We start from the raw sequence: 230,686 nt of genomic DNA, 5'->3' as shown, positions 1-230,686 counted from the left end.
GAGGATAAAAATGCAAATTCCAATAAAGAAAACGCTTGATAAAATTCCAGGTGGTCTGATGGTTGTTCCACTTTTTTTAGGGGTATTAACGAATACATTTTTTCCGCAGGTTTTACAAATTGGTAGTTTTACAACGGCATTATTCAGTAAAGAAGCATCATCAACCATTTTGGCATGTTTTATGTTTTTAATTGGTTCCCAAATAAATTTCAAACTAGCACCAAAGGCATTGAAAAAAGGTGCAATATTATTAACAGGAAAATTTATCGTAGGTGCTAGTATTGGTTTAGCTGTAGCGGCGATTTTTGGGCCTGCCGGAATACTAGGATTAACACCATTAGCGATCCTTGCAGCGTTGTTAAATGCTAATGGCGGGTTATATGCATCTCTTGCTTCATCGTATGGCGACGAAACGGATGTAGGTGCATATGCGTTATTTTCTTTAAAAGATGGTCCATTTTTCACATTAGTGGCATTAGGTGCATCCGGCCTTGCCTCTATTCCTTTTCAAACACTTCTAGGAGTATTAATTCCAATTGTTATCGGAATGATTTTAGGAAATATTGATCCTGATATGAGAAAGTTCCTTGGAAGCAGTAAATTATTATTAATTCCATTCTTCTCATTCCCATTAGGCGCTGGAATGAATCTTTCAACTATTGTAAAAGCTGGGGGTCCTGGGATTTTACTAGGATTAATCGCTGCCTTCACTGGAATTGGAGCTTACTTCCTATTGAAGTTATTTAAAGAAAACCCTATCGTTGGTTTAGCAACAGGGTCAACGGCAGGAAATGCGGTAGCTACACCAGCTGTTGTGGCCGCAGCAGATCCAACCTTAGCTGCAGTAGCCCAATCAGCGACTGCACAAGTGGCCGCAGCATGTGTTATATCGGCCATCGTTTGTCCGATTATTGTGAGCTATGTAGTGAAAAGGTCCGAAAAGAGAAAAGCGAAACAATCGTTTGCAAGGGCCGCCTGATAAAAATGGAAGAAGAACAAAGCAGTCAGCCGTTTTACTGTCTGCTTTGTTTAGTTGCTAAATAGGGTCATTAAATTAAAAAAACTAGTTTAATAAGGAAGATATTAGTAACATGGAAAAGTAAGAAATCTATGTTATGATAGTGTCCGAATTTGTTAGTTTAAGATAGAAAGAAGGAAACATCATGAATGTACCTGAGAATGTGATTATTACAACATTAAAAGGAAAAGAAGTTCTCTCTAATCCTTTTTTGAATAAAGGAACAGCTTTTACGAAAGAGGAAAGGGAAGACCTTGGACTCGACGGTCTGTTGCCGCCTCAAGTGCTTACCCTTGATGAACAAGTAAAGAGGATTTATGAACAATATTCGATGCGGACGACAAATTTATTTAAACACGGTCTGCTTTATGATTTATATAACCGCAACGTTGTTCTGTTTTACCGATTGTTGAAAGAACACATAGCAGAAATGCTTCCAATTATCTACACTCCTACTGTCGGTGATGCAATCCAGTCATACTCCCATAGCTATCGTCGTCCCGGAGGTTTGTATCTTTCCATTGATGATCCTGCAGGCGTGGAGAAGGCATTCTATAATCTTGGGCAGCCAAAAAATGGGATTGATTTAATCGTCGTTACCGACTCTGAAAGCATTCTGGGTATTGGGGACCAAGGGGTAGGCGGTATTAATATTGCGATTGGTAAACTTGCCGTGTACACAGCGGCAGCTGGTATTGATCCAAGCCGTGTTCTGCCAATAGTGTTGGATGTTGGTACGAACAATCAGGCTTTGATCGCAGACCCTATCTATATTGGCAACAAATTTGCTCGTGTCCGCGGTGAGCGATATGATCAATTCATTGATATATTCGTTCAAACTGCAAGAAAGTTCTTTCCAGAAGTTCTGATTCACTGGGAGGACCTTGGCAACGTGAATGCGCGTAAGATTTTGGACAAATACGGTGACAACATCCTTACCTTCAACGATGACATTCAGGGAACAGGTGCAGTGACCCTTGCTGCTATTATGTCTGCTTTGAAAGTAACAGGGGAATCCATGAAAGACCAGCGCATTGTTATCTTCGGGCCAGGGGCTGCCGGAATTGGCAACGCAGACCAAATGGTTGATGCCATGGTTCTTGAAGGGCTGACCAGAGAAGAAGCCTATGACCGTTTCTGGGCGATCGACTATCGCGGGTTACTAACGGATGAAACATCTGATGTCCTGAACTTCCAGAAGCCTTATGTAAGAAAAACAAATGAAGTAAAGGATTGGGATAAAAATGAGGATGGGATTATTTCATTAATGGAAGTCGTTAAAAAGGTGAAACCAACCATCCTGATTGGTACTTCCGGACAAGCCGGTGCCTTCACTGAGGAAATTGTGAAAGAAATGGCCAAGCATGTTGAGCGTCCAATCATCTTGCCTATGTCCAATCCCACTGCACTAACTGAAGCGGTGCCGGAAAATCTGATTAAATGGACAGATGGTAAGGCTCTAATGGCAACCGGAAGCCCGTTTGCCAATGTAGAATACAAAGGTGTTTCCTATGAAATTGGCCAGTCAAATAACGCATTTGTCTTCCCAGGTCTTGGCCTTGGGGCCATAGTGGCAAAAGCGGAAGTGATCTCAAAAGGAATGTTCGCTGCGGCTGCTTATGCGGTTGCAAGAATGTCTGACTCTAGTAAACCGGGAGCATCCTTGTTGCCATCCATTGAAAAACTTCATGAAGTCTCAAAATACGTAGCCATTGAAGTAGTTAATGCTGCAATACACGAAGGAATTGCAAGAGCGGATATTCAAGATGTTGAGAATGCTATTGAAGATGCTATGTGGAAACCTGAGTATAAGGAAATAAAGAGTGTAGGAATTTGGACAAACATTCATTCCTATGCATGAGTAAATAACAAAATATTAAGGGTTGGAGAATATTCTCCAACCCCTTTGTATGTTATTTTTTTCTTTTTTTAAATAATTTATTGTTTTGTTCTTTTAAATCCTGCAATTCTATTTTTAAGGCGGAAATATCATTAATGATATGATCTAGTTTTTGAGATAGAGAAGAAAGCTCTAGAGTTAAATCTAAAGAGGTATGTTCATGATTTTGTGTTACAGTAGGTACTGCATTTTCCTGTTTTTCAGGTTCTTTACTTACTGGGTTTTTAGAAATCTGATTAGCTGCAGCACGTTCTGTAATAGAATGTAAGACAGAATCATTTTTAAGAAGATTTGTTGCCAACTGCATGATCGAACCTAAAGATTTTTCATTTTTCAATAAGTTTCCAGCTAAGTTTTGGAAAATTTCATTGTTCAAGGTACTACTACTATTCGTAATTTCACTTTTTTCTTCGTTATTTTCACTCATTGTTTAACCCTCCATCTAGATGTAACCAATTAAGGCAAAATTTCATTTTAAAAAAACCTAGAAGACCAGTTGCTCATCTTCTAGGTTAAGTTTAGGAACTTAAAAGCTGGCCAGAGTTATATAGTTTTTTCATTAACAACCCTGACTAGCAATATCAGCAGCAAGTGCTCTAATCATGTCACCAGTAGCTGTATTGATTAATAGGTCTGCAAGAAGAGCGACAACGATGAGAAGGAGATAGACTAAAAATCTTCCAAGTAGACAGAGAAGAGTACCAAGAGTATCACTAGGAGTTTGTTGAATAGAAGTAGCCATATAACTTCACCTCTTTCTTTTACTAGTTTTATAAGAGGCCTCTTACACCATACATACTATGAAATGAAAGGTAGAAGTTATAAGCGTATATAACAAGAAGGAGAAAAAAGGGCTGTCCAAATTATTTTGAAATAGTAATTTTTAGGCATTATAGAAACATTATATTTATGGGAGTGAAGATTTAAGGGTGAATCTAAGTTTTTTAATATGTCTATATATTCAGAAAATATATTGTACTACACCGCTTTGACGTGTTAAAATCCAACTTATATAAATGCAGCAGGTAAATACATACATGTTGAAATTGTAAGGGGGATAAGGGGATGAAGAAGAGTGTAGTTTTAGTATTATGTACCATGCTTTTCTTACTTTCTGCATGTGGCGCAGAGAGTAAGGAGGCAGGCGGAGAGAAAAAAGAGAAGGTTGTAAAAATCGGGATTACACAAATTGTTGAACACCCGTCACTTGATGCAGCAAGAGAGGGATTTATTGCTGCACTGAAGGATGCTGGCTATGAAGAAGGGAAAAATCTGAAGCTTGATTACCAAAACGCACAGGGGGACATGAACAACAATATGTCTATTGCTCAAAAACTGGTAGCAGATAAGGATGATTTGATCTTGGCTATCGCTACTCCTAGCGCACAAGCGGTGGTGAAGGCGACAAAGGATATCCCGATATTATTTACAGCCATTACCGACCCAGTGGGTGCCGAGCTTGTTAAAAGTCTCGATAAGCCAGGAGGAAATACGACAGGTACATCTGATACGCACCCAGAAGCGATCAAGAATACGATTAATGCAATTAAAACCTTTATTCCTACTGCTAAGAAAGTAGGGATTATCTATAACAATGGGGAACCTAACTCGGTCGTCAATGTGAAGAATGCTAAGAAGGCGTTAGAGGCAGCAGGGCTTGAAGCAGTTGAAACCACCATTACAGCAAGTTCAGAAGTAAAGCAGGCTGCCGAATCAATGGTAGGGCGTGCTGATGTGTTATACATTCCAAAAGATAACACGGTTGTGGCTGCGCTGGAATCGGTAATCACTGTCGCCAATGCGAATAATATTCCAACCTTTGTAGGTGAAGGTGATTCTGTAAAACGTGGAACATTCGCATCATACGGCTTTGACTACCACGACCTGGGCTACACAACTGGTAAAATGGCAGTGGAAATTCTCAAAGGGAAAAAGCCTAGCGAAATGCCTGTCGGCTTCCCGGAAAAACTAGAGCTGTATATCAATAAAAAGGCTGCACAGGAGGAAGGAATTAACTTAACGGAGGAAATGCTAGAGGATGCAAAAATAGTAGGAGAATAACGATTATGAGACTACTTCCTAAAGGGGAGGTGGTCTTTTTTTGTGCTTTTTACTATTTAAATAGCTTGTTCCGCCAAAAATTTAAAAAATGGACAAAGGCCGTTTCACAGCTTATCCATTCTTAATACATTATTCTGTAATCAAAAAAAAGGAGTTGAAATGAATGAGTGGGTGTGGGAAAAATTGCCACAATGACTGTCATAAATGTCATAAGAAAGTTTGCCATGACGATTGTTTTAAATGTATCCGCCACAACAAATGCAAAGAAGATTGTAAAAATGAATGCAAATGTGATATTCAGCTAGTGAAGGATTGTGTTTGCTGTGAGTGGTCTGTTCCTGAAGGCCAAACACAAACAGTCTTCCAAACAGGCGGATTTGAACAAATCTTTGGCTCTGGCTTTATCAGCTTTGATTGTGGTCCGGGAATGGACTATGTTACTGTTCAGTTCTTTTTAGGCAATACGCCTGTTGGTATGCCAATTAATGTATTTCAAGATAGCTGCGTAACATTTACTTTCACAAAGTTTGACCGAATCACTGTAACTTGTCAGGCGGTACCTGGTGGGATGAATGGGGATGCAGACTGTGAATGCGATAACTGCGAAGGCGAAATTTGTATCACTACTAGGTTCCCGGTTTGTTAATGGTTTATCTCGATAGTAGATTAGAAGTCTATTTTTCTAGAAAATACGCAAATGCCGTTGCCGATAAAGAGAAAATTAATATTTTGATATAGAAAAAGAAAGTGAGGTGTATATTATTGACGTGCAGAAAATGCAGAGGATTTGATGATGATTGCGAATGCAATCGTAGTTGTGATTGCGGCGATATTTGTATAAGAAGCTGCAAGAAAAAGAGAGGTAAAAGAGGACCAACAGGGCCAACTGGACCGATCGGACCTGCAGGAGCTACTGGTGCAACTGGAGTAACAGGACCGACAGGACCGACAGGGCCGACAGGACCGACAGGGCCGACAGGACCGACAGGACCGACAGGACCGACAGGACCGACAGGACCGACAGGACCAACAGGACCGACAGGACCGACAGGACCGACAGGACCGACAGGACCGACAGGGCCAACAGGACCGACAGGACCAACAGGACCGACAGGACCAACAGGACCGACAGGACCGACAGGACCAACAGGACCGACAGGACCAACAGGACCGACAGGACCGACAGGACCAACAGGACCAACAGGACCGACAGGACCAACAGGGCCAACAGGACCGACAGGACCAACAGGACCAACAGGACCAACAGGACCGACAGGACCGACAGGACCGACAGGACCGACAGGACCGACAGGACCGACAGGACCAACAGGACCAACAGGACCGACAGGACCAACAGGACCGACAGGACCAACAGGACCAACAGGACCAACAGGACCAACAGGACCAACAGGACCGACAGGACCGACAGGACCGACAGGACCGACAGGACCGACAGGACCAACAGGACCAACAGGACCGACAGGACCGACAGGACCGACAGGACCGACAGGACCAACAGGACCGACAGGACCGACAGGACCGACAGGACCGACAGGACCAACAGGACCAACAGGACCAACAGGACCGACAGGACCGACAGGACCAACAGGACCAACAGGACCAACAGGACCAACAGGACCAACAGGACCGACAGGACCAACAGGACCGACAGGACCAACAGGACCGACAGGACCAACAGGACCAACAGGACCAACAGGACCGACAGGACCAACAGGACCGACAGGACCGACAGGACCAACAGGGCCGACAGGACCGACAGGACCGACAGGACCAACAGGACCTCAAGGGCCTACAGGACCAGCAGCTGATACAGAATGTGATTGTTGTGTTGGACCAATGACTGACATTTTTGAACAACTTGCTGCTGAAGGTATCCAAGTTTCTGTTGGAACAACTTCACAAACAAGTAATGGCGGTATTAACAACGTAACCATTGATTGTGTTATTGATGGATTCTTCCTTGCTGATAATGGACATATTGCAGCACCAATGTGTCAGATCGTAGGCGTACAAGGTGATGGTTTATTAACTGGTGTAACGCTTCCGGCAGGACCGACTGGAGTTAATCGTACTGGCGAATGTGCATGCTGTGAGGAGCCAACAAGGGCAATCTTGGAATTGATTAGAGGTATAACAGCCACAGCTGATTACTATACTGATGGGTTCTTTGACAATATTCAGAATGCGAGAATCGTTGATATAGAAGAAGGACTTGTAAAAATTACAACAGGGCAAGACACATATATCCTTAGTACCTGTCATATTGCGAAGATTCAAGACATTAGGGCAAATGGAGCAGGTAGTGGCGCAGGTTTAACTTGTGAACCATTATAAAAAATAAAACCATCAGCGGTGCTTGTCATTTTTGGCAAGCACTGTTCTTTTTTAAATGTGAGCATAGAATAGAATAAAAAACTAAATGGAGGCCAACGTGATACAGGAACTTCGATCAAAAGAATTAAATAAACGGTTATCCAGAATATCTTTAGCGAAAAATCAGTTATTAACTGAACTTGAAAAAAGGAATGAGAATCTCCATATTGTCTATGCGATGACCCATGTAGGCATATGCGGCGGGGTGAAAGTGATATTTGAACATGCAAATAAGCTGCAAAAAGCTGGGGCTAAAGTAACTTTGGTGTCCCATTTCCAAAAGCCCTCCTGGTTCCCTATAGAAGCTGAGTATCTTCAAGTACCTTTTGATCTCGAACTTGCAAAAGGGATTCCAAACTGTGATCTCATTGTCGCTACTTACTGGGATCATATCCAAGCATGTATCGAAACAGGGATAGCACCTGTCGTCTATTTTGAACAGGGAGATTTTCATCTATTTGACTATGAATCAATGAATCGAACGTTAAAGAATTTTATTCATAAACAATTCCAAATACCACCTTTTATTTATACAGTTTCTAATCAGGCAGCAAGCTTGATTTCTAAGATATATGGAAGAGAAGCACAGGTTTTTCCTAATGCAGTAGATGATACTATATTTTCAACAAATGGAGATAAGGAAATCGGAGAACGTCCCTACATGTTGATGGTGGGTGGAGAGAGTGCTGCGTTTAAAGGGATACCAACCATCATTGAGGCTTATAAAAAGGTAAAAGAGGAATTAGATATTGACCTTTACTGGATTACACCAGGAAACCCTTCTGAAGACAAAAAAAATCAGGTCACAAAGGTATTTGTGAATCCGTCACAACAAAAGATTGGCAGTTTATATAGGGGAGCAGCTTTATATATTTGTGGATCTACCTACGAAAATTTTCCTCTTCCACCCCTTGAAGCCATGGCTTGTGGCTGTCCTGTTGTGACAACCAATAATCCTGGATCATTAGAATATGCGGTACACGAACAAAATGCATTAATCTGTAACATGAAGGACCCTGTAGATATGGCGGAAAAGATACGAAAAGTATTTGTAAATCCTGAGATAAAAGAGAAATTAATAAATAATGGACTCTCAACAGCCAATCAATTTAAATGGGAAAATATTATTCAAAATATCTTGGAGTATTATACAAGTATTGCTGCAAACCAAGTAAAATCGGAGTCTTCAATAGATGATTGGGAGATTGGTATAAATGAAGAGGACTTGGTTAACAAGAAAGATTATGATAAGCTAAAAAAATTTCTTCTAGTAACGAATGCTGATATCGTAAAAGCACCTGTTCTTTATCATTTCAATAAAATTCCCCAGTTGGCAAGGTGGGAGACCATTGCCATTCGAAAGGACGGAGAGGACGGGATTGTTGAACATTGCTTTTGTCCAATCTTGCTGCAAAATCAACTACAATTGTATGACTTAAATGGATACCAGTCATTTTTAACAAAACAATTTGATGAAGCGCTAGAGGAATTTACCCAGTTATATAATAATGAAACTTCAAACTTGCAGGCTGTTTGGGGCAAATGGATGGTGCTAACGTTAATCAGACTGCAGCGGAAACAAGAAGCTAAGCAGAGAGTAAAACAGCTAATTAAACAATATCCTCATAATGCAGATATGTATAAGCTAAATATTTTATTAACTGAGGATGGAAAACAAGACTTGTATTCAACAGAGATGATAAAAGTATTAGGAGATGCAACATCCTTTCCGGAGTTTTTTTATCCTATTCAACCATAAAAAAGAAACCCTCTAACTATTAATTAGAGGGTTATTTGTATCGATTGACACGTCTATCTATAGAATGCTGGCCTTTTAAAAGTCCTAAAGCCCTAATGTTTTGTAAAGGTTCGTTATAGTTTGGATGAAGAGAAAGTGCCTGTCTAAAATGTAAAAAGGCTTCGTCATATTTTTTAAGAGAGAGTAAGGCTTCGCCTAAGTAATTCTCAATGATATGATCTTTTTCCGGTATATTAGTAAATATGTTTATAGATCGCTGATAATCCTTTTCTACAAGGCCCTTCATGCCTTCGAAAAAGTCCCTTTCCTGTTTATTGTTGATTAGTGGAATAGCCTCTCTGAACAAATAGATCGCCTCATCCAACATCCATCTTCGGGAAAGAGCTACGCCTGCGATTAGTTTAGCCTTAAACAATGGATTTTCCTCTGGGGCCTGCCAATTAACCTCTGTAATCCATTTTAACTCTTCCTCATTTAGATGTTTTTTTACATGTTTTGTTAACACTTCGTAGTCCTTATTGTTTGTCACATTTGTTTGGTGTCTTCTATAAAGGTATAAAGGTTCAGGAATATGATAGGATTTCCATTCCCTTGCAATTTGAAGAACATGGTCTGTGTCTGAACCAACTTTTACGCTCTCATCAAACAATAGACCATTCACTGCTTCTTTTTTAAATAGTATGGTTGGGTTATTAAACGGGGTTCCTATATTTAGAAAGAAAGAGTACATAGATTCTGGAAATATATTATTAGATTGCCAGTACCCAAATGGTTGACCTTTTTCGTTTATTAATAGCATATCACAGTGGGTAAATCCAATATCACTTGATTCCAACCCCTTTAGCATTCTTTCAAATCGGTTGGGAAGGGAGATATCATCTGAGTCATGAATGGTAATGTAATCACCTTGTGCTAGTTTAAGACCAGCATTCTTTGCGCCAGCAACCCCTTTATTTTCCTGTTTAACGTACCGAATTCGTGGGTCATTAAAGGATTGAATGACTTCATCTGTCCCGTCAGTGGATCCATCATTAATAATAATTAATTCAAAATCAGTAAACGTTTGATTCAATATACTTTCAATAGCGTCACCGATAAACTTCTCATTATTGTAAACAGCAAGTACGACACTAATCATATACACCCTACTTTTATTTTTGTTTAATTTTTTTCTTTCCACTAATGTACCAATCAAGTAAATGACCAAAGTCAATCGCTACTTTGTCTTTTTTGGCAATATCAACACAAATGAGATTGGCAGGAATTCCTGCAGAGACAAATGCAACGTCAAATTCATAGCTCCTTACTTCTTCGAGAACCTTAGGTACTTCATAAATACTAGGAACTGGTATGGCACCTACAATATTCTTGTATCCTAGGTTTTTAAAAAATTCCATCCCGTCCTGTGCCTTGTTCCCAATGAGTAAAACCCGGTAGTTTATTAGGATTTCATGATATAAAGTGGTTTCATCATTCATTAAATAGTTAATACGTGAATTGGTAAGATTCATTTTATTTAATGGCAATTGAATGGTCTTGGCTAAGTTGTTAAATAATCGTTGATAGGTTGGATATCTGGCCTCTGGAATACCGACAATATCTGCTTCTAGTAAATTACGAGTCAACTCATCTCTTTTTTGGTGATTAGGTACAGCAAACCCACCTAATGCATATTTTAATTTAGCACTTTTGTTAATTTCTTCAGTTGAAACTAAAATACCATGTGCTAATGCAAGAATTTCCCCATCTCCCAGTCGGATGACACTTAGTCCTGTTGTATTCTTTAATGCTCCTAAAATTTGATTAGCTACTTCATCGGCACTTTTTAGGTGTATGATGTTGTCCGATAATCCCTTCAAACCTACCTCGATAATCTCTTCCAAATTATAAGGAAGGTATTGGTGGGGCTTTAGATGCTGTTGCACAAGTGCTTCTCCACCTCTATATATTGCTTCTGACGCAAAAAAGGTCTTATCCCAGGGACCGGGATACCCCAATTTATAAATGTACTCCCATTGCTCTTTTGAAAATGAAAAAGTCAAGGAAAAGTCTCCTTTCATTGATAAGTCTTAACATTATATTTCTTACCTGCGGTAAACGTTCATTAAAAAAAGTCCAAGCAATAGCCGGACTTTTTCATATGTAAGTAAAGAAGAATCATTACCAAATAAAAGTGAGGGGTAAAATGAAAGTTTTAGTAACTGGAGGAGCGGGGTTTATTGGATCTAATGTCGTCGAAGGGCTTATAGATGAAGGGTATAGAACGGTTATAGTAGATAATTTGTCTTCTGGGAAACAGAAATTTATTCATCCAGAAGCCAAATTTTATTCATTGAACATTCTTGAGGATAATTTAAAGACAGTATTTGAAAAAGAAAGGCCAGATGCAGTTATTCATCTAGCGGCGCAAATCAATGTTCAAGATTCTCTTGAGAAATCCACTCTAGACGCGGAGGTTAATATTCTAGGTACTTTGAAGATCTTGGAGTTATGCAGAAAATATAATTGTAAATTAATCTATTCCTCCTCTGCAGCGGTTTATGGAAATCCCGTTTATCTGCCTGTAGACGAACGGCATCCAATAAACCCGCTTTCTAACTATGGTATCTCTAAATACACACCTGAAATGTATATATATTTATTTTCGCAACTATACAGTTTAGATTACACCATCCTTCGTTATGCAAATGTCTATGGAATCAGACAAGAGCCAGAAGGTGAAGGCGGTGTGGTCTCTATTTTTATAAAAAAAATGCTCAATAATGAGGCTCCTATTATTTATGGGAATGGTGAACAGACAAGAGATTTTATCTATGTAAAAGATGTTGTATCCGCAAACTTAGCGGCTCTGAAAAAGGATACTCGAGGTGTATTCAATATTAGCTGTAATAAAGAAATCTCTATAAACCACCTTGTTGATGAAATAAATAGTTTACTAAATACAAAGCTAACGCCAATTTATAAAAAATTTAAATCGGGCGATATCATCCATAGTTGTTTGGATAACCAATTAACCATAAAGAAATTAGATTGGAATCCTGAATTCTCGCTTCGAGAGGGATTAAAGAAAACAATTGAATACTATCAACTGTGAAGGAGTGATAATGAAAAGGAAGAAAATAATAATACTTAAACCAAAAGAGGGAATCTATATTCCCTCTTATTTCTTTCCATTTTTATTTTTCAAGTAATCATTAAAAAACTTCTCGTTGAAAAGAACCTGCTTGTCATTAGGACGGTATTTTTTTGCCATCTTATTATGTTCAATGGATTTTTCTACATTTCCTAATTCCCAATGGCAGACACAAAGGGCTAAATGAGGGTACCAGGTAGAATATGACTCGTTCTGAAAACCTGAAGTTATTTTTTTCTTTTGGTATGCGATATCATACCAAAAGACAGCTGTTCGAAATAATTTTCTCGCTTTAAAGTAATCCCCTATCCGGCAGCTAGTTTCTGGGCGAGGAACATCGTAAGCTAGTGTTTTTAAAAGGGCATCCATTTCCTCCTCTTTCTCACCTCTACGTGCATGAATATCAGCCAAATAAAGGCATGCTCTTATATTATCTTCAATCCAGCCCTTTTTACCTCTAAGAAACTCATTGTAGTAAATAATGGCTTTTTCATATTGTTGATGATCACGCAGCTCATTTGCGAAATAAAATAAGTCCCTGGGGGAAAAATCCTCACCATTTTTTATTCTATTTTCATAGATTCGTAGATTCCTGTCTGATATTTGAGTGCTGGCCTTTTTTATATGTTTTTTATGTTCTACAGCAATATCTGATGAAAGGATATGGCCGCCAACTTCCAAGTATTCATGTACGGGTCCTATCCACTTAAAGTTCTTACTCCTTTTCACCAGGCGATTCCTTCTGTAATGGAAAGAAGGGTTACCATATTCGTCTCTGTCAATTACATAAATCATGGATACGGCATCGACAGTTCCATCCAGCGTTGCTTTCAATTTATGAAACTTTTCCTGTTCATTAGGAAGCAGCACATCGTCCGCATCTAGCCACAGGATATAATCCATAGTTGCCTGACTGAAAGCAAAGTTCCGGGCTGCTGAAAAATCATCAATCCATTTAAAGTCCAATACTTTATCCGTAAACTGTTTAGCAATTTCTTTTGTGCGATCCGTGGAGCCTGTATCCACAATAATGATTTCATCACAGATTTTTTGAATACTTTGGAGACAGTTGGCTAAAACTTCTTCTTCATTTTTCACAATCATACAAAGACTAATGGTTGTCATTGAGTCACCTCTTAATAAATGATTTCTCATCATTTTATGTGAATGGACAAAGTTTGGAACCTTCTATACTAATAGATTTATGCCTGTTCTTTATCTAGATTTTTAACCATATTTACTAATACCCAGTCCCAAACCACCATTCATGCATAGGATAATATAAAGAACAGACCAGCACGAAGGATGGACTTACTATGACCCCATTGTTAGGACATAAACAAGTTATTATAGGTAAATACTGCCAATATCCAGTTATTTTTTACCTGCAAGGAGGAACGGTTTTAAGCAGTATTGGTTTGCATGGAATAAAACCATTTACCACAAAGTATTATTTAATTACATCAACGGATCATTCGAGCGGCTGTTTGAATCTAAGACTATTAAAACCTAGCAAACATTGCTCGAACAAGATGATCCTTGTACCTTCAGATACGTGTATAACCGTTGACAGGAATTGCATTTGCGGCTTTCAGTTTTTGCCTTGTATTCCAGTAGGTGAATGTGAACAAAGTCCAATAATTATTGAAGACTGCATGTGTGCTCCATTTAGTATAGTTTCCGGCTATAAGGAGACGGTGTTGTGGAAAACAAATTTCCATTCTTCTTTTAGTGGTTCTCTAAGCCTGTGCATTGAGGAAGGATTTCATGAGAGCTTGGAATTAAGGGTGTACCACCATAATTTGCATGAATATTGCACCTATCCGATTACACAAGAGGATGAGTTTTTTATTTTGCAGGACTGCAAGATGATTACACTTCACAGAAAGGTACCCTTGAAAAAAGTAAAAGGAATATTTGAAATAAAAATGGCAGGCGAATTAATAGATGAAGATGAAGTAGTTCCTTCCTTTTTGCAATAGATTATGCGGAAAGGATGGAGCTGCTTTTATTTTTTTTGATTTTGACCTTCCGGTATGAAACAATTTCAAACCTAATCCCGTCTAATATTTACGCGGATTTTGTATATTGTGTGACATATTATACAGGAATTTACAGATAGATAGAGAATACATAATTATCGTTAAATAAAATAAACGGTCTATTTATAAAGGAGGAGTCAACTTGTCATTAGAACAAATGAATCCCACTATAGAGAAAATATTAGCAAATATTGAAAAGGTAATGATTGGGAAAAGAAATGTGGCAGAGCTTAGCCTTGTTGCCTTATTGGCTGATGGCCACGTATTATTAGAGGACGTTCCTGGTGTAGGAAAAACGATGATGGTACGGGCGCTTGCCAAATCCGTAAATGCGAATTTCCGTCGGATTCAATTTACGCCGGATTTATTGCCATCGGATGTAACCGGTGTATCCATATATAATCCAAAAGAGATGGAATTTCAATTTCGTCCAGGGCCATTGATGGGCAATATCATCCTTGCTGATGAAATTAACCGGACCTCGCCAAAGACTCAGTCCGCTCTTTTAGAGGGGATGGAGGAAGCAAGCGTGACGATTGATGGAGTCACTCATAAACTGAACAAACCATTTTTCGTAATGGCCACCCAAAACCCGATTGAATATGAAGGAACATATCCACTTCCAGAAGCACAGCTCGACCGTTTTCTGTTAAAAATGAGGATGGGCTACCCAGAGATGCAAGAAGAGATTGAAGTGCTGAATCGTGCCCAAAAGGTGCCGCCGATTGAAGAACTTACTCCTGTTGTCGATCTTGAGGGGCTGCTAAGCTTACAAAGAGATATCAAAGAGGTATTCGTTGATGATAGTATCAAGCGTTATATTGTAGATATCGTCAACCGGACGCGCGGACATGGCAGCGTGTATCTTGGAGCAAGTCCAAGGGGATCGATCGCCCTTATGAAGGCAGCGCAAGCCTATGCATTTATGTATGGCCGTGATTATGTATTGCCAGATGACATCCAATATCTAGCTGCATATGTATTATCCCACCGGATTATCTTAAAGTCTGAGGCAAAATTCGAAGGGATATCTGCAGAAGAAGTGGTGCATAGGGTGGTTGCAAGAGTCCCTGTACCGGTACAAAGGCTTGTGAAGTAAGATGAAAAAGCTGTGGAAACCATTTAAAAAGGTATGGAGATTCATCCTATTGCTATTCTTAATTCTCCTTACTTTCTCATATGCCATGTTTCAAGGAGGATTCGTTAGCTGGTTTTTATTCTATAGCTTTCTGCCGTTCTCCATTTACTGCATAGTGATATCCTTCTACTCTTTAAATGAACTGGAGATTACAAGGATTTTACCTAAGTCTGATTATAATGCTGGTGAGCCATTAATAGTGAGAGTAATGATCAAAAGGAGAAATTCATTCCCGCTCTTTTATTTACTTGTTGAAGACAATTTAGATGATACATTAAAATTTGCGGAAAAATTACATTCTCCTAAGGCATTCTTGTTCCCTGGATTGAGACGGGAATTCTCCTATGAATATACAATAAATAAATTACCGCGCGGGGAGCATTTCTTCCATTCCTTCACACTAAGGATAGGTGATCCGCTTGGCTTATTTGAAAAGGAAAAAACATTTCGTGCGGAAGGAAGAATTGTTGTTTATCCGGCCTACACCGAGCTTATCTATCGGCCATTTGAAAACCAGTATGATCAAGGATTAACCGCTTCACGTGAGCGGGTTCAACGGGATACTTCGATGGCGGTTGGTGTAAGAGACTATCAGCCGGGTGACCGTTTCTCGTGGATTAACTGGAAGGCTTCCGCCAAACGAAATGTGATTATGACAAAGGAATTTGAGCAGCGGCAGTCACATGATGTATTTGTCATCATGGATTGTGCGCCAGATCAACGATTTGAACCGGTTGTTTCCTTTACCGCCTCTCTTTTACGAGCTGTTCTAAAGAAAGGGGCACAGACAGGATTGTTAACCTTTAGTAGGGAAAGAGCTTCCTTTCCAATTAGAGGAGGAGAACAGCATCTTCAGCAGCTTTTTTATCATTTGGCAAAAATTGAGGCAAAAAGTCTGCGCTCGTTTGAAAAGGTGTTGGAAAAGGAAGCTCTTTTCATTCAACAGACCGTGTCCTTTATGCTTGTAACGGCTCAATTATCAAAACCACTGATTGAAAAGGCAAGCTTTCTTGGCCAAAGAAAGGGCTCTATTACGGTCTTTCTCATCAAGGGACAAAGAGAGTCTCCGACAGATGAAGAACGCTCACTGATTGCCATCGCGAATGCACGTGGAATACGGATTGTCCTTGTTCACGAAGGAAATTTCGCATCAGTGTTTTCGGAGGTGACACGGTAATGAAAAGGGATATTCCTTCTTTTTTGTTGAATTTGCTAGGATTCATCCTTCTGTGGGAATGGCTGCGACCAGTAGAGAAATTAACACATACGGAAAATATAGAAATATTTATTATCTTCTTGCTGATTTCTTTCCTGTTGTCCTATTTGAATCTGAAGTGGATTTGGCAGTTACTAATTAAAATTTTCTATATATTATTTTCTGTTAACCAATTGCATTATGAAGAGGGATTCTTCCAAGCTAGCTGGGTGAAGAGCTTTTTGGGCAATATTACTTATAATATCGGATTGCTCATGAACCGCCAATGGAATGAGATCACCAATGAATTTCGCTCGCTGTTGTTTTTTGTCTTGCTTTGGCTCATGGTCTACCTCATTCAGTACTGGATGTTAAACAGACAACGAATATTTATCTTTTTCTTTATGACACTTGTCTATATTACGGTGCTGGACACATTTACACCGTATAGCGCAAAAGCAGCAATTGTTCGCACGGTTGTGGCCGGTTTTGCTTTAATGGGAATGTTGACTTTTTCGCGAGTGATTCGTAGAGAAAATGTCACCTACGACCCATCATTTATTAGAAAATGGATGAGACCACTGGTCATTATGATTTTGGTGAGTGTGCTTGTTGGTATTGCCGCTCCTAAAGCTGCTCCCATATGGCCAGACCCTGTCCCATATCTGACAGCTAACAATGAGAAAGATAAAAAGGATAATGCTGGAGGTATTCACCGTATTGGATATGGTACAGATGATTCAGCATTAGGTGGTCCGTTTATCGGCGATAATAATCCGGTCTTCCAATATGAGGGAAATGGAAAAACCTATTGGAAGATGGAGACGAAGGATATGTATACGGGAAAAGGCTGGCTTGCATCAGGTTCAACACCCATTGAATTTCGCCAGGAGGATTTGGTCCCTGTTTTCTCAATTCCAAGCGCAGTAGAGACGATTAAGGAATCGGTTAGTGTAAGGGCACATGTCAATTATAGCTACAACTATATTATGTACCCGGCGGGAATTAAAAAGGTGGCAAAAATACTGCCAGAGGACCCGAATGGAAATAAATTCTTTGTTGATACAACCAATGAACGAATTAGCTTTTTCAAGAATGATAACCGTCCTGCGGTACCACAGGTTTTTACCTTATCGTATGAAAAACCTAAATATAAAGCGGCGGACCTTCTAGAAACAACTAGCTTTAATCCGAATGATATGAACCCTGAGTTTTATAAAAAATACACGCAAGTGCCTGAAACATTGCCTGGTCGAGTAAAAGAGTTAGCTGAAGATATTACAAAAGACAAATCTAATTGGTTTGAAAAGGCCAAAGCTGTAGAAAGCTACTTTGGGAATACGGACTTTACTTATGATCAAAAAAATGTCGCCGTTCCTGGTGCAAAAGATGATTACGTCGATCAGTTTTTGTTTGAAACAAAAAAGGGATACTGTGACAATTATTCTTCTTCCATGGCTATTATGCTTCGTAGTATTGGGATACCAACCCGTTGGGTAAAGGGATTTACAGGTGGGGATTTTCTTCAATATAGTGATGAAGCCTCCGGTGAACAGGTATACGCTGTGACCAATAATAATGCCCACTCATGGGTAGAGGTGTACTTTCCAAACCAAGGGTGGGTTCCATTTGAACCGACAAAGGGCTTTAGCAATGACATTATAATTAACTACGAAGCCGTAGGAAATTCGGCAAACAACCCAAGTGCTACTCCAGCATTTGCACAGAAACCGCAAAAGGAAGAAATAGAGGAGCCTAAGCCAACAAAGGATACGGAAAGCTCGTTTGACTTTAATAAGCTTTGGGACACTATCGCTTCTGTTTTTAAAAATAATTGGAAAACAGGATTATTCCTTTTGGTAATTATTGCATTCGTCGTCTGGATTCTCTACCGAATTCGAGGCAAGTGGGTTCCATACTTTGTTATGCTACGATTCATGTTTAAAAGGAAAGACGAGAACATAGGAGTAGCGTACTTGGTATTACTCGATCAACTGGAGCGTTATGGGTTAAAACGGAAGGAAAATCAAACATTAAGACACTACGCCCGCTATATCGATTCATTCTTTTCAACAAAGGAAATGACACGATTAACGGTGTATTACGAACAATATATGTATCATCAGAACCTTCCGAAGGGTGCCTGGGAAGAGTCGTATAAATTATGGGAAAATTTAATTAAAAAGACAATCGCTTGACCTGAAAAACAACCTATTGTTACAATATGTTTTAATTTCATGTATAGCTTTCGTGTATTTGGATACTTGGGCTATTCTAAATAGGTACGTTTCCTTCATATATCCTCGAAAATAGGGTTCGAGAGTCTCTACCGGGTCGCCGTAAATGGCCTGACTATGAAGGCAGGATTTTTTCTATAGGTCTTTTTACTAGAGAACTAGAATTCTGCCTTCCTGATATTTTTAGGGGGCAGATTCTAGTTTTTTTTATTTTTTTTCAAATTGGTAAAAGCTAATAAAAACTTAAGAAGATTGAGGTGGCTGTTTTGGCAGGGAAGAATGACTTAGTTATTGTTTTAGATTTTGGAAGTCAATACAATCAGTTAATTACACGTCGGATTCGTGAATTCGGTGTCTATAGTGAGCTTCACCCACATACGATTACGGCTGAAGAAATCCGTCGTTTAAATCCAAAAGGAATTATTTTTTCTGGCGGACCAAACAGTGTGTATGATGAAAATTCTTTCCGTTGTGATGAGTCCATTTTTGAAATGGGTCTGCCGATTCTTGGGATATGCTACGGCATGCAGCTGATGACGGTTCATTTCAATGGTAAGGTGGAAAAGGCGAAAAATAGTGAGTACGGAAAGGCGACGTTGACGGTTCAAAATCAGTCAACCCTATTTGCCGGTCTGCCTGATGAGCAAGTGGTTTGGATGAGCCACGGTGACCTTGTAGTGGAAGCCCCAGCCGGTTTTACTGTTGATGGTACAAACCCTTCTTGTCCGATTGCGGCAATGAGTGACGAAGCAAGAAAGCTTTACGCTGTTCAGTTCCATCCAGAGGTTCAGCATTCTGTATATGGAAATGACCTGCTTAAAAACTTTGTGTTTAACGTATGTGGCTGCAGTGGCGACTGGTCGATGGAAAACTTCATCGAAATGGAAATCGCGAAAATTCGCGAGACGGTAGGCAACAAGAAAGTCCTTTGTGCACTAAGTGGTGGTGTAGATTCATCAGTTGTAGCGGTATTGATTCACAAAGCCATTGGTGACCAATTAACATGTATTTTCGTCGATCATGGTCTGCTTCGTAAAAATGAAGCGGAAGGCGTTATGAAAACTTTCTCAGAAGGCTTCAATATGAATGTCATCAAAGTCGATGCCAAAGAAAGATTCATGTCCAAGCTTGAAGGTGTTTCTGATCCTGAGAAGAAGCGTAAGATTATCGGTAACGAATTTATTTATGTATTTGATGATGAAGCTACAAAGCTTGAAGGCATCGAATTTTTAGCGCAGGGAACACTTTACACGGATATCATCGAAAGCGGTACAGCTACGGCTCAAACAATTAAATCTCACCACAATGTGGGCGGTCTGCCAGAAGATATGCAATTTAAGTTAATTGAGCCGCTTAACACCCTGTTCAAGGATGAGGTTCGTGCATTAGGTACGGAACTTGGTATTCCGGATGATATCGTTTGGAGACAGCCATTCCCGGGTCCGGGTCTAGGTATTCGTGTGTTAGGAGCAATCTCTGAAGACAAGTTGGAAATTGTTCGTGAATCAGATTGGATTTTACGAGAAGAAATCAAGAAAGCCGGACTTGATCGTGAAATTTGGCAGTACTTTACCGTACTTCCTGACATTCGCAGTGTCGGTGTAATGGGAGATGCTAGAACTTACGATTACACCATTGGCATTCGTGCTGTTACATCCATTGATGGGATGACTTCGGATTGGGCAAGAATTCCTTGGGATGTGCTTGAATTGATTTCAACCAGAATTGTGAATGAAGTGGCGGATGTCAACCGAGTGGTATACGATATCACGAGCAAGCCACCTGCAACGATCGAGTGGGAATAATAAGTGAAATTTAAATAGTATCTCTAAATACGAACGATTATTTTATTTTATAAAAAATCGTTCGTATTTTTTATTGACGAACATAGTTGATGCTGTTATGATAGTAGAGTAATCAATAGATGTCGAATCACGTCGTATAATATTGGGAATATGGCCCAAAAGTTTCTACCGAGCCACCGTAAATGGCTTGACTACGAGGCAGTGATTAATAGAGAGGGTTTCTCTTTCCTCTGTTAATTCTCTTTGCCCACGTCAACGCTCCGGTAGAATATGCCAGAGCGTTTTTTGTTGTTAAAAACAGAGATCTTTATAGGGGGAAAAGAAACATGCATAAGTATTTTGAGTTTGAAAAGTACGGTACCAATTACCGCCGCGAATTTATCGGGGGATTAACTACTTTCTTGGCGATGGCCTATATTTTGGTCGTTAACCCGTTAACCTTATCACTTGCTTCTATAAAGGATTTTCCAGATGCACTTAGAATGGATTATGGTGCTGTGTTTGTAGCAACAGCTTTAGCATCTGCTTTAGGTTCTATTATCATGGGTCTCCTTGGTAAGTATCCATTGGCATTAGCACCAGGTATGGGATTAAATGCTTTCTTTGCTTACACCGTTGTTTTAGGAAGTGGGATTCCTTGGCAGCATGCACTTGGCGCAGTACTTATTTCTGGGGTGTTTTTCTTCTTATTAACTTTAACTGGACTTCGTGAAAAAATTATTAATGCGATTCCGATTGATTTGAAGCACGCAGTTGGTGCTGGTATTGGTTTGTTTATCACATTTATCGGGTTACAAAATGCTGGAATTATTGTAAACAATGATGCGACACTAGTAGGACTCGGCGATTTAACAGCAGGAAACACATTACTTTCAATATTTGGAATTCTTATTACCGTGATTATGATGACTAGAGGAATTAATGGAGCAGTTTTCTTTGGAATGGTTATCACAGTTATTGTTGGTATGATTTTTGGCTTAATTAAGGTGCCACATCAAGTGGTTGATACAGTACCAAGCTTATCACCAACCTTTGGTGCAGCGTTCTCTTCTTTTGGAGACAGCTCATTCTATACCACTTCGATGTTAGGAATTATTTTAACTTTCTTGTTTGTTGATTTCTTTGATAATGCCGGAACACTTGTAGCTGTTGCGAACCAAGCTGGAATTATGAAGGATAATAAGCTGCCGCGTGCAGGTCGTGCACTTATTTCTGACTCTATTGCGACTAGCGTCGGCGCGGTTCTTGGTACATCAACAACGACTTCTTATATCGAGTCATCAGCAGGTGTTGCTTCTGGAGCTAGAACTGGTTTTGCATCATTAGTTACTGCCGGAATGTTTATCTTATCGCTATTTTTCTTTCCGCTATTATCAGTAGTAACTGCACCTGTAACAGCACCGGCCCTGATCATTGTGGGGGTCTTGATGGTTTCATCTTTAGGAAAAATTGACTGGCAACGTTTTGAAATTGCGGTCCCAGCGTTCTTAACGATGATTGCGATGCCGTTATCATACAGTATTGCAACAGGTATTGCCGTTGGTTTCATCTTCTATCCTATCACGATGATTGTGAAAGGAAGAGTAAAAGAAATCAATCCAATCATGTATTTCTTCTTTGTAATCTTTGTTCTGTATTTTATCTTCCTAAAATAAATGAGTGGAAAAGAGCTGCCGTCGCTGCAGCTCTTTTTTGCATAATAAGGATGTGAAAAATTCGACATCGAGAATTGTCCAGCTCCAGCGCCTAGCCCCTCGGGACAAATAACCTTCTGCAATAAAAGTCAAAGAAACGACTTTTATTGCAGAAGAACATTTGCCTGTCGGGGCTGGTCAAGGCGCTTGCGCTTTTCTTGTTTACCAGTTATTTGTCATAAAGGTGTCGAACTTTGTCGTTGACTTCCTGATTCACCTCTTATAACATGATAATACTAAGATAAACATGGTATGAGGGGAGGGAAGGGTTTGGCAAGTTTATTAATTGATAAAGTGTTAAATAACAATGTCATTATTGCTGAACACCCCTCCTACGAAGAAGTGGTTGTCATTGGAAAGGGCATTGGCTTCAATCGAAAACGCGGTGATTATATTGATACAGATGTAATCGAAAAGCTATTTGTCCTGAAAAATGAAAAAGAACAGGAAAATTACATTAAACTGCTTCCGTTTATCGATAATGAGTTTTTAGAAGTGATTATTTCCGCCATAGATTTAATTAAGCGAAGAACCAATTCTGTGCTGAATGAACATATTCATGTGGCATTAACAGACCATCTCATGTTTGCTTTAACAAGGGCATCGCAAGGAATGGAAATGAATAATCCGTTTTTAGTGGAAACAAAGGCACTATATCGCCATGAGTTTGAGATTGCAAAAGAAGTGGTTGAGCTAATTAAAGAAAAAACGGCAATCAGCTTGCCGATTGGTGAGGTTGGCTTTATTGCCCTTCATATTCATAGTGCACTTTCGAATCGAAACCTATCTGAAGTAAATCAATACTCACAGCTTGTCAGCCGCTTAGTTGAAATGGTAGAAGAGCAATTTGAGATAGAGATCGATAAAGAAAGTATTGATTATATGAGGCTTGTTCGCCACCTGCGCTTTGCAATTGAAAGAGTAGTGAAAGGCGAAAAAGTCGAGGAACCAGAAAAAATTGCTTCCCTCTTGAAAGAAGAATATCCAGTGTGCTATAATCTCTCATGGAAGCTCATTAAAGTGATGCAGCAAACATTAAAAATGAAGGTTTTCGATGCAGAAGCGGTTTATCTAACCATGCATCTGCAACGTCTTCAACATAAATTTAAATAGCAATTATTTTTTACGTGTTACTGATTCGATCAGGCATGAGTGAAAAGTATTAATTGAAATGAAGGATTAGGGGTAATCTATACCCATAGCCTGCATTCAATTGAACTTTTACTCATGCCTTTTTTTATTGGTAATTTTACCAATAATGTAACCGCTTTATGAGCTAGAAAAATATTTAGGAGGTAACATTTATGTTTAAAAATGCTTTCGGCGTCTTGCAAAAAGTCGGTAAAGCTCTAATGTTGCCGGTTGCACTTTTACCGGCAGCAGGTATCTTACTTGCTTTAGGTGCTGCTCTTGTAAACCCAGCACTATTAGATTTAGCGCCATTCTTAGATAACAGTGCTGTAGCGATGGTGGCATCAGTTATGAAAAATGCTGGTGATATTGTCTTCGGTAACCTTCCGCTTCTTTTCGCAGTTGGTGTTGCGATAGGTTTAGCTGGCGGAGAAGGTACAGCCGGACTAGCAGCTATCATTGGATATTTAATTATGAATGTAACAATGGGTACTGTTTTAGGGATTGACGCAAAGGATATTAATGGTACTAATTATGTTAGCGTCCTTGGAATTCCGACTCTTCAAACAGGAGTATTCGGAGGGATTATCGTCGGTATAATTGCCGCGACATTGTACAATAAGTTCTTCGAAATTGAATTACCATCTTATTTAGGATTCTTTGCTGGAAAACGTTTTGTTCCGATTATTACGGCGGGTACAGCGATCATCTTAGGCTTAATCATGCTAGTTATTTGGCCACCAATCCAATCAGGATTGAACGCATTCTCTAATAACATGGTTAATGCAAATCTAACTCTATCTGCTTTTGTTTTCGGAGTAATTGAACGTTCATTAATTCCATTTGGTTTACACCATATCTTCTATTCGCCATTCTGGTTTGAATTTGGCAGCTATACTACAAAAGCTGGCCAAGTGGTTCATGGTGACCAACGTATTTTCATGGCACAGATTTCTGACCACGTGAAAAATCTAACTGCAGGTACATTCATGACTGGTAAATTCCCATTCATGATGTTTGGTTTACCTGCAGCAGCATTAGCGATCTATCACGAAGCAAGACCAGAAAGAAAAGTAGTTGTAGGGGGACTAATGGCTTCAGCTGCCCTAACATCTTTCTTAACTGGTATTACAGAACCAATTGAATTCTCATTCTTATTCGTAGCACCAATCCTTTTCGGTATTCACGCAATCTTCGCTGGTTTATCATTTATGGTTATGCATTTATTAGATGTAAAAATCGGTATGACATTCTCTGGTGGTTTAATTGACTACATCCTATTCGGATTAATCAACCCACAAACACATGCTTGGATTGTTATTCCTGTTGGTTTAGTCTTTGCTGTGATTTACTACTTCGGTTTCCGTTTTGCAATTCGTAAGTTCAACCTGAAAACACCAGGTCGTGAAGTGGAGGAAGAAGAAGGTCAAGCACAAACAGGTAAAGCTAGTTCTGGCGATTTGGCTGCTAACATCTTAGCGGCAATGGGTGGTAAAGAAAATATCGCTCATCTTGATGCATGTATAACACGTCTTCGCGTGTCTGTTAATGATATTAAAGATGTAAACAAAGACCAATTGAAAAAATTAGGTGCGGCAGGTGTACTTGAAGTAGGTAACAACATTCAAGCAATCTTCGGACCACGTTCTGAAACAATTAAAGGTCAAATGAAAGACATTATGTCTGGAAAAAGACCAAGCGCAACTACAGTAAATGTAGAGAAGCAAGAAGAGGCTCCAGTTGTAGCTCCAACAGAAGCAAAAGGGAACGAAGTCTTCGTGGCTCCGATTAAAGGGGAAATCAAGGAGATAACTGAAGTACCTGACCAAGTGTTTGCTGGAAAAATGATGGGTGACGGTTTTGCGATTGTTCCATCTGAAGGATTAGTGGCATCACCTGTAGACGGTAAGATTGTCAACCTATTCCCAACAAAGCATGCGATTGGTATCCTATCTGACGGTGGACGTGAAATTCTTATCCACGTTGGTATTGATACAGTTAACTTAAAGGGCCAAGGTTTCGAAACATTGGTTTCAGAAAATGACCGAGTAGTAAAAGGTCAGCCGTTATTAAAAGTGGACTTAGATTATATTAAAGAACATGCAACATCAATTATCACTCCGATTGTTTTCACTAACCTAGCTGAAGGTGAAAAAGTGGAGATTACAAAGCCAGGTCTTGTGGATGTAAAACAAGAAGGCATCATCAAGATCACAAAATAATGGGAAGCCGGCGATCAGCCGGCTTTCTTTTTTTATCCTATATTATAGAAGGAAAAAATAAATTTGAATTTGTTGTTGACGGGGTGGGTGGAGGGTGGTATTATATTAAAGCAGTCGTTAATGACGCGTTAACAACATATCGATGATAAAAAAACTTCGATAAATCGATTGACATGAAATTAACGATGTGATATAGTAATAAAGTTGCTTCTGAAAAAAGTAACAAAGATTGTTCTTTGAAAACTAAACAAACAAAAACGTCAACAAACAATAACATTTAACTTCTTAAATGAAGTTAGCCAACGTAACAAAATGAGCTAATCAACTTTCTTGGAGAGTTTGATCCTGGCTCAGGACGAACGCTGGCGGCGTGCCTAATACATGCAAGTCGAGCGAACCACTTCGGTGGTTAGCGGCGGACGGGTGAGTAACACGTGGGCAACCTGCCTGTAAGACTGGGATAACACCGGGAAACCGGTGCTAATACCGGATAATCCTTTTCCTCACATGAGGGAAAGCTGAAAGTCGGTTTCGGCTGACACTTACAGATGGGCCCGCGGCGCATTAGCTAGTTGGTGAGGTAACGGCTCACCAAGGCGACGATGCGTAGCCGACCTGAGAGGGTGATCGGCCACACTGGGACTGAGACACGGCCCAGACTCCTACGGGAGGCAGCAGTAGGGAATCTTCCACAATGGACGAAAGTCTGATGGAGCAACGCCGCGTGAGCGATGAAGGCCTTCGGGTCGTAAAGCTCTGTTGTTAGGGAAGAACAAGTACCGGAGTAACTGCCGGTACCTTGACGGTACCTAACCAGAAAGCCACGGCTAACTACGTGCCAGCAGCCGCGGTAATACGTAGGTGGCAAGCGTTGTCCGGAATTATTGGGCGTAAAGCGCGCGCAGGCGGTCCTTTAAGTCTGATGTGAAAGCCCACGGCTCAACCGTGGAGGGTCATTGGAAACTGGGGGACTTGAGTGCAGAAGAGGAAAGCGGAATTCCACGTGTAGCGGTGAAATGCGTAGAGATGTGGAGGAACACCAGTGGCGAAGGCGGCTTTCTGGTCTGTAACTGACGCTGAGGCGCGAAAGCGTGGGGAGCAAACAGGATTAGATACCCTGGTAGTCCACGCCGTAAACGATGAGTGCTAAGTGTTAGGGGGTTTCCGCCCCTTAGTGCTGCAGCTAACGCATTAAGCACTCCGCCTGGGGAGTACGGCCGCAAGGCTGAAACTCAAAGGAATTGACGGGGGCCCGCACAAGCGGTGGAGCATGTGGTTTAATTCGAAGCAACGCGAAGAACCTTACCAGGTCTTGACATCCTCTGACACTCCTAGAGATAGGACTTTCCCCTTCGGGGGACAGAGTGACAGGTGGTGCATGGTTGTCGTCAGCTCGTGTCGTGAGATGTTGGGTTAAGTCCCGCAACGAGCGCAACCCTTGATCTTAGTTGCCAGCATTCAGTTGGGCACTCTAAGGTGACTGCCGGTGACAAACCGGAGGAAGGTGGGGATGACGTCAAATCATCATGCCCCTTATGACCTGGGCTACACACGTGCTACAATGGATGGTACAAAGGGCTGCAAGACCGCGAGGTTTAGCCAATCCCATAAAACCATTCTCAGTTCGGATTGTAGGCTGCAACTCGCCTACATGAAGCCGGAATCGCTAGTAATCGCGGATCAGCATGCCGCGGTGAATACGTTCCCGGGCCTTGTACACACCGCCCGTCACACCACGAGAGTTTGTAACACCCGAAGTCGGTGGGGTAACCGTAAGGAGCCAGCCGCCTAAGGTGGGACAGATGATTGGGGTGAAGTCGTAACAAGGTAGCCGTATCGGAAGGTGCGGCTGGATCACCTCCTTTCTAAGGATATAAGCTGGACATATGAGCCAGACAAAACATGTTTGTTTGATTGTTTTCTGTTTGTTTAGTTTTGAGAGTGCAATTTCTCTCTGCTAGTTGGTCTTTTACAACTAGATTTAAACGTTCTTAATAATTGCTTTGCTCCTGCGCCATAGCATATTCGAAGAGGTAACTCTTCAGCTCGTCGCAAGGCAGCATGATGCAAACGCTCTGATGCTCAATCATGATGTGATTGAAGTCAGTAGCCTCGTTCTTTGAAAACTAGATAATCGTAAAGAAGAAAGTCAAGAAACATCGAGTAATCGCCATTTTAGTTTTCTCTCTATTATATATAGAGTAATAAACCTTTTAGGTTAAGTTAGAAAGGGCGCACGGTGAATGCCTTGGCACTAGGAGCCGATGAAGGACGGGACTAACACCGATATGCTTTGGGGAGCTGTAAGTAAGCTTTGATCCAGAGATTTCCGAATGGGGAAACCCACTGTTCGTAATGGAACAGTATCTTTACCTGAATACATAGGGTATTGAAGGCATACCCGGGGAACTGAAACATCTAAGTACCCGGAGGAAGAGAAAGCAAACGCGATTCCCTGAGTAGCGGCGAGCGAAACGGGACATAGCCCAAACCAAGAGGCTTGCCTCTTGGGGTTGTAGGACACTCTATATGGAGTTACAAAGGAACGGGGTAGATGAAGCGGCCTGGAAAGGCCCGTCAGAGAAGGTAAAAACCCTGTAGTCGAAACTTCGTTCCCTCCTGAGTGGATCCTGAGTACGGCCGGACACGTGAAATCCGGTCGGAAGCAGGGAGGACCATCTCCCAAGGCTAAATACTCCCTAGTGACCGATAGTGAACCAGTACCGTGAGGGAAAGGTGAAAAGCACCCCGGAAGGGGAGTGAAATAGTTCCTGAAACCGTGTGCCTACAAGTAGTTAGAGCCCGTTAATGGGTGATAGCGTGCCTTTTGTAGAATGAACCGGCGAGTTACGATCCCATGCAAGGTTAAGTTGAAGAGACGGAGCCGCAGCGAAAGCGAGTCTGAATAGGGCGAATGAGTATGTGGTCGTAGACCCGAAACCAGGTGATCTACCCATGTCCAGGGTGAAGTCCAGGTAACACTGGATGGAGGCCCGAACCCACGCACGTTGAAAAGTGCGGGGATGAGGTGTGGGTAGCGGAGAAATTCCAATCGAACTTGGAGATAGCTGGTTCTCTCCGAAATAGCTTTAGGGCTAGCCTCACGTTGTTAGAGTCTTGGAGGTAGAGCACTGTTTGGACTAGGGGCCCTCATCGGGTTACCGAATTCAGACAAACTCCGAATGCCAAAGACTTATCCGTGGGAGTCAGACTGCGAGTGATAAGATCCGTAGTCAAAAGGGAAACAGCCCAGACCACCAGCTAAGGTCCCAAAGTTTACGTTAAGTGGAAAAGGATGTGGAGTTGCTTAGACAACCAGGATGTTGGCTTAGAAGCAGCCACCATTTAAAGAGTGCGTAATAGCTCACTGGTCGAGTGACTCTGCGCCGAAAATGTACCGGGGCTAAACGTAACACCGAAGCTGTGGATTGACATCTTAGATGTCAGTGGTAGGAGAGCGTTCTAAGGGCGTTGAAGCTAGACCGTAAGGACTGGTGGAGCGCTTAGAAGTGAGAATGCCGGTATGAGTAGCGAAAGATGAGTGAGAATCTCATCCACCGTATGCCTAAGGTTTCCTGAGGAAGGCTCGTCCGCTCAGGGTTAGTCGGGACCTAAGCCGAGGCCGAAAGGCGTAGGCGATGGACAACAGGTTGATATTCCTGTACCACCTCTTTATCGTTTGAGTGATGGGGGGACGCAGGAGGATAGGGTAAGCGCGCTGTTGGATATGCGCGTCTAAGCAGTTAGGCTGGAAAGTAGGAAAATCCGCTTTCCGCAAAGGCTGAGCTGTGATAGCGAGGGAAATTTAGTACCGAAGTTCCTGATTCCACACTGCCAAGAAAAGCCTCTAGCGAGATAAAAGGTGCCCGTACCGCAAACCGACACAGGTAGGCGAGGAGAGAATCCTAAGGTGAGCGAGAGAACTCTCGTTAAGGAACTCGGCAAAATGACCCCGTAACTTCGGGAGAAGGGGTGCTTTTTGAGGTGAATAGCCTCGAAGAGCCGCAGTGAATAGGCCCAGGCGACTGTTTAGCAAAAACACAGGTCTCTGCGAAGCCGCAAGGCGAAGTATAGGGGCTGACGCCTGCCCGGTGCTGGAAGGTTAAGAGGAGGGGTTAGCGCAAGCGAAGCTCTGAATCGAAGCCCCAGTAAACGGCGGCCGTAACTATAACGGTCCTAAGGTAGCGAAATTCCTTGTCGGGTAAGTTCCGACCCGCACGAAAGGCGTAACGATCTGGGCACTGTCTCAACGAGAGACTCGGTGAAATTATAGTACCTGTGAAGATGCAGGTTACCCGCGACAGGACGGAAAGACCCCGTGGAGCTTTACTGTAGCCTGATATTGAATTTTGGTACAGCTTGTACAGGATAGGTAGGAGCCGTAGAAGCCGGAGCGCTAGCTTCGGTGGAGGCGTCGGTGGGATACTACCCTGGCTGTATTGAAATTCTAACCCGCACCCCTTATCGGGGTGGGAGACAGTGTCAGGTGGGCAGTTTGACTGGGGCGGTCGCCTCCTAAAGAGTAACGGAGGCGCCCAAAGGTTCCCTCAGAATGGTTGGAAATCATTCGTAGAGTGTAAAGGCACAAGGGAGCTTGACTGCGAGACCTACAAGTCGAGCAGGGACGAAAGTCGGGCTTAGTGATCCGGTGGTTCCGCATGGAAGGGCCATCGCTCAACGGATAAAAGCTACCCCGGGGATAACAGGCTTATCTCCCCCAAGAGTCCACATCGACGGGGAGGTTTGGCACCTCGATGTCGGCTCATCGCATCCTGGGGCTGTAGTCGGTCCCAAGGGTTGGGCTGTTCGCCCATTAAAGCGGTACGCGAGCTGGGTTCAGAACGTCGTGAGACAGTTCGGTCCCTATCCGTCGTGGGCGCAGGAAATTTGAGAGGAGCTGTCCTTAGTACGAGAGGACCGGGATGGACGCACCGCTGGTGTACCAGTTGTCTTGCCAAAGGCATCGCTGGGTAGCTATGTGCGGACGGGATAAGTGCTGAAAGCATCTAAGCATGAAGCCCCCCTCAAGATGAGATTTCCCATAGCGTCAAGCTAGTAAGAACCCTGAAAGATGATCAGGTTGATAGGTCAGAGGTGGAAGCGTGGTAACATGTGGAGCTGACTGATACTAATCGTTCGAGGACTTAACCAAGTTTTAAAGCGAACTCAAATGTTTATTGAATTTTCTTCTACATTATCTAGTTTTGAGAGAACGAACTCTCAAATAAAATAGTCTGGTAACTATGGCGAGAAGGTCACACCCGTTCCCATACCGAACACGGAAGTTAAGCTTCTCAGCGCCGATGGTAGTTGGGACGAAAGTCCCTGTGAGAGTAGGACGTTGCCAGGCACATGAAAAGACAATCCTGTTGGATTGTCTTTTTTGTTTATTAAACTCAACTTATAAGATACTGGCTACTTCTACTTTTGGGTTCTGCTTGCTGAGAAAAGTAGATCTAGACAGGTGCTACGTCTACTTTTAGGTTCTGTTTGCTGAGAAAAGTAGATCTAGACCTTAGCTACGTCTACTTTTAGGTTCTGTTTGCTGAAAAAAGTAGATCTAGACAGGTGCTACGTCTACTTTTAGGTTCTGTTTGCTGAGAAAAGTAGATCTAGGCCTTAGCTACGTCTACTTTTAGTTTCTGTTTGCTGGAGAAAGTAGATCTAGACCTTAGCTACTTCTACTTTTGGGTTCTGCTTGCTGAGAAAAGTAGATCTAGACCTTAGCTACGTCTACTTTTAGGTGCTGTTTGCTGAAAAAAGTAGATCTAGACAGGTGCTACGTCTACTTTTAGGTTCTGTTTGCTGGAAAAAGTAAATCTAGACCTTAGCTACGTCTACTTTTAGGTTCTGTTTGCTGAGAAAAGTAGATCTAGACCTTAGCTACGTCTATTTTTTCATCTTCTTGCTGGAAAAAGTAGATCATCCCACCCCTCATATAAATCAAATACCTCATCCCAATGCCATTTCTCATAATACCAGCTTGGTACTGTAAGGTTGCTAATCCAATCTGTCTCCGCTACACGATTTAATCGAGAAACAAGGACCTTTGCGCTCCGTCTATCTGTCCTTATCCAAAACAATTGATTATGAACAATCTGAGGGGCAAAATCGCCTTTATTTTTCAACGGGAAGGTAACTTGCCGCTGCTTCAGTTTGTTACTAATCTCATATAAACTTGGTAAAGGCCGATTATCTTCATCAACCCATTCACTTTCAACAGAACGGGAAACAAAGAATGAATGATTATTTTTCCAAATAAAATCACGGTCAACGTACCCTTTTGGCGTCAGAGTATCCTTGTGTAACCCTGGAGCAATAATCGTCTGTAATTGTTTGTTTTTCTGTGCTTCTCTCCCAAAGCCGCCAATATAACCAAGTTGAACGCCCCTAGGTGACCACTGAAACCAATCCTCGTCATTTAACATTTCATCAACCTTCTTAAAAATCCGCCCATCAAAAGATAATAAACACAAAGTATTACTATCAGCAGATAAAGAAGCGGTACGAATTAACAAAAAACTAATCCAGCTTTTGTTCTGTGACCATTTAAATGAGCTCGTACTCAAGTAGTACTCATCTTTCCCTACAGGTATGGTGTAAATAGGTTTAATCTTCGACTTTTTGTCCTTATTGAAAACTACTTCTGATAGGATAATGTCCGAATGGAGCTCTGCGCTTTTCCTTGAAGAAATCAATAACCTTCTACCATCAGGAAACCACGAAACATTTTCTACATTTGTAGCAATAGGAGTAGCAAGAAAAAGACTAGAAGGAATCGGATTTAAAAGGAATAAATCATTATTTACAAGAAAAGTGAGTTGGTTTCCATGTGGTGACCAGGCGAAATTTTTAGATACATTTGGTTTCACCTTAAAGTGCTTTTTCATTCTAATATTATAAAGCCACAAATCGCCACTAAAGAAAGTGTCTTCTTCAGCAGCTTTTGTACCCTTTAAATACGCAATCCAATAGCCGTCTTGCGACCATTTTGGATACCTTATAACTTCTCCATTTGTAATACGTTCTTCCGTATTACCTTCTTTAACCCACAAATCATTGTCCCTAATAAAAGCCGCCTTGGAGGCTGCAGTTGAAGTAACCGCAAATACACATGGGTGAAAGGATGTTAAAAATAGAACGATTATAAGTGTTTTCTTAATCATAGGATCTCCTCTATTGCTTGAAAGTGACTAACTACTATTTAGAGTGCTTTCGTTTCTAAAAATTATTTTGCGTTTAATTGCAAACACTAATCATGTGTTAACAAGAAGAAGGTGAAAATGATGGGTTGGGTGGATTTTTTTCATAAATATAAGTTAACCAGTATTATCCTAGCGGCTTTAGTTGCCTGGATCAGTGTATATATCATCAATAAACTCGTGCATGATTTTTTTAAGCGGACTCATTTTATTGAAGAGCGTAAAGAACAAACCATCGAAAGTATGATCCGTTCGTTAACCAAATACACGGCAACCCTTACTTTTATCTTTTTTGCCATCTCTCAATATGTTAATCATTTTGGAAGGGTTCTTGCAGGGGCCGGAGTAGTCGGGGTGATTGTCGGTTTTGGGGCACAAAGCCTAATTAGAGATATCTTATCAGGGATTTTCTTGATTTATGAGAAACAGCTACATAAGGGTGATTTTATTACGATTAATAATACCTTTAACGGCACGGTTGAAGAGATTGGCTTACGATTTATTAAACTCCGGGAATGGAGTGGCAAGCTATTAACGATTAGTAACGGTGAAATCAAGCAAATACATAATTACAATATTAATCAGATGCGAGTGATTGAAAGGGTGGTCATCAGCTATCGGGAAAACCCTGAGAAGGTAATTGAGGTTCTGGAACTGGCATGTAAAAAGATTAATGAAGTCAACAAACCTTGCTTGAAATTAGATGCAACAGAGTGTATCGTTGAACCGTTCAAAGTGTACGGGATGACTACCTTAAATGCTTCCTTTCGGGGAATTGAATATACCATAACCGGCTTGGTGGATGATGCATTTTACTGGGATGCGGCAAAGCAAGCTAGAAAAATTATTGCACAAACACTTTACGATCATGAGATTAAACTAGCGGAGGACACCATGCTGCTTAAACAGGCAGAAGAACTACACCCTTTACATGCGAGAGAAAATACAACACAAATTTCATCACTTAAGGACTGACCCACCGGAGATAATATGTTAAAGTGGTAGGAAGCAATCGTGAAGGAGGACTTCTTGTGTTAGAAAATAGTTTTGTCATGGTAGCGATCATTCTGGTTATCAATATTGTCTATGTATCATTTTTTACTATAAGGATGATTTTGACATTAAAGGGTCAGAGATATCTCGCAGCATTTCTTAGTACGATTGAAGTAGTTATCTATGTTCTTGGACTGGGTCTGGTATTAAATAACTTGAATGAAATTCAAAATCTCATTGCCTATGCGGTTGGGTACGGCATTGGTGTCATTGTAGGAATGAAGATTGAAGAAAAGCTGGCTTTGGGATATATTACTGTCAATGTAATTACAAAGGAATATGATAAAAATCTTCCTAAAATCCTGAGAGAAAAAGGGTATGGTGTCACCAACTGGGAAGCAAATGGACTAGAAGGCGACCGGATGGCGATGCAAATACTAACTCCGAGAAAATTTGAATTAAAACTATATGATGCGATAAAAAGTTTGGATCCAAAGGCATTCATTATTACCTATGAACCGAAATCCATCCATGGAGGCTTCTGGGTCAAATCAGTGAAAAGAGGGAAATTATTTTCATGAGCAAGAAGAAGCAGAAATTTGAGGTCCAGGAAAATGAAAGTATTGAGGATTGCTTGAATAGAATGAAGCAGCAGGGATATGCTCCTGTCCGGCGAACAGAGAAACCTATTTTTCAAGAGGTAAGGAAGGGGAATGAAACCATCTACGAGCCAGTAGGTCGTCAAATTGTGTTCGAAGCCCAGTTATTGGAGTAAAACACGAACGTTTTAGTGTTATTTAAAAATAATGTTCGATATTATGGTTGACATCTGAAGGCGATGATTGGTAAGATAAAGCTATCAGATGGTACAAATAAATCTTTACCCTCATATATCCATGGGAATATGGCCCATAAGTTTCTACCCAATAACCGTAAATTATTGGACTATGAGGGAAAGTCAATATGTTCGGCAATAGGGGTTCGTCCCCTTACTGTTTAGTTATGTGATTTTCTAATGCCCGGGCAAATGGCTTTCTCTTATGGAGAGGCTATTTGTTTCGGGTATTTTCTTTTTGTTCGTATTTTACCTCGAGGTCTACTCGTTTGGCAAGTTAATAGAAAAGGGTGAGAAGGAATGAAAGTTGGCATTATCATGGGGAGCAAGTCGGACTGGGAAACGATGAAGCATGCTTGTGACATTCTCGATCAATTAGATATTACATATGAAAAACAAGTAGTTTCCGCGCATCGTACACCTGATTTGATGTTTACCTATGCAGAAGAAGCTAGAAATAGAGGATTAAAGGTGATTATTGCGGGAGCAGGCGGTGCGGCGCATCTACCGGGTATGGTAGCGGCAAAAACAACCTTGCCTGTGATCGGTGTGCCAATCCAATCACAAGCCTTGAATGGATTAGATTCCTTGCTTTCCATTGTGCAAATGCCAGGTGGTGTACCAGTGGCAACGGTAGCCATCGGAAAAGCCGGTGCGATAAATGCTGGGCTACTGGCTGCGCAAATTTTAGCAACAGAAGATGCAAAACTCGCGAATCAATTAGAATCCAGAAGAGAAGCTATTAAACTAGAAGTCTTAGAAAGTAGTGATCAGCTTGTCTAAAGTAATTTTACCAGGAGCAACCATTGGCATCATTGGTGGAGGTCAGTTGGGAAGAATGATGGCCCTAGCAGCAAAGGCACAAGGCTTTCGAATTGCTGTTTTAGAGCCGACACCAGACTCTCCCTGCGGTCAAGTAGCAGATGTGCAAGTCATTGGTACCTATAACAATCCAGAAGCCATCAGTAAGCTGGCAGAAATGAGCGATGTTATAACATATGAGTTTGAAAATATAGATGCAAATACGTTAGGCTGGTTATGTGAGCATGCCTATGTGCCTCAAGGTCCAACCTTATTGACGATTACACAGGATCGGATCAAGGAAAAAAGAGCGATCCAACAAGCGGGTATTGAAGTGGCACCTTATGAAGTGATCCAAAGCTTGGATGATTTATTATTAAAAATCGATACAGTTGGCTATCCAGCTGTCTTAAAAACAGCCAGAGGCGGGTATGATGGGAAGGGACAGCTTGTTATTCACCATCAGGATGACGTCCTGGAAGGCAAGGCTCTCTGTGAGCAAGGACCATGTGTATTGGAAAAATGGATTCCATTTGAAAAAGAGCTATCCGTCATTGTGACACGTAAGCAAAATGGGGAAACAGCGATTTTTCCTGTGGCTGAAAATGTACATAAAGAAAATATATTGCATCAAACAATTGTGCCTGCACGGATTTCGGAGAAGATTGCAGCGGCTGCAGTTCAAAAGGCGGAGCAATTGGCAGACTCTCTTGAATTAGTAGGAACGCTCGCAGTAGAAATGTTTTTAACGAAGGATGGCACCATTTATGTAAATGAACTGGCACCGAGACCGCATAATTCCGGCCATTTTTCCATTGAAGCCTGCGAGACTTCACAGTTTGAACAGCATATTCGTGCCATTTGTAATTGGCCTTTAGGAAGCACGGAGCTATTAAAACCTGCAGTTATGGTCAACCTATTAGGAGAGCACCTTGAAACCTTGTATAGAGAGATTCCTACCCAAAAAGATTGGAAGGTTCATCTGTACGGAAAAGAAGAGCCTAAATGGAAACGGAAGATGGGGCATGTTACACTTTTACGAGAAACAACTGAAGACGCTCTTAAGGAAATTGAAATGAGCAGAATTTGGAACACAGCAAAAGAAAAGATCGGGGGATAAAACATGATTGATCGTTACACAAGACCTGAGATGGGCGCCATTTGGACAGAGGAAAACCGCTTTAACGCTTGGCTGGAGGTAGAAATTTTAGCCTGTGAGGCTTGGGCGGAGCTTGGTGACATTCCTAAGGAAGATGTGGCGAAATTACGCCAAAATGCGTCCTTTAATATTGAGCGAATCAAGGAAATTGAAGAAGAAACACGACACGACGTGGTTGCTTTTACCCGCGCGGTTTCAGAAACATTAGGTGAAGAGCGGAAATGGGTGCATTACGGGTTAACATCCACAGATGTGGTGGATACGGCACTTTCTTATGTATTAAAGCAAGCCAATGCCATTTTACAAAAAGATCTGGTAAATTTTGTTGAGATCCTAAAAAGCAAAGCCATTGAGCACAAATATACCGTTATGATGGGTCGGACGCACGGCGTTCATGCGGAGCCAACGACATTTGGACTTAAGCTTGCACTTTGGTACGAAGAAATGAAGCGGAATCTTGAGCGTTTTAAGCAGGCCGCAGAAGGAATTGAGTTCGGTAAGATTTCCGGCGCGGTAGGTACATATGCAAATATTGACCCATTTGTGGAGCAGTATGTTTGTGAAAAATTAGGACTGCAAAGAGCACCGATTTCCACGCAAACATTGCAACGTGACCGCCATGCGCATTATATGTCAACGATTGCGCTAATCGCGACTTCTATTGAGAAGTTTGCGGTGGAGGTTCGCGGCTTGCAAAAGAGTGAAACTCGTGAGGTAGAGGAATTTTTTGCAAAAGGTCAGAAAGGTTCATCCGCTATGCCGCATAAACGGAATCCAATTGGTTCCGAGAATATGACGGGAATTGCTCGAGTTTTACGCGGATACATGTTAACGGCTTATGAAAATGTGCCGCTTTGGCATGAGCGGGATATCTCTCATTCGTCTGCTGAACGAATCATTTTGCCGGATGCGACGATCGGCTTGAATTATATGCTCAACCGTTTCGGTAATATCATTAAAAATTTGACTGTGTATCCGGAAAACATGAAGCGAAACATGGACCGTACGCTTGGGTTGATTTACTCCCAGCGTGTGCTGCTTGCGTTGATTGATAAAGGGTTATCACGCGAAGAGGCGTATGATACGGTACAGCCGAAGGCGATGGAGGCATGGGAGGAGCAAGTTCCATTCCGTGGCTTGATTGAAGCGGATAGTAAAATCACGTCAATGCTGTCACCAGCTGAAATTGCTGATTGCTTTGACTATAACTACCATCTACAGCATGTAGATACGATTTTTGACCGGTTAGGGTTGAATGGGTAAGGGTGTAGAAAGCTAATGCAGCTGGTCTATGGGCCCGAATTAACTTGAAAAAGGGGTTTCCGGTCGCATAGAGAGGTTCTACGAGCCCGAAACAAGGAAAAAGCGAGCCGTACGGTCGCGTAGAGAGGTTCTACGAGCCCCAAACAAAGGAAAAAGAGTAACAAAGGTAACGTAGGAGAGCCTCCTCCTCACCCAAACAAGCAAAATAATAAAGTTGGCGGTCGCGTCACACATCACAACGCGACCCCAACAAAAAATAAACCAAAAACCCAGGCACAATTAGCTTTCTTAAAGTCGGAAGATTCCTAATATTGCAAATAAGGAGTGGATCAACATGAAAGAACTGCTATACGAAGGAAAAGCGAAACGAATTTACACAACCGATAAGGAACAAACCGTTTTAGTTGAGTACAAGGATTCAGCCACCGCTTACAATGGGCAAAAGAAAGCGGATATTGCCGGCAAAGGCCGTTTAAATAACGAGATTACTAGTTTGCTATTTTTAAAGCTTAAAGAACAAGGAATCGAGTCACACTTTATCGAGCGCGTATCTGAAACGGAACAGCTGGTGAAAAAGGTAAGCATTATCCCGTTGGAAGTAGTCGTTCGTAATGTCGCGGCAGGTAGTCTCTCCAAAAGATTAGGAATCGAAGAAGGCAAAAAGCTCACCACACCGATCGTGGAATTTTATCTAAAGGATGATGAACTGGGCGACCCACTCGTCACGGTTGACCATATTCTTGAACTGAATATCGCCACAACAGAAGAGATCTATATTTTACGAGGAAAAGCACTTGAGATAAATGCAATTCTTTCGAGCTTCTTTTCAGAGCTAGGCATTCGCCTCATTGATTTTAAACTGGAATTTGGTAAAGACGACAAGGGGAGCATTCTCCTTGCAGACGAAATCTCACCGGACACGTGCAGATTATGGGATCAAGAAACCAACGAAAAGCTTGATAAGGATGTATTCCGCCGTGATTTAGGGAGTTTAACAGAAGCATATGAAACTATTTTAGTGAGACTTGGAGGTCATCAGCATGTATAAAGTTAAGGTGTATGTAACATTAAGGGAAAGTGTTTTAGATCCACAAGGGAAGGCAGTCACCCACTCTTTGCATTCACTGGACTATAAACAAGTGACCGATGTCCGCATCGGAAAATATATGGAACTGACCATTGAAAAGTCGGAGCGGGACATTGATGAAGTCGTTCATGAAATGTGTAGAAGCTTACTAGTTAATCCGGTAATCGAAGACTATCGATATGAGGTAGAGGAGTGTGTCGCTCAGTGAAGTTTGCGGTAATCGTTTTTCCAGGATCGAACTGTGATATCGATATGTACCATGCGATTAAAGATGAATTGGGCGAGCAAGTAGAGTACGTTTGGCACGATACAGAAAGTCTGGATGAGTTTGACGGAATCTTGCTACCGGGTGGTTTCTCTTATGGAGATTACCTCCGTTCCGGTGCGCTTGCACGTTTTAGCAAGGTGATGAAAGAGGTTGTAAAAGCGGCCGAAGCAGGCAAACCCGTTCTTGGTGTTTGTAACGGATTTCAAATTCTCTTAGAGGCAGGACTGCTGCCAGGAGCGATGCGCCGAAATGAGAGTCTTTCCTTTATATGCAAGCCAGTACAGTTAAGAGTTGAAAACAGCCAAACGATGTTTACTGCTGACTATCAACAAGGCGAAACAATCACAATTCCGGTTGCGCACGGAGAAGGAAATTACTATTGCGATGAAAATACGCTCGCGAAACTCAAAGCAAATCATCAAATCGTGTTTACATACGAGGAGAATCCAAACGGAAGTCTGGCGAATATCGCTGGAATCGTAAATGAAAAAGGCAATGTTCTTGGAATGATGCCGCACCCTGAGCGAGCAGTGGATGTGCTGTTAGGTGGGGCAGATGGACTGAAGATGTTTCAATCAATTGTAAAGGCATGGAGGGAAGCACATGTTGTCAACGCTTGAACCAAATCCTAATCAAATCAAAACAGAGAAAATCTATCAGCAAATGGGATTATCTGATGCAGAATTTGCAATGATTGAGTCGCTTTTAGGCCGTACGCCTAATTACACAGAAACCGGTCTTTTCTCGGTCATGTGGTCAGAGCATTGCAGCTATAAAAACTCAAAGCCGATACTGAAAAAGTTCCCGGTAACAGGTGACCGTGTCCTTCAAGGTCCTGGTGAAGGAGCGGGAATCGTCGATATTGGCGACGGCCAGGCCGTTGTGTTTAAGATCGAAAGCCACAACCACCCATCAGCAATTGAACCGTATCAAGGGGCGGCAACTGGTGTCGGCGGTATTATCCGTGATGTTTTTTCTATGGGCGCACGTCCTATCGCTCTATTAAACTCACTTCGCTTTGGTGAGCTGGATTCGGAACGTGTCCGCTATTTATTTAAAGAGGTGGTTGCTGGTATTGCTGGTTACGGCAACTGCATCGGCATTCCAACCGTTGGCGGTGAAATTCAATTCGAACCGTGCTATGAAGGCAATCCACTTGTTAATGCGATGTGTGTAGGTCTGATTGATCATAAGGATATTAAAAAAGGGCAGGCACATGGCGTCGGCAATACGGTGATGTATGTTGGGGCAAAGACAGGTCGTGATGGGATCCACGGTGCAACATTTGCATCCGAGGAGTTAAATGAACAATCCGATGAAAAGCGTCCAGCGGTTCAAGTCGGTGACCCATTTATGGAGAAGCTTCTTTTAGAAGCATGCCTTGAGCTTGTTCAATCCGATGCGCTAGTAGGGATTCAAGATATGGGCGCAGCTGGACTTACGAGTTCGTCAGCAGAAATGGCCAGCAAAGCTGGAATGGGTATTGAGATGAATTTAGACCTTGTGCCGCAGCGGGAAACAGGGATGACTGCCTATGAAATGATGCTGTCTGAGTCACAGGAACGGATGTTGATCGTTGTTACGAAGGGAAGAGAGCAGGAGATTACGTCTCTTTTTGAAAAATATGATTTAGAAGCTGTTGCGATTGGAACAGTTACGGATGATAAAAAGCTGCGCTTAATCCATAAAGGAGAGATCGTTGCGGATCTACCAGTGGATGCTTTAGCAGAGGATGCACCTGTTTATCAGAAGCCATCCCAAGAGCCGGACTATTTCAAGGAATTCCAAGCTGTTGAAACGAAAATTCCTCAGGTTGAGGATATAAAAGAAACACTAGTAAAAATCCTTAGCCAGCCAACCGTGGCTAGCAAGGAATGGGTATACGAGCAATACGACTACATGGTTCGCACAAACACGGTAGTTTCACCAGGTTCAGATGCTTCAGTCCTTCGCATTCGCGGAACACGGAAAGCCCTAGCCATGACAGTTGATTGCAACTCACGCTATGTCTATTTGGATCCGGAGACCGGCGGGAAAATTGCCGTGGCAGAGGCAGCAAGGAACATTATTTGTTCGGGAGCAGAGCCGCTAGCGATTACGGATAATTTGAACTTCGGAAATCCTGAAAAGCCAGAGGTTTTCTGGCAGATTGAAAAAGCAGCCGACGGAATCAGTGAGGCATGCCGTGTACTTCAAACCCCTGTCATCGGCGGGAACGTGTCATTATATAACGAAACGAGCGGTACGGCCGTCTACCCGACACCAGTCATTGGTATGGTCGGCTTAGTAACCGATATCGAGCATATTACTACGCAACACTTTAAAAATAGTGGTGACCTTATTTATCTAGTTGGAGAGACAAATCCAGAGTTTGGCGGTAGTGAACTACAAAAATTACTTCATGGCCAAATTTTTGGCAAGGCACCTGAATTAGATGTAATCATTGAAAAAGAAAGACAAGAGACAATCCTGGCGGCCATTCGTGCTGGGTTAGTTCAATCTGCACATGACCTGTCTGAAGGCGGCTTGGGTGTGGCTCTTTCCGAATGCCTTTTCGCTAACGAGCAACTAGGTGCGGATGTCACTATCAACGGAGAACCAGTCACGGCTCTGTTTAGTGAAACGCAATCTCGTTTTCTATTAACGGTTAAGAAAGAGGATCAAGTAGAGTTTGAACGTGTAGTACCTGCCAAGCTTATTGGGCAAGTAAATGATTCTGGAACCTTACGCGTGTCTATTGGAGCGGAAACGATTCTAGAAGCTGCGGTAACGGAACTGAAAGCTGCTTGGAAAGGGGCGATCCCATGCTTGCTGAACTCAAGGGATTAAATGAAGAGTGTGGTATCTTTGGCGTCTGGGGACATCCAGATGCCGCTCAATTAACCTATTACGGACTTCACAGCTTACAGCACCGTGGCCAAGAAGGGACCGGTATTGTTGTTTCTGATGGAACAAGACTCAAAGGGGTTAAAGGCGAAGGGTTAGTGGCGGAGATTTTTACAACTGAAGCGATGACAGAATTAACCGGTTCGGCTGCCATCGGCCATGTTCGTTATGCGACAGCAGGAGGAGGCGGCTATGAAAATGTCCAGCCTCTCTTGTTCCACTCGCAAAGCGGCAGTCTCGCTCTTGCCCATAATGGAAACCTGGTTAATGCCAACTCCTTGAAGCACCAGCTTGAGACACAGGGAAGTATTTTTCAAACAAGCTCTGACACGGAAGTATTAGCCCATCTCATTCGAAGAAGCGGCTACCCAAATCTTAATGATCGTGTGAAAAATGCCCTTTCCATGTTAAAAGGAGCATACGCCTATTTAATCATGACGGAAACAGAATTGATGGTGGCCCTTGATCCGCATGGTTTGAGACCTCTTTCACTTGGAATGTTGGGTGATGCCTATGTAGTAGCATCTGAAACATGTGCGTTTGATGTGGTCGGAGCGGAATATATCCGCGAAATAATGCCAGGTGAACTGTTGATTATCAATGAAAACGGATTAACCTCTGAGAGATTTGCTGTCAGTACGACGAAAGCCATTTGTATGATGGAATATGTATATTTTTCAAGACCAGATAGCAATATTCATGGCATTAATGTTCATACAGCGCGAAAAAACCTTGGAAAGAAATTAGCGCTTGAAGCCCCTATTGATGCAGATGTTGTAACAGGGGTTCCAGATTCTAGTATTTCAGCCGCAATTGGTTATGCAGAAGAAGCGGGAATTCCTTATGAAATGGGATTAATTAAGAATCGCTATGTTGGCAGGACATTTATTCAGCCTTCGCAATCCTTAAGGGAACAAGGGGTCAAAATGAAGCTGTCTGCGGTTCGCGGGGTAGTGGAAGGAAAGCGTGTTGTCATGGTTGATGACTCGATTGTCCGTGGAACGACGAGCAGAAGAATTGTTTCGCTTCTTAAAGAGGCAGGGGCAACAGAAGTTCATGTGGTGATTAGCTCCCCGCCGATTAAGAACCCTTGTTTTTATGGCATTGATACCTCAACGAAGGAAGAATTAATAGCATCTGATAAATCAGTTGAGGAAATTCGCGAGCTGATTGGAGCGGACTCTTTAACATTTTTATCTGTAGAAGGCATGATGCAGGCACTCGGTCAAGAGGGCACGAACGGCTATTGCCTCGGCTGTTTTACAGGGAATTATCCAACAGAAATATATCCAGATACACTCCAATATTATTATCAAAAATAGGAAGGGGAACTGGCATGACAAACGCATATAAACAAGCAGGCGTAAATATCGAAGCAGGGTATGAAGCTGTGGAACGTATGAAAAAGCATGTCCAAAAAACAGCAAGAGCTGGTGTCATCGGCGGCCTGGGCGGATTTGGAGGCATGTTTGACCTGTCCGCGCTCCATTTGAAAGAGCCAGTTCTGGTGTCAGGCACCGACGGGGTTGGGACAAAATTAAAGATTGCTTTTATGATGGACCAGCACGATACCATTGGGATTGATGCGGTTGCCATGTGTGTCAATGATATCGTTGTTCAAGGAGCAGAACCTCTTTATTTTTTAGATTATATTGCGTGTGGAAAGGCCCTTCCGGAAAAAATTGAGGCCATCGTAAAAGGCATTGCAGATGGCTGTGAGCAGGCAGGCTGTGCGTTGATTGGCGGTGAAACAGCAGAAATGCCGGGACTTTATCGTGAAGACGAGTATGATCTTGCCGGCTTCACGGTTGGAGCATGTGAAAAGCAAGCCCTAATTACGGGTAAAGACATAAAGCCAGGGGATGTATTAATCGGATTAGCCTCAAGCGGCATCCATAGCAACGGATACTCCCTTGTCAGAAAAGTATTCAATAACTGGTCATTGATTGAATATGTAAATGAACTAGAGTGTACCTTAGGGGAAGAGTTACTCAAACCAACCAAAATCTACGTGAAGCCTATTTTATCCGCACTGAAAAAATTCAAGCTGAAAGGTATGGCACATATCACGGGCGGAGGTTTCATTGAAAACATCCCTCGGATGCTTCCTTCCGGTCTAGGAGCAGACCTGATTGAAAAAAGCTGGCATATTCCTGCCGTGTTTAAGCTGATATCTGAGGTTGGACAAATTGGATACAAAGAGATGTATAATGTCTTTAACATGGGTATCGGAATGGTTGTCGCTATTGACAGGGAACATGCAGTAGAACTAGTCCAGCATTTCCGAGAGGCTGGGGAAACGGCTTATGAAATTGGCGCAGTCACTGACCAAGAAGGCATTCACATTAAAGGATTTGGTGAGTGGGAATGAAACGATTTGCTGTGTTTGCATCAGGAAGCGGGAGTAATTTTCAAGCGATCGTAAATAAAGTTCAATCTGGGGATTTGACGGCCGAACTATCATTGTTAATTTGCGATCAACCAGGAGCGTATGTGATTGAAAGAGCGAGGATGGCACGCATCCCAACTTTTGTGTTTCGGGCAAAAGATTATCCGAGTAAGGCAGATTATGAGCGAGAAATTTCCTTCCTTCTAAAGGAAAGGAATATCGATTTTATCGTCCTGGCTGGATATATGCGTTTGATAGGTCCTACCTTGCTAAAAGAGTTCGAGGGTCAAATCGTCAATATTCATCCTTCTTTGCTTCCGGATTTTCCTGGCAAAGATGCCATTGGTCAGGCCTTGGCGGCTAAAGCGAAATGGAGCGGGGTAACCATTCATTATGTGGATGAAGGCATGGATACAGGACCCATTATTGTACAGGAACGAATTCGTTTAGAGGATCAGGAGACACGTGAAAGCCTGCAAGAGAAGATTCAAGCGATTGAACATAAACTCTACCCATCGATTCTACAAATGCTATTAACCAGAGGAGAGGTCATTCATGAAGAAAAAACGCGCACTTATTAGTGTTTCTGATAAAACCGGTGTAGGAGAATTTGCCAAGGAACTAGCTTCACTTGGCTTTGAAATCATTTCAACCGGCGGGACCAAGAAGATGCTTCAAGAACAGGGGATTCCTGTTTTAGGTGTAAGTGATGTTACTGGATTCCCAGAAATTTTAGAAGGACGCGTGAAGACGTTAAATCCGTTTATCCATGGTGGATTGCTTGCAAAACAAGATAACACGGACCATCAGCAGCAGCTCGAGGAACACGGAATCGAGCCAATTCAGTTGGTTTGTGTCAATTTGTATCCATTTCAGCAAACGATTGAGAAACCGGAGGTAACGGTGGAAGACGCGATTGAAAATATTGATATCGGCGGTCCAACCATGCTTCGTGCCTCTGCTAAAAACCACCAATATGTCACAGTTGTAGTGGATCCGGCTGACTACCAGACAGTGCTCGCGGAATTGAAGGCTAATGAAGAAACAAGTCTTGAAACTAGAAGAAAGCTGGCAGCCAAGGTGTTCCGTCACACAGCAGCCTACGACGCACTAATTGCAGGCTATATGACCGATTTAGCACAAGAAGAAACACCTGAAAAAATGACCGTTACATATGAATTAAAGCAGACATTACGATATGGAGAAAATCCACATCAACAGGCTTCTTTTTATAAAAAGCCACTGGGCTCAGTGTTTTCCATTGCCTATGCTGAGCAGCTACATGGCAAAGAACTATCTTACAACAACATCAACGATGCCGATGCAGCACTGCAAATTGTGAAAGAATTTTCTGAGCCAGCAGCCGTTGCAGTAAAGCATATGAATCCATGTGGAGTGGGCACAGGAACAACAAGCTTCGACGCGTTTAACAAAGCCTTTGCCGCAGACCCTGTTTCGATATTTGGTGGCATTATCGCGTTCAACCGTGAAGTAGATGCAGAAACAGCAAGTAAGCTTCATGAAATCTTTTTAGAGATTATCATTGCACCAGCGTTCACGGAGGAAGCATTATCGATTTTAACAAGCAAAAAGAATCTCCGTTTGTTAACGATTTCGTTTGATGGAGTGAAAAAGAAAGAGCTGAAATTGACATCGATCGAAGGGGGCTTGCTCGTTCAAGACCAGGACCGCTATACCCTGGAAGATGCGGATGTTAAGGTAGCTACAAAGAGACAGCCGACAGATGCAGAATGGGAAGCATTAAAGCTAGGCTGGAAGGTCGTGAAGCACGTAAAATCCAATGCGATTGTTGTAGCGAATGAGGAAATGACGATTGGAATTGGTGCCGGTCAAATGAACCGTGTGGGAGCAGCAGAGATAGCGTTGAAACAGGCAGGAGAAAAAGCACAAGGTGCAGCCCTTGCTTCAGACGCCTTTTTCCCTATGGATGATACTGTTGAAGCAGCGGCTAAAGCAGGCATTACAGCGATTATTCAGCCAGGTGGTTCAATCCGTGACGAGGATTCCATTAAGAAAGCGGATGAATACGGAATTACCATGGTGTTCACAGGAGTAAGACATTTTAAACACTAATTGTTGGGGGTGTGTTGGATGAAGGTCCTAATCATTGGCCGCGGTGGCAGAGAGCATGCTTTATGCCGAAAAGTTAGTGAAAGCACGTTGGTTGAACAAGTCTTTGTTGCACCTGGAAATGACGGAATGGTGGACGTAGCCGAGCTGGTTTCTATTGATGAGTCACAGCATGAACAACTCTTACAGTTTGCTGTGGAACAGGAAGTTGGATTAACGATTATTGGACCGGAAGTGCCTCTCTTAGCAGGTCTTGCAGATAAATTTGAAGCAGCTGGCTTACTTGTCTTCGGTCCTCGTCAAGTAGCGGCGGAGATTGAAGGGAGTAAATCCTTTGCTAAGGAACTAATGAGGAAATATCAGATCCCAACGGCCGATTATGCAGTGTTTACCTCTTATGAAGCAGCTCGTGATTATATTGAGGAAAAAGGTGCCCCAATAGTTATTAAAGCTGATGGATTAGCAGCAGGAAAAGGGGTAACAGTGGCCTTTACAATGGAAGAGGCGTTGGCAAGTATAGAGGAAATGCTTGTTGGTGCAAGATTTGGGGCGGCGTCTTCTCGAGTGGTCATTGAGGAATTCCTTAGCGGTGAAGAATTTTCACTAATGGCCTTGGTGAATGGTGAAACGGTCGTTCCACTGGAAATCGCTCAGGACCATAAACGTGCGTTTGATGGAGATCAGGGACCTAATACCGGCGGAATGGGGGCTTATTCACCTGTACCCCAAATTAGCAGGGACATGATAGAAACGGCAATCGAGACTGTCTTAATTCCGGCTGCAAAAGCGATGGTGCAGGAAGACAAAAGTTTTTGTGGAGTTCTGTATGCGGGGTTAATCGCAACTGTACAGGGTCCAAAGGTTATTGAATTTAATGCCCGTTTTGGAGATCCGGAAACCCAAGTTATTTTACCTAGATTACAATCGGATTTGGTGCAAGTGATGGTAGAATTGTTAGAAGGTGGCCGTCCTCAGCTCGAATGGTCGGATCAAGCAATGATTGGTGTTGTTGTGGCAGCGAAGGGATATCCTGACCAGTATGAAACGGGTGCTGTACTGACAGGATTGCAAGATTTTACGGATGAAGTGGTTACTTTTCATGCGGGTTCTTTGCAAAATGAATCTGGTGAATTTGTTTCTAACGGCGGCAGGGTTCTGCTTGTCGGTGCTAAGGCAGTAACTCTCTCGGCAGCGCAAGAGAAGGTCTATCAAGAGTTGGAAAAACTTCAGTGTGACGGTGTATTTTATCGGAAAGATATCGGGGCAAAAGCGATTCAGCCCGTTATTGGCTAACGGGCGCGTCTTTTACTTGATCGGCGCATGTATGCAAAGAGCAGGGCTACGATACTGCCGATAATCACAATTAACACAAATGACATATGACTAACGTATTCCCAAAACATCATCATCGACTCCTATCAGGGAGGCTGGCTCAGGTCAGGGGCGGATGCACCGACCCTTGACTGTGAGTGAGCCTCTGATTTTTTGTATGCCTCATTTCTAAAAAAGTTCTCTGTTATAAAATTGTTTATATGAGCCCGATTTCCCTTTCGGAATGTCGTGGAAGGTCGGGTAGAGAAGCTCTATGAACCCGTCTCCGTCTCGGAATGCCGAGAAAGGTCGCGTAGAGAGGTTCTATGAGCCCGAAATCCCATTCGAACGCCGAGAAAGGTCGCGTAGAGAGGTTCTATGAACCCGTTTCCCTCTCGGAATGCTGAGAAATGTCGCATAGAGAGGCTCTATGAGCCCGAATTCCCTTTCAAAAGCCGAGAAAGGTCGCATAGAGAAGCTCTATGAGCCCGAATTACCTTTCGAACGCGGAGAAAGGTCTCGTAAAGAAATTCAATGAACCCAATTCCTTCTCTGAACAGTTCTAAGACGGATTATAAGGCAGTACCTCTTCTCCATCAAAACCCTCTAAGCCCTCCATGCTATTCCGTGACTCGTTCGCAGGGTCCTCAACGTGCATTTTACACTGATATTGTTCATATAATGCGGTTAATGGACAATATCGAACAATGCCTTCTGCTACTTTCATTGCACCTAAAAAGGCAGCCAACAAATAAGAATCTCTCCAAGGACGCTTCACTAGCTTCGAGGTACTCCAAGCAAGAATAGTCAACCCAAAAGTAATCCGAATTAACGCGTTTAAAATCCCGATATTTGGCCGGATATTCAACGTGTTCACTCCTTCACAAGATTTTTACAATATTTTTCAATTCTTTACTGCGTTAAACGATAAAATATGATAATATAGTATCTAAAGAAATTTTTGTAAGGGCTTTCTTTATGATTAAATCAAGTTTTTGACATAGATATAGTTTGTTTGAAAAGGGAGGGATATGGTATGCTAGAACAACGCTACCGATGGAAAAACAAAAACTTACGCATGCATGTATCCGTTTTAGATGGGAAAACTTCTCCAACAATCCTATTGAAAAACGCCTTATATTTGAACCAGACGTTCCGTCAATGGATGAGAGGGAATATTTGGATTTACGACGATCGAATTGTGTATGTCGGTGAGAATCTGCCTGGACATATCGATGAAAAATGTGAAACCATTGATTGCACTAATGAGATTTTAGTTCCGGGTTACATCGAACCACATGCGCATCCGTTTCAATTATATAATCCCCTAACATTTGCGGCCTATGCATCACAGTTTGGAACGACAACGTTAATTAACGATAACATGGCACTTATTTTAAATTTGAAGAAAAAGGAAGCGTTTTCATTATTGCGTGACCTCCGCTCCATTCCCTCCACCATGTTCTGGTGGTGCCGCTTTGATTCACAAACAGAAATCCTGAATGAAGAGGAAAAATTCTCGCATAGTAATATTAAATCATGGCTGGAGCATGATGCCGTACTCCAAGGCGGAGAACTGACCGGATGGCCAAAACTGCTCGATGGAGACGATATGATGCTTCATTGGATGCAGGAAACGAAAAGAATGCGCAAGAAAATCGAAGGGCATTTTCCAGGTGCTTCAGAGAAAACGTTGGCTAAAATGATGCTGCTCGGTGCGGATTGTGACCATGAAGCCATGACGGGAGAAGAGGTTTACAATCGCTTAATGCAAGGCTATATGGTGTCATTAAGATATTCCTCCATTCGCCCGGATCTTCCGCAACTATTGGATGATATGAAGCGTTTAGGTATTGAAGCGTATGATAGATTACTATTCAATACAGATGGTTCATCATCTGCTTTTTATGAACAAGGTATCACTGACCATATGATTCGAATGGCCATTGAAAAAGGTGTACCTATTATTGATGCCTATAATATGGCAACTGTTAATATAGCAAGATACTATAATATCGACCATTTGTATGGGAATATTGCCACTGGTCGCGTAGCTAATATTAACTTCCTATCAAGTATTGAAAACCCAACTCCTGTTTCGGTACTAGCAAAAGGTAAATGGGTAAAACGGGATGGTGTGAGTGTAGGGGAAGCCTATCCTGGAGTCGATTGGAAAGATTACGGCTTGAAGCCGATGGAGTTAGATTGGGAACTCACCATGGATGATTTACAGTACTCGATGCCATTCGGGATTAAAATGGAAAACTCCGTGATTACAAAACCATACTCCATCTCCATTGATGTCTCAGGGGATGAACTTCCACCAGATCATGATGAGTGCTTCTTTACTTTAATTGACCGTAAAGGAAAGTGGAGAATTAACACACTGTTAAAAGGCTTTGCAACCAAGTTATCCGCTTTAGCAAGTTCGTTTTCTAATACGGGCGACATTATTTTAATAGGAAAAAATAAACAAGATATGCTTCATGCTTTTAATAGAATGAAAGAATTAGGTGGAGGCATAGTGGTGGTAGAGGAAGATCACGTGGTTTGCGAATTGCCGCTTTATTTAAGTGGAATTATGTCTGATCTTCCGATGGAAGAGTTAATGCAGCAGGAAAAGGGATTATTCTCCGTCTTAAAGGAAAGAGGCTATTCTTTCTCCGACCCGATTTATAGTCTGTTGTTCTTTTCTTCCACCCATTTGCCGTATATTCGCATTACGCAGCAAGGAATGTATGATGTGATGAACAAAACAGTACTCTTTCCTTCGATAATGCGTTAAACTGTAAATAAGTAAAGAGTTAAAGTGCGAAAGCAAAATAGGGGTGTTCTATACATGAAAAAATGGGCTGTAGCCATGGCAGCTGTCCTGTTACTGTTCTCAGGCTGCAGTAATAAGGAAAAAGAAAACGTACAAGAACCAGTAAAGAAAGAAAAAGTGGTTGAAAAGGTAGAAGATAACAAGCAAGAGCAAGAGAAACAAGAATACCCTTATTTTTACCCATTAACAGGTATTGGGTCTACTACTGAAACGGATGGAAGAGCCGTTGCTGTAATGGTGAATAATCATCCGAAAGCCAGACCACAATCAGGGTTAAATAAAGCTGATGTGGTGTATGAGGTGCTTGCAGAAGGAGATATTACCCGCTTTCTTGCTGTTTTTCAAAGTGAAAGGCCGGACAATATCGGTCCTGTCCGCAGTGCACGGGATTATTATGTAAATCTGGCAAAAGGATTGAATGCCCTTTATGTCGCTCACGGCTGGAGTGAAGAGGCAAAGAAGATGCTGGAAGGAAATGTTGTGGATAATTTAAACGGAATGGTTTATGATGGTACCCTGTTTAAGCGATCCAAAACCCGAAAAGCACCTCACAACTCCTATATTACTTATGATAATATACTAAAGGGAGCAAAGCAGAAGAAGTATTTAATGGAAGGAAGTCCCCCGAGCTTTACATTTATGTCTGAGGATGAGCGGAAACATGTAATCGGGAATGATGCCACATCTGTGCAAATCACTTATTCCAAGGGTGGAATTTCGGATTCTATTCTTGAATTCGATCCTACACTTGGCAAATATAAGCGCTTTTTTTCAGGTGGCGAACAGACCGTTGATTTAGACACCAAAGAACCAGTTTTAATTGATAACGTTTTTATTATTGAAGCTGTCCATAAAATCATTGACTCCTATGGCAGACGGGATATTGACCTTCAGTCAGGAGGGAGAGCGTACCTCATCCAAATGGGTAAGGTGAACGAAGTAGACTGGGCGAATAGAGATGGCTTGATTGTTCCCATGAAAAATGGGCAAGAGATTCCTTTGGTTCAAGGGAAAACTTGGGTGAATGTAGTTCCAACTAGTCCAGGACTTGAAAAAAGTATTTCTTTTAATGTTAAATAAACATTTTATCTTAAAGGGGTAATAAACTATATGCAAATTAATAAATTACGTGGAAAAGAGCTTGACCAATTGTTCCAAGCAGTCCTTTCATTAAAGGATTTGGAAGAATGCTATCGCTTTTTCGATGATTTGTGCACGATCAATGAAATTCAATCATTAGCGCAACGCCTGGATGTAGCAAGAATGCTGCGTGAAGGCAATACCTATCACAAGATTGAAACAGAAACAGGCGCAAGCACAGCAACCATTTCACGTGTAAAACGCTGCTTAAACTTCGGAAACGACACATATGAAATGGTGCTTGAACGAATTAAAGAAGAAAACAGCAAAAATACTAACGAATAAACAAACCGGAGAGACTAATCTTCGGTTTTTTCTTTTTATATAACGTGGTGGATATAGAATGCAGTTGTTTCAGGCACCCTGTTGATTGGAGTGGAAGGAGCGAAGACTCCTGTGGGAGTATGGTTCAGGGGAGACCCCGCAGACACAAGCGCCGAGGAGGCTCGCCGAAACACCCACGGAAAGCGAAGCTCCTGGAACGGAAATCAACAGGCATTTTAATCCGCAAAACAAACTGGATATGTTTTCTATAATTAGAATCACTGTTTTGTTTTTTTATCGAAAGGGCAAATGCTATAATGGTGTAATGGATTACTGAATGGGAGGATCTTTGGGATGTATGATTTTCGCGAGTGGCGGCATGTGTTTAAACTCGATCCAAATAAAGAAATAAGTGACGAGCAATTAGAGCAAATTTGTGAGTCGGGGACGGATGCAGTCATTGTAGGAGGAACAGATGGAGTAACACTAGAGAATGTTCTTGATTTAATGGCAAGAATCCGCCGTTATACGGTTCCGTGTGTCCTCGAAGTTTCAAGTATTGATACAGTCACACCTGGCTTTGACCTATACTTTGTACCATCCGTATTAAATAGTAATGATACAAACTGGGTGACTGGATTGCATCATCACGCGGTGAAGGAATTCGGTGAAATTATCGATTGGGAAGAGTTCGCGATGGAAGGCTACTGTATCTTAAACGAAGAATGCAAAGCGGCTCAACTGACATCAGCCAACGCTAATCTAACAACCGAGGATGTTAAGGCCTACGCAATGATGGCAGAAAAAATGTTCAAGCTGCCAATCTTCTATTTAGAATATAGCGGAAAGTATGGTGATCCTGCTGTAGTTGCGGAAGTGAAAAAAGTGCTTGACCAAACCACCTTATTTTATGGCGGGGGAATAGCAACTGTTCAGCAGGCAGAAGAAATGGCCAAGCATGCCGATGTCATTGTAGTCGGCAATGTGATTTATGACGATTTTGAACAAGCATTAGAAACCGTAAAAAGTGTCAAATAGGGATTTGCTTCCGAGCAAAATTAACGATATGATAAAAACAAGAACAAATGTTTGTAATGGTGGTGGATAGAATGCAATTTTTAACAGAAAAGCTATTAAACGGCCTGAATCCGGAACAGCAAAATGCCGTGAAAGCGACAGACGGACCACTGCTTTTAATGGCAGGTGCCGGAAGTGGTAAAACAAGAGTATTAACGCATCGAATTGCTTACTTAATAGTAGAGAAGCGCGTCAATCCTTATAATATTTTAGCAATAACCTTCACGAATAAAGCGGCAAGAGAAATGAAAGAACGTATCGGCAAAATGATGGGTGGAGCAGCCGAGGAAATTTGGATTTCTACCTTTCACTCCATGTGTGTAAGAATTTTACGTAGAGATATTGATCGAATGGGCTTTAACCGCAATTTTACGATTCTTGACACTACTGACCAGCAGTCTGTGGTAAAAAGTATTTTAAAAGACAAAAACATTGACCCGAAAAAATTTGATCCACGTGCCATTCTAGGTTCTATTAGCTCCGCAAAAAATGAACTGATTGATCCAGAAGAGTTTAAAAAGACGGCTGGCGGGTATTTTGAACAAGTGGTTAGTGATGTATACGAAGAATACCAAAAGCGATTACGTAAAAATCAAGCCCTTGATTTCGACGATCTAATTATGATGACGATTCAATTGTTTACTCGTGTACCGCAAGTGCTTGAATATTATCAGCGTAAATTCCAATATATTCACGTGGATGAGTACCAGGATACGAACAGAGCGCAATACATGCTTGTAAAACTATTAGCGAATCGTTTTAAAAATCTATGTGTTGTTGGGGATTCGGATCAGTCCATCTATAAGTGGCGTGGAGCCGATATTGCCAATATCCTTTCCTTTGAAAAAGACTACCCAAATGCGACGGTTATTTTACTAGAGCAAAACTATCGATCCACGAAGAGAATTCTTCTCGCGGCTAATAAAGTGATCGAAAACAACATGAATCGCAGAGCGAAAAATCTGTGGACTGAAAACCCGGAAGGAAACAAACTTGTCTATTATCGTGCTGATAGTGAACAGGGAGAAGCACAGTTTGTTGCAGGCAAAATTAAAGAACTAACTCGTGATCAAAATTATAACCTTTCAGATATAGCTATCCTCTATCGTACCAATGCACAATCCCGTGTGATGGAGGAAGTACTGCTTAAATCAAATATTGAATACAGCATTGTTGGCGGCATCAAGTTCTACGACAGAAAAGAAATTAAGGACATGCTTGCTTATTTACGTCTGATTTCAAACCCGGACGACGATATCAGCCTACAGCGTGTCATCAATGTCCCAAAACGAGGAATCGGTTCAAGCTCGCTTGATAAAATCGCTAACTTTGCTGCGATGCATGACCTTTCGTTATACCAAGCGTTAGACTCTATTGAATTAATCGGATTAAGTCCGAAGATTACAAAGGCAGCCAGGGAGTTCCGAGATTTAATTGGTAATTACACAAATATGCAGGAATTCCTATCTGTAACGGAACTAGTGGAAGAAGTGCTTGAAAAGACGGGATACCGCGAAATGCTGAAAGCGGAAAAGTCAATCGAAGCTCAGAGCCGTCTTGAGAACCTTGAGGAATTATTATCGGTAACGAAAAACTTTGAGGATGCTAGTGAGGATAAAAGCTTAGTTGCCTTCTTAACAGATTTAGCCCTCGTTGCTGATATTGACTCACTAGATGAGGATGGAGAAAAGGTTGATTCCATCACACTCATGACCTTGCACTCTGCAAAAGGATTGGAATTCCCAGTGGTCTTCCTCATTGGCCTGGAAGAAGGGGTATTTCCGCATAGCCGCTCACTTATGGATGAAACGGAAATGGAAGAAGAACGCCGTCTTGCATATGTAGGAATTACAAGGGCTGAGAAAAGCTTGTTCATAACTAATGCCCAAATGAGAACATTATTTGGTAGAACTAATATGAATCCGGCTTCAAGATTTATCGCAGAAATCCCTGAAGACCTAATCGAAGGGGTAGAGCTAGAAAGACGAATGAATACACCATTTGGCTCGGGCGGAAGAACATTTGGCGGTTCAAGTTCCTCCTTTGGCCAATCCAAAAGTTCATTTAGTACACCAGCAACTCCAAGAAAACCAGTAATGCGTCCTGTTTCAGCAGCATCTGGCGGAGATGAAATAGGCTGGAAGGTTGGCGACAAGGCGGAGCATGGTAAGTGGGGAATTGGAACGGTCGTGAGTGTAAAAGGGCAGGGAGAAGGAACAGAACTTGATATTGCTTTCCCAAGCCCGGCTGGGATCAAACGCCTGCTGGCTAAATTTGCACCAATTAAAAAAGCATAATCAATCGTGCTAAAATCCATGTGGATATAAGCGGAATTCCTTTACGAAAGGGCTGGATATATGGACCTCCAAATCGCTGAACAGAAAATCTCGGAATTAAGAAGCCTATTAAATCAATATGGCTATGAATACTATGTGCTTGATCAACCATCTGTTCCGGATGCGGAATATGACAAGCTCATGCAGGAACTTATCGAGTTAGAGGAAAAGTTTCCAGAGTTAAAGACACCGGATTCTCCTTCCGTCCGTGTGGGTGGTGTGGTCCTTGACGTATTTGAAAAGGTAGCGCATCGTACCCCGATGCTAAGCTTAGGCAATGCCTTTAATGATCAGGACTTAAGGGATTTTGATCGCCGTATCCGCCAAGCGGTTGGCGACGATTTTTCCTACGTTTGTGAATTAAAAATTGACGGGTTGGCTGTTTCTTTACGCTATGAAGATGGTTTATTCATTCAAGGGGCGACCCGTGGTGATGGCACCATTGGTGAAGACATTACCGCCAACCTAAAGACGATTCAATCGATCCCGCTTCGTTTACGGGAGAATGTTTCATTAGAAGTGCGCGGGGAAGCCTATATGCCGAAGCGATCATTTGAGGCATTAAACATGAAAAGGGAAGAGCGAGGCGAGGAGCTTTTTGCTAATCCGAGAAATGCTGCGGCAGGTTCGTTAAGACAGCTTGATCCGAAAATTGCGGCCTCAAGAAAGCTGGATGTGTTTTTATACGGAATTGGCAATGTGGGCGAAAGCGGTGTGGTGTCTCACAGTGAAGGCCTTGATTATTTAGATCATCTCGGCTTTAAGACCAATAAAGAACGTAGAAAATGTACCACAATCGATGAAGTGATTGAGTATGTGAACAGCTGGGTAGAGAAACGGCCGAATCTACCTTATGAAATCGACGGGATTGTTATTAAGGTAGATTCACTTGAGCAGCAGGCAGTGCTTGGAACCACAGCCAAGAGTCCTCGCTGGGCAATTGCCTACAAGTTCCCGGCTGAGGAAGTAGTCACTACCTTGCTTGATATTGAGCTAAGCATCGGAAGAACAGGTGTCGTGACGCCAACGGCGATCCTAGCGCCTGTAAAGGTAGCAGGTACAACCGTACAGCGTGCTTCGCTCCATAATGAAGATCTCATTCGCGAAAAGGATATTAAAATTGGCGATAAAGTAGTAGTCAAAAAAGCCGGCGATATCATTCCTGAAGTGGTCAATGTATTGGCTGATCAACGAACAGGAAATGAAGTGGACTTCCACATGCCGACACATTGTCCGGAATGTGAAAGTGAATTAGTTCGTCTCGAAGGTGAAGTAGCCTTACGCTGTATCAATCCGAAATGTCCGGCACAAATTCGTGAAGGGTTGATCCACTTTGTCTCTCGAAATGCGATGAATATCGATGGTCTTGGGGAAAAAGTCATTAGTCAGCTTTTTGCGGAAAAATTGATCAGCGATGTAGCTGATATTTATAAACTTACCCATGAACAGCTGTTAGCCCTAGAACGTATGGGTGAAAAATCTGTTTCCAACCTTTTGAAGGCAATAGAAACTTCTAAAGGAAATTCTCTTGAAAAGCTTTTATTTGGCCTGGGGATTCGACATGTTGGGGCAAAGGCAGCTAAAACACTAGCCCAAGAATTTGGCTCGATGAATAAGTTAGCTGCTGCTTCAAAAGAGGAGCTACTGGCCATTAACGAAATTGGTGATAAGATGGCAGACTCGATTGTCGCCTATTTTGAACAAGAAGAAGCAAGAGAGTTAATGGAGGAATTGGCTGCTGTAGGAGTCAACCTGGAGTACAAAGGGGCAAAGCCAGTATCTGTTGAAGATTCGGATAGTGTGTTTGCAGGAAAAACAGTCGTCCTTACAGGAAAGCTTGAACAGCTGTCACGGAATGAAGCGAAGGAAAAGATTGAAGCACTTGGTGGAAATGTGGCTGGCAGCGTAAGCAAAAAAACCCATCTTGTTATTGCAGGCGAAGATGCGGGCTCAAAGCTAGCGAAGGCACAGGAACTAGGTATTGAAGTGTGGGATGAGGAGAAGCTTTTAGAAGAATTAAATAAGTAAGAGGTGTTTCGACAATGAGAAAACTCTCAATAGTCGCTCTCTCCCTTGTCTTTTTGTTAAGTGCATGTGCACCGAACTTTCAGAAGCAAAATGAAGTGGTTCAAACAAAGCAGAAAGACAAAGGAAAGGCGATTATTCCAAAATATAATATTTCAAATAAATATTATCGGACAATCCTACCATTTGTTCCTGGGGAAGCGCGCGGATTGGTCGTCAATAATATTAATACGAGATATGACCTGAACGAGTTTGAGATGGGCTTAATGAGAATTGCGCAGAACAGCTTTGATACGGAGAAGTATTATTTCCGTGAAGGTCAGGAAATCAAAGCAAAGACGGTTAGAGCGTGGTTAAATCGAAAGTATACAGATGCACAATTGAAGGAAAACAAAATGAAGGCAGCTGAAAATGTTGGATTAAATCCCGTGAATACCGCTGCTGCCGGTGCTGAACCATCGTCTCCCATTTATTTGGCTCATGTTTTAGAACATGATTACCTAACAAAGGATGACAAGGGGAATGTGACACTTGCAGGTGTGACATTTGGTCTGGCCTTAAACTCTATCTACTATTACAAGTTAACAGAGGGTGGAGATACTTTAGAGAAAAAGATTCCTTTTGCAGAAATGGAAAAGGAAGGAAAGAAATTGGCTGAAGAAGTTGTGAAGCGAGCTCGAAACACCAAGAGCCTTAAAGATGTACCTATTACGATTGCATTATTCCAACAACAAAGTAAGTCATCTGTAGTTCCAGGTACCTTTTTCACTTATACAACCGTTGACGAGGGAAGTTCTAGTCTAAATGACTGGGAAAAGGTGGACGAAAAGTATTATTTATTCCCTTCAAATGGTGCGCAAGAGGATCATCGAGATGATTCGATTGCCTTCTTGAACTTCAAGCAGGATGTGGAAGAATATTTTCCTAACTTTAATGGAGTGATAGGAAGAGCCCATTATAATGGGGACCAACTGCAGGATTTGGATATTACCATTCCCATTCAATTCTATGGAAAAACGGAAGGAATCGGTTTTGCCCAATACGTAACTGGCTTGGTCATGGAGCATTTTCCTAAATACCTATCTGTATCAGTTAGTGTCACTTCGGTTGACGGGCCAGAAGCCCTAATTGTCAAAAAGGCTGATGACACAGAACCATTTGTATATATTTATCAGTAAGAGGTTGGTTTATTTAACCACCTCTTTTTTACAGCCTGAAATCGTTGAGCGCTGAAATAAAACGTGTTAGAATGAACAGTGGATGTAAACGTTTTAATACATAGGAGGGTTTAAGAAATGGTACAACCTTATAAGCACGAGCCATTTACAGATTTTACAACTGAAGAAAATCGCAATGCCTATCTACAAGGGCTTACGACCGTTGAAAGTTATTTAGGCCAAGATTATCCTCTTGTAATCGGCGGCGAAAAAGTCACAACGGAAGATAAAATCGTTTCCTATAATCCATCAAATAAAGAAGAAGTGATCGGCCGCGTTTCTAAAGCTAATCAAGAACTTGCTGAAAAAGCTATGCAAGCTGCGGTAGAAGCTTTTAAAACTTGGAAAAAAGTAAAGCCAGAAGTACGTGCAGATGTTTTATTTAAAGCAGCGACAATTATCCGCCGCCGCAAGCATGAGTTTTCTGCATTATTAACAAAAGAAGCAGGTAAGCCATGGAGAGAAGCAGATGCAGATACTGCGGAAGCAATCGATTTCCTTGAATACTATGGCCGCCAAATGCTAGCTATTAAAGATGGCGTACCAGTAAACAGCCGTCCAAATGAATTTAACCGTTATAACTATATTCCACTAGGTGTGGGAATTATCATTTCTCCATGGAACTTCCCATTAGCGATTATGGCTGGTACGACTGTAGCTGCGATCGTTTCTGGTAATACGGTTCTTTTAAAACCGGCTTCAACAACTCCAATTGTTGCAGCAAAATTCGTTGAGGTTATGGAAGAAGCGGGTCTTCCTGCGGGCGTATTAAACTTTGTTCCTGGAAGCGGAGCGGAAGTTGGCGACTACTTAGTTGACCATAAAGATACTCGTTTCATCAGCTTCACAGGTTCTCGTGATGTGGGTCTTCGTATTTTCGATCGCTCTTCTAAAGTAAACCCAGGTCAAGTTTGGATGAAGCGCTTGATTGCCGAAATGGGCGGAAAAGACACCATCGTTGTTGATAGTGAAGCAGACCTTGAGCTAGCTGCACAATCCATCGTAGCTGGTGCATTCGGATTCTCTGGTCAAAAATGTTCTGCATGTTCTCGTGCAGTCATCGTTGAAGATGTTTACGATACTGTGTTAAACCGTGTCGTTGAGTTAACGAAAGAATTGACAGTTGGCAACCCAACCGAGCAAGGTACGTTTATGGGTCCTGTTATTGATAACAGTGCATTTAACAAAATCATGGAATACATTGAAATCGGTAAGAGCGAAGGTAAGCTTATGGCTGGTGGCGAAGGAGATAACTCTAAAGGTTACTTCATTCAACCGACTATTATTGCTGACCTTGAGCCAAATGCGCGCATCATGCAAGAAGAAATCTTTGGTCCAGTTGTTGGTTTCACAAAGGCGAAGGATTTCACTGAAGCAATCGAAATTGCTAACAACACAGAGTATGGTTTAACAGGAGCGGTTATCACGAAAAACCGTGCTCATATCGAGCAAGCTCGTGAAGACTTCCATGTAGGTAACCTATACTTCAACCGTTCATGTACTGGAGCGATTGTAGGCTACCAGCCATTCGGCGGCTTCAACATGTCAGGAACTGACTCAAAAGCAGGCGGCCCTGACTACCTATTACTTCACATGCAAGCAAAGACAACTTCTGAAATGTTCTAATACAAAACCCCTTCTCCATTGTGAGAAGGGGTTTTTGTTTATTCTGGCACATTGATAACAAACGGAACCGTGAATACCTTGCCTTTATGTTTAAATTGGCCCCAAATTTTATAGATGCCTTTTTCTGGGAAAATGGTCATAAAGGTTACGTTTGGACCATTCCCTTCCGTTGTCATGGGATGGATATGCAAGTATTTTTCCGCATCCGCACTCATTGCCACCGTGTGGCCAAGTGCACCTAAATAAGGCTGCAAATTTTTTATCGGTTTATCGGTTTTCGCATCTTTGATAGTAAATGTGAGGTGTACCGTCTTTCCTGACATTAAATGGTCAAAGGAGAGCGCCACTTTTTTCCCCGCTACATTTTGGTCCAATTTCTTATCTGGAACAAGAGGTACGGACTTGCCTTTTTCGCCCTCAATCGTGAGCCAGTGGCTTTCAACACTGCTATCTCCTCCACCCTTTGGAGTAAACTCAGAAATAAGCTTATATTCCCCACCTGTAGGGAAGGTGGTCGTGAAATCAAATAAACCATTTTCTTTGTAGGTAGGATGGATATGAGAAAAATAAGCTAAATCCTTACTAACAATAAATAAATGCATTGTTTTCTCATGAACCGTTTCAAACGATTGGATCGGTTGATTAGAAGAATCTCTGATTAATAGGGAGATGGGGATCTGTTCCTTTGCCTGCGGGGGTACAACACCCACATTCCATTCAGCGTTTGTTGGGACCACATTAGTTGGTGTTGCACTCATAGTATGATTCATTGTGGACTTTGGGACTTTTAGTGGATTACAGGCAGAAAGAAATAAGGATAATAGAAGAAAAGCACTAATATAATATTTCAAAGGAACTCCTCCTTTCAAACCATTCTTCATTTACTGTACATTACCTATTTAATCCATTGCAAGAATTTTATGTATGAAGGATCATTAGCACTAACATCTCAGGTCATCCACGTAGGCCATAACTTAAGGGACAGACCCTTTCTAAGTCTTAAGACTGAGTTGAAAATCAAGCTCAAGCGCAATTATGGAAACAGAGCAAAGAAGGTAAGATGGAATTAATAAGATAAAATCAAGATTAGAAAGGCGTAAATACAAAAAAGGTTTGCCTACTATAGCTGGAGGGATTGTAGCAAATGTCTGCTTTCAACTATTTGCCCAATAGTTGGTATAAATTTTCCTATTTGAACCATTGTAAGAATTATATGTAAATTAGTTAGTCAAAAAGGTCTAATATAATGGTAAGATAGAGAAGACCATGTAAAAATTCCACTATGGAGGTATTGGCATTTGATACCGTTATATTTATTTCATGTGACATCCGTAGAGCACAGTGAAAGCACACTTTGGACTTTTATCATCTGCAACATCTTTGTAGTTGTGTCTGGCATTGTATTTATGTACAGATTGTTTACTCAGAAAAGTGTCCGGGCCGCTGGAATCGCATTTGGAGTGGCAATACTAATCAACTATATCCTCATTGCTATCTTCGGGGATTTCTGGGATCTGCTTGGATAAGGTGTGAAAGGAGATGATGTAGGTGAAATATTACCGTTTATGGGTGCTTGCTTTTTTACTAAAATTTATTGGTTCTGCTTGGGATGCATCGTATCACTTTAAATATTTATTTGAAGAATATTCCATTCCGCATATTGTGAATACCATTGGCTTCGCCTTAGGGGCAGTTTTGCTATTTAAAGAGTGGCGACAGTCACATTACATGGACCGATTTTCAAGAAATCTAATTACAATAGGTTATGTGTTATTCCTCATTGGAATTCCATTAGATTTTACTTATCATATTGCATACGGCATTGACTTAACCACTTGGAGTCCAACTCATTTTGTTTACTATATCGCAACAGATATCATGATTTTTGGAGTTTGGCGTGGGTATTTTATGTTTACTCGGGATGTGGCCCCGACTTGGAAATCAATGCATACTTGGTTTGCCATGTTTCTCCTCGAATGCTTCATGTTCCCAAATATGCAGCAAGAGAATGGAGCCATTTCCTATGATCAATACATCCAAGGGAAATCCATTGCCTCACAGGAGATCTTAAACTTGATTTCTGACCCTGCCTCGCAAATATTTGGGGGCATTCCGGTATGGGTCTATCCGATTTATTCTGTGTTAATGGTCGGACTGCTAACAGTTGTAACCATACGTATTTGCAAGGATTTTACGTTGCCTTTCATGGCGGCAGCCCTTTATATCGGATTACGCTTTCTCGGTAAAGCCATTTTTGCTGCCGTTGAGTATCCGACATCCTATGTTCCGATAACGCTATTATTCATTCCTTTTGTTTTTTTACTGGTAAAAAAAATCAATTGGTGGGCGGGTCTAGTTGGCAGTGTTGCCTATTTCCTTTCCCTATTCGCCATTCATAAGTCAGGAGTACTTATTACTCCGCCATTAGAACTTTGGGAGCTCGCTCCAGTCGTTGTCATTGGGGCGCTTGTACCAATTGTCAGTGCAATGGTCAAGACATCATCCACTCTGAAAAAAGAAAAGCAAGCGATATAAAATAGGTGCCTGACAAAACGGGTTCCGTTACTTGTCTCAAAAATTCAAAATGTATATTAAAATGACCATCAATTTGTATGTGAATTGGATGGTCATTTTTTATTGATATGAAAATTATAATATTAGACGGAGAACTTCCGGCTAATGTATAAAGAGAAAGCTTAAGAAGCAGAAATAAGCGGAATTTTTCCGGTTATTTTTCAAACACAGTGAAATCAACATTCAGTTATAACCTTTGGATAGATTTTAATAATATAAATGTAAGAATTCCTCTATTTCTTTGTTGATTTTTGCTAGGTATTCTTCAGAGGGCATATGCCCCATATCGTAGGTTTGGTATTTTATTAGGTTCGGAATGACTGCTTTTGCTGTTTTTTGAATTCTTTCATCAGGGAAGAAAACATCCTTCTTACCAGCAATGACCATGGTGGGAGAGTGATAGTTAACCATTTCGCTTTTTTCGGTAAGCTTAGGCATCTCTGATTCCAGTTTCACATTCTTAAATATACTGGCAATGATGTCTCGATCCATTTCTTTCATGCTATAATCTGACATCGTATCTGCTACTCTATTCATCTGCTTCGCCGATCCGTTCATTTTAAAGAGGAGTAACGGAATAAGGATTTTTCTTATCATCTCTACCTTTGAACCGAGTTTGATGCCAGCAGGTGCTATTAAAATCGAAACGGCTATTTTTTTCGGCATAAACGCGGCTAGTCTAAGGATGATTCCTGCACCATATGAAGGTCCTATAAAGGCTGATTTTTCTACACTGAAACGGTCCATTAATTCAGCCGTCCAACGGGCAAAACTATCATCACTTGCTGAGATTCGATTCTCATCGCTAAAACCTGGGTGACCAATCGTGTCTGGCGCGTAAATTCTATATTTTTTAAAAAGGGGCTTAAACCAGGATAATGTCATTGGATTAATACAGTTTCCACCTTGGAAAATAAACACCGGCTTTCCCTCACTAGGTCCTGCCACTAACACATGGGTTTTGCCAAGTGTCGTATCAACATACACTCTCTCAACCTCAAATTCCTGTAAATAATTTTCATAAAGACTATGAATCTTTTCTTTCCCTTCCTTGCTTTTATAGATGGTGTGTTTGGACATTAAGCACCTCTTTGTGTAATACTATTCCAATTTTACATTTATTATGTAGTGGAAAGGGGTTTATGACAATAATGTGAAATCATTCACATATATTGTTTTGAAAGTGACGAACGTCACAATTTTTTAGAGTCCGGGGATTTACAATTTAACTATAAAGAAAATCTTATTAACTAACAAAAAGATATTTTATATACAGTAGGGAGCGACCCAAGATGAAAAAATTAGTGATGATTGGGAACGGAATGGCTGGTGTTAGAACCATTGAAGAAATTCTCAAATTGTCAGCTGAACCATTTGAAATCACCATTTTTGGACAAGAGCCATACCCGAACTACAATCGGATAAAGCTATCTAATATTCTTCAGGGAGATACAAACTTTGAAGATATTATAATCAATCCGCTAGATTGGTATAAAGAAAATCAAATTCAGTTATTTACGGGTGATGCAGTCACAAAAATTGACGTTGAAGGAAAGCGTGTGCTTTCTGAACAAGGCAGAGTAGTAAAATATGATGAACTAATCATTGCAACTGGTTCGAGCTCATTCATTCTTCCTATTCCAGGTGCAGAAAAAATCGGTGTTACCGGATTTCGTGATATCAGAGATTGTGAAATGATGATCAAGTCAGCGGAGCAATTCAAGAAAGCCATGGTAATCGGTGGCGGGCTTCTTGGACTGGAGGCTGCAAGAGGATTGCTTAACTTAGGAATGAAGGTAGATGTGGTCCATCTTATGCCGCATCTTATGGAGCGCCAGCTGGACCCAATTGCCTCTTCCCTGCTAAAAACGGAACTAGAATCACAGGGCATGAACTTCTTCATGGAAAAAGAAACAGTAGAAATCCTTGGAGATGAGCATGTCAAAGGTTTGCGCTTTAAAGATGGCACAGAAGTGGAAGCCGATCTTGTCGTCATGGCCATTGGGATTAAGTCGAATACACAGCTCGCGAAGGACAGCGGTATTTACGTGAATCGCGGAATTGTCGTGAATGATTTTATGGAAACGAGTGTGCCTCATGTATACGCAGTGGGTGAATGTGCTGAGCATAGAGAAATTGTTTATGGCTTGGTGGCTCCGTTATATGAACAAGGAAAAGTATTAGCAAACCGGATTTGCGGCAATGTGGGGGAACCGTATCAAGGGTCGGTTACAGGCACACAGCTAAAGGTTGCGGGTGTGGATCTTTTCTCTGCGGGAGAAATTTTTGAAGATGGTTCCACAAAATCCATTATGGTGTATAACGAATATGACGGTGTCTATAAAAAGATTTTAACAAGAAACAACGTCATTGTTGGTGTGGTATTATATGGAGATACGAAGGACAGCACGAAGCTGTTTAGAATGTTAACGAAAAAAGAAGATATTAGCGGAATGACAAGCATTTCGGTATTGCAATCAGCGTGTACAGGTGAAGGTGGCAGCGATGATGTAGCATCCATGCCGAATGATGAGTTGGTCTGCGGTTGTAACGGTGTCACCAAAGGTGCGATAGTAGAAGCGATTAAAACCCAAGGATTAACAACACTTGATCAAGTTAGCCATTGCACCAATGCGGGCCGCTCTTGCGGACGCTGTAAACCAATGGTCAGCAATATTCTCGCTTACACACTAGGTGACCAATTTGATGCCGCTGCAGCACAAAAGACCAGCATTTGCGGCTGTACAACAATAAGCCGTGAGGAATTAGTGGAAGAAATCAAGGTCAAAGGCTTAACTAGTGTCAAAGAAGTAATGAATGTTCTTGACTGGAACAATGAGGAAGGGTGTACAAAATGCCGCCCTGCCATTAACTATTACCTTGGCATGATTTATATGGATGAATATCAGGATGATCGTGATTCCCGACTTGTAAATGAAAAAATGCATGCGAACATTCAAAAGGACGGTACCTATTCGGTTGTTCCAAGAATGTACGGCGGGGTAACGACAGCGGCCGATTTGAAAAAAATCGCGGAAGTGGCTGAAAAATACAATGTGCCTTTAGTCAAATTAACAGGTGGGCAGCGAATTGGTTTGTTTGGTGTGAAAAAAGAGGACCTTCCTGGCTTGTGGGAAGAGCTTGATATGCCGTCTGGATATGCGTACGGAAAAACGTTGCGAACTGTGAAGACCTGTGTCGGTGCGGCGTTCTGCCGCTATGGTACACAGGATTCCATGGCACTGGGAATCGAGCTGGAGAAAAAATTTGAACGCCTAGATACTCCTCATAAAGTAAAAATGGGCGTGTCAGCCTGCCCTAGAAACTGCTCCGAAGCAGGAATCAAGGACATTGGCTTTGTAGGAATTGATGGCGGTTGGGAGATTTATGTGGCAGGTAACGGCGGGGTGGACCTTCGTCCAGGTGATTTGTTATGTACAGTGAAAACAAAGGAAGAGGTTATGGAGATGACCGGCGCCTACCTGCAATATTACCGAGAAACAGCCAATTACTTGGAGCGTACGTCCAAGTGGGTTGAACGGATGGGCTTAGACCATGTGAAGGAAGTATTGGCAGATGAAGTAACAAGGGAAGCCTTGAATGAGCGAATGGATCAGACTTTGAAAAAGTATATAGAGCCTTGGAACGAAGCAATTCACAATGAAGAAATCCAGGATAAATATTATGCAAAACGTATGATCTCAGTTGGGAGTGAATTCAAATGATTGAAACACTAACTCGCATTCCAGTCGTACATTACGCAAACTTAAAATCTAGAACAGGCTATTCGATAGAAATTGACGATCTAGAAATTGCCTTATTTAAAGTATCAAACGGCAGTGTTTATGCACTCGAAAATCAGAGTCCGCATCCGAAAGGCGGCGTCTTATCCGAAGGACTAGTCAGCGGGGAATACGTGTATTGTCCAGTCTACGATTGGAAAATCTCATTAGTAGACGGTAAGGTGCAAGCACCAGACGAAGGCCAAGTAAAGACCTTCAAAGTAGAAATAAAAGAGGACATTGTGTTTATCATAGTATAAAAGAGTGGGGACAGTCCCCCGCTGCTTTAAAGCAGCAGGGGACTGTCCCCACCAGCAAAGTGAAGCGGAAGGAAGGCTGCAGCATGAAGAAGGGGAAAGTGTTTTTAGTTGGAGCAGGGCCTGGAGATGTCGGGTTAATTACGGTCAAGGGGTTAGAGGCAATCAAGCAAGCGGAAGTCATTTTGTATGACCGACTTGCTAATCCGAAATTGTTAGAGTTTGCACCGGGAGATTGTGAGCTTATTTACTGCGGGAAATTACCTGACCGCCATATTTTACGCCAAGAGAACATCAATGATCTTTTGGTGGAAAAGGCACTAGAGGGAAAATTCGTTGTCCGCTTGAAAGGCGGCGACCCTGGTGTGTTTGGCAGAGTCGGAGAAGAAGCGGCAGCACTAGCCCAATACCAAATCCCCTTTGAAATCGTTCCTGGCATTTCATCAGGCATTGCAGCCCCCCTTTATGCTGGAATTCCTGTGACACACCGCGAACATGCGGAATCGTTTGCTGTAGTTACGGCCCATGATAAATCCCAAAACGGGCAGCCTAAGATTGATTGGGAAGGACTTGCCCGCGGTTTAGATACGATTGCTTTTTACATGGGGGTGGGGAACTTACCGTTTATTTGCGAGAACCTCATGAACCATGGAAAACCTGCAACGACACCAGTGATCTTGATTCAGTGGGGAACATTTGGACGTCAAAAAACATTGCAAGGCACATTAGCGGATATCTCGGAAAAGGTCTTGGTCGCCAAGTTCAGTAACCCTGCTATTATTCTAGTTGGAGAAGTCATTTCTCTTCGTGAAAAAATAAGCTGGTTCGAGAAAAAGCCCTTATATGGCCGGCAAATTCTACTTGCTAGAACCGGAGACAGCCCAAGTGAAATGGCTAAAGAATTAATGATCCAAGGAGCAGATGTCATTGAATTTCCGAAATGGAAAAAGACCTCTTTGCCGCTAGACCTATCGAATGTAACTGATTATAAATCAATCGTATTTGCTTCTCCTGAAAGTGTCGCGGATTTTTTCAAAAATGTAGTGGAACAAGGAATCGACATTCGCAAGATCCGAGCGGACTTATTCGGAGCTTCCAGTAAATCGGTGAAAGCCTTAAAAGAACGTGGATTTGTGGCTGAAGTAGTTGGAAATATAGTGGATTCAGAGGACCTGCTTATTGTCGGCGACCAAAGTATCATGAAAAAAACATTTGTGAAAGCGGATCGAATGGTAACAAACAAGAAGGAGCTGGATATTCAGTTTCTCCCTATTTTTAAGCGAATGTTGAGTGAAGCAGATGTAAATACAGTGATCTTCCCAAGCAGTGCATCGGTAGAACCGTTTGTCGAAGCTTTAAAAAAGTGCGACCTAAATGCTGTATCATTTTTAAAAGAAATGCAAATTGTCAGCATGGGTGCACAAACACGGGCGGCAGTGATAAAAGCAGGACTTCCGTCAACTGGAATGCCGGCTGAAGCAACAAAAGAATCCCTTGTTGCCTATTTGCGAGTGGGAGGCATGGGAGATGAGTGCTAACTACCCAATCATGCTACACCTAAAAGGGAAAGAAGTAGTGGTTGTTGGCGGTGGAAGAGTGGCGGAACGGAAAGTGAAGGGGCTTCTCGGCACTGGTGCGGAAATAATTGTGGTAAGTCCGGAGTTGACTGATGACCTGATAAGGATTGAAACAGAAGGAGACATACTCTGGAAGAAGAAGGTTTTTTCGAAGGATGATATTCAGAATGCGTATATAATCTTTGCCGCTACAAACGACGAAGCTGTAAATCAGCTCATTAAACAAGAAGCGAATAACCAGCAGCTCCTTATGATTGCAGATGATCCTGAAGGCTCAGATTTTCATGTTCCCGCAAAGATACAGCGAGGCCGATTGACCATTGCTGTTTCGACAGGTGGGGCGAGCCCTATTCTTTCAAGGACCATCCGCGAACAGCTAGAACAGCAATTTGATGAGCAATATAGCGACTATCTTGAATTTCTTTTTGCCAAAAGGCAATGGATCTTAAAAGAGGTTAAGGATGCCTCATTGAAAAAGAAACTGTTAACCGCGATTGTAAGTGAACAATTTTTAAAAAGCGAAAGCAGGGAAGAAGATTTTCAGCGTTTACTCTCGTTATGAAACAACAAGTCTGGATGAATATTCAGGCTTTTTTTGTGGCTAAAAATGCTGTGGAAGGGATAAATTACCTATTTTTATAAAATTTTCAGAAAAGTGGTTCCCTTTTTAGATTCTGTGTTATATAATACAAAACGAGGATAGATACTGTATTATAACAAAGAGGTGATCAAGTTCATGTCGACGCAAACGACTGGTATTGAAGTGGTCGGGGCTCTAAAAGCCCAATATGATGAAATTTTAACTCCTGAGGCATTGAATTTTATTGAAGAGTTAGAGAGACAGTTCGCTGGAAGAAGAGTGGAACTGTTACAGTACAGGACAAAACGCCAAGCGGAAATTGACAATGGAAAATTGCCAGGCTTCCTCCCTGAGACAAAGTATATCCGTAACGGAGATTGGACAATTGCTTCACTCCCTAAAGACCTTCAAGATCGCAGGGTAGAAATTACAGGACCAACGGATCGAAAAATGGTCATCAATGCTTTGAACTCTGGCGCAAAACTATTTATGGCAGATTTCGAAGATGCCACTTCACCGACTTGGGAAAATGCCGTCGAAGGACAAATCAACCTTAGAGATGCAGTAAAACGGACGATTTCATTTGAAAACCCAAATGGGAAGAAATATGAACTGAATAAAGAAACGGCAGTCCTGATTGTACGACCACGAGGACTTCATCTAGAGGAAAAACACGTGCTATTAGATGGCAAGCCTATCTCAGGAAGCTTCCTAGACTTTGGTTTGTACTTTTTCCACAACGTAAAGGAATTACTGGCAAGAGGTTCGGGACCGTATTTTTACCTGCCGAAGCTTGAAAGCCACCTTGAAGCAAGGCTTTGGAATGACGTATTTGTATTCGCTCAGGAAAAATTGGGGATAGACCAAGGAACCATTAAAGCAACAGTCTTAATTGAAACCATTATGGCTGCGTTTGAGATGGATGAAATTCTTTATGAGTTAAAGGAACACTCCGCCGGCCTTAACTGCGGAAGATGGGATTATATCTTCAGCTTTATTAAAAAGCTGCGCAACCAAAAGGATGTCATCCTTCCTGATCGCTCTCAAGTAACGATGACTGTTCCATTTATGCGGTCATATTCCTTACTTACCATTCAAACCTGTCATCGTCGAAAAGCACCGGCAATGGGTGGAATGGCAGCACAAATTCCAGTTAAAAATAACCCGCAGGCCAACGAAGAGGCTTTTGCTAAGGTAAGAGCAGATAAAGAGCGCGAAGCACGTGACGGACATGATGGTACATGGGTGGCTCACCCCGGACTTGTTCCGGTGGCAATGGAAGTATTTAACCGCGAAATGCCGACACCGAACCAAATTCATACACCGAAGCAACAAAAAATTACAATCAATGCCCAGGATTTATTGGAAGTACCGGGCGGAACGATTACAGAAGAAGGGGTTCGCACCAACATTAATGTAGGGATTCAATATGTGGCTTCGTGGCTGTCAGGCAGAGGGGCTGCACCAATTTATAACCTGATGGAAGATGCGGCAACGGCAGAAATTTCACGGGCGCAGCTTTGGCAATGGATTCGTCACCCGAAAGGTCTATTGAAGGATGGCAGAAAAGTAACGTTTGAATTGTATGAGGCGTTTAAGGTCGAGGAACTGGAAAAAATTAAACAGGAAATCGGCACTGCAGCTTTCGATAACGGACGATTTGATGAAGCCGTAACATTGTTTGATGGGTTAATTTACAATGATGATTTTGCAGAATTTTTAACTCTCCCTGGATATGAACTCTTATAGAGTATTGTGTTGATTTTTATCAAAAAAATAATCTAATAGATTACTAGGAGGAAATGAAAATGACAGATCAAAGAGTTGCTCAATTACAAGAAAGCTGGGAAATGGATAGCCGTTGGAAAGGAATTACAAGACCATATACTGCTGAGGATGTTATCAAACTACGGGGTTCTGTTGATATCGAACATACTTTAGCTCGCAGAGGGTCCGAGAAGCTATGGAACCTACTGCATGAAGAGGACTATGTAAATGCACTAGGTGCCCTTACTGGAAATCAGGCAGTTCAACAGGTTAAAGCTGGCTTAAAAGCTATTTACTTAAGCGGTTGGCAGGTAGCAGCCGATGCGAACCTTTCCGGTCACATGTATCCGGACCAAAGCTTATACCCGGCAAACAGTGTTCCGAGTGTGGTTAAGCGAATCAACCAGGCGTTACAGCGTGCCGATCAAATCACTCATTCTGAAGGAGACAACTCCATTGATTGGTTTGCTCCAATTGTGGCTGATGCTGAAGCAGGCTTTGGCGGCCAGTTAAACTGTTTCGAGTTGATGAAAGGAATGATTGAGGCTGGTGCGTCCGGGGTGCACTTTGAAGATCAGCTTTCCTCCGAGAAAAAATGCGGTCACTTAGGCGGTAAAGTCTTGCTGCCAACTCAAACAGCGGTTCGCAACTTGATTGCGGCTCGTTTGGCTGCCGATGTTATGGGCGTTCCAACTGTATTAGTTGCCCGTACGGATGCGAATGCAGCGGATTTAATTACAAGCGATATTGATATGAACGATGCTCCGTTTATTACGGGTGAGCGGACGCCAGAAGGCTTTTTCCGAGTGAAAGCTGGAATCGATCAAGCAATTGCCCGCGGCTTAGCTTATGCTCCATATGCAGACTTAATCTGGTGCGAAACGTCTGAGCCGAACATTGAAGAAGCAAGACAGTTTGCGGAAGCGATTCATGAGCAATTCCCTGGTAAACTACTCGCTTACAACTGTTCACCATCGTTTAACTGGAAAAAGAAATTGGATCAAGAGACGATTGCAAAGTTCCAAGTAGAGCTTGGAAAAATGGGCTACAAGTTCCAATTTGTTACGCTTGCTGGTTTCCACGCATTAAACCACAGCATGTTCGAGCTTGCTCGCGGTTACAAGGAGCGCGGTATGGCAGCGTACTCCGAATTGCAGCAAGCTGAGTTCGACAGCGAGCAATATGGCTATACTGCTACTCGTCATCAGCGTGAGGTTGGTACAGGTTACTTTGACCAGGTATCAATGGTAATTTCAGGCGGAACATCTTCGACTACTGCGTTGAAGGGGTCAACTGAGGAAGAGCAGTTTACTGGCAAGCAATAATTTGGTGGCCGTGTGGCTTGTGGTAGGTACATGTGGCATGGCTTGGGCGAGACCTCTCACCGTTATGGGAGAGGTTTTTTTGTTTACGAGTTTCATAACGCCCGTGAAGCAAGGAAAAGAGTGGTTCCGGTCGATAAAAGGGGTTCATAACGCCCGTGAAGCAAGGAAAAGAGTGGTTCCGGTCGATAAGAGTAGTTCATAACGCCCGTGAAGCAAGGAAAAGAGTGGTTCCGGTCGATAAGAGGGGTTCATAACGCCCGTGAAGCAAGGAAAAGAGTGGTTCCGGTCGATAAGAGGGGGGGCATAACGCCCGTGAAGCAAGGAAAAGAATGGTTCCGGTCGATAAGAGGTGTTCATAACGCCCGTGAAGCAAGGAAAAGAGTAGATACGGTCGATAAGAGGGGTTCATAAAGCCCGTGAAGCAAGGAAAAGAGTGAGTCCGGTCGATAAGAGGTGTTCATAACGCCCGTGAAGCAAGGAAAAGAGTGAGTCTGGTCGATAAGGGGTGTTCATAACGCCCGTGAAGCAAAGAAAAGAGTGGTTCCGGTCGATAAGAGGGATTCATAACGCCCGTGAAGCAAGGAAAAGAGTGGTTCCGGTCGATAAGAGGGGTTCATAACGCCCGTGAAGCAAGGAAAAGAGTGGTTCCGGTCGATAAAAGGTGTTCATAACGCCCGTGAAGTGTAAATGTCAAGCTAAGTATGTACATTTTTGATTGTTTAAGAATGTACAAAAATTACTCGTTTTCCTTTTCCAAATGATTTTTAATACGATACGAATCACCAATTATGTTCACAACTGTTGCGTGGTGTAATACACGATCCAATATGGCATTTGCTATTTTTGTATCCTGGAAGACCTCATCCCACTGCTTAAAGCTTACATTTGTGGTTAATATGGTGCTTTTTTTCTCATATCTTAAATCAATTAGCTGGAAGAACAATTTGGCATCCTCACGATCAATTGGTAGATATCCAATTTCATCAATAATTAATAACTTATACTTTCCATAATGCTTTAATCGACTTTCTAAGCGATTTTCTAATTTTGCTCTTTTTAATTGCAGGATTAATTCATTACATTTTATAAAATAGGTACTGGTTCGTTTCTTGGCTGCTGCTATCCCTATGGCTGTTGCTAAATGTGTCTTTCCGACTCCACTAGGTCCCAAGAATACGATATTCTCTTTCTCTTCGAGAAATCGTAATGTTGTAAAATCAAGTATTTGCTGCTTGTTTACTGATGGTTGGAAATTAAAATCAAAATCCTTTATCTCTTTACGGTGGGGGAAGGCCCCCACCTTGACCATTGAATTAACCATGGTTTTTTCACGCATATCGATTTCATAATTTGTTAGTTTTAAGAGTGTGTCTACAAAAGATAATTGATTACTCATACCAAAATCAATCGTTTCACCAAGATGACCAATCATCTGTTTTAATTTTAAATACTCAAGGTTTTGCATTAATTGTTGATAACTACTATTCATTTTTATACACCTCATCAATCGCTCGTAAGTTATTTTTAGCCAGCTCATCAATATCCGGAAAGTGCGGAAGCCCTCTTGAGAGTGCCTCAACGTAGTGTTCTTTTTTATAGTTGAGTTTGATTTCACTGACCTCGTGTTTCGCGATTAACTCCGTGTTATAATAAATATGGATTTGATTATCATATACTTGTAAACCAACGGTTTTCCCTTTGTATTCAGCTGGAACTGAATACTGGTTTGATTTATAAGTAATCATGCAAGCGGAATTGACCTGTACAAGTTTATGGTGGATCTTATAAGAATCTCTTATTTGCTTTCTTGGTAGGGGCAATAAGAGATTTTTTTCTTGTTCAATGGCCAAAATAGGTATTTTCCCTGTACCCTGATGGTAACTGTGGTTAATCCGTTCACAAAGGCTCTGCACAAACGCATGAAGCTCCTCATAATCAAATTTTCCCTGATAGGCATGAATCTCGTCTATCAATTTCATAGGACTTTCAACTTTCCCCTTCGTCCTTGGTCGTCCTGCAATACAAGGCCTTACTTTAAACCCAAAATCCTTTTCAAATTGACCAAAGCGTTCATTCACTACTCCCTTTGAATACTCGGTTCGTGGTTCATCCATTACTGTTTTCATATTATCCGTCACAAGGTTTTTAGGCACTCCCCCAATGGCTTCAAAGCTTTCTGTCAGAAAGGACATCAATACGCTTTGTGACTTTGATATTGTTAAATGAAAGGTTCTAAAACGGGAATGGGACAAAAGAAAAACAGCCACATTTACATAAAGAATTTCTCCATCTTTCGTTATATACCGGATATTCTCCTTCCAATCTATTTGAGCTTGTTCACCCGGAAGGGTTTCATAACGAATTACGGAGTGAACAGTTTCTGTACGTTTCCCCTCACTAAAGTATGCTTGAAACTCTGGTTTACGAGCTATATAAGCTCGAAATGTTGACTGGGAACATTCCAGTCCATGATTATCTTTTAAATACTGCCATAGAACACGTTTATAAAAAAATCTCTGCTTAGACTCTCGGGAAAGCAGTAGCTTTATTACTCCGTAATAATCATCTATCTTAGATTCTCTATCTCGTTTCTTTTGAGGCACATATCCATTAATATATTTATCAACTGTCCTCCGATCTACATTTAATTCTCTAGCTAATTTACTCTTGTTAATTTTCATATTTAAATTCTCCATAAGAAGTTTAAGTTTTGGTAAGTCTGTAAGACTGTTGATTTCAAAATTTGTTGTAATATCTAGTTGAACATACATACTCTCCACCTCGATAAGAGTATGCCATGTACTACCCAAAACTGTACATTCTTATACAATCATTTCTGTACATATTAAAATTAGCATTTATACGTGAAGCAAGGAAAAGAGTGGTTCCGGTCGATAAGAGGGGTTCATAACGCCCGTGGAGCAAGGAAAAGAGTGAGTCCGGTCGATAAAAGGGGTTCATAACGCCCGTGAAGCAAGGAAAAGAGTGAGTCTGGTCGATAAGGGGTGTTCATAACGCCCGTGAAGCAAGGAAAAGAGTGGTTCCGGTCGATAAGAGGGATTCATAACGCCCGTGAAGCAAGGAAAAGAGTAGGTACGGTCGATAAAAGGGGTTCATAACTCCCGTGAACCAAGGAAAAGAGTGAGTCCGGTCGATAAGAGGGGTTCATAACGAACTTGGAAAGGATAAAGAGAGAGGTCGGGTAGATAAGGCTGGCCCAAATAAAACGGGAGCTCAATAAAATTCAATCAAGAAACAATCGAATCTATTGTGCTCCTGTTACAATTTATAACTATATTTTACTCATAATATGTATATTTTTTATTCCCCATCATATGTAGATTCTCCTTTAGGATCCTTGAGGTCATTTTCTTCGATCCCGCACCTTCACACCAATCATACACTAAATTCGTCGTGATTCTCATATTCGGAAACAGCAACCGCAATTCCCAGACACCCCGTAGAATTGCCGTTTCCACCAACTCTTCATACCCGCAATCTTCACACACTAGCTTCTTTCCACAAACGGATAACGAAGAAGAGTGACACATGTGGCATGTCGGTCTTTTTTGTAGCTCAGCATAATTATAGGGACGAATTCGAGTGTATGGGGATTCTATCTGGTGCAACGCAACAAGCTTGTCAGCAAGTGCATGATCCTGTTTAGTTAATTGGCACGGGAGTTCATTTAGTTTTTTCATAAAACGTGGTAATTGTGATAAATAGATTATGGGTTCATCTTTAGGGGTTTGATAAAGGGTAAACTCGGGGTTAATAAAAACAACATATCCCTCAACGTAATAGCGATAACCTAGATTTTGAAGTAATTGACGGAATAAGAATTTAATTCGCTTTAGTTGGTCTAAAGGATTTTTTACTTCCTTTCCATTCAACCTATAGAAATTTCCACTTTCGTAATAATGGTCACCTTCAAAATTTTTTACTTCAAAAAGATAAATGGTCTTTGGGTAAATTAAGGTGGAATCAATCTGAAGATTAGAGTTGTTACTATCGAGGAGCAAATCGTTTAGTATCAAGGGATTACTTTGGATCCTCTCCGTGTGTAAATCAAACTGGACTTCACCGGCAAATCCTTTTTCAAGATAATAAAATTTCTTCTGCTCATCATCCGTAAGAGTCATACGAGCGTTTAAAATCCTCCAAATCTTTATCACATCAGATTCAATTCTAGCTTTATAAGGCATACGCCACATCCTTTCTTATTCTCTAAGTCCATCTTATATAAAATACAGAGCGAAAGGGATGAACATTTTGTTAATTTTACAGACAATCCCCATATTTTTGGTATGTAACGTTTTATAGGGTATTATCATACATAGTAATAGCCTTTTAAATGGAGTTGATTTATTTGAAAAAGCCTTCGGTTGAAGAAGTGTTGCAGCAGGGGATTTATGGAGCGATGGAGACTAAACCGGATGAACGGCGCAAATACTTAGGGACTTTACGAGAAAGGATTATTGTCGCCATGAAAAAGAGTCAAGTGGCAGAGACAGAAGTTTATCCTCAGGTCGAGCAATTGATGAAGGAAAACCCACAGGCGCACTTATTTTTAAATGGAAATATGAGCTATGGGGATCTTTCTAAGTACGTAAAAATGGCGAACAAGCAAAAAGTAGAGCATACGATTGTAACTAATAAAGAGCACGATTCCGAAATTGGCTTAGTGTTAGCAATGGACCATGCCATCGATAAGGAAGAAATTTATATTACAAAAAAAATAGCAGTACAAGAAGAGGAGAAAAAAAGTAAGGGTTTTTTCGCCAAACTCTTTAATAGGTAACAAAAAAGTTCGTAGTCACTCCACGGTACTACGAGCTTTTTTGTTGTATAATCATGGAAAAAGGAAAACGGTGATTGTATGTCAATTAAAGGGATCAACCATTTGCTATTTTCAGTGTCAGATTTAGAAAAATCAATCGAGTTTTACCAGAACGTTTTTGATGCCAAGCTGCTAGTGAAGGGGAGGAGTACGGCCTACTTTGATTTGAATGGCATGTGGCTTGCTCTTAATCTCGAAAAAGATATCTCTCGCACCGAAATCCATGAGTCCTACACCCATATCGCTTTCTCAATCGAAGAAGAGGACTATATAAAAATGTACGAAAAGCTTAAAAAGTTAAACGTAACGATTCTTCCAAGTCGCCCTAGGGACGAAAAAGATAAGAAGTCCATTTATTTTACCGACCCCGATGGTCATAAATTTGAATTTCACACAGGCACCTTGCAAGATCGCCTGGATTATTACAAAAAGGAAAAACCACATATGGAGTTTGGGGACAGTCCCCCGGCGCTTTAGCGCAACGGGGGACTGTCCCCACCTCGCGTTACTGAGACCTGCAACTCAATCTCCACATTTCCTTGAATAGCCCGGCTTATCATGCAGGAGGTTTCTGCTTTTTTGGCAAGCTTATGAGCCATGTCGATGTCTTTATCAGTAGCATCCTGTTTCAGCACTATAAGCGGTTGGTGAATAATCTTTTTGTAAGTGATCACGCCACTTGTGACATCCACGATCCCCACAGATTCCATTGTAAGATCTTTTTTTTGTAATTTACTGCGTTCCATCATGGCGGCGAGGGTAATAATATAGCAGGTGGCCGCAGCACCGAGAAGCATTTCGTCGGGATTGGTTCCTACTCCAGGTCCATCCATCTCCGGAGGAATGGACACTTTTGTTTTTAAGTTGCCTGCTTCAATCTCTCCAACATCATTGCGTAATCCAGGCCAGTTTGCATGTAAGTGGAAGCGGTGTTCAGCCATTCAAAATTCCCCCTGTTTTATTAAAATAAACGGTACAATCTCTTAAAAAAGTATGGTACCGTTAAATGACGTTGTAAATTTATTGGGAGTACTTAATAATGAAAATTATCATAAAACTAGGATTAACCATCATCCTTTGTCTATATTTAGCCGTCTTAACAAAATTAATATTATTTAAATATATCCCTTTAACAGAAATCATTCATCATTTCAATTTTACCTATGATGAATATCATTGGCGTTCAAATAATTTTGTTCCGTTTAAAACGATTATTTTTTATCTCTACATAGCTGATGTTAATTTAAACATACGTATCGAAAATCTAGCAGGGAATGTGGTTGGCTTTATCCCTTTGGGTTTTATCTTACCATTGCTGTTGAAAAAGTTTCAAAGACTTAGTGCTGTGATGGCAGCTAGCTTCTGCTTAAGCCTGACATATGAGATTCTCCAATTATTATTTGAGTTTGGTAGCTTCGATGTGGACGACTTAATATTAAATACACTTGGTGGGATGCTAGGTTACATTCCTGCCAAGCTGTTTATATACTTCATGTGGAAGAGAAAAAAATAAACCAACCGATGAATCAATTAGAAGGATCCACTGGTTGGTTTTTCGCTTCCTGTACCTGTGACAGGTACAGTGTCAGCTAATAATTGAATATTTTTGGTAACCTTCGTGCTATAGGTGAAATCGCCATAGCAGTAAGGGTAGCGAAAATTATTCTTATTCCCGCCGCAAGTATAAAGATTCGGCTTCTTTTTTACTTGAAGAAGTGAGAATTGCTTAGCAAGTTCTTCGCTATGTTTGCCACCGTGTTGCGCGACATAATCAATATATCCGACGCCCATATTGTAGGCTTGTATAATTGTAGAAAAATCTACTTTTTTCTGATTGCCATAAGTGAACACGCGGTGGAAATGCTTCACCCCAACTTCAATGCTTTGCTTCGGATCAGTGATTGTGTTTCTAGCAAGACCGGCAGATTCGGAAGCCTGCATCGGATCCCCACCCTTTCCGTGGCTTTCCTGCTGCATAAGAGCGACAAGAACAGAAGTCTGGCTTTCAAGCTGGTACTTCGCTAATTCCTGCTGGATTAAGGGGCTATATTTTTTCACATTAGCAAATGGGTCATTTTTATCCATAGCTGGAGTAGAAATTGATTTTTGAAAATAATTTTGAAACATCGCTAAGGCGCAAAACACTAAAAATAGTACGAAAAAGGTTTTTATTTTCTTCCGATTCCGTTTTCGCTTCTTCATTTCGTAACTCTCCCCGTTCAATCTTCTGAGAACATTATAAAGGAAGGCAGTGTGGCCTGTCAGGTGTCGCAAGTAGGAAAAAGAAAGATTATTTGTGATACCAATCTAAAACTCTACTCTTTTGTTAATAATGATAAAGGAATCATTGCGGTAAAGCGGAAAAGTTTGGTATCATCAATATTAAAATAATATCGACAATTTGGATTGGAGGGTATGAATATGTCCCGGATTTCAAATGAGCAGGTGAAACATGTGGCCAATCTGGCGCGTTTAGCGATTACGGAGGAAGAAGCGGAAAAGTTTACAAAGCAACTTGATGCGATTATTACCTTTGCTGAACAGTTGGATGAGTTAGATACAACAGGTGTGGAGCCTACCTACCATGTGCTGGATATGAAAAATGTCTTACGTGAGGATGTTTCACAACCAGGACTTCCGCGGGAAGAGGTACTAAAAAATGCACCGGAACACCAAGATGGACAGATTAAGGTGCCATCGATTTTGGGAGAGTAAGGAGGGTAAATAGTGAGTTTATTTGATTATAAAGTTTCCGATCTTCATGAACTTTTACATAAGCAAGAACTAAAGGTTTCAGACCTTGTGGATGAATCGTTTAAACGCATAAGCCAGGTTGAGGATAAGGTACAAGCTTTCTTAACATTGGATGAAGAACGCGCGAGAGAAACGGCCAAAGGGTTGGATGAACAGCTTAATTCTGGTGCCGATCAGGGGCTTCTTTTTGGTATGCCGATTGGCTTAAAAGATAACATGGTGACAAAAGGACTTCGTACTACTTGTGCGAGTAAAATCCTAGAAAACTTCGATCCGATTTATGATGCAACAGTTGTTCAGAAGCTTCAGCAGGCTCAAACTGTGACGATTGGTAAATTAAACATGGACGAGTTTGCTATGGGTTCATCGAATGAGAACTCTTTTTACCAAAAAACACGCAACCCATGGAACTTAGATACGGTTCCAGGAGGGTCTTCAGGCGGTTCTGCTGCATCTGTGGCTTCAGGAGAAGTACTATTTTCGCTTGGATCCGACACGGGTGGATCCATCCGTCAACCGGCTTCCTTTTGTGGAGTTGTTGGAATGAAGCCAACCTATGGCCGTGTTTCGCGATTCGGACTTGTGGCATTTGCTTCCTCACTAGATCAAATTGGTCCAATCACAAGAACAGTAGAGGATAATGCATACCTCTTACAAGCTATTTCTGGTCTAGACCCAATGGATTCAACATCAGCAAATGTGGATGTACCAAACTTTTCTGGCGCTTTAACTGGTGATGTGAAGGGGCTCAGAATTGCCGTTCCGAAAGAATACCTTGGTGAGGGTGTAAGTGAGTCTGTTCGCCAATCGGTATTGGATGCATTGAAAGTGCTTGAAGGCCTTGGGGCAGTTTGGGAAGAGGTTTCCTTACCGCACTCTAAGTATGCACTTGCTACCTATTACTTACTATCTTCATCAGAAGCATCAGCAAACCTTGCCCGCTTTGATGGCGTCCGCTATGGCTATCGTGCAAAGGATGCGGAAAGCTTAATTGAATTATATAAAAAGACTCGTGCAGAAGGCTTTGGTGATGAGGTTAAACGCCGTATCATGCTCGGAACGTTTGCATTAAGCTCAGGTTATTACGATGCTTATTATAAAAAGGCACAGCAGGTACGAACACTCATCAAGAAGGACTTTGAAGATGTGTTTGCAAACTATGACGTCATTGTTGGTCCAACAACACCTACCCCTGCGTTTAAAATTGGGGAGAAAATTGACGATCCGCTTACGATGTATGTGAATGATATCCTAACGATCCCGGTAAACCTTGCGGGTGTCCCTGGAATTTCTGTTCCATGTGGCTTTGAAGCAGGTCTGCCACTTGGATTACAAATAATCGGTAAGCATTTTGATGAAGCAACCATTTATCGTGTGGCTCACGCATTTGAACAGGCCACAAACTATCATAAACAAAAGCCAGAATTGTAGGGGGTGAAACGATGGAATTCGAAACAGTCATCGGACTAGAAGTCCACGTAGAATTAAAAACGGAGTCAAAGATCTTCTCAGCGAGCCCAAACCATTTCGGTGCGGAGCCTAACACAAATACAAGTGTCATCGATCTTGGCTACCCGGGAGTATTGCCTGTTTTAAATAAAAAGGCAGTTGAATTCGGAATGAAGGCGGCGATGGCCCTGAACTGTGAGGTTGCTACTCACACAAAATTTGACCGAAAAAACTACTTCTATCCTGATAATCCGAAAGCCTACCAAATCTCTCAATTTGATAAACCGATTGGCGAACATGGCTGGATTGAAATCGAAGTAAATGGTTATACGAAAAAGATTGGTATCACAAGAATTCACTTGGAAGAGGATGCAGGAAAACTTAACCATGAAAAAGGGTATTCACTTTGCGATTATAACCGCCAGGGAACGCCTCTTGTAGAAATCGTTTCTGAGCCGGATATCCGCACTCCTGATGAAGCGTATGCCTATCTAGAAAAACTAAAATCGATTATTCAATACACAGGTGTCTCCGACTGTAAAATGGAAGAAGGCTCGCTACGCTGTGATGCCAACATTTCTATTCGACCAGTTGGACAAGAGGAATTCGGTACAAAGACAGAATTAAAGAACCTAAACTCCTTCAACTTTGTTCGTAAAGGTCTTGAATATGAAGAAAAGCGCCAGCGAGAAGTAGTTTCATCCGGTGGAAAAATTGAACAGGAAACACGCCGTTTTGATGAGGCAACTGGGTCAACCATTCTCATGCGTGTAAAAGAAGGATCCGATGATTACCGATACTTCCCAGAGCCAGACTTATTGGATTTATATATTGATGAGGACTGGAAAGCACGGATTCGCGCTGAAATTCCTGAACTGCCAGACCAGCGTCAGAAACGGTATACCGAAGAGTTAGGTCTGCCTGTATACGATGCCAAGGTTTTAACAGTGACTAAGGAAATGGCTGATTTGTTTGAGGCAACAGTAGCTGGTGGGGCAGATGCCAAGCTTGCATCGAACTGGATTATGGGTGACGTTTCTGCCTATCTCAATGCGGAAGGTAAAGAACTTGATCAAGTTGCGTTAACTCCAGAAGGTTTAGCAAGTATGATTAAGCTAATTGAAAATGGTACGATTTCATCCAAAATCGCAAAGACTGTTTTTAAAGAATTAATTGAAAACGGCGGCGATGCGGAACAAATCGTGAAGGACAAAGGACTTGTGCAAATTTCCGATGAGGGAACGCTCCTCAAGATTATTGCAGAAGTACTTGATGCCAACCCGAAATCAGTAGAGGATTTCAAGGATGGAAAAAGTAAAGCAGTGGGCTTCCTTGTTGGTCAGCTGATGAAAGCAACAAAAGGACAGGCCAACCCACAAATGGTCAACCAACTATTACAACAGGAATTGCAAAAACGATAAAACGAAAGCTGGGAGAAACTACTCTGCCAGCTTTTTTTACTTATTAAGAAATATATAATTCGACTTCAAGAATTGTTCAGCTCCAGCGCCTAGCCCCTCGGGCAAATAAGCCAGGGTCTAATTGCCCTGGCTATTTAGTTTAATAATTATTTGGACTATCCAAAACAATTATAGTATACATCCCCTATGTTAAATAATGTGAGTAATGTATTTCTAAGGTCAGAACCATAGGCATTTGTAGCAAAGTACCACGCTTCTTGAAAAGAGGCCTTTCTACTATATCCAAATTTTCTATACTCTCTATATTCAGTTATTAACTTAGTTACCAACTTAGTTGCTCCACCTACTGTTTTTAAAGCAGATTTAATTTTAAGGATTTTAGCAATAGGAATTGCATTTGAAAGAACTGCTACCCCTATTGCAGCAACACATGCCCCTACACTGGCATCAAGATAGATTGGTTCTTCAACATCATTGTTCATGCCTACACTTCCAAAGCTTGATGTAGGTTTTACTATTTGAATAGCTGCAGAATCTCCACTACCCAATAATGTATAATAACTTCTCGGAACACCCTTGGTATTATACTTTAACCAATTATATATAGCGTTGGGACCTGATGCAATTACACTATCTGGCAAGTTTTCGATTGCAGTTAAAACATTAATAGACTCATTTAGTTGCTCTTCTAAGCTAGCATCGCTTAAAAATTCTTCTTCACTAACTGAAACAATTGGTTGTTCATCTAAAATTTCCTCTGCATTTGCGATGAATTCTCCAATACCAAAAGATAGTAGCATGGAGAATACTATTAATAATGATAAACTTCTTGACAAAACCTTCACTTCATTCCACCCTTTACAATTTTAGTAATATATTACAATTTTTAGTATATTTTTCCAATGTAAATATATTAAAATGTTCTAAATTTTAATATAATGTATATATTATTAGTTTGATTAATCTTATAAAAGGAGGAATTTATGTGAACTTTATCGGAAGAAATGCTAGAAATATCATGCTTTTAGTGGTAATAATAATGTTTTTTGTAAGCATGTTGTCAAATAACAAACAAGTTGAAGAATCTACATCTATTACAGGCTTTATTATAGTTGCCATAGTAGTAATAATAGAATGGAAGTATAAGAAAAAGAGAAAAAAATAAAAGAAAAGCACAATTGGGTGCTTTTTCTTTTCTGATATCCACTTTTATGTTGTTTCTCCATCAAACAGCTATACTTCAACAGAATGTATATAAGATTTCCCCCTATTGCCCTACAATCTTTCTAGATGACACCTTTTACATATCAAAGAAATCTTCTTAAGTAATGTTCGGGTCCAATTTTTTTAGGAAATTTATGATTTTTTTTGCCATGCTAATCGTTGGCTGATGTTCATCACAGCAAGCTAGAAAATATTGTGTAGAAAATGATTTAACTATGTACGAAACGATTATTCCTAAATCCATCCGATTTTGACCAAGGCGCTTGCGCTTTTCTTATTGTCGATGCGAGTTTCGACAATCCTCGTTTCATTTCCCGGGAAAAAAGTCAGTAATTGTATGGGCTAATAGCCGTTCTAATCAAACGTTTGGTTAATAAGGAAATATAGGGGATCATGTCGAAGTGTGCTTAATTTGACATCAAAGATCAATATTCCACTAAAAACGCCAGGCAATCGCCTAGCGTCATACTTGTAAATTAAAATGAAATCATTGCCCCACGTTCATCGAATACAGAGGTAGGATTCCAAGCCACTTCCCAAAGATTATTTTCTGGATCGGCAAAATAGGCTGTCCGACCGCCCCAAAAGGCATCACTAGGCTCTCTAACGATTTTTCCGCCAGCTTTGCGAATTTCCTTAGTAACCGAATCAACCTGTCCTGGCTCGTCCACGTTTATAGCGAAAGTCACCCCTCGAAAGGATTGGGTCGAATGTGTGATTTCAATATTCGCATCCTTTGCCAACTCCGCAATTGGAAACAAGGAAAGCAGAACACCTGCTGTTTTAAAGACAGCATAGTTATCTGAACTAATACTAGTTTCCTCCCAGCCTAACTTTTGATAAAAGGAACGGAGAGCCGGTAAATCAAAAGCTCCTATTGTAATTAAACTAACTCTTTGCGGAATCATTGTTTATCCCTCCTATGAATTGTTTGTTCCTTTATTTCTACAAATCAACCACCTTCTCCTTCAATTCGGTAGTTTAGTTCAACAAGAAAATGGTAAGATTTAGAGAATAGGAAGAGAGGGGATCTCGGGTGACTATATATATTGCACTATTAAGAGGAATTAATGTTGGCGGTCATAACATCATAAAAATGGCCGATTTAAGACAGTTGCTAGAAAAGATAGGATTACAAAAAGTGAAGACCTATATTCAAAGTGGGAATGTTTTGTTTGAAGCCGAGCAAGATACAACAATATTGACCCAACAATTAGAGGAGGAAATCAAAAACACCTTTGGTTTTCCAGTTCCAGTGATTTTAAGAACTGCTGAAGAATTGGAAAAAATCATAAAGGATTGCCCTTACTCAGTGGATTCGTTAAATGAAGGGGAAAGCGTTCAACTCGCCTTTTTAGCAGATGAACCATCTCAGGAGAAAATCGACTATTTGCAAGGTTTTAAAAGTGAACTAGATGAATGTCAAATTGTTGGAAAGGAAGTTTATTTATTTTTCCGTCAAAGTATCCGTGATTCTAAACTGGCTACTCAGCTTCCAAAGCTGGGTGTTCCGGCAACAGTGCGGAACTGGAAAACGGTACTTAAGATAGCGGCAATGGCAAAAGAGCTGGACAAATGAAGAAGAGCCCGGATATTGAATCATCCGGGCTCTTTGACAAAATAAGAAATTACAAAATTCGACTTCGAGAATTGTCCAGCTCCAGCGCCTAGCCCCTCGGGTCAAATAACCTCCGGCAAGTAAAGTCAAAGAGCGACTTTTCTTGCCGAAGAACATTTGCCTGTCGGGGCTGACCAAGGCGCTTGCGCTTTTCTTAATACTTTATTCTTGTTTAAGTAACCGAACACTTTCAGTGAACTCTTTTTCGATTTCATCATTTTTCTTATACGTGATTAAGCTGACGATATAAGCAACAACTAGGTTTAGTACGAAGCCTGGAACGATTTCATAAAGCGATTCGCCGAAAATGACTTTACCAAGGTCTGCATTTTTCCAAACGATTACGGTAACAGCACCGACGATCATTCCGAAAAGGGCTCCCCAGTTGGTTGTCTTTTTCCAGAATAAGCTTAGTAAAATGATTGGACCAAAGGAAGCTCCAAAACCTGCCCATGCATAGGCAACGAGGTCTAAAATGGTGTTGTTTTGTTTGAAAGCTAGTGCAGCCGCAACAACAGCAACAATTAGAACCGCCATTCTTCCTAAAAATACGAGGTGTTTATCACTTGCATTCTTATTCATGACTACTTTGTATAAATCTTCAACCAGTGCACTTGACGTAACAATTAATTGAGAAGAGATCGTACTCATGATGGCTGCAAGAATCGCAGCTAAAGCAAATCCAGCGAATAACGGGTGGAAGAAAATTTGGCTTAAGGAAATAAAGACTGCTTCCGGATTCTTTAAAGTGAAATCCGCATTATTATGGAAAAATGCTAGACCGATTAAACCTGTCATCATCGTACCGATTAGGGATATAATCATCCAGCTCATCCCAATACGGCGTGCGCTCTTTGTTTCTTTAATGGTTTTAATCGCCATAAAGCGCACAACAATATGTGGCTGTCCAAAGTAACCAAGTCCCCATGCCATTGCAGAAACAATACCGATAAAGGTAGTGCCTTTAAATAGGTCAAGTAAGGTCGGGTCAATTGCACGGATCGTATCAAATGTTTCTACTGGACCACCAGTCTTGAAGATTCCAATTGCAGGAACTAAAAGTAAGGCAACTAGCATCATTAATCCTTGAATGAAGTCGGTATAACTTACTGCCAAGAAACCTCCAAATAACGTATAGGCAACAACAACGCCGCCAACGATGTAAAGACCAGTCAGATAGTCTGTGCCAAAAGAACTTTGGAAAAATACTGCTCCAGAAACCATCCCCGAAGAAACATAGAATGTAAAGAAAATAAGAATAACGATACCTGATACAATACGGAGAAGTTTCGTCTGATCTTTGAAGCGATTTTCAAGATAGCTAGGAATGGTAATTGAATCATTTGCAACTTGAGTATAAGAGCGTAAGCGAGGCGCTACCAATAACCAGTTTAAATAGGCTCCAATCGTTAAACCGATGGCAATCCATGCGTCTGCTAAACCGCTTACATAAATTCCTCCAGGTAAGCCCATTAACAGCCATCCACTCATATCAGCTGCACCGGCACTCAAGGCGGTTACTGCAGGTCCTAGTGACCTTCCCCCGAGCATGTAGTCTGTCAGATTGCTAGTTTTCCGATACGAATACCAGCCGATGAATAGCATCATGGCGAGATAAATTCCAATCGAAATTAATTGTAGAGTCTCGTTTGACATACTTTTCCCCCTTTGTTATATTGGAAACTATTTATAATAATATTTCCTCTATATAAAATATTCTATCAACTTATTAAATCCATTTCTAGTACCAATTTATTGCTTTATGAAAATAGTAAAAAGTACTTGTAACATAATATAAGAAAGAGACGAAATGCAGTTCAATTGTAACAATGGAATAAAACAACTATGATAGAAGAAAATTGAAAGGGGTGCTGAGGGATGGATTTAAATGCTTGGTTTCAAAAAGGGATGACAGTGGATGAGTACACCAATGCAATGACTAGAAACAAGGAAGAAATGCTTTCTATTTATGAGAACTTTACTTTATCTGCTGAAGACAAGAAAAAGCTTGAGGATTTAAGGGGAAAGCAGGTAAGAGTCATTGCTATTTCAGAGGATTGGTGTGGAGATGCATTACTCAATAATCCGATCTTGCTGAGCATAGCGGAAGCAGGCGAGATGGAGGTTCGATTTATTCTCAGAGACCAGAATCTAGAATTAATCGACCAATACTTAACAAATGGAACATCACGAGCTATTCCGATTTACATCTTTATTGACCAAGAGGGAAATGAAGCAGGCGTTTGGGGTCCAAGAGCACCAGAAATGCAGGCGCTTGTAGAAAAAGAACGTGCAGCCCTGCCTGATAAGGATGCAGTGGACTTCCAGGAGAAACAACTGGCAATGTATAAGCGGTTGATGACATCCTACCAAAAGGACGCGACTATCTGGCAAACCGTTGCAAGCAGCATTCTAACTACATTAATAAAATAGAAAAAGGTCTGACACCTGGCGTGGGGGTCAGACCCTATTTTTATATTATAAGAATGAAACATTCGACTTCGAGAATTGTCCAGCTTCAGCGCCTAGCCAGTTTTCATCCTGATTCATCTTCCTTGAGTATCTTGTAACAATCATGGCTTGATAAAGCGATGATTGTTACAGCTCGGGTCAAATAACCCTCGGCAATAAAAGTCAAAATGCGGACTTTTCTTGCCGAAGAACATTTGCCTGTCGGGGCTGACCAAGGCGCTTACGCATTTCTTATAGTTTAAAATTACTGCTACCCTTTGGGGGAATGCGATCCTTGCTTAAATTTTTATCATTAATCTTTGGTTCAATTCCAAGAATAAAATTACGAATATTGGACCGGTGGAGATAGATTAAAAAGAAAGAAAAGAATAAAAAAATCAGTTCTAACTCTAGCTTAGATGATAGGAATGAATAGGCAAGCATACTTAGACCTACTGAGATTGATCCGAAAAATACATATTTCGTTAAAAAAATGACGGCAAAAAAGGTTAAATAAGCAACGGCCAGTAAAGGGAGATTCGCTATTAATAATGTACCTGCAGTGGTTGCAATGGCTTTTCCTCCTCTAAAACCTGCAAATATAGGAAAGCAATGACCGACGACTGCAAGTAATCCGAAGTAGATAGGCTCCACATCCATCTGAAAGTGTATAGGAAGATAGGTCGCAAAAGCCCCCTTTGCCAGGTCAATTAGAAGGACAAAAACTGCCGATTTTTTTCCAAGAACGCGTAAAGTGTTCGTTGCCCCCGGATTTTTACTTCCTAGCTCTCGAATATCCACTCCATAGATCAGCCTGCCCACCAATAAAGCTGTGGGAACGCTTCCGATTAAGTAAGAAGCAAGAAGCAATAGCCATAACATATGCATCATTCCCTCAAAAGATAAATTTTTTAATCTTAATAGCATTCTATCATAATTAAATGGTATTATTTTGTTAAAATCCTAAAATTCGGAAGCAGAGGGAGAGCTTAACATGAGCAAAATTGATTTTGGCCAAGTTGCTAATAGCTATGCTCGATCAAGAGAAGATATTCCCGTCGCCTTAATGGAAAGCCTGCAGTTACGCAATATTTTTTTTGAGGGAAAAAGAATCGCTGACATCGGTTCTGGTACAGGTGTCCTTGCGAGAAAAATGGCGATGAGAAAAGCAAATGTTATAGGGATTGAACCTTCACAAGAATTGTTAAAGAAGGCAATTGAATTCAATCAAATGAAGAATTTTGATATACCGTTTCAACAGGGAACTGCGGAGGATACCGGATTAGAAGATTCTCAGTTTGATATAGTGACAGTCATGAGAGCTTGGCATTGGTTTGATCGGATGAAGGCCATTCAAGAGATCAAAAGAATTTTAAAAGCAAAAGGGACGTTACTTGTCATCGATTCTGGATTTCTTACGGGCCCGACAGTGGTGGAAAAGACCTTGGAGGTAATAGGGAAATTCGTAGAGGGTGAATTGACACCTGCTGGTTCAAAAGCCGATTCAAAAATGCGAATTAACGGCTTTCCGGTTGAGTGGTTTGAGGAGTGGAAGAAAGAAGGCTTTGAAATAAGAGATTTCTACAAGCTCAATTATTCAGTAAGCTTTTCAAAAGAGGAGTGGGTGGAACGGATAGGGTCCGTTTCCTGGCTAGCAGGGTTAAAGGAGCCTATTCGAAAAAAAGCCCTGAAGGAATTGACGGACTCCTTACCTGCGGGGGAAACCTATGAGATTCCGCATGACTGTGGAATCTGTATCTTACGATTAGTATAATCCATTCTTATTAACGTGCGACTGGTTTCGCACGTTTTTTTGTGAGAGCCTTAAAACGAACATGATAAGATGAGATAGAATAAAATTTTTTTTGAATAAGTGTAGGGGTTTTTAAACAACGGTTCGTCTATTGATGTGAAAGCATAGAGAGAAAGGGGGAGAGAACAATTACAGACACAGCTTTAATACAAAAAGTGCGGGAAGGCAATGATCACGCCTTTCGCCTTCTGGTCGAGAAGTACCGCAATGATGTGTTCCGGACCGTCTTTGCTGTTCTTCGCGATCAAAAGGAAGCAGAAGATGCAGCCCAAGAAGTGTTTATGAAGATCTATCACTCTCTCTCCCGCTATGAAAATCAAGGATTTAAAACGTGGATGACACGAATTGCTGTCAATCATGCGATAGATGTAAAACGAAAACAGATACGTAGAAGAGAGGAAGTTGTGGATGCCCTCGAGCAACAAGCATTAGGCACACCGAGGGATAGTGTAGAACAAGAAATTATTGAAAATGACCAACGGAAGCTTGTTAGGAAAAGGCTTGATGAGTTGCCTGAGAATTACCGCGAAGTGATTTATGGATTCTACATAGCGGAAAAAAGCTATCAGCAAATGGCTGAAGAACAACAGGTACAGGTGAAAACGATTGAGACTAAGCTGTACCGGGCGCGAACCTGGATGAAAAAGAATTGGAAGGAGGACGATTTTTCATGAAGCATTACACCTATGATGAATGGCTGCGATATGTAAAAGACGAAATCACTGGTAAAAAACGTGAAGAGCTAGAAGAACACTTATATACATGTGACCAATGCCTTGAAACCTATTTGCTAGCAGTAACAGCAAATGAATCATCGCTCCCTATTCTATCAAATGAGGCTGGCTTTACCGATGTCATCATGGCAGAGGTCGCTAAACAAAACCTAATGGTGCCTGACACCGTTGAAGAGCTACACACTATGCCAACAATTACTTCAGCGCCTAAATCGGTGCCTGGCACCAAGCAGGAAGTACGGAAGTCCATTAAGAAGAAGCCGTTTTATCAGCAGGCTGCATTTCACTATTTGCTGGCAGCGGTGGCGACGATCTTGTTGACGTTTACAGGAGCGTTCCAATCGCTTGCAAACTATGCCAGTGTTTTAGAAACCAAACAAGTACAGGAAAAAAGGCCTTCAATGACGGAAGGCTTGATGAATAAAACATTCGCATGGGTGGATTCAATAGAAAAAAAGGAGGCAAATAAGAAATGAAAAACCCGACAAAGGCATTGACTTTAAATCTTATTCCAGGTCTTGGTCATATTTATAACGGTAAAATCTTTCGCGGATTATTTTATCTTATTGCGGTTGGTGTAGCAGCGTTTGCGACATTGATTGGTGCAATGAATTATGCAGGAGGAGAAGCTTTTATCGCCTTTTTAGGCGGCATGGTTTTTTACATCATTAGCTTTGTAGACATGGGATTGCAGATTTCAAAACATAAGGCTGCGTTAAAGGCGGCCAATCCGGATGATATTCAAAATCAAGATTCAGAACGATTCTATACGATTGTCTTATCTTTTGTCCCAGGTCTTGGCCATTTTCAACTTGGATTAATGAATCGAGGATTAACGCTGTTGGCTGCTTTTCTGGGTCTAGCCATAATGGTCATATTTGTAACGGCCATCTCTAGCCGTGGTGAATTTATGGTCTTTTTAGCAGGCTTACCGGTGATCTGGGTGTATGGATTTTTCGATGCCGTCCAGCAGGTGAATAAAAAGCAACGAGGCGAGGAGTTAATCGATAGAAGTATTTTAGAAGACTTTGAAATGCGGAGAGAAGACGGGAAAAAGAGCAAATCAATCGCTACCTTCTTATCGATCTTTCCAGGAGCCGGCCACCTTTACTTAGGCTTACAGCGCCGAGGAATTCAGTTAATGGCCGCGTTTCTCTTTTCTATTTATATTTTGGATGTTTTACGATTAGGGGTTTTCTTATTCCTTATCCCGATTATCTGGTTTTACAGCTTTTTTGATGGGCTGCAAAAGGCGTCAAGGTATGGCGAGGATACGATTGAGGATGTGCCGATCATTGCCTATTTCCTTAATCATCAGAAATGGGTGGGAATTGGACTTGTACTTATGGGCGCCTACTACTTAGTTATGAACGTCTTGCTACCAGCCTTCTCACCAGTATTTTCTAAATTCTTGAATATTGATGTCATGTACTGGGTTCAAGGGTACTTCGAGCCCTATTTACAAACAGGTCTTGTTTGTATTCTATTAATCGGCGGAGGAATCAAGTTATTATCTGGTAGTAAAAGGAAGCGGGAGGTAGAGACTCATGAGTAAGTGGGGAAATAGGTTAGCAGGCGTAGTCTTGATCGGAGCCGGTATTGGGTTCCTTTTTAGAAAAAGAAAGGAGGAACAGGCATGAGAACCTGGCGTGTAGGTACGTTTTCCATGGGAGGGGCGCTCTTTATTCTTGGTCTCTTTCTCTTTTGTTCAAGGTTTCTTGGATTTAGTATGGTACAGGTGATGAGTGCCTGGTGGCCGATTTTATTAATCGTACTGGGTGTGGAAATCTTATTATATTTATTTTTGTCACGACAGGAAAAGCCGGTGTTAAAGTATGATTTTCTCAGTATTTTCTTTGTAGGGATTTTGGGTACGACAGGGATCGCTTTTGCGGTGGTTAGCTCGACTGGTTTGATGGACAAGGCGGAGGAGTTAATTGCAAGGGAAGAGCGGTCGTTTGAGCTGCCTGCTTTCTCCTATCAGATGGATGATAGTATTAAACGGGTTGTGGTAAGGACTGTTGGCTATGATATGACGATTGAGTCTACAGAGGAAAAAGAGGTTTCTATGTTTGGGACATACCGAATCCAAACTGCGAAAAAAGAAAAGCTTTTGAAAACGGCGGATGATTTGATTGCGGCAAACAAAAAAGGGGATACATTGTATCTGAATGTAAAGACGTTGCCTAGTGAAGTAGGGCCGTTTGATTTACAGGGCAATGTGGCAGCGACGCTTCTTATACCAAGTGATGTGAAGCTTGAGGTGATTGGCAATGACAATTCGCTTACGCTAAGGCCAAGGACGCTTGCGAATGATTGGAATATTGAGAGGGCATCTTCGGTTATGGTCAATGTGGCAAAGTCCAGTGATGTGAAGGTTGCAGCAGTTGGAGTCCAGAGTATTCGTGGAAATGATGGCGAATGGAAGGTGTCGGAGGACACAAAGAATCAAGGGTTGGAGGATGCTAATTCTGGATTGAAAAATGCAGTTTATCAGTCTGGAGAAGGTAAACACCGTATAAATATTGTGAACGCGTATGACGTGAGCTTAAATAGTAATTAAAAAGAGGCTACGTTCAATCTTTGAGTTGAGTTGAAGCACCTGGAGCGGAAATCAATTCACAACATCATCTTATTTTTTGCAAAAAAAATAAAAAGGATTATGATAGAAGATGGACTCTGGAGAGAGAATAGAATTTATGGTCTCGCAATATGTTTGTAAGCGAGTATAATAATTGGTAGAATATAGAATTAACAGAGTCGGTGTTATTTAAAAAAATTAGGATGATGATAATGAAAAGAGCAAGACTAATTTATAATCCAACATCAGGACGTGAATTGATCAAGCGCCAACTGCCGGAAATTCTTATGAAACTAGAGGCAGCCGGCTTTGAAGCTTCTTGTCATGCCACAACTGGAGCAGGTGATGCAACGAATGCGGCGCGTATAGCTGTCGAGCGCAAGTATGACGTGGTCATTGCTGCCGGCGGTGATGGAACCATTCATGAAGTAGTCAATGGCTTGGCTGAGCAGGAGTACCGTCCGAAGTTAGGAATTATTCCAGCAGGAACAACGAATGATTTTGCCCGTGCGCTTCATATCCCAAGGGATATTCTATCTGCTGTCGATATTATTACTAAAGGTGACTTGATTCCGGTTGACATCGGGCGTATTAATGACAAGTATTTCATCAATATTGCCGGTGGGGGAAGGATGACTGAGCTTACATATGAGGTTCCAAGCAAGTTAAAAACCATGCTCGGTCAGCTGGCCTACTACTTAAAAGGAATGGAAATGCTTCCTTCCATTAAAGCGTCTCACCTGAAGCTTGAATATGATGGAAAGCTGTTTGAAGGGGAAGCGATGATGTTCCTTGTTGGTTTGACCAATTCCATCGGCGGATTTGAAAAACTTGCGCCAGATGCCTCTATTAATGATGGATTATTCTCGTTGTTAATTTTGAAAAAGGTTAACTTGGCTGAGTTTATTCGAATCTCTACTTTAGCTGTACGTGGCGAGCATGTGAATGACCCTAATGTAATTTACACGCAAGCTAATCGGATTAAAGTATATTCCGATGACAGGGTACAGTTGAATTTAGACGGTGAGTTCGGCGGGCTGCTGCCAGCTGAATTTGAAAATCTGTACCGTCATTTAGAAGTGTTTGTCCCACTTGACCATATTCGTCCGAATGACCGCCCGACAGATTGGGAATCGGGTAAAAGATATAGCTAACAAGAGTTCGTTCCTTAGGAGCGAGCTTTTTTATTAGTCTTGGTTGGTTTTGTAGGAGGAAAAACCGGATTGGCTCTAGAAATAGGGTATATAATGATTTGTAGACAGTAGTCAAGACATTTAAGGGGTGTGGAATATGAAGGCATTGATCAATATCGATTATACAATTGATTTCGTTGCCGATAATGGGGCGCTTACGTGTGGGAAACCTGGTCAGGCGATTGAACAGAAGATTATACAAATAACGAAAGAGTTTATTGAGAAAGGCGATTATGTTGTCTTTGCTATTGATGTTCATGATCAAGGTGATGAATTCCATCCCGAAACAAAATTGTTCCCTCCGCATAATCTACGGGGTACTTCCGGCAGAGACTTATTTGGTGTATTACAAGAAGTATATGAGAAGAATAAAGACCGTGACAATGTAGAGTTTATGGATAAAACAAGATACTCTGCATTCGCTGGTACAGATTTAGAAATCAAATTAAGAGAGCGCGGAATAACAGAGGTTCATTTGGTTGGTGTGTGTACCGATATTTGTGTGCTCCATACGGCCGTGGATGCGTATAATAAAGGATTTAAAATCGTTATTTATAAAGACGCTGTGGCTTCGTTTAATCAGGCAGGACATGATTGGGCCCTCGGTCATTTTGAACAATCGTTAGGCGCTATGGTGAAATAATCTTTTTAATGATATTATTGTGTGTAATAGTGAAAAGCTGTAATAGTATTCCGGAGGGAAATTATGAAACACATTTATCAAGATGATAGTTATACTCTTCATACGGATCTATACCAGATTAATATGACAGAGACATATTGGAGAGATGGAATCCATAATAAACGTGCGGTCTTTGAATTATTTTTCCGCAAGCTGCCGTTCGGAAATGGCTATGCTGTTTTCGCTGGTCTTGAGAAGGTTATTCAGTATGTTAAGGATTTCCATTTTACAGAAGATGACCTTGAATATTTGAAAAATGAAGTAGGGTATCAAGAAGATTTCCTTGAATATCTTAAGAATATCCGTTTCACTGGAACCATTCGCGCCATGAAAGAGGGCGAGCTCGTTTTTGGCAATGAGCCCATTATACGAGTAGAAGCACCTTTGGCAGAAGCCCAGTTAATTGAAACAGCTTTGCTTAACATTGTGAATTACCAAACATTAATAGCAACCAAAGCATCGAGAATCAAGCAGGTCGTAGGCAATGAGGTAGCGATGGAATTTGGGACAAGACGTGCTCAGGAGATGGACGCAGCTATTTGGGGAACAAGAGCCGCTTATCTTGCTGGTTTTGAAGCAACAAGTAACGTAAGGGCTGGTAAATTGTTTGGGATCCCAGTAGCCGGTACGCATGCACATTCCATGGTTCAAGCTTATAAAGATGAATATTTGGCTTTTCGTAAATATGCAGAATCCCATGAGGACTGTGTATTCCTAGTTGATACATATGATACGCTCCGTCTTGGTGTGCCTAATGCGATTAAAGTGGCAAAAGAGATGGGAGATCAAATCAACTTTATTGGGATTCGTTTAGATAGTGGTGACCTTGCGTATCTTTCCAAGGAAGCTAGAAAGATGTTAGACGCAGCTGGATTTAAGGATGCCAAAATTTACGCATCAAGCGATCTGGATGAGTATACGATTATCAACTTAAAGGCTCAGGGGGCAAAAATCGATAGCTGGGGAATCGGTACGAAGCTGATTACAGCTTATGATCAAGCTGCACTTGGTGCTGTTTATAAAATCGTTTGTATTGAAAACGACAAGGGTGAACTGGAGGATACGATTAAAATTTCCTCTAACCCGGAAAAAGTAACCACTCCAGGGCTAAAGAAAATCTATCGTATTATAAATAATACAAACCACCATGCAGAGGGAGATTATATTGCGATGGAGGATGAGCAGCTTCCAGAAAAGCGCCTGAGAATGTTCCATCCTACTCATACTTATATTAATAAAGTGGTGACCAACTTTACGGCTAAACCGCTTCATGAAGATATTTTTGTTGATGGCGACCTTGTCTATGAATTGCCACGCATAGAGGAATCCCGCGATTATCTAAAGGCAAATTTAGATGCATTATGGGAAGAATACAAGCGGATAATGAATCCAGAAGAATATCCGGTTGACCTAAGCCAGAAGTGCTGGGATAACAAAATGAAGAATATTGAAGAGGTCAAAGAAAAAGTAGCTGCGATGAAGGAATAATTAATAGGGCGTCCTGAGAAGGGCGTCTTTTTGTTTTTCAGATATGGTAGAGAGGTGGATGATGATTAAAGTTCATAACGCCCGTGAAGCAAGAAAAAGAGAGAGACCGGTCGATAAGAGAGGCTCATAACGCCCGTGGAACAAGGAAAAGAGAGAGACCGGTCGATAAGAGAGGTTCATAACGCCCGTGGAGTAAGAAAAAGAGAGAGGCCGGTCGATAAGAGGGTTTCATAACGCCCGTGGAGCAAGGAAAAGAGAGAGACCGGTCGATAAGAGGGTTTCATAACGCCCGTGGAGCAAGGAAAAGAGAGAGACCGGTCGATAAGAGAGGTTCATAACGCCCGTAGAGCAAGGAAAAGAGAGAGACCGGTCGATAAGAGAGGTTCATAACACCCGTGGAGCAAGAAAAAGAGAGAGACCGGTCGATAAGAGAGGTTCATAACACCCGTGAAGCAAGAAAAAGAGAGAGACCGGTCGATAAGAGGGTTTCAAACGCCCGTGGAGCAAGAAAGAGAGAGAGGCCGGTCGATAAGAGAGGTTCATAACGCCCGTGGAGCAAGGAAAAGAGAGAGACCGGTCGATAAGAGAGGTTCATAACGCCCGTGGAGCAAGAAAAAGAGAGATACCGGTCGATAAAAGGGTTTCATAACGCCCGTGAAGCAAGAAAAAGAGAGAGGCCGGTCGATAAGAGAGGTTCATAACGCCCGTGGAGCAAGGAAAAGAGAGAGACCGGTCGATAAGAGAGGTTCATAACGCCCGTGGAGCAAGAAAAAGAGAGAGACCGGTCGATAAGAGGGTTTCATAACGCCCGTGGAGCAAGAAAGAGAGAGAGGCCGGTCGATAAGAGAGGTTCATAACGCCCGTGAAGCAAGTAAAAGAGAGAGACCGGTCGATAAGAGAGGTTCATAACGCCCGTGGAGCAAGGAAAAGAGAGAGACCGGTCGATAAGAGAGGTTCATAACGCCCGTGGAGCAAGAAAAAGAGAGAGACCGGTCGATAAGAGGGTTTCATAACGCTCGTGGGGCAAGGAAAAAGAGAGAGACCGGTCGATAAGAGGGGTTCATAACACCCGTAAAGCAAGAAAAAGAGGAGGTCCAATCGATAAGGAAGAGTCTTAAAGTCCGTAAACTTAAAAAAACCTTGATGATAGAGGGAAAAACTAGGATGACATCTTCAAAAATGCCAAAAACTCCGGCTCAGGTTTCATTATTTTCACACCCTTCTCTGACCAAAGGATAATCTCCTCGTCCTCTTCATAATAAAAGTAAACATCAAAGGTTCCAAAGTCGATTCTGCCTTCATTTTTATAAGAAGGTGCTTTTTCTTTTGAATCATAAGCATTATTAATAAATTGTATAATTGCCTGTATCTCACTAGGGTCAGTCACCTTCTCGCAGTCTGACCGTAATGCATTGTCGTGAATGCATAGGCTTGCAGGTACCTGCTCAATCCATACACTTGAGTGTAGAATGGGATTCCGGTCAAATATTACCTCTGTCTGATTCTCCCACTGATTATAGCTGGCCCCAACACGTAATTCAAAATCTCCTTTGGTCCACTCAGTATAAGCCCCTGACCAATCGTTTTTAGGATCCTCATCATCAAGAGAGGAACCTTTCATACGTATATTCCAGCCATGCTTAGGAAGCTGTTTTTCATAAAACGCAATAACCTCTCGCCAAGAGTCTCCTTCCATTACATAGTTACTTCTTGTAGGTTCTAATCCAGGATATAGGGGAATGTCTTTTGTTTTTTCAGGAATGACAGACATGCCTTCATAAGTATCGTCAGTGGCTGCATGATATCCATACCATCCTGCACTAAACAAAATAACAATCAAGCAAAGGTACAGCCAATTTCTTTTTTTCATAAGGGCCCCTTTCATAAGCAAAGTAGGAATATAGGAAAATTTTAACATAAACAACCCCGAAATGTGACCCTATTTCGTATTCTCCTTCATAATGTGATACAATTCTTCTAGTCAAAAACGGAGTAAAGGAAGAAGTACATGAGCAGAACATTACCGGTAAACAAGAACGATTATATAGATGTGGTTTTTGAAGATATTACCCATGACGGGGCAGGCGTAGCAAAGGTCGATGGCTATCCGATATTCATTCCAAACGGTCTGCCTGGTGAAAAAGCAAAGATTAAGGTGATAAAGACAGGTAAAGGGTATGGAATTGGCCGGTTGATGGAGCTTTACGAAAAAAGCCCTTACCGTGTGGATATTCCAAGCGAGGAAAAACATAAATACGGAGGCTGTCAGCTGGAGCACATCAGCTATGAAGGACAGCTGGAATACAAAGAAAACCAGGTCAAGCAAGTCCTAACCCGCATCGGAAAATTAGAGGATGTCGTGGTACATCCGATTCTAGGTATGGAAGAACCATTCCATTATCGTAACAAAGCACAGGTACCGGTTGGGGAGAAAGATGGGAAACTGATTGCTGGATTCTTCAAGCCGCGAAGCCATGAAATTGTCGATACCGACGAGAGTCTTATTCAATTGCCTGAAATAAACGAAGCGGTCCAGGTAGTGAAGGAAATTTGCTCTGAGCTTGGTATTACTGCCTATCAGGAGGAAACCCATAAAGGTGTACTAAGGCATATTATGGCGCGCTACGGCAAGCAAACAGAGGAACTGATGGTGGTAATTATCACTAGGACTGCTGACCTTCCGCAGAAAAACAAGCTGGTTGAAAAAATGGTTGCGCGATTGCCTAAATTGAAGTCGATTGTCCACAATGTGAATTCGAAACGCACGAATGTGATTATGGGTGAGAAGACTAGTGTTTTATGGGGGAATGAAGTCATTTATGACTACATTGGCGATGTGAGATTTGCGATTTCTGCTCTATCGTTCTACCAGGTGAACCCAGTACAGACAAAGGTCTTGTATGACAAAGCGTTGGAATATGCGAATCTAAGTGGCGAAGAGAATGTCATTGATGCCTATTGTGGGATTGGAACGATTTCGTTATTTTTAGCGCAAAAAGCTCGGAAGGTATTTGGCGTAGAAGTGGTTCCTGAGGCGATTGAAGATGCGAAGCGGAATGCAAATTTAAATGGGATCACAAACGCAGAGTTTGCTGCGGGTGAAGCAGAGGTTGTGATTCCAAAGTGGTACAAGGAAGGGAATACGGCCGATGTGCTAGTGGTGGACCCACCGCGTAAAGGATGCGATGAGGCATTGCTACAAACGATTATTGAGATGAAGCCGAAAAGGGTTGTCTATGTCTCCTGTAATCCTGGGACATTAGCAAGGGATTTGCGGATTTTAGAAGACGGGGGCTACAAGACTGTAGAAGTCCAGCCGGTGGATATGTTTCCGATGACTACGCATGTGGAATGCTGCGCGTGGCTGAAATTACGATGAATAATAGCAGCTGGAAAAGAGAATCAGGAAAAAAACGCCTTCCCAATGAATGGGAGGGCGTTTTTTTCCTCAAAACATAATGTTTTATTAGCCGATAGTAGGTGGTTCAGTGCAATGTGGAATAGGACAACCAGGTAGGGAGCCGTTATTGAATAGGTTTAACTGAGCTTGGAGTAACTCAGCAGCGATTACATCAGCAGCGCTGCCACAAGGAGTTTCTGCATTTGCGAGTAAAATGTTGGCATTTTCAATTAGAGAAGCAGCACCTGGACAAACTTCTGCTAGACTGATACCTTGCATGTCTAATAATCTTTCATTTAGCTGTGCAGTAAGAAGTTGTGCATATAATTGGTTAAACTGTACTACAGTATTAGTTGGACAAGTTGGTTGCACAGGGGCTGGTAATGGCGGTTCATTACCGAAAACTAGTGATGCTGTAGCAAAGTCAGGAACCGTTACAGTAAGATTGTCTTCACCTGCTAAGCCTAAGAAAATTGGATTAGCATCAATTAATGCTTCAGCTAAAGACATACCAGCTGGGGCGGAACCATAGAAACCTCGTGTAAACACACAGCCTGCTTCAACTGTACAAGGACCATCGCAGAAGATAGCAGTTGCACCTGTTCCAACAGTTGCGTCAAATGTTGCACCAAATTCTACACAAATATCCTGTGATACAACGAAGGTACATACGTTGAATAAACCTTCAGGAATAGAAGGTACAATCGTAAAACTCCCTAAGCAAGTAGTAGTAACAGGACCGACAGAAATACTAGGAGTTACGGTAAACTCAGCGTATTCGGTTACTCTCACATTAATTGTTTGAGTACATGGATCTGGCATTTAAAAACACTTCCTTTCAATTATTTTCAATATAGTAAATTCAAATTTGCTAGTTTTTGTACTAGTTGTTTACACCATTTTTTAAGGACAAGCAGCCTAAATTCGTCTAGAATGGTTTAATCACACATATCAGGATTACAAACAATTCCTAGAGGAATCACTTCAGTCTCAGCATCAAAGTGGATGGGAATATTCACGCAAAGCTTTTGCTCAACGATAAACTCACACCTTTTCCTTTTTTTCGAGTGTTTCCTTTTATCTCTCCTAACAAGAGGTCCACAACATTTTATTTCAATTTTACATTCATCTAACTCGACAATCGGGTGTATTTTAACCCCTGCTACTACACTTACTTTTTTCTTAATTTCCCTATCGCAGCCACCTTGCTCTTCATTGTTGTCGTCAAAAAATAAATCTAGATTTTCTCCCATATGATCCTTCCCTTTCTAATCTTTTATATATATTACATTCACCTATATGGATTGTTGTACTAGGACAATTCATTAAATTATAAAACTTGGGTTCTTTAGTGCGAATCATCACAAAAAAGAATGAAAGCATTGGCAAAAACCAAACCAATGTTTTCATTCTTCAATAAGTTATGAAGAACTTTCAGAAGATTCATCGGAGAAATCACTCGACTCATCAGATGATTCAACGGCAAAATGACTTGATTCATTGGACGATTCATCCGAAGATTCATCAGATTCATGTAGTTCACAGCTTATTCCACGCTCTTCCGCTTTGACCTTTGCACTGAATCGCACGGGTATTTTCACACGAATCAGTTGGTTGACATAGAGGGTACATTCTTCAGATGAAGAATCTTTATGTTTCGAACAGGGTTCAATGGAGGATTCTAAGCATTTTATTGTCACTTTCCCGATGGACACATCTGGGCAAACTTTTACCTTTGCTTCAATCGATATTTCTTCATCAATGAAAGCCGCACATGAGTTATTCTTATCGTGCTCAGTTTTCCGCTTTTTTTCGGGTTTGGGAGAGTGCTTCCCAGGTTTTTTAGGCAATTTCCTCTTCCTTTCACAGCTTGATACTTTTATATATGCATTTTCATCCGATTTGTTCATTAATCAGAAAACTCCTCTTAGGAAGTACCTATTTATTTTATTATTAAGGTAAAAAAATCAATTGATAGGCTGAATAATTTGTCCCTTTCAAGAGTTCCTCCACTTGCATTTACTATAGTGTGCATGTTTGCGATTGAATTAAGGAGGTGGAGTTTATGGGATGTGGTTGTGGAGGCAAGCGATATAGTACCAATGCAAGCAAAGTATCAGTAAATAATATAAAAAACCAACAAATTCTTAAAAAATATGGAATTCAAGGACAAAGGAATGTCAGGAATATAGATTACAAAAAAGAGGAATATCAAGAAAATTAAATGCTGTACAAAAATTAAGATGAGGCTGACTCAAAAGCAAATGAGTCAGCCTCATCCTTTTTAGTAGTGGATGATACTGCTGCGTAAAGGACAATCACCCATAGCAATTTCAAACACCTATGCATTATATATAAGGACGATATTGGCGATTACGGGAAACTAAATTATTGGTTTAAGGAGTGCAAAAATGAACGGACAACAAAAGCCAAAAATGAGCCTCTGTATGATTGTGAAGAATGAAGAACAATTCTTACCTTTATGCTTAGATAGTGTGAAATCTTTTATAGATGAAATCATTATTGTAGATACAGGATCAACGGATCGTACAATTCAAATTGCCGAACAATATGGTGCGATAATTTCGGAAGTCCCTTGGGAGGATGATTTTTCAAAAGCACGAAATATGGCATTGGAACATGCGACGGGTGATTGGATCCTACACTTGGATGCGGATGAGCAGATAGAAAAACAAGATATTCAACAATTACTTACTATAATTTCTAGTACTCAAGAAGAAGCCTTTTTGCTACAGGTTATTAACCATAAGGATGAGACACCCGGAGATGCTCTGATTTTCCCAAGTGTTAGATTATGGAGGAATCGAAAGGAGTATCGGTTTAGAGGGGCGCTTCATGAACAAATTTCACCTTCAATTACTAATAAGAATCCATCTAAACCATTAGTGATCATCCCCATTCGTATTCATCACTATGGGTATTCCGATAAGATTGTTCAGGAAAAGAAGAAAAGTGATCGGAATCTCAAAATTGCTCTTGCCGAAGTAGAGAGATACCCTAAATCTTCCTTTGCCCATTTTAATTTAGGAACAGAATTTTCTAGATTAAAACAACATGACCAAGCAATCAAAGAATTTCGACTTTCCCTTGATCAGCTTACGGGAAAACATGAACTTTGGGTACCCAGTTTGTTTCGCAATCTCGCAGGTGCCTTAGTAGCATCCGGAAAAAATCAAGAAGCAATTGAAATCTTAGATAAAGGGTTAAGCTCTTTCCCTGATTTTATTGATTTATTATATTGGAAAGCCGTATGTCATTATCAATTAAAAGAATATCCCCGTGCCATAGGTTTGTTCCATCAGTGTCTTGTTACTAGGGAAAACCCCCAATATGCGTATCAAAAAGGGTTAAACGGCGAAAAGTCTCACTTTTTATTAGGACATTGTTACATCCTATTAAATCGATTAGATGAAGGATTATATCATTATAAAAAAGCGTATGAATTGAATAAACTATTCAAAGAACCGATGAAACAGTTAGCGGCCATTTATAGTAAATTAGCCTCACAATAAGAAGATATGCTAAATAACTCTACATAAATATGTAGAGTTATATTTTCTAATGTACCTCATAAAAAATATCGAAAATCCAAAATGGTCTTGTTTGGGTCATCCTTGTCTAAACTAGCGAACTCCTTCCAAGCTGTGACGAGAACAAGCACCTTCGATTTCCTATATATTTCTTCTAAGCTATCACAATAGCTGATTTGTTCGAATTCATATTCTTTCGCAAAAGCTTTATTGGCTAATGGATCAAAAGCAAATAGATTGTTATATCCAGATTGAAGCAATAGGGAAATGATTTTTGCTGAGGAGCTATCTCGAACATCATCTGAATCTGGTTTGAAGGATAATCCTAGTATACCGATCGTGTCGGACAATTCGGTAATACGAATAATTTTATCCACCATATATTGTGGCATGGTTTCGTTCACTGAAATAACGTGTTTAAGGATTGTGGGCTCATATCCGTTTGAAAAAGCCTGCGCATACATCGCCTGCGTATCCTTCGGAAGGCAATATCCTCCGTATCCGCAGCCGGGATAAACATAGTTCTTCATTTCGCAACCGCCCCACCGGCGATCCATGTGCAGGATTTGAAAGGCTTCTTTCGTTTGAACGTCCCCAATAGCATCCGCAGCCTTAGACATTTCATTTGCATAGCTTATCATTGTTGCAAGCAGTGTGTTGGATAAATATTTAATAAATTCGCCAGTATTTAAGGATACTGAAAAGAAGGGGCTGCTGAATCTGCTATATAACGAACGGAGCATGCTTTCCCCCTTTTGATCACAAACACCGCAGACGATGCGATCGGCATTCATCATATCCTCCCAACACTTTCCTTCTCGTAAAAACTCCGGATTATTTGCAACACTGAACCTTTCACCTACGGATAAGCCTTTTTTCTGTAAATAGGGAATTACTCTTTCTAAAGTTGTTGATGGAGGAACAGTAGATTTGATAACAATGACTCTGTATTTTCCATCGTGCAGAACTGAAGAAATATGATCAATGGCGGAAAAGATGTATGTTAAATCGGTTTCTCCCTTTTCTCCTGCTGGTGTCCCTACACATAAAAAGACGAATTCACTGTTTTTTACGGCTGTTTTTACATCAGTAGTCACTGAAAAATTATTATTATTGTGTCGGAGAAGGGCCTGGTCAAGACCAGGCTCAGCAAAAGGAAGGTTTCCAGACCGAATGGTATCCAGCCTATCGGGGTTTATATCGATTCCATAAACGCAATTATTTTTTTCTGCGAAAGCCAAAGCGGTAGTAAGCCCAACGAACCCAAGTCCTATAACGGTAATTGTATATCTCATAAGGAAAGCCTCCTTTCGACATATTGCTCTTTAGAACATCCTCTTACCATTCAAATTCACTCCGGTCACATTCACTTAAATATTGCAGATATCTTCTAATCCCTTCTTCAATATGGATTTGGGGGTTATAACCAAGTAATTGTTTTGCCTTATTTATTTCTGGACAACGGCGATTGGGATTATCGGTCAAATAATGCTTGTCAGAATGAGCTTGAAATTGGATACTGCCCCTATAACCTGTGAGGTCACGGCCAATTTTTTGGAACATTTCGGCCAGTTGAAAGATGGATAGTTCAGGACTGTCCGCACCAATATTGAACACATCATACTTCCCATAAAGAGCACATTTTAAATACCCAACGGTGGCATCAGGTATATAATCAAAGGTACGTGTGGGTTTTCCATCTGAATAGATAATGATATCTTCATTATCTATGACAGATTTTGCAAAGTCAGCTGCAGCTCTCTGGTCATTAATCCTCATTCCTGGACCAAAGTTATTGAAGGGGCGTACAACCGTTATTGGCATTTTATATTGGTTGGCAAAATTGTAGCAGAGCGTTTCTCCGAAACGCTTTGACTCATCGTAGCATGCTCTTGGGCCAGATGTATTCACGTTGCCCCAATAAGTCTCAGGTATGGGAATGTAAGCTGGGTCCGGATCCCCATAAACCTCACTGCTGGAGTAGAATAAAAAGCCCTTTAGTGATCTGTCTTTGTAAAAGTCTAACAGTCGGCGAAGGCCTGTGACATCAGCATCAATCGTTTCAATAGGATGCTGGCGGTAATAAACTGGAGATGCGAGCGATGCCATGTGAAAAATCAAATCTGCATCACTAAAGCTGGTAAAATCGCAGGAAATAACATCAAGCTCTCGTAAATCAAACAGTTCATTCTTAGAGATTCGGTCTACCCATTTGGGCTTGCCGAACATATAATTGTCAATCCCATAGACCTTCTTTATACAAAGCTGTTCTCCGTACTCAGCAAAAAAATGTAATAGAGAATAACCCAATGAACCAGCAAAGCCCGTTATGAATATCGTTGAATCCTTTAGTTTTTGCTTATCTGTATCTGATAGGGCACGAAAGATAAATGCCATATCTTCTTTGGAGATTTTAGGAATCACAAAAACACCTCATTTAATAAGTAGAATCTATGACCACACCTTCCATGGTGCCTTATTTTCCTTCCATAGGTTTTCAAGTATTACTTTGTCACGCTGGGTATCCATACACTGCCAATAGCTTTGATGCTTATACGCATGCAATTTTCCTTCTGCTGCTATTTTTTCTAATGGCTCTTGTTCAAAAATCGTACAATCCCCCTGAATATAATCAAATACTTGAGGTTCAACGATCATAAATCCCCCATTAATCCAGCCGCCGCTTTCTAATGATTTTTCTTCAAATCTTTCAACTCGATTGGTAGTATCATCAATGCCAAGAACACCAAATCGGCCGCCGGGTTGAATCGCAGTAAGTGTAGCATAACCGCCATTTTGTACATGATAGGCTTCAAGGGCTTTGATATCCACATTAGATACACCATCACCATAAGTTAGCATAAATCGTTCTGAACCAATGAATTCCTTAATGCGTTTAATTCGACCGCCTGTCATGGTGTCTAGACCTGTATCGACTAATGTGACACGCCACGGCTCCGATACATTGTTATGGATGGTTAACATGTTTTTATTTGCAAAATCAAAGGTTACATCTGACGTATGCAAGTAATAATCCGCAAAAAACTCTTTAATCACATACCCTTTGTATCCTAGACAAATGATAAAATCGTTGTATCCATAATGACTGTAAATCTTCATAATATGCCAAAGAATGGGCTTTTCACCGATTTCAATCATCGGCTTTGGTTTCAAGTGGCTTTCCTCACTGATTCGGGTCCCGTATCCTCCGGCTAAAATCACAACCTTCATTTTTCCTTTTAACCTCCGCTCAAGCAGAATAGCTTTTTATTAAATTTGTTAATTCAAGCCGCTTTGTTTCATTTACGCACTTGCTCAATGCATTTTCTAGAATGTCCTTTGCTCGCTCTTTTTGTCCCACCAAGGCGAGTGTTTGAGCAACGACTATCGATGCGGTGCTATCATCAGGGAAAAACACAAGTATGGTCTCCGCAGTTTCCAAAGCGGTCCGTACATCCCCCTGAAGGGTTAAAAGGTATAACCTATAGAAAAAGGTCTCTTTATCAAGCGGCCACTGGGTTAGATTATTTGTCATCCATTCTATTGCTTCCACAATCTTTTGATCAGGCAAAGCTTTTCTTAGGTATTCGTTAGCAGAATATATTGGTTTCCTTATTTGTTCGCAATTTTGCTGGAGTACACTACTGAGATGGTTATAGTTCGCATCTACAGAATGCTCTTCACAGATCTGGATAGCATGTTCAAACCTGGAATTGACCAACTCACGAAGCAAAACCGGGTTGGAAACCAAGAACTCGGTCTTAATCCCAGCAGATTCAAGGTCAGACAAATCTGTTTTGCCGATTAATTTAAGGAAACTGTATAGTAAGACGGATCCAAACCGGTTCTTATTCTTTTCGTCGTATATGGAGGATACATATAATAAAAATGTATGCAGTTTACTTTGCTGATTTAATAAAGGGAAATTAGCCATCCGAATCGATGTGAAAAGTCTGTACATATAGTGTTGAATAACAATTGGAAAATCAGCCTCTGAAACGTTATCCATAATTTTTTCAATTACTCTTTGTGTTTCTGCAATAAAATTGTTGGTTAATCCGCTATCTCCAAACGTACGGAATAACATCGGATCATTACACATGGTTTCAATGACGGCAATTCTCTCGTTCGGGGGAATGGATACAGCGTTTGCTGCGATATCCATACAGTCCTTAATAGAAAAATAGAGGACTTGGGTAATAAATGTTAACGTAGTTGTGTTAAGTTTATTCCACCTTTGCAGGAGTTGGTTGCTTTGGTCAAAAATGACTTTATAATCTAGATATCTAATATCATCTACTTGGGTATTATAGTAAGAATTTTTTCTAATTCTGTAATAATGAAGTACTTTATTAACCCCTACTACAGAGTTGGAAAACTTTAAGCAATCCAGGCAAAATACTGTGTCTGCTCCGTTTGTTAGTTTAATAGGAAATTTTTTACGATATTCCTGGCGTTTCTTTACTATTGAAACCTTAAACAATTTACCCCACATTGGTCGAAAACAGCCATAAATTTGCGGAAGCATGTCACCCAACCTAGTTATATCTTTTGAATAAAAGTCCGGGGGACAGCGGTTGGAACGGATATTAGGATTTTCATCATGAAACATTTCTGTACCACCGACAGCAATATCGGCATCGTATTTTTTCGCTGCATAATAAAGCTCTTTCATAAAATCGGCATGTAGGAAATCATCACTATCTACTACACACCAGTATTCGGAAGTTAGGTTTTCCTCATAGTCTACAAAGTCGGAGTTAAGCGCTACTGGGTGCAGGTAGCTATTCTTTTGATTGCGAAACAGCCTAATTCGGTTATCTTTCCTCGCGTATTCTTCCAGAATGGAACTGGTTTTATCGGTACTCCCGTTATCTAAAACAACCCATTCAAAATCTGTAAACGTCTGTTTTAAGACGCTTTCTGCACACCCTCTGATATAGTCTTCCACATTGAAGGCGTAGGTGATTATTGAGATGGCTGGTTTCTTTTTGATATCAGTCACTTTTTCCTCTCCCTTAAGCAAAAATTTCGCAGGGTTACAGTCAATACCAATTATTGAATATCTGGTCGATCATCCATTCACTTTTTTCAACATTCAAAAACACTTTATGATTACGAAAAAAATGTGTTACTTCCTATGAACTGTTAAAGCATTTTTTTTTACATATGTATTTCTGCTATAATTGTCTGAAGTAACTGGAGAGAAAGTAGAAGAAAGATGGAGGAATTTAGATGGAAAATAATGATATATTAGTTAGATTGAGATATGCTCTCGATATTAAAGATACAGATATGGTACAGATCTTTAAGCTTGGCGAGGTGGAAGTCACAAAAGATGAAGTGCGTATGATCCTGACAAAATCAAGTGAAGATGAGGATATGGACAGTGAGTACGTCACCAAATGCAACAATAAGATGTTAGAATCATTTTTAAATGGCTTTATTATTTTTAAAAGAGGACGGCAAGAGACAAAGCCCGGACAACCTGAGAAACCGGCCTTCTCTAAAGAAAGTGTGAATAATATTCTCTTAAAGAAAGTAAAAATCGCCCTATCGTTAACGAGCGAAGACATCATTGATATATTAGCAAGTGCTGGGGTCACAATCACTAAAGGTGAATTAAGTGCTTTATTAAGAAAAGAGGGTCATAAAAATTATAAAGAATGCGGTGACAAATATGCTAGGAATTTCTTAAAAGGACTAGCTATCAGGTACAGAGGATAAGCAGGAGGGGAAACAAATGCTAAAATTAGGGGTCATTGGTCTTGGCGATATTGCGCAAAAAGCGTATATGCCAGTGTACAGCAGTATGAAAGAGATTGAGTTTCATTTTTACACAAGAAATCAAGAAAAGCTAAAGGCAATTTGCAGCCAGTATCGTTTTGACCAGCTGCATGCTGACCTGGAATCCTTAATGAACAGCGGCATTAACGGGGCATTTGTTCACTCCTCAACCGCCTCTCATGAGGAAATCGTAGAGGCACTCTTAGATCGTGGGATTCATGTGTTTGTTGATAAGCCCATTTCCGACCATTACGAAGGAGCCAAAAGGCTTGTGGAGTTGGCTGAGGAAAAGGGCCTTATTCTCATGACTGGATTTAATCGGAGGTATGCCCCGTCCTATAGGAAATTAAAAGGGGTAGCCGAGCCGAATATGGTTGTTGTTCAAAAAAACCGTAAAACGCTGCCAGGGGAGCCAAGAACTTTTATATATGATGATTTTATCCATGTGGTTGATACGTTGAGATATTTATTTCCGTACCCTATTGAAAAGTTAATAGTTAACGGGAGGATGGTTGGCGACACCCTTTATCATGTAGTAGCGCAATTTATAGCAGGTGACGGCAGATCGGCCATTGGCATCATGAATCGTGATAATGGGACGAACGAAGAAATCGCTGAGGTAATGGGACCGCTTGAGAAAAGAACCGTTTATAATGTGTCAAAGCTGGTTATTTCAAAAGGGATGGAAACCATTGAAGTCAGAAGCAGTGACTGGGAGCCCACCTTGTTTAAACGAGGTTTTGAGCAAATGGTGGCAGATTTTGTCCAGGCAGTTCAAACCAATTCTACTCCAGGAATTACTGCACAAGATGCACTTAAATCTCATGAAATCTGTGAAAAAATCATCCATGAGTTATTGAGAAATTCATAGCGTTATAAAAATGTTTGCGCTTACATATTGTAATTTTGCAGATAAGTGATATGATGTAGTTATTATTAAATATGATCACATGTTACTGATCCGATCAGGCATGGTGGTAAAATGAAAGGCATTCTCGTGTCCTTTTATTGTACCCCCATGCCTTTTTTATTTGTTAGGCTGTGTTAAAGAACTGTGTTGATTTATACATCTTGTTGATTGGAGCAGAAGGTACGAAGATCCTCGAAAATGCTATCGCATTTCCTTCGTGCGGTGTAGATTCGATGAAGCTTATTCAATGTCCTGTGGGAGTATGGTTCAGGGGAGACCCCGCAGACGCTTGCGTCGAGGAGGCTCGCCGAAACACCCACGAACCGCTCGAACCTGGAGCGGAAATCAACAGGCAAGTTTAACAGAGCCATTTGTTAAAAAGTTTGACTTCGAGAATTGTCCAGCTCAAGCACTTTTCTTAGTACTAGCAGGTAATGCAGGACCGTAAGATAATAATAGGTTAGTGGACATTTAACCTTTAAAAAGGAGTAAGAAGAAATGCGATTTAATATTTTTAAAAAAGAGAAATTAGCCATTTTCGCACCAGTCAATGGAGATATCATACCGCTTAGCGAGGTTCCAGACCCGGTATTTAGTCAAAAGATGATGGGGGAAGGAATCGCAATGGTCCCAGAAGAGGGGAAGGTAACTTCACCTGTAAAGGGCAACGTGATCCTTGTTGCAGACACGAAGCATGCGGTGGGAATCCGTGCAGTAGACGGAACTGAAATTCTTATTCATGTCGGTCTCGAAACGGTTTCCTTAAATGGAGAAGGATTTACTGTAGCGGTCAATGTGGGGGATAAAGTGGCTGCCGGTCAGCTGTTGATGAAGGTTGATTTGGATACGATTAAAGTACGTGCAAAAAGCATCATAACACCCATTGTGATTACCAACAGCCATGAAAGTGGCAAGCAGTACCGATTTACGCAAGATAAAAAGGGGACTATAGGGGAAACTGTTATTATTACAGAAGCTTAAAGGAGGTGATGGCGGGGGTAGTGAACTGACAAAACGGCGGCTATTGTGCATCTTTTTAGGAAATTATTTTATTTTTAGTTGTTCGTATTTTGTATGATTAGTTGTTTTGTTAGTAGGTCGACATTTTAAGAGGGGGTAAGGTAATGAAAAAATATTTACAGAGAATTGGTCGTTCCTTAATGCTTCCTGTAGCTGTTTTACCAGCTGCTGCGATTTTAATGGGTATCGGTTACTGGATTGACCCATCTGGCTGGGGGTCAGATAGTGCGCTCGCTGCATTCTTAATTAAAGCAGGGGCATCGATTATTGATAATATCCCAATCCTATTTGCAGTTGGGGTAGCACTTGGGATGGCAAAGGAAAAAGACGGGTCGGCGGCACTCAGCGGTTTGGTTGCCTATCTCGTTGTTACGACATTGCTTTCAACGAATACCGTAGCTTTGTTACAAGGCATTGATCCAACGAAGGTGGACCCGGCATTTGGAAAAATCGGAAATGCCTTTGTGGGGATTCTTTCAGGTATTGTCGCTTCGACTATGTTTAATCGCTTTAGTCATGTGAAATTACCGGATGCGCTAGCATTCTTTAGTGGCAAACGGTTAGTGCCAATTATGACGGCCGTATCGATGCTGGTGGTTTCTGCCGTATTATTCTTCGTATGGCCGGTTATTTTTACAGGATTGGTTTCATTTGGGGAAGGAATTTCAAAATTAGGTGCACTTGGTGCTGGTATATATGGTTTCTTCAACCGTTTATTAATCCCAACAGGATTACATCATGCGTTAAACTCCGTGTTCTGGTTTGATGTGGCTGGAATCAATGACATTGGTAACTTCTGGGCGAGTAAAGGGGAAAAGGGCGTAACAGGAATGTACCAAGCAGGATTCTTCCCTGTCATGATGTTTGGTCTTCCGGCTGCAGCGTTAGCGATGGTTCATACAGCAAAAACAAAGAAGAAAAAGCAAGTAGCTTCCTTAATGTTAGCAGCAGGCTTTGCGGCCTTCTTTACAGGCGTAACAGAACCAATTGAATTTGCCTTTATGTTTGTTGCACCAATGCTTTACCTTGTACATGCGGTTTTAACAGGTTTGTCATTAGCAATTGCAGCAGCGTTCCATTGGACAGCTGGTTTTGGTTTTAGTGCAGGTTTAGTTGACTTTGTGCTGAGCTTAAAGATTCCAATTGCTAATAAGCCATATATGTTAATTCTTCAAGGTCTCGTATTTGCGGTGATCTACTACTTCTTATTCCGCTTCATTATCGTTAAGTTTAACTTAATGACTCCTGGCCGTGAGGAAGATGAAGATGAGGCTGTTGGAGTAAGTGTTGCAACCGGTGAAAGTAAGTTTGCAGTGATGGCAGCACAGATTTACGAAGGATTAGGCGGCGATGCCAATGTCGTATCTGTTGATAACTGCGTAACACGTTTACGGTTAGAAGTGAAAGATATGGATGCAGTGGACCAAAAGAAAATTAAAGGTACGGGTGTTCCAGGGATTAATATCGTTGGAAAACAAAGCATCCAAGTCATCGTGGGTACGAATGTCCAGTTCGTAGCGGATGAAATCATGAAGATCCGCAAAAAATAAATACCCATGTGGTATGGAAAAACGCTTAGACTTCCCATTCGTCTAAGCGTTTTTTGCTGTTATAAGCTTCTTAATCTTTCAATATGGATAGTGATGTACCCAAGTTCGTGTTCGGGAAGATGGATGCCATATTGGTCTGTGAGTAATTTTGCAACCTTATTAGCACATTGATAGGAAAACGCGAATTTCTTTTTGATCATGGTCAGCATCTCGTTGTCCATGACAGGCTGCCCAGAATGGCTGCTTCTAGACAGCGTAAAGCGCAAATGGGTCAGCAACCGTTGATACGAAATGTCGTCTTCTTCAATCGTTACGTTTAGGCATTCTTTTATTGTCCGAATCATTTCTCCGATTATTGCGGTTTGCCTTAGTGTTTGTTTCATATCGCCGCCTTGCAGCTTTGCGGTATGAATATGGAGTGCCAAATAGGCTGCTTCATCTATCGGCATTTTGACATTGATTTTCTTTTCGATATGTTTCACGGCCCAGGTGCCGATCTCAAATTCTTTTCTATAAAGGGTTTTAATTTCATGAAATAATTTATTTTTTAGAATGATCCCATCCCGGACCCTTTCGATTGCAAAAGATAAGTGATCAGTAAGAGCGATATGAACATGCTCATTTAATTTTGACCCAAGTGTTTCCTCTGCGTACGTGATGATTTCCTCAGCGAGGGCAAAATGCTCTTCAGGAATCTGAAGCAATAGCTGTTGAAATTTCTCGTTCTCTTTCATGACAAAAAGCTTTTCAATTTTATTTACGTTTATTATGTCATTTCTCTTTTTTTGAAAGGCGATTCCTGCCCCAATCGCAATTTTTTCTTCATTGTTATCTGAAACCACAACCGCATTGTTATTTAGGATTTTTTTTATTTTCAAAAGGGCGTCAGCTCCTTACTCATAATAAGCGTATAAAATTCGACTTCGAGAATTGTCCAGCTCCAGCGCCTAGCCCCCTCGGGTCAAATAACCTTCGGCAATAAAAGTCAAAAGGCGGACTTTTCTTGCCGAAGAACATTTGCCTGTCGGGGCTGATCAAGGCGCTTGCGCTTTTCTTAAAACGATTTACTCTACATTTCAACATGGTTCTCCATTTTCCTTCTTTGATATGGGATAATATGAAAAGAGAACCATTTTTTAAGAGTTTTAATAGCTAGGAGAAATCCATGAAGGAATATTATTATGATAAATTACTAAACATCAAAACGAAAGAGGTGCAACAGGGATTTCACAAATCCTTGCATTATCATCGTTATGAGCCTACCCCTTATAGTGCGCTAGAGGTATTGTTTGAAAACTATAAGTTGAAAAATAGTGACCATATAGTCGACTTTGGCTGTGGAAAAGGGAGACTTAATTTTTATATCCATTATTTCTTCGGTGCTTCGGTGGTCGGAGTGGAAATGGATGAGGAGCTTTATCAGGCTGCTGTTCAAAATCAAAAAACTTATTCAAAAAAGACTAACAGGGAGAAGGTTCACTTTCTTTGCTGTTTGGCAGAGGAGTACAATGTGCAGCCGGTGGATAATCGTTTTTACTTTTTTAATCCATTTTCTGTTCAAGTGTTTCGGAAGATTGTTCATAATATTTTGCGTTCCTATGAACAGTCACCGAGGGGAATTGAGCTGGTTTTATATTATCCAGCCGAAGAGTATATTTACTTTTTAGAAAAGGAAACAGCGTTTGAATGGATTGATGAAGTAGTCCTGCCATTTGTTTATGAAAAGAATCCTAACGAGCGCTTTTTAATTTACCGATTGGTTTAATTTTTTATATTGGATAGATGAGAGGAGAAACAGGCAATGAGTGAACTGAACGTTTTATTGGAGGCTTTTAAACAGACAGAATATCCATTACCAGGACACGGAAATCGAGATGTAAAGGTTCTACAAGAAGCCTTCGCGAATGTAGCTGATGATCTTGAAAGTGATATGTATGGAAATGGCAAGATTATTGAGGACTTTCAAGCAAAAATGGCGGCTTATTTAGGGAAAGAAGCGGCTGTATTTTTTCCTAGTGGAACGATGGCACAGCAAATTGCCTTACGGATTTGGTGTGATGAAAAAGGGGTAAAAAAAGTTGCCTATCATCCATTAAGTCATTTAGAAATTCACGAAGAACATGCTCTAAAGGAGCTTCATCAAATCGAGCCTGTGTTGCTGGCCGACAAAAGCAGAGTCATTCATCTAGAAGACGTTGTCGGTATGGATGAGGAGATTGCGTGTTTATTGCTAGAATTACCACAGCGTGAAATTGGGGGGCAATTGCCTGATTATCAAACACTTGAAGTCATTTCAGCTTTTTGCCGTGAAAAAGGAATCAAATTGCATCTTGATGGGGCGAGACTATTTGAGATTGTCCCTTACTATCAAAAGTCGGCTGCAGAAATCTGTGCACTTTTTGATAGTGTTTATATATCCTTTTATAAGGGGATCGGGGGCATTGCCGGGGCCATTCTAACGGGTGAAAAGGCCTTTACGGAAAAATCAAAAGTATGGAAAAGACGGCATGGCGGGGATTTAATTAGTCTATATCCTTACATAATCAGTGCGGACTATTATTTTGAGCAAAGGATTTCAAAAATGGCACAGTATTTGGAGGAGGCCAAGGAACTGGCTGCACTTTATCATCAATGCCATGCGGTTGAAACCAATCCGGCAGTACCGGTTTCTAATATGTTTCATGTACATATTAGCGTTTCGAAACAAGCGCTGGAACCTATTCTTTTAGCTGTTTATGAGGAAACCGGTGTTGGATTGACCAGCTATTTGCGAGAGGTCAGTGAGAAGGAATGCTACTTCGAGGTGAGTATAGGCGATCGATATGGGGCAGTACCTAAAGAGAGAGTTAGAGAGGCTTTTAAACTGCTTGATGAAAAAATAAAAGCAATGAAAGAGTAGAAGGAGATGAGCGATATGGGGAAAAAAATCTTTGTGGTCAGGCATTGTGAGGCAGAGGGGCAGCCAAGGGAAGCTCGCTTAACGGACAAAGGGGTTCAACAAGCGGCAGAGTTGGCGGAGTTTTTTTCAACTATAAGTATCGATCGCATCGTCTCCAGTCCATTTGAGCGGGCGATTCATTCCGTAAAGCCTCTAGCTGAACAGAAACAGGTCGAAGTGGAGACAGACGAACGGTTATCTGAGCGAGTCCTAAGTACGAAGGTATTGGAGGATTGGATGGATAAACTACAAGCCACCTACAATGATTTAGATGTAACGTTCGATGGAGGCGAGTCCAGTCGAGAAGCAATGGCTCGAAGTGTAAGTGTAGTAGAAGACCTTCTGGATGGTCGAGCAGATAACTCTATTATTGTTACACATGGTAATTTAATGTCTTTATTATTGAACAACTATCAATCTGATTTTGGATTTGATCAATGGAAGAATCTTAGTAACCCTGATGTCTTTCTTTTAGAATTTGACGAAGATGAAGTTCAACTGAAGCATTTATGGAAATCTTATAACAGCTGATGATGTATCGAAAATTAGGAAGAACCGAGGTTCACATTCCTGTTCTTGGGCAGGGGACATGGAAATATGGGGAAGATAAGCAAGAAGCAAAGGAAGAAATTAAAGCATTACGATTTGGAATTGAACATGGCATGACCTTGATTGATACAGCGGAGGAGTATGCAAAAGGAGGAGCAGAAAGGATTGTGGGTGAAGCCATTCAAGATTGTAGGAAGGATGTCTTTCTTACGACAAAGGTTTCTGCGAAACATTGCTCTTATCAAGGGGTGATTGATGCAGCTGAGGCAAGCATAGAAAGATTGAAGACGACCTATGTTGATTTGTATCTCCAGCATTGGCCGAGCAAGGAGTATGAGGTAGAGGAAACCATGAGAGCAATGGTCTATCTAGTAGAAAAGGGACTGGTAAAATATATTGGAGTGAGCAATTTTACTCCGGAATTACTAGAAGAAGCTCAGGTGAAACTAGGCATTCATTTGCTCGCATGCAACCAAGTGGGCTATCATTTAAATGACCGGAGGATTGAAAACGATGTCCTTCCTTATTGTCAGCAGAATAAAATTACAGTTATGGGCTACTCCCCATTTGGATATGCTCCACAGTTTTTTGGTAATCAGGGGTTCCCAGGGACGGGAACAAAAGAGCGAGCGGCATTAGATAAGATTGCTTCAGAATATGGTAAAACGGCCCATCAAGTAGCGTTAAACTGGGTTCTCAGGAAAGAAGGACTGGTGACCATTCCGAAAGCTAAAAAAATAGACCATATAAAAAGTAATTTAGATGCATTGGGCTGGGAATTAGCAGAGGAGGATGTTGCACAAATAGAAAGGCTTTTTCCAAAACCTAATGAAGGATTGCCTCTTCAAAATTATTAATAATATGGAAGGTGTCAGGCACCATGGATGGACAAATGTCCTTTTATGGTGCCTGACACCTTTTTTGTATCTAGATTATTGTGGATTTGCTCGGAAAAAGGGTACAAACCTAGAGCCTGTCTTATTTAAGATACATATACATGGAGTACAGAAATACAAAGGGATAAATGGAAGGGAGGGACAAGGGCGGACAAACTTGGTGTAAGAGGAAGATTGCCCAATATAACATCATGAATAACTAGCTAATAGAAAAGGGGAAAATCATGTACATTCAACCAATGGTTTGGATCACCATTCTATCCTTTATTACTACACTCATTTTTATCCTTTGGAGGCCAAGGGGAATTAATGAAGCAATTCCAGCAACAGCCGGGGCGGCAGTTGTTTTACTAAGCGGCAGTGTCTCGCTAACGGACCTTGGGATCATTACGGAAACCATAAGCGGTGCCGCAATTACCATAATAGCCACGATTGTCATGGCGATAGTTTTAGAGAGTTTTGGATTTTTTAACTGGGTTGCGGAGAAACTTGCAGCTAAAGCAAAGGGGTCAGGTATCCGCTTATTCTGGTATGTCAACCTTTTATGTTTTCTTATGACCCTGTTTTTTAACAATGATGGCAGTATCTTAATTACCACCCCTATATTGGTCATGCTCCTTAACAATATGGGGTTAAAGAACCATCAAAAAATACCTTATTTATTGTCAGGAGGGTTAATTGCTACTGCTTCAAGTGCACCTATTGGAGTAAGTAATATCGTGAACCTGATTGCATTAAAAATCGTGCATATGAGTTTGTATCTGCATACAGCAATGATGTTTGTCCCAGCCACACTTGGGCTTCTGTTCTTAGTTTTTCTATTGTTCTTATATTTTAGAAAAACCCTCCCTAAAAAGATTCCTTCTAATGTAAGTGGCTTATCACACTCTTCCTACCATCCGTTAAGACCTGGACCACGTTATAGTTCCGATAAAGAACGATCAAGGTTCATGCGAAATGTGCTTCTGTTTGTATTCGCTGTTCGAATCAGTCTTTTTGTCGCTTCCTATATAGGGATTCCAGTTCCTGCAATGGCGGTTATTGGCTCTCTTGTACTTTTAGGATGGAGATGGTTATATTTAAAAATTCCACCTCTGGATATGATCAAAAAGACTCCATGGTATATCCTCGTATTTGCGTTTAGTATGTATGTCATTATTTATGGCCTGAATAATATCGGTCTAACCCATTGGTTAGTTGGTTTCATGCGACCGATGGTTTCAGGTAGTTTGCTGCATGCGAGCGTCATGATGGGGACCCTATTATCCATTCTTTCTAATATTTTCAATAATCACCCAGCACTTATGGTTGGAACTCTCACATTAACGAATATGGGGCTAGACATGCTTACCTTGAAGGTAGCCTACTTAGCAAATGTCATAGGAAGTGACATGGGATCTTTGCTACTTCCAATGGGAACTCTGGCTACACTGATGTGGATGCATATTATTAGGAAAGGGAAAGTCAAGTTTACATGGTGGGAATATGTTAAGGTTACAGCTGTTGTCATTCCGCCTGCTACTTTATTTACATTAGTTGTTCTATACTATTGGGTTTCTTGGATTTTTGGAGGAGCACTTCAATAATGAATGAGTAAGGAGAGTTGTAATATGAGTAATTTTCAAGTATTGATAGGGAAGAATATAGAGATTGAGGTTTCAGGAGGGCATATCATAAGAGGGATGGTAATAGATTTTGGGTTGGACATCGTTGTGATTTACGTCGGAAGAAACCAAACTTTTCTTTACATTCCAGTGGGCCATATACAGCGGTGGAAAGAAATAAGAACAGAAGAAAATGAAGGATATGCTCCTCCCGGTGAAAAACCAATTAAAGCAGAATCCTTGACTCTTTCATTTCGCAATATCTTAACAAATGCAAAAGGTCGGTTCGTAGAAGTGTATGTATCAGGGAATAAATCGATACATGGATATGTTACAAGTATTATGAATGACTATCTTGTTTTTAACTCACCATTGTACAAGACAATGTTTGTATCGTTGAATCATGTAAAATGGATCATCCCCTATCCTGAGAAAGCTACACCCTATTCACAAAGTGCTCAGTCCCTGCACGTTCATTCTACATCGGTTCCTTTAGCCAGATCTTTTGGAGAGCAATGCAAAAGAATTAGGAATCAATTCGTAATTATAGATGGTGGCGTCAATAAAGAAAATCTTGGTTTTCTGCAAGATGTTCAAAATAACCAATTGCAATTGATTTCTGCTGACGGGGATACCATAAACCATAATATAGAGCATGTGAAGACTATCCACTTACCGTAACAGAGAAATCCCAAGTCCATTTTAAAAAGAAAAGGTGATTGTTTTGTTTAGAAAAAAGAACAAAAAAAGAATCCACGCTTGTTTGGCCGACAAAGGATGGATTAGTTGCTGAAAGCGAATAATTAATTTTTATGGCCGTGGTAAAGGGACCACGGTCTTTTTTCCATTTCATTTATACAATTAAACTATGCTTTAAATTATAATTATGTTCATAACCTATGGGGAAAAAGAAATGGAATAATAGGTGTCAGGCACCGCTCGTGGACAAAGTCCATGTTGTGTGGACGGTTGGAGGGAAAGATGAATTCGATAGAGTTAAATAAACGGTTGGATGTCCTCGATTATTTGCGGGGGTTTGCTTTATTAGGGATTATTTTAGTGAATATTATTCCGTTGTTGTCGGTTAGACTCCCTGAACTAGGCACTATAGATGCATCATACTGGAGATTCCTTTATTTGTTTGTTGAGGGGCGCTTCTATACCATATTTACTTTTTTATTTGGTGTCGGGTTTTATATTTTTATTTCACGAGCGGAGGCGAAAGGGAAAAAGGGCACCGTTTTGTTTTTACGGCGCATAATTGTTCTTTTACTTTTTGGATTGATTCATGTAAGGTTCCATCCAGGAGAAGCATTGACCATTTATGCGATTAGCGGCTTCATTATATTACCTTTCTATCGGGCACCTAAGTGGATCAATCTTGTATTTGGTCTGGTAATGCTGTTCGCTTTAAGTCTTTTTTCAGCCAAGATTTTTATGGTTGTTCCACTTATGCTGCTAGGAGTCGCAGCTGGGCAGTACCGAGTGTTTGAGAGGATCGAACATGAATGGAAGAAGGTTGCGGTTTTTACGGGAATCATGTTTGTTTTAAGTGTGGTCGGTCTTATGTATCAAAACCAACAGGCTCCCTCGGTGGTTACGCAGGTCAGTTATAGGAATTCCCTTGAAATACAACAGTTTATAAATATAGGGATCACTATTGGACCGATTGTGTCTGCCTTTTATATGGGAATAATTGTATTGCTGTTACAATCATCTAGAGTTCGGAAAGTCCTAGCTCCATTTAAAAACCTAGGTCGGATGGCGTTGACAAACTATATTTTACAAACTGTATTTATGTTGCTTGCAGGAAGTGTGTTACATTTGTTCCACCAGCTAACGTATATCCATTCCCTGTACCTTTGTTTAACAATATTAACAGTTCAGTTAGTTATTAGCACCATTTGGTTAAAATTCTTCAGGTTCGGCCCATTGGAATGGCTGTGGAGAATGGCCACCTACTTTGAACGCCTCCCAATCAGAAAAAACAGTAATACTGCTTAGCTTGAAGTGATTGGGTTAAATAAATATAGGGCCAGTTCTCCAGATGGTTGGAGAACTGGCCCTTTTTCTTCTTAATTACCTTTCAATTTTCACATCATGTTCTTTTGCGAGTTTATCAAGCTTATTCTGATAATCACGAATATGCTTTCTTGCATCTGCGAGCATATCGTTCGCTTCTTGAATCAGGTTTGGATCCTGTTCCTCTAAAGCCTGTTTAATAATAGTGAAAGCTTTAAATTGTATGTCAGCACCCTCAATGTAAATCTCATGAATTTTTTGCAGTTCATCTGTTTCAACAGTAACCGAATCTAGCTCCTTAATAAATTCATTATAATTTGGTATAACGTCATTGGTTAATGCATCGTACATCGTTTGGTCATCAGTATAATTCGCACCAGATACCCCTTCATAAGCAGAAACAGCTGCACTTTCCAATTTACCTGCTTTTTTCATTTCTTTATTCACATAATTAAGCAAATCATCATGGACAGGATCACTGCCACATCCTGACAATAAAAAGAGAAATGGTAATAAAACGAAAATCAATAGTCCTTTTTTCACTAAACCCCCCCCTCCTTAATTTCCAATTTATGTTAGAGGGGAAGTCCAAAATGACACCAAAAAATACTTCTTTTATTTGTCGTAAAGTTCTGTAAAATGGAAGTAGAGATTAATGTGTTTGGAGAGATATTTGTGATCGAGAATTTCCCTATTTTTGGAAAAGAGAATAAGTCTGTTATCTATAATCCCGATGAATTAATCGATCTTTTTTTAAATTGTACGGCTGATGGAATTTGTATCGTTGATATGGACAATCGGTTTATACGTATTAATGGCATGTATACGAAGATTTTTGGATATACAGAGGAAGAAATCCTCGGACGTACATTTGAAGAGTTTCCTAATCCTGACGGAGTGAGTGGGATCATAAGCGCGGTTAAACAAGGCGAGTTTTTCCATGATATTGTAACACAGCGCTACCACAAAGATGGCCGCATACTAGATATAGCGGTATCTTATTCTCCTTTTCGCAATATAGATGGGGAAATTTTCGCTGTCATTGCGACTTACCGTGATATAACGGAGCATATAAATACGGAACGAGAATTAAAAAGAACTCGTGAATTATATCGATTAATTACGGAAAATACTACGGATATGATTAAGCTTTATTCTAAAGATAAAAATATTATCTATGCTAGTCCCTCCCATGAAAAAGGGGTGGGTATGAAACCCGAGGATTTAATAGGACAAGATGCTTATGACCTCATACTGCCAGAAGAAAGAGAGCGTTTTGAACAAGTTTATCAAAAGCTGGCTGAAACAGGAGAGGCACAGCTACTGCAAATCAAGTTAAAAACAGGAGATAACAAAGTAATAGATTCAGAAACTACGATTTCACCTATTTTTAATGAGAATAATGAACTAGAGTGCTATGTAACAGTGGGAAGAGATGTGACGGACAGGGTGAAAAATGACGATGCATTAAGGAACCTAGACCGTCTTTCCATCATCGGGCAATTAGCAGCGGGAGTCGCGCATGAAATTCGTAATCCATTAACCTCCTTAAAAGGGTTCTCTAAGCTATTAAAGAGTACGCCCGATAGAGAAAAACAGGACAATTATTTATCCATTATCATGAATGAGCTGGACCGGATTGATATGATTGTTAATGAGTTTATGTCACTCGCGAAACCACAAGCCATTCTATTCGAGCGGGTGAGCTTACATTCAATTTTAGATAGCACGGTGAATATTCTTCATCCCCAGGCATTATTACATAATGTTCAAATCATCAACCATGACTATAAACAAGCAAATGATATTGAGTTGCTATGTAGTCCAAACCAATTGAAGCAAGTGTTTGTGAATTTTCTCAAGAATGCCATTGAGTCCATGCCTAATGGAGGAAATGTCCATGTTAATGTCCAAAAGCTGCCGGACAAAATCGTAGAGATTAGTTTTGCTGATGAAGGTGTTGGGATTGATACAAACCTGATGGGCTATTTAGGTACACCGTTTTATACGACAAAGGACAAGGGAATTGGTCTTGGCCTAACGGTGAGCAACAAAATCATTCAGGAACATAATGGCATGATGAAGATTGAAAGCGAAACAGGCAAAGGGACAACTGTAAAGGTTCAACTTAACTATATTTAGGTGTTATATTTAGGTGTCAGGCACCGCTCGTGGATAAATGTCCATAGGTGGTGCCTGACACCTTTATTTTGTATAACGGTTTGCGTAACTGGAAGCAACGAAGGCATCTGGTTTGATTTTAGGTTCTACTCCCATGGATTCTATTCGGGTGACCATTTCTCGAACAAATTCACTTGTTTTATTTCGCTTACCTGCTCCTATATCGATATGGCCCTCCATGGTAAAAGTAGCCCCATGGTATAAATGGGGAAGTACGATAGAAATCAGTTCATTTTTTCTTTCTTCCGTGAACAGTGAAACGATTTCTTCTGTTAAAGATAGTTCTAGAGAGATACGTTCATGTAAATGGGTCATTTTCCTTGGAACAATGATTTTCCTGATACATGCCCATACACCTTTGCCCTCATTCTGTATCACAACTCCAGTGATAAAAACCGTATTTGATTTGTGGACCTGTGAATCCGTTCCTACCATCAGGCGGTAGTTTCCGTTAGGATCCAACTTCATAAAAGTAACAATCCGTTCAAAGACCTGGTCAAATGTCATTTCGTTCTCTTGGAGGTTTCGAAATGACAGGTGTTGAACTGAATTTTTTTTCATATAAAAGCACCACATCTTTCCTTTCCGTTTGAAAAGTTTAGACTCAACTCTTATTTCTATCTTATGGAAAGGGGTTAGTTGTCGTGCCAGTTTTAGCGAGGGATTAAGAAAAGGGTGGGCAGGTATCCTTCGATTAAGCATCGAATGTATGTAAAAGAGTTTTTATTAAATTTAGAATACAGGGGGATGGAGGCTTGGCTTATTCAGAACTATTCATTGTGGCAGAATCAAATCTGGGGCACGTCAGTAATGTAAAGTTGTTCGAGTATTTAGATGAGGGGCGCAAGTGGTGGTATAGTTATTGTGTTTCACTCAGCGTAGAAGCTGTGGTTGTACATATTGAGGTGGATTATAAGAAAGAAGTGTTTAATAAGGATTACTTACTCCTTCGGACTGAGCTTGAGAAGATAGGAAATACAAGTTTTACACTAAGGCAAACCCTTATGAATGATCAACAGGAGCGAATGGTAGTTGCAGAAGTTATTTTAACAACGATTAATCGCCAAACAAGAAAGAAGGTAGCTGTTCCCGTGGAGGTCCGTAATCTGTTAAATAATGACTCTTTATTAACGGGTGGGCATTTTGCCAATGCAAAGGGAAAGTGAAAATAAGAACAAAAAGTTTTTCAAAAAAACCATTATATGCCTATCAATCTTTGTGCCAGTCCATCATTAGATAAAGAAACAAGAGTTTTATAGATAAGGATGATGGATATGGCAAAGAGGAATAGAGGAAAAACAATTAGCTACTTGCCTTCGAACGGTCGTGGGACATGCCCATTTTGTGGGCGAACAGGAGTAAAGCTTCTTTACACACAGAAGACAGAAACAAACCAAACCATCAAAGTCTGTAAATACTGCCGTCCGAAAAAATATTAAGCCAGTTGCATGAAAAAAGGATTGAGCGGCGAACCTGCTCAATCCTTTTGGTTGTATTAGGCTTTTGATTTTTTTGATACTCTGACAACGTTCAGGATGCTGGCTGCAAGGCCGCCCCACAGGATAACTATCCCTACAATCATCATCGTTAGTGCGCTTCCTGACATTTAAGCAACCTCCCTATTTTCGTCTGGATTAGCAGAAGCTTTCCATCCTTTAATGGATAATAGAACTGCCACCAGGATTGTTACAGCTACTACTAACACCCCTGCATACATAATTAGTTCAGTCGGATATTTTTCGTAGTTTTCCTTTAGGTTTTGACGAATATTATCAAACATCATATAGCCAAGAACCAGTGGAGTAACAGCACCGAGACAGATTTTCCACCATGCACCTACACGTAGATCAGAGATGGCATTTGTATGGGTTTGTAATCCTTTTAATCCCTTGAAGACCCAGGCGATTAAAATAACTTCAATAAGTCCAGCGAATACAATTCCAAAGTTGTTAATGAAATAATCAACAACATCTAGTAGATACAATCCGCCGTGTGTTGCAAATAATAATGAGATAACAGTTGCTGCAAGACCGCCAGTTAAGACTGCTTTTGTACGTGATACATTGAACTTATCCTGAATAGCGGCTACAAACGTTTCTACGATTGAAATAAGTGACGTCATTCCTGCAAAAACTAATGATAGGAAGAACAATACGCCGAATAATCCATTTAAACCAGGGAATTCGTTGATGATGCTTGGGAAAACAACGAAAGCTAGTCCAATTCCACTGCTAACTACTTCATCAATGGGTACTCCCTGTTGTTTTGCCATGAATCCTAGAGCAGCAAACACTCCAATACCAGCTAATAATTCAAATCCAGAGTTAGCAAAAGCTGTGATGAACGCGTTGTTATTAATATCGGATTTTTTTGGTAGATAGCTAGAATACGTGATCATGATGGCGAATCCAATAGATAGGGAGAAGAAGATTTGCCCGTAAGCGGCAATCCATACTTTTCCGTTTAAAATCATATCCCAATTTGGTTTGAAAAAGGCATTTAATCCACTCGCTGCACCATCTAGAGTTAAAGCACGAACAACAATAACTAAGAACATTACTACAAGCGTTGGAAGGAAAATCTTATTAAGTTTTTCAATTCCCTTAGAAACTCCACGATAGAGGACAAATAATGTGATTGCCCATACAAAAAGTAATGGAGTGACGATGCCGGAAACTAATCCGCCAATTTGTCCTGGTTTATCAGATAGCTGTAACACATGTCCGAATAAGAACTTTCCAGGGTCAGACCCCCACTGTGTACCAAATGAATAGATTGTGTATTTAATAGCCCATGCAATGATGACAGAATAATAAGTACAGATGACAAAGGCGATTAACACTTGCCACCAACCAAGCCATTCTGCTTTTTTGTTAATGCGGAGCAATGACAATGGTGATGATCCTCTATATTTTTGGCCGATGGTGAATTCTAAAATTAAGATAGGAATCCCTGCTGTTAAAATTGCAAATAGATAAGGTAGGAAGAAGGCGCCTCCTCCATTTTCATAGGCAACGGCTGGGAATCTCCAAATGTTCCCTAGACCTACTGCCGAGCCAACGGCTGCCATAATAAATCCGTATCTTGACCCCCACTGCTGACGTTTTTCCATCTGATGTTACCCCCTATGTAAATATTGCTTTTATAAAATTCAGATAATTATTTCGTTATCTTAATATACCTTTAAATATATCATTTGTCAAAATATTTTTTGAAAATTTAATATAGTTCAAATAGAATAAAAAATGGTTATTCCAAAAACTGTATACTCGAATAAATGTTTCTCTTTTTTAGAATAGGAGATTTGAAAAGTTTAGAAATGTGTAGTGTGATGTTAACTTGAATTTTTTTGTTAACCAATTTTATATTTTGGTTGACAATAGGTAACCTTACCATTTATTTTAAATTTAGACATTTAAATTGTAGGGTGGGAGAGAAAGTTATGAAAAATCTAAGAGCACTTGATTTAACACTATCTGCCATGTTTGTGGCACTCATGGCGATTGGTGCAAATATCAGTACCATTGCTCCATTTTTACATGTAGGTGGTGTACCGATTACACTACAAACCTTTTTTGCTATTTTAGCAGGGGCAATCCTGGGCAGCCGTTTAGGTTCAATTGCGATGTTTGTTTATATGTTAGTAGGATTGGTAGGAGTTCCGGTTTTTGCTGATTTTTCTGGAGGATTTGCCATCATTATTAAACCTACTTTTGGCTTTATTCTTTCTTATATTCTTACTGCTTTTATTATTGGAAAAATCGTAGAGAAGAAAAAAGGGCTGGTAACTTTTATTATTGCCGCATTAATTGGAATGACAGTAAACTATGTGTTCGGAACAAACTGGATGTACTTTGCATATAAACTCTGGGCAGCAGCACCAGAAGGTTTCACGTACAAAATGGCTTGGTTCTGGATGCTTGCTCCACTGCCAAAAGATATCATCTTATCCGTCCTAGCAGCCATGATGGCTTACCGTCTCGAAACGACAGTCCTATCAAAAGGACAATTCAAACATCTAAAACGTGCATCATAAATCGGATTTGGGTGTCAGGCACCACTTGAGGACAGTTGTCCATGCGTGGTGCCTGACCCCTATTTTGATGGAATAGGAATTAATAAAAAATGCTTTTTGTGTAAGCTTTGTTGTTATCTAATATTTTTGTTTCTGTTTTGCAAGGTAGGTCAACTTCCGACAGAGTTGGTATAAAAAGAAGAGAGATAGTCAGAAGCTAGAGCAACTGCGGTCAACAAATTGGGTTGGATAGGAAATTTAACGCCAAAATAAAAAGAAGCGACAATTACCGCTTCTTTTTTATTGGGTTCACAAGTAGTTATACGACTGCTGTTTTTGAAAGAGCGTTAACCATAGAAGCTCTGTTCTTTCCTAAATCCTTGGAGCGGAACAACAGCTGGTCAGCCATGATATAGGCTTTTTCTATAGAAATTTGATCGTTTACCTTGTAGTAATAAAGGCCAAATGAAGCAGTGTAGGATATGGAGACGTGTTCACCCTGATATTCCACATTTACTGCGTTATTTTCAACGCCTTTCAGAATCTCATTCACCAGATTCCGTGTTTGATCATAGTCTCTCTTTCTAAGACAAAGAGTAAATTCCTCTCCACCACTTCGGAACAAATAATCGTCTTCATCAAGATAGCTTTTTAGCGTAGAGGCAAAGTGCTGAATAACTTTATCGCCTACTGCGTGATTGTAGTTGTCATTGATTCGTTTAAATTTATCGATGTCACATACGACAATACCAATTTGTTCTTCCGTTTGATTAAGCTCAGCCATTTTTTTATCCATAAATGTCCGGTTATACACGCCCGTCAGGAAGTCTGTATAGGCCATTTGCTCGAACTTGTCCCTTTCCAACTTATGTTGGGCGCTTTGAGCCTTCGAGAAAAAGGAACGGCTTACTACGTAGTTTAAAATAAATAAACTAATCAACATATCCCATTCCCTATCTATTAAAAACAAGAAAAGCAATCCGTTGGTGATGGCTACTTTCCCATAATCAAGCAAACTTCTGCTTTTAAAAATAAAGTCTACACCTTCTTTAAGGGTTTTAAGGTCACCCATTATGTAAAAAGCAGTCACTAAGAAAGTGCCGGAAAGAAGGGAGGCGATACATGTCAGCAAAAACATCAAAATCCAAAAACCATAGGGAATTTTATCAAAGCTAGAATTTAGTTGCAGGTACAAGAAGTAGGCTACTGAGTTAGTGATGACAAAGGCACCAATATTATATAAAGTGTCTGTAAACTCACTGGGGTCAGCGGTCTTTGTCCACTTTCTATAAGCGTACACGGTAAAGCGATAGAACGTTTCAAATATAAATAAGCCAAAAGGACCAAAAACCAGAACAAAGGAAAAGCAGTAGCTAATACCATATTCAAAATTAGTGTTGCCGTTTTTTGAAAAAACTCTAAGGTGATAATACAGACTGGAGAATACCCAAAACAAAATTAATGCCTTAAAAAACGCTGAAGTAGGTATTAATAAATGTTTGGAGCTAATTGCTATGGCAAGGGCAATAAGAAAGATGGATATGTCATACAGCCTAGCTTTTAGCATAATCGTTTCCTTTCCTTCCTGAAAAATCGCAATTACGTTCACCCTTAAATTAGTTTTTCTTTTGAGAAATGATAGGACCATTTTAGTCCTATTTCTATTTTACATAATTTTCTTGGATATAACGACCTATTTTTTTACAATATTACGATTATCCTAAACTTTTAAAAAAAATTATCCTAAACTGAAGCTCGTACTTAGTAACTACTATTATGGAAATTTTAAACATTGTCAGATTAATTTGATTTTGATAAATTATATCGGTATATAAAAAATAAGGGGTAGAAGGTGATAAGTAAATGAAGATGATTGAAAATTTTGTAAGTGAGTCCAATACGTTACTCTGGTCTTATATTCTTATTGTTTTATTAATTGGATCAGGTCTCTATTTCACTTTTCGAACAAAATTTGTCCAATTCCGCATGGTTGGAGAGATGTTTCGCTTGATGGGTGAAGGGGCAAAAGGCGATAAAAAAGGGATTTCATCCTTCCAGGCTTTTTGTATCAGTACAGCGTCAAGGGTAGGAACTGGAAACCTTGCCGGGGTTGCCATTGCTATCACTACTGGAGGACCAGGTGCTGTTTTTTGGATGTGGCTTATTGCATTAATAGGCTCAGCTTCTGCTTTTATAGAAGCAACGCTTGCGCAAATTTATAAAGTAAAAGACGGGGACACTTTCCGTGGAGGTCCCGCTTATTATATGGAAAAAGCTTTAAAAGCACGCTGGATGGGGATTACCTTTGCAGTACTTATCTCTATCACTTTTGGTCTAGCGTTTAACTCTGTACAGGCTAACACAATTACTAGCTCTCTGAATAATTCATTTGGAATTAATAAGACTGTCATTGCCATCGTTTTATCAGTTGTTACTGCTGTAATTATTTTTGGCGGATTAAAACGCATAGCAAAAGTGGCTGAGTGGATGGTTCCTATTATGGCAGGAGCTTATATTCTAATAGCTTTGTATATTATGGTAACGAATGTAACAGAAATTCCTGGCGTGTTTAAGTTAATCTTTGAAAGTGCTTTTGGAATAAAAGAAGTAGCAGGTGGTGCAATTGGGGCAGCGATGATGAACGGAATCAAACGTGGTCTGTTCTCGAATGAAGCCGGTATGGGAAGCGCACCGAATGCAGCCGCAACGGCAAGTGTCAGCCACCCTGTTAAACAAGGGTTAATTCAAGCGCTGGGCGTATTTGTAGATACTCTTGTGATTTGTAGTTCAACGGCTTTTATTATTCTATTATCAGGTCTATATACCTCTAAAGAAGGTAATGGAATTATCTTAACGCAAAATGCACTTGAAGGTTCTTTAGGATCATGGGCTGGTATTTTCCTAGCATTTATCGTCTTCTTATTTGCCTTCAGTTCTGTCGTGGGTAACTACTACTACGGTGAATCGAATATTGAATTTATTAAAAATAACAAGGTAATTCTTAATGTGTACCGTATTGCAGTTGTTGGAATGGTGGCATTTGGTTCCTTAGCAGAGCTGAACTTTGTTTGGAGTTTGGCGGACTTATTCATGGGGCTAATGGCTATTATTAACTTAATAGCAATCATTCTACTAGGAAAGATTGCTTTTGCCGCTCTTGCAGATTATAAGAAGCAAAAAGTGAACGGTCAAAACCCTGTCTTCTACACTTCAAACATCGAAGGCTTACCAAACCAAGAAGCATGGGAAAGCGCACCAACCACTGCAACACAAAAGAAAAAAATCGGCTAACATAGAAAAAGGGTGTCAGGCACCACTCGTGGACAATTGTCCGAGTCTGGTGGACACCCTTTTTGCTTTAGTTTTTTTGTTCGACCATTTGAACCCGCTTGTGTCTAGCGTAGAATATGGTGGTGGTGATAATGGATATTGCACCAAATAGAACACACATTAGCTGCAGACCGATTAAATCTAGGAGAAAGCCGCTAATGAGCAGGACAATCTGAAAGGAAATTCGGTCTAACATATTACGGAAGGAAAAGAACCGTCCGTGGTAATCCTTTGGCACCTTTGTTTGGAAAATGGTAGCAGCTGTCGGAAAAAAGCAGCCTACGGAAAAACCGAATAAGGCAAAGGCCAACACACTTAACAAAGGAACATTCGCTAAATAAAGAAGCAACTGTGAGACGCCAATCATAAACGAACAAATGAACAAAATGATATAAGGTGAAACTCTGTCAGTAATCAGCTTAATAAAAAAGGCGCCAAGCATGAAGGAAATTCCTTCAGCAGTGTAGATCCAACCTTTAATGGCCGAGCTATGCTGAAGCTCACTGATATTGATGACTAATAGGTTAAAACCGCCTAGAAACAGTACGGGTACAAGTGTCATAATAAGCGTCATATAGACTATAGGAAGATTTTTAATAATCGGGAATATATCTTTAAAACTACTATTCTCAACTGAGCTATTCTTCACTTTTTCATGCTTTTCTAGTTTACTTTGTTTACTTTCATTGAAATTCAAGAACCAAGTTAGGATAAACAATCCGATATACCCTACTAGCGATCCGATATAGAGCATGGATAGTGGCAGAATCACTAGGAGGACCCCGGCTAGCGCTGTGCCGATTATCCGTGACAAGGTTGACACGTTCATATGAACTCCATTTAATTGAAGCAAATCCTTTTCAGCGACAATGAGCGGGAGGGCCGCCTGAAGGGCTGGAAAATAAAAAGCAGCAGAAACTTGCAGCAGGACTAAAAACAAGGCCATCCACCAAATAGATCCGGTATGAATGGCGATTAGCATAAAAATGACACTAATGGTACGTACGAATCCAGCAATCAGCATAACCGTTTTCTTACTGGTTTGGTCGGTAAGCCTGCCGGCATAAGGTCCGACCGCAACCCCGGCGAGCAGCCCACCTGCTAAAAGCAACGACTTTAAAAAATCCGAAGGCAACTTTGCTTGCATGAATTCTAAATTTCCAATGATACCAAGCCACAACCCTAATCCCGCAATAAACTCCCCAGATAGTAAAATCCAAACATTCCTGTTTTTCCACATATGCTGTGCCTCACGTTTCTATATAGTTCTTTTCAAAGATACAATAAGATTCAAAATATTTAAAGAAAAAGGTGTGAAAGGTGTCAGGCACCTAATCTCCACATGAAATCATACAAAGTATAAAACAAATGCTTGGAAAGATTTTATGTTTTGTCTAATGACTATAGCAGGTAGTGTTGTATAATAAGTTTATTGACTGAATTTTTACATAATTACACAAGAGACATGATCCATTTCCATCGGCTTCAACTAAACTATCCTACGCTTTTAACCTCCATGAGATTCCAGCAAACAGTGATGAAACAGACGAAATCTCATTATTTAAAAAGGGGAGTGTTTTATATGCAAAAGCAAAAGCTACTGATTAACGGGGAAAGATTGATGAAGGAACTGGAAAGATTTGCTGATTTTGGCCGGACAGAAAACAATGGGGTTACGAGATTGTCATTATCAGAGGAAGACCGTCGCGTAAGAGATTACTTTCGTTCCTGCTGTGAAGAATTAGGTATGTCGGTCAAGGTAGACGACATGGGGTGTATGTATGCCACGCTGGAAGGGACCGAAAACAAACCTCCTATTTTGATAGGTTCACACTTGGACACCGTAAAGAAAGGCGGCCGCTTTGACGGCGTTTTAGGTGTAGTTACTGGACTGGAAGTAATCAGAACACTAGTAGAAAATAATATTAAGCCGAAAATTCCAATCACTATTGTTAACTTTACAAATGAAGAGGGTGCTCGATTTGAGCCTTCCATGATGGCTTCAGGTGTCCTTTCAGGGAAATTTGATAAATCCGTCATGCTGCAAAAGAAAGATGCAGAAGGAACCATATTTGGAGAAGCCCTGAAAGCTATCGGGTATGAGGGAGACGTAGAAAATCGTCTGAAAGAAGCCACTGCCTTCCTCGAACTTCATATTGAACAAGGACCAATTTTAGAAAAAGAGAACCTCACTATTGGTGTTGTTGAATGTGTTGTAGGGATGGCGTGTTATGAGATTGAAGTAACAGGAGAATCGGACCACGCCGGTACAACACCGATGGATATGCGAAAGGACGCCCTCTTTGCAACGAATAATTTAATCAATGAGATCCGTAAACGCCTTGGCAGCCTAGATGAGGAATTAGTATTTACTATTGGCCGGGTGAATGTCTATCCGAGCATTCACACCGTTATTCCAAACAAAGTCATTTTTACTCTTGAGGCAAGGCATAAAGATATGGAAATCGTCAACGCCGTCAAAGATTTCATTCATGGGCTCCCTCAGTTCGCTGAAAATGAGGGCTGTGAGATCAAAACTACTAAACTATGGGAGCGGGATACGGTTTGGTTTGAGCCGGAAGTCTGTGAGCTTTTAGAGCAATCCGCTCAGTCGCTTGGGTATACCCACAAGCGGATGGTCAGCGGTGCGGGGCATGATGCTCAATTTATTGCCAGCTATGTTCCGACGGCCATGCTTTTTGTGCCAAGTATCAATGGTAAGAGCCACTGTGAAGTAGAATTGACTACTTGGGAAGACTGTGAAAAAGGGGTCAATGTTATCCTAGATACCGTGCTTTCTATATTATCCAAATAGGACAATAAAATCTCAAAGACTTTTTCGCTTCGTCGGAAGGGTCTTTTTCTTTTGGATAAAAATGTTAACTAAATTAATTTATTCCTTATAGAAATAGAAGAAATTCTAGTTTAAGATAAGAGTAAATAGTAAGAATTTAACATGAGATAGGTGGATTCAGTTGATTCTTTTAGACTATATTATGAATCTCGCAATTTTTTCGCTAATGGTCAGTACACCTCTGGTAGTCCGCTCGTTCATCAAACATAAACCCTTTAAGAGGGTTAAACTTTGGGTAGGATTATACGGCGGGATCGTTTCAATCATTCTTGTCATACTATCCATTCACCAGGAAGGTTATTCGTACGATATACGGTATGCCCCTGTCATCCTGGTTTTCACTTATCTTGGACCCATCGCAGGATTCATTACCGGGGTTTTCTCATTACTCATGAGGCTCTATTCCAGTGGTCAATGGATGCCGGCAATTATCGGCTGGTCGGTCATTATGATAAGTTTTTCGATTATCCATGTGTATATTTCACGGCTGACTGCAATTAAAAAGGGTGCCATTCTATCTGGAGCATATGTAATTATATACGTGATTACCGTGCCAGGTCTTTTCAATGTTTTGAGAGACAAGCCTATGTTTCACTTTCAATATCTAATTTTTGTGATGTTAGGCGTTATTATTGGCTCCCTGCTAATCGAATCCTATGTGAAGCTGCACAGATTGAACAATCGTCTGTCCGACATGAATACAATGTTAGAAGAAAGTGAATCCAAATATCGAATCATTGCTGAAAACACCTCAGATTTAATAATGGTGATGAATCAGGATCATTCGATTAGTTACTTCTCTCCTTCACATGAGATGGTTTTAGGATTCCAAGCGAGCGAATTAGAGAAATTTGAATTATGTAAGTTTATTCATCCAGATGATGTCTGTCTTTTTAAAAACACAGTCAAGACCATGTTTGAGCAGAAAGAATCTCAAGCGTTAGAATTCCGTTTGAAACACAAAGAAGGTTATTATATCGAATTTGAATCCCGTTGTATGCCCGTAACAGGAGAAGGACAATCAGTTGAACATATCGTTATTATCAGCCGGGATATTTCTGAACGGAAAAAATCAGAGGAAATCCTTCTTCAATCCGAGAAGCTTTCTATTGTCGGAGAACTTGCTGCGGGCGTTGCTCATGAAATCAGGAACCCTTTGACAACCATTAAAGGCTTCCTGCAGCTCTATCGCGGTGAGAATACCGCTATTGACCGTTTGCTGCTTACAGAATTAGAGCGGATCGAAGGGATTACTAGCGAATTACTCTCTTTAGGAAAGCCGCAAGCTGTACAATTAAATCGGACCGATTTGAAGGAATTACTAGAAGATACATTAGAATTACTGTCACCGGAAGCGCTGATGAATGATATTCAAATAAAGTTACTGATGGAGGAAACTGACTTCTTTATTACTTGTGAAAGAAATCAAGTCAAGCAGGTATTCCTCAATATTTTAAAAAATGCGATGGAGTCCATGAAGGATGGAGGAGAAATTAGTGTCGACCTACGAAAGAGTTCAGAGGGTGAGTGCCTGATTTTAGTACAAGACCAAGGATGCGGCATTCCTGAAGAGCTTCTACCTCGTCTAGGTGAGCCGTTCTATAGTTTAAAAGAAAAGGGAACGGGGCTGGGCGTTATGATTTGTCATAAGATTCTTAAGCAGCACCATGGCAGTATATCGTATAAGAGTAAAATAAACGAAGGAACACTAGTAGAGATTACACTACCCCTGGCTAATTAAGGGTCCAAGCAACTTCATTTTAAAAGAGAAAAATCAAAGACTTTTCCGTCTAGCGGGAGAGTCTTTTTTATATTTGCTAGTCTATGAAATATGTAATAGAAGGTAATATATAAAAAACGCTTTCAAATAATATGTTCTATAATAGAATAGGAGTATAAATCTTTAAAACTCGAGGGTAGTTGCTATCTGAAGGAGGGATTCGATGACATCAATGGGACCATGCAGAATTCTTATTGTAGATGACGAGATGCTAATTAGACAAGGGATCAAACACTATATTGACTGGGAACAAGAAGGATTTTTGATAGTTGGAGAGGCTTCGAATGGTCAAGAAGCATTAGAACTCATTGAGGTCAACAAACCTCATGTGTTAATAACAGATATTGTGATGCCGATCATGGACGGGGAAGAACTAACAAGAATTGTTAAAGAGAAATATCCTGATATTGAGATCATTATCCTGAGCAGTTTTGGAGAATTTGATTATGTACGCTCTACATTTCAAAGTGGTGTGGTTGATTATATATTAAAGCCAAAACTTGATGCAAAAGTGCTTTTAAAAGTATTGAAGACAGCTGCGAGCAGAATTTCATCTTTCCAGCCAAGAGATAAGAAAGTGGACCATGGTGCTTCCATCGACTATTTAATTGATAAGTTACTTTCTGGATATGAAGTCAATTTAGAATTAGCTGGATTAGAGAATGCGTTTCCTTATAGCGACTACTGTTTGTTGGGTGTTACTGGATCGGAAACAATCCAAACTACCATAAAAAGTAATATTGATGAAGCATTGGATCAGGATTTAAGCCAGATAGAATATTATAGCTTTAAACATGATCAACATACCCTTATTTATCTCCTAAATTTAAATAAGAACGATATAACAAATGTGGTTAACATGGCTAACAAACTTGCAACGAAGCTGCAAGGAGTAAGGTTCGTATTAACAGAGGTGTTTCAAGATTTAGCTCATTTGGGGAATATGTATAAAGAGCAATTCTCAAATCTATTAATGTACCAATTCTATCTTCCTAATAGTTACATTTTATTGAAAGCTGACCTCCCTGAGCTACCTCGTAAATTAGAAAAATTTAATTTGGATTGGTTTACTGGTGAAATGAAAAGGAGGCACTTTGATTCTGCTTTTAATTATTTAAAAGAGCATGTTAGAACCTATTCAAAATGTTATACAACAGATGTTTTTGAATACAAGGCTTTTTTTGGCAACATCATTTTTAACATTACGATTCTTCTAAGTAATATGGAATATGAAGTGAAAAAACTAGAGAACGCTAAATATTCATATTTTAAAGCTTTTGATGAAGTACGAACTGCAGAAGAAGCGGTAGGACTATTAGATCGTTTTATTGAAGAAGCAAATGAATGCCTATCTGCAATAGACGAGCATTCGGAAAATGTGAATATGAAAAAGCTGATGGAATATATCATGGACCATTATGCCGAGCAGCTTACCCTTACAGAAGTGGCTAAGCACTTTCATTTTAATCCCTCTTACCTATCAAACTATTTTTCAACGCATAATAATGAAGGGTTTATTGAATATCTAAATAAAATTCGTATTGAAGAAGCAACTAAGCTGCTAATAAAGAATACGGAATCTATCTCTGAAATCAGCGGAATGGTCGGCTACTCTGATCACAGCTATTTTTGTAAGGTATTTAAGAAAATTAAGGGAGTATCCCCAAGTCAATACAGACGAAAACAATCCTTAAGATAAGAGATGATATACATGTGGCTTATTCCTAATCGTTTTAAACATAATAATCTGTTTATCACTATGTTTTTCATCGCCTTACTGATGATTGTCATAGTATCGGTTACGATAACATGGACGACCATTCGCATGTCGGAGCAATTCTTTTTTGAAAAGTTCAGCATTACGAACTCGAAAGTGATGAATCAAGTGAAAGAGAGCTTTGAGTCTTTTAATTATTCCATCATAATTGCGTCTAACAACCTACTGCAAAGCGGAAATCTCAAGAAAATCCTTACGGAAGAGGGCTCGAATACGGAAAAAATGAATGCCATTTTTACGATGAGCCAGCAAATGAAGCATATTAAATCCAATCTGGATGCGTACGAGGTTGAAATCATTGTTACCGGGAATAACGGACTTAGCTACGCAACCGATCGCAATTACTGGCCAATTACAGATGAAGAACTAGAGAATAGTGCTTTGACTCGCAATACGTTCAAATCGCCTAAGAGGCTTTTGTATCAATATGACCACCGTCCAGCTCAAACTTCAGAGGCAGGTGATGGAAATGTCATTGTTGCCTCTAAAGCGCTAATGGACCGTCTATCCGGAAGAATTTATGGTTCGATGTATTTTGCCATTCAAGAGAAAGATTTCAGAAAGTTTTACTCGAGCTATACCACCCCTGGGAATAATGTGGTCATGGCAGACAGACAGGGAGTGATCGTGTCGAGTAACTTATCGAAGCTCATCGGGAAAAAGGATGAAAAGCTTGTAACCTATGCAGCAAAAATAGAAAAGGGATCAAACGAATATATCATTGAAAAATTTATGGGAAAGGATCAAATTATCACGATGGAATATCTTCCATCCTTCGATATGTTCCTTTTCAATATCATTGATAAGCAAAGGGCAGTTGGCGATTTAATCAATAAAAAGGCCATTGTCCTGATCTCAATGGGGATCGTTTTTGCCGCTTTGATTATTGTCTTTTTAGCTTCTAGACGTGTAACGAATTCGCTTTCGAGGTTGGTAAAGCAAATAGGGAATGCACCTAAACACAACTTCCACCAATACGTTGCTGTTACAGGAACTTATGAAACGAGACAAATTGGCAATGCCTTTAACTCAATGCTTGATGAACTGCATGATTATGTAGAAAAACTTGTTTTGGCACAGAAACAACAGCGCAACGCCGAACTGGCTGCTCTTCAGCAGCAAATTAATCCTCATTTTTTATACAATACATTAACTTCCATTAAATTCATGGTCCAGCAGGGTGTGAAAGAAGAAACAGAGTCGGTGATTAATGCCCTTATATCCTTGTTGCAGAATACAATTGGAAATGTCAGTGAAACCATTACGGTTGAGCAGGAGGTAGAGAACTTAAAGAATTACGTGTTAATCAATCAAAAGCGGTATGGAGATCGAATAAAAGTGAACTATTTCGTTTCACCGGATTGCAGGGAATATCAAATTCCGAAGTTAATTTTACAGCCTTTCATCGAAAATTCTTTCTTTCATGGTTTTAATAAAAAGGCAAATGGCTATATTAATGTCCTTGTATGGCAGGAGGGTGACAGCTTAGTTTGCGAAGTGGTCGATAACGGGGACGGAATGGAAGTTTCAGCAGAAAATAAACTTCCGAGTACAAAGCGGAATCAGCAGCTTTTTTCTGGCATTGGTGTTCGGAATGTCCATGAACGCATTCAGCTTATTTATGGAGAAGCATTTGGAGTAACCATTTCCAGTGACCCTGGCGAGGGTACAAAGGTTCGAATTACCCTTCCTTGTGTGGCAAAGTAAAAAAAATCATAAAATCTAAAAATAGTGCAAATTCAAGAAAATGAAAGCGTGTTCAATACGTAAAAATATTACCAACTCTTAAAAATATCGTCCTAACGAAAAGGCCCCAGCAGGTGCTACCATAGTACTTGTAAGGTAGATAACGCTTACAAAAATACATTAGATACGCTTGGGGGGAAATATTGATGAAAAAAGTATTAGCACTATTTTTAGTAAGTATTTTGCTTTTAACTGCTTGTTCTTCCGGATCAAAGGATAAACAAGTTTCAGGCGAGTCAAAAGATACAAAAGAAATTACCGTATGGGCTTGGGACCCGAATTTTAACATTAAAGCAATGAATCTAGCAAAAGAAGCCTATAAATCTGAAAACCCTGATCTTAAGATTAAAGTGGTTGAAAATGCTCAGGCTGACATTGTACAAAAGCTAAACACTAGCTTAAGTTCTGGTACGACTAAAGGCTTGCCGAATATTGTTTTAATCGAAGACTATCGAGCACAAAGCTTTTTGAAGGCGTATCCGGATATGTTCCAGGAGCTAACTGGTTCTTTTAAATCAGAAGATTTTGCTCAGTATAAAATGGCACCAACCAGTTTGGATGGGAAGAACTACGGACTTCCATTCGACACAGGCGTAACGGGATTATATGTTAGAACGGATTATTTAGAAAAAGCCGGCTATAAAGTGGATGACTTAAAAAATATCGATTGGAAGAAATATATTGAAGTTGGGAAGAAAGTAAAAAAAGCGACAGGCAAAGCGATGCTCACACAGGATCCAAAAGACCTTGGATTGATTCGCATGATGATTCAGACAAGCGGATCATGGTATTTAAAGAATGATGGAGTGACACCTGATATTGCAGGTAATGCATCATTAAAAGAAGCATTCAAAACATATAAAGAGATCTTAGATGCTGATTTAGTGAAACCTGTGTCTGACTGGAGTCAATTTGTAGCAGGTTTTAACAGCGGAGATGTTGCCACTGTTCCAACAGGGAACTGGATCACGCCTTCCATAAAGTCTGAAGCTTCTCAAGCTGGTAAGTGGGCAGTTGTACCAATGCCAAAACAAACTGATATTCCAAATTCAGTTAACGCTTCAAACTTAGGAGGAAGCTCTTGGTACGTACTTAACGTTCCAGGTAAAGAAAAAGCGGTTGATTTCCTTGCGAAAACCTTTGGCTCCAATGTTGATTTTTACCAGACTTTGAATAAAGAAATTGGTGCTATTGGTACTTACAAGCCAGCTGCTGAAGGTGAAGTCTATAAGGCAGCAGATGAGTTCTTCGGAGGACAAAAAGTCATCACTGATTTTGCTAACTGGACAGAACAAATTCCACAAGTAAACTATGGTTTACACACATATGCAATTGAGGATATTTTGGCTGTAGGAATGCAGGATTACCTGAAGGGGAAAGACCTTGATAAGGTGTTAGAAGACGCACAAAAACAAGCTGAAGAACAAATTAAATAAGTCTAGCATTGAAAAATAATAAAGAAATAAGCCTTGGAAAATTCGCCGGCTTCTCCTGTACGGTTCATCGGAACGGAGCTAACTGTTTTATCAGGCGATTCGTTCTAAGGCTGTTTCTTTTATTGTCTAGCTCCAGCGCCTAGCCCCTCGGGTCAAATAACCTTCGGCAATAAAAGTCAAAAGGCGGACTTTTCTTACCGAAGAACATTTGCCTGTCGGGGCTGAACAAGGCGCTTCCGCTTTTCTAATTATCAAGGTAAGGGGTTGACCTAAGTGATAACAGCTAAAGTAAATCAAAACCAGGCTATAAAAACAGTGAAGTCAGGCAGAAAAAATCGAGCGAAAAATGCTGTAATCGGCTGGTCCTTTGTGATCATTGCATCTGTCATGATTTGCTTATTTTACTTCTATCCAATGCTTCAAGCACTCATATTATCCTTTCAATCTGGTACTGGGGCAAACCTGACTTTTACAGGTTTTGATAATTATGCACGCTTATTGAAGGATCCAACATTTTTAACGACAGTGAAAAATACGGTCATTTATCTAATCATTCAAGTGCCGATCATGATTATTCTAGCGTTATTCCTTTCTGTTTTATTGAATAATAAAACACTGAAATATAAGGGGCTATTCCGCACAGCTATTTTCCTTCCCTGCGTAACTTCGCTTGTTGCGTATTCGGTTATCTTTAAATATCTATTTGGACATGACGGCATGATTAACATTATGTTAATGAAGCTTTCACTCATTTCTGCACCAATCGAGTGGCTGACAGATCCTTTCTGGGCTAAAATTGCCATCATTGTAGCGATTACATGGAGATGGACTGGCTATAACATGATCTTTTATTTATCTGCTCTGCAAAACGTCGATGAATCTATTTATGAAGCGGCGAAAATCGACGGAGCCTCATCCATTCAACAATTTTTCAAAATTACAATTCCGATGCTCAAGCCCATTATCTTGTTTACTTCGATTACTTCAACTATTGGTACGCTTCAATTGTTTGATGAAGTCATGAATATTACTCAAGGTGGGCCGGGAAATGCGACGATGACGATCTCTCAATACATCTATAACTTATCGTTTAAATATACCCCTGATTTTGGCTATGCAGCTACTGTTTCATACGCCATTGTCATTATGATTGTCATCTTCTCAATTATACAGTTTAAAGTGGCGGGTGATAAAAATGAGTAAACGGATATTCAGCTATACTGTGCTTATTATCGCTTCCATTGTCTCAATATTCCCATTTTTATGGATGATCATCAGTTCCACTAATAAGTCAGTGGATGTAACGAAGGGGAAGATTGCTGCCAGGTAGCCATTTTATGGAGAATCTTCACAACTTGTTGGATACGGTCGACCTTGTACCGGCATTAATCAACTCAACCAAAGTTTCGATTATCACTACGGTTCTTGCTATGCTAATCGCCTCATTGGCTGGGTATGGATTTGAAATTTTTAAAAGCCGGACAAAAGACTTTTTATTCAATTTTTTGCTTCTATCCATGATGATTCCTTTTGCAGCGTTAATGGTTCCATTGTTCCGGATGTTTGGAACGATATCACAATCGTTTCCGATGATTGGCATTGATACGCTGGCAGCTGTTATTTTACCGACGGTTACTACTGCATTTCTTATCTTTTTCTTTCGACAAAGCACGAAAATGTTCCCGAAGGAAATATTGGAAGCAGGGAGAATTGATGGATTAAGCGAATTGGGTGTCTTTTTTAGAATTTATGTTCCAACGATGAAAACAACCTATGCTGCTGCAGCAATTATTACGTTCATGGCCAGCTGGAACAGCTATCTATGGCCACTTGTTATTTTGCAATCACCTGAAAATCAGACGATTCCCCTGCTGATTTCTAACCTTGGCTCAAGCTACTCTCCTGACTTTGGCGTGATTATGACAGCCATTGTGATTGCAACCCTGCCTGCGGCACTCATTTTCTTCATTATGCAAAAACATTTTGTTGCAGGAATGATGGGGTCTGTGAAATAGTGATAAAAAAGTAGATAGGAAGTGTAATAGATAATGACGTTTATTCCAACGATAGATTGGCTTACTGATTTGAATGTATTCGCCGTAAACAGGCTTCCTGCCCATTCAGACCACCCATATTACGAGACGATGGAGGAAGCAAGAAATGCTCCTCCAATGAAAATGCGGTACGAATTGAATGGAAACTGGAAATTTCATTATAGTGTGAATCCGGATCATCGTCCGAAAGAGTTTTACGGGTCAGAATACAATTGCTCGGGCTGGGGAGATATTACGGTCCCTGGACATATACAACTGCAAGGATACGGAAAACCGCAATATGTCAATACGATGTACCCTTGGGACGGACATAATGATATTCGACCGCCGGCAATTCCAACCGATCATAATCCTGTCGGCAGCTATGTGAAGATGTTTACAGTTCCAGCCCATATGGAGAACAGGCCTTTGTATATTTCATTCCAAGGGGTGGAATCTGCTTTTTACGTGTGGCTGAACGGTACATTTGTTGGCTATAGTGAAGATTCGTTTACACCGTCTGAGTTTGAGTTAACTCCTTATCTCGTTGAAGGAGAAAATAAGCTGGCCGTTGAGGTTTACCAGCGCAGCACTGGCAGCTGGCTTGAGGATCAGGATTTCTGGCGTTTCTCAGGAATATTTCGGGATGTATATCTTTATTCAGTGCCAGAGGTCCATGTGTTTGATGTTCATGTTCGAACAGAATTGGATTCGTCTTATAAAAAGGGGACCCTTCAAGCGGATCTTAAACTTCTTGCGGATCAAGCGCCGTCAAAAATTACAGCCGAGTTGTACGATGAACATGGCAGCTTGACCGCAGCAACTGACGGCTTCCTCAGTGAAGGAAATTGGACTTTTTCGTTGCCTGTGGAGGGGCCTAAGCTATGGAGTGCAGAAACTCCTTATTTATACAAACTATATATTCAAGTCTTTAACGAGTCTGGAAATCTAGTAGAGGTTATTCCACAGAAGGTCGGTTTCAGACGATTTGAACTGGTCGATAAAATTATGCGGATTAACGGTGAACGGATTGTTTTTAAAGGAGTAAACCGTCATGAATTCAATTGCCGCAGAGGCCGCGCGATTACGAAAGAAGACATGCTTTGGGATATTAAAACCTTGAAACAGAACAATATCAATGCTGTCCGTACTTCGCATTATCCCAACCAGAGCTACTGGTACGAATTATGTGATGAATACGGTATATATGTGATCGATGAAATGAACCTGGAAACACATGGATCCTGGCAGAAGATGGGAGCAGTTGAGCCATCCTGGAACATTCCCGGCAATAAGCCGGAATGGCAAGATATTGTCATGGACAGAGCGATTTCGATGTATGAGAGGGATAAGAACCATCCGTCGATCTTGATTTGGTCATGTGGGAACGAATCATACGCCGGGGAAGTGATACTGAACGTATCTAAATATTTTAAAAGCGTCGACCCTAGCCGGCTTGTTCATTACGAAGGCGTATTCCATAATCGTGACTATAACGAAACAAGTGATATGGAAAGCAGGATGTATGCAAAGCCTGCCGATATTGAAACATATTTAAGAGAGAATCCAGAGAAGCCATACATCAGCTGCGAGTATATGCATGCAATGGGCAATTCACTAGGCGGCATGTATAAATACACGGATTTAGAGCGGAAATATCCGATGTATCAAGGCGGATTTATCTGGGATTATATCGATCAATCGATCATCAAGAAGGACCGATATGGAAAAGAATTTTTAGCATACGGCGGCGACTTTGGTGACCGTCCGACGGATTACGGATTTTGTACGAATGGGATCGTGTATGCGAATCGAGAGTTATCGCCAAAAATGCAAGAAGTCAAATACCTGTATCAAAACTTTAAGCTGGTGCCAGATCAATCGGGCGTGACGGTAATAAACGACAGTCTTTTCACCGATACCTCCGGTTATGATTTGGAATACATTCTGTTCCGCGAGGGCAAGGAAATGGCTCATGGCATCATTAATATGGCAGTTGCGCCTTTGAGTGAGGGAAGAGCCGAATTTGTGTTGCCTGCTGATAGTGTTAGAGATTCGGGTGAGTATTGTATTCATACCCTCCTAAAATTGAAGGAGACCACACTTTGGGCAGAGGCAGGATATGAAATTGCCTTTGGACAGTACGTGTTTCAAGTAAAAGGAACAGAAAAGCCCGCATTAATTCCTGAAACTTTAAGAGTAGCTGAAGGGGATGTCAATATTGGTGTCCATGGCCGGGATTTTTCTATTATGTTCTCAAAACAAGTCGGAAGCTTAATATCGCTGAATTATGCTGGTAAAGAGATGATTGCCCTTCCTCCTGCACCATTGTTCTGGAGAGCGACAACGGATAATGATCGCGGCTTTTCTCAAAGCTATCATTCGGGGGTATGGTATGCAGCTAGCCTGGCGCGGAAATGTGTAGGAGTTGAGGTTGCGGAAGGTGATGAACAAGTTTGCGTCACTTTTACCTATCAAATAGCCATTAGCGCGGATGTGGAAGTGAAGGCCAGTTACACTGTCTTATCTGATGGAAGCGTTCGTGTTAAATCGGTTTATCATGGAGCCGAGAATCTTCCGCAGATGCCGATTTTTGCCGTGTCCTTCAAGGTTCCAGCTGATTATGACCAATTGGAATGGTATGCGATGGGGCCGGAAGAAAATTATTCCGATCGCTGTAAAGGCGCGAGACTGGGTCTTTTTAAAAACCAAGTTTCCGATAATATATCTGGATACGTCATGCCGCAAGAGTCAGGCAATCGTACCGGAGTCCGGAGAGTCAGTCTTACGAACCGTGATGGTATAGGGATTAGGATTTCTTCTCTTTCAGATCCACTTGAATGCAATTTTTCACCATATACGGCATTCGAGCTTGAAAATGCAGGCCATCATTACGAGCTGCCGAATGTCCACTATACGGTCGTAACGGTTGCATGCAAGCAGATGGGCGTTGGCGGAGATGACAGCTGGGGTGCGCCTGTTCACGATGAACACCTCATTCATGCAGACCAGGATATGGAATTTGAATTTATGATTCAGCGGATTTAAGTAGTTCAAAACGACATCCATTTTAGAAAAAGGTGATGTTTTATGCAAATACATGTGAATTTAGAAATGCAGCAATTTCATTTAACAAATGGGCAGGTAAGCTACATTTTCCACGTGATGAAGAACGGGCATCTAGGTCATCTTTATTATGGAAAGGCCCTTCGTCATCGTTCTGATTTTTCTCATTTGCAAACATACGATGTTCCTACTCCGGCAAGTTGTCATGTTTATGCAGACGATCCAGCTTTTTGTCTGGAAACACTGCTTCAAGAATTCCCTGCCTACGGAAATTCAGATTTCCGGGAACCTGCCATCAGTTTAAAAAAACAAAATGAAAACCATGTTCCCGACTTTAAATATGAATCTTTTCGTTTGCTGGAAGGAAAGCCTCGTCTTGAGAGTCTGCCGGCAACTTATACAGATGACAATAGCGAAGCCAGCACCATCCAAATCATCTTAAAGGATGAGTTTTTACAAGCTGAGTTAATCTTAAATTATACTGTTTTCTCAGATAAACCGGTTATTACAAGAAGTGTTCTCCTGAAAAATAATGGTCAAGAGAAGTTAGCTATTGAAAGATTAATGAGTGCTTCTCTCGACCTGCCAGATAAGGATTTTCAGTTTGTTCACTTAGCCGGGGCATGGTCAAGAGAACGGCATGTTAAGGAAAGAAAACTAGAAACAGGAATTCAGTCTATTTCGAGTCTGCGCGGGGCAAGCTCCCACCATCATAATCCGTTTTTAGCATTAAAAAGGCCAGCAGCGACGGAGCATGCAGGCGAGGTATACGGATTTAATTTTATCTATAGTAGTAATTTTCTTATGCAAGTAGAAGTGGATCATTATGATACAACTAGGCTGACAGTTGGGATTCATCCATTTGGCTTCAAGTGGTCATTAAAGCCGCAGGAGTCATTTCAAACACCTGAAGTAGTGATGGTGTATTCAGATCAAGGGCTAAATGGGATGAGTCAGGCATTCCATGCTCTTTATCGTGAAAATTTAATCCCCGCTCAATGGCGAAAGCAAGAACGTCCAATATTGATTAATAACTGGGAAGCCACCTACTTTGATTTCAATGAGGAAAAGTTGGTAAACATCGCAAAATCCGCCAGTGAATTAGGAATCGAACTGTTTGTGCTGGATGATGGCTGGTTTGGAAAAAGAAATGATGATACATCCTCTCTAGGTGATTGGTTTGTCGACTTAAATAAGCTTCCTGAAGGGTTAGAAAGCTTGGCTAAGAAAATTGCTGATTCTGGCATGAAATTTGGTCTTTGGTTTGAACCTGAAATGATTAGTCCTAATAGTGAATTGTATAGAATGCACCCGGATTGGGCTGTTGGTAATAACCATCAGCAAACCCTTGGCAGGAATCAGCTTGTCCTAGATTTTTCAAGATCGGAAATTGTCGATTATCTTTATGAAAAAATGTCCGATATCATCAAACGAACGAAGCTTTCCTATATAAAATGGGATATGAATCGGAATATTACAGAAGCATTCTCTCGCAACTTAGCCTCTCAACAGCAGGGAGAGTTTTTTCACCGGTATATACTAGGAGTCTATCAATTGTATGAGCGGTTAACGAGCGAGTTTCCTCATGTATTATTTGAATCCTGTGCCGGTGGGGGTGGACGATTCGATCCGGGTATGATGTATTACGCACCTCAAGCTTGGACAAGTGATGATACGGATGCCGTTGAACGGTTGAAAATACAGTATGGAACGTCCTTAGCATATCCGCTATATAGCATGGGATCTCATGTTTCGGCGGTTCCGAATCATCAAACGTTAAGGACGACTCCTCTGCAAATGAGGGCCAATACGGCTTACTTTGGCACATTTGGCTATGAACTAAATCCGTTAAAGCTATCAGAAGAGGAGTGTTCCACCATTAAAGAGCAGGTGGCTTTTTATAAAAAACAGAGAGGTCTTATCCGCGATGGCCAGTTTTATCGCCTGCTTAGTCCTTTTACTGGAAATGAAACAGCTTGGATGGTCGTAAGCAAGGATCAGACAGAAGCATTGATTGGCTGGTACAAGGTGCTGGCGACACCAAATTCTCAGAAAAAGCAAACATTGCGACTTAGTGGATTAGATGAATCAACAACCTATAAGCTTGCCGGTAGTCATCAAACGTATTATGGCGATGAGCTTATGCACGTAGGGCTTCCGCTGCCGACTGAGTTTAATGGAGTCAATGGCCGAAGTGCAGAACGCGGAGGCGACTTTCAATCACATGTATTTTATTTAATAAAAACCGAGGAACAATTAAAGTAAGATTTGTCCTTCATCCCACAGATGAAGGACATTTTTCTTGTTATCCAACCGATTTTGTCCTTCATACACCGGATGAAGGACATTTTTCATGTTATGCACCCGAACTTTGTCCTTCATAGTCTGGATGAAGAACAATTTTCATGTAAGCCAAACAAAGAAGGCAAGAAAGTCGAAGTAGAGCTCCTACGCCTACTTTTTATCAAAAGAAGGCGAGAAAGTCGAAGTAGAAGGTTTCTACGTCTACTTTTTAATCAAAAGAAAGCAAGAAAGCCGAAGTAGACGACTCCTACGTCTACTTTTCATTTAAAAGAAGGCGAGAAAGTCGAAGTAGAAGGTTTCTACGTCTACTTTTTAATCAAAAGAAAGCAAGAAAGTCGAAGTAGAAGCTCCTACGTCTACTTTTCATATAAAAGAAAGCGAGAAAGTCGAAGTAGAAGGCTCTTATGTCTACTTTTTAATCAAAAGAAAGCAAGGAAGTCGAAGTAGAAGGCTCCTACGTCTACTTTTCACTTAAAAGAAAGCAAGAAAGTCGAAGTAGACGACTCCTACGTCTACTTTTCATTTAAAAGAATGCGAGAAAGTCGAAGTAGAAAGTTTCTACGTCTACTTTTTAATCAAAAGAAAGCAAGAAAGTCGAAGTAGAAGCTCCTACGTCTACTTTTCATTTGAATTTTGTCCTTCATAACCGAATGAAGGATTTTTTTGTTGCACAACCAAGTTTTTTCTTTCATAAACCTGATGAACATATTTTTTAAGTGTGTTTATATTCGTAAATTCCTTGTTTGCACCGTTCAAGTAAAACTGGTTGGTTAACATTCGTCTTATTTTAATAAATTTTTAGTAAAAATTTTAGTAAAAATAATTGAAGATTTTTACTGACGGGAGTAAAATGGTAATTAAGATGAAAAGGATTTCAAGATGAAATGGCAGACATAGTTGGAGGGATTCATTAATGAACGTCACATCGTTAAATAAAATATTCTTAGACTTATTTCAAGCATTACCTAGGCAGGCATTCTTTGCTCCGGGGAGGATTAACTTAATTGGTGAACACACTGATTATAATGGCGGTCATGTTTTTCCATGTGCCATCACCTATGGGACCTATGCTGTTGCAAGAAAGCGTGAGGATCAGCTTGTGCGCCTGTACTCGGTTAACTTTCCTGACAAAGGAATAATCGAATTTGATCTAAGAGAACTAGATTACGAGAAACAACATAATTGGGCGAACTACCCAAAAGGGATGATTCGCTACATCATGGAAGCGGGCTACGAGATTTCATCGGGATTTGAGTGCGCAATCAACGGGAATATTCCGAACGGAGCGGGCTTATCTTCTTCCGCATCCATCGAATTGTTAACAGGTGTTTTAGTCAATGGACTGTTCCATTTAGACATTCCTCGACTTGAATTAATCAAGCTAGGCAAGCGGGTGGAGAATGAATTTATTGGGGTAAATAGCGGAATCATGGACCAATTTGCAATCGGAATGGGCAAGGTGGATGCCGGGATTTTGCTAGATTGCCAAACCCTTCAATATGAATACGCACCGATCCAGCTTGATCAACACAAAATCATTATTATGAATACAAACAAACGCAGAGAATTGGCGGATTCGAAGTATAACGAGCGAAGAGGAGAATGTGAAGCGGCATTGGCAGAGCTTCAGACGAAACTCCCGATTGAAGCGCTCGGCCAGCTTTCAGAAGCAGACTTTGATGAAAATCAATTCTTGATCAAGAATGAAATTGTTCGCAAACGGGCGAAACATGCTGTCTATGAAAATGTCAGAACATTGAGAGCGCTCGAGGAATTAAAGGCAGGAAACCTGGCAGTATTCGGCCAGCTAATGAATCAATCGCATATTTCGTTACGTGACGACTATGAAGTGACAGGCGTGGAACTCGATAATTTAGTAGAAGCAGCGTGGAATCAGCCTGGTGTCCTTGGTGCACGTATGACCGGCGCAGGATTTGGCGGTTGCGCTATTGCGGTTGTGGCCAATGAAGAGGTGGAAAACTTTATTGCCAATGTGGGAGCGGCTTATAAGAACAAAATTGGTTATGACGCGGATTTCTATGTAGCAAGTATTGGTGACGGGGCTAAGGAAATGGAAATGGAGGCGTTAATTTAAATGAGTATTCTCGTATTAGGTGGGGCGGGTTATGTAGGTTCCCACGCTGTTTACCAGTTAAAGGATCAAGGCTTTGAAGTGGTGGTTGTCGATAACTTGCAAACCGGGCATCGAGACGCTATTCATCCCGAGGCACGCTTTTACGAAGGGGATATCCGTAACCGGGAGTTTTTACGAGCTGTTTTTGAAAAAGAAAACATCGAGGCAATTCTACATTTTGCTGCGAACTCCCTAGTTGGTGAGTCGATGACTGAGCCGTTAAAATACTTCGATAATAATGTGTTCGGAACGCAAGTAGTTCTGGAAATGATGAAGGAGTTTGGCGTAAAGTACATCGTGTTTTCCTCAACGGCTGCTGTCTATGGCGAGCAAAAGGTAGTGCCGATTACAGAAGAGGCGGCAACGATTCCAACGAATACGTATGGTGAAACTAAGCTCGCAATGGAAAAAATGATGGCTTGGTGCGAAAAGGCATTTGATCTTAAGTATGTCTCGCTTAGATATTTTAACGTGGCATCGGCTCGAAGCGATGGGCAAATTGGCGAGGATCATAATCCGGAAACGCACCTCATTCCGGTTGTATTGGAAGCAGCCTTAGGAAAAAGAGAAGCAGTGACCATTTTTGGCGATGATTATGACACAGCAGACGGGACATGTGTCCGTGACTATATTCATGTCGAAGACTTAATAGATGCGCACATACTAGCCCTCCGTTACCTGCAAAAGGGCGGGGAGAGTAATGTGTTTAATCTTGGCAGCAGCCAGGGTTTTTCAGTAAAGGAAATTGTTGAAACAGCAAAAGGGGTAACAGGAATCAATATTCCAGTCAAAATGGGTGATCGACGCTCAGGTGATCCTAGTACGTTAATTGCCTCCTCGGAAAAAGCGAAGCAAGTGCTTGGGTGGAATCCATCGAGAACCTCCATCCATGAAATCATTAAAAATGCCTGGAACTGGCATCAGCATCACCCTAATGGCTATCAAAAATAGAGGTGAAAAACATGATTGATCAACTAGTGCAACAATTAATCGACCAAGCGTTGGCCGTTCAATTAATCGACCAAGAAGACCAAATCTATGCTCGCAATCAAATTCTTTCTTTACTAGGGTTAACGGAATTTAAAGAAGTGGAGTTTGTCGAGAGAAGCAGCATGGGCATTCCTGACCTGCTTGACGAGATCGTGAACTATGCCTGTCAGCAGGATGTCATAGAGGATATTTTTGACGAAAAGGAAATATTCTCGAGTAAAATCATGAATTGCTTGATGGCCCGCCCCTCAACGGTGAACCAACTCTTCTTTGAAAAATATAAGCAGGATCCTAAGACGGCAACAGATTACTTTTATGAGCTTAGCAAGAATAGTAATTATATCCAGATGAAGCGGATAGGTAACAACATTGAGTATAAGGCAGCGACGGAATATGGTGATATAGATATTACGATCAATCTATCGAAGCCAGAAAAAGATCCGCGCAGCATCGAGCTTGAGAGAACAATGAAAAAAGCGGACTATCCAACCTGCCTGCTTTGTGTGGAAAACGAAGGATATGCTGGCAGAATCGGCCACCCGGCCCGTTCGAATCACCGGATGATTCGATTAAATCTGCTAGACAAGACCTGGTATTTACAGTATTCGCCGTATGTGTATTACAACGAGCATTGTATCGTGTTATCAGAAACACATACAGATATGAAAATCAGCAGGGATACATTTTTACGCTTATTAGCCTTTGTTGAGCAGTTTCCCCATTATTTTGTCGGCTCGAATGCAGATATCCCAATTGTCGGCGGTTCAATCTTATCGCATGATCATTACCAGGGCGGTCAGTATGAATTTGCGATGGCAAAGGCGGAAGATGATTGGACATTTAAGATGGCGGGCTTTCCACAGGTGGAGGGAGCCGTTGTTAAATGGCCGATGTCTGTTATTCGTCTGCGATCTGAGCAAATTAGTGAACTTGTAGAGGCAGGGGCGTATGTTTTAGCCAAATGGAAAAATTACATTGATGAACAGGTCGGAATTATAGCGCGAACAGACGAGACTCCACACAATACGATTACACCGATTGCGCGTAAAAAAGGTGATCGATATGAACTCGATTTAGTTCTTCGCAACAATCGGACAAACGAGGAGCATCCGATGGGAATTTTCCATCCACATGCAGATGTTCACCATATTAAAAAAGAAAACATTGGCTTGATTGAAGTCATGGGACTCGCTGTTTTACCGGCCCGATTAAAGGATGAACTAGTAGAAGTCGAACGATTTATTCTCGGTAATGGCGGCGAGGTTGCGGACTATCATCAAAGCTGGGCGGAAGAATTAAAGGCACGTTATGAAGCAGTTGCGAATGAAGACAATGTGAAATCTCTGGTGAGAGAAGAAGTAGGTAAGAAGTTTCTAAAAGCGTTAGAGGATGCAGGCGTTTTCAAACGAGATGAAGAGGGAACGGATGGATTCAAGCGATTTATCCAATCTTTATAGAGTGGTGAGTGAGAGAGAATGGAAATACTAGAAAGATGGGTCGGACAGTATCAGGATGAAATGGTCAGGGAATATTCCCTTGTGAACGATTCAGGCATGACGGTTTCATGCCTGAATTTCGGATGTGTGATCACGAAAATTTTGGTTCCTGACCGTCAAGGGAAGTTTGAGAATGTGGTGCTTGGGTTTGACGAATTCGAGGATTATTTGGATTTATCGCCCTACTTTGGTGCAGTGGTTGGCCGGGTAGCAGGGAGAATTCAAGAAGCACGCTTTGAACTGGATGGGAAGGAATACAAGCTGGCGGAAAATGAGCCGCCTAACCATTTACATGGGGGCAAAAAGGGCTTCAATTCTGTGGTATGGAACACAGAGAAAATCGTGGAAGAAAATCAGGTTGGATTAAGATTTTTCTATTTGAGCCCGGATGGTGAAGAAGGGTATCCTGGCAATTTAGAAACAACAGTGACCTATGTTCTAAACAATAAAAATGAGCTGATTATCTCCTATCATGGGAAAACTGACAAAAAGACGCTAGTCAATTTAACCAATCATTCTTATTTTAATTTAAGCGGCAACCTCAAAAAGGATTGTGCCGACCACATTCTTCGATTAGATAGCGACCGCTTTTTAGAGTTAGGGGCTGATTTGATTCCGACTGGGCGGGTGCTACCATCGCGAAATACTCCTTTTGATTTCAAGCACGGCAGAAGACTGAGTTCGGGGATTCAATCCTCTCATCCACAGAATGTCCTTGTGGGGAAAGGCTACGACCATCCGCTTGTTTTTACAATTGAGGGTGAGAATACGGTCATGCTGAGCGATGAGGAAAGTGGCCGTTCATTGCTTGTGACGACAGATCAACCATGTGTTGTTGTGTATACGTCAAACTTTTTGGAAGGACCTTATTCCATATCGGGTGTCCGAGCAAGAAACTATTTGGGTGTTTGTCTGGAAACTCAAGGATTTCCTGATGCCGTTCATCAGCCTGAATTTCCAACTGTCATCTTGGACCCAGAAGATTTATACTATTCTACAACGAAGTATCGTTTTTTTTCTAAAACAGTAGGAGTTTGATTTATGGCAACTATTAAAGACATTGCACAAATGGCGGGGGTTTCGATTGCTACCGTGTCACGAGTGTTGAATTATGACACCTCGCTTTCAGTCAGCGATGAAACAAAAAAGCGGATTTTTGAAGTAGCAGAGGAACTTTCCTATAAAAAGAAGTCCGTGCGAAAGCAGGAGTCAGGAAAGATTGCGCTTCTGCAATGGTATACGGAAAAAGAGGAACTAGAGGATTTATATTATATGTCCATTCGTCTTGGCGTCGAAAATCGCTGCCGACATCACGGGATTCAGGTAGAAAAGTACTTTCAGGATAATCTAGCAGATTTAAAGGAAGATGACGAGATTCAAGGGCTGATTGCGATTGGAAAATTTAGCAGTAAGCAAGTGAGTGAATTGGAAAAGCGAACAAAGAACCTCGTGTTTGTGGATACCTCTCCAGATGAGGAACGGTTTGATTCCGTTGTGATTGATTTTGAAAAGGCAACGAAGAAAGTGCTGGATCATTTCATTGAAAAAGGGCATACGAACATTGGCTATATTGGCGGCAAAGAGGTGTTTAAGGACAAAACCTCTGCGATAGAGGATGCAAGGGAAAAGACATTTAAGCAATACTTGGGAGAAAAGGGATTGTTAAATGAAGCGTTCATGTACAATGGCTCTTTTTCCGTGGATGATGGCAGTAGGCTGATGAAACAAGCGATTAAGGACCATGGAGACCAGCTGCCAACGGCCTTTTTTGCGGGGAATGATTCGATTGCTGTCGGCGCATTGCGTGCATTGCTAGAGGAAGGAATCGCTGTCCCGGAGCGAGTGAACATTATTGGGATTAACGATATCAGCATTTCGAAATATGTGTTTCCGTCATTAAGCACGGTAAAGGTCTACACGGAGCACATGGGTGAAACCGCCGTAGATACCTTGCTTGAAAGAATCGAAGGTAGAAAAATCGCTAAGAAAATCTACATCACAACCCAGCTTGTCCTAAGGAACAGCAGCTTCTAATTTAGACTCACCAAACTAGTGGTGGGTTTTTTGTTTTTATATCGAGGTTTATTGGGGACTGATGGCCGGAAGCCGTCTGGCATACGGGTAGATTGAGATCATAATAGAAAAGACTAGTCCGAGTTGGGGCAACTTCTGACAGAGTCAGAGGAAAACCCGTCTCCATAGTCAGAAGGTAAGCGAACTTCTGACAGAGTGGAAGGAAAAATGAGCAACATAGTCAGAAGATAAGGGAACTTCTGGCAGAGTGGAGGGAAAAGCCAGCAACATAGTCAGAAGGCAAGCAAACTTCTGACAGAGTCAGAGGAAAAGCCAGCAACATAGTCAGAAGGCAAGGCACTTCTGACAGAGTGGAAGGAAAAACGAGCAACATAGTCAGAAGGCAAGCAAACTTCTGACAGAGTCAGAGGAAAAGTGAGAAACATAGTCAGAAGGTAAGGGAACTTCTGACAGAGTGGAAGGAAAAGTGAGCAAAACTGTCAGAAGGTAAGCGAACTTCTGACAGAGTGGAAGGAAAAGCGAGCAACATAGTCAGAAGGTAAGGGAACTTCTGACAGAGTGGAAGGAAAAGCGAGCAACATAGTCAGAAGGCAAGCGAACTTCTGACAGAGTGGAAGGAAAAACGAGCAACATAGTCAGAAGGCAAGCAAACTTCTGACAGAGTCAGAGGAAAACCCAACAACATAGTCAGAAGGCAAGAAAACTTCTGACAGAGTCAGAGGAAAAGCGAGCAACATAGTCAAAAGACAAGGAAACTTCGGACAACCCAAGCGGAATAAAACAAAAAGTAGTCCGAATTACTAGAGTGTCTTTCTGTGGTGCCTGACACCATAGAAGGACACCATATTCTTTCCATTGTCGGTTTTTGGAATGTTCCGTATAATAGCGTTAGTTAGAGTGGCGTCGAGAGTGGGGAGATAGGTTGAGCAGGTTATCCTTGGCAGCGTATACATTTGGTGTTTTATTATTTATTGTGAGTTGCACTTTGTCGGTTTTTTATGGATATAAGGTGGTTACCCATCATTTGCCCGTCGAGAAAAAGGTACATGAACCTTATAAATATCACTTTGTCCTTGTTCCGGAAGAGCTAGATAACGAGTATTGGAGACTTGTTGAAAGCGGAGCAAAGGACGCCGCCAAAAAATATGGTGTGCTACTGGAATACACGGGGCCGAAACAGACAAATATTGACGACCATTTAAAGACCATTGAAATGGCAGCTGCATCTAAAGTGGATGGTATTTTAACACAAGGGTTAATTGATGAACAATTTACGCCGTTAATAAATCGGGTTATAGCTGATGGAACACCAGTTATTACGGTGGATACAGATGCCCCAAATAGTCTGCGATTAGCCTATATTGGGACAGACAATTATTACTCAGGATACTTGGCTGGAAAAGCATTAATAACCGACACAAACGGTAAAGCCAATGTAGCTATTATTACCGGGAACTTTTTTGCAAACCATCAGCAATTGCGCGTGAAGGGTTTCCAGGACGCGGTAAAAGAAGAACCTGGAATCCATATCGTCGACATCCAGCAATCCGAAATCAGTACGGTAAAAGCGGCAGAAAAGGCCAATCAACTTCTAAAAGATCATCCCGAAATCAATGCCTTTTATGGGACCAGTGCTCTTGATGGAATCGGAATTGCACAGGTCATTGAGAAATATAAAAAACAAAGAGAAGTGTACGTGATTGGATTTGATACACTGCCCGAAACCCTAGATTATATTCGAAGAGGAACAATCAAGGCGACCGTTGTACAACAACCCTATGAAATGGGATACAGAGCAGTGAAAATGATGATTGACATAATCGAAGGTAAAACAGTCTCTCAGGTTGTTCATACAGAAACAAGAGTTATGAGAATCGGTGATTTACCCGTAAGCGGTATGCGCAACAAGGAGGACAACAACTAATGCTATTTCGAATTCGGTCCAAATTGCTTCTTTATTTCATCGTATTGGTCGTTTTGCTTTCTTCAGTCGGCTTCTTTTTTTATAAAAGCAGCGAAAATCTCGTCGTAGAATACGATGATAGCTTTGAACGTTTTCTTCTTCTCAATGATATCTCCAAAAGGACCAACTTAGTGACGGAAAAACTGCATGCGTATATTTTAGATAAGGAAGCTGTCTATTTAAAAGACTATCAGAGAGAAAAGACCAAGCTCCTCAAGGATCAAAGCAGCCTGTATGAAGAACTAGACACAAATGATATCAAGCTTATTAACTATAAAAATATGATCGATAGTTTTTTGGAAGAAAGTGATGCGACGATTATGGCCTTCCAAAAAGAAGATATTAACCAATACTCCTATCATTTTAACGAAGTCATGAAAATTGCTTCCTTTTTGCAAGAAAGTACACTGGGTTTGCTAAACAATAAGCTGACTGATTATCAACAATTCTATAATCAGATGGAGAGGCAAAATCATTATTATAAATTAATGTCCATCTCTCTTTTCGCCGCAGCCTTTTTCCTAAGCACCTTGTTAGCATTATGGATTTCGGGCGGTATTACAAAACCGATTCGTTTGTTATCGCAAGCGGCTAAACAAATCTCAAAAGGCAACCTGTCCGGAGAAGATATTAAAATCACCACAAAGGATGAGTTGAAGCCGTTAACTGAAACGTTCAACCAGATGCGGACAAACCTCAGACAATTAGTCACTGAAATTAAACAAAAAGGCGAATTGGATAAGTTGTTAAAAGAGTTAGAGTTAAGGAGTCTTCAAAACCAAATCAATCCTCACTTCTTATTCAATACTTTGAATACGGTTTCAAAGATGGCCTATTTAGAGGAGGCTGAGCATACTTCGCGGTTGATAGAGGCTGTGGCTGCTATACTTCGCTATAACTTAAGTGATTTCGATAAAGCTTCGACCCTAAGGGATGAAGTACGAATTGTTAAAGAGTACTTTTATATTCAACAGACAAGATTTGGTGAACGGATTCAGTTTGTCACAGAGATTGATGAAGCGTGCTTAGATACGGAGATTCCAAGCTTAATCCTCCAGCCAATCATCGAAAATGCCTTTATCCACGGTGTAGAGGCTTATGAAGCAAATGGCCAAATTCGCCTACATATTTATCGTCACCAGGATCAAGTTCACGTCGAGGTAATTGATAATGGAGATGGGATGGACGAAACCGTCAAAAAAAGATTGCTCCAATATGTGGATGGGGCTGCGGGTGCCGAAGAACCACCTGAAAAGTCAAAAGAGCATTCAAATGGAATTGGTGTGAAAAACGTCATAAGAAGACTGCAACTTTTTTACCAGAGAAATGACGTGGTTGAAATTGAATCAGAGCTAATGAAGGGGACTAATTTTAGACTGACCATTCCTATTGCGGCAAAAGGGGGAAGCGAGCTTGTTGAACATTCTTATAGTGGATGATGAAGTCATTGAGCGCAAGGCCTTAACGAAAATCATTAACGGTTCTTTGAAGGACGTCACAGTGATTGGGGAGGCTCCCAATGGCAGGAAGGCGATAGAAATGGCGAACGAGCATCGGCCAGATATTATTTTTATGGATATAAAAATGCCTGGTGTAGATGGCGTTCAAGCGGTGAAAGAGATTAGAAAAATGGACCCTGGGATTCGCTTTATCATGGTTTCTGCCTTTAATACCTTTGAATATGCCAAAGAAGTGATGCAGCAGGGTGTGAAAGAATACATTCTAAAACCAAGCAGTAAACAAGATATTTTGGAAGCAGTGGAACGGGTCTCTAGTGAAATCTTAGAGGAACGAAAACAGAAAGAAGAACAGCAGAGCTTAAGAGACAACCTGGAGCGTGCCGTATCCATCGCGCAAAAAGAGTGGGTTTCCTCTTTATTAGTGAATTCTGTTCAAGATATTACGTTTGATGAATGGGGTCAATTATTAGGGGTGGAGATTACTTCAGGATATATTATGCTTCTCTCCCTGCAGCCTACGGGACATGCCGAATTATCAGCCAGCGACAAACAGAATTGGTATCAGTGGCTAAAAGAGATTCAGAAAGTAGTAGTAATAAATGAAGAAATGATAATTGGGCCCCTTACAGATTCCCAAGTGCCCGTTTTATTTTTATGTAAAAAGACAGCTGAGAAAACGAACTTTAAAGCGAGTGCACAGGCGATTATTGAAAAGTTGTATAGTCTTTTTCAAAAAGAATCTTTTCCTGCAGTGCTGCGAATTGGGGTGGGTCTTCTCTACAATCAAGCACATGAGCTAAATCAATCCTATCATGAAGCCGTATTAGCTCTAAAGCAATTGTTAAAAACACCGAATCGCAAATACATCATTGGTGTTAAGCAAGGGGCATCTCCGGAATCCGTGGAATCTGGTGTGCTTGAGGTGGAGAAAAAATTGCTAGAGGCGGTTCGTCAGGGGGATGTGAATCAGGTTTTATACATATTTGATACATTCGTAGCCAAGCATGCTGACAATAAAAACGTGAAGACAGAACTAGTGAAAAAGTCCTTCGAGGAGTTGTTTATTCTCATCTCACGTATGCTTCATGATTTAGGAATCGACTATGAACGAACTCCTGCAATCGACGAGGCGGAGGATAGTAGGGTGATTTTTGAAAAAGGGAAAGCCCATTTATTAGCTGTCGTCCATCAAGTTCAGGTCTGGAGAAATAATCATGCAAAAGGCATGTTGCATAAGGCAAAGGAATATATTGAACAGCATTACGCCAATTCTATTACATTAGAATCAGTGGCTGAATTTGTGGAACTAAGCCCGTACTATTTAAGCAAGTTATTTAAAGATCGTTTTGGAATGACGTTTATTGATTATCTGACAGAAATAAGAATCCAGCACGCGAAAACGGCGATTGTTGATCATGGAAAAAGCTTAAAAGAAATTTGCTACTCCGTCGGCTACAAAGACCCGAATTACTTCAGCCGTGTTTTCAAAAAGCAAACCGGCTTATCGCCATCAGAATTCCGGAAAGCAACGGTTAGTCTATAAAATCTCAATGAAAGGCCGACTCCAAAAGCAAAGGAGCCGGCCTTTCATTTTTTTTACATTATAAGAAAGTATGAAATTCGACTTCGAGAATTGTCCAGCTCCAGCGCCTAGCCCCTCGGGTCAAATAACCTTCGGCAATAAAAGTCAAAAGGCGGACTTTTCTTACCGAAGAACATTTGCCTGTCGGGGCTGACCAAGACGCTTACGCTTTTCTAAAAAGAATAGGATTTTATTATCAGATAATTGCAATCGTTTGCAAAAATGTCTAGGTATTCACAAAATTGTGCTATAGATTGGAACTATTGCCGTGATTATCCTGATGCTAACATATGTGTAAGGGCTTACACGTAGGCTAGTTAAGCACCGTTAGTCTTTATCAAAAGGAAAAAGGAGAATGATCACATGCTTAAGAAGAAAAAAGGGTTGGTTCTATCTTTAACAGTTGCATCTAGTATTCTATTAGCCGCAGGCTGCAGTAGCTCAACAAGCGGTTCTGATTCTGGCAAAGGTAAGGACGGCGGTCTACCAGCTGTTGGTGCAACCATCTACAAATTTGATGACAACTTCATGTCCTATGTACGTCGTGCAATGGAAGATTCAGCTAAAGGTAAAGTAAAACTTATGCTAAATGACTCACAAAACGACCAGGCAAAACAAATTGAGCAAGTAGATACATTGATTGCAAAGGGTGCAAAATCTCTAGCTATCAACCTAGTAGATCCAAAAGCAGCTCAAACCATCATTGATAAAGCAAAACCAAAGAATATTCCAGTTATCTTTTTTAACAAAGAGCCAGATGCAAGTGTACTAGCAGGCTACGATAAAGCTTACTATGTAGGAACAACTTCATCTGAATCAGGTGTTATCCAAGGTGAATTGATTGCTAAGGCTTGGGAAGCAAATAAGGATAAGTGGGACAAAAATAAAGACGGCAAAATCCAATACGTTCTATTAAAAGGTGAGCCAGGACATCCAGATGCAGAAGCACGTACAAAGTATGCAATTGATACTGTAAAAGAAAAAGGCATCCAAGTAGAAGAGTTAGCCATGGACACAGCTATGTGGGATGCAACTAAAGCTACTGAAAAAATGGATGCTTGGTTAGCGAAATACAATGACAAAATTGAATTCGTGATCGCTAACAACGATGGTATGGCATTAGGTGCCATTGCCTCTCTTGAAAAGGGCGGATATTTCTCCGGCGACAAGTTCATGCCAGTTGTAGGTGTTGACGCGATTCCTGAAGCATTAGAAATGATTGAAAAAGGCAAGATGGTTGGTACTGTGTTAAATGACGCGAAAAACCAAGGTAAAGCAACCATTGAACTTGCTACAAATGCAGCAAAAGGTAAGGACGTATTAGACGGAACAGAATGGAAGCTTGACGACAAGAAAGCAGTTCGTGTTCCTTACGTGGAAGTAACAAAAGACAACATCCAAGTTGGTAAAGACGCATACAAATAAGAATTAGTCGAAGCGCCTGTCCAGGGCTGATGAAGGTCAGCCCCTGGCGCTCTTCGAACGAAGGAAAGGAATCTTCTTTTCTTTCGTTCGGGGTATTGCCGCATTGATTGGAGCGGGACACCGTAAGATTTGTAGTTTTTATCAAAAACAGGGACGCACAACGCAGGTGCTTCTCTTATTTTTAAATAGTTAGTAAGGAGGTTCGGTCATGTCAGAATCCAGTACTACCAATCTACTAGAAATGCTTAATATCACAAAAAGATTCCCTGGGGTACTTGCATTGGACAACGTTTCCCTGAAAGTGAAGCCTGGTTCCGTACATGCCTTAATGGGCGAAAATGGTGCAGGAAAATCCACATTAATGAAATGCCTATTCGGTATTTATTCAATGGATGAAGGCAAAATTCTATTTGATGGAAAAGAAGTTTCCTTTGCTAATTCTAAGCAGGCACTTGAAAACGGCGTTTCCATGGTGCATCAAGAACTAAACCAGGTACGCCAACAAAATGTCATGGATAATCTATGGCTGGGGCGTTATCCGAAAAAAGGCATTTTCGTTGATGAGAAGAAAATGTACGAGGATACCGCAGCTATTTTCAAGAGTTTGGATATCAACATCGACCCACGCAGCAAGGTGAGTACGTTATCCGTTTCGGAAATGCAAATGGTGGAAATTGCAAAAGCTGTTTCTTATCATTCAAAAATCATCGTAATGGACGAACCGACTTCATCCCTAACCGAAACAGAGGTTAATCATCTGTTTAGAATTATCCGGAAGCTCCAAAGTGAGAATGTGGCAATCATCTATATCTCTCACAAAATGGAGGAAATCCTGAAAATCTCTGATGAAGTGACGATCATGCGTGACGGTCAGTATATTGCGACAAAGAGCGCGAAAGATTTAACAACGGACGAAATCATCAAGCTGATGGTTGGCCGAGACCTATCACAGCGTTTCCCGGCTAAAGTGAACGAACCAGGAGAAAAGATATTAAAGGTTTCTGATTTCACTGCGGAAACACAGCCATCTTTTTCAAATATTAACTTCGAACTTCGAAAAGGCGAAATCTTAGGGATTGCTGGATTAGTAGGTTCAAAGCGGACAGAGGTAGTTGAAGCCCTGTTTGGCATTCGCGGGATCTCATCTGGGACGATAGAGTTACATGGAAAGGTAATTAAAAATCATTCACCGCAGCACGCAATCAAAAACGGCTTTGCACTCGTAACGGAAGAAAGAAGATCAACAGGAATTTTCCCAGAATTAAGTATTAGCTTTAACTCGATCATTTCTAACATGAAACAATATAAAACAAAAAGCGGGTTCCCTGTCTGATAAGAAGGTAGAACACGATACCCAATGGGTCATTGATTCCATGAAGGTAAAAACCCCTTCACAAAAAACGGCCATTGGCAGTCTTTCAGGGGGTAACCAGCAAAAGGTTATTATCGGGCGCTGGCTTTTAACCAAGCCTGATATTTTATTACTGGATGAACCGACACGAGGAATCGATGTAGGGGCTAAGTTTGAAATCTACCAGTTAATTAATGAATTAGCGGCAGAAGGTAAAGGAATTATTATGATTTCTTCTGAAATGCCAGAGCTTTTAGGGGTAACCGACCGAATTTTGGTCATGAGTAATGGGAAAGCAGCGGGAATCGTTGAAACAGCAAAAACATCGCAAGAAGAAATCATGCGATTAGCAGCTTTGTATTAGGAGGAGATGCAAATGAAAAATTCAGCTACACAAAAAGGCAGTATAACTAAACTGCTCTTTGATAATGTGATTTATGTCTTTTTAATCCTACTCGTTATTGGAATCGTAATCGCTTCTCCTGACTTTCTTTCAGTTACAAACTTAATCAATATTTTAAGTCAATCCTCGTCCCGTATCATCATTGCACTAGGGATGGCAGGAATCCTGATTACTGCCGGCACGGACTTATCTGCTGGACGGATGGTCGGACTGGCAGCGGTTATCTCTGCTTCCATGCTGCAAGCAGGCGATTATGCATATAGAATGTATCCAAATTTACCAGAGTTACCGTTAATTGTTCCTATTTTAATTGCCATGGTAGCAACTGGTTTAATCGCTACACTAAATGGTGTAATTGTTGCGAAATTGCATGTTCCGCCATTCATTGCCACTTTAGGGATGATGATTGGGGTTTATGGGATCACTTCTATTTATTTTGACCGTCCTCCATATGGCGCACAGCCAATCGGTGGGTTAAGCGAAAAGTTTACAACCTTTGCTCAACGCGGTATTCCAGTTGGTTCTTATGAAATTCCGTACCTTGTTCTTTATGCCATTATTGCTACTGTTGTTATATGGGTTATTTGGAATAAGACGCAACTAGGAAAAAATATGTATGCAATCGGGGGCAACCCAGAAGCAGCCAAGGTTTCCGGAGTTAACGTTGCCAGAAATCTAATTATCATCTACATGATCGCAGGTCTTTTATACGGATTCTCAGGTACGCTTGAGGCAGGCCGTGTAGGTAGTGCGACAAACAATACAGGTAACATGTACGAACTAGATGCCATCGCAGCCTGTGTAGTCGGTGGGGTATCTTTATCAGGTGGAATTGGAACGGTACCAGGCGTAGTGACAGGTGTGCTTATATTCCAAATCATCAACTACGGTCTAGCTTTCCTTGGGGTAAGCCCATACATCCAATTCATCGTGAAAGGCCTAATCATCGTCGTAGCAGTTGCCTTTGACATGAGAAAACACGCGAAGAAGAAATAAGAGAGATTTTTAGGGCAGTCCAGTTGTTGGGCTGCTCTTTTTGTGGGGGCATCTTTTGGTGTCAGGCACCACTCGTGGAAAGGTGTCCATGGGCGGTGCCTGACACCTTTTTGCTAGGGAGCGCGACTAGTGCCCGTTTAAGAGGAAGAGAGTGTTGAATGGGAACTAGTCGAGTGGACCAGTTCCCGAGCAGGGTGAAAAGAGTGATGGATGGTAACTAGTCGAGGGGACTAGTTCCCGAGCAGGGTGAAAAGAGTGATGGATGGTAACTAGTCGAGGGGACTAGTGCCCGAGCAGGGTGAAAAGAGTGCTGAATGGGAACTAGTCGAGTGGACCAGTTCCCGAGCAGGGTGAAAAGAGTGATGGATGGTAACTAGTCGAGGGGACTAATGCCCGTGCAGGGTGAAAAGAGTGATGAATGGTAACTAGTCGAGGGGACTAGTGCCCGAGCAGGGTGAAAAGAGTGATGAATGGTAACTAGTCGAGGGGACTAGTGCCCGTGCAGGGTGAAAAGAGTGAGGAATGGTAACTAGTCGAGGGGACTAGTGCCCGTGCAGGGTGAAAAGAGTGAGGAATGGTAACTAGTCGAGGGGACTAGAGCCCGAGCAGAGTGAAAAGAGTGAGGAATGGTAACTAGTCAAGTGACTATTGACCGTACAGGAAGAAAAAAGGGTGGAACGGTAACGAATCATAATGACTAACGCTTGTGGAAATAAAGGAAAAAAGCGATTCGCTGATAAATGTCCCCGATTCGCTGATAAACTCGCAAATTCGCTGATATATTTATATATTCGCTGATAAGTATACAAAAATCGCTGATAACGGGGATTTGATCCACTAGTAATTCATAAATTCGGTAAATATAAGTGATTTTTATAATAATTGTTAAAAAAGAACCCGATTTAACGGACGAAATTCCGGAGAAACGGAAAATTCCGCTTTTCTGGAAATTAAATCTAGTAAATTTTCCGCAATTACGGAAAGTAGTATGAAAGAATAAGTGTGTTTATTTTATTACTAACGTGAAAAAGTATGTAACCACGAGTTTAGAGTAAATTATTTAAAAATTTATAATTTTGGCACAAGAATTGCAAGTATATAAGCAAGCTTCAAATTGAAAACGCTTACCTGGTGAGGAGCAGAAGCTTATTCAAATTATCCAAAGGGGGATTATCATGCAATTATTTATTATTCTTTTGTCGCTTGGGCTATTGATGTTCGTAGCGTACCGTGGTTTCTCAGTTATTTTATTTGCACCACTTTGCGCCCTTTTAGCCGTATTACTTGTTGACCCAAGTCATGTTTTACCGTTTTTCTCCGGTGTATTTATGGAAAAAATGGTCGGATTCATTAAATCTTATTTTCCTGTCTTTTTACTAGGAGCAATTTTTGGAAAAGTTGTTGAAATGTCAGGTATTGCTGAATCAATTGCTAAAACAATTGTCCGTTGGGTTGGTGCCAAACGTGCGATGCTCACTATCATTTTACTAGGTGCAATTTTAACCTATAGCGGCGTAAGCTTATTCGTAGCCGTATTTGCTATCTATCCATTTGCTGCTCAAATGTTTAGAGAAGCAAATATCCCAAAACGTTTAATCCCTGGAACCATCGCTCTCGGTGCTTTTACCTTCACGATGGACGCATTACCAGGTACACCACAAATCCAAAACGTTATCCCAATTAACTTTTTCAAAACAGATATCTACGCAGCACCAACACTTGGTATTATCGGAGCTATCTTCGTCTTAGGTCTAGGACTTCTCTATCTTGAAACAAGAAGGAAAAAGGCAGAAAAAGCGGGCGAGGGCTACTATGGCTTCGGTGCAGAGAATGCATCCGCTTTGGAGTTGGCAAAAGCAGAGGAAAAAGAAGCGGTGCCAGATTTAACTTCACAACAATCTGTTCTACGACAAATCATGGCGTTTGTGCCTCTTGTGCTTGTAGGAGTGACAAATAAATTGTTCATTACCTATATTCCTAAATGGTATCCGAATGGGTTTGACTTTTCTGCTATCGGCTTAAAAGCATATACGGTCGATGTACCAGCAGTAGCGGCAATTTGGGCAGTTGAGCTGGCATTAGTTGTCGGGATCGTCACATCCCTTGCGTTTGATTGGAAACGTGTAACCGTGAACTTTAAAGAAGGTTTAAACCTAAGTATTGCTGGTGCGTTACTTGCGACCATGAATACAGGTGCAGAATACGGTTTTGGTGGCGTTATTTCTTCTCTTCCAGGGTTTACAAAAATCAGTGATGCGATTTCAAGTACATTTACAAATCCGCTTGTTAATGGTGCTGTCACTACGAGTTCCCTTGCTGGTATTACTGGATCGGCATCTGGGGGAATGGGAATTGCGCTTGGTGCGATGGCGGATAAGTACAATCAGGCGATTGCTGCTGCAAATATTCCTCCAGAAGTCATGCACCGTGTGGTAGCGATGGCATCCGGTGGTATGGATACACTGCCGCATAATGGAGCCGTTATTACCCTGTTAGCTGTTACAGGTTTGACGCATAAGCAGTCCTACCGTGACATCTTCGCAGTAACCGTCATTAAGACAGTAGCGGTATTCTTTGTTATCGCGATCTACTCTATGTTTAACATCATTTAATGAGTCATTATTGAATAGCTTTTAAGGAGGATCTCGTATGAGACAGTCATTAGAAGGAAAAACAGCATTTATTACTGGATCTGCAAGTGGAATTGGGTTAGAAATCGCAAAAACTTTTGTACAAGAAGGCGCAAAAGTCGTTATTTCCGATTTAAACGCGGTCAAGAGCGAAGAAGTAGCTTCTGAGTTAAGGGAGCAAGGTTTTGAAGCACTAGCTGCTCCATGTGATGTAACGGATGAAGAAGCTTTTAAAAATAGCCTGGAGCTTGCTTACCAGACATTTGGCAGTATCGATATTTTAGTGAATAATGCTGGAATGCAGTATGTGTCTCCTATTGAGGAGTTTCCGACTGAAAAGTTCGAGTTACTTGTCAAAATCATGTTAACCGCACCGTTTATCGGCATCAAGCATGTGTTTCCACTCATGAAAAAACAAGGCTTTGGCAGAGTCATCAATATGGCTTCCATTAATGGCGTGATCGGCTTTGCTGGGAAAGCAGCTTATAACAGTGCCAAGCACGGGGTCATTGGTTTAACGAAGGTAGCGGCATTAGAGGGAGCAGCGGATGGAATAACTGTCAATGCTTTATGTCCTGGTTACGTCGATACTCCGCTCGTGAGAAACCAATTGGGGGATTTGGCGAAAACCCGAAATGTAAGCTTAGATCGTGTCCTTGAGGAAGTAATTTATCCGCTTGTTCCACAGAGAAGGCTATTATCTGTTTCGGAAATTGCGGATTATGCGGTCTTTTTAGCAAGTGATAAAGGAAGAGGCATTACCGGCCAGGCCGTCATCCTGGATGGCGGATATACCGCTCAATAATGAAGAGGGGTCAGGCACCACTTTTAAGTGGGGTCTGACCCCTTTGTCAGTATATTTGGTATAATTAATATATCTAGTGTGGTAAGGGTGGGAAAAGAATGTACCGAGGATTTGAGAATATCCCCTATAATTGGCATGAGCAAATTATTAATCTATTAGCAGAACGAATTGTAGTGGTTGATCGAGAGGGTATTATTCTTTATATCAATGAGGCTTATTGCAATTTTTTGGGAACGACGGTGGAGGATGCTCTTAACCGGCCAGTGGAAGAGGTCATTGAAAATACCCGCATGCATATCGTTGCAAAAACAGGTCAAAAAGAGCTTGCTTCACTGCACCCCATCAATGGTAGTGAAATGATTGCTAACCGGTACCCTTTGATTGTGGATGGGGAGAGGGTTGGCGCTTTAGGAACCGTCATGTTTCGAACGCCAGAAGAATGGCGGATGTATAAAACGAAAATACAAAGACTTGTAGAAGAGCTAAAATATTATAAAACAAAAGTTGAAAAAGAATTGAAAAGTAAGTATCAATTTACCGATTTAATTGGAAATAGCCCTGCCTTTTTAGCAGCAAAGAAACTGGCAGAGAGAATTTCCGAGAGCCACTCATCGGTTTTGTTAATAGGAGAATCCGGGACGGGTAAAGAGTTATTTGCCCACGCTATACATAATAATAGTACGCGAGAATCAATGCCATTTGTGGCCATCAACTGCGCTTCTATTCCTGAACATTTACTAGAATCAGAGCTGTTTGGGTATGAAGAGGGGGCCTTTACAGGCGCGAAAAAAGGGGGCAAGAAAGGACAGTTTGAAATAGCAAACAATGGTACCCTTTTTCTAGATGAAATTGGGGACATGCCACTTGCGATGCAAAGCAAACTTTTGCGGGTGCTGCAGGAAAAAGAAATACAACGGGTTGGCGGTCAAAAATCGATTCCTGTTGATGTGAGAATCATTGCTGCGACTCATCGCAATTTAGAAAAGCTGGTAGAGGAAGGAAAGTTCCGTCAGGATTTATACTACCGATTATATGTCATAAAAATAGAAATCCCCCCTCTAAGAAAAAGAAGAGAGGATATTCCGCACATCTCCAGCAATTTATTAAAAAAGCTGGAGAAGAAATTTTACCGCAAAGGGATAGAGCTTTCCCTAGAGGTAAAAGAAAGACTCATGCAGCATTCTTGGCCGGGTAACATTCGCGAACTCGAGAATGTTCTCGAACGAACGATCAATGTCCTTGATGGAAAAACCATTGAGGTTGTTCATTTGCCATTATATTTACGTGATTTAGAGCCGGAAAGTACCTCTAAGAATGATTCCCCAACGGTCAGCATCGAGCCAATGGAATTCAATTCGGCACCGATTGTCCCTTTAAAAGAAGTATTGGCACTGGCCGAAAGAAAAGCTATTCTAAAAGCGTTGGACGTTACTAATGGAAATAAACAAGAAGCTGCCAAGCTCCTGAAAATAGGAAAAACAAGCTTTTATGAAAAATGTAAAATCTATGAGATTAAGTAATTGGGTGTCAGGCACCGCTCGTGGACAAATGTCCATGGACGGTGCCTGACACCTTTTTTTGGGTCGTTGGTATTTAATGTCCTTACAGTACATATGTATGTAATATCAAACGTTTGATGGTTTTGATTCTGTTGGTGGTTTGTTCATTTGTAATTCCGACTTGACTCATTGGAATGTATGTGTTGGAAAATATTACAAATTTAGAGGAGGAATATAATGAACGCCCTTCTTATTATTGTGAATATCCTCGTTTTATTTGCACTCATGTATGGTTTATTCATGATGCAAAAGAAACACGTCTCTTTTTCTAAACGTGTTTTTACTGCATTAGGTTTAGGGATTGTCTTTGGTTTCGCTATTCATTGGATTTATGGCACCACACATGAAGTGACAACAGGGACCATCGATTGGTTTAACATTGTAGGATATGGATATGTTAAGTTACTGCAAATGGTGGTTATGCCGCTAGTATTTATTAGTATTGTTGCAGCTTTTACCAAATTGAAATTAACGAAAAATATCGGGAAGATTAGCTTTCTTGTCATTGGTCTTTTACTTGGTACAACAGCTATTTCTGCAGCCATCGGGATTGGTTCTGCCTTAGGATTTGGCCTTGACGGGATTCAATTAAACGAAGGAGATGCAGAGAAAGCGAGAAATGCTCAGCTTGAAGAACGTGTGGCGGGCGTGGAAAATATGACACTGCCACAGCAGATTGTTGAGCTTATTCCAAGTAATCCATTTCAGGATTTAACAGGGGCGCGCCCAACATCTACGATTGCCGTCGTTATCTTTTCTGTCTTTATCGGGATTGCTTACCTTGGGGTCAAGCGGAAAGAATCTGAGCATGCAGAGTTTTTCGCTAGGATCATAGATACCGCATATTCTATTACCATGAGGGTGGTAACTCTCATTTTGCGCCTCACTCCATATGGTATTTTAGCCATTATCACAAGGGTTGCGGCAACGAGTGATTATGATGCTATTGCCAAACTAGGAAAGTTTGTCATCGCTTCCTACGTAGCGTTGATTGTCATGTTTATTGTTCATCTATTACTACTTTCGTTTGCAAAATTAAACCCTAAGAATTATGTGAAAAAGGGGCTTCCAACCTTAACCTTTGCGTTTACTTCACGTACGAGTGCAGGAACACTGCCGATGACGATCAAAACACAAACAAAAGATTTGGGCGTTTCCGAAGGGATTGCAAACTTTGCCGGTTCATTCGGGCTATCCATCGGTCAGAACGGTTGTGCCGGTATTTACCCAGCCATGCTTGCAGTAATGGTCGCACCAGCGGCAGGAGTAGATCCAACAAGTGTATCATTTATTCTTACGCTCATTCTAGTAGTTGCGATTAGTTCATTCGGTGTTGCCGGAGTTGGCGGCGGTGCTACTTTTGCAGCCCTTATTGTCCTTTCTATTATGAACCTGCCTATTGCCATTGTCGGTTTGCTTATTTCAGTAGAGCCGTTAATTGACATGGGTCGTACAGCACTAAACGTCAGTGGAGCCATGACGGCAGGCGTCCTAACAAGCAAAGCAACAGGCGAATTCGACCACGAAACATACCAACAACCGGACATCGTTGAAGCATAATAAATGAGGTGTCAGGCACCACAAGATTCTTTCGGTGGTGCCTGACACCTTAAAGTGTTTATGTCAGTAATATACAAAAGCTGATAAGGGCTATAATTGTTCCGAGGAAGGCACCGGCGATAACGTCTGATGGGTAGTGTAAGCCAAGGTATATTCTTGATATACCTACTAATATCGCTAAAGGTATTAAGATAAACGAAAGGTGTGGTAAGAATAGGATGTAGGGAATCACAACGGAAAAAATAGCGGTTGTATGCCCCGAAGGAAAAGAATGGTCTTGTAATGGGTTTTCATGAGTTTTGGTTTTTTCAATCATTAGATAGGGTCTTTTTCGAGGAAGGGTCTCTTTTATAATATGGACAGGTATATGACTCGCAGATAAAGCTAGTGCACTGCTGATAGCCGTTAATCGGGCTTCGCCTGTCGATAAAAGAATGAGAAGCAGTGTCGATGCAATGGTAAAATCTGCTCCTCCCAAACATGTAATGATCCGGAAGAAGAAATTTAACAGCTTTTTATCAAAATGACGGTTGACCTTTTGCAACACTCGACAATCAAAACCGTAAAATAATTCCAGCAATTCTCTAGACATTTTTCGCCCCCCTTTACTTCATTGTATTAAAAATAAAGAGGGGTTTTCTTAACTTAATGTTAAGAGCGTGTAAAGATTATATATAGGTAAGACTAGAAAGTAGCAGTAAGTTAGAAGGTAAGAACCTATTCTCCAAAGAACCCTAAAGCATATTTAATACCCTCTTCTATCTCGCTTGTTTCATATCCTTGTAAATCCTCATGGGTAATTTCTAACTTGGTCTTTGTTAGCGAGTACCCGCTATCTAAGTTAATATCCAGCAGTACTTCATATCCATTTGTAGTCGATGTAATATCAATAATGTCATAGTCACGAATAGCGGTGCCTGTTTCGTATTCAAAAGGCTCTAATTCAGACATTACAAATACCTCCTATGTTGGTTATATCGTCCTTATCATTTCCAACATGGCGAGTTTTCATCAAAGATTCTAATGAGAATTACTGGCAGGTACTAATCGAACCAGAAAAGACTATTTATCTGAGGTTTGATCAGTAGTTTTTACATCAGCTGCTCTTTTAGTCCCCTTGCTGACATAGGGCTTGGCGCTTTTGGCTTTGTTAGCACTTGATTGCCAACGGTTCCAGCCCTTCTTACCGGTTCCCCTACCTGTACCACTTTTGGCTTTTGCTTTACTCATCTAACCACTCCATTATTTAAATAAAATTAACTATTAGTCGATGGTTAGTTTAACACGATTTAGCGTAAATACATAATTACACCTTAATTAAAGGATTTTTCACCAAAATGTCGAATAATATTATTTCATTATTTTTCCAAATGGAGGTCAATGAATTGAAAGTTGATAATCAAACATTATATGTAATAGATCAAAAAGAAGACTTAGGCCTAGAATTTAGTAAATTAGTATCGATGATGAACTATACCAGGCAAACAACTTTGGAAGCTGTAAAAGACTTAACAATAGAAGATTTAGATTTTCTTTTTGATGAAGAAGCTAATTCTATTGGAATGCTATTAGCACACATGGCTTCTGTTGAAAAAGCGTATCAAATTGTAACTTTTGAAAATCGCGACCTAACTGATGAAGAGGAAAGTGATTTGAATCCTGCCTTGGATTTAGGAATGCATGCCAGAGAGCAGATTAAAGGGAACCCGCTAGAGTATTATCTAGATAAATTAGAACAGGTAAGAAGTGAGACCATCGAAACGTTTAAAACGCTATCAGACGAATGGCTATTTGAGCAAGCTCCGTTTTGGTGGAATCGTCCGGCTAATAATTTCTTTAAGTGGTTTCATGTATTTGAAGATGAGTTGAGTCATAGAGGGCAGATACGCCTGATTAAAAAGATGATTCTGAAGCGTAAGGAATTAATCAAATAGAAATATCCTCGTAATTTTACAAAAGGCAGTGATAGACCATGTGCTTAATATTATTTGCTTACAAAGTCCATCCGCAATATCCACTGATTGTGGCTGCCAATCGCGATGAATTTTATCGACGTCCAACTGCTCCAATTCATTACTGGGAGGATAACCCAACAATCCTGGCAGGTCGCGATTTAGAGAAAATGGGTACATGGATGGGAGTTACCACTTCAGGAAGGTTTGCAGCGCTAACCAATTATCGGAATCCAAAGGAAATAACAGTAGGCAAACTATCCCGCGGGGAATTGGTGGCAGATGCTTTAACATACGGTGGCAATCTGAAGGAATATATGCAGGGGCTCGCTAGCCGTCAGCATCAGTTTCCCGGTTATAATCTTCTAGCGGGGGATCAGAACGAGCTCTACTATTACTCCAATATGGGACAAGAGCTTCAACGGTTGGAGCCTGGTATCTACGGTGTCAGCAATCATCTGTTAAATACACAATGGCCGAAGGTGAAAAGAGGGAAGGAAGGTTTGTCCGATATCATCACAGGGGATTTAGAAAACCTAGTTGAGGAGCTGATGGCACTTCTTCAACAAGCAGATCCTGCCCCAGATGAGTTTCTTCCAAACACGGGTGTATCGTTAGAGTGGGAAAGATTGCTTTCGCCATTGTTTATTCAAAGTGAACATTACGGGACACGGAGCTCTACCGTTTTGTTAATGTCGGGAAACGAGATGGATTATGTGGAGCGGGTATTTTCTAATGGGAGGGTAAATGAACGAAGCTTTAAGGTGGACCTCTGAAAAACTAATCAAACGTTTGATTAAAAGATGTCTAGACAAGAGGCCGTTTTTGAAAAACTAATCAAACGTTTGATTAAAAGATGTCTAGACAAGAGGCTAGTTTTTTAAAACTAATCAAACGTTTGATTAAAAGATGTCTAGACAGGATGGCTGTTTTTGAAAAACTAATCAAACGTTTGATTAAAAGATGTCTAGACAAGAAGTGCCATTTTTAAAAAACTAATCAAACGTTTGATTAAAAGATGTCTAGACAAGAGGTTAGTTTTTGAAAAACTAATCAAACGTTTGATTAAAAGTTGCCTAGACAAGAGGCCAGTTTTTGAAAAACTAATCAAACGTTTGATTAAAAAATTAGCCTAATACTCTTTTCTTCCTCCGAAAGGTGAAAAATAAAATGCCACCTAGAAGGAGTAGAAAAAATACATAGAAACTATATTTAGAAAAATAGGCGCCGACATGAATCCAATTTTCGCCTAACACTCTTCCAATAGTAATAAACGTAAAGCACCAAGTCATGGCACCTAAATAAGCAAATAAGGCAAACTTTTTATATGAATAATTATTAATCCCAGCAAGATAGGCCGTCACATGACGGACACCCGGAATAAAGTAGCCGATAATCAGTAGAAAGGGTCCGAACTTCATAAATAATTTTCTGGTCTTGTCCACTCTTTCTTCCGTTATATGAAATTTTGGTCCAAACTTTTGTAAGAATGGGAGACCCAATTTAATCCCTAAAAGATAGCTTAGCGTAATACCTCCGAATGCACCGACGAATGCGCTTAGTAAAGAAGGCAAATACGACATTTTCTCCTGAAACACATTGTAGCCAACGAAAGTAAGCAGGACCTCATCTGGTATGGGAAGCCCCACAATACCACCAATTAAAGCGATAATTATACCAAAGTATCCATAATGTTCAATGAGATGATTCAAAGACTCCACCTTTACACTTCCTATCAATTGTCTGTCGCGACTATAAAACACTTTATCCTTATTTTTAACCAAATTACTTAGAAAAATGTAAGGAAGCACGAACATAATACCACTGTTGAATATGATTGTCTATTCAATGAATTTTGACAAACCTAAAGGGAAATCGTGAAATGGTTTTTCAAGAAGTCGATAAAATACATAATAACTTTCTCTTTTGGAAGTAATTAATCCGGCATTCTCGAGTTGTTTTAGGTGCTTAGAGACAGCACCCTCAGTTACTCCGATTAACAAGGCAAGCTCTCTCGTTGATCGAGGTTTTTGTGCTAAATACTTAACAATCTGCAGTCGGGTAAAGTCACCTAGGGCTCGGAAAAACTTGAGCAGGTCTTCTGGTGGCATTGGCTTGGCAGCCTCAAGCTGATGGTTTCTAATAGAATAATTGATCCCAACAGGATGTTGAAGGCTCATAAATAAATGGGGCCATGCAAAATAAGTGGGAGCTAAGAAAAGCATATCCTTGTCACCCAAATTGATTTCGCCTTTAGAAATCCTTCTCACAACTGCACGTTTTTCCTCAGGATAGACATCTATAGTATCCGATAAACTTGTTAATAGAGGAAATAGACCTTCATCTAATAGGGTTTTTCCACGATAGGAAATATCTTTTAGAAAAAGTTCTTCAATTAATGGCCATTCCTCCTTCAGGCAAGCACTCCAAAAGCCTTCAAGCATTTGCAGAAAACGGCGCCTGCTCTTTTCTGGTGTTTCAATTAGTTCCAAAATGACTTCCTTGGATTCCGGATATCTCCTATCTTCAAGCTCGATCAACTCATTGTGAAGCTTTTGATCCCACTGTATCTCGTTCTTATTTTTAACCAATAATGTCTCAATGATTTTTTGCCAATAAGTCTCAATCGGTTGTTTAGCCATTTCCATTAAATCGGAGTCAAAGGAGCGAAATGTTGAATCCTCGCTCAACTCCCAAAAGCTTACAATAGGCCGTTTGTAAAAAAGGCTAAATCTTTCTATCTCTTCCTTTAAGGCCGGTGAAATTTTTTTACGAGCGTTGATCACCCAGGGGATGTGCAGAGGGTGGTGCTTACAATCGTAGAATACATGCAGTGCGATTAGTGTTTCATGCGCTGCCGAGTAGCCAAAGGCAATTTGCTCTGATGAAAAATTGGATAGGTTCAATGAGTAAGACATGGTTCGTTCCTCCGACTGATTTCCTCTTTACTCAATAAGTGGTTTTGATAATTACGGAAATCATACAATAGGTTCATAATATTCGCAATTAATTTACTAAACTAGTAAGGAGTGGAAACGGATGATTAATCAATTTTTCAGCAAGCATTTTACGCTAGAAACGGTGCAAGATGGTGTTTATGCGGCTATAGCAAAAGAAGGTGGGGGTGCGGTAGGAAATGCCGGGTTTGTAGATTTAGGGGGTCAGACCCTTGTATTTGATACATTTAATACGCAACAAGCGGCAGAGGACTTAAAAACGCTGGCGATTCGAGTGACTAACCAACCAATCACATGGGTGGTGAACAGTCATTGGCATGGCGATCATGTTCGTGGGAATCAGGTTTTCAAGGAAAGTACGATTGTTTCAAGTCAAGCCACCTTTGAAAAAATGAAGGAACTGCATCCTGCCCGGATTGAAAAGCAGAAAGGTGATATTCAAGGGCTGATAAATTATATTCAAACGCTAAAGCTGAAATTAGGCGAGGAGTATGATAAAGAGCTAGAGCAACAGATAAATTTTTTAAGTGAAATGGAAGTGTCTTTGCCCACACTAGAATTAGTGTTGCCGCAACAAACTTTTAAAAGTGAAATGTCGTTTAAAGGGAGCAAAAGAAGCGCGCGATTATTCACATTGGGTGGCGGGCATTCCTACTGTGATGCGATTTTGTATATTCCAGAGGAAAAAGTTGCCTTCATGGGGGATCTATTATTTGTGGATACAGCACCTACCATATTTGAAGAATCTAATCCTCAAAAGTGGATTGAGATCTTGCGGAAGGTTGAGGAAATGGATATAGAAGTGGCCATTCCTGGTCACGGACCAGTGGGAACAAAAGGGAATTTTCAACAGGTTATCGAATATATTGAGAAACGATAGTGGATTTTATTCTTAGAAAAAATGAATTTGATAGTTTGTTACTTAGTAGAATGCTATCAATAGTCAAAAGGTAAGCGAACTTCTGACAGAGTAGAAGTAAAGATCAGTGAGACTGTCAGAAGGCAAGCGAACTTCTGACAGAGTAGGAGGAAAACCCAATGACACTTCTGACAGAGTAGGAGGAAAACCTAGTGACACTGTCAGAAGGTAAGTGAACTTCTGACAAAGGGAGTATCCCGCAAACCCAAAAACTCTGTTAAAAGCAAAATCAACTTTTTCCAAGTAAACCAAAAAAAGATTAGTGAAAGGATGGAGTGAATTGAATTTATACGTAATCCGGCATGGGGAGTCTGAGCATAACATCGATCGAACGGTAATGGCGCATACCCATGATTCGAGGCATAGCTTAACAGGGATCGGTTTCGAACAGGTACAAAAAACAGCGGAATTTATGAAATCCATCCTGAATGAAAAGACCGTAGTGTATAGTTCTCCTTACTTACGCACGATTCAAACAGCGCAAGCGGTTCATTCCCAGCTACCCGAAGGGGTTCCCTTTTTCGAAAATCCCCTCATAAGAGAATGGGAATTAGGGAATCTTTATGATTTCAGCAACCGTCCACCCGAGAAAAAGAAGGAATTTAAAGCAGCAGGACAATTTTATTTTAGATATGAAAATGGAGAATCATTGGCCGATGTGTACTTACGTGCGACCATGTTTATGCATACCGTCATTGAACGCGTACGGAGGCAGCAAAGGTATGAAAATGTTGTCATTGTTACTCATGCCGCTTTTATCCAGATGCTGTTAACCTTCCTGATGAATTGGCCTGTCGAGGAATTGACTGGCTTTAAGCCCGTAGAAAATGCGTCGGTAATTAAAATAAACGAAACCAATGGCGACTACGAGTATGAGAAGATTTTTGTGCCTTCAGTAAATTAATGGTGCCTGACACCACAAGAGGGCCCCTTCAAACGGAAGGGACCCTTAAAGGTTATTTTAAGGCAAGCTCTTCCTCTAAAAGTCCAAGCTGGATTAATCCATTGAGAATTCCGTCATTACAGTTAGAGGTTGTCACTATATCTGCAGCTGCTTTTGCCTCTGGAACAGCATTTCCCATCGCAACGCCTGTTCCAACAGTAGAAAGCATTTCTAAATCGTTCAATCCATCTCCAAAGGCATAGGTATGCTCTTTTTTGATTCCTAATGTTTCGGTGAGTTTCTGGACTCCTACGGCTTTTGAAGCGCCCTTTGGCAGAATATCATACGCATAGTCATGCCATTTAACGAAACTGAATTGCGGAAAACGCTCTGCATATGTTTGTTCAAAAAGACCTTCACAATAAAGATGACCTTGGAAAATAGAAAACCGCTTAAAATATGCTGGGTCCACATCAGGATAGGCCATCATCAAGGAATCGAAACTCGATTCAATATACGGGTGATTTTTTTCGGTCACCTTATAATCCAAATGGCTGCAATATGCTAAGGCATGGCCGTTGCTTGCAGTCATGGCCGATAAAGATTGCAGGATATCTGAATCAATAGGATTGGAGTAAATTTCCTGACCTTCGAATACCACATACTGGCCGTTCATCGCTACATAGGAATCAATGTTTAGTTCCTTTAAAATCCAATAAAACATTTTTGGCACACGTCCTGTGGCAATGACCGTGTGAATGCCTTTTTCCTGAAGTAGACGAATGGCAGTCTTTGTAGACTCTGGAATTACTTTATCTTCATTTAAAATCGTTCCATCAATATCGAAAAATACAATTGGTTTTTGCATGGTAGCACCTCCGAGAGTACCACAGCACCAGTCCTAACGCTCGGTTGCTCGATCACGCGGACCAAGTGCTGAAGCCTTTGCAAAAACAGAATATTGTATGAAACGCGTTTCAGGTCAAGCAATTTTCACCAAAGATATTTTCAAAGGTGTCAGGCACCACGCATGGACAAGTGTCCTTTTACAGTGGACATGGTTAAGTAACTATTAGACTGTGTTCCGTTCCATTAAGGTAACTGGTATTTCTTGATGAGTTACCTGTTGATCAGCGTTAATACCTTGTAAGAAGAGTTTTTTACCTATTTCCACAAGCGGAATCTCCATTGTGGTGATATTCATCATCTTGGCAATCGGCTGGTTGTTGAAACCGATAAGAGCAAGGTCGTCTGGGATTGATATCCCTCGAGTTTGGGCACAGGTAACAATTCCTGCTGCGACTTCATCACTGGTCACCAACAGTGCAGATGGGGGTTCAGCCATTCCTCCAATCCGCTCAATCACCCGTTCCCCATCCTCAAAATGCATACAGTGGTCAAAAATATGAGCAGGATTAAAAGGCAAATCATGTTTCGTGACAAAATCTTTAAATGCCTTTTCTCGATAAAAGCTGTTCTTACCCGATTTTCGACCAATACAATAACCAATATTGCGATGCCCTTTTTTAAATAAATAGTCTAGGGCCGTCATAAAACTTTTATAGTGGTCCACAAAGGTCGAGGAAACGGGCCTCCCTCTTGTATCTTCACATAAAATAATCGGTCCAAAAGCCAGGTAATCAGAGATCGTCGTCCAGTTGGTTTTTCGTGAACAAATGATTAGTGCATCTATTTGTTTTTGCTTCAGCATTTGTAAAGCTTCTAATTCCCGCGACTCCACATAGTTTGTTTGGAAGAGAACGAGTTTGTAATGGTTTTCCAGCGCTTCACTTGCTATTCCTTTTACTAACAACGAGAAATAGGGATGGTCAATATAAGGAACAACGACACCAACAAGAAAGGTTTTCCCCATACTTAAATGGACAGCATTAATATTTTGCTGATAATTCGTGTGTTCAATGGCATCTAGTACCGCTTTTCGCTTATCCTCACTCACATATGGATGATGATTTAACACGCGAGACACCGTAGTCACAGAAACACCAGCCATTTTGGCGAGGTCCCTAATGTTTGTCATAAGCAACCACCTCCTAATCATGGTGCTTTACATTGTTTTTGTAATTATAGCTAAGTTTACAGGAAAAAGGGAGGATAGAGGCATAGATGAGGTATAGAGGATTGAAAAAAGGTGCCATTCCATCGAAGGCACCTCTCTGAACATTATTGATTTGCTTCCCTCATCACTTCAACATAAAACTTGATGGCGTTCATGTAGTTTTCGATGCTGACATGTTCGTTTGTCCCGTGCATTCGGTTGAGGTCTTCAGATGTGATTTGCACGGGCAAGAAAACGATAAGTATTTTTCGCAATCGGGTCATATTGTCGTGCATCGGAGCCGGCAAACATGAGATATGGTGCAATAACCGCATCTTGATACACATTTCTTGCTGCCTGCTGGATCGATTTGAACTGCCAGCCGTCCACGGATGATACTTTTGAGGCCTCGGTGCCTGTAATTTTCACCTCAATGTCTTTGTCGTCAATCGTATCTTCTATAAAACTCTTTATTCCTCTTAAAGAATCACCAGGCATCACCCTAAGGTTGATAATGGCAGAAGCTTTTTCCGGTAAGGCATTGTATTGTTCACCCGCCTGAAAAATCGTTGGGGCAATGGTTGTTCGAATTAACGCAGCGGAAGCTGGCTGCTGTAATAAAATCCTTTCAATGACCGGTTCAAAGATCGTTTTGTTAGCAAATACATATTTCATCCCAAAGCTCATTTCAGGGGCAACAAATTCAAACATGTCTTCTCCTGGGCCCCTCAGGTCGCCTTTAAACTGGGTATCTTCCAATTTACTAATCGCGCTGGAAATGCGGCCAATGTTGGTATGGTCCTTCGGCTGTGACGAGTGTCCGCCGCTGCCTTCTATCGTTAGTTCAGCAGTGGCCGATCCCTTTTCGGAGATACCGACGACACCGACTGGCTGCTTCACACCAGGAACCATGTTTTCAACGATTGCACCACCTTCGTCTAACACGTAGTCAAAGGTAACTCCTCTCTTTTTTAAGGTATTTACAATGACGCTTGCTCCTTCATCACCGCCAATTTCCTCATCAAAGCCAAACATGAAATACATGTCGCGGTCCGGCTTAAACCCTTCACCTAATAAATAATCGACTGCTTGTAAAATACCGATGACACCAATTTTGTCATCCAATGTCCCCCGGCCCCAAATCTTCCCGTCGACTACCTTGCCGCTGAAAGGGTCCTGCTCCCAATTGGCTTCGGTCCCAGATAATACGGGAACGACATCATAATGGCTCGTTAAACCAACAGGAAGTTTGCTAGAATCAGTGCCTTTCCACTTATAAACGAGGGCATAATCGTTCACTCTTTCAAATTCGAGATTTTTATAGACGGCTGGAAAGCTCTCTTGTAAAAAATCAATAAACTTACGAAACTCATTAAAATCAAATTTACTGCGGTCTTGGTAGGAAACAGTTTTAAACGTAATGGCTTTCGACAGGTGTGCGACTGCTTCATCCTGGTCAATTGCGGTTTTGAATGGCTTAGGTGAGGGCTGTTTGGACTTTAAGGTCAGAGTGTTAACGCCGGTTACAATAATAAACAAAAGTAATAAAGCAATGATTATAAGTGAAACGAGTTTTCTCTTTTTCATGAAACATCCCCCATCGACTCTATTTATAATTTCATATTACACTATTTGTTAGAATAGTATAAATAGTTAGAAAAAGTTTAAGGTCAGTAGGTACGCTTAAACTCCCGAAGCTGATGAAAAACCAGCGAGCCGGTAGATAAACGAGGTCTATAACGCCCGAAGCTGATGGAAAATAAGCGAGCCGGTAGATAAGAGAGGCTCATAACGCCCGAAGCTGATGGAAAACAAGCGAGCGGGAGATAAAAGAGGTCTATAACGCCCGAAGCCGGTTAAAAACCAGCGAGCCGGTAGATAAGAGAGGTTCATAACGCCCGAAGCCGGTGGAAAACCAGCGAGCCGGTAGATAAGAGAGGTTCATAACGCCCGAAGCTGATGAAAAACCAGCGAGCCGGTAGATAAAAGAGGTCTATAACGCCCGAAGCTGATGGAAAACCAGCGAGCCGGTAGATAAGAGAGGTTCATAACGCCCGAAGCCGATGGAAAACCAGTGAGTCGGTAGATAAGAGAGGTTCATAACGCCCGAAGCTGATGGAAAACCAGCGAACCGGTCTAGATTAGAAGGGTTAATAAGCCTCTGCTCTATGAATAAATCATGACTTTTGCCGTATTCAAATAATTAATTTTAAGCTTTAAGATATGTGGATGTATTGTTTTAAAAAAGTAATAAAAGAGAGGTATTTTTAGAATGTCTATGGATTCATTTGTATTGGCTATTTCAATGTCAGCATTAGACTATGATATGTTAGAAAATCTAGGAATTTCTATAGGGATTTTGCTGTTGTTTATTCTATTTAGAAATCTATTTACTAAGTATGTGTTTCAGTTGATTTTAAAGCTGTCTAGGAAGACACCAACTGATTTCTTTACGCAAATCTTTTTAAGTTTCGAACGTCCTTTAGGATGGGCATTTATTATTGTAGGTTTGTATGTGGCAATGGATTATTTCCCGTTTGTCGAACAACATAATGCGTTATTTTTAAAATTTTTACGTTCGATGGTCATTGTGTTAATAACATGGGGATTATTTAATTTGTCCTCTCCTACATCGGGGATTTTAATCAGTGTGAACCAGAAGATTAACAATAAAATTGATTTAATACTTCTCCCGTTTATTTCAAGAACCATCCGTGTCATCCTGATTGCAATTAGTATTACAATTATCGGTCAGGAGTTTAATTATGACGTTAATGGCTTGGTTGCCGGTCTTGGATTAGGGGGTCTGGCATTTGCTTTGGCTGCTAAAGAAGCGGTAGGAAATCTGATTGGCGGAATCGTCATTGTCACAGAGAAACCTTTTTCAATTGGAGAATGGATTTTAACACCGAGCGTGGAGGGGACAGTAGAGGATATTAACTTTCGGAGCACGAAGGTGAGAACGTTTAGTCAGGCACTCGTTACCGTTCCGAATTCAACCTTGGCAAACGAACCGATTACCAACTGGAGCCGTATGGGCAAACGACGGATCAATTTCCACTTAGGTATTAACTATAGAACCACTAAAGACCAAATTGTAAGAGTGGTTCAACAAATCGAAGAGATGTTAAAGAATCATGAGGATATTCATCCCGATACGATCATGGTTGCATTCGATCATTATAATGAAAGCAGTCTCGATATTCTTATCTATTTCTTCACCAATACAATCGTTTGGGCAGAACACGTAAGAATCAAACATGATATCAACTTGCAAATTATGGGGATCTTAGAGGAAGAGGGCGTAGAAGTTGCATTCCCAAGCCGCACAATTTACGTCACTCCAGAATCAACAGAAGTATTTCAAACCGTGGGTTCTCTAGATTAAGTGATTAAAGAAAGGGTGTCAGGCACCATGTGAACTTTTCACAATGGTGCCTGACACCTTTTATATTTCAATAATAATAGGCAGGATCATTGGCTTTCTTTTGGTTTGTGCGAAAAGGTATTGGCCGACTGCCTTTTTGATATTTTGTTTGATCACATTCCATTGGCGAATATTTTCTTCTTGTAGATCATTGACTGTCTTTCTAACAAGCTGGTTCACTTCTTTGATGAGGTCTTCTGAGTTTTTTACGAATACAAACCCCCGAGTAATGGTATCTGGACCTGAAATGATTTTTCGCTCTGCTTTGCTTAACGTTAGAACAATAACGACCATTCCATCTTCAGATAACTGCTTCCGGTCTCTCAACACAATCGCCCCAACATCGCCAACACTTATGCCGTCGACGTAAGTATCACCTGCTGGTACTCTTCGTGTCTGGCGTGCCACTCCGTTTTCAATATCGACAACATCGCCATTTTTAATAATAAAGGTATTGTTTTTCTCAACCCCAATGGATTCGGCTAATAAACGATGATGGTGCAGCATGCGATATTCCCCGTGAATGGGAATGAAATAAGTAGGCTGCATTAATGTTAGCATCAGCTTCAAGTCCTCCTGATAGCCATGTCCAGAAACATGCATGCCTGTAGTGCTCCCCGATCCATAAATCACATTCGCTCCAAGTTGAAAGAGGTTGTCGATGATTTTAGATACATCCTTTTCGTTCCCTGGTATAGGGGAGGCGGCTAAAACAACCGTATCACCTGGGTAAATAGAGACATCCCGGTAATTGCCGCTAGAAAGTCGGGCAAGTGCGGCCATTGGTTCCCCTTGACTTCCTGTACAAAGGATGGCCACCTTTTCGGGAGATAACTGGTCGACCTCACGTGGCTCAATCAACATTCCTTCTGGTAGCGTTAAATATCCCCGTTCAATCGCAACATCCACTACATTGACCATACTCCGGCCAAGCAATGCCAGCTTCCGATTCGTCTTGATGGCTGCATCAACTACCTGCTGTACGCGATTCACATTTGAGGCAAAGGTGGAAACAATTATTTTCCCATCCGCCTTCATGAAAGCTTCATCCATATGACTGCCTACCATTCGTTCGGATGGAGTAAGCCCAGTCCGTTCGGCATTGGTGCTTTCTGAAATAAGAGCCAAGACACCCTGGCGGCCGATTTCCGCCATTTTATGAATATCTGCATATTGATTATTGGCAGGAGTCAAGTCGAATTTGAAGTCTCCAGTATGTACCACATTTCCCTCTGGTGTATGAAAAACAATTCCAAGACAGTCAGGAATACTGTGGCTTACTTTAAAAAAGGACACTTGGACTTGCCCGAACTCGAGTTTTGAATCCGCATTAACAGGGATGAGTTTTGTATCCCGCATTAATCGGTGCTCATCTAACTTTAATTCGATTAAACCTAAGGTGAAGTTGGTGGCATAGATAGGGACGTTTAATTTTTTAAAAAAATAAGGAACACCGCCGATATGATCCTCATGGCCATGGGTCACCACTAAAGCGCGTATTTTCTCCCTGTTTTCTTCTAAATAAGTAATATCTGGGATAATCAAATCAATTCCAAGTAGACTTTCATCAGGAAACTTTCCACCGCAGTCGATAATCACAATGTCGTCTCCGTACTGAACAACATACATGTTTTTTCCGATTTCATTAATTCCGCCTAAAGCGAAAATGGATAAGGCATTTTCTCTCGTCACTTTCAATCCTCCCACATTTTAACTAAATAGGAGTAGTATTCCCTTCAAGAATGACTTTATTAATTGGAGTTTTAAACTTGGTATCCATACATAAATTGCGGACTTTCCCCATATTTTTGCGTGTGTGATAGATTCATCCTCGATTATAATAATGATAAATAGGATGATATTGGTAGGTGTATTTGGGAAAGGGGAAGTGCCGGTGGATAAAGGTCAGAATTACAATAGCAGTGATGATGTTCTAAGTGAGGGTGTAAAGTACAAAATTATCGCCGATAACATGACAGATGCGATCGTCATGGTTGATAATAAATCAATTGTCCGATATGTTTCGCCATCCATAGAATCGTTAGTAGGTTACACCATTGACCAATACGAGGGGATGGATGCATTTAATATCATTCATCCAGAAGACAGAGACTATGTTCGGTCCAAACATCTTCAGGTGGTTCAAACGAAGATGCAAGTCACATTGGAATATCGCGTGATCCATTCCCAGGGGTCTACCCTGTATGCTGAAACAAAAGTCAAACCCGTACTAGATAGTTTTGGGAATGTAAAGTATGTGGTAGCTGTCGTAAGAGATGTAACCGAGCGGAAAATGGCAGAGCAGCTCCTGGAAAATATCCTCGAAAGCGTGAATGCAGCAGTTTGGTCAACAGATAAGGATTTTAGCTATTTAACCTTTTGTTCTGAAAGTATTGAAAAAATATCAGGTATTCCCAGGCATGAACTCATGAATAGACCGATTCGTATGCATGACCACATTCACCCTGATGATAATCGTATGCTCATGGGGGAAGCAAAAGAAACGTTAGACAAGGGATTACCCGTGAACAAACTCATTCGTTTTATCCATATGGAAAAAGAAACAAAATGGGGTCAGTTAATCGTCCAACCCTACCTCGATAAGACAGGAGCAGTAGAACGACTTGATAGCATAATTTTAGACATCACGGAGAAAAAACGGTCGGAGCTTGTGATTGAAGAAAGCGAGCAAAGGTATAAGTCCTTATTTGAGAACAATTTAGATGGGGTATTTTCAATCGATTTACAAGCGAATTTTGTAAATGCCAACCAGGCTTTTGAAAAAATAACTGGTATTCAAATGGAACAGCTGCCAGATCGTTGTTTTATCGGGTTAATTCATGATGAAGATCATTTACCAGTGTTTCAAGTTCTTTCTGACGTGATCCAAAGGAGAGAGCCAGGAGATGTGGAATGCCGAATTGTTCGGTCTACTATTGGTGAACGAATTGTCCACATTACCTTTGTGCCTATCTTTCTTTTTGGAGAACTAAATGGTGTCCATGGAATCGTTAAGGATATTACGGAACGGAAACAGGAGGAGCGGGAACTCATCTTAAGCGAAGAAAGATACAAAACGCTCCAGCAAAGTATTAATCGTTTTTCTAATGACCTTGCCAATGTTATGAAGGTATCAGACTTAGAAAGTCGGCTTATCGATGAGGTACAGAGTGTCTTACCCGTGACGGATGCTTCCATTGAAGAAATACCAAGAGGTCAAGAACCGTATGACGGAGATTTGCATGAGAAGTGGATTAAAATTGGTGAGAAAGAACAGCTCATATACCTAAGGATTCGCTTCAAGGAAGTCTTGCTTAAAATGGAAGAGGAGTGGCTCGAAACAGCTGTTCACTATGTTACGATTCTCTATGATAATCTTCAATTCATTGAAGACCTAATGAAACGCATGGAGGATTTGGCTACTTATAATGAAACGCCTAAATGGATGTTACGACTTTTATTTAGACTGTCAGAAAAAGAAAGAGCGTCCCTGTCGAGTGACTTGCATGACACCGTTTTGCAAGATCTCATTATCTGGTATCGCAAGCTTGAATCCCTTCGTTCAACTTCTTTATTAAACAAGGAGATTAAAGAAGAATTGGTGCAAATTGAGGAGGGTTTATTGGATGCAATTCATCAAATTCGCATTACCTGTAATGAGTTACGACCCCCATTTCTTCTGAAAATGGGATTAGTAGAATCATTAAAGAGCCTCTTTTCATATGCACGGATGTTTTCCAATTATGAGATAGAATTTGATTCTGTAAGCATGCAAACCTCTCTTCATGAAGACCAAATTTTAGGGATATATCGAATTGTTCAAGAACTATTAAATAATGCAACGAAACACTCAAAGGCATCGAAAGTTACCATGAAGCTGGCAAGTAATCAGGAAAAGGTTTATTTTTCTTATGATGATAATGGGGTTGGAGTAGATTTATCTGGAATGGAAGGCTCCTTTAAACATATGGGTATTGCCGGTATTGAAAACAGAGTTCTTAGTTTAGATGGAGAGATAAGTGTACATTCCGCAACAGGGCAAGGTTTTCACGTGAATATTACCCTGCCAACTACAACAAAGCAAAAAGGTGATTACTATGGAAATATTGTTGGTTGATGATCATCGGTCAGTCGTCGAAGGGACAAAAATGTTGATAGAGGCAGAGCCGGATATGAATGTTACCATTGAAACGGACGTGTATTGTGTCCCAGACTTAGTTCGTTTGAAGACATTTGATGTGATTCTTTTTGACTTGTATATGCCTAATATCAATGGGGCTGATTTAACACGGAAAGTGCTCGAGGATGTTCCCGATGCCGTGATATTAATCTATTCCGGATTTGATATTGCCCCGCATTTTAATTTGCTGATGGATTCAGGGGTATCCGGTTTTGTTGCGAAAACATCAACACGGGAGCAATTGGTTCAGTCCATTCGCAGTGCAGCAAGGAAGGAAGCCATCGTTCCTATGCATCTATTAAAACAGCTTAGACGTCAGGAGATTGTGGTTCAAGGGGATAAGACAAATGAAAAGACCACGATAGGTAAAAAGGAAGAAACACTACTCCGCGAATTGGCAAAGGGACATAGTAACAAAGAGATATCTAAAACACTATTAATTAGTCAGCGATCATTAGAATACAGTTTGACAGAACTATTTCAAAAACTAAATGTGAATTCCCGGGTGGAAGCCATTAAAAAGTCTAAAGCTTTAGGTATTTTACCAAATGAAGATTTATATTAATTTGACGAAGGAAGCCGGTGACTACCGGCTATTTTTTTAAAAGATAAGAAAGTATATAATTCTGTTGCACCACATTCTTTGATAATTGTGGTGTTGTTTTATTGAGGCGTGGGTGTAGTGTAGTAGTTGGCAAGTAAAATGGGTTTTTTGACGAGTAAAATAGAAAATAGACGAATAAATCATACTTTAGACAAGTAAAACATCGAAAGTGACGAGTAAAAAGGGAATCATATAAAAATGGTAATTTTAAAGGTACTTCAAGAGGTAATTAACACATAATTCGAAAGGGAAATACCAGAGCCAGGCTAAATGCCTGGCTTTTTTGTGCAAAAAAGGAGGCGTAGTTCGGGGGACCCTCAATTTTTTGCGTGTTTGACTTCATTGTTTGCGCGAAAGGAAGACCTTTCCTGGAATATGATGGTTACATATTAGCAAAGGAGGTTTTGGTAATGAATTCAAATTTAAGAAATATAGTTACAGGTGTGCTATTAGCATTGCTAACTATTAGATTGTTTTACACATTTACAATGCCGGTATCGTATCAATTATTTACTCTTTTTCTTGCTTATACAGCGTGCGTTTATGCAGGAGCTGCACTGTCAGATTCACGCATAAAATGGATATCTGTTGAATTTGCAGTGTCGTTGGTGCTTTTTAATTTTGCCTTATTGGGCTTGCTGTACTCTCCTATTTGGGTTGGGGTAGGCTTCATTCTTCACGGAATATGGGATATGCTACACCATCCTAAATTGATAAAAACGAGTGTTGTAAGGTGGTTTCCACCATTGTGTGCTGTGTTTGATTTTATTGTGGCTTTTTTCATCATGAGGTTTTATTAAAACAATAATTGAAAGGATGAAACAAAATGAATGTTGTTATTCTGCAATGGGGTTTATTCTCCTTTATGATCGGGCTGGTACTGTCGCTGCCGCTAGCAGCTGTTCATTATCAAAAGAATCCTTTATTGAGAAAAACGTTTACCAACCCCAAGAAACTAAAATCTGCGCACATTGATTATTTCATGCAGGCATTGAGCGCTGGATTAATCTATCTCATTGGCAAATGTATGGGTATGGATTTTCCAAATTATATAGCGATCCCGCTTATTTATGGAATCATTATGAACCCAACCATTTTATTATTGGAAGCCACACCGTTTATTCGATCTGGCTGGTCGAGATTTTCTTATATGTTACTTAGAGCAACCAGCCCGCTCTTGCTTCTGTTTGGTTGGTTTGCGATAGCGGTATTGTTCTTACCGCGGTATTTAATTATCCTGCTAGTTGCCGTAATCATTGTTGGTGGCGCCGTGTTATGGTCCCAACAAGTTCAGAAGAAAAATACAATCCATATGTAAAAACCTTAACCTGTCGAGTTAAGGTTTTTTTGCGCATTTCTGGAGTAATTCCGAATATTGCGAAAGACATGCGGTGTTACCACAAAATTCTGCGTGGGGTCTCCTAAAGTCTGCGGTTTTGAAGGATTGGAAACTCCGTACAATGTAATCATCCAATAAATGTTAAAAAACTTAGTCGGATTACGGAATAAGGACAATAATACAATCGGAGGTTGGAAAAATGAATACAAAGCAAAAAAAGAAGAGCAAGAAAAAGATCGTGATTTGGTCGATTGTAGGGATCATTGTTGCCTCAATGATTTCAGCGGTGTTTTTTACGCCGAAGGGATTAGGCAACGTTGAAAAAGAAAAAGCACAAACGGGTGACATTACTACCTATTACAGCTTTTCCGGAGCAGTAGAAGCAAAAAACAGGAAGACAATTACGAGTGAAGAGGCCATTCAAATTAAAGAAATTAAAGTTAAAGTTGGCGACCAAATAAAAAATGGAGACGTATTGGTGATAACGAAACAGGGAGACAAAATAAAGGCTACATTAGACGGGGAGATTTCGAAAATCCATGTGGAGAAAAACACGCAGGTGATGGCTGGGGCCCAACTGCTCGATATCGTTAACTATTCGGTTTTACAAACAAACGTAAAGGTAGATGAATACGACCTAAAATATTTAAAAGTAGGTCAAGAGGTCAATGTAACAATCAATGCGCTTGAAAAAGAAATAAAAGGAACAGTTTCTACCATTTCAAAAGAAGCAACCAATGAAAATGGGGTTTCCTATTTTACCGCAACCATTGATCTTGCTAAAGACGAAGCAATCAAAGTCGGAATGAGTACAGAGGCGAAAATATTAAAGCAACATGCAAAGGGTGTAGTTACCTTATCCATGAAAGCCATTCAATTTGATAGTAAAAATAAACCGTACGTAGTCATTCCATTAGAAAAAGGAATGACGAAGAAAAAGTATGTTCAACCCGGTATGAACGACGGAACGACGATTGAGATAAAAGATGGAGTAAGTGTTGGTGACGAGGTCATCATTTCAACTGCTGATAAAGAGGTTTCTCATGCAGACATGATGCAGGGAGGGAACTAATAATGAGTGAGCAAATTCTTAACATGAATGGAATAATCAAAACCTATGTAATGGGTGAGGAAGAACAAGTCGTTTTAAATAATATTAATCTAACAGTAAATAGAGGGGATTTTGTCGCGATTTTAGGACCTTCAGGTTCAGGAAAGTCCACACTGATGAACTTGATCGGTTGTCTCGATTCACCGACAAACGGAGATTATTTTTTATCGAATCAAAAGGTTGATGAGCTAGGTGAATCTGAGTTGGCAGCGATTCGTAACAAGGAGGTTGGATTTGTGTTTCAACAATTTCAACTTCTTCCTAGACTGAGTGCCATTCAAAATGTGGAGCTGCCTCTTATATATGCGGGGGTGGCTGAAAAGGAAAGAAGACGGAGGGCCAGTGAAATGCTCATTAGAGTGGGGCTCGGTGAAAAATTACAAAACCGGCCGAATCAGCTCTCTGGAGGACAACAGCAGAGGGTGGCTATTGCAAGAGCGATGGTAACGGAACCCACTATATTATTGGCAGATGAACCAACTGGAGCGCTGGATCAAAAAACGGGTCAGCAAATTATGGAGCTTTTTCATGAGCTTCATCAAGAAGGAAAAACCATCATAATGATTACACATGATATCGAGATTGCCAAAAATGCTAGCAGGATTGTTCACATTTTAGACGGCAAACTGAGAGAGGAGCCTGTATATGTTTAAGGAGAATCTTAAGATGTCATGGATGAATCTCATCCATAACAAAATGCGCTCCTTCCTTACCATGTTGGGAATTGTGATTGGTGTCGCATCCATTATTGCATTGATCACTATAGTTAAAGGTGCGATGAATGGAATGACAAGTGAGTTTTCCTCCTTTGGTGCAGATAAAATAACGGTTCAAGCAATGGGGACACCCTTAAAGCAGGGGTTAATTGACAGTGACATTCAAAAGCTTGCGGAAATCGAGGATGTCGCTGGCGTTTCTCCTACTCTTTCAGGAAGTACTACGGTTGTATATAACGGTAATGAAAAAACAGATGTCTCAGTTCAGGGTAAGAATGATGTGTATTTTTCAAAGAATAAAGACTTGGTTGAAACGGGAAGAGGACTAACGATTCTTGATATCGAAAATAAAAATAACGTTTGCCTTATTGGCGCCAATATAGCAAACGATTTATTTTGGGGAGAAGACCCCGTGGGTAAAAAGCTGCTAATTTCTGGTGTCACTTACACGGTCATCGGAACCCTTCAGAAATCTAATAGCTTTTCAGATTCCTCGAATAACGATGCAGTCATCATACCTTACACCACCTCAATGAGCATTCTTGAAACAGGATATATTTCTAGTGTGGACGTATATATGGGTAACTCCAATCATTCTGAAAAAATAACGGAAGATATTGAAGCAGTCTTAAAACAGGCGTTCAATTACAAGGATAATAGTTTTACCGTGATGAATATGCAGGATATGTTGGCATCGTTTAATAAGATCACTACAATGCTATCTCTTATGCTTGGAGGAATCGCATCCATTTCGCTGGTCGTGGGTGGAATTGGAATCATGAACATGATGCTGGTGTCTGTAACTGAAAGAACCACAGAAATTGGATTAAGGAAGGCCCTCGGTGCAGAACCAAAACGGATTCAACAGCAGTTTTTACTAGAAGCGGTATTCTTGTCACTCTTTGGCGGAGCCATAGGCTTCTTGCTAGGCGTGTTAATTGCCTTGGGAGTATGCACACTAATTGGCGCAAGCTTCGCGCTATCAACCTATACCGTATTGTTGGCACTAGGCTTCTCTGCAGGCATCGGTATTATTTTTGGCATTGCGCCAGCAAGAAAAGCATCAAAGCTGAACCCGATAGATGCATTAAGAAGTGTGTAAAAATTGGGGACAGTCCCCCACTGCTTTAAAGCAGCGGGGGACTGTCCCCAAAAATAGGAGTGGATGGCATGATTAAGTGGGCATTAGCAGGGATTCTCTATGTGACGGTCGTGATCCTTGGATTTGAGGCATATGATAAATGGTTTGCTGAGGATAAAAATACGGCGGCTCAGACTGAGGAGCACGGAAAGCAAGCTATGAAAATGGATGAGGAAGCTCACAATGAAACGGGAGAAAGTGGTGACAGCGGCGGCCATGCTCATGGAGCCTCTTCTGAAACGAACCATGAGGGTAGTGAGATCAATGCATTTGTACTAAATGATCAAAAGACAATTAGTATTTTCTTAAAGGACAAAGCGGGAAATCCGGTAGACGAGCTGGAAATCAATCATGAGAAGGAGTTGCATCTCATTATCGTCGATGAACAGCTGCAGAAGTATTACCACGTGCACCCAGAGAGAACTGGCAAAGGTGAGTTCACGATTGAAAACAATCTTCCAGAAGGGTTTTATAAAGCCTTTATTGATATAAAACCGAAGAATTTCGCATATAAAGTAGAGCCTGTTTCCTTTATCGTGGGTAATCCAAGCGCTTCAACACACGGGCATGAGCTGATCCCAGACACAACCTTTAGCAAAAAGGTAGATGGAGAAACGGTCACATTAGAGGTCAGTACATTTAAGGTCGGAGAACCTGTAACACTATCCTTCGACTTAGACCAAACGAATTTGACTCCCTATTTAGGGGCAATGGGTCATGTTGTGATTCTTGATGAATACGGTAAAGAGTTTCTTCATGTTCATCCGTCAAATGAGAAGGAGCCCATCTTTGAAACAACCTTTGAAAAGCCTGGTATCTACAAGATTTGGGCGGAGTTTAAACAAAATGGAACAGTAAGAGCGTTCCCGTTTGTAATAGAGATAAAAGAATAAGCATAGCCAATCAGCAGGAATCGATATGTCGCTCCATCTCGTAGGGGGGCTAATGGGAGAAGGCGCTGCAAGAACAACCGCTGCTACCTTGGTTTATCCATACGTAATGAATCCGATTTAAGCAGTGAAACTACTGGGAACGTCCAGTAGTTTTTTATAATTTGGAAAAAATAGTATAATAGTATAAATAACGGTATCCGAACGTGCTCAAAAAGGAGTGATATATATGATTTACGATGTGGTTGTGGTCGGTGCAGGGCAGGCAGGTTTATCCATGGGCTATTTCCTCAAGCAATCCTCTTTATCTTTTAAAATAGTAGATAGCAATAACAGCGCCGGTGATGTCTGGCGGAATCGGTATAACTCACTTGTCTTATTTACACCAAGGTCATACAGTGCGCTGCCTGGATTGACTTTAAAGGGCGATCCATCAGGGTTTCCAACCAAAGATGAAATTGCCGATTACTTAGAACATTATGCTAAAACTTTTGATTTACCTATAGAATTTTCGTGCGATGTCCAAAAAGTCAACAAACAAAACGATACATTTATCATAGCAACATCAGACTCCATCATTAAAACCAAGAAAGTTGTCATAGCTACTGGCCCTTTTCACACTCCTAGAATTCCATCATTTGCACAAGAGCTTCCACTACAAGTAGTTCAACTCCATTCTTCTGAATATAAAAACCCTGCTCAGCTAAATGATGGCCCTGTTTTAGTTGTAGGTGGTGGCAATTCTGGCGCTCAAATAGCAGTCGAACTATCAAACCATTATGAAACATATTTATCCGTTGGCCATAAGATACGTTTTCTTCCGTTGAATATAGCGGGTAAGAGTATTTTTTGGTGGTTTGATATACTCGGTATTTTGCATGCCAATCGAGATTCCATTATTGGGAAAAAAGTTCAAAGTCAGCCCGATCCGATATTTGGTTTTGAGTTAAAACAGAAATTAAAAGACAAAAAGATAATCCTAAAGTCCCGAACAAGATCCATCATGAAAAATGAGATTCAGTTTGAGGATCTGTCAACAATTAACGTGCAGAATATTATTTGGGCAACTGGTTTCAAAGTGGACTACTCGTGGGTAGAAATTCCGAATCTTTTAGATCATAACGATAAAGTACAACATAAAAGAGGAGTAACGGAAATAGAAGGATTGTACTTCCTGGGATTGCCTTGGCAGTACCGCAGAGGTTCAGCCTTGCTTTTAGGGGTAGGAGAGGATGCTAAATTTTTGTATCAACAGTTGATTCAGCCTATGTAACCACCTGTGAAATCGAGATATATACTAAATCCGCCATATGGCGGATTTTTTTGCAAAGATTTCGAAGGACCCTGCAAAAACATGCGGGGCTGTTACCAAAAGTATGCGGGTTGTAAGGTAGTATTTGACCGTACAATGAAAGCATAAAGCTAGTTAACTATCGGATAACCGCGGGTTACTGTTGTATAGCACATACATCCGAGGCTTGAGTCATGCCTATGTCCGCGTATGAAAGGAGTTTTATCTCATGAAAGAATTTAAGTTATTTTTACCCTATGTTAAACAAATGAGGCGCTATTATCTCATTGGCTTCGTTGGGAGCCTGTTTCGATTCCTGATTCCCTTGTTCGTTCCATTGATTTTAAAATATATCTTCGATCAGCTGCTTCAAAATGAATCCCTGTCACGGTCGGAAATGCTAGAGCAGCTTTTGTACATTGCTGCAGGCATGATTCTGATACTCCTTCTGATTCGGACACCCATGGAGTATGTAAGGCAGTTTTGCATTCATAAGGCTAACAACAACATCATCAAACAGCTTCGAAAGGACGCTTTTCAAAAGGTCCATTCCTTGGATGCCAAATATTTTGTTGAGAACAAAAGCGGTGAAATAGGTACACGTTTTTTTGATGATATTGAAAAAGTAAGAGGCTTTTTAACCGCAGTATTCGGTAACGTTTGGATTGAAATGGTCGTATTGCTGTTTGTTATCGTGGTGATGCTCACCCTTAATGTGAAGTTAGCGATCCTATCGGTAGTATTGGTGGGTGTCCAGTTTATTCTAGCGCACTTTCTATCAAAAAGGTTTAAACAGTCCACCCGTAATATGATGAAGTACCGGTCGGTCATGAGCGGATTTATTTTTGAAAAAATCCAAGGCGCTTTTCTATCCAAATTATTTGCCGCAGAAAAACGCGATAAAGAAGAGTTGAATCAGCATTTACACCATTTTGATAAACTGACAGATCAACATGCAAAAATAAACGCAGTCATGTTAGCCCTTGTCAATGTCCTCAGTGATATGACCCCATTTATAGTGGCAATCGTGGCGAGTCTTTTTGTCATCGATGGAAGCTTAACGGTTGGTAGTCTAATTGCTTTTTTTTCTTATGTTGATAAGATGCGAAGCCCGGTGGCAGCTTTAGTCAATGCGTACCCGGCCATTACAGAGGGGAGCGTGGCATTAGGACGGATCTTTGATTTCTTCCACACACCGTCAACCATCATAGAAAAAGAAAACCCGGTTCCATTAAACCAGTTTACACAATCTATTAAGCTAAATAATGTCACTTTTTCGTATGATGGAAAAAATAATATTATTAACAACGTATCATTGACGCTTGAAAAAGGAAAAACGTATGCGTTTGTCGGTGAGAGCGGAGGTGGTAAGAGTACCATCCTGCAACTGCTGTTGAGAATGTACGATGCTATCAAAGGGGAAGTACTTATCGATGGAGTCAATATCAAGGATTACTCCATCGCCAGTTTGAGGGAGCAGATGGGGATTGTCACACAGGATAACTTTCTCTACAGCACGTCGATTAAGGATAATATTAAAATGGCAAAGCTGGATGCGACAGATGAAGAAATCTATACGGCTACCAAGAAGGCCTTTGCCCATGATTTTATTTCGGCACTGGCAAATGGCTACGATACGGAAATTGGTGAAAGAGGAGTAAAGCTTTCAGGCGGACAAAAACAAAGAGTGGCGCTTGCGCGTGTTTTCTTGAAAAATCCGTCCATCATTATTTTAGACGAAGCCACTAGTGCTCTAGATAATGAAAGTGAAAAACTGGTTCAAGAATCCGTTTACCAATTCGAAAATGATAAGACGATTATTATGATTGCTCATAGACTCTCTACGATCCTCAATGCTGATATGATTTTTGTTGTCAAAAATGGAAGAATTATAGAAAGCGGGAACCATCAAAGTCTATTGAAACGGAACGGATACTACAAAGAGCTCTATTCTAAACAAAACACTGAAGAATGGAAATTGGCCACTGGGTAATTTGAGGAATGGTCTTGACAATCAAAACAATCTCTATTAATCTTGACTCAATGAAATAAGCAAAGTTCGTATAACTCCAAAGATATGGTTTGGGGGTCTCTACCAGGAACCAATAATTCCTGATTACGAAGAATGTACATGTATGTGTATTTTCTTCGTAGTCAGGAATTTTTTTTTACTCTAAAAATATACAGGGGGTTACATCTTATGAATTTTACTATCTTACCTAAAATAGAATTACACTGCCACTTAGATGGCAGCCTTAGACCAGAAACTATTATTGATATAGCTAAGAAAGATGGCATCGGCCTGCCAACGATGGATAAAGACGAGATCCAGCAAGAGCTGATTGCGCCGTTAGACTGTGAATCTTTAGATGAATACTTGAAGCGTTTTGCTCTCCCAAATTTAGTTATGCAGTCACAAGAGAACTTAAAGAGAATTACCTTTGAATTATTTGAAGATGCTGCAAAGGAAAATGTGAAATACATGGAGGTTCGTTTTGCTCCATTGCTTCATACTGTTAAGGGATTAACGGTTGAAGTAATCATCCAAAGTGTCATCGATGGAATGAGAGAGGCTGAAGAATTGTTCGATATCCATGGCAATATCATTCTATCCTGCATGCGGACAATGTCAGCTGAAAGTGCATTTGAAGTGGTGGAAAAAGGGAAGCAATTCCTTGGAAAAGGAGTTGTGGCCATCGATTTATGCGCGTCTGAAGAGGAAGGGTTCTGTAGTGATTTCGTTGAGCCAATTGCCTTAGCGAGAGAATATGGATATAGAGTAACGATTCATGCGGGTGAAACGGGTGTGGGGAAAAATGTCCTTGAAGCGGTTGAGATGCTAGGGGCAGAAAGAATCGGGCACGGAGTCTTTATTAAAGATTGTGCGGAAGCTTACGATGTGGTGAAGGATAAACAAGTAGTCCTTGAAATGTGTCCAACTAGTAATGTCCAAACCAAAGCAGTAGACCAATACAGCGAGCATCCTATTTATAATTTTCATAAGGATGGCATCAAGGTAACCGTTAATACTGATAACAGAACGGTGTCTGATACAACGATGGCTAAGGAATGTACGATTGTATTTGATGAGTTCAACATGAGTGAAGAGGATTATAAGAAGATTTATCTCGACAGTGTGGAGGCTTCCTTTGCGGACGAAGAAACCAAGGCAAAACTAAAGGAATACTTGTAAATAAAGGAGCGAACAGTGCACACAGCACTGTTCGCTTTTAAAAATACATTATTTAATCGCCTTACTCACTCTCAACTTCTTACCTTTGACAGGTGTATTCTCCATCGCCTGGATGACGAGTGAGCCTTTTCCGTTAAGAATATCCACATAAGACATCTGATCAAGGATTGTGATGATGCCGATATCATCTGCCGTCACGCCAGGGATTTTAGCAATGGTCCCAACGAAATCGACTGCGCGAAGCTTCTTCTTTTTGCCACCATTGAAATGAAGTTTCATAATACCCTGATTGATTCGAGCAGTTTTATTGTTTCTAACCACACGGCGACCGCTGATTTTTTCTTCAAAAGCTTCTTTTCCACCAGCGACTTCCCTTTGAGTAGGAGCGTCCATTCTTGGAATCTCAAAACCAACATACCGTTCAATGGCACGAAGGAATTTCTCTTCATACGGAGTCACAAATGTAAATGCTTTTCCTTGCTTGCCCGCACGACCCGTTCTACCCGTACGGTGGACATAGCTTTCTTTTTCCATAGGCACATCATAATTGAAAACTAGCGATACATTATCAACATCAATACCCCGTGCCGCAACATCAGTAGCTATTAGATAACGGAAGTTCCCCATTTTAAACCCATCCATCACGGCAAAACGATCCTGCTGTTCAAGTCCACCATGGAGTCTCTCACAGGAATAATTGGCTCCGTCCAATTCAGCATAGACGGTATCGACATGCTCTTTTGTGTTACAAAAAATAATGCAACTGTCCGGATTTTCAACGACGGTCACATCTTTTAGTAATGAAAGCTTGTCTTCCTCTTTCACTTCCAAGACACGATGCTCAATGGTATCCGTTGTCATACCTGTTGCCTCAATCTCAATGTTAGTTGGATTTTCCATGTACCGGTGGCAGAGAGCTTCCACATCCTTTGGCAAAGTAGCGGAAAATACCATCGTTACTCTGTTTACAGGGAGTTCTTTAATGATAGCCTCTACCTCATCAATAAACCCCATGTTCAGCATTTCATCTGCTTCATCAATAATCAGATACTTTATTTCGTCTAAAGCTAAGGTTTCTCTGTCAATATGGTCCATGACCCGGCCAGGGGTACCAACAACAACATGAGTCTTTTGTTTTAATTCTTCTCGTTGCTTTGAAAAAGGCTCTTTTCCGTAAACGGCGAGCGCTTTTATCCTTTTGAATCTTCCTATATTCGTGATATCCTCACGAACTTGAACGGCAAGCTCCCTTGTTGGAGTAAGAACCAAGGCCTGCGGCTTTCTTTCTTCCCAATCAATCATTTCACAAATGGGGATGGCGAAGGAAGCTGTTTTGCCACTACCAGTCTGTGACTTTACAACGAGATCTTGATTGTTCAATGCTAAAGGGATGACTTTACCCTGAACCTCTGTCGGTTCTTCGTATTTTAAAACAGATAGTGCTCTCTTTATTTCTTCACTTAAATGATATTCCTCAAAACTTCTCTCACTCATGAACTAACCTCTTCTTATTGGATTATCCGACATATCTATAAGATTTCTCGAAAAGAAATAATTATTTACCGATAGCTGAATTGGTTCATTATACTAGAAAAAATAAAAATATACGAACAGAAAAATGGCTCCGTTTTCAACATTTTCACCTTATATATGACATTTATCATGGTCTGTACATGACACCTGATACTAACAAGCTCTATGACATTCCACTATACTTACTTTAACAACACAATTAAAGGAAGGGAATTCAAAAAAATGACCTTACAAGATACAAAAAATTTACGAAAACAAGTGGCTCCATTTGAAAAATCAACGACAAAAGAAAGTATTTGGCAAATCATTAATACGGTCGCTCCGTTTGTAATTCTTTGGTACCTAGCGTATATTAGTCTTTCTGTTTCTTATTGGCTTGCTTTAGTGCCAATCATTTTGGCTGCCGGGTTTTTGGTACGAATGTTCATTATCTTTCATGACTGTACACATCACTCTTTTTTCAAAAACCGCCGTGCCAACCGTTTTGTTGGGACTATTATGGGTGTTTTAACAGTCTTCCCGTTTGACCAATGGGGACATGAGCATTCTGTGCATCACGCAACTAGTGGTAACCTGGACAAGCGTGGTACAGGTGATATTTGGACACTTACAGTCGATGAATATTTGGCAGCACCGCTAAGCCTACGATTAGCGTATCGTTTTTATCGTAATCCATTGGTAATGTTTGGTTTAGGTCCGATTTATGTTTTCCTTTTAAAAAATAGATTTAATCGTAAAGGTGCGAAAAAGAAGGAACGCAACAACACTTATTTAACGAATATATTAATCGTTGCATTATATGCGCTATTATGCTGGGCAATTGGCTGGCAGTCATTTCTTTTGGTACAGGGTTCGATTTTCATGATTTCAGGTGCCGCAGGCATTTGGTTGTTCTACGTACAGCACACGTTTGAAGATTCTTATTTCGAAGAAGATAAGGATTGGGAATATGTAAAAGCAGCAGTGGAAGGAAGTTCATTTTACAAGCTTCCAAAAGTTTTGCAATGGTTGACAGGTAATATTGGTTTCCACCATGTGCATCATTTAAGCCCAAGAGTGCCTAACTACAAACTTGAAGAGGCACATAATCTTACGGATCCGTTAAAGAACGTACCAACAATTACACTTGCTACAAGCTTAAAATCACTTCGATTCCGCTTATGGGATGAAAATAACAAGAATTTTGTCAGTTTTAAAGAGGTTAGAGCAGTTGCGAAAAAACGTATTTCTGTTCAGGCAAAACCTGAAGTATAAAAAGAAACCCCCGTATTGGGGGTTTTCTTAAAAATGTAACTAGCTGCCAGATAAGGAGAGAACCTAATGATTCGAATTGTCATAGCAGAGGATCAGGAAATGCTGCTTGCAGCCATGGGTTCCCTGCTTGATTTGGAAGAAGATATGGAAGTGGTCGGTCAAGCCCGTAACGGGGAAGAGGCGCTTTCACTTGTCCAACAATTTCAGCCTGATGTGTGTCTAATGGATATAGAGATGCCGAAAATGAGCGGTCTAGATGCAGCAGAGGCTATGAAGTCGCTTGGATGCAAGGTCATTATTTTAACTACCTTTGCAAGGAATGGGTATCAAGAGCGTGCGTTAAAGGCTGATGTCAGAGGGTATTTATTGAAGGACAGCCCGAGCGAAGAGTTAGCGTGTTCGATTCGTTGCATTATGAGCGGGAAGAGAGTGTATTCTCCAGAACTTATGGATCCCGATTCAAAACTAGATGTTAGTTCACGGTTGGAGGATGGCCCATTTGCAAAACCTTCGACTGACAACAAAATAGGACAGGTCAGAAAGTACTTTTCCTCTATTTTTGAAAAAAAGAAACAGCCAACTGGATGATGGATGAAGGCATGGACAATTTGTTCATGCCATTTTCTTTGTTTGCTTATAACTTTAACCCAGTCCTACTCTTAAACCTACGCAATAAGATGTGACTGGCAACTCTTGTTATACCTTCTAAACTGTATAATTCCTCATTAATAAATTTTTCTAAGCGTGAAAAGTCCTCAACAAGTACGTGCATATGTAAGGTACTTGGTCCAGTCATTTGGTAGCAGCTTGCTACGCTAGGGTTATTGGCTAATGTTTCGGCAACGCTGACAAGGGATGCTGGTTCACAGTCGACCTCGAAGAATGCAGAAACAGATTTCCCGACTTTATCAGAATTAATGACTACAGTGAACTTCTCGATAATACCGTTTTCTTGTAATTGGTTTACCCTCTCGCGGATTGATACCCTCGATAAATTAAGTTTCTTACCAATATCAACATATGACATTCTTCCATTTTCAGCCAGTAACTCGATAATCCTGCGATCGATTTCATCAATTTTCATGCGGCGTCCCCCTAGATTCAATCCATTTATATGTTTATATTAACCTAGATTTACAGCATATTACTATACTCATTTAATTTTAGAAAAAATGGTTCCGTTTGTAAATAAAAAGGAGTAAAATGATTAACAAATGGAATTGAATCGCAGAATAATTAATTCGAATGTATAAAAGGGGGATGAATGATGAACTTGGATTACTTAAATCATCCGTATTCATCACAAAGAATGACGACTGTTGCCAGAAACGGCATGGTGGCGACATCACAGCCTTTAGCGGCCCAAGCCGGACTAGATATATTAAAAAATGGCGGGAATGCTATTGATGCGGCTATTGCAACTGCTGCCTGCTTAACAGTGGTTGAACCGACCTCCAATGGAATCGGTGGAGATGCGTTCGCACTTGTATGGACAAAAGGCGAACTGCATGGACTAAACTCGAGTGGACCGTCGCCGAAAAGCATTTCAATCGACGCAGTAAAGGAGAAGGGTCATGAAAAAATGCCGACCTTTGGCCTTATTCCCGTGACCGTTCCGGGAGTACCTGCAGCATGGGCAGAGTTGTCCCGTCGATTTGGTAAGCTTCCGTTAAGCGCAGTGCTACAACCGGCGATCGAGTATGCCGAAAAAGGTTATCCGCTCACACCTATTCTAGGAAAGTACTGGAATAGTGCATTTAATAGATTCAAAGATTTATTTACTGGTGATGAATATAAAGGGTGGTTTGAAACCTTTGCTCCCGATGGAAAGGCACCACAAATAGGAGAGATTTGGAGTTCGAAGGGTCATGCCAGTACATTACGCAAGATTGCAGAAACGAATGCCGAAAGTTTTTACCGCGGAGAATTAGCGGAGAGAATTGACGAGTTTTCCAAGCAACATGGCGGATTCATTTCTAAGGAAGATTTAGCAGCCTACAAGCCTGAGTGGGTCCAGCCTATTAAAGTAAACTACAGAGGCTATGATGTATGGGAGATTCCACCGAATGGCCAAGGAATCGTTGCCTTAATGGCACTAAACATTCTGAAGGGATATGAGCTGAAGGAAAAGGAATCAGTTGAGACGTATCATAAGCAGATTGAAGCTATGAAACTGGCTTTTGCTGATGCGAAAAAATATGTAACAGATCTGGAAAAAATGTCCGTGACAGCAGAACAGTTGTTATCTAAAGAATTTGCGGAAGCTCGACGCAGCTTGATTGGGGATGCTGCTCTTACACCAGAGCCGGGTACACCTCCAAAAGGCGGTACGGTTTACTTAGCAACGGCAGATGGGGAAGGGAATATGGTTTCCTTTATTCAGAGTAACTATATGGGCTTTGGTTCTGGGATTGTTATTCCTGGAACAGGGATAGCCTTGCAAAACCGTGGAGCGGATTTCTCATTAGATCCAACACATGAGAATCGTTTGGAGCCAGGAAAAAGAACATACCACACGATTATTCCTGGATTTTTAACGAAGGATAGTGAAGCGGTTGGACCATTTGGTGTAATGGGTGGGTATATGCAACCTCAAGGTCATGCGCAAGTGATAATGAACACTATTGACTTCCATTTAAATCCGCAAGCTGCCTTAGATTCACCGAGATGGCAATGGATGGAGGGAAAGACAATTCTAGTTGAGAATACATTCCCGTCCTATATTGCCAGTGCGCTCGCAAGAAAGGGGCATGCTGTAAAAGTAGCCTTAGATGGAGGCGAATTCGGAAGAGGACAAATCATTTGGAGAGACCCTAAGACTGGTGTGCTTTCAGGCGGAACAGAATCCAGAACAGATGGAGCAATTGCTGTCTGGTAAATTGATAAAAGGTGTTGATAAATATTGAAACAGATGGATATATCTATCGCTTTTTTCCGTTCCGGAATATTAGGCTATGGAGGTGGCCCCTCTTCGATTCCCCTCGTTCATAAAGAGGTAGTAGAAATTTTTAAATGGATGACGGATGATGAATTTGCGGATGTTCTTGCATTAGCGAATACCCTACCAGGGCCGATTAATACAAAAATGGCAGGATATATAGGCTATCGAGTAGGTGGGTATGTAGGTATGCTAAATGCCATTATCTCTTCCATTGTCCCTACTATTATATTAATGATCATATTGCTCACCTCCTTAGCTTCATTCAAGGATCTGCCGTGGGTAGCTGGCATGACCAAAGCGGTTGTGCCTGTCGTTGGTGTCATGATGGCTACATTAACCTGGGATTTTTATAAGAAATCCTACCAAACGTTAGGACATATTAGTGCAGCGGTGACGGTGGTTGCTAGTTTGGTATTATTAGAGTTTTTGCACGTGCATCCAGCCATCTTAATTGTAGCTATATTAGTGTTTGCCTTAGTGAAGCGAGATAAGGCTTCTAAAGTTGATAAAACCAGTGAAAGAGAGGTGGGATGATGCTTTATTGGCACATATTTCTTGCCTTTTTCATACCAGGAATTGTTGGATATGGAGGCGGCCCTGCCTCCATACCGTTAGTTGAGAATGAAGTAGTTGATCATTACGGGTGGATGACAGTCTCGGAATTTAGTGAAGTGTTAGCCTTAGGGAACTCTTTGCCTGGTCCTATTGCTACGAAAATGTCAGGCTATATTGGTTACGAGATAGGTGGGGTTCTGGGGTCTATTGTAGGAATATTTGCGACGGTAGCCCCATCGCTTCTATTAATGATCGTTTTATTAGGTCTTTTATATAGACATAAAGACTCTCCGAAGGTAAAGAGGATGACGAACTATATTCGACCAACTATTGCAGTTATGCTAGGTGTAATGGCATTTAGCTTCTTTTCTACTTCTTACACAGATACAGGGCTGCTTCAAACAATCATTCTGGTTGGTGTAAGCTTTTTTCTCCTTGAAAAATTAAAGGTGCACCCTGCTTATGTGATTATGGCTTCGTTAATATATGGCGGGATATTCTTATAGTATAGAAGGAAAAAACTCAAGCTGAATGGGGCTTGAGTTTTTCTGTAGTGGTGAAATTCCTGATACTGTAATAGGTGGGAGGGGGGAGGTTCACAGTGCCTGTTGCAGGAGAAAGGAGTGAACGAGGGAATTGTGAAAGGTTCACAAAGCCTTTGAGAGGGAAAAAGAGAGAGGTAGGGGAATTGTGAAAGGTTCACAAAGCCTTTGAGAGGGGAAAAGAGAGAGGTAGGGGAATTGTGAAAGGTTCACAAAGCCTTTGAGAGGGGAAAAGAAAGAGGTATGGGAATTGTGAAAGGTTCACAAAGCCTTTGAGAGGGGAAAAGAGAGAGGTATGGGAATTGTGAAGGGTTCACAAAGCCTTTGAGAGGGAAAAAGAGAGAGGTATGGGAATTGTGAAAGGTTCACAAAGCCTTTGAGAGGGGAAAAGAGAGAGGTATGGGAATTGTGAAGGGTTCACAAAGCCTTTGAGAGGGAAAAAGAGAGAGGTAGGGTATAAATGCTAATTTTAATATGTACAGAAATGATTGTATAAGAATGTACAGTTTTGGGTAGTACATGGCATACTCTTATCGAGGTGGAGAGTATGTATGTTCAACTAGATATTACAACAAATTTTGAAATCAACAGTCTTACAGACTTACCAAAACTTAAACTTCTTATGGAGAATTTAAATATGAAAATTAACAAGAGTAAATTAGCTAGAGAATTAAATGTAGATCGGAGGACAGTTGATAAATATATTAATGGATATGTGCCTCAAAAGAAACGAGATAGAGAATCTAAGATAGATGATTATTACGGAGTAATAAAGCTACTGCTTTCCCGAGAGTCTAAGCAGAGATTTTTTTATAAACGTGTTCTATGGCAGTATTTAAAAGATAATCATGGACTGGAATGTTCCCAGTCAACATTTCGAGCTTATATAGCTCGTAAACCAGAGTTTCAAGCATACTTTAGTGAGGGGAAACGTACAGAAACTGTTCACTCCGTAATTCGTTATGAAACCCTTCCGGGTGAACAAGCTCAAATAGATTGGAAGGAGAATATCCGGTATATAACGAAAGATGGAGAAATTCTTTATGTAAATGTGGCTGTTTTTCTTTTGTCCCATTCCCGTTTTAGAACCTTTCATTTAACAATATCAAAGTCACAAAGCGTATTGATGTCCTTTCTGACAGAAAGCTTTGAAGCCATTGGGGGAGTGCCTAAAAACCTTGTGACGGATAATATGAAAACAGTAATGGATGAACCACGAACCGAGTATTCAAAGGGAGTAGTGAATGAACGCTTTGGTCAATTTGAAAAGGATTTTGGGTTTAAAGTAAGGCCTTGTATTGCAGGACGACCAAGGACGAAGGGGAAAGTTGAAAGTCCTATGAAATTGATAGACGAGATTCATGCCTATCAGGGAAAATTTGATTATGAGGAGCTTCATGCGTTTGTGCAGAGCCTTTGTGAACGGATTAACCACAGTTACCATCAGGGTACAGGGAAAATACCTATTTTGGCCATTGAACAAGAAAAAAATCTCTTATTGCCCCTACCAAGAAAGCAAATAAGAGATTCTTATAAGATCCACCATAAACTTGTACAGGTCAATTCCGCTTGCATGATTACTTATAAATCAAACCAGTATTCAGTTCCAGCTGAATACAAAGGGAAAACCGTTGGTTTACAAGTATATGATAATCAAATCCATATTTATTATAACACGGAGTTAATCGCGAAACACGAGGTCAGTGAAATCAAACTCAACTATAAAAAAGAACACTACGTTGAGGCACTCTCAAGAGGGCTTCCGCACTTTCCGGATATTGATGAGCTGGCTAAAAATAACTTACGAGCGATTGATGAGGTGTATAAAAATGAATAGTAGTTATCAACAATTAATGCAAAACCTTGAGTATTTAAAATTAAAACAGATGATTGGTCATCTTGGTGAAACGATTGATTTTGGTATGAGTAATCAATTATCTTTTGTAGACACACTCTTAAAACTAACAAATTATGAAATCGATATGCGTGAAAAAACCATGGTTAATTCAATGGTCAAGGTGGGGGCCTTCCCCCACCGTAAAGAGATAAAGGATTTTGATTTTAATTTCCAACCATCAGTAAACAAGCAGCAAATACTTGATTTTACAACATTACGATTTCTCGAAGAGAAAGAGAATATCGTATTCTTGGGACCTAGTGGAGTCGGAAAGACACATTTAGCAACAGCCATAGGGATAGCAGCAGCCAAGAAACGAACCAGTACCTATTTTATAAAATGTAATGAATTAATCCTGCAATTAAAAAGAGCAAAATTAGAAAATCGCTTAGAAAGTCGATTAAAGCATTATGGAAAGTATAAGTTATTAATTATTGATGAAATTGGATATCTACCAATTGATCGTGAGGATGCCAAATTGTTCTTCCAGCTAATTGATTTAAGATATGAGAAAAAAAGCACCATATTAACCACAAATGTAAGCTTTAAGCAGTGGGATGAGGTCTTCCAGGATACAAAAATAGCAAATGCCATATTGGATCGTGTATTACACCACGCAACAGTTGTGAACATAATTGGTGATTCGTATCGTATTAAAAATCATTTGGAAAAGGAAAACGAGTAATTTTTGTACATTCTTAAACAATCAAAAATGTACATACTTAGCTTGACATTTACAGTAGGGGAATTGTGAAAGGTTCACAAAGCCTTTGAGAGGGGAAAAGAGAGAGGTAGGGGAATTGTGAAGGGTTCACAAAGCCTTTGAGAGGGGAAAAGAAAGAGGTATGGGAATTGTGAAAGGTTCACAAAGCCTTTGAGAGGGGAAAAGAGAGAGGCATGGGAATTGTGAAGGGTTCACAAAGCCTTTGAGAGGGGAAAAGAGATAAGTACGGGAATTGTGAAGAAATCACGATTCCCGTTGTGAAAAGTTAGAGCAACTTAAGGGCACTGTGAGAAGTTTTGAGAGCTATAATCAAATAAAAGAATTTCCTATAATTAAAGGTGATGAGCTTTTCGTTTTAGTTGTTCCGGAACAAATACAACCCAAATCCTAGTGTATCCCGGCCCCATTTCAGATAAGTTCTCCGCCACTTCCGAATTCGTTCAAGCATGGCATTCTTATCTGGGTCATCCGGATTTTCAAAACAGTAATTTTCTATAGAAGAGGAATAAAGCCATTCGTATTCATCCCAATCATCTTCGTTTGCAACGTAAGAAAAAAGAGGAATGAGTCCAAGTTCTTCAGCGACCATTACATTCTCCTGATGGCTTTTCAATTCCGATTCGTCTGCGCCGCCTAATGCTTCTAAGTAATCTTTGCTAGGCTTCTTCTTCCAATAGCCTTCTCCTATTAAAATAAATCCATCTTTCTTTACGAGACGTTTCATCGTTTCAAGAGTAGATTCAAGACCTCCTAAAGCGTGAGTCGATCCGATACAAATTCCTATATTAAATACATCAGCTTCACATCTCTGGACAGCAATGCTTGCATCATCCACAACAAAATCAATACGATCTTCAGGTATTCGTTTCATTGCTTTAAGTTTGGCTTCTTCAATGGCGCCATCATATAATTCGATAGCAGTACCGCTAATATTAAAATCCTCTACTAGACGAATAAGCAGCTCGCATTTCCCTGCTCCGATATCAATTACCTTCATGTTTGGCTCAAGTGACATCATTTGAATCATTTTCATCATCTTTGTTTCATTAATAGGATTACTATAGGCGTGATTGCGATGAGCGATTGCTGAAAATCTGTTTCTATCCATGTTTTGGTGCCCTCCTTAAGGTGGAAATTATTTTACACTAGTATTACAACTAGAAATATTATTCCTTATCTAATAGAAGAATCCCTCTTTTAATTACAAAGAAAGCTGTTGACATATGAGAGAAGTGATAGTAACATAGTAATTCCTGATGCAACATAACATTGATTTTGTTATTTTATTTTTAAAAAATAAAAATCGGGATTGACGAAATTAGTATTATAGTATAATATTAATTTCTGTTGCTGCTAAACAGCAGTAAACAAGAAAAAAAGTTAAAAAAAGTTGTTGACTTCCGGTTGGTAACTTGGTAAGATAATAAAGTCGCTTTTGAGCGATGGTGAAATTGTTCTTTGAAAACTAAACAAACAAAAACGTCAACAAACAATAATATTTAACTTCTTAATTGAAGTTAGCCAACGTAACAAAATGAGCTAATCAACTTTCTTGGAGAGTTTGATCCTGGCTCAGGACGAACGCTGGCGGCGTGCCTAATACATGCAAGTCGAGCGAATCACTTCGGTGGTTAGCGGCGGACGGGTGAGTAACACGTGGGCAACCTGCCTGTAAGACTGGGATAACACCGGGAAACCGGTGCTAATACCGGATAATCCTTTTCCTCACATGAGGGAAAGCTGAAAGTCGGTTTCGGCTGACACTTACAGATGGGCCCGCGGCGCATTAGCTAGTTGGTGAGGTAACGGCTCACCAAGGCGACGATGCGTAGCCGACCTGAGAGGGTGATCGGCCACACTGGGACTGAGACACGGCCCAGACTCCTACGGGAGGCAGCAGTAGGGAATCTTCCACAATGGACGAAAGTCTGATGGAGCAACGCCGCGTGAGCGATGAAGGCCTTCGGGTCGTAAAGCTCTGTTGTTAGGGAAGAACAAGTACCGGAGTAACTGCCGGTACCTTGACGGTACCTAACCAGAAAGCCACGGCTAACTACGTGCCAGCAGCCGCGGTAATACGTAGGTGGCAAGCGTTGTCCGGAATTATTGGGCGTAAAGCGCGCGCAGGCGGTCCTTTAAGTCTGATGTGAAAGCCCACGGCTCAACCGTGGAGGGTCATTGGAAACTGGGGGACTTGAGTGCAGAAGAGGAAAGCGGAATTCCACGTGTAGCGGTGAAATGCGTAGAGATGTGGAGGAACACCAGTGGCGAAGGCGGCTTTCTGGTCTGTAACTGACGCTGAGGCGCGAAAGCGTGGGGAGCAAACAGGATTAGATACCCTGGTAGTCCACGCCGTAAACGATGAGTGCTAAGTGTTAGGGGGTTTCCGCCCCTTAGTGCTGCAGCTAACGCATTAAGCACTCCGCCTGGGGAGTACGGCCGCAAGGCTGAAACTCAAAGGAATTGACGGGGGCCCGCACAAGCGGTGGAGCATGTGGTTTAATTCGAAGCAACGCGAAGAACCTTACCAGGTCTTGACATCCTCTGACACTCCTAGAGATAGGACTTTCCCCTTCGGGGGACAGAGTGACAGGTGGTGCATGGTTGTCGTCAGCTCGTGTCGTGAGATGTTGGGTTAAGTCCCGCAACGAGCGCAACCCTTGATCTTAGTTGCCAGCATTCAGTTGGGCACTCTAAGGTGACTGCCGGTGACAAACCGGAGGAAGGTGGGGATGACGTCAAATCATCATGCCCCTTATGACCTGGGCTACACACGTGCTACAATGGATGGTACAAAGGGCTGCAAGACCGCGAGGTTTAGCCAATCCCATAAAACCATTCTCAGTTCGGATTGTAGGCTGCAACTCGCCTACATGAAGCCGGAATCGCTAGTAATCGCGGATCAGCATGCCGCGGTGAATACGTTCCCGGGCCTTGTACACACCGCCCGTCACACCACGAGAGTTTGTAACACCCGAAGTCGGTGGGGTAACCGTAAGGAGCCAGCCGCCTAAGGTGGGACAGATGATTGGGGTGAAGTCGTAACAAGGTAGCCGTATCGGAAGGTGCGGCTGGATCACCTCCTTTCTAAGGATATAAGCTGGACATATGAGCCAGACAAAACATGTTTGTTTGATTGTTTTCTGTTTGTTTAGTTTTGAGAGTGCAATTTCTCTCAGAACTTCGTTCTTTGAAAACTAGATAATCGTAAAGAAGAAAGTCAAGAAACATCGAGTAATCGCCATTTTAGTTTTCTCTCTATTATATATAGAGTAATAAACCTTTTAGGTTAAGTTAGAAAGGGCGCACGGTGAATGCCTTGGCACTAGGAGCCGATGAAGGACGGGACTAACACCGATATGCTTTGGGGAGCTGTAAGTAAGCTTTGATCCAGAGATTTCCGAATGGGGAAACCCACTGTTCGTAATGGAACAGTATCTTTACCTGAATACATAGGGTATTGAAGGCATACCCGGGGAACTGAAACATCTAAGTACCCGGAGGAAGAGAAAGCAAACGCGATTCCCTGAGTAGCGGCGAGCGAAACGGGACATAGCCCAAACCAAGAGGCTTGCCTCTTGGGGTTGTAGGACACTCTATATGGAGTTACAAAGGAACGGGGTAGATGAAGCGGCCTGGAAAGGCCCGTCAGAGAAGGTAAAAACCCTGTAGTCGAAACTTCGTTCCCTCCTGAGTGGATCCTGAGTACGGCCGGACACGTGAAATCCGGTCGGAAGCAGGGAGGACCATCTCCCAAGGCTAAATACTCCCTAGTGACCGATAGTGAACCAGTACCGTGAGGGAAAGGTGAAAAGCACCCCGGAAGGGGAGTGAAATAGTTCCTGAAACCGTGTGCCTACAAGTAGTTAGAGCCCGTTAATGGGTGATAGCGTGCCTTTTGTAGAATGAACCGGCGAGTTACGATCCCATGCAAGGTTAAGTTGAAGAGACGGAGCCGCAGCGAAAGCGAGTCTGAATAGGGCGAATGAGTATGTGGTCGTAGACCCGAAACCAGGTGATCTACCCATGTCCAGGGTGAAGTCCAGGTAACACTGGATGGAGGCCCGAACCCACGCACGTTGAAAAGTGCGGGGATGAGGTGTGGGTAGCGGAGAAATTCCAATCGAACTTGGAGATAGCTGGTTCTCTCCGAAATAGCTTTAGGGCTAGCCTCACGTTGTTAGAGTCTTGGAGGTAGAGCACTGTTTGGACTAGGGGCCCTCATCGGGTTACCGAATTCAGACAAACTCCGAATGCCAAAGACTTATCCGTGGGAGTCAGACTGCGAGTGATAAGATCCGTAGTCAAAAGGGAAACAGCCCAGACCACCAGCTAAGGTCCCAAAGTTTACGTTAAGTGGAAAAGGATGTGGAGTTGCTTAGACAACCAGGATGTTGGCTTAGAAGCAGCCACCATTTAAAGAGTGCGTAATAGCTCACTGGTCGAGTGACTCTGCGCCGAAAATGTACCGGGGCTAAACGTAACACCGAAGCTGTGGATTGACATCGTAGATGTCAGTGGTAGGAGAGCGTTCTAAGGGCGTTGAAGCTAGACCGTAAGGACTGGTGGAGCGCTTAGAAGTGAGAATGCCGGTATGAGTAGCGAAAGATGAGTGAGAATCTCATCCACCGTATGCCTAAGGTTTCCTGAGGAAGGCTCGTCCGCTCAGGGTTAGTCGGGACCTAAGCCGAGGCCGAAAGGCGTAGGCGATGGACAACAGGTTGATATTCCTGTACCACCTCTTTATCGTTTGAGTGATGGGGGGACGCAGGAGGATAGGGTAAGCGCGCTGTTGGATATGCGCGTCTAAGCAGTTAGGCTGGAAAGTAGGAAAATCCGCTTTCCGCAAAGGCTGAGCTGTGATAGCGAGGGAAATTTAGTACCGAAGTTCCTGATTCCACACTGCCAAGAAAAGCCTCTAGCGAGATAAAAGGTGCCCGTACCGCAAACCGACACAGGTAGGCGAGGAGAGAATCCTAAGGTGAGCGAGAGAACTCTCGTTAAGGAACTCGGCAAAATGACCCCGTAACTTCGGGAGAAGGGGTGCTTTTTGAGGTGAATAGCCTCGAAGAGCCGCAGTGAATAGGCCCAGGCGACTGTTTAGCAAAAACACAGGTCTCTGCGAAGCCGCAAGGCGAAGTATAGGGGCTGACGCCTGCCCGGTGCTGGAAGGTTAAGAGGAGGGGTTAGCGCAAGCGAAGCTCTGAATCGAAGCCCCAGTAAACGGCGGCCGTAACTATAACGGTCCTAAGGTAGCGAAATTCCTTGTCGGGTAAGTTCCGACCCGCACGAAAGGCGTAACGATCTGGGCACTGTCTCAACGAGAGACTCGGTGAAATTATAGTACCTGTGAAGATGCAGGTTACCCGCGACAGGACGGAAAGACCCCGTGGAGCTTTACTGTAGCCTGATATTGAATTTTGGTACAGCTTGTACAGGATAGGTAGGAGCCGTAGAAGCCGGAGCGCTAGCTTCGGTGGAGGCGTCGGTGGGATACTACCCTGGCTGTATTGAAATTCTAACCCGCACCCCTTATCGGGGTGGGAGACAGTGTCAGGTGGGCAGTTTGACTGGGGCGGTCGCCTCCTAAAGAGTAACGGAGGCGCCCAAAGGTTCCCTCAGAATGGTTGGAAATCATTCGTAGAGTGTAAAGGCACAAGGGAGCTTGACTGCGAGACCTACAAGTCGAGCAGGGACGAAAGTCGGGCTTAGTGATCCGGTGGTTCCGCATGGAAGGGCCATCGCTCAACGGATAAAAGCTACCCCGGGGATAACAGGCTTATCTCCCCCAAGAGTCCACATCGACGGGGAGGTTTGGCACCTCGATGTCGGCTCATCGCATCCTGGGGCTGTAGTCGGTCCCAAGGGTTGGGCTGTTCGCCCATTAAAGCGGTACGCGAGCTGGGTTCAGAACGTCGTGAGACAGTTCGGTCCCTATCCGTCGTGGGCGCAGGAAATTTGAGAGGAGCTGTCCTTAGTACGAGAGGACCGGGATGGACGCACCGCTGGTGTACCAGTTGTCTTGCCAAAGGCATCGCTGGGTAGCTATGTGCGGACGGGATAAGTGCTGAAAGCATCTAAGCATGAAGCCCCCCTCAAGATGAGATTTCCCATAGCGTCAAGCTAGTAAGAACCCTGAAAGATGATCAGGTTGATAGGTCAGAGGTGGAAGCGTGGTAACATGTGGAGCTGACTGATACTAATCGTTCGAGGACTTAACCAAGTTTTAAAGCGAACTCAAATGTTTATTGAATTTTCTTCTACATTATCTAGTTTTGAGAGAACGAACTCTCAAATAAAATAGTCTGGTAACTATGGCGAGAAGGTCACACCCGTTCCCATACCGAACACGGAAGTTAAGCTTCTCAGCGCCGATGGTAGTTGGGACGAAAGTCCCTGTGAGAGTAGGACGTTGCCAGGCGAAGACAGAAATTTTTATTTCTGTCTCTTCAATCCCTTAAGTGGGAATGTAGAAAATATATTGCATCTTAGTATTAATCGTGTTAAGATGTTAAAGTCGCTCAGATGAAGAGCACAAAATTGTTCTTTGAAAACTAAACAAACAAAAACGTCAACAAACAATAATATTTAACTTCTTAATTGAAGTTAGCCAACGTAACAAAATGAGCTAATCAACTTTCTTGGAGAGTTTGATCCTGGCTCAGGACGAACGCTGGCGGCGTGCCTAATACATGCAAGTCGAGCGAATCACTTCGGTGGTTAGCGGCGGACGGGTGAGTAACACGTGGGCAACCTGCCTGTAAGACTGGGATAACACCGGGAAACCGGTGCTAATACCGGATAATCCTTTTCCTCACATGAGGGAAAGCTGAAAGTCGGTTTCGGCTGACACTTACAGATGGGCCCGCGGCGCATTAGCTAGTTGGTGAGGTAACGGCTCACCAAGGCGACGATGCGTAGCCGACCTGAGAGGGTGATCGGCCACACTGGGACTGAGACACGGCCCAGACTCCTACGGGAGGCAGCAGTAGGGAATCTTCCACAATGGACGAAAGTCTGATGGAGCAACGCCGCGTGAGCGATGAAGGCCTTCGGGTCGTAAAGCTCTGTTGTTAGGGAAGAACAAGTACCGGAGTAACTGCCGGTACCTTGACGGTACCTAACCAGAAAGCCACGGCTAACTACGTGCCAGCAGCCGCGGTAATACGTAGGTGGCAAGCGTTGTCCGGAATTATTGGGCGTAAAGCGCGCGCAGGCGGTCCTTTAAGTCTGATGTGAAAGCCCACGGCTCAACCGTGGAGGGTCATTGGAAACTGGGGGACTTGAGTGCAGAAGAGGAAAGCGGAATTCCACGTGTAGCGGTGAAATGCGTAGAGATGTGGAGGAACACCAGTGGCGAAGGCGGCTTTCTGGTCTGTAACTGACGCTGAGGCGCGAAAGCGTGGGGAGCAAACAGGATTAGATACCCTGGTAGTCCACGCCGTAAACGATGAGTGCTAAGTGTTAGGGGGTTTCCGCCCCTTAGTGCTGCAGCTAACGCATTAAGCACTCCGCCTGGGGAGTACGGCCGCAAGGCTGAAACTCAAAGGAATTGACGGGGGCCCGCACAAGCGGTGGAGCATGTGGTTTAATTCGAAGCAACGCGAAGAACCTTACCAGGTCTTGACATCCTCTGACACTCCTAGAGATAGGACTTTCCCCTTCGGGGGACAGAGTGACAGGTGGTGCATGGTTGTCGTCAGCTCGTGTCGTGAGATGTTGGGTTAAGTCCCGCAACGAGCGCAACCCTTGATCTTAGTTGCCAGCATTCAGTTGGGCACTCTAAGGTGACTGCCGGTGACAAACCGGAGGAAGGTGGGGATGACGTCAAATCATCATGCCCCTTATGACCTGGGCTACACACGTGCTACAATGGATGGTACAAAGGGCTGCAAGACCGCGAGGTTTAGCCAATCCCATAAAACCATTCTCAGTTCGGATTGTAGGCTGCAACTCGCCTACATGAAGCCGGAATCGCTAGTAATCGCGGATCAGCATGCCGCGGTGAATACGTTCCCGGGCCTTGTACACACCGCCCGTCACACCACGAGAGTTTGTAACACCCGAAGTCGGTGGGGTAACCGTAAGGAGCCAGCCGCCTAAGGTGGGACAGATGATTGGGGTGAAGTCGTAACAAGGTAGCCGTATCGGAAGGTGCGGCTGGATCACCTCCTTTCTAAGGATATAAGCTGGACATATGAGCCAGACAAAACATGTTTGTTTGATTGTTTTCTGTTTGTTTAGTTTTGAGAGTGCAATTTCTCTCAGAACTTCGTTCTTTGAAAACTAGATAATCGTAAAGAAGAAAGTCAAGAAACATCGAGTAATCGCCATTTTAGTTTTCTCTCTATTATATATAGAGTAATAAACCTTTTAGGTTAAGTTAGAAAGGGCGCACGGTGAATGCCTTGGCACTAGGAGCCGATGAAGGACGGGACTAACACCGATATGCTTTGGGGAGCTGTAAGTAAGCTTTGATCCAGAGATTTCCGAATGGGGAAACCCACTGTTCGTAATGGAACAGTATCTTTACCTGAATACATAGGGTATTGAAGGCATACCCGGGGAACTGAAACATCTAAGTACCCGGAGGAAGAGAAAGCAAACGCGATTCCCTGAGTAGCGGCGAGCGAAACGGGACATAGCCCAAACCAAGAGGCTTGCCTCTTGGGGTTGTAGGACACTCTATATGGAGTTACAAAGGAACGGGGTAGATGAAGCGGCCTGGAAAGGCCCGTCAGAGAAGGTAAAAACCCTGTAGTCGAAACTTCGTTCCCTCCTGAGTGGATCCTGAGTACGGCCGGACACGTGAAATCCGGTCGGAAGCAGGGAGGACCATCTCCCAAGGCTAAATACTCCCTAGTGACCGATAGTGAACCAGTACCGTGAGGGAAAGGTGAAAAGCACCCCGGAAGGGGAGTGAAATAGTTCCTGAAACCGTGTGCCTACAAGTAGTTAGAGCCCGTTAATGGGTGATAGCGTGCCTTTTGTAGAATGAACCGGCGAGTTACGATCCCATGCAAGGTTAAGTTGAAGAGACGGAGCCGCAGCGAAAGCGAGTCTGAATAGGGCGAATGAGTATGTGGTCGTAGACCCGAAACCAGGTGATCTACCCATGTCCAGGGTGAAGTCCAGGTAACACTGGATGGAGGCCCGAACCCACGCACGTTGAAAAGTGCGGGGATGAGGTGTGGGTAGCGGAGAAATTCCAATCGAACTTGGAGATAGCTGGTTCTCTCCGAAATAGCTTTAGGGCTAGCCTCACGTTGTTAGAGTCTTGGAGGTAGAGCACTGTTTGGACTAGGGGCCCTCATCGGGTTACCGAATTCAGACAAACTCCGAATGCCAAAGACTTATCCGTGGGAGTCAGACTGCGAGTGATAAGATCCGTAGTCAAAAGGGAAACAGCCCAGACCACCAGCTAAGGTCCCAAAGTTTACGTTAAGTGGAAAAGGATGTGGAGTTGCTTAGACAACCAGGATGTTGGCTTAGAAGCAGCCACCATTTAAAGAGTGCGTAATAGCTCACTGGTCGAGTGACTCTGCGCCGAAAATGTACCGGGGCTAAACGTAACACCGAAGCTGTGGATTGACATCGTAGATGTCAGTGGTAGGAGAGCGTTCTAAGGGCGTTGAAGCTAGACCGTAAGGACTGGTGGAGCGCTTAGAAGTGAGAATGCCGGTATGAGTAGCGAAAGATGAGTGAGAATCTCATCCACCGTATGCCTAAGGTTTCCTGAGGAAGGCTCGTCCGCTCAGGGTTAGTCGGGACCTAAGCCGAGGCCGAAAGGCGTAGGCGATGGACAACAGGTTGATATTCCTGTACCACCTCTTTATCGTTTGAGTGATGGGGGGACGCAGGAGGATAGGGTAAGCGCGCTGTTGGATATGCGCGTCTAAGCAGTTAGGCTGGAAAGTAGGAAAATCCGCTTTCCGCAAAGGCTGAGCTGTGATAGCGAGGGAAATTTAGTACCGAAGTTCCTGATTCCACACTGCCAAGAAAAGCCTCTAGCGAGATAAAAGGTGCCCGTACCGCAAACCGACACAGGTAGGCGAGGAGAGAATCCTAAGGTGAGCGAGAGAACTCTCGTTAAGGAACTCGGCAAAATGACCCCGTAACTTCGGGAGAAGGGGTGCTTTTTGAGGTGAATAGCCTCGAAGAGCCGCAGTGAATAGGCCCAGGCGACTGTTTAGCAAAAACACAGGTCTCTGCGAAGCCGCAAGGCGAAGTATAGGGGCTGACGCCTGCCCGGTGCTGGAAGGTTAAGAGGAGGGGTTAGCGCAAGCGAAGCTCTGAATCGAAGCCCCAGTAAACGGCGGCCGTAACTATAACGGTCCTAAGGTAGCGAAATTCCTTGTCGGGTAAGTTCCGACCCGCACGAAAGGCGTAACGATCTGGGCACTGTCTCAACGAGAGACTCGGTGAAATTATAGTACCTGTGAAGATGCAGGTTACCCGCGACAGGACGGAAAGACCCCGTGGAGCTTTACTGTAGCCTGATATTGAATTTTGGTACAGCTTGTACAGGATAGGTAGGAGCCGTAGAAGCCGGAGCGCTAGCTTCGGTGGAGGCGTCGGTGGGATACTACCCTGGCTGTATTGAAATTCTAACCCGCACCCCTTATCGGGGTGGGAGACAGTGTCAGGTGGGCAGTTTGACTGGGGCGGTCGCCTCCTAAAGAGTAACGGAGGCGCCCAAAGGTTCCCTCAGAATGGTTGGAAATCATTCGTAGAGTGTAAAGGCACAAGGGAGCTTGACTGCGAGACCTACAAGTCGAGCAGGGACGAAAGTCGGGCTTAGTGATCCGGTGGTTCCGCATGGAAGGGCCATCGCTCAACGGATAAAAGCTACCCCGGGGATAACAGGCTTATCTCCCCCAAGAGTCCACATCGACGGGGAGGTTTGGCACCTCGATGTCGGCTCATCGCATCCTGGGGCTGTAGTCGGTCCCAAGGGTTGGGCTGTTCGCCCATTAAAGCGGTACGCGAGCTGGGTTCAGAACGTCGTGAGACAGTTCGGTCCCTATCCGTCGTGGGCGCAGGAAATTTGAGAGGAGCTGTCCTTAGTACGAGAGGACCGGGATGGACGCACCGCTGGTGTACCAGTTGTCTTGCCAAAGGCATCGCTGGGTAGCTATGTGCGGACGGGATAAGTGCTGAAAGCATCTAAGCATGAAGCCCCCCTCAAGATGAGATTTCCCATAGCGTCAAGCTAGTAAGAACCCTGAAAGATGATCAGGTTGATAGGTCAGAGGTGGAAGCGTGGTAACATGTGGAGCTGACTGATACTAATCGTTCGAGGACTTAACCAAGTTTTAAAGCGAACTCAAATGTTTATTGAATTTTCTTCTACATTATCTAGTTTTGAGAGAACGAACTCTCAAATAAAATAGTCTGGTAACTATGGCGAGAAGGTCACACCCGTTCCCATACCGAACACGGAAGTTAAGCTTCTCAGCGCCGATGGTAGTTGGGACGAAAGTCCCTGTGAGAGTAGGACGTTGCCAGGCTAAACTTTATTTTTTGGCGATTTAGGCGTCAAGATTTAAAGTGGCCCCTTGGTCAAGCGGTTAAGACACCGCCCTTTCACGGCGGTAACACGGGTTCGAATCCCGTAGGGGTCACCATTTATGGAGGATTAGCTCAGCTGGGAGAGCATCTGCCTTACAAGCAGAGGGTCGGCGGTTCGATCCCGTCATCCTCCACCATATAACTTTTCAAATTATTTGCCGGTGTAGCTCAATTGGTAGAGCAACTGACTTGTAATCAGTAGGTTGGGGGTTCAAGTCCTCTCGCCGGCACCACTTTACTTTTCATATATACGCGCCCGTAGCTCAATTGGATAGAGCGTCTGACTACGGATCAGAAGGTTATGGGTTCGACTCCTTTCGGGCGCGCCATTATATTTCGGGAAGTAGCTCAGCTTGGTAGAGCACTTGGTTTGGGACCAAGGGGTCGCAGGTTCGAATCCTGTCTTCCCGACCAGTCCGAACTATTTTATAATATGGGGCCTTAGCTCAGCTGGGAGAGCGCCTGCTTTGCACGCAGGAGGTCAGCGGTTCGATCCCGCTAGGCTCCACCATAACTTTAATAACTATTTGGCGGTGTAGCTCAGCTGGCTAGAGCGTACGGTTCATACCCGTAAGGTCGGGGGTTCGATCCCCTCCGCCGCTACCATATATGTACGGAGGAATACCCAAGTCCGGCTGAAGGGATCGGTCTTGAAAACCGACAGGCGGGTTAAACCGCGCGGGGGTTCGAATCCCTCTTCCTCCGCCATATTATTTTACAAATCAATATTCTATTGTCGCGGGGTGGAGCACGTTCGAATAGGCTTCTTCGAATTATCTACAGCGCAACGATTGAGCCACAGCTTGAATATGCTTTCCGAAATCGGGGCGGTCTTCAAACAAATGGCATGCACAAAATGTAATATTTTCTATTGTCGCGGGGTGGAGCAGTCTGGTAGCTCGTCGGGCTCATAACCCGAAGGTCGCAGGTTCAAATCCTGTCCCCGCAATATGGTCCGGTAGTTCAGTTGGTTAGAATGCCTGCCTGTCACGCAGGAGGTCGCGGGTTCGAGTCCCGTCCGGACCGCCATTATTTTTCCTATTAATAATCAGCATAATAATGCGGGTGTAGTTTAATGGTAAAACCTCAGCCTTCCAAGCTGATGTCGTGAGTTCGATTCTCATCACCCGCTCCAAAATGGGCCTATAGCTCAGCTGGTTAGAGCGCACGCCTGATAAGCGTGAGGTCGATGGTTCGAGTCCATTTAGGCCCACTAAAATAGTAAAAAAGCGATTGCTAATAAGCAGTCGCTTTTTTTTTCGATTAACTAACCCTCTAGATCTATGATACTTCCAGTAGTTCCTTTTCTCTTTCCACTTCTAATGCTGATACAATGTAAGCAAACCCATTCATTAAAAAGTAAATGACATTGGACTGTACCCGTTCATTTTCTCCTAAATAGGTATTTACGATAATGGTAACAGAGTATAAAATGACAAAAAACAAAGCAATCCTATTGAAAATTATCATTCCACCGGCTCCTTTTTTAGGATTCTTATTTTAATCATATTTGTTATTAGCGTATCTTATGCAAGCCACATCCTAATTGCCTATTCAGCAGCTAAATTTAAAGTATGAAGAGAGGAGTTATTCCACATGTTACTTTCGTTTGATCACTTAGTTATTTTTCTAAGAAAACCAGAGGAAGCCTTACAGACTTTAAGCAAAATAGGAATTCATGCTATCCATGGTGGACATCATGAAAAGTGGGGAACCTATAACACTTTATCCTACTTTGGGTTAAGCTATATTGAGTTTTTAGGAATTGAAGATTTATCAATCACTGAGAAACAAGAAAACAATCAATTGATTACTGAAATAGTAGACCAACTCTCAAAAAAAGGACAAGAGGGTCCTGCTAAAATCGCTGTTCGTGCAAGAGGAATGCAAGAATTAGCTGAAAGGTTAAAAGCAGAGGGATATGCCGTATATGGTCCGTATCCTGGTGAACGAGTTCGGGCGGATGGACAAATCATTAAGTGGTCGCTCTTATTTTTAGAAAATGAACCCAATGAACTTACTATGCCATTTTTCATCGAGTGGGAGAAGTCGGATGAAGAGAGGCTTGTAGAATTAAAAGAGCAGGGATTAGTAGAAACACACCCATTAGACAATCTAGCATTTGAAAGTGTTGCATTTGTGGTACATGACTTTGAAAGAACTATAACTAAGTGGGGGAGCTTATTAAATCTAGAGCCGGGTGAGGCATTTATAGACGAAGCCTTGAATGCCAAATGTAGTAAACTAGAACTCTTAGGCACAAGTCTTTTGTTTTGTACACCAATTGGAGAGGGTTTAGCGAAAAAGGTATTAAAAGAAAAAGGGGAAACGCCTTTTCTAATTAATCTTGAAGGAACAAATCAACCGGATTATCTTGAGATGTTTGGTGGGGTTTGGAGATTGTAGTAGCAAGAAAGTGTGTTGAAGGTAAACCATGACGGTTTGTATGGATGTTGGCAAGGATGATTACTTTTTCAAAGGAGATACTACAAGTATCAGTCAATTTGAAGGAGTGGCCTTAATGGATTTACAAAGTGGAAAGTTTTATTGGGAAACCACCATCCCCAAAGCACCTACATATCCTGTTTTAGAGGAAGATATAAGTTGTGATGTACTTATTATAGGTGGTGGCAGTTCTGGTGCGCAGTGCGCCTACTATTTAAGTGAAACAGGCTTAGATGTTGTAGTTGTTGATAAACGAAAAATTGGTAAAGGAAGTACAAGTGTCAATACAGCTCTTATTCAATATTTGGGAGATAAAATGCTATTTGAGTTAGTGAATACCTTTGGAGAGGAAGCGGCTATTCTCCATACCAAGCTCTGCGAAGAAGCGATTAATGATATTGAACGAACGTCTCAAAGGATGGACATGGACCCTGAATTTTATAGGAGGGACAGTCTTTATTATGCGAGTGATCAAGCAGGAGTAGAAAAACTCAATAAAGAATTCTATTATCTGCAAAAACATAATTTTAAAGTAGATTGCCTCACACAAAAGCAAATTAGTGAACGCTACCCTTTCAAAAAAGAAGCAGCACTATATTTATATCAAGATGGTGAGATTAATCCGCTTAAATATAATTATGGACTTCTTTCAGAAGCTCAAAAAAACGGAGTTAGGATTTATGAAAATACTAGAATCAACGGTAAACAATTTCATGAAGACGGGGCTACTTTTTTTACAGAGAATGGACATTCCATTAAGACTCGGCAAGTCATTATAGCTGCTGGGTATGAGGGAATGGAATTTAAAAAAGAGAAGAATGCTGTAATTTCAAGCTCGTATGCTGTTGTTACTAACCCGGTAGAAAGCTTTTCAGATTGGTATAAACAGACCCTTATATGGGAGACAGCGCGTCCATATATTTATATGCGGACGACGAAGGATAACCGAGTGATTATTGGTGGATTAGACGATAACACTGTTTATGCTGAAGATCGGGATTCCAAGATAATGCATAAGAAAGAGAAGTTAATTGAGGAATTTAACAAACTTTTTCCTACGATCGATGTTTACCCAGAGTATTATTTAGGAGCTTTTTATGGAGGGACCCATGACGGCTTGCCTATGATTGGGCAATATGAAGAGTTCCCTAATTGTTATTTTGTCTTTGCATACGGAGATAATGGTCTTGTTTATAGCGGGGTAATGGCAAAGATATTGAGAGATGTGATAGCAAAAGGGTCACATTCTGCTATGAATATATATCATCAGAGTCGATCGGGTACTGCATTTAATAAAAAATAGCTATTTTTCGTAATTCTTGATCAGTTCCCTTGATGTTGATCTGTATAAAATTACACCTTATCAGCGGATTTTATGGGTTTATCGGCGAATTTTGGGCTCTTATCAGCGAATTGGAGGCGTTTATCAGCGAATATACGATTTTATCAGCGAATCCACATTACCTACACAAATTCTAAAAAGGCGAACAGTATACATCTGTTCGCCTAATTTTATCTATTTTATTTTTGCTACAATTTTCCCCTTCACGTGGCGTTCAACAAGTCTGGATAGTGCCTCAGGGACTTGTTCAAGTGTAATTACTTCTTTTAACATGGAAGAAATTTTGCCTTCTGCCACTAAAGCAAGCATTTCATTCCCCATCATTCCTAAATCCTCTTGTGCTTTTCGATCACCGGATTGGTGAGCAGGACCAAGGGCAATCTCATGGTAAGAAATTGCTTTGGTAAAAGGCTTCACCTGTGTGTAATCTGGTGCACCGGCAATATGCACGATGTGTCCTAAAAAGGCGAGCATTTCAAGTGAATCAGTGGCACTCTGACGGCTTACCGCATCAATCACGGCATCTACTCCTCGGCCATTAGTAATCTCCATAACCTTTGCTTTCACATTCTCTTCTCGGTAATCAATAACATAATCAGCACCAAGAGATTGAACATACTCATGATTATGACGAGAAGCTGTAGAGATAACGGTTTTACCAGCCCACTTCGCTAATTGAACTGCAAAACCACCTACACCACCGGCACCGCCGTGAATGAGAAGGGTATCAATACGGTCCATTGGCAGCTTACGGAATAAAGACTGGTATGCAGTATATCCCGCTGTGGGTAAAGCAGCAGCATCTTCGAAGGTTACTTGATCTGGAATTCGAGAAACTGTGTGTGCAGTTGTCACTGCGTATTCACTATAACCGCCTTTTTTCGTTAGGTCGCCATGGTAGACTACTCGGTTGCCTTTTTCCCAACCAGTTACACCTTCACCTACTTCTGAAACAACTCCAGCAACGTCTAAACCTAAAATATGAGGGTATGACCAATTTGGATTACCGCCGGTTGCCGTCTTATAATCAACCGGATTGAGTCCTACGGCATGAACCTCAATCAATAACTCTCCTGCACTTGGTTTTGGAATATCTATTTCTTCTAGCTTCATCTCTTTCCAAAGACCTTTATCATGTAAAAGCAATGCTTTCATCTATATCATCCTTTGTTAAAAATTTACAATCTAGTTTTTCCAACACTGTTAATAATATATACTGTCGATAAATATCACAAGAAAACTGAATTATCTTAGTTGACTAAAATGATAAACCGTGTTAATTTGTATATGCAAATGAAAAAAGGGACTGAGCAATAATGAATGAAGAAGAACAAGTATTAATTCATTGTTTATATTTTACTGCTAGCCGATTTGCTCGTAATATTTCTAAATTGGCTGAGAAGACGTTTGATTTTGGGGAACTTGCGCCTTCATATCTATATATGATTATGATTGTAAAATTCCATCCGGAAATCACTCAAAAAGTTTTATGTCAAAAACTATCTATTGCTCCATCAACCAGTACAAGATTTATAGATAAACTAGAGAAATTAAAGCTGGTCACACGTAAAATAGACGGCAAACAAACGCACATCTCTTTAACTGATGAGGGAGAAAAGGTTTACCACCAGTTCCGCGTTTCATTAAAAGAATTTTTTATGGGTTACTCCGACATTTTAGGACGCGAATTCAGTAAGGATTTAAGCATGATGCTTCACGATGCGAGCAATAAACTAGAAAAAGAACTGTAATTTTTTTACCCCATCATTTGCATATACAAATAAAGAAAACTTGAACATGGAGGCTATTTTATGAAAGAAAAGGTATTGTTGATTGTCGGTGCAGGGCCAGGGATTAGTTTAAGTACTGCAAAGAGATTTGGCAAGGAAGGTTTTAAAATTGCCCTTGTATCAAGAGGTATAGATGCATTACGAAAATACGAAGAAGAGCTGAATAAAGAAGGAATTACGGCAAAAGGATTCCCAGGGGATGTTTCCTCAGAGGTGTCATTAAAAGCGGCAATTGATTCAGTAATTAATACTTATGGAAAGATCGATGTTCTTTTATACAATGCAGCAGCAGGCAAACCAGGAAAGCCAACAACATTAAGCATGGATGACCTGGTCAAAGATTTCAAAATCAGTGTAGCTGGTGCTCTTACAAGTGTAAAAGAGGTAACACCATATATGGAAAAAGGAACGCTTCTTTTAACTGGTGGCGGGCTAGCATTATATCCATATGCCGATTATGCTTCCTTAGCGATAGGCAAAGCAGGCATTCGGAACTTAGCATATAGCTTACATCAAGAATTAAGTAGCAAAGGAATCTATGTCGGAACACTAACAATCAAAGGGTTTGTTCAAGAAGGAACGTACTACTCTGCTGAAAACATTGCTGAAACATTCTATAGCATGTATGAAACAAAAGAAGAGGTAGAAGTTATTTTTGAAGAAAAGTAATATTTTTTAACTATTCATTTGTATATACAAACGTAAGTCCAACTACTTGTTTTAGAGTAAAACAATGTTGGCAAGATAATCCTAAAATATTCGATTCATAAAGGAGAATTCACCATGAAAACATTAGTTATTGTCGCACATCCAAACTTACAAAATTCAGTCATCAACAAAATGTGGGCCGATCGGTTACATCAAGAAAAAGATATTACGGTACATGAATTGTACGCAACTTATCCGGATGGAAAAATTGACGTGGCTCATGAACAGAAACTATTGCTTGAACACGACAGAATTGTCTTCCAGTTCCCGTTCTACTGGTATAGCAGTCCTTCTCTATTAAAGGAATGGCAGGATGTTGTTCTCACTTACGGATGGGCATATGGTTCAGAAGGAACGAGATTACGTGGAAAAGAATTTATGCTGGCGATTTCAACCGGGGGACCGGAAGCAGCCTACCAAGCAGGTGGTTATAATCACTACAGCATGAGTGAGCTAACGAAGCCATTCCAGGCAACTGCAAACCTGACAGGCATGCGCTTTTTGCCAACTTTTACAGCACAGGGAGTCCGTTTCCTAACTAACGAACAAGTTCGGGAAAGCGCGGAAAAGTTAGTAGATCACTTAAAAGCATCATATTAATTCTGACCAAGGAGAGAGGAGTATCTCATGAAGTATAAAGTACTAGGAAAAAGTGGTTTGAGAGTATCAGAATTAGCACTAGGAACAATGACGTTTGGGGAAGATTGGGGCTTTGGTGCCTCTAAGGAAGAAAGTCATAAAATTTTTCAAGCGTTCGTGGAAGCCGGCGGAAATTTTATCGATACGGCTGTAAATTACACAAATGGCACAAGTGAGAAATATGTGGGAGAGTTTATTCGGGAGCAGCGCGAGCAGTTCGTTGTGGCTACAAAATATACTCTTAACACCCGGCCTAACGATCCTAATGGTGGTGGAAACCACCGGAAGAATCTTGTTCAATCTGTTGAAAAGAGTTTAATGCAACTTCAGACGGATTACATTGATTTACTTTGGCTTCACGCCTGGGATTTCATGACCCCTGTGGAAGAAGTGATGCGAGCACTTGATGATTTAGTCCGTTCCGGAAAAGTTCTTTATGTCGGAATTTCAGATACGCCTGCTTGGATTGTTTCTCAGGCTAATATGCTTGCCACACTAAGAGGCTGGACGCCATTTATCGGCTTGCAGGTAGAGTACAATTTATTACAACGTACACCTGAAAGAGATTTATTACCGATGGCTCGAAGCCTTGATATTGGGGTGACGGCTTGGGCACCGATAGCTGGCGGTGCATTAACAGGAAAATATAATAACCCATCTGCTGAAAAAGGTAGATTATCTCCGCAAAGTGCACGATTAAATGAAAGAAACCGAGCGATTTCTGCAGTTGTTGACGAAGTGGCGGAAGAACTTAACGTTTCACCTGCCCAAGTAGCACTAAATTGGGTGCGACAGCAATCGGGGACAGTGATTCCACTAATTGGTGCAAAACGAGAAGAGCAAATGAAGGACAATCTGGAAAGTTTAACATTCCAGCTTTCAACTGAACATCTTAGCCGATTAAATGAAGCAAGTAAAATTGAACTTGGTTTCCCTCATGATTTTCTCGCATCTGAGCCTGTACTAAATGCGATTCATGGTAAAACATACGGAAAAATTGAAAAGAGAACGTACTAAATTAGATATTTATAGGGAGAGAAACCGAGATGAAGGGGAAAATTTGTTTAATAACAGGCGGAAACTCAGGGATAGGTAAAGCAACTGCGTTGGAATTAGCTAAAAAAGGGGCAACGGTTATTCTATTGTGCCGAAATGAAGAGCGGGGCCAAAAAGCGCGTCAAGAGATCATCGACCAAACTGGTAACAGCCAAGTAGACCTGCTTTTAGCTGATTTATCTTCTCAGCGATCAGTGAAACAGGCGGCAGAAGAATTCAAGAAAAAGTATAATAAGCTAGATGTTCTGATCAATAATGCGGCGGTCTTTTTATCTAAGCGTTCTGAGACAGAAGATGGCATTGAAACGACCTTTGCCACCAATTATTTATCCCACTTCATCCTCACACATTTGTTATTGGATTCGCTCGAATCAAGTGGAGAGGGGCGCATTATTAATGTGGCATCCAAACACAACGGAATTAAAATGAACTTTGATGACCTTATGACTAAACAAAACTATGCATTTTTCAGAGCGGTTGGTCCGACAAAGTTAGGACTTATTTTATTTACGAAGGAGCTTTCACAGCGCCTGGCAGGAAAGCCAATTACAGTCAACAGTCTGCATCCTGGAATTATCCGGTCTAATCTAATGCATGATATGCCTTGGATTCTCCGTACTCTATTTAAGACCCTCTCAGCAAAAGCAGAAAAGGGAGCAGAAACACCTGTTTATCTGGCTTCTTCGCCGAAGGTTGCCGGTGTAAGTGGTAAATTCTTTGTTAACTGTAAAGAGGCTGAGACCACTGAGGCTGCAAATGATCAGGAATCTTCCCGGAAATTGTGGGACGCCAGTATGAGCTTAATCAAGCCTGGAATTCTATAAAAAAGGAAGTGCCATCGCCGAATTCAGATGGCACTTACTTTTTTTCGATTCCAAATAATTTCGCTCAAAGTGTAAGAAAATACAATGTATAATAAATACCTTTTACTTAGAACAAGATAAGTGATATGCAAAGGAAATAAGCAACATCAAAGGGGTTAACTCGAATGGTTTTATTCTTTTATATCGTCTTAAATGTGCTTGCTTTATTTCTTTTTATCAAAAAAAAGAAGATGCTCCATGTACTCGAAATCATCGTGTATTGGATGATTAGTACCTATCTTTATCAAAACTTCTCCGCAATATGTTATATGAATTTTAAAACGTTAATTGTCCCTGAAAAATTGAGCCTGGAGTTTTCTCATTTTATCAACCGTACTGTTCTTTTTCCTCTACTCATGGTCATCTTTCTTCACTACTTTCTTATATTAACAACATATTGTAAAAAGATGCTGTTAATTGCTAGCTTTGTCTTTCTATTAACAGGATTAGAATATTTATCAGATCTGTTGGGTGTCCTGATTCATAAAAATTGGCGGGTTTGCGTGGTCGTATGCATATTGGGTGGCAACACTATCGATGTTACTTGTTTGTATGAAGGTCTTTCGTAGGATTCTTTATAAAGGAGGTAATCATCTATGAATTTTACCTTCGATTGGAATGAATGGTATTTCATTTTAACCACAGCTGCTATCATTGCTTTCTATTTACCTATTCGAAAATATTTTCCTCCTGTTATTGTTATTATTATCTGGGTTTTCAATATTGGCTTTGTATCCACTATTGATTATTTCCTTTTAGCTACTCCCTTCAAACAATATATTTATGGTGATAATCCTACCTATGAAGCATCAGGTGCACTGTTTCATCTTTTTATGTATCCATGTGCCTCGTTACTATTTTTATATGGCTATGACAAGTTTCAACTTTATGGAAAGAAGACATTTCTGTATATTATAGGCTGGACTGGATTTTCACTGTTATTTGAATGGCTCACTGTTAAAAATCATGCCCTTACCTATACAGGTTGGAAGCTCTATTATTCCATTCCTTTCTACCCAACAACCGCTGTTCTCTTAATTCTTCTTTTTCGCTTTACAAAAAAGAAACTATTGGTGCTTCCGCTTCAAAATGATAATTAGTTGCAATCCTTTTCATTATTCTATTTAATATAGGCGTAATGAAAAATTCTACTGAATGAGGTAATACTATTGAAAGCACTTGTGTTTAATACATTTGGAGGGCCAGAAGTACTGGAGTATGTAGAAATTGCCAATCCGGTCATCGGTCCAAATGAAGTACTTGTAAGAATGAAAGCCATTGGGCTCAACTTTGCAGATATTTATAGAAGAAAAGGGAACTACCATCTTGCAGGAGAACCTCCATATATTTTAGGGTATGAAGGAGCAGGAATCGTTGAAGAAATCGGAGCAAATGTCCGAGGTATCCAAGTGGGGGATCGGATGGCATTTGCGGATGTGCCTTATGCAAACGCGGAGCTAGTAGCGGTTCCATTTGAAAAAGCGATTCCTGTACCTGAAACCAATTTCATTTAATGAGGCAGCTTCCGTGATGCTACAAGGCTTAACTGCTCACTATCTAACACGTGATAGCTATGCGGTAAAAAAGAATGATGTGGTTCTCGTCCATGCAGCTGCTGGTGGGGTCGGACAGTTGCTGGTACAAATGGTCAATTTGCTTGGAGGAAAGGTCATCGGCTTAACTTCTTCCTCTGAAAAAGCAGCCGTAGCAAAAGAAGCAGGAGCTACTGAAGTTTTCTTATACAAGGAAGATTGGAAGAAGGAAGTACTTGAAACAACAAACGGTAGAGGTGTAGATGTAGTCTATGAATCAGTAGGAGCCACACTACTAGATAGTTTTGCAGTAACCCGTATTGGTGGAACGGTTGTGTTTTATGGAATGGCTGGGGGAGACCCGGCGCCTGTTGATCCGAGAATGTTAATGGATACGTCTAAAACACTGACCGGTGGAGACCTGTGGAATGTCTTGACTTCACGTGAAGAACGAGTTGCGCGGTCTAATGAGTTATTCGGCTGGATGCAGGAAGGAAAAGTGCGGTTGGCAGAACCAACAACTTTTGCACTATATGATGGACAAAATGCACATCGCTATTTAGAGAGCCGAAAAAGCACCGGCAAAATCGTATTAATCCCTTAGGGAAAGAGGAGAAACCATGATTCAATTTCAAAATGAACATGTCACGGTGTTCCAAAGCGCACTCTACCAAACGACATGTACAGTTGTTGATACAAAGGATTTCGTTTTAGTGGTAGACCCAAACTGGCTACCGCATGAAATTGAAGAAATCCAAAGACATGTAACTAGGATTCAAGGGGAAAAAGAGTTGTACCTTCTATTTACACACGGAGACTTTGACCATATCATGGGCTATCTTGCGTTCCCAGGTGCAAAAGTAATCGGAAGCAAAGGACTGCAGGAGCATCCGGATAAAGAGAAAAAGCTAGAAATGATTCAGCAGTTCTACAATGATTATTACATCCACCAACCATACCCGATTGCCTTTCCGAACGTGGATATTTTGATTAGTGAGGATGGGCAGAAGTTAGTAGTCGGGGAGTCAAGGTTCACTTTTTATCTGGCTCCTGGCCATACTCATGATGGGTTATTTACTGTGATTGAACCGCTGGGGATTTGGATTGCTGGGGATTATCTATCTGATTTTGAGTTGCCGTTTATTTATCATAGTGCCAAAGCTTACGAACAAACACTTCAAAAAGCAGAGGAAATTCTTAAGAATCATCATGTTTCTGTTTTGGTTCCTGGTCATGGTCAAACGACAAATAGTCAACAAGATGTTGAACGCCGGATTCGAGTTTCGCAAGATTATCTTGAGCGGTTGATTACTGCAGTAACAAAAGAAGATACAGAGGCAATGACAGCCTTAGAAGAGGAACTGGCTTTTCCATCTAACTTTACGAAGCAATGCCATCAGGACAACTTGGCGATTATTCGGAAGGAATACTCAACTAGGACGTAAATCAGAATTGAGTAGGGGTTACTGAATTAAGGGTACTCATTTAAAAAATGGGTGCTCTTTTTTGTGTAAAAATAAACTAAACGGAGCGACTAGTGCCCGGGAAGGGAGAAAAGCAGGTCGAACGGTATCTCTAGTCGAGGTGGCTAGTGCCCGAGAAGAGAGAAAAGCAGGTCGAACGGTAACTAGTCGAAGCGACTAGTGCCCGAGAAGAGAGAAAGCAGGTCGAACGGTAACTAGTCGTAGCGACTAGTGCCCGAGAAGGGAGAAAAGCAGGTCGAACGGTAACTAGTGCCCGAGAAGAGAGAAAAGCAGGTCGGACAGTAACTATTCGAAATGACTAGTGCCCGAGAAGAGAGAAAAGCAAGTCGGACGGTGACTAGTACCAGTGAAGGAAGAACTATGTATCATGCCTAGTTCTTCCGTTTTTATGTGACTTTCGGTTAGTATTGCCCCATCATTACATTATAACTTTTTCCTAGAAGTGCATGAAATAGCTGTTCAATATGCTCGTGATTTTTGGTTTCTACTGAGATCTCGATTTGGGCAAAGCCAGGATAAATGTTTTTTCCCATCCGATGTAGATTAACAGAATGTACATTGGCGTCTAAATCAGTAATCGTGCTGAGGACTCTTTGAAGCTCGCCAGGTTTATCCTTTAAGGTAATCGTAAAGTCTGCATACCTTCCTGCTTCGACCATGCCGCGTTCAATGATTCTAGAAATAAAACTCATATCCACGTTTCCGCCACTCAAAATAGCGACTACTTTTTTCTCCTTCAGCTTTATTTTTTCAAAAAGGAGGGAGGAAAGGGAAGTTGCACCAGAACCTTCTACTAAAAGCTTGTTTCTCTCTAACAACATGAGCATTGTTCGGGCAATCTCCATCTCATCAACACAATAAATATCATCCACGTATTTTTGAACAATCTCAAAGGTTATTTCTCCAGGTTTTTTAACAGCAATGCCGTCTGCCATTGTGGGTGAGGATTGAACCATTACAGCCTTACCTTCTAACACAGACTCTTTCATACTCGGGCAAGCCACTGTTTGAACACCATAAACAGAAACATGAGGGAATTTTTCTTTTACGGCCATCGCCACTCCAGCGATGAGTCCGCCTCCGCCAATAGGGCAAACGATCGCTTCCACTTCTGGCAACTGATCGAGAATTTCTAATCCGACCGTTCCTTGTCCGATAATAATGGCCTCGTCATCAAATGCATGGATGAATGTGCTATCGAGTTGATTTCTCAATTGCACTGCATATGCGAGGGCGTCATCAAAAACGGCACCTTCTAAAATAACCTCAGCCCCATATTGCTTAGTGGCTTCTATTTTACTTAATGGAGCACCTTTCGGCATCACAATTTTACAAGGAACACCAAGCATTTGACTTGAATACGCAACCCCTTGGGCATGGT

185 protein-coding genes, 12 tRNA genes, 9 rRNA genes, 4 pseudogenes and 4 riboswitches (1 of these 214 running past the window's edge) are annotated in these 230,686 nt (G+C 41.2%); of the genes and pseudogenes, 161 read left to right on the top strand and 49 right to left on the bottom strand.

Annotation, left to right across the window (positions count from 1 at the left end):
• The first annotated feature begins 10 nt into the window (after nucleotides 1-10).
• Nucleotides 11-979: a 2-keto-3-deoxygluconate permease gene (locus QE429_RS24290; RefSeq protein ID WP_307290666.1), complete on the top strand. Its 969-nt coding sequence runs from the start codon at nucleotides 11-13 to the stop codon at nucleotides 977-979.
• A gap of 184 nt (nucleotides 980-1,163) precedes the next feature.
• Nucleotides 1,164-2,879 (top strand): NAD-dependent malic enzyme, encoded by a 1,716-nt coding sequence (locus QE429_RS24285; RefSeq protein WP_307290665.1) that lies wholly within the window; start codon nucleotides 1,164-1,166, stop codon nucleotides 2,877-2,879.
• 52 nt (nucleotides 2,880-2,931) lie between these two features.
• Here the strand turns inward: QE429_RS24285 and QE429_RS24280 are convergent, their stop codons facing one another.
• Together QE429_RS24280 and QE429_RS24275 are read right to left on the bottom strand one after the other, a co-directional pair.
• The gene (locus QE429_RS24280) at nucleotides 2,932-3,345 is read right to left on the bottom strand and encodes a hypothetical protein (RefSeq protein WP_307290664.1); all 414 of its coding nucleotides are present in this window, start codon (nucleotides 3,343-3,345) and stop codon (nucleotides 2,932-2,934) included.
• 132 nt (nucleotides 3,346-3,477) lie between these two features.
• Nucleotides 3,478-3,660, bottom strand: a complete 183-nt coding sequence (locus tag QE429_RS24275; RefSeq protein ID WP_307290663.1) for a hypothetical protein — start codon at nucleotides 3,658-3,660, stop codon at nucleotides 3,478-3,480.
• Between the two features lie 323 nt (nucleotides 3,661-3,983).
• On the opposite strand from QE429_RS24275, the gene QE429_RS24270 reads away from it, so the two are divergent.
• The 4 genes and pseudogenes from QE429_RS24270 to QE429_RS24250 all read left to right on the top strand — a co-directional run bounded on the left by QE429_RS24270 (nucleotide 3,984) and on the right by QE429_RS24250 (nucleotide 9,132).
• The gene (locus QE429_RS24270) at nucleotides 3,984-4,979 is read left to right on the top strand and encodes an ABC transporter substrate-binding protein (protein ID WP_307290662.1); all 996 of its coding nucleotides are present in this window, start codon (nucleotides 3,984-3,986) and stop codon (nucleotides 4,977-4,979) included.
• 163 nt (nucleotides 4,980-5,142) lie between these two features.
• Nucleotides 5,143-5,625: an S-Ena type endospore appendage gene (locus QE429_RS24265; RefSeq protein WP_307290661.1), complete on the top strand. Its 483-nt coding sequence runs from the start codon at nucleotides 5,143-5,145 to the stop codon at nucleotides 5,623-5,625.
• Between the two features lie 782 nt (nucleotides 5,626-6,407).
• Nucleotides 6,408-7,334, top strand: a pseudogene (locus QE429_RS24565) (hypothetical protein); the annotation flags it as partial.
• A gap of 97 nt (nucleotides 7,335-7,431) precedes the next feature.
• Nucleotides 7,432-9,132: a glycosyltransferase family 4 protein gene (locus tag QE429_RS24250; RefSeq protein ID WP_307290658.1), complete on the top strand. Its 1,701-nt coding sequence runs from the start codon at nucleotides 7,432-7,434 to the stop codon at nucleotides 9,130-9,132.
• A gap of 31 nt (nucleotides 9,133-9,163) precedes the next feature.
• Here QE429_RS24250 and QE429_RS24245 read toward each other — a convergent pair whose 3' ends face one another.
• Nucleotides 9,164-10,270 (bottom strand): glycosyltransferase, encoded by a 1,107-nt coding sequence (locus QE429_RS24245; RefSeq protein ID WP_307290657.1) that lies wholly within the window; start codon nucleotides 10,268-10,270, stop codon nucleotides 9,164-9,166.
• Between the two features lie 13 nt (nucleotides 10,271-10,283).
• Nucleotides 10,284-11,174: a GT-D fold domain-containing protein gene (locus tag QE429_RS24240; RefSeq protein ID WP_307290656.1), complete on the bottom strand. Its 891-nt coding sequence runs from the start codon at nucleotides 11,172-11,174 to the stop codon at nucleotides 10,284-10,286.
• Between the two features lie 143 nt (nucleotides 11,175-11,317).
• Between QE429_RS24240 and QE429_RS24235 the strand changes: the two genes are divergently transcribed.
• Nucleotides 11,318-12,226, top strand: coding sequence for an NAD-dependent epimerase/dehydratase family protein (locus QE429_RS24235; RefSeq protein WP_307290655.1), 909 nt, complete (start codon nucleotides 11,318-11,320; stop codon nucleotides 12,224-12,226).
• Nucleotides 12,227-12,292: 66 nt separating this feature from the next.
• Here the strand turns inward: QE429_RS24235 and QE429_RS24230 are convergent, their stop codons facing one another.
• Complete coding sequence (locus tag QE429_RS24230) at nucleotides 12,293-13,390, bottom strand: tetratricopeptide repeat-containing glycosyltransferase family 2 protein (protein ID WP_307290654.1); 1,098 nt, start codon at nucleotides 13,388-13,390, stop codon at nucleotides 12,293-12,295.
• 191 nt (nucleotides 13,391-13,581) lie between these two features.
• Between QE429_RS24230 and QE429_RS24225 the strand changes: the two genes are divergently transcribed.
• The 11 genes from QE429_RS24225 (at nucleotide 13,582) to rrf (QE429_RS24175) (ending at nucleotide 31,079) form a co-directional block, all read left to right on the top strand.
• Nucleotides 13,582-14,247, top strand: coding sequence for an S-Ena type endospore appendage (locus tag QE429_RS24225; protein WP_307290653.1), 666 nt, complete (start codon nucleotides 13,582-13,584; stop codon nucleotides 14,245-14,247).
• Between the two features lie 217 nt (nucleotides 14,248-14,464).
• Nucleotides 14,465-15,406, top strand: a complete 942-nt coding sequence (locus QE429_RS24220) for an AAA family ATPase (protein WP_307290958.1) — start codon at nucleotides 14,465-14,467, stop codon at nucleotides 15,404-15,406.
• Nucleotide 15,407: 1 nt separating this feature from the next.
• Nucleotides 15,408-16,622, top strand: a complete 1,215-nt coding sequence (locus QE429_RS24215) for a DUF58 domain-containing protein (protein WP_307290652.1) — start codon at nucleotides 15,408-15,410, stop codon at nucleotides 16,620-16,622.
• A complete protein-coding gene (locus QE429_RS24210; RefSeq protein ID WP_307290651.1) occupies nucleotides 16,622-18,838 on the top strand; it encodes a transglutaminase TgpA family protein in 2,217 nt (738 codons plus the stop codon). Before QE429_RS24215 ends, QE429_RS24210 begins: the two co-directional genes overlap by 1 nt.
• A gap of 75 nt (nucleotides 18,839-18,913) precedes the next feature.
• A riboswitch (purine riboswitch) is annotated at nucleotides 18,914-19,015 on the top strand.
• Between the two features lie 128 nt (nucleotides 19,016-19,143).
• Nucleotides 19,144-20,682, top strand: coding sequence for a glutamine-hydrolyzing GMP synthase (guaA, locus tag QE429_RS24205; RefSeq protein ID WP_307290650.1), 1,539 nt, complete (start codon nucleotides 19,144-19,146; stop codon nucleotides 20,680-20,682).
• Between the two features lie 112 nt (nucleotides 20,683-20,794).
• A riboswitch (purine riboswitch) is annotated at nucleotides 20,795-20,896 on the top strand.
• A 112-nt stretch (nucleotides 20,897-21,008) separates the two neighbouring features.
• Nucleotides 21,009-22,337 carry an NCS2 family permease gene (locus QE429_RS24200; protein WP_307290649.1) on the top strand — a complete coding sequence of 443 codons (1,329 nt, stop codon included), beginning with the start codon at nucleotides 21,009-21,011 and terminating at the stop codon, nucleotides 22,335-22,337.
• Between the two features lie 309 nt (nucleotides 22,338-22,646).
• The gene (gene glcT / locus QE429_RS24195) at nucleotides 22,647-23,489 is read left to right on the top strand and encodes a glucose PTS transporter transcription antiterminator GlcT (RefSeq protein WP_307290648.1); all 843 of its coding nucleotides are present in this window, start codon (nucleotides 22,647-22,649) and stop codon (nucleotides 23,487-23,489) included.
• Between the two features lie 191 nt (nucleotides 23,490-23,680).
• On the top strand, nucleotides 23,681-25,729 hold the full coding sequence (ptsG, locus tag QE429_RS24190) for a glucose-specific PTS transporter subunit IIBC (protein ID WP_307290646.1): 2,049 nt from the start codon (nucleotides 23,681-23,683) through the stop codon (nucleotides 25,727-25,729).
• 327 nt (nucleotides 25,730-26,056) lie between these two features.
• Nucleotides 26,057-27,594 (top strand): 16S ribosomal RNA (locus QE429_RS24185).
• A gap of 351 nt (nucleotides 27,595-27,945) precedes the next feature.
• Nucleotides 27,946-30,881, top strand: a 23S ribosomal RNA gene (locus QE429_RS24180).
• Between the two features lie 81 nt (nucleotides 30,882-30,962).
• Nucleotides 30,963-31,079: ribosomal RNA gene (gene rrf, locus QE429_RS24175) — 5S ribosomal RNA — on the top strand.
• The 16S, 23S and 5S rRNA genes sit together here, the layout of an rRNA operon.
• A gap of 547 nt (nucleotides 31,080-31,626) precedes the next feature.
• Here the strand turns inward: rrf (QE429_RS24175) and QE429_RS24170 are convergent.
• Nucleotides 31,627-32,895: a TolB family protein gene (locus QE429_RS24170; RefSeq protein WP_307290645.1), complete on the bottom strand. Its 1,269-nt coding sequence runs from the start codon at nucleotides 32,893-32,895 to the stop codon at nucleotides 31,627-31,629.
• Between the two features lie 117 nt (nucleotides 32,896-33,012).
• On the opposite strand from QE429_RS24170, the gene QE429_RS24165 reads away from it, so the two are divergent.
• The 15 genes from QE429_RS24165 to purD all read left to right on the top strand — a co-directional run bounded on the left by QE429_RS24165 (nucleotide 33,013) and on the right by purD (nucleotide 47,996).
• Nucleotides 33,013-33,906 (top strand): mechanosensitive ion channel family protein, encoded by an 894-nt coding sequence (locus QE429_RS24165; RefSeq protein WP_307290644.1) that lies wholly within the window; start codon nucleotides 33,013-33,015, stop codon nucleotides 33,904-33,906.
• A gap of 77 nt (nucleotides 33,907-33,983) precedes the next feature.
• The gene (locus QE429_RS24160; RefSeq protein WP_307290956.1) at nucleotides 33,984-34,505 is read left to right on the top strand and encodes a DUF2179 domain-containing protein; all 522 of its coding nucleotides are present in this window, start codon (nucleotides 33,984-33,986) and stop codon (nucleotides 34,503-34,505) included.
• A complete protein-coding gene (locus QE429_RS24155; RefSeq protein ID WP_307290642.1) occupies nucleotides 34,502-34,699 on the top strand; it encodes an NETI motif-containing protein in 198 nt (65 codons plus the stop codon). Before QE429_RS24160 ends, QE429_RS24155 begins: the two co-directional genes overlap by 4 nt.
• Before the next feature lie 91 nt (nucleotides 34,700-34,790).
• Nucleotides 34,791-34,892, top strand: a riboswitch (purine riboswitch).
• Between the two features lie 167 nt (nucleotides 34,893-35,059).
• Nucleotides 35,060-35,542 (top strand): 5-(carboxyamino)imidazole ribonucleotide mutase, encoded by a 483-nt coding sequence (purE, locus tag QE429_RS24150; RefSeq protein ID WP_307290641.1) that lies wholly within the window; start codon nucleotides 35,060-35,062, stop codon nucleotides 35,540-35,542.
• Complete coding sequence (purK, locus tag QE429_RS24145) at nucleotides 35,526-36,680, top strand: 5-(carboxyamino)imidazole ribonucleotide synthase (RefSeq protein ID WP_307290639.1); 1,155 nt, start codon at nucleotides 35,526-35,528, stop codon at nucleotides 36,678-36,680. Before purE ends, purK begins: the two co-directional genes overlap by 17 nt.
• Before the next feature lie 3 nt (nucleotides 36,681-36,683).
• Nucleotides 36,684-37,982, top strand: a complete 1,299-nt coding sequence (purB, locus tag QE429_RS24140) for an adenylosuccinate lyase (RefSeq protein ID WP_307290638.1) — start codon at nucleotides 36,684-36,686, stop codon at nucleotides 37,980-37,982.
• Between the two features lie 328 nt (nucleotides 37,983-38,310).
• Nucleotides 38,311-39,030, top strand: coding sequence for a phosphoribosylaminoimidazolesuccinocarboxamide synthase (gene purC / locus QE429_RS24135; protein ID WP_307290954.1), 720 nt, complete (start codon nucleotides 38,311-38,313; stop codon nucleotides 39,028-39,030).
• Nucleotides 39,023-39,277 carry a phosphoribosylformylglycinamidine synthase subunit PurS gene (gene purS, locus QE429_RS24130; RefSeq protein ID WP_307290637.1) on the top strand — a complete coding sequence of 85 codons (255 nt, stop codon included), beginning with the start codon at nucleotides 39,023-39,025 and terminating at the stop codon, nucleotides 39,275-39,277. Before purC ends, purS begins: the two co-directional genes overlap by 8 nt.
• The gene (purQ, locus tag QE429_RS24125; RefSeq protein ID WP_307290634.1) at nucleotides 39,274-39,957 is read left to right on the top strand and encodes a phosphoribosylformylglycinamidine synthase subunit PurQ; all 684 of its coding nucleotides are present in this window, start codon (nucleotides 39,274-39,276) and stop codon (nucleotides 39,955-39,957) included. Before purS ends, purQ begins: the two co-directional genes overlap by 4 nt.
• Complete coding sequence (gene purL / locus QE429_RS24120; protein ID WP_307290633.1) at nucleotides 39,941-42,166, top strand: phosphoribosylformylglycinamidine synthase subunit PurL; 2,226 nt, start codon at nucleotides 39,941-39,943, stop codon at nucleotides 42,164-42,166. The genes purQ and purL overlap by 17 nt, the downstream gene beginning before the upstream one ends.
• Nucleotides 42,142-43,545 (top strand): amidophosphoribosyltransferase, encoded by a 1,404-nt coding sequence (gene purF, locus QE429_RS24115; protein WP_307290631.1) that lies wholly within the window; start codon nucleotides 42,142-42,144, stop codon nucleotides 43,543-43,545. The genes purL and purF overlap by 25 nt, the downstream gene beginning before the upstream one ends.
• A gap of 14 nt (nucleotides 43,546-43,559) precedes the next feature.
• Complete coding sequence (gene purM, locus QE429_RS24110) at nucleotides 43,560-44,594, top strand: phosphoribosylformylglycinamidine cyclo-ligase (protein ID WP_307290630.1); 1,035 nt, start codon at nucleotides 43,560-43,562, stop codon at nucleotides 44,592-44,594.
• Nucleotides 44,591-45,193, top strand: coding sequence for a phosphoribosylglycinamide formyltransferase (gene purN / locus QE429_RS24105; RefSeq protein WP_307290628.1), 603 nt, complete (start codon nucleotides 44,591-44,593; stop codon nucleotides 45,191-45,193). Before purM ends, purN begins: the two co-directional genes overlap by 4 nt.
• Nucleotides 45,168-46,706, top strand: a complete 1,539-nt coding sequence (purH, locus tag QE429_RS24100) for a bifunctional phosphoribosylaminoimidazolecarboxamide formyltransferase/IMP cyclohydrolase (protein ID WP_307290627.1) — start codon at nucleotides 45,168-45,170, stop codon at nucleotides 46,704-46,706. Before purN ends, purH begins: the two co-directional genes overlap by 26 nt.
• Before the next feature lie 18 nt (nucleotides 46,707-46,724).
• Entirely contained in the window at nucleotides 46,725-47,996 is a 1,272-nt protein-coding gene (gene purD, locus QE429_RS24095) for a phosphoribosylamine--glycine ligase (RefSeq protein WP_307290626.1), read from the top strand.
• Here purD and QE429_RS24510 read toward each other — a convergent pair.
• Both QE429_RS24510 and QE429_RS24090 read right to left on the bottom strand, forming a co-directional pair.
• Complete coding sequence (locus tag QE429_RS24510) at nucleotides 47,993-48,106, bottom strand: EYxxD motif small membrane protein (protein WP_373463282.1); 114 nt, start codon at nucleotides 48,104-48,106, stop codon at nucleotides 47,993-47,995. The two genes, purD and QE429_RS24510, sit on opposite strands and share 4 nt — an antisense overlap.
• A 470-nt stretch (nucleotides 48,107-48,576) precedes the next feature.
• Entirely contained in the window at nucleotides 48,577-48,882 is a 306-nt protein-coding gene (locus tag QE429_RS24090; RefSeq protein ID WP_307290625.1) for a YgaP family membrane protein, read from the bottom strand.
• Between the two features lie 168 nt (nucleotides 48,883-49,050).
• On the opposite strand from QE429_RS24090, the gene QE429_RS24085 reads away from it, so the two are divergent.
• The 8 genes from QE429_RS24085 to pruA all read left to right on the top strand — a co-directional run bounded on the left by QE429_RS24085 (nucleotide 49,051) and on the right by pruA (nucleotide 60,523).
• Nucleotides 49,051-50,799 carry an adenine deaminase C-terminal domain-containing protein gene (locus tag QE429_RS24085; protein WP_307290624.1) on the top strand — a complete coding sequence of 583 codons (1,749 nt, stop codon included), beginning with the start codon at nucleotides 49,051-49,053 and terminating at the stop codon, nucleotides 50,797-50,799.
• A gap of 54 nt (nucleotides 50,800-50,853) precedes the next feature.
• Nucleotides 50,854-51,918, top strand: a complete 1,065-nt coding sequence (locus tag QE429_RS24080; RefSeq protein WP_307290622.1) for a DUF3048 domain-containing protein — start codon at nucleotides 50,854-50,856, stop codon at nucleotides 51,916-51,918.
• A gap of 30 nt (nucleotides 51,919-51,948) precedes the next feature.
• On the top strand, nucleotides 51,949-52,263 hold the full coding sequence (locus QE429_RS24075; RefSeq protein WP_307290620.1) for a YerC/YecD family TrpR-related protein: 315 nt from the start codon (nucleotides 51,949-51,951) through the stop codon (nucleotides 52,261-52,263).
• A gap of 333 nt (nucleotides 52,264-52,596) precedes the next feature.
• Nucleotides 52,597-53,280, top strand: coding sequence for a heptaprenylglyceryl phosphate synthase (gene pcrB / locus QE429_RS24070; protein ID WP_307290618.1), 684 nt, complete (start codon nucleotides 52,597-52,599; stop codon nucleotides 53,278-53,280).
• A 71-nt stretch (nucleotides 53,281-53,351) separates the two neighbouring features.
• The gene (pcrA, locus tag QE429_RS24065) at nucleotides 53,352-55,616 is read left to right on the top strand and encodes a DNA helicase PcrA (RefSeq protein ID WP_307290616.1); all 2,265 of its coding nucleotides are present in this window, start codon (nucleotides 53,352-53,354) and stop codon (nucleotides 55,614-55,616) included.
• Between the two features lie 60 nt (nucleotides 55,617-55,676).
• The gene (ligA, locus tag QE429_RS24060) at nucleotides 55,677-57,683 is read left to right on the top strand and encodes an NAD-dependent DNA ligase LigA (RefSeq protein WP_307290614.1); all 2,007 of its coding nucleotides are present in this window, start codon (nucleotides 55,677-55,679) and stop codon (nucleotides 57,681-57,683) included.
• Nucleotides 57,684-57,697: 14 nt separating this feature from the next.
• Nucleotides 57,698-58,858, top strand: coding sequence for a CamS family sex pheromone protein (locus QE429_RS24055; RefSeq protein ID WP_307290613.1), 1,161 nt, complete (start codon nucleotides 57,698-57,700; stop codon nucleotides 58,856-58,858).
• A gap of 117 nt (nucleotides 58,859-58,975) precedes the next feature.
• Nucleotides 58,976-60,523: an L-glutamate gamma-semialdehyde dehydrogenase gene (gene pruA / locus QE429_RS24050; protein ID WP_307290612.1), complete on the top strand. Its 1,548-nt coding sequence runs from the start codon at nucleotides 58,976-58,978 to the stop codon at nucleotides 60,521-60,523.
• Between the two features lie 38 nt (nucleotides 60,524-60,561).
• Here pruA and QE429_RS24045 read toward each other — a convergent pair whose 3' ends face one another.
• Nucleotides 60,562-61,374, bottom strand: coding sequence for a hypothetical protein (locus QE429_RS24045; RefSeq protein WP_307290611.1), 813 nt, complete (start codon nucleotides 61,372-61,374; stop codon nucleotides 60,562-60,564).
• Nucleotides 61,375-61,821: 447 nt separating this feature from the next.
• Here QE429_RS24045 and QE429_RS24040 point away from each other — a divergent pair, with 447 nt between their 5' ends.
• Nucleotides 61,822-62,049, top strand: a complete 228-nt coding sequence (locus tag QE429_RS24040) for a hypothetical protein (RefSeq protein WP_307290610.1) — start codon at nucleotides 61,822-61,824, stop codon at nucleotides 62,047-62,049.
• Between the two features lie 22 nt (nucleotides 62,050-62,071).
• Nucleotides 62,072-63,058: a hypothetical protein gene (locus tag QE429_RS24035; protein WP_307290609.1), complete on the top strand. Its 987-nt coding sequence runs from the start codon at nucleotides 62,072-62,074 to the stop codon at nucleotides 63,056-63,058.
• A gap of 246 nt (nucleotides 63,059-63,304) precedes the next feature.
• Here the strand turns inward: QE429_RS24035 and QE429_RS24030 are convergent, their stop codons facing one another.
• Entirely contained in the window at nucleotides 63,305-64,177 is an 873-nt protein-coding gene (locus QE429_RS24030; RefSeq protein ID WP_307290608.1) for an alpha/beta fold hydrolase, read from the bottom strand.
• A gap of 212 nt (nucleotides 64,178-64,389) precedes the next feature.
• On the opposite strand from QE429_RS24030, the gene nirB reads away from it, so the two are divergent.
• From nirB to aceA, 6 genes are all read left to right on the top strand, one after another.
• Nucleotides 64,390-66,822: a nitrite reductase large subunit NirB gene (nirB, locus tag QE429_RS24025; protein ID WP_307290607.1), complete on the top strand. Its 2,433-nt coding sequence runs from the start codon at nucleotides 64,390-64,392 to the stop codon at nucleotides 66,820-66,822.
• A complete protein-coding gene (gene nirD / locus QE429_RS24020; protein WP_307290606.1) occupies nucleotides 66,819-67,139 on the top strand; it encodes a nitrite reductase small subunit NirD in 321 nt (106 codons plus the stop codon). Before nirB ends, nirD begins: the two co-directional genes overlap by 4 nt.
• Nucleotides 67,140-67,222: 83 nt before the next feature.
• Entirely contained in the window at nucleotides 67,223-68,674 is a 1,452-nt protein-coding gene (cobA, locus tag QE429_RS24015) for a uroporphyrinogen-III C-methyltransferase (RefSeq protein WP_307290604.1), read from the top strand.
• Nucleotides 68,664-69,275, top strand: a complete 612-nt coding sequence (locus QE429_RS24010) for an NAD(P)-binding protein (protein WP_307290602.1) — start codon at nucleotides 68,664-68,666, stop codon at nucleotides 69,273-69,275. The genes cobA and QE429_RS24010 overlap by 11 nt, the downstream gene beginning before the upstream one ends.
• 174 nt (nucleotides 69,276-69,449) lie before the next feature.
• A complete protein-coding gene (gene aceB, locus QE429_RS24005; RefSeq protein WP_307290599.1) occupies nucleotides 69,450-71,042 on the top strand; it encodes a malate synthase A in 1,593 nt (530 codons plus the stop codon).
• A 59-nt stretch (nucleotides 71,043-71,101) separates the two neighbouring features.
• Nucleotides 71,102-72,385 carry an isocitrate lyase gene (gene aceA / locus QE429_RS24000; RefSeq protein ID WP_307290598.1) on the top strand — a complete coding sequence of 428 codons (1,284 nt, stop codon included), beginning with the start codon at nucleotides 71,102-71,104 and terminating at the stop codon, nucleotides 72,383-72,385.
• Nucleotides 72,386-73,121: 736 nt separating this feature from the next.
• On the opposite strand, the gene istB (QE429_RS23995) is transcribed toward aceA, so the two are convergent.
• The 3 genes from istB (QE429_RS23995) to QE429_RS23985 form a co-directional block, all read right to left on the bottom strand.
• Nucleotides 73,122-73,874, bottom strand: coding sequence for an IS21-like element helper ATPase IstB (gene istB / locus QE429_RS23995; protein ID WP_307282679.1), 753 nt, complete (start codon nucleotides 73,872-73,874; stop codon nucleotides 73,122-73,124).
• A complete protein-coding gene (gene istA, locus QE429_RS23990) occupies nucleotides 73,867-75,156 on the bottom strand; it encodes an IS21 family transposase (RefSeq protein WP_307282676.1) in 1,290 nt (429 codons plus the stop codon). Before istA (QE429_RS23990) ends, istB (QE429_RS23995) begins: the two co-directional genes overlap by 8 nt.
• Nucleotides 75,157-75,684: 528 nt before the next feature.
• Nucleotides 75,685-76,590, bottom strand: a complete 906-nt coding sequence (locus QE429_RS23985) for a nuclease-related domain-containing protein (RefSeq protein WP_307290596.1) — start codon at nucleotides 76,588-76,590, stop codon at nucleotides 75,685-75,687.
• 164 nt (nucleotides 76,591-76,754) lie between these two features.
• Between QE429_RS23985 and QE429_RS23980 the strand changes: the two genes are divergently transcribed.
• Complete coding sequence (locus tag QE429_RS23980; RefSeq protein WP_307290595.1) at nucleotides 76,755-77,186, top strand: YueI family protein; 432 nt, start codon at nucleotides 76,755-76,757, stop codon at nucleotides 77,184-77,186.
• 78 nt (nucleotides 77,187-77,264) lie between these two features.
• A complete protein-coding gene (fosM, locus tag QE429_RS23975) occupies nucleotides 77,265-77,702 on the top strand; it encodes a FosM family fosfomycin resistance protein (RefSeq protein WP_307290594.1) in 438 nt (145 codons plus the stop codon).
• Here the strand turns inward: fosM and QE429_RS23970 are convergent.
• Nucleotides 77,699-78,166 (bottom strand): OsmC family protein, encoded by a 468-nt coding sequence (locus QE429_RS23970; protein ID WP_307290593.1) that lies wholly within the window; start codon nucleotides 78,164-78,166, stop codon nucleotides 77,699-77,701. The two genes, fosM and QE429_RS23970, sit on opposite strands and share 4 nt — an antisense overlap.
• A 98-nt stretch (nucleotides 78,167-78,264) precedes the next feature.
• Between QE429_RS23970 and QE429_RS23965 the strand changes: the two genes are divergently transcribed.
• Entirely contained in the window at nucleotides 78,265-78,738 is a 474-nt protein-coding gene (locus tag QE429_RS23965) for a VanZ family protein (RefSeq protein WP_307290591.1), read from the top strand.
• Nucleotides 78,739-78,755: 17 nt separating this feature from the next.
• Here QE429_RS23965 and QE429_RS23960 read toward each other — a convergent pair whose 3' ends face one another.
• The gene (locus tag QE429_RS23960) at nucleotides 78,756-79,427 is read right to left on the bottom strand and encodes a lysozyme family protein (RefSeq protein WP_307290589.1); all 672 of its coding nucleotides are present in this window, start codon (nucleotides 79,425-79,427) and stop codon (nucleotides 78,756-78,758) included.
• Nucleotides 79,428-79,646: 219 nt separating this feature from the next.
• Between QE429_RS23960 and gatC the strand changes: the two genes are divergently transcribed.
• The 3 genes from gatC to gatB are packed head-to-tail and all read left to right on the top strand — an operon-like array spanning nucleotide 79,647 to nucleotide 82,849.
• Complete coding sequence (gene gatC / locus QE429_RS23955; protein WP_307290586.1) at nucleotides 79,647-79,940, top strand: Asp-tRNA(Asn)/Glu-tRNA(Gln) amidotransferase subunit GatC; 294 nt, start codon at nucleotides 79,647-79,649, stop codon at nucleotides 79,938-79,940.
• 12 nt (nucleotides 79,941-79,952) lie between these two features.
• Nucleotides 79,953-81,410: an Asp-tRNA(Asn)/Glu-tRNA(Gln) amidotransferase subunit GatA gene (gene gatA / locus QE429_RS23950; RefSeq protein ID WP_307290584.1), complete on the top strand. Its 1,458-nt coding sequence runs from the start codon at nucleotides 79,953-79,955 to the stop codon at nucleotides 81,408-81,410.
• 11 nt (nucleotides 81,411-81,421) lie between these two features.
• Nucleotides 81,422-82,849, top strand: a complete 1,428-nt coding sequence (gene gatB, locus QE429_RS23945; RefSeq protein WP_307290582.1) for an Asp-tRNA(Asn)/Glu-tRNA(Gln) amidotransferase subunit GatB — start codon at nucleotides 81,422-81,424, stop codon at nucleotides 82,847-82,849.
• Between the two features lie 155 nt (nucleotides 82,850-83,004).
• Here gatB and QE429_RS23940 read toward each other — a convergent pair whose 3' ends face one another.
• The gene (locus tag QE429_RS23940) at nucleotides 83,005-83,694 is read right to left on the bottom strand and encodes a hypothetical protein (RefSeq protein ID WP_307290580.1); all 690 of its coding nucleotides are present in this window, start codon (nucleotides 83,692-83,694) and stop codon (nucleotides 83,005-83,007) included.
• A 140-nt stretch (nucleotides 83,695-83,834) separates the two neighbouring features.
• On the opposite strand from QE429_RS23940, the gene QE429_RS23935 reads away from it, so the two are divergent.
• Entirely contained in the window at nucleotides 83,835-84,014 is a 180-nt protein-coding gene (locus tag QE429_RS23935) for a hypothetical protein (RefSeq protein ID WP_307290579.1), read from the top strand.
• A 535-nt stretch (nucleotides 84,015-84,549) separates the two neighbouring features.
• Here QE429_RS23935 and QE429_RS23930 read toward each other — a convergent pair.
• Nucleotides 84,550-84,981 (bottom strand): VOC family protein, encoded by a 432-nt coding sequence (locus QE429_RS23930; RefSeq protein WP_307290578.1) that lies wholly within the window; start codon nucleotides 84,979-84,981, stop codon nucleotides 84,550-84,552.
• Nucleotides 84,982-85,109: 128 nt separating this feature from the next.
• On the opposite strand from QE429_RS23930, the gene QE429_RS23925 reads away from it, so the two are divergent.
• On the top strand, nucleotides 85,110-85,652 hold the full coding sequence (locus QE429_RS23925) for a DUF1697 domain-containing protein (protein WP_307290576.1): 543 nt from the start codon (nucleotides 85,110-85,112) through the stop codon (nucleotides 85,650-85,652).
• Between the two features lie 201 nt (nucleotides 85,653-85,853).
• Here the strand turns inward: QE429_RS23925 and putP are convergent, their stop codons facing one another.
• Nucleotides 85,854-87,347 (bottom strand): sodium/proline symporter PutP, encoded by a 1,494-nt coding sequence (putP, locus tag QE429_RS23920; protein WP_307290574.1) that lies wholly within the window; start codon nucleotides 87,345-87,347, stop codon nucleotides 85,854-85,856.
• A gap of 222 nt (nucleotides 87,348-87,569) precedes the next feature.
• Here putP and QE429_RS23915 point away from each other — a divergent pair, with 222 nt between their 5' ends.
• Nucleotides 87,570-88,124 (top strand): thioredoxin family protein, encoded by a 555-nt coding sequence (locus QE429_RS23915; RefSeq protein ID WP_307290572.1) that lies wholly within the window; start codon nucleotides 87,570-87,572, stop codon nucleotides 88,122-88,124.
• 270 nt (nucleotides 88,125-88,394) lie between these two features.
• On the opposite strand, the gene plsY is transcribed toward QE429_RS23915, so the two are convergent.
• On the bottom strand, nucleotides 88,395-89,033 hold the full coding sequence (gene plsY / locus QE429_RS23910; RefSeq protein WP_307290570.1) for a glycerol-3-phosphate 1-O-acyltransferase PlsY: 639 nt from the start codon (nucleotides 89,031-89,033) through the stop codon (nucleotides 88,395-88,397).
• A 103-nt stretch (nucleotides 89,034-89,136) separates the two neighbouring features.
• Between plsY and QE429_RS23905 the strand changes: the two genes are divergently transcribed.
• The 9 genes from QE429_RS23905 to QE429_RS23865 all read left to right on the top strand — a co-directional run bounded on the left by QE429_RS23905 (nucleotide 89,137) and on the right by QE429_RS23865 (nucleotide 96,633).
• Nucleotides 89,137-89,916: a class I SAM-dependent methyltransferase gene (locus tag QE429_RS23905; protein WP_307290569.1), complete on the top strand. Its 780-nt coding sequence runs from the start codon at nucleotides 89,137-89,139 to the stop codon at nucleotides 89,914-89,916.
• Nucleotides 89,917-90,083: 167 nt separating this feature from the next.
• Nucleotides 90,084-90,629 (top strand): RNA polymerase sigma factor, encoded by a 546-nt coding sequence (locus QE429_RS23900; RefSeq protein ID WP_373463281.1) that lies wholly within the window; start codon nucleotides 90,084-90,086, stop codon nucleotides 90,627-90,629.
• Nucleotides 90,626-91,165 carry an anti-sigma factor gene (locus QE429_RS23895; protein ID WP_307290566.1) on the top strand — a complete coding sequence of 180 codons (540 nt, stop codon included), beginning with the start codon at nucleotides 90,626-90,628 and terminating at the stop codon, nucleotides 91,163-91,165. Before QE429_RS23900 ends, QE429_RS23895 begins: the two co-directional genes overlap by 4 nt.
• A complete protein-coding gene (locus tag QE429_RS23890) occupies nucleotides 91,162-92,244 on the top strand; it encodes a hypothetical protein (protein ID WP_307290564.1) in 1,083 nt (360 codons plus the stop codon). The genes QE429_RS23895 and QE429_RS23890 overlap by 4 nt, the downstream gene beginning before the upstream one ends.
• On the top strand, nucleotides 92,237-92,329 hold the full coding sequence (locus QE429_RS23885; RefSeq protein ID WP_307290563.1) for an LPXTG cell wall anchor domain-containing protein: 93 nt from the start codon (nucleotides 92,237-92,239) through the stop codon (nucleotides 92,327-92,329). The genes QE429_RS23890 and QE429_RS23885 overlap by 8 nt, the downstream gene beginning before the upstream one ends.
• Entirely contained in the window at nucleotides 92,326-93,252 is a 927-nt protein-coding gene (locus QE429_RS23880; RefSeq protein WP_307290561.1) for a hypothetical protein, read from the top strand. The genes QE429_RS23885 and QE429_RS23880 overlap by 4 nt, the downstream gene beginning before the upstream one ends.
• Before the next feature lie 230 nt (nucleotides 93,253-93,482).
• Complete coding sequence (locus tag QE429_RS23875) at nucleotides 93,483-94,424, top strand: diacylglycerol kinase (protein ID WP_307290560.1); 942 nt, start codon at nucleotides 93,483-93,485, stop codon at nucleotides 94,422-94,424.
• A 136-nt stretch (nucleotides 94,425-94,560) separates the two neighbouring features.
• Nucleotides 94,561-95,106: a cysteine hydrolase family protein gene (locus QE429_RS23870; RefSeq protein ID WP_307290559.1), complete on the top strand. Its 546-nt coding sequence runs from the start codon at nucleotides 94,561-94,563 to the stop codon at nucleotides 95,104-95,106.
• A gap of 63 nt (nucleotides 95,107-95,169) precedes the next feature.
• Nucleotides 95,170-96,633, top strand: a complete 1,464-nt coding sequence (locus tag QE429_RS23865; protein WP_307290558.1) for a nicotinate phosphoribosyltransferase — start codon at nucleotides 95,170-95,172, stop codon at nucleotides 96,631-96,633.
• A 1,159-nt stretch (nucleotides 96,634-97,792) separates the two neighbouring features.
• Here the strand turns inward: QE429_RS23865 and QE429_RS23860 are convergent.
• On the bottom strand, nucleotides 97,793-98,503 hold the full coding sequence (locus tag QE429_RS23860; RefSeq protein WP_307290557.1) for a hypothetical protein: 711 nt from the start codon (nucleotides 98,501-98,503) through the stop codon (nucleotides 97,793-97,795).
• A gap of 138 nt (nucleotides 98,504-98,641) precedes the next feature.
• On the opposite strand from QE429_RS23860, the gene rlmD reads away from it, so the two are divergent.
• The gene (gene rlmD, locus QE429_RS23855) at nucleotides 98,642-100,012 is read left to right on the top strand and encodes a 23S rRNA (uracil(1939)-C(5))-methyltransferase RlmD (protein ID WP_307290555.1); all 1,371 of its coding nucleotides are present in this window, start codon (nucleotides 98,642-98,644) and stop codon (nucleotides 100,010-100,012) included.
• An 87-nt stretch (nucleotides 100,013-100,099) separates the two neighbouring features.
• Here rlmD and QE429_RS23850 read toward each other — a convergent pair whose 3' ends face one another.
• The 3 genes from QE429_RS23850 to QE429_RS23840 all read right to left on the bottom strand — a co-directional run bounded on the left by QE429_RS23850 (nucleotide 100,100) and on the right by QE429_RS23840 (nucleotide 101,943).
• On the bottom strand, nucleotides 100,100-100,855 hold the full coding sequence (locus QE429_RS23850) for a hypothetical protein (protein ID WP_307290554.1): 756 nt from the start codon (nucleotides 100,853-100,855) through the stop codon (nucleotides 100,100-100,102).
• A gap of 116 nt (nucleotides 100,856-100,971) precedes the next feature.
• A complete protein-coding gene (locus tag QE429_RS23845; RefSeq protein WP_307290552.1) occupies nucleotides 100,972-101,286 on the bottom strand; it encodes a hypothetical protein in 315 nt (104 codons plus the stop codon).
• A 168-nt stretch (nucleotides 101,287-101,454) separates the two neighbouring features.
• Nucleotides 101,455-101,943 carry a hypothetical protein gene (locus QE429_RS23840; RefSeq protein WP_307290550.1) on the bottom strand — a complete coding sequence of 163 codons (489 nt, stop codon included), beginning with the start codon at nucleotides 101,941-101,943 and terminating at the stop codon, nucleotides 101,455-101,457.
• A 155-nt stretch (nucleotides 101,944-102,098) separates the two neighbouring features.
• On the opposite strand from QE429_RS23840, the gene QE429_RS23835 reads away from it, so the two are divergent.
• Both QE429_RS23835 and QE429_RS23830 read left to right on the top strand, forming a co-directional pair.
• Nucleotides 102,099-102,257: a hypothetical protein gene (locus QE429_RS23835; RefSeq protein WP_307290548.1), complete on the top strand. Its 159-nt coding sequence runs from the start codon at nucleotides 102,099-102,101 to the stop codon at nucleotides 102,255-102,257.
• Between the two features lie 187 nt (nucleotides 102,258-102,444).
• Nucleotides 102,445-103,566, top strand: a complete 1,122-nt coding sequence (locus QE429_RS23830; RefSeq protein WP_307290546.1) for a glycosyltransferase — start codon at nucleotides 102,445-102,447, stop codon at nucleotides 103,564-103,566.
• A gap of 56 nt (nucleotides 103,567-103,622) precedes the next feature.
• Here QE429_RS23830 and QE429_RS23825 read toward each other — a convergent pair whose 3' ends face one another.
• From QE429_RS23825 to QE429_RS23810, 4 genes are read right to left on the bottom strand one after another with little or no spacing between them, the layout of a single operon-like run.
• Nucleotides 103,623-104,879, bottom strand: coding sequence for a UDP-glucose dehydrogenase family protein (locus QE429_RS23825; protein WP_307290544.1), 1,257 nt, complete (start codon nucleotides 104,877-104,879; stop codon nucleotides 103,623-103,625).
• Between the two features lie 43 nt (nucleotides 104,880-104,922).
• Nucleotides 104,923-106,008, bottom strand: coding sequence for an NAD-dependent epimerase/dehydratase family protein (locus tag QE429_RS23820; RefSeq protein WP_307290543.1), 1,086 nt, complete (start codon nucleotides 106,006-106,008; stop codon nucleotides 104,923-104,925).
• 27 nt (nucleotides 106,009-106,035) lie between these two features.
• Complete coding sequence (rfbF, locus tag QE429_RS23815; protein ID WP_307290542.1) at nucleotides 106,036-106,815, bottom strand: glucose-1-phosphate cytidylyltransferase; 780 nt, start codon at nucleotides 106,813-106,815, stop codon at nucleotides 106,036-106,038.
• 19 nt (nucleotides 106,816-106,834) lie between these two features.
• Entirely contained in the window at nucleotides 106,835-108,589 is a 1,755-nt protein-coding gene (locus QE429_RS23810) for a glycosyltransferase family 2 protein (protein WP_307290540.1), read from the bottom strand.
• Nucleotides 108,590-108,819: 230 nt separating this feature from the next.
• On the opposite strand from QE429_RS23810, the gene QE429_RS23805 reads away from it, so the two are divergent.
• The 4 genes from QE429_RS23805 to nagE all read left to right on the top strand — a co-directional run bounded on the left by QE429_RS23805 (nucleotide 108,820) and on the right by nagE (nucleotide 112,851).
• Nucleotides 108,820-109,311 (top strand): YehS family protein, encoded by a 492-nt coding sequence (locus QE429_RS23805; RefSeq protein WP_307290538.1) that lies wholly within the window; start codon nucleotides 108,820-108,822, stop codon nucleotides 109,309-109,311.
• Between the two features lie 16 nt (nucleotides 109,312-109,327).
• Nucleotides 109,328-110,242 carry a Gfo/Idh/MocA family protein gene (locus tag QE429_RS23800; RefSeq protein WP_307290536.1) on the top strand — a complete coding sequence of 305 codons (915 nt, stop codon included), beginning with the start codon at nucleotides 109,328-109,330 and terminating at the stop codon, nucleotides 110,240-110,242.
• Between the two features lie 537 nt (nucleotides 110,243-110,779).
• Nucleotides 110,780-111,262, top strand: a complete 483-nt coding sequence (locus QE429_RS23795; RefSeq protein WP_307290534.1) for a PTS sugar transporter subunit IIA — start codon at nucleotides 110,780-110,782, stop codon at nucleotides 111,260-111,262.
• Between the two features lie 143 nt (nucleotides 111,263-111,405).
• Nucleotides 111,406-112,851 (top strand): N-acetylglucosamine-specific PTS transporter subunit IIBC, encoded by a 1,446-nt coding sequence (gene nagE / locus QE429_RS23790; RefSeq protein WP_307290532.1) that lies wholly within the window; start codon nucleotides 111,406-111,408, stop codon nucleotides 112,849-112,851.
• A gap of 59 nt (nucleotides 112,852-112,910) precedes the next feature.
• Here the strand turns inward: nagE and QE429_RS23785 are convergent, their stop codons facing one another.
• Nucleotides 112,911-113,729, bottom strand: coding sequence for a PRD domain-containing protein (locus tag QE429_RS23785; protein WP_307290531.1), 819 nt, complete (start codon nucleotides 113,727-113,729; stop codon nucleotides 112,911-112,913).
• A gap of 287 nt (nucleotides 113,730-114,016) precedes the next feature.
• Here QE429_RS23785 and QE429_RS23780 point away from each other — a divergent pair, with 287 nt between their 5' ends.
• The 7 genes from QE429_RS23780 to QE429_RS23750 all read left to right on the top strand — a co-directional run bounded on the left by QE429_RS23780 (nucleotide 114,017) and on the right by QE429_RS23750 (nucleotide 120,842).
• A complete protein-coding gene (locus QE429_RS23780; RefSeq protein WP_307290530.1) occupies nucleotides 114,017-114,616 on the top strand; it encodes a class I SAM-dependent methyltransferase in 600 nt (199 codons plus the stop codon).
• Nucleotides 114,617-114,652: 36 nt separating this feature from the next.
• Nucleotides 114,653-115,750 (top strand): threonine aldolase family protein, encoded by a 1,098-nt coding sequence (locus tag QE429_RS23775; RefSeq protein WP_307290528.1) that lies wholly within the window; start codon nucleotides 114,653-114,655, stop codon nucleotides 115,748-115,750.
• Between the two features lie 15 nt (nucleotides 115,751-115,765).
• Nucleotides 115,766-116,320, top strand: a complete 555-nt coding sequence (locus tag QE429_RS23770; protein WP_307290526.1) for a histidine phosphatase family protein — start codon at nucleotides 115,766-115,768, stop codon at nucleotides 116,318-116,320.
• Complete coding sequence (locus tag QE429_RS23765) at nucleotides 116,320-117,195, top strand: aldo/keto reductase (RefSeq protein WP_307290524.1); 876 nt, start codon at nucleotides 116,320-116,322, stop codon at nucleotides 117,193-117,195. Before QE429_RS23770 ends, QE429_RS23765 begins: the two co-directional genes overlap by 1 nt.
• A gap of 263 nt (nucleotides 117,196-117,458) precedes the next feature.
• Nucleotides 117,459-118,820: an arsenic transporter gene (locus QE429_RS23760; protein WP_307290522.1), complete on the top strand. Its 1,362-nt coding sequence runs from the start codon at nucleotides 117,459-117,461 to the stop codon at nucleotides 118,818-118,820.
• Nucleotides 118,821-118,844: 24 nt separating this feature from the next.
• Complete coding sequence (locus tag QE429_RS23755) at nucleotides 118,845-119,519, top strand: DUF2642 domain-containing protein (RefSeq protein ID WP_307290520.1); 675 nt, start codon at nucleotides 118,845-118,847, stop codon at nucleotides 119,517-119,519.
• A gap of 300 nt (nucleotides 119,520-119,819) precedes the next feature.
• A complete protein-coding gene (locus tag QE429_RS23750; protein WP_307290519.1) occupies nucleotides 119,820-120,842 on the top strand; it encodes a DUF418 domain-containing protein in 1,023 nt (340 codons plus the stop codon).
• 75 nt (nucleotides 120,843-120,917) lie between these two features.
• On the opposite strand, the gene QE429_RS23745 is transcribed toward QE429_RS23750, so the two are convergent.
• Nucleotides 120,918-121,403: a hypothetical protein gene (locus tag QE429_RS23745; RefSeq protein WP_307290518.1), complete on the bottom strand. Its 486-nt coding sequence runs from the start codon at nucleotides 121,401-121,403 to the stop codon at nucleotides 120,918-120,920.
• Between the two features lie 132 nt (nucleotides 121,404-121,535).
• Between QE429_RS23745 and QE429_RS23740 the strand changes: the two genes are divergently transcribed.
• On the top strand, nucleotides 121,536-123,002 hold the full coding sequence (locus QE429_RS23740; protein WP_307290516.1) for a PAS domain-containing sensor histidine kinase: 1,467 nt from the start codon (nucleotides 121,536-121,538) through the stop codon (nucleotides 123,000-123,002).
• A gap of 63 nt (nucleotides 123,003-123,065) precedes the next feature.
• On the opposite strand, the gene QE429_RS23735 is transcribed toward QE429_RS23740, so the two are convergent.
• Nucleotides 123,066-123,602 carry a ribonuclease H-like YkuK family protein gene (locus QE429_RS23735; protein WP_307290515.1) on the bottom strand — a complete coding sequence of 179 codons (537 nt, stop codon included), beginning with the start codon at nucleotides 123,600-123,602 and terminating at the stop codon, nucleotides 123,066-123,068.
• 194 nt (nucleotides 123,603-123,796) lie between these two features.
• On the opposite strand from QE429_RS23735, the gene QE429_RS23730 reads away from it, so the two are divergent.
• On the top strand, nucleotides 123,797-124,207 hold the full coding sequence (locus QE429_RS23730) for an acyl-CoA thioesterase (RefSeq protein WP_307290513.1): 411 nt from the start codon (nucleotides 123,797-123,799) through the stop codon (nucleotides 124,205-124,207).
• Nucleotides 124,208-124,536: 329 nt separating this feature from the next.
• Here the strand turns inward: QE429_RS23730 and QE429_RS23725 are convergent, their stop codons facing one another.
• On the bottom strand, nucleotides 124,537-124,647 hold the full coding sequence (locus tag QE429_RS23725) for a methionine/alanine import family NSS transporter small subunit (protein WP_307290511.1): 111 nt from the start codon (nucleotides 124,645-124,647) through the stop codon (nucleotides 124,537-124,539).
• The gene (locus QE429_RS23720) at nucleotides 124,648-126,153 is read right to left on the bottom strand and encodes a sodium-dependent transporter (protein ID WP_307290509.1); all 1,506 of its coding nucleotides are present in this window, start codon (nucleotides 126,151-126,153) and stop codon (nucleotides 124,648-124,650) included. It abuts the gene before it with no gap.
• 330 nt (nucleotides 126,154-126,483) lie between these two features.
• Between QE429_RS23720 and QE429_RS23715 the strand changes: the two genes are divergently transcribed.
• Nucleotides 126,484-127,077 carry a biotin transporter BioY gene (locus QE429_RS23715; RefSeq protein ID WP_307290508.1) on the top strand — a complete coding sequence of 198 codons (594 nt, stop codon included), beginning with the start codon at nucleotides 126,484-126,486 and terminating at the stop codon, nucleotides 127,075-127,077.
• Between the two features lie 298 nt (nucleotides 127,078-127,375).
• Here QE429_RS23715 and QE429_RS23710 read toward each other — a convergent pair whose 3' ends face one another.
• The gene (locus QE429_RS23710; protein ID WP_307290507.1) at nucleotides 127,376-128,623 is read right to left on the bottom strand and encodes a GGDEF domain-containing protein; all 1,248 of its coding nucleotides are present in this window, start codon (nucleotides 128,621-128,623) and stop codon (nucleotides 127,376-127,378) included.
• Nucleotides 128,624-128,919: 296 nt separating this feature from the next.
• Here QE429_RS23710 and QE429_RS23705 point away from each other — a divergent pair, with 296 nt between their 5' ends.
• The gene (locus tag QE429_RS23705; RefSeq protein WP_307290506.1) at nucleotides 128,920-130,347 is read left to right on the top strand and encodes an alanine/glycine:cation symporter family protein; all 1,428 of its coding nucleotides are present in this window, start codon (nucleotides 128,920-128,922) and stop codon (nucleotides 130,345-130,347) included.
• Between the two features lie 67 nt (nucleotides 130,348-130,414).
• Here the strand turns inward: QE429_RS23705 and QE429_RS23700 are convergent, their stop codons facing one another.
• Nucleotides 130,415-131,626: an MFS transporter gene (locus tag QE429_RS23700; protein ID WP_307290505.1), complete on the bottom strand. Its 1,212-nt coding sequence runs from the start codon at nucleotides 131,624-131,626 to the stop codon at nucleotides 130,415-130,417.
• A gap of 342 nt (nucleotides 131,627-131,968) precedes the next feature.
• On the opposite strand from QE429_RS23700, the gene QE429_RS23695 reads away from it, so the two are divergent.
• The 24 genes and pseudogenes from QE429_RS23695 (at nucleotide 131,969) to QE429_RS23580 (ending at nucleotide 169,770) form a co-directional block, all read left to right on the top strand.
• Nucleotides 131,969-133,201 (top strand): Zn-dependent hydrolase, encoded by a 1,233-nt coding sequence (locus QE429_RS23695; RefSeq protein ID WP_307290503.1) that lies wholly within the window; start codon nucleotides 131,969-131,971, stop codon nucleotides 133,199-133,201.
• A gap of 160 nt (nucleotides 133,202-133,361) precedes the next feature.
• On the top strand, nucleotides 133,362-134,981 hold the full coding sequence (locus QE429_RS23690) for an ATP-binding protein (protein WP_307290501.1): 1,620 nt from the start codon (nucleotides 133,362-133,364) through the stop codon (nucleotides 134,979-134,981).
• 202 nt (nucleotides 134,982-135,183) lie between these two features.
• Nucleotides 135,184-136,719 carry a response regulator transcription factor gene (locus tag QE429_RS23685; protein WP_307290499.1) on the top strand — a complete coding sequence of 512 codons (1,536 nt, stop codon included), beginning with the start codon at nucleotides 135,184-135,186 and terminating at the stop codon, nucleotides 136,717-136,719.
• Between the two features lie 12 nt (nucleotides 136,720-136,731).
• A complete protein-coding gene (locus tag QE429_RS23680) occupies nucleotides 136,732-138,504 on the top strand; it encodes a cache domain-containing sensor histidine kinase (RefSeq protein ID WP_307290497.1) in 1,773 nt (590 codons plus the stop codon).
• Between the two features lie 185 nt (nucleotides 138,505-138,689).
• Nucleotides 138,690-139,979, top strand: a complete 1,290-nt coding sequence (locus QE429_RS23675) for an ABC transporter substrate-binding protein (RefSeq protein ID WP_307290496.1) — start codon at nucleotides 138,690-138,692, stop codon at nucleotides 139,977-139,979.
• Between the two features lie 306 nt (nucleotides 139,980-140,285).
• Complete coding sequence (locus tag QE429_RS23670) at nucleotides 140,286-141,182, top strand: carbohydrate ABC transporter permease (RefSeq protein ID WP_307290953.1); 897 nt, start codon at nucleotides 140,286-140,288, stop codon at nucleotides 141,180-141,182.
• Nucleotides 141,175-141,994 (top strand): annotated as a pseudogene (locus tag QE429_RS23665) (carbohydrate ABC transporter permease). Before QE429_RS23670 ends, QE429_RS23665 begins: the two are co-directional and overlap by 8 nt.
• 33 nt (nucleotides 141,995-142,027) lie before the next feature.
• Nucleotides 142,028-145,060: a beta-galactosidase, LacZ type gene (gene lacZ, locus QE429_RS23660; RefSeq protein ID WP_307290495.1), complete on the top strand. Its 3,033-nt coding sequence runs from the start codon at nucleotides 142,028-142,030 to the stop codon at nucleotides 145,058-145,060.
• Between the two features lie 42 nt (nucleotides 145,061-145,102).
• Nucleotides 145,103-147,343, top strand: coding sequence for an alpha-galactosidase (locus tag QE429_RS23655; protein WP_307290494.1), 2,241 nt, complete (start codon nucleotides 145,103-145,105; stop codon nucleotides 147,341-147,343).
• Between the two features lie 952 nt (nucleotides 147,344-148,295).
• Nucleotides 148,296-149,477, top strand: a complete 1,182-nt coding sequence (locus tag QE429_RS23650) for a galactokinase (RefSeq protein WP_307290493.1) — start codon at nucleotides 148,296-148,298, stop codon at nucleotides 149,475-149,477.
• Entirely contained in the window at nucleotides 149,478-150,467 is a 990-nt protein-coding gene (galE, locus tag QE429_RS23645) for a UDP-glucose 4-epimerase GalE (protein ID WP_307290492.1), read from the top strand. It abuts the gene before it with no gap.
• A gap of 11 nt (nucleotides 150,468-150,478) precedes the next feature.
• Nucleotides 150,479-151,963 carry a UDP-glucose--hexose-1-phosphate uridylyltransferase gene (gene galT, locus QE429_RS23640; RefSeq protein WP_307290491.1) on the top strand — a complete coding sequence of 495 codons (1,485 nt, stop codon included), beginning with the start codon at nucleotides 150,479-150,481 and terminating at the stop codon, nucleotides 151,961-151,963.
• Between the two features lie 18 nt (nucleotides 151,964-151,981).
• Nucleotides 151,982-153,040: an aldose epimerase family protein gene (locus QE429_RS23635; RefSeq protein ID WP_307290489.1), complete on the top strand. Its 1,059-nt coding sequence runs from the start codon at nucleotides 151,982-151,984 to the stop codon at nucleotides 153,038-153,040.
• Between the two features lie 3 nt (nucleotides 153,041-153,043).
• Nucleotides 153,044-154,036, top strand: coding sequence for a LacI family DNA-binding transcriptional regulator (locus QE429_RS23630; protein WP_307290488.1), 993 nt, complete (start codon nucleotides 153,044-153,046; stop codon nucleotides 154,034-154,036).
• 922 nt (nucleotides 154,037-154,958) lie between these two features.
• Nucleotides 154,959-155,960, top strand: a complete 1,002-nt coding sequence (locus tag QE429_RS23625) for a sugar-binding protein (RefSeq protein ID WP_373463225.1) — start codon at nucleotides 154,959-154,961, stop codon at nucleotides 155,958-155,960.
• The gene (locus tag QE429_RS23620) at nucleotides 155,960-157,438 is read left to right on the top strand and encodes a sensor histidine kinase (protein ID WP_307290486.1); all 1,479 of its coding nucleotides are present in this window, start codon (nucleotides 155,960-155,962) and stop codon (nucleotides 157,436-157,438) included. The genes QE429_RS23625 and QE429_RS23620 overlap by 1 nt, the downstream gene beginning before the upstream one ends.
• Complete coding sequence (locus tag QE429_RS23615) at nucleotides 157,413-159,002, top strand: response regulator (RefSeq protein ID WP_307290485.1); 1,590 nt, start codon at nucleotides 157,413-157,415, stop codon at nucleotides 159,000-159,002. Before QE429_RS23620 ends, QE429_RS23615 begins: the two co-directional genes overlap by 26 nt.
• 402 nt (nucleotides 159,003-159,404) lie before the next feature.
• Complete coding sequence (gene mglB, locus QE429_RS23610; protein WP_307290484.1) at nucleotides 159,405-160,466, top strand: galactose/glucose ABC transporter substrate-binding protein MglB; 1,062 nt, start codon at nucleotides 159,405-159,407, stop codon at nucleotides 160,464-160,466.
• A gap of 208 nt (nucleotides 160,467-160,674) precedes the next feature.
• Nucleotides 160,675-162,181 (top strand): annotated as a pseudogene (gene mglA / locus QE429_RS23605) (galactose/methyl galactoside ABC transporter ATP-binding protein MglA).
• 6 nt (nucleotides 162,182-162,187) lie between these two features.
• Nucleotides 162,188-163,216 carry a galactose/methyl galactoside ABC transporter permease MglC gene (gene mglC / locus QE429_RS23600; protein WP_373463224.1) on the top strand — a complete coding sequence of 343 codons (1,029 nt, stop codon included), beginning with the start codon at nucleotides 162,188-162,190 and terminating at the stop codon, nucleotides 163,214-163,216.
• Between the two features lie 1,175 nt (nucleotides 163,217-164,391).
• A complete protein-coding gene (locus tag QE429_RS23595) occupies nucleotides 164,392-165,828 on the top strand; it encodes a GntP family permease (RefSeq protein WP_307290481.1) in 1,437 nt (478 codons plus the stop codon).
• A gap of 37 nt (nucleotides 165,829-165,865) precedes the next feature.
• Nucleotides 165,866-166,651: a 3-hydroxybutyrate dehydrogenase gene (locus QE429_RS23590; RefSeq protein WP_307290480.1), complete on the top strand. Its 786-nt coding sequence runs from the start codon at nucleotides 165,866-165,868 to the stop codon at nucleotides 166,649-166,651.
• Between the two features lie 98 nt (nucleotides 166,652-166,749).
• Nucleotides 166,750-168,171, top strand: coding sequence for a sigma-54 interaction domain-containing protein (locus QE429_RS23585; protein WP_307290479.1), 1,422 nt, complete (start codon nucleotides 166,750-166,752; stop codon nucleotides 168,169-168,171).
• A 216-nt stretch (nucleotides 168,172-168,387) separates the two neighbouring features.
• On the top strand, nucleotides 168,388-169,770 hold the full coding sequence (locus tag QE429_RS23580) for an L-cystine transporter (protein ID WP_307290478.1): 1,383 nt from the start codon (nucleotides 168,388-168,390) through the stop codon (nucleotides 169,768-169,770).
• Between the two features lie 58 nt (nucleotides 169,771-169,828).
• Here the strand turns inward: QE429_RS23580 and QE429_RS23575 are convergent, their stop codons facing one another.
• From QE429_RS23575 to QE429_RS23565, 3 genes are all read right to left on the bottom strand, one after another.
• Nucleotides 169,829-170,362: a phosphatase PAP2 family protein gene (locus QE429_RS23575; protein ID WP_307290476.1), complete on the bottom strand. Its 534-nt coding sequence runs from the start codon at nucleotides 170,360-170,362 to the stop codon at nucleotides 169,829-169,831.
• A 125-nt stretch (nucleotides 170,363-170,487) separates the two neighbouring features.
• The gene (locus QE429_RS23570; protein WP_307290475.1) at nucleotides 170,488-170,721 is read right to left on the bottom strand and encodes a hypothetical protein; all 234 of its coding nucleotides are present in this window, start codon (nucleotides 170,719-170,721) and stop codon (nucleotides 170,488-170,490) included.
• A 111-nt stretch (nucleotides 170,722-170,832) separates the two neighbouring features.
• On the bottom strand, nucleotides 170,833-171,000 hold the full coding sequence (locus QE429_RS23565) for a DUF3934 domain-containing protein (RefSeq protein ID WP_307290473.1): 168 nt from the start codon (nucleotides 170,998-171,000) through the stop codon (nucleotides 170,833-170,835).
• A 233-nt stretch (nucleotides 171,001-171,233) separates the two neighbouring features.
• On the opposite strand from QE429_RS23565, the gene QE429_RS23560 reads away from it, so the two are divergent.
• Both QE429_RS23560 and QE429_RS23555 read left to right on the top strand, forming a co-directional pair.
• Entirely contained in the window at nucleotides 171,234-171,704 is a 471-nt protein-coding gene (locus QE429_RS23560) for a DinB family protein (RefSeq protein ID WP_307290948.1), read from the top strand.
• A gap of 38 nt (nucleotides 171,705-171,742) precedes the next feature.
• Nucleotides 171,743-172,498, top strand: a complete 756-nt coding sequence (locus QE429_RS23555) for an NRDE family protein (RefSeq protein ID WP_307290471.1) — start codon at nucleotides 171,743-171,745, stop codon at nucleotides 172,496-172,498.
• 351 nt (nucleotides 172,499-172,849) lie between these two features.
• Here the strand turns inward: QE429_RS23555 and QE429_RS23550 are convergent, their stop codons facing one another.
• The gene (locus QE429_RS23550) at nucleotides 172,850-173,443 is read right to left on the bottom strand and encodes a DedA family protein (RefSeq protein ID WP_307290469.1); all 594 of its coding nucleotides are present in this window, start codon (nucleotides 173,441-173,443) and stop codon (nucleotides 172,850-172,852) included.
• A 120-nt stretch (nucleotides 173,444-173,563) separates the two neighbouring features.
• A complete protein-coding gene (locus QE429_RS23545; RefSeq protein WP_307290467.1) occupies nucleotides 173,564-174,640 on the bottom strand; it encodes an ArsR/SmtB family transcription factor in 1,077 nt (358 codons plus the stop codon).
• A 121-nt stretch (nucleotides 174,641-174,761) separates the two neighbouring features.
• Here QE429_RS23545 and QE429_RS23540 point away from each other — a divergent pair, with 121 nt between their 5' ends.
• On the top strand, nucleotides 174,762-175,559 hold the full coding sequence (locus tag QE429_RS23540) for an MBL fold metallo-hydrolase (protein WP_307290465.1): 798 nt from the start codon (nucleotides 174,762-174,764) through the stop codon (nucleotides 175,557-175,559).
• 319 nt (nucleotides 175,560-175,878) lie between these two features.
• On the top strand, nucleotides 175,879-176,502 hold the full coding sequence (locus tag QE429_RS23535; RefSeq protein ID WP_307290464.1) for a histidine phosphatase family protein: 624 nt from the start codon (nucleotides 175,879-175,881) through the stop codon (nucleotides 176,500-176,502).
• A gap of 52 nt (nucleotides 176,503-176,554) precedes the next feature.
• Here the strand turns inward: QE429_RS23535 and QE429_RS23530 are convergent, their stop codons facing one another.
• The 3 genes from QE429_RS23530 to QE429_RS23520 all read right to left on the bottom strand — a co-directional run bounded on the left by QE429_RS23530 (nucleotide 176,555) and on the right by QE429_RS23520 (nucleotide 180,124).
• Nucleotides 176,555-177,349, bottom strand: a complete 795-nt coding sequence (locus QE429_RS23530) for a Cof-type HAD-IIB family hydrolase (RefSeq protein WP_307290463.1) — start codon at nucleotides 177,347-177,349, stop codon at nucleotides 176,555-176,557.
• A 204-nt stretch (nucleotides 177,350-177,553) separates the two neighbouring features.
• Nucleotides 177,554-178,519: a LacI family DNA-binding transcriptional regulator gene (locus QE429_RS23525; protein ID WP_307290461.1), complete on the bottom strand. Its 966-nt coding sequence runs from the start codon at nucleotides 178,517-178,519 to the stop codon at nucleotides 177,554-177,556.
• A gap of 246 nt (nucleotides 178,520-178,765) precedes the next feature.
• On the bottom strand, nucleotides 178,766-180,124 hold the full coding sequence (locus tag QE429_RS23520) for a M20/M25/M40 family metallo-hydrolase (RefSeq protein ID WP_307290459.1): 1,359 nt from the start codon (nucleotides 180,122-180,124) through the stop codon (nucleotides 178,766-178,768).
• Between the two features lie 685 nt (nucleotides 180,125-180,809).
• Between QE429_RS23520 and QE429_RS23515 the strand changes: the two genes are divergently transcribed.
• Entirely contained in the window at nucleotides 180,810-181,925 is a 1,116-nt protein-coding gene (locus QE429_RS23515) for a mechanosensitive ion channel family protein (RefSeq protein ID WP_307290457.1), read from the top strand.
• 60 nt (nucleotides 181,926-181,985) lie between these two features.
• On the opposite strand, the gene QE429_RS23510 is transcribed toward QE429_RS23515, so the two are convergent.
• Nucleotides 181,986-183,656 carry a ribonuclease J gene (locus QE429_RS23510; protein WP_373463223.1) on the bottom strand — a complete coding sequence of 557 codons (1,671 nt, stop codon included), beginning with the start codon at nucleotides 183,654-183,656 and terminating at the stop codon, nucleotides 181,986-181,988.
• A 202-nt stretch (nucleotides 183,657-183,858) separates the two neighbouring features.
• Here QE429_RS23510 and QE429_RS23505 point away from each other — a divergent pair, with 202 nt between their 5' ends.
• The 11 genes from QE429_RS23505 to add all read left to right on the top strand — a co-directional run bounded on the left by QE429_RS23505 (nucleotide 183,859) and on the right by add (nucleotide 196,429).
• Nucleotides 183,859-186,081 (top strand): sensor histidine kinase, encoded by a 2,223-nt coding sequence (locus tag QE429_RS23505; RefSeq protein WP_307290454.1) that lies wholly within the window; start codon nucleotides 183,859-183,861, stop codon nucleotides 186,079-186,081.
• Nucleotides 186,062-186,709: a response regulator transcription factor gene (locus tag QE429_RS23500; protein WP_307290452.1), complete on the top strand. Its 648-nt coding sequence runs from the start codon at nucleotides 186,062-186,064 to the stop codon at nucleotides 186,707-186,709. Before QE429_RS23505 ends, QE429_RS23500 begins: the two co-directional genes overlap by 20 nt.
• Nucleotides 186,710-187,158: 449 nt before the next feature.
• Entirely contained in the window at nucleotides 187,159-187,548 is a 390-nt protein-coding gene (locus tag QE429_RS23495) for a DUF6010 family protein (protein ID WP_307290450.1), read from the top strand.
• Nucleotides 187,549-187,574: 26 nt separating this feature from the next.
• Nucleotides 187,575-188,066 carry a hypothetical protein gene (locus tag QE429_RS23490; RefSeq protein ID WP_307290447.1) on the top strand — a complete coding sequence of 164 codons (492 nt, stop codon included), beginning with the start codon at nucleotides 187,575-187,577 and terminating at the stop codon, nucleotides 188,064-188,066.
• Nucleotides 188,067-188,286: 220 nt separating this feature from the next.
• Nucleotides 188,287-189,159: an efflux RND transporter periplasmic adaptor subunit gene (locus QE429_RS23485; protein ID WP_307290446.1), complete on the top strand. Its 873-nt coding sequence runs from the start codon at nucleotides 188,287-188,289 to the stop codon at nucleotides 189,157-189,159.
• A 14-nt stretch (nucleotides 189,160-189,173) separates the two neighbouring features.
• Nucleotides 189,174-189,851 carry an ABC transporter ATP-binding protein gene (locus tag QE429_RS23480; RefSeq protein ID WP_373463280.1) on the top strand — a complete coding sequence of 226 codons (678 nt, stop codon included), beginning with the start codon at nucleotides 189,174-189,176 and terminating at the stop codon, nucleotides 189,849-189,851.
• Nucleotides 189,852-189,864: 13 nt separating this feature from the next.
• On the top strand, nucleotides 189,865-191,016 hold the full coding sequence (locus QE429_RS23475; protein ID WP_307290442.1) for an ABC transporter permease: 1,152 nt from the start codon (nucleotides 189,865-189,867) through the stop codon (nucleotides 191,014-191,016).
• 68 nt (nucleotides 191,017-191,084) lie between these two features.
• Nucleotides 191,085-191,948, top strand: a complete 864-nt coding sequence (locus tag QE429_RS23470) for a hypothetical protein (protein ID WP_307290440.1) — start codon at nucleotides 191,085-191,087, stop codon at nucleotides 191,946-191,948.
• A gap of 226 nt (nucleotides 191,949-192,174) precedes the next feature.
• Nucleotides 192,175-193,218 (top strand): flavin-containing monooxygenase, encoded by a 1,044-nt coding sequence (locus QE429_RS23465; protein WP_373463222.1) that lies wholly within the window; start codon nucleotides 192,175-192,177, stop codon nucleotides 193,216-193,218.
• Between the two features lie 247 nt (nucleotides 193,219-193,465).
• Nucleotides 193,466-195,229: an ABC transporter ATP-binding protein gene (locus QE429_RS23460; protein WP_307290439.1), complete on the top strand. Its 1,764-nt coding sequence runs from the start codon at nucleotides 193,466-193,468 to the stop codon at nucleotides 195,227-195,229.
• A gap of 46 nt (nucleotides 195,230-195,275) precedes the next feature.
• Nucleotides 195,276-195,375, top strand: a riboswitch (purine riboswitch).
• Between the two features lie 61 nt (nucleotides 195,376-195,436).
• On the top strand, nucleotides 195,437-196,429 hold the full coding sequence (gene add, locus QE429_RS23455) for an adenosine deaminase (RefSeq protein WP_307290438.1): 993 nt from the start codon (nucleotides 195,437-195,439) through the stop codon (nucleotides 196,427-196,429).
• A 48-nt stretch (nucleotides 196,430-196,477) separates the two neighbouring features.
• On the opposite strand, the gene QE429_RS23450 is transcribed toward add, so the two are convergent.
• The gene (locus QE429_RS23450) at nucleotides 196,478-197,923 is read right to left on the bottom strand and encodes a DEAD/DEAH box helicase (RefSeq protein WP_307290437.1); all 1,446 of its coding nucleotides are present in this window, start codon (nucleotides 197,921-197,923) and stop codon (nucleotides 196,478-196,480) included.
• 261 nt (nucleotides 197,924-198,184) lie between these two features.
• Between QE429_RS23450 and desA the strand changes: the two genes are divergently transcribed.
• The gene (desA, locus tag QE429_RS23445) at nucleotides 198,185-199,216 is read left to right on the top strand and encodes a Delta(5) desaturase DesA (protein ID WP_307290436.1); all 1,032 of its coding nucleotides are present in this window, start codon (nucleotides 198,185-198,187) and stop codon (nucleotides 199,214-199,216) included.
• 66 nt (nucleotides 199,217-199,282) lie between these two features.
• The gene (locus QE429_RS23440) at nucleotides 199,283-199,804 is read left to right on the top strand and encodes a response regulator (RefSeq protein WP_307290434.1); all 522 of its coding nucleotides are present in this window, start codon (nucleotides 199,283-199,285) and stop codon (nucleotides 199,802-199,804) included.
• 46 nt (nucleotides 199,805-199,850) lie between these two features.
• On the opposite strand, the gene QE429_RS23435 is transcribed toward QE429_RS23440, so the two are convergent.
• Complete coding sequence (locus QE429_RS23435; protein ID WP_307290433.1) at nucleotides 199,851-200,300, bottom strand: Lrp/AsnC family transcriptional regulator; 450 nt, start codon at nucleotides 200,298-200,300, stop codon at nucleotides 199,851-199,853.
• A gap of 183 nt (nucleotides 200,301-200,483) precedes the next feature.
• Here QE429_RS23435 and ggt point away from each other — a divergent pair, with 183 nt between their 5' ends.
• From ggt to istB (QE429_RS23410), 5 genes are all read left to right on the top strand, one after another.
• Nucleotides 200,484-202,094, top strand: coding sequence for a gamma-glutamyltransferase (gene ggt, locus QE429_RS23430; protein WP_307290945.1), 1,611 nt, complete (start codon nucleotides 200,484-200,486; stop codon nucleotides 202,092-202,094).
• Nucleotides 202,095-202,118: 24 nt separating this feature from the next.
• Entirely contained in the window at nucleotides 202,119-202,691 is a 573-nt protein-coding gene (locus QE429_RS23425; RefSeq protein WP_307290432.1) for a chromate transporter, read from the top strand.
• Nucleotides 202,691-203,218: a chromate transporter gene (locus tag QE429_RS23420; RefSeq protein WP_307290943.1), complete on the top strand. Its 528-nt coding sequence runs from the start codon at nucleotides 202,691-202,693 to the stop codon at nucleotides 203,216-203,218. The genes QE429_RS23425 and QE429_RS23420 overlap by 1 nt, the downstream gene beginning before the upstream one ends.
• A 583-nt stretch (nucleotides 203,219-203,801) precedes the next feature.
• Complete coding sequence (istA, locus tag QE429_RS23415) at nucleotides 203,802-205,091, top strand: IS21 family transposase (protein WP_307282676.1); 1,290 nt, start codon at nucleotides 203,802-203,804, stop codon at nucleotides 205,089-205,091.
• Nucleotides 205,084-205,836 (top strand): IS21-like element helper ATPase IstB, encoded by a 753-nt coding sequence (gene istB, locus QE429_RS23410; protein WP_307282679.1) that lies wholly within the window; start codon nucleotides 205,084-205,086, stop codon nucleotides 205,834-205,836. Before istA (QE429_RS23415) ends, istB (QE429_RS23410) begins: the two co-directional genes overlap by 8 nt.
• Nucleotides 205,837-206,230: 394 nt before the next feature.
• On the opposite strand, the gene QE429_RS23405 is transcribed toward istB (QE429_RS23410), so the two are convergent.
• Entirely contained in the window at nucleotides 206,231-206,983 is a 753-nt protein-coding gene (locus tag QE429_RS23405; protein ID WP_307290431.1) for a class I SAM-dependent methyltransferase, read from the bottom strand.
• Between the two features lie 441 nt (nucleotides 206,984-207,424).
• Here QE429_RS23405 and QE429_RS23400 point away from each other — a divergent pair.
• From QE429_RS23400 to QE429_RS23315, 18 genes are all read left to right on the top strand, one after another.
• Nucleotides 207,425-208,962 (top strand): 16S ribosomal RNA (locus QE429_RS23400).
• A 200-nt stretch (nucleotides 208,963-209,162) separates the two neighbouring features.
• Nucleotides 209,163-212,098 (top strand): 23S ribosomal RNA (locus QE429_RS23395).
• Nucleotides 212,099-212,179: 81 nt separating this feature from the next.
• Nucleotides 212,180-212,296: ribosomal RNA gene (gene rrf, locus QE429_RS23390) — 5S ribosomal RNA — on the top strand.
• 217 nt (nucleotides 212,297-212,513) lie between these two features.
• Nucleotides 212,514-214,051: ribosomal RNA gene (locus QE429_RS23385) — 16S ribosomal RNA — on the top strand.
• 200 nt (nucleotides 214,052-214,251) lie between these two features.
• A 23S ribosomal RNA gene (locus QE429_RS23380) occupies nucleotides 214,252-217,187 on the top strand.
• Between the two features lie 81 nt (nucleotides 217,188-217,268).
• Nucleotides 217,269-217,385: ribosomal RNA gene (rrf, locus tag QE429_RS23375) — 5S ribosomal RNA — on the top strand.
• 42 nt (nucleotides 217,386-217,427) lie between these two features.
• Nucleotides 217,428-217,502: transfer RNA gene (locus QE429_RS23370), tRNA-Glu, on the top strand.
• Between the two features lie 5 nt (nucleotides 217,503-217,507).
• Nucleotides 217,508-217,583, top strand: a tRNA-Val gene (locus QE429_RS23365).
• Between the two features lie 20 nt (nucleotides 217,584-217,603).
• Nucleotides 217,604-217,679 (top strand) — tRNA-Thr (locus QE429_RS23360).
• A gap of 19 nt (nucleotides 217,680-217,698) precedes the next feature.
• Nucleotides 217,699-217,775, top strand: a tRNA-Arg gene (locus QE429_RS23355).
• Between the two features lie 8 nt (nucleotides 217,776-217,783).
• Nucleotides 217,784-217,860, top strand: a tRNA-Pro gene (locus QE429_RS23350).
• 21 nt (nucleotides 217,861-217,881) lie between these two features.
• A tRNA-Ala gene (locus QE429_RS23345) sits at nucleotides 217,882-217,957 on the top strand.
• Nucleotides 217,958-217,975: 18 nt separating this feature from the next.
• Nucleotides 217,976-218,052, top strand: a tRNA-Met gene (locus QE429_RS23340).
• Nucleotides 218,053-218,061: 9 nt separating this feature from the next.
• Nucleotides 218,062-218,154: transfer RNA gene (locus tag QE429_RS23335), tRNA-Ser, on the top strand.
• 167 nt (nucleotides 218,155-218,321) lie between these two features.
• A tRNA-Met gene (locus tag QE429_RS23330) sits at nucleotides 218,322-218,395 on the top strand.
• 3 nt (nucleotides 218,396-218,398) lie between these two features.
• Nucleotides 218,399-218,475, top strand: a tRNA-Asp gene (locus tag QE429_RS23325).
• Nucleotides 218,476-218,507: 32 nt separating this feature from the next.
• A tRNA-Gly gene (locus tag QE429_RS23320) sits at nucleotides 218,508-218,581 on the top strand.
• Nucleotides 218,582-218,585: 4 nt separating this feature from the next.
• A tRNA-Ile gene (locus tag QE429_RS23315) sits at nucleotides 218,586-218,659 on the top strand.
• A gap of 68 nt (nucleotides 218,660-218,727) precedes the next feature.
• Here the strand turns inward: QE429_RS23315 and QE429_RS23310 are convergent.
• The gene (locus QE429_RS23310; protein ID WP_307290429.1) at nucleotides 218,728-218,916 is read right to left on the bottom strand and encodes a hypothetical protein; all 189 of its coding nucleotides are present in this window, start codon (nucleotides 218,914-218,916) and stop codon (nucleotides 218,728-218,730) included.
• A 126-nt stretch (nucleotides 218,917-219,042) separates the two neighbouring features.
• On the opposite strand from QE429_RS23310, the gene QE429_RS23305 reads away from it, so the two are divergent.
• Nucleotides 219,043-219,852 (top strand): VOC family protein, encoded by an 810-nt coding sequence (locus tag QE429_RS23305; protein ID WP_307290428.1) that lies wholly within the window; start codon nucleotides 219,043-219,045, stop codon nucleotides 219,850-219,852.
• A 115-nt stretch (nucleotides 219,853-219,967) separates the two neighbouring features.
• Entirely contained in the window at nucleotides 219,968-221,194 is a 1,227-nt protein-coding gene (locus tag QE429_RS23300; RefSeq protein ID WP_307290941.1) for an NAD(P)/FAD-dependent oxidoreductase, read from the top strand.
• A gap of 213 nt (nucleotides 221,195-221,407) precedes the next feature.
• On the opposite strand, the gene QE429_RS23295 is transcribed toward QE429_RS23300, so the two are convergent.
• Nucleotides 221,408-222,388, bottom strand: a complete 981-nt coding sequence (locus tag QE429_RS23295) for a zinc-binding dehydrogenase (RefSeq protein WP_307290427.1) — start codon at nucleotides 222,386-222,388, stop codon at nucleotides 221,408-221,410.
• Between the two features lie 161 nt (nucleotides 222,389-222,549).
• Here QE429_RS23295 and QE429_RS23290 point away from each other — a divergent pair, with 161 nt between their 5' ends.
• The 9 genes and pseudogenes from QE429_RS23290 to QE429_RS23250 all read left to right on the top strand — a co-directional run bounded on the left by QE429_RS23290 (nucleotide 222,550) and on the right by QE429_RS23250 (nucleotide 229,266).
• Nucleotides 222,550-222,984: a MarR family winged helix-turn-helix transcriptional regulator gene (locus QE429_RS23290; protein ID WP_307290426.1), complete on the top strand. Its 435-nt coding sequence runs from the start codon at nucleotides 222,550-222,552 to the stop codon at nucleotides 222,982-222,984.
• A 60-nt stretch (nucleotides 222,985-223,044) separates the two neighbouring features.
• Nucleotides 223,045-223,692: an SDR family NAD(P)-dependent oxidoreductase gene (locus QE429_RS23285; protein ID WP_307290424.1), complete on the top strand. Its 648-nt coding sequence runs from the start codon at nucleotides 223,045-223,047 to the stop codon at nucleotides 223,690-223,692.
• Between the two features lie 114 nt (nucleotides 223,693-223,806).
• Nucleotides 223,807-224,331 (top strand): NAD(P)H-dependent oxidoreductase, encoded by a 525-nt coding sequence (locus QE429_RS23280; protein WP_307290423.1) that lies wholly within the window; start codon nucleotides 223,807-223,809, stop codon nucleotides 224,329-224,331.
• Nucleotides 224,332-224,358: 27 nt separating this feature from the next.
• Nucleotides 224,359-225,387 carry an aldo/keto reductase gene (locus QE429_RS23275; RefSeq protein WP_307290421.1) on the top strand — a complete coding sequence of 343 codons (1,029 nt, stop codon included), beginning with the start codon at nucleotides 224,359-224,361 and terminating at the stop codon, nucleotides 225,385-225,387.
• A 29-nt stretch (nucleotides 225,388-225,416) separates the two neighbouring features.
• Entirely contained in the window at nucleotides 225,417-226,250 is an 834-nt protein-coding gene (locus tag QE429_RS23270) for an SDR family oxidoreductase (RefSeq protein ID WP_307290418.1), read from the top strand.
• A 164-nt stretch (nucleotides 226,251-226,414) separates the two neighbouring features.
• Complete coding sequence (locus QE429_RS23265) at nucleotides 226,415-226,858, top strand: hypothetical protein (protein WP_307290416.1); 444 nt, start codon at nucleotides 226,415-226,417, stop codon at nucleotides 226,856-226,858.
• Nucleotides 226,859-226,885: 27 nt separating this feature from the next.
• Nucleotides 226,886-227,389, top strand: a complete 504-nt coding sequence (locus tag QE429_RS23260) for a hypothetical protein (RefSeq protein WP_307290415.1) — start codon at nucleotides 226,886-226,888, stop codon at nucleotides 227,387-227,389.
• 69 nt (nucleotides 227,390-227,458) lie between these two features.
• A pseudogene (locus QE429_RS23255) lies at nucleotides 227,459-228,425 on the top strand (quinone oxidoreductase family protein).
• 16 nt (nucleotides 228,426-228,441) lie between these two features.
• Nucleotides 228,442-229,266: an MBL fold metallo-hydrolase gene (locus QE429_RS23250; protein ID WP_307290413.1), complete on the top strand. Its 825-nt coding sequence runs from the start codon at nucleotides 228,442-228,444 to the stop codon at nucleotides 229,264-229,266.
• 440 nt (nucleotides 229,267-229,706) lie between these two features.
• On the opposite strand, the gene ilvA is transcribed toward QE429_RS23250, so the two are convergent.
• On the bottom strand, nucleotides 229,707-230,686 hold the 3' portion of the coding sequence (gene ilvA / locus QE429_RS23245; protein WP_307290939.1) for a threonine ammonia-lyase. 193 nt of this gene lie beyond the right edge of the window; only the last 980 of its 1,173 coding nucleotides appear in the window; its start codon lies beyond the right edge, outside the window; the stop codon is at nucleotides 229,707-229,709.

It is taken from the genome of Bacillus sp. SORGH_AS_0510, from assembly GCF_030818775.1.
Lineage (GTDB): Bacteria > Bacillota > Bacilli > Bacillales > Cytobacillaceae > Neobacillus.
Note: the sequence above shows the minus strand (reverse complement) of the source record. Positions and strands in the feature narration are given on the sequence as shown.

Excerpts from the sequence above, each read along its gene's own strand:
- QE429_RS24290 (WP_307290666.1), top strand. The coding sequence starts at position 11 with ATGCAAATTCCAATAAAGAAAACGCTTGATAAAATTCCAGGTGGTCTG.
- QE429_RS24285 (WP_307290665.1), top strand. The coding sequence starts at position 1,164 with ATGAATGTACCTGAGAATGTGATTATTACAACATTAAAAGGAAAAGAA.
- QE429_RS24280 (WP_307290664.1), bottom strand. The coding sequence starts at position 3,345 with ATGAGTGAAAATAACGAAGAAAAAAGTGAAATTACGAATAGTAGTAGT.
- QE429_RS24275 (WP_307290663.1), bottom strand. The coding sequence starts at position 3,660 with ATGGCTACTTCTATTCAACAAACTCCTAGTGATACTCTTGGTACTCTT.
- QE429_RS24270 (WP_307290662.1), top strand. The coding sequence starts at position 3,984 with ATGAAGAAGAGTGTAGTTTTAGTATTATGTACCATGCTTTTCTTACTT.
- QE429_RS24265 (WP_307290661.1), top strand. The coding sequence starts at position 5,143 with ATGAGTGGGTGTGGGAAAAATTGCCACAATGACTGTCATAAATGTCAT.
- QE429_RS24245 (WP_307290657.1), bottom strand. The coding sequence starts at position 10,270 with ATGATTAGTGTCGTACTTGCTGTTTACAATAATGAGAAGTTTATCGGT.
- QE429_RS24235 (WP_307290655.1), top strand. The coding sequence starts at position 11,318 with ATGAAAGTTTTAGTAACTGGAGGAGCGGGGTTTATTGGATCTAATGTC.
- QE429_RS24230 (WP_307290654.1), bottom strand. The coding sequence starts at position 13,390 with ATGACAACCATTAGTCTTTGTATGATTGTGAAAAATGAAGAAGAAGTT.
- QE429_RS24225 (WP_307290653.1), top strand. The coding sequence starts at position 13,582 with ATGACCCCATTGTTAGGACATAAACAAGTTATTATAGGTAAATACTGC.
- QE429_RS24220 (WP_307290958.1), top strand. The coding sequence starts at position 14,465 with ATGAATCCCACTATAGAGAAAATATTAGCAAATATTGAAAAGGTAATG.
- QE429_RS24215 (WP_307290652.1), top strand. The coding sequence starts at position 15,408 with ATGAAAAAGCTGTGGAAACCATTTAAAAAGGTATGGAGATTCATCCTA.
- QE429_RS24210 (WP_307290651.1), top strand. The coding sequence starts at position 16,622 with ATGAAAAGGGATATTCCTTCTTTTTTGTTGAATTTGCTAGGATTCATC.
- QE429_RS24200 (WP_307290649.1), top strand. The coding sequence starts at position 21,009 with ATGCATAAGTATTTTGAGTTTGAAAAGTACGGTACCAATTACCGCCGC.
- ptsG (WP_307290646.1), top strand. The coding sequence starts at position 23,681 with ATGTTTAAAAATGCTTTCGGCGTCTTGCAAAAAGTCGGTAAAGCTCTA.
- QE429_RS24170 (WP_307290645.1), bottom strand. The coding sequence starts at position 32,895 with ATGATTAAGAAAACACTTATAATCGTTCTATTTTTAACATCCTTTCAC.
- QE429_RS24165 (WP_307290644.1), top strand. The coding sequence starts at position 33,013 with ATGATGGGTTGGGTGGATTTTTTTCATAAATATAAGTTAACCAGTATT.
- QE429_RS24160 (WP_307290956.1), top strand. The coding sequence starts at position 33,984 with ATGGTAGCGATCATTCTGGTTATCAATATTGTCTATGTATCATTTTTT.
- QE429_RS24155 (WP_307290642.1), top strand. The coding sequence starts at position 34,502 with ATGAGCAAGAAGAAGCAGAAATTTGAGGTCCAGGAAAATGAAAGTATT.
- purE (WP_307290641.1), top strand. The coding sequence starts at position 35,060 with ATGAAAGTTGGCATTATCATGGGGAGCAAGTCGGACTGGGAAACGATG.
- purB (WP_307290638.1), top strand. The coding sequence starts at position 36,684 with ATGATTGATCGTTACACAAGACCTGAGATGGGCGCCATTTGGACAGAG.
- purS (WP_307290637.1), top strand. The coding sequence starts at position 39,023 with ATGTATAAAGTTAAGGTGTATGTAACATTAAGGGAAAGTGTTTTAGAT.
- purL (WP_307290633.1), top strand. The coding sequence starts at position 39,941 with ATGTTGTCAACGCTTGAACCAAATCCTAATCAAATCAAAACAGAGAAA.
- purF (WP_307290631.1), top strand. The coding sequence starts at position 42,142 with ATGCTTGCTGAACTCAAGGGATTAAATGAAGAGTGTGGTATCTTTGGC.
- purM (WP_307290630.1), top strand. The coding sequence starts at position 43,560 with ATGACAAACGCATATAAACAAGCAGGCGTAAATATCGAAGCAGGGTAT.
- purN (WP_307290628.1), top strand. The coding sequence starts at position 44,591 with ATGAAACGATTTGCTGTGTTTGCATCAGGAAGCGGGAGTAATTTTCAA.
- purH (WP_307290627.1), top strand. The coding sequence starts at position 45,168 with ATGAAGAAAAAACGCGCACTTATTAGTGTTTCTGATAAAACCGGTGTA.
- purD (WP_307290626.1), top strand. The coding sequence starts at position 46,725 with ATGAAGGTCCTAATCATTGGCCGCGGTGGCAGAGAGCATGCTTTATGC.
- QE429_RS24510 (WP_373463282.1), bottom strand. The coding sequence starts at position 48,106 with ATGTTTTGGGAATACGTTAGTCATATGTCATTTGTGTTAATTGTGATT.
- QE429_RS24085 (WP_307290624.1), top strand. The coding sequence starts at position 49,051 with ATGCTAGAACAACGCTACCGATGGAAAAACAAAAACTTACGCATGCAT.
- QE429_RS24080 (WP_307290622.1), top strand. The coding sequence starts at position 50,854 with ATGAAAAAATGGGCTGTAGCCATGGCAGCTGTCCTGTTACTGTTCTCA.
- QE429_RS24075 (WP_307290620.1), top strand. The coding sequence starts at position 51,949 with ATGCAAATTAATAAATTACGTGGAAAAGAGCTTGACCAATTGTTCCAA.
- pcrB (WP_307290618.1), top strand. The coding sequence starts at position 52,597 with ATGTATGATTTTCGCGAGTGGCGGCATGTGTTTAAACTCGATCCAAAT.
- pcrA (WP_307290616.1), top strand. The coding sequence starts at position 53,352 with ATGCAATTTTTAACAGAAAAGCTATTAAACGGCCTGAATCCGGAACAG.
- ligA (WP_307290614.1), top strand. The coding sequence starts at position 55,677 with ATGGACCTCCAAATCGCTGAACAGAAAATCTCGGAATTAAGAAGCCTA.
- QE429_RS24055 (WP_307290613.1), top strand. The coding sequence starts at position 57,698 with ATGAGAAAACTCTCAATAGTCGCTCTCTCCCTTGTCTTTTTGTTAAGT.
- pruA (WP_307290612.1), top strand. The coding sequence starts at position 58,976 with ATGGTACAACCTTATAAGCACGAGCCATTTACAGATTTTACAACTGAA.
- QE429_RS24030 (WP_307290608.1), bottom strand. The coding sequence starts at position 64,177 with ATGTCCAAACACACCATCTATAAAAGCAAGGAAGGGAAAGAAAAGATT.
- nirB (WP_307290607.1), top strand. The coding sequence starts at position 64,390 with ATGAAAAAATTAGTGATGATTGGGAACGGAATGGCTGGTGTTAGAACC.
- nirD (WP_307290606.1), top strand. The coding sequence starts at position 66,819 with ATGATTGAAACACTAACTCGCATTCCAGTCGTACATTACGCAAACTTA.
- cobA (WP_307290604.1), top strand. The coding sequence starts at position 67,223 with ATGAAGAAGGGGAAAGTGTTTTTAGTTGGAGCAGGGCCTGGAGATGTC.
- QE429_RS24010 (WP_307290602.1), top strand. The coding sequence starts at position 68,664 with ATGAGTGCTAACTACCCAATCATGCTACACCTAAAAGGGAAAGAAGTA.
- aceB (WP_307290599.1), top strand. The coding sequence starts at position 69,450 with ATGTCGACGCAAACGACTGGTATTGAAGTGGTCGGGGCTCTAAAAGCC.
- aceA (WP_307290598.1), top strand. The coding sequence starts at position 71,102 with ATGACAGATCAAAGAGTTGCTCAATTACAAGAAAGCTGGGAAATGGAT.
- istB (WP_307282679.1), bottom strand. The coding sequence starts at position 73,874 with ATGAATAGTAGTTATCAACAATTAATGCAAAACCTTGAGTATTTAAAA.
- istA (WP_307282676.1), bottom strand. The coding sequence starts at position 75,156 with ATGTATGTTCAACTAGATATTACAACAAATTTTGAAATCAACAGTCTT.
- QE429_RS23985 (WP_307290596.1), bottom strand. The coding sequence starts at position 76,590 with ATGCCTTATAAAGCTAGAATTGAATCTGATGTGATAAAGATTTGGAGG.
- fosM (WP_307290594.1), top strand. The coding sequence starts at position 77,265 with ATGTCAATTAAAGGGATCAACCATTTGCTATTTTCAGTGTCAGATTTA.
- QE429_RS23970 (WP_307290593.1), bottom strand. The coding sequence starts at position 78,166 with ATGGCTGAACACCGCTTCCACTTACATGCAAACTGGCCTGGATTACGC.
- QE429_RS23965 (WP_307290591.1), top strand. The coding sequence starts at position 78,265 with ATGAAAATTATCATAAAACTAGGATTAACCATCATCCTTTGTCTATAT.
- QE429_RS23960 (WP_307290589.1), bottom strand. The coding sequence starts at position 79,427 with ATGAAGAAGCGAAAACGGAATCGGAAGAAAATAAAAACCTTTTTCGTA.
- gatC (WP_307290586.1), top strand. The coding sequence starts at position 79,647 with ATGTCCCGGATTTCAAATGAGCAGGTGAAACATGTGGCCAATCTGGCG.
- gatB (WP_307290582.1), top strand. The coding sequence starts at position 81,422 with ATGGAATTCGAAACAGTCATCGGACTAGAAGTCCACGTAGAATTAAAA.
- QE429_RS23930 (WP_307290578.1), bottom strand. The coding sequence starts at position 84,981 with ATGATTCCGCAAAGAGTTAGTTTAATTACAATAGGAGCTTTTGATTTA.
- putP (WP_307290574.1), bottom strand. The coding sequence starts at position 87,347 with ATGTCAAACGAGACTCTACAATTAATTTCGATTGGAATTTATCTCGCC.
- QE429_RS23915 (WP_307290572.1), top strand. The coding sequence starts at position 87,570 with ATGGATTTAAATGCTTGGTTTCAAAAAGGGATGACAGTGGATGAGTAC.
- plsY (WP_307290570.1), bottom strand. The coding sequence starts at position 89,033 with ATGATGCATATGTTATGGCTATTGCTTCTTGCTTCTTACTTAATCGGA.
- QE429_RS23905 (WP_307290569.1), top strand. The coding sequence starts at position 89,137 with ATGAGCAAAATTGATTTTGGCCAAGTTGCTAATAGCTATGCTCGATCA.
- QE429_RS23895 (WP_307290566.1), top strand. The coding sequence starts at position 90,626 with ATGAAGCATTACACCTATGATGAATGGCTGCGATATGTAAAAGACGAA.
- QE429_RS23890 (WP_307290564.1), top strand. The coding sequence starts at position 91,162 with ATGAAAAACCCGACAAAGGCATTGACTTTAAATCTTATTCCAGGTCTT.
- QE429_RS23885 (WP_307290563.1), top strand. The coding sequence starts at position 92,237 with ATGAGTAAGTGGGGAAATAGGTTAGCAGGCGTAGTCTTGATCGGAGCC.
- QE429_RS23880 (WP_307290561.1), top strand. The coding sequence starts at position 92,326 with ATGAGAACCTGGCGTGTAGGTACGTTTTCCATGGGAGGGGCGCTCTTT.
- QE429_RS23875 (WP_307290560.1), top strand. The coding sequence starts at position 93,483 with ATGAAAAGAGCAAGACTAATTTATAATCCAACATCAGGACGTGAATTG.
- QE429_RS23870 (WP_307290559.1), top strand. The coding sequence starts at position 94,561 with ATGAAGGCATTGATCAATATCGATTATACAATTGATTTCGTTGCCGAT.
- QE429_RS23865 (WP_307290558.1), top strand. The coding sequence starts at position 95,170 with ATGAAACACATTTATCAAGATGATAGTTATACTCTTCATACGGATCTA.
- QE429_RS23860 (WP_307290557.1), bottom strand. The coding sequence starts at position 98,503 with ATGAAAAAAAGAAATTGGCTGTACCTTTGCTTGATTGTTATTTTGTTT.
- rlmD (WP_307290555.1), top strand. The coding sequence starts at position 98,642 with ATGAGCAGAACATTACCGGTAAACAAGAACGATTATATAGATGTGGTT.
- QE429_RS23850 (WP_307290554.1), bottom strand. The coding sequence starts at position 100,855 with ATGCCAGATCCATGTACTCAAACAATTAATGTGAGAGTAACCGAATAC.
- QE429_RS23845 (WP_307290552.1), bottom strand. The coding sequence starts at position 101,286 with ATGGGAGAAAATCTAGATTTATTTTTTGACGACAACAATGAAGAGCAA.
- QE429_RS23840 (WP_307290550.1), bottom strand. The coding sequence starts at position 101,943 with ATGAACAAATCGGATGAAAATGCATATATAAAAGTATCAAGCTGTGAA.
- QE429_RS23835 (WP_307290548.1), top strand. The coding sequence starts at position 102,099 with ATGGGATGTGGTTGTGGAGGCAAGCGATATAGTACCAATGCAAGCAAA.
- QE429_RS23830 (WP_307290546.1), top strand. The coding sequence starts at position 102,445 with ATGAACGGACAACAAAAGCCAAAAATGAGCCTCTGTATGATTGTGAAG.
- QE429_RS23825 (WP_307290544.1), bottom strand. The coding sequence starts at position 104,879 with ATGAGATATACAATTACCGTTATAGGACTTGGGTTCGTTGGGCTTACT.
- rfbF (WP_307290542.1), bottom strand. The coding sequence starts at position 106,815 with ATGAAGGTTGTGATTTTAGCCGGAGGATACGGGACCCGAATCAGTGAG.
- QE429_RS23805 (WP_307290538.1), top strand. The coding sequence starts at position 108,820 with ATGGAAAATAATGATATATTAGTTAGATTGAGATATGCTCTCGATATT.
- QE429_RS23800 (WP_307290536.1), top strand. The coding sequence starts at position 109,328 with ATGCTAAAATTAGGGGTCATTGGTCTTGGCGATATTGCGCAAAAAGCG.
- QE429_RS23795 (WP_307290534.1), top strand. The coding sequence starts at position 110,780 with ATGCGATTTAATATTTTTAAAAAAGAGAAATTAGCCATTTTCGCACCA.
- nagE (WP_307290532.1), top strand. The coding sequence starts at position 111,406 with ATGAAAAAATATTTACAGAGAATTGGTCGTTCCTTAATGCTTCCTGTA.
- QE429_RS23780 (WP_307290530.1), top strand. The coding sequence starts at position 114,017 with ATGAAGGAATATTATTATGATAAATTACTAAACATCAAAACGAAAGAG.
- QE429_RS23775 (WP_307290528.1), top strand. The coding sequence starts at position 114,653 with ATGAGTGAACTGAACGTTTTATTGGAGGCTTTTAAACAGACAGAATAT.
- QE429_RS23770 (WP_307290526.1), top strand. The coding sequence starts at position 115,766 with ATGGGGAAAAAAATCTTTGTGGTCAGGCATTGTGAGGCAGAGGGGCAG.
- QE429_RS23765 (WP_307290524.1), top strand. The coding sequence starts at position 116,320 with ATGATGTATCGAAAATTAGGAAGAACCGAGGTTCACATTCCTGTTCTT.
- QE429_RS23760 (WP_307290522.1), top strand. The coding sequence starts at position 117,459 with ATGTACATTCAACCAATGGTTTGGATCACCATTCTATCCTTTATTACT.
- QE429_RS23755 (WP_307290520.1), top strand. The coding sequence starts at position 118,845 with ATGAGTAATTTTCAAGTATTGATAGGGAAGAATATAGAGATTGAGGTT.
- QE429_RS23750 (WP_307290519.1), top strand. The coding sequence starts at position 119,820 with ATGAATTCGATAGAGTTAAATAAACGGTTGGATGTCCTCGATTATTTG.
- QE429_RS23735 (WP_307290515.1), bottom strand. The coding sequence starts at position 123,602 with ATGAAAAAAAATTCAGTTCAACACCTGTCATTTCGAAACCTCCAAGAG.
- QE429_RS23725 (WP_307290511.1), bottom strand. The coding sequence starts at position 124,647 with ATGTCAGGAAGCGCACTAACGATGATGATTGTAGGGATAGTTATCCTG.
- QE429_RS23720 (WP_307290509.1), bottom strand. The coding sequence starts at position 126,153 with ATGGAAAAACGTCAGCAGTGGGGGTCAAGATACGGATTTATTATGGCA.
- QE429_RS23715 (WP_307290508.1), top strand. The coding sequence starts at position 126,484 with ATGAAAAATCTAAGAGCACTTGATTTAACACTATCTGCCATGTTTGTG.
- QE429_RS23710 (WP_307290507.1), bottom strand. The coding sequence starts at position 128,623 with ATGCTAAAAGCTAGGCTGTATGACATATCCATCTTTCTTATTGCCCTT.
- QE429_RS23705 (WP_307290506.1), top strand. The coding sequence starts at position 128,920 with ATGAAGATGATTGAAAATTTTGTAAGTGAGTCCAATACGTTACTCTGG.
- QE429_RS23700 (WP_307290505.1), bottom strand. The coding sequence starts at position 131,626 with ATGTGGAAAAACAGGAATGTTTGGATTTTACTATCTGGGGAGTTTATT.
- QE429_RS23695 (WP_307290503.1), top strand. The coding sequence starts at position 131,969 with ATGCAAAAGCAAAAGCTACTGATTAACGGGGAAAGATTGATGAAGGAA.
- QE429_RS23685 (WP_307290499.1), top strand. The coding sequence starts at position 135,184 with ATGACATCAATGGGACCATGCAGAATTCTTATTGTAGATGACGAGATG.
- QE429_RS23680 (WP_307290497.1), top strand. The coding sequence starts at position 136,732 with ATGTGGCTTATTCCTAATCGTTTTAAACATAATAATCTGTTTATCACT.
- QE429_RS23675 (WP_307290496.1), top strand. The coding sequence starts at position 138,690 with ATGAAAAAAGTATTAGCACTATTTTTAGTAAGTATTTTGCTTTTAACT.
- lacZ (WP_307290495.1), top strand. The coding sequence starts at position 142,028 with ATGACGTTTATTCCAACGATAGATTGGCTTACTGATTTGAATGTATTC.
- QE429_RS23655 (WP_307290494.1), top strand. The coding sequence starts at position 145,103 with ATGCAAATACATGTGAATTTAGAAATGCAGCAATTTCATTTAACAAAT.
- QE429_RS23650 (WP_307290493.1), top strand. The coding sequence starts at position 148,296 with ATGAACGTCACATCGTTAAATAAAATATTCTTAGACTTATTTCAAGCA.
- galE (WP_307290492.1), top strand. The coding sequence starts at position 149,478 with ATGAGTATTCTCGTATTAGGTGGGGCGGGTTATGTAGGTTCCCACGCT.
- galT (WP_307290491.1), top strand. The coding sequence starts at position 150,479 with ATGATTGATCAACTAGTGCAACAATTAATCGACCAAGCGTTGGCCGTT.
- QE429_RS23635 (WP_307290489.1), top strand. The coding sequence starts at position 151,982 with ATGGAAATACTAGAAAGATGGGTCGGACAGTATCAGGATGAAATGGTC.
- QE429_RS23630 (WP_307290488.1), top strand. The coding sequence starts at position 153,044 with ATGGCAACTATTAAAGACATTGCACAAATGGCGGGGGTTTCGATTGCT.
- QE429_RS23620 (WP_307290486.1), top strand. The coding sequence starts at position 155,960 with ATGCTATTTCGAATTCGGTCCAAATTGCTTCTTTATTTCATCGTATTG.
- mglB (WP_307290484.1), top strand. The coding sequence starts at position 159,405 with ATGCTTAAGAAGAAAAAAGGGTTGGTTCTATCTTTAACAGTTGCATCT.
- mglC (WP_373463224.1), top strand. The coding sequence starts at position 162,188 with ATGCAAATGAAAAATTCAGCTACACAAAAAGGCAGTATAACTAAACTG.
- QE429_RS23595 (WP_307290481.1), top strand. The coding sequence starts at position 164,392 with ATGCAATTATTTATTATTCTTTTGTCGCTTGGGCTATTGATGTTCGTA.
- QE429_RS23590 (WP_307290480.1), top strand. The coding sequence starts at position 165,866 with ATGAGACAGTCATTAGAAGGAAAAACAGCATTTATTACTGGATCTGCA.
- QE429_RS23585 (WP_307290479.1), top strand. The coding sequence starts at position 166,750 with ATGTACCGAGGATTTGAGAATATCCCCTATAATTGGCATGAGCAAATT.
- QE429_RS23580 (WP_307290478.1), top strand. The coding sequence starts at position 168,388 with ATGAACGCCCTTCTTATTATTGTGAATATCCTCGTTTTATTTGCACTC.
- QE429_RS23575 (WP_307290476.1), bottom strand. The coding sequence starts at position 170,362 with ATGTCTAGAGAATTGCTGGAATTATTTTACGGTTTTGATTGTCGAGTG.
- QE429_RS23570 (WP_307290475.1), bottom strand. The coding sequence starts at position 170,721 with ATGTCTGAATTAGAGCCTTTTGAATACGAAACAGGCACCGCTATTCGT.
- QE429_RS23565 (WP_307290473.1), bottom strand. The coding sequence starts at position 171,000 with ATGAGTAAAGCAAAAGCCAAAAGTGGTACAGGTAGGGGAACCGGTAAG.
- QE429_RS23560 (WP_307290948.1), top strand. The coding sequence starts at position 171,234 with ATGATGAACTATACCAGGCAAACAACTTTGGAAGCTGTAAAAGACTTA.
- QE429_RS23555 (WP_307290471.1), top strand. The coding sequence starts at position 171,743 with ATGTGCTTAATATTATTTGCTTACAAAGTCCATCCGCAATATCCACTG.
- QE429_RS23545 (WP_307290467.1), bottom strand. The coding sequence starts at position 174,640 with ATGTCTTACTCATTGAACCTATCCAATTTTTCATCAGAGCAAATTGCC.
- QE429_RS23540 (WP_307290465.1), top strand. The coding sequence starts at position 174,762 with ATGATTAATCAATTTTTCAGCAAGCATTTTACGCTAGAAACGGTGCAA.
- QE429_RS23530 (WP_307290463.1), bottom strand. The coding sequence starts at position 177,349 with ATGCAAAAACCAATTGTATTTTTCGATATTGATGGAACGATTTTAAAT.
- QE429_RS23525 (WP_307290461.1), bottom strand. The coding sequence starts at position 178,519 with ATGACAAACATTAGGGACCTCGCCAAAATGGCTGGTGTTTCTGTGACT.
- QE429_RS23520 (WP_307290459.1), bottom strand. The coding sequence starts at position 180,124 with ATGAAAAAGAGAAAACTCGTTTCACTTATAATCATTGCTTTATTACTT.
- QE429_RS23515 (WP_307290457.1), top strand. The coding sequence starts at position 180,810 with ATGTCTATGGATTCATTTGTATTGGCTATTTCAATGTCAGCATTAGAC.
- QE429_RS23500 (WP_307290452.1), top strand. The coding sequence starts at position 186,062 with ATGGAAATATTGTTGGTTGATGATCATCGGTCAGTCGTCGAAGGGACA.
- QE429_RS23495 (WP_307290450.1), top strand. The coding sequence starts at position 187,159 with ATGAATTCAAATTTAAGAAATATAGTTACAGGTGTGCTATTAGCATTG.
- QE429_RS23490 (WP_307290447.1), top strand. The coding sequence starts at position 187,575 with ATGAATGTTGTTATTCTGCAATGGGGTTTATTCTCCTTTATGATCGGG.
- QE429_RS23485 (WP_307290446.1), top strand. The coding sequence starts at position 188,287 with ATGAATACAAAGCAAAAAAAGAAGAGCAAGAAAAAGATCGTGATTTGG.
- QE429_RS23475 (WP_307290442.1), top strand. The coding sequence starts at position 189,865 with ATGTCATGGATGAATCTCATCCATAACAAAATGCGCTCCTTCCTTACC.
- QE429_RS23470 (WP_307290440.1), top strand. The coding sequence starts at position 191,085 with ATGATTAAGTGGGCATTAGCAGGGATTCTCTATGTGACGGTCGTGATC.
- QE429_RS23465 (WP_373463222.1), top strand. The coding sequence starts at position 192,175 with ATGATTTACGATGTGGTTGTGGTCGGTGCAGGGCAGGCAGGTTTATCC.
- QE429_RS23460 (WP_307290439.1), top strand. The coding sequence starts at position 193,466 with ATGAAAGAATTTAAGTTATTTTTACCCTATGTTAAACAAATGAGGCGC.
- add (WP_307290438.1), top strand. The coding sequence starts at position 195,437 with ATGAATTTTACTATCTTACCTAAAATAGAATTACACTGCCACTTAGAT.
- QE429_RS23450 (WP_307290437.1), bottom strand. The coding sequence starts at position 197,923 with ATGAGTGAGAGAAGTTTTGAGGAATATCATTTAAGTGAAGAAATAAAG.
- desA (WP_307290436.1), top strand. The coding sequence starts at position 198,185 with ATGACCTTACAAGATACAAAAAATTTACGAAAACAAGTGGCTCCATTT.
- QE429_RS23440 (WP_307290434.1), top strand. The coding sequence starts at position 199,283 with ATGATTCGAATTGTCATAGCAGAGGATCAGGAAATGCTGCTTGCAGCC.
- QE429_RS23435 (WP_307290433.1), bottom strand. The coding sequence starts at position 200,300 with ATGAAAATTGATGAAATCGATCGCAGGATTATCGAGTTACTGGCTGAA.
- ggt (WP_307290945.1), top strand. The coding sequence starts at position 200,484 with ATGAACTTGGATTACTTAAATCATCCGTATTCATCACAAAGAATGACG.
- QE429_RS23420 (WP_307290943.1), top strand. The coding sequence starts at position 202,691 with ATGCTTTATTGGCACATATTTCTTGCCTTTTTCATACCAGGAATTGTT.
- istA (WP_307282676.1), top strand. The coding sequence starts at position 203,802 with ATGTATGTTCAACTAGATATTACAACAAATTTTGAAATCAACAGTCTT.
- istB (WP_307282679.1), top strand. The coding sequence starts at position 205,084 with ATGAATAGTAGTTATCAACAATTAATGCAAAACCTTGAGTATTTAAAA.
- QE429_RS23405 (WP_307290431.1), bottom strand. The coding sequence starts at position 206,983 with ATGGATAGAAACAGATTTTCAGCAATCGCTCATCGCAATCACGCCTAT.
- QE429_RS23310 (WP_307290429.1), bottom strand. The coding sequence starts at position 218,916 with ATGATAATTTTCAATAGGATTGCTTTGTTTTTTGTCATTTTATACTCT.
- QE429_RS23305 (WP_307290428.1), top strand. The coding sequence starts at position 219,043 with ATGTTACTTTCGTTTGATCACTTAGTTATTTTTCTAAGAAAACCAGAG.
- QE429_RS23300 (WP_307290941.1), top strand. The coding sequence starts at position 219,968 with ATGGATTTACAAAGTGGAAAGTTTTATTGGGAAACCACCATCCCCAAA.
- QE429_RS23295 (WP_307290427.1), bottom strand. The coding sequence starts at position 222,388 with ATGAAAGCATTGCTTTTACATGATAAAGGTCTTTGGAAAGAGATGAAG.
- QE429_RS23290 (WP_307290426.1), top strand. The coding sequence starts at position 222,550 with ATGAATGAAGAAGAACAAGTATTAATTCATTGTTTATATTTTACTGCT.
- QE429_RS23285 (WP_307290424.1), top strand. The coding sequence starts at position 223,045 with ATGAAAGAAAAGGTATTGTTGATTGTCGGTGCAGGGCCAGGGATTAGT.
- QE429_RS23280 (WP_307290423.1), top strand. The coding sequence starts at position 223,807 with ATGAAAACATTAGTTATTGTCGCACATCCAAACTTACAAAATTCAGTC.
- QE429_RS23275 (WP_307290421.1), top strand. The coding sequence starts at position 224,359 with ATGAAGTATAAAGTACTAGGAAAAAGTGGTTTGAGAGTATCAGAATTA.
- QE429_RS23270 (WP_307290418.1), top strand. The coding sequence starts at position 225,417 with ATGAAGGGGAAAATTTGTTTAATAACAGGCGGAAACTCAGGGATAGGT.
- QE429_RS23265 (WP_307290416.1), top strand. The coding sequence starts at position 226,415 with ATGGTTTTATTCTTTTATATCGTCTTAAATGTGCTTGCTTTATTTCTT.
- QE429_RS23260 (WP_307290415.1), top strand. The coding sequence starts at position 226,886 with ATGAATTTTACCTTCGATTGGAATGAATGGTATTTCATTTTAACCACA.
- QE429_RS23250 (WP_307290413.1), top strand. The coding sequence starts at position 228,442 with ATGATTCAATTTCAAAATGAACATGTCACGGTGTTCCAAAGCGCACTC.